Annotated in this window: 205 protein-coding genes, 6 tRNA genes and 2 pseudogenes (2 of these 213 only partly in view); 86 read left to right on the top strand and 127 right to left on the bottom strand. The window is 38.0% G+C overall.

What is annotated here, in order from left to right; all coding sequences use genetic code 11:
• From J678_RS06090 to pepN, 4 genes are all read right to left on the bottom strand, one after another.
• Positions 1 to 1,764: the 5' portion of a fimbria/pilus outer membrane usher protein gene (locus tag J678_RS06090; RefSeq protein WP_031997921.1), read on the bottom strand. 696 nt of this gene lie to the left of the window's left edge; the window shows 1,764 of its 2,460 coding nt (coding positions 1–1,764); it begins with the start codon at positions 1,762 to 1,764; the stop codon falls past the left edge of the window.
• Positions 1,765 to 1,773: 9 nt separating this feature from the next.
• Positions 1,774 to 2,478: a molecular chaperone gene (locus tag J678_RS06085; protein WP_017393250.1), complete on the bottom strand. Its 705-nt coding sequence runs from the start codon at positions 2,476 to 2,478 to the stop codon at positions 1,774 to 1,776.
• 74 nt (positions 2,479 to 2,552) lie between these two features.
• On the bottom strand, positions 2,553 to 3,083 hold the full coding sequence (locus J678_RS06080; protein WP_004886579.1) for a spore coat U domain-containing protein: 531 nt from the start codon (positions 3,081 to 3,083) through the stop codon (positions 2,553 to 2,555).
• Between the two features lie 541 nt (positions 3,084 to 3,624).
• The gene (gene pepN / locus J678_RS06075; RefSeq protein WP_017393251.1) at positions 3,625 to 6,231 is read right to left on the bottom strand and encodes an aminopeptidase N; all 2,607 of its coding nucleotides are present in this window, start codon (positions 6,229 to 6,231) and stop codon (positions 3,625 to 3,627) included.
• 319 nt (positions 6,232 to 6,550) lie between these two features.
• Here pepN and J678_RS06070 point away from each other — a divergent pair, with 319 nt between their 5' ends.
• The 3 genes from J678_RS06070 to thiM all read left to right on the top strand — a co-directional run bounded on the left by J678_RS06070 (position 6,551) and on the right by thiM (position 8,978).
• A complete protein-coding gene (locus tag J678_RS06070) occupies positions 6,551 to 6,808 on the top strand; it encodes a hypothetical protein (protein WP_000420541.1) in 258 nt (85 codons plus the stop codon).
• A gap of 151 nt (positions 6,809 to 6,959) precedes the next feature.
• Complete coding sequence (locus J678_RS06065; protein ID WP_004708163.1) at positions 6,960 to 8,117, top strand: hypothetical protein; 1,158 nt, start codon at positions 6,960 to 6,962, stop codon at positions 8,115 to 8,117.
• A 33-nt stretch (positions 8,118 to 8,150) separates the two neighbouring features.
• On the top strand, positions 8,151 to 8,978 hold the full coding sequence (gene thiM, locus J678_RS06060) for a hydroxyethylthiazole kinase (protein ID WP_017393252.1): 828 nt from the start codon (positions 8,151 to 8,153) through the stop codon (positions 8,976 to 8,978).
• 28 nt (positions 8,979 to 9,006) lie between these two features.
• Here thiM and J678_RS06055 read toward each other — a convergent pair whose 3' ends face one another.
• The 3 genes from J678_RS06055 to J678_RS06045 form a co-directional block, all read right to left on the bottom strand.
• On the bottom strand, positions 9,007 to 9,858 hold the full coding sequence (locus tag J678_RS06055; RefSeq protein ID WP_017393253.1) for an AraC family transcriptional regulator: 852 nt from the start codon (positions 9,856 to 9,858) through the stop codon (positions 9,007 to 9,009).
• 89 nt (positions 9,859 to 9,947) lie between these two features.
• Positions 9,948 to 10,307: a 5-carboxymethyl-2-hydroxymuconate Delta-isomerase gene (locus J678_RS06050; RefSeq protein ID WP_001120983.1), complete on the bottom strand. Its 360-nt coding sequence runs from the start codon at positions 10,305 to 10,307 to the stop codon at positions 9,948 to 9,950.
• Between the two features lie 43 nt (positions 10,308 to 10,350).
• A complete protein-coding gene (locus tag J678_RS06045; RefSeq protein ID WP_017393254.1) occupies positions 10,351 to 12,063 on the bottom strand; it encodes an AAA family ATPase in 1,713 nt (570 codons plus the stop codon).
• Positions 12,064 to 12,293: 230 nt separating this feature from the next.
• On the opposite strand from J678_RS06045, the gene mdh reads away from it, so the two are divergent.
• Both mdh and J678_RS06035 read left to right on the top strand, forming a co-directional pair.
• Positions 12,294 to 13,466, top strand: coding sequence for an iron-dependent methanol dehydrogenase (gene mdh / locus J678_RS06040; protein ID WP_017393255.1), 1,173 nt, complete (start codon positions 12,294 to 12,296; stop codon positions 13,464 to 13,466).
• Between the two features lie 195 nt (positions 13,467 to 13,661).
• Positions 13,662 to 14,630 (top strand): alpha/beta hydrolase, encoded by a 969-nt coding sequence (locus J678_RS06035; protein WP_017393256.1) that lies wholly within the window; start codon positions 13,662 to 13,664, stop codon positions 14,628 to 14,630.
• Here J678_RS06035 and J678_RS06030 read toward each other — a convergent pair.
• Positions 14,627 to 15,817 (bottom strand): helix-turn-helix domain-containing protein, encoded by a 1,191-nt coding sequence (locus tag J678_RS06030; RefSeq protein WP_017393257.1) that lies wholly within the window; start codon positions 15,815 to 15,817, stop codon positions 14,627 to 14,629. The genes J678_RS06035 and J678_RS06030 overlap by 4 nt on opposite strands.
• A gap of 142 nt (positions 15,818 to 15,959) precedes the next feature.
• Between J678_RS06030 and J678_RS06025 the strand changes: the two genes are divergently transcribed.
• From J678_RS06025 to J678_RS06005, 5 genes are all read left to right on the top strand, one after another.
• Positions 15,960 to 17,471, top strand: a complete 1,512-nt coding sequence (locus J678_RS06025) for an aldehyde dehydrogenase family protein (protein WP_017393258.1) — start codon at positions 15,960 to 15,962, stop codon at positions 17,469 to 17,471.
• A 220-nt stretch (positions 17,472 to 17,691) separates the two neighbouring features.
• On the top strand, positions 17,692 to 19,128 hold the full coding sequence (eat, locus tag J678_RS06020) for an ethanolamine permease (protein WP_032027196.1): 1,437 nt from the start codon (positions 17,692 to 17,694) through the stop codon (positions 19,126 to 19,128).
• A gap of 14 nt (positions 19,129 to 19,142) precedes the next feature.
• Positions 19,143 to 20,528, top strand: a complete 1,386-nt coding sequence (locus J678_RS06015) for an ethanolamine ammonia-lyase subunit EutB (RefSeq protein ID WP_017393260.1) — start codon at positions 19,143 to 19,145, stop codon at positions 20,526 to 20,528.
• 10 nt (positions 20,529 to 20,538) lie between these two features.
• Positions 20,539 to 21,354 (top strand): ethanolamine ammonia-lyase subunit EutC, encoded by an 816-nt coding sequence (eutC, locus tag J678_RS06010; protein ID WP_017393261.1) that lies wholly within the window; start codon positions 20,539 to 20,541, stop codon positions 21,352 to 21,354.
• A 164-nt stretch (positions 21,355 to 21,518) separates the two neighbouring features.
• Positions 21,519 to 22,241, top strand: coding sequence for a glutamine amidotransferase (locus J678_RS06005; protein ID WP_002048996.1), 723 nt, complete (start codon positions 21,519 to 21,521; stop codon positions 22,239 to 22,241).
• A 430-nt stretch (positions 22,242 to 22,671) separates the two neighbouring features.
• Here J678_RS06005 and J678_RS06000 read toward each other — a convergent pair whose 3' ends face one another.
• Positions 22,672 to 24,399, bottom strand: a complete 1,728-nt coding sequence (locus J678_RS06000) for a glutamine--tRNA ligase/YqeY domain fusion protein (protein ID WP_002049025.1) — start codon at positions 24,397 to 24,399, stop codon at positions 22,672 to 22,674.
• Positions 24,400 to 24,566: 167 nt separating this feature from the next.
• On the opposite strand from J678_RS06000, the gene J678_RS05995 reads away from it, so the two are divergent.
• Positions 24,567 to 25,076, top strand: a complete 510-nt coding sequence (locus J678_RS05995) for a peptidylprolyl isomerase (protein ID WP_002049022.1) — start codon at positions 24,567 to 24,569, stop codon at positions 25,074 to 25,076.
• 15 nt (positions 25,077 to 25,091) lie between these two features.
• Complete coding sequence (locus J678_RS05990) at positions 25,092 to 25,811, top strand: UDP-2,3-diacylglucosamine diphosphatase (protein WP_017393262.1); 720 nt, start codon at positions 25,092 to 25,094, stop codon at positions 25,809 to 25,811.
• Between the two features lie 7 nt (positions 25,812 to 25,818).
• Here J678_RS05990 and J678_RS23810 read toward each other — a convergent pair whose 3' ends face one another.
• Positions 25,819 to 26,049 carry a hypothetical protein gene (locus J678_RS23810; RefSeq protein ID WP_002048982.1) on the bottom strand — a complete coding sequence of 77 codons (231 nt, stop codon included), beginning with the start codon at positions 26,047 to 26,049 and terminating at the stop codon, positions 25,819 to 25,821.
• Between the two features lie 138 nt (positions 26,050 to 26,187).
• Between J678_RS23810 and nfsB the strand changes: the two genes are divergently transcribed.
• Positions 26,188 to 26,841: an oxygen-insensitive NAD(P)H nitroreductase gene (nfsB, locus tag J678_RS05980; protein WP_004708144.1), complete on the top strand. Its 654-nt coding sequence runs from the start codon at positions 26,188 to 26,190 to the stop codon at positions 26,839 to 26,841.
• Between the two features lie 36 nt (positions 26,842 to 26,877).
• Here the strand turns inward: nfsB and J678_RS05975 are convergent, their stop codons facing one another.
• The 5 genes from J678_RS05975 to tsaE form a co-directional block, all read right to left on the bottom strand.
• Positions 26,878 to 27,735, bottom strand: a complete 858-nt coding sequence (locus tag J678_RS05975) for a DMT family transporter (protein ID WP_031997414.1) — start codon at positions 27,733 to 27,735, stop codon at positions 26,878 to 26,880.
• Between the two features lie 129 nt (positions 27,736 to 27,864).
• Positions 27,865 to 28,335, bottom strand: coding sequence for an RNA chaperone Hfq (gene hfq, locus J678_RS05970; RefSeq protein WP_024433679.1), 471 nt, complete (start codon positions 28,333 to 28,335; stop codon positions 27,865 to 27,867).
• 94 nt (positions 28,336 to 28,429) lie between these two features.
• Complete coding sequence (gene miaA, locus J678_RS05965) at positions 28,430 to 29,374, bottom strand: tRNA (adenosine(37)-N6)-dimethylallyltransferase MiaA (protein WP_017393264.1); 945 nt, start codon at positions 29,372 to 29,374, stop codon at positions 28,430 to 28,432.
• 6 nt (positions 29,375 to 29,380) lie between these two features.
• Positions 29,381 to 31,336, bottom strand: coding sequence for a DNA mismatch repair endonuclease MutL (mutL, locus tag J678_RS05960; RefSeq protein ID WP_032027193.1), 1,956 nt, complete (start codon positions 31,334 to 31,336; stop codon positions 29,381 to 29,383).
• Complete coding sequence (tsaE, locus tag J678_RS05955; protein WP_002049012.1) at positions 31,329 to 31,802, bottom strand: tRNA (adenosine(37)-N6)-threonylcarbamoyltransferase complex ATPase subunit type 1 TsaE; 474 nt, start codon at positions 31,800 to 31,802, stop codon at positions 31,329 to 31,331. Before tsaE ends, mutL begins: the two co-directional genes overlap by 8 nt.
• Positions 31,803 to 31,921: 119 nt before the next feature.
• On the opposite strand from tsaE, the gene J678_RS05950 reads away from it, so the two are divergent.
• The 3 genes from J678_RS05950 (at position 31,922) to J678_RS05940 (ending at position 33,791) form a co-directional block, all read left to right on the top strand.
• The gene (locus J678_RS05950) at positions 31,922 to 32,830 is read left to right on the top strand and encodes a pseudouridine synthase (RefSeq protein ID WP_017393266.1); all 909 of its coding nucleotides are present in this window, start codon (positions 31,922 to 31,924) and stop codon (positions 32,828 to 32,830) included.
• Positions 32,831 to 32,941: 111 nt separating this feature from the next.
• On the top strand, positions 32,942 to 33,250 hold the full coding sequence (locus J678_RS05945; RefSeq protein ID WP_002049033.1) for a type II toxin-antitoxin system RelB/DinJ family antitoxin: 309 nt from the start codon (positions 32,942 to 32,944) through the stop codon (positions 33,248 to 33,250).
• Positions 33,251 to 33,347: 97 nt separating this feature from the next.
• Complete coding sequence (locus J678_RS05940) at positions 33,348 to 33,791, top strand: GNAT family N-acetyltransferase (RefSeq protein ID WP_002049009.1); 444 nt, start codon at positions 33,348 to 33,350, stop codon at positions 33,789 to 33,791.
• Here the strand turns inward: J678_RS05940 and J678_RS05935 are convergent.
• Positions 33,784 to 34,488 (bottom strand): pseudouridine synthase, encoded by a 705-nt coding sequence (locus tag J678_RS05935; protein ID WP_017393267.1) that lies wholly within the window; start codon positions 34,486 to 34,488, stop codon positions 33,784 to 33,786. The two genes, J678_RS05940 and J678_RS05935, sit on opposite strands and share 8 nt — an antisense overlap.
• A gap of 126 nt (positions 34,489 to 34,614) precedes the next feature.
• Positions 34,615 to 34,833: a hypothetical protein gene (locus J678_RS05930; protein ID WP_002049030.1), complete on the bottom strand. Its 219-nt coding sequence runs from the start codon at positions 34,831 to 34,833 to the stop codon at positions 34,615 to 34,617.
• 256 nt (positions 34,834 to 35,089) lie between these two features.
• On the opposite strand from J678_RS05930, the gene J678_RS05925 reads away from it, so the two are divergent.
• Positions 35,090 to 35,542, top strand: coding sequence for a DUF441 domain-containing protein (locus tag J678_RS05925; protein WP_002049035.1), 453 nt, complete (start codon positions 35,090 to 35,092; stop codon positions 35,540 to 35,542).
• A gap of 62 nt (positions 35,543 to 35,604) precedes the next feature.
• On the opposite strand, the gene J678_RS05920 is transcribed toward J678_RS05925, so the two are convergent.
• Positions 35,605 to 36,525 (bottom strand): LysR family transcriptional regulator, encoded by a 921-nt coding sequence (locus tag J678_RS05920; protein WP_017393268.1) that lies wholly within the window; start codon positions 36,523 to 36,525, stop codon positions 35,605 to 35,607.
• A gap of 271 nt (positions 36,526 to 36,796) precedes the next feature.
• Positions 36,797 to 37,225, bottom strand: coding sequence for a hypothetical protein (locus J678_RS05915; protein WP_004708124.1), 429 nt, complete (start codon positions 37,223 to 37,225; stop codon positions 36,797 to 36,799).
• Between the two features lie 230 nt (positions 37,226 to 37,455).
• Between J678_RS05915 and J678_RS05910 the strand changes: the two genes are divergently transcribed.
• Positions 37,456 to 38,655, top strand: a complete 1,200-nt coding sequence (locus tag J678_RS05910) for an MFS transporter (RefSeq protein ID WP_017393270.1) — start codon at positions 37,456 to 37,458, stop codon at positions 38,653 to 38,655.
• 28 nt (positions 38,656 to 38,683) lie between these two features.
• On the opposite strand, the gene J678_RS05905 is transcribed toward J678_RS05910, so the two are convergent.
• The 7 genes from J678_RS05905 to J678_RS05875 all read right to left on the bottom strand — a co-directional run bounded on the left by J678_RS05905 (position 38,684) and on the right by J678_RS05875 (position 52,613).
• A complete protein-coding gene (locus tag J678_RS05905) occupies positions 38,684 to 39,667 on the bottom strand; it encodes an ion transporter (protein WP_017393271.1) in 984 nt (327 codons plus the stop codon).
• Positions 39,668 to 39,805: 138 nt separating this feature from the next.
• Positions 39,806 to 40,240, bottom strand: a complete 435-nt coding sequence (locus tag J678_RS05900; RefSeq protein WP_002049000.1) for a hypothetical protein — start codon at positions 40,238 to 40,240, stop codon at positions 39,806 to 39,808.
• Between the two features lie 229 nt (positions 40,241 to 40,469).
• Positions 40,470 to 43,109 carry a bifunctional aconitate hydratase 2/2-methylisocitrate dehydratase gene (locus J678_RS05895; RefSeq protein ID WP_025466133.1) on the bottom strand — a complete coding sequence of 880 codons (2,640 nt, stop codon included), beginning with the start codon at positions 43,107 to 43,109 and terminating at the stop codon, positions 40,470 to 40,472.
• 257 nt (positions 43,110 to 43,366) lie between these two features.
• Positions 43,367 to 43,729: a hypothetical protein gene (locus tag J678_RS05890; protein ID WP_079377511.1), complete on the bottom strand. Its 363-nt coding sequence runs from the start codon at positions 43,727 to 43,729 to the stop codon at positions 43,367 to 43,369.
• A 133-nt stretch (positions 43,730 to 43,862) separates the two neighbouring features.
• Positions 43,863 to 45,098 (bottom strand): lactonase family protein, encoded by a 1,236-nt coding sequence (locus J678_RS05885; RefSeq protein ID WP_031944634.1) that lies wholly within the window; start codon positions 45,096 to 45,098, stop codon positions 43,863 to 43,865.
• Between the two features lie 256 nt (positions 45,099 to 45,354).
• Positions 45,355 to 49,860 carry a translocation/assembly module TamB domain-containing protein gene (locus J678_RS05880; protein WP_017393276.1) on the bottom strand — a complete coding sequence of 1,502 codons (4,506 nt, stop codon included), beginning with the start codon at positions 49,858 to 49,860 and terminating at the stop codon, positions 45,355 to 45,357.
• A gap of 26 nt (positions 49,861 to 49,886) precedes the next feature.
• Entirely contained in the window at positions 49,887 to 52,613 is a 2,727-nt protein-coding gene (locus J678_RS05875; RefSeq protein ID WP_016804188.1) for an autotransporter assembly complex protein TamA, read from the bottom strand.
• 165 nt (positions 52,614 to 52,778) lie between these two features.
• Here J678_RS05875 and J678_RS05870 point away from each other — a divergent pair, with 165 nt between their 5' ends.
• Positions 52,779 to 54,101 carry an MFS transporter gene (locus J678_RS05870; RefSeq protein ID WP_004708110.1) on the top strand — a complete coding sequence of 441 codons (1,323 nt, stop codon included), beginning with the start codon at positions 52,779 to 52,781 and terminating at the stop codon, positions 54,099 to 54,101.
• Positions 54,102 to 54,104: 3 nt separating this feature from the next.
• On the top strand, positions 54,105 to 54,740 hold the full coding sequence (gene coq7 / locus J678_RS05865) for a 2-polyprenyl-3-methyl-6-methoxy-1,4-benzoquinone monooxygenase (protein ID WP_002049350.1): 636 nt from the start codon (positions 54,105 to 54,107) through the stop codon (positions 54,738 to 54,740).
• A gap of 47 nt (positions 54,741 to 54,787) precedes the next feature.
• Here coq7 and J678_RS05860 read toward each other — a convergent pair whose 3' ends face one another.
• Complete coding sequence (locus J678_RS05860; protein WP_025466134.1) at positions 54,788 to 55,336, bottom strand: DUF2799 domain-containing protein; 549 nt, start codon at positions 55,334 to 55,336, stop codon at positions 54,788 to 54,790.
• A gap of 397 nt (positions 55,337 to 55,733) precedes the next feature.
• On the opposite strand from J678_RS05860, the gene J678_RS05855 reads away from it, so the two are divergent.
• Complete coding sequence (locus J678_RS05855; RefSeq protein ID WP_017393278.1) at positions 55,734 to 57,158, top strand: glutamine synthetase family protein; 1,425 nt, start codon at positions 55,734 to 55,736, stop codon at positions 57,156 to 57,158.
• Between the two features lie 77 nt (positions 57,159 to 57,235).
• On the opposite strand, the gene J678_RS05850 is transcribed toward J678_RS05855, so the two are convergent.
• The 9 genes from J678_RS05850 to J678_RS05810 all read right to left on the bottom strand — a co-directional run bounded on the left by J678_RS05850 (position 57,236) and on the right by J678_RS05810 (position 68,215).
• Entirely contained in the window at positions 57,236 to 57,952 is a 717-nt protein-coding gene (locus J678_RS05850) for a response regulator (protein WP_017393279.1), read from the bottom strand.
• A gap of 11 nt (positions 57,953 to 57,963) precedes the next feature.
• Positions 57,964 to 60,618, bottom strand: coding sequence for a sensor histidine kinase (locus J678_RS05845; RefSeq protein WP_031956219.1), 2,655 nt, complete (start codon positions 60,616 to 60,618; stop codon positions 57,964 to 57,966).
• 38 nt (positions 60,619 to 60,656) lie between these two features.
• Complete coding sequence (gene kdpC, locus J678_RS05840) at positions 60,657 to 61,262, bottom strand: potassium-transporting ATPase subunit KdpC (RefSeq protein WP_017393598.1); 606 nt, start codon at positions 61,260 to 61,262, stop codon at positions 60,657 to 60,659.
• Between the two features lie 13 nt (positions 61,263 to 61,275).
• Positions 61,276 to 63,315 carry a potassium-transporting ATPase subunit KdpB gene (gene kdpB, locus J678_RS05835; RefSeq protein ID WP_086222550.1) on the bottom strand — a complete coding sequence of 680 codons (2,040 nt, stop codon included), beginning with the start codon at positions 63,313 to 63,315 and terminating at the stop codon, positions 61,276 to 61,278.
• Positions 63,316 to 63,323: 8 nt separating this feature from the next.
• Complete coding sequence (gene kdpA / locus J678_RS05830) at positions 63,324 to 65,033, bottom strand: potassium-transporting ATPase subunit KdpA (RefSeq protein WP_017393596.1); 1,710 nt, start codon at positions 65,031 to 65,033, stop codon at positions 63,324 to 63,326.
• Positions 65,034 to 65,291: 258 nt separating this feature from the next.
• Positions 65,292 to 65,729 carry a 2-amino-4-hydroxy-6-hydroxymethyldihydropteridine diphosphokinase gene (locus J678_RS05825; RefSeq protein ID WP_017393595.1) on the bottom strand — a complete coding sequence of 146 codons (438 nt, stop codon included), beginning with the start codon at positions 65,727 to 65,729 and terminating at the stop codon, positions 65,292 to 65,294.
• Complete coding sequence (folB, locus tag J678_RS05820; RefSeq protein ID WP_017393594.1) at positions 65,686 to 66,066, bottom strand: dihydroneopterin aldolase; 381 nt, start codon at positions 66,064 to 66,066, stop codon at positions 65,686 to 65,688. The genes J678_RS05825 and folB overlap by 44 nt, the downstream gene beginning before the upstream one ends.
• 15 nt (positions 66,067 to 66,081) lie before the next feature.
• The gene (locus tag J678_RS05815; protein ID WP_017393593.1) at positions 66,082 to 67,380 is read right to left on the bottom strand and encodes an ABC1 kinase family protein; all 1,299 of its coding nucleotides are present in this window, start codon (positions 67,378 to 67,380) and stop codon (positions 66,082 to 66,084) included.
• Positions 67,381 to 67,438: 58 nt separating this feature from the next.
• A complete protein-coding gene (locus J678_RS05810; RefSeq protein WP_017393592.1) occupies positions 67,439 to 68,215 on the bottom strand; it encodes a HesA/MoeB/ThiF family protein in 777 nt (258 codons plus the stop codon).
• Between the two features lie 169 nt (positions 68,216 to 68,384).
• On the opposite strand from J678_RS05810, the gene J678_RS05805 reads away from it, so the two are divergent.
• Positions 68,385 to 68,963: a flavin reductase family protein gene (locus J678_RS05805; RefSeq protein ID WP_017393591.1), complete on the top strand. Its 579-nt coding sequence runs from the start codon at positions 68,385 to 68,387 to the stop codon at positions 68,961 to 68,963.
• A gap of 45 nt (positions 68,964 to 69,008) precedes the next feature.
• Here the strand turns inward: J678_RS05805 and J678_RS05800 are convergent, their stop codons facing one another.
• The 3 genes from J678_RS05800 to J678_RS05790 form a co-directional block, all read right to left on the bottom strand.
• On the bottom strand, positions 69,009 to 70,652 hold the full coding sequence (locus J678_RS05800; protein WP_017393590.1) for an AMP-binding protein: 1,644 nt from the start codon (positions 70,650 to 70,652) through the stop codon (positions 69,009 to 69,011).
• A gap of 220 nt (positions 70,653 to 70,872) precedes the next feature.
• A complete protein-coding gene (locus J678_RS05795) occupies positions 70,873 to 72,009 on the bottom strand; it encodes an acyl-CoA dehydrogenase family protein (RefSeq protein WP_017393589.1) in 1,137 nt (378 codons plus the stop codon).
• A gap of 18 nt (positions 72,010 to 72,027) precedes the next feature.
• Complete coding sequence (locus J678_RS05790) at positions 72,028 to 72,798, bottom strand: 3-hydroxyacyl-CoA dehydrogenase (RefSeq protein ID WP_017393588.1); 771 nt, start codon at positions 72,796 to 72,798, stop codon at positions 72,028 to 72,030.
• A gap of 166 nt (positions 72,799 to 72,964) precedes the next feature.
• On the opposite strand from J678_RS05790, the gene J678_RS05785 reads away from it, so the two are divergent.
• From J678_RS05785 to J678_RS05775, 3 genes are all read left to right on the top strand, one after another.
• Entirely contained in the window at positions 72,965 to 73,990 is a 1,026-nt protein-coding gene (locus J678_RS05785) for an AraC family transcriptional regulator (protein ID WP_002049325.1), read from the top strand.
• 242 nt (positions 73,991 to 74,232) lie between these two features.
• Complete coding sequence (locus J678_RS05780; protein WP_017393587.1) at positions 74,233 to 75,207, top strand: aliphatic sulfonate ABC transporter substrate-binding protein; 975 nt, start codon at positions 74,233 to 74,235, stop codon at positions 75,205 to 75,207.
• 3 nt (positions 75,208 to 75,210) lie between these two features.
• Positions 75,211 to 76,050, top strand: coding sequence for an ABC transporter permease (locus J678_RS05775; RefSeq protein WP_017393586.1), 840 nt, complete (start codon positions 75,211 to 75,213; stop codon positions 76,048 to 76,050).
• Between the two features lie 2 nt (positions 76,051 to 76,052).
• Here J678_RS05775 and prmC read toward each other — a convergent pair whose 3' ends face one another.
• The 3 genes from prmC to J678_RS05760 all read right to left on the bottom strand — a co-directional run bounded on the left by prmC (position 76,053) and on the right by J678_RS05760 (position 79,081).
• Entirely contained in the window at positions 76,053 to 76,868 is an 816-nt protein-coding gene (gene prmC, locus J678_RS05770; RefSeq protein WP_017393585.1) for a peptide chain release factor N(5)-glutamine methyltransferase, read from the bottom strand.
• Positions 76,868 to 77,956, bottom strand: a complete 1,089-nt coding sequence (prfA, locus tag J678_RS05765) for a peptide chain release factor 1 (RefSeq protein WP_032027189.1) — start codon at positions 77,954 to 77,956, stop codon at positions 76,868 to 76,870. Before prfA ends, prmC begins: the two co-directional genes overlap by 1 nt.
• A gap of 285 nt (positions 77,957 to 78,241) precedes the next feature.
• Positions 78,242 to 79,081: a type 1 glutamine amidotransferase domain-containing protein gene (locus J678_RS05760; RefSeq protein ID WP_031944653.1), complete on the bottom strand. Its 840-nt coding sequence runs from the start codon at positions 79,079 to 79,081 to the stop codon at positions 78,242 to 78,244.
• Between the two features lie 119 nt (positions 79,082 to 79,200).
• Between J678_RS05760 and J678_RS05755 the strand changes: the two genes are divergently transcribed.
• The 5 genes from J678_RS05755 (at position 79,201) to J678_RS05735 (ending at position 83,303) form a co-directional block, all read left to right on the top strand.
• Positions 79,201 to 80,112 carry a LysR family transcriptional regulator gene (locus J678_RS05755; protein WP_017393582.1) on the top strand — a complete coding sequence of 304 codons (912 nt, stop codon included), beginning with the start codon at positions 79,201 to 79,203 and terminating at the stop codon, positions 80,110 to 80,112.
• A 187-nt stretch (positions 80,113 to 80,299) separates the two neighbouring features.
• Entirely contained in the window at positions 80,300 to 80,719 is a 420-nt protein-coding gene (locus J678_RS05750) for a hypothetical protein (protein ID WP_004708063.1), read from the top strand.
• A 235-nt stretch (positions 80,720 to 80,954) separates the two neighbouring features.
• Entirely contained in the window at positions 80,955 to 81,452 is a 498-nt protein-coding gene (locus J678_RS05745) for a hypothetical protein (RefSeq protein ID WP_004708061.1), read from the top strand.
• A 133-nt stretch (positions 81,453 to 81,585) separates the two neighbouring features.
• Positions 81,586 to 82,590 (top strand): LLM class flavin-dependent oxidoreductase, encoded by a 1,005-nt coding sequence (locus J678_RS05740; RefSeq protein ID WP_017393581.1) that lies wholly within the window; start codon positions 81,586 to 81,588, stop codon positions 82,588 to 82,590.
• A 149-nt stretch (positions 82,591 to 82,739) separates the two neighbouring features.
• A complete protein-coding gene (locus J678_RS05735; protein WP_017393580.1) occupies positions 82,740 to 83,303 on the top strand; it encodes a hypothetical protein in 564 nt (187 codons plus the stop codon).
• Between the two features lie 42 nt (positions 83,304 to 83,345).
• On the opposite strand, the gene pgaD is transcribed toward J678_RS05735, so the two are convergent.
• The 5 genes from pgaD to J678_RS05710 form a co-directional block, all read right to left on the bottom strand.
• Positions 83,346 to 83,810 (bottom strand): poly-beta-1,6-N-acetyl-D-glucosamine biosynthesis protein PgaD, encoded by a 465-nt coding sequence (pgaD, locus tag J678_RS05730; RefSeq protein ID WP_017393579.1) that lies wholly within the window; start codon positions 83,808 to 83,810, stop codon positions 83,346 to 83,348.
• Complete coding sequence (gene pgaC / locus J678_RS05725) at positions 83,807 to 85,054, bottom strand: poly-beta-1,6-N-acetyl-D-glucosamine synthase (protein WP_002049144.1); 1,248 nt, start codon at positions 85,052 to 85,054, stop codon at positions 83,807 to 83,809. Before pgaC ends, pgaD begins: the two co-directional genes overlap by 4 nt.
• Positions 85,054 to 86,883, bottom strand: coding sequence for a poly-beta-1,6-N-acetyl-D-glucosamine N-deacetylase PgaB (pgaB, locus tag J678_RS05720; protein ID WP_017393578.1), 1,830 nt, complete (start codon positions 86,881 to 86,883; stop codon positions 85,054 to 85,056). The genes pgaC and pgaB overlap by 1 nt, the downstream gene beginning before the upstream one ends.
• Positions 86,883 to 89,321 (bottom strand): poly-beta-1,6 N-acetyl-D-glucosamine export porin PgaA, encoded by a 2,439-nt coding sequence (gene pgaA, locus J678_RS05715; protein ID WP_017393577.1) that lies wholly within the window; start codon positions 89,319 to 89,321, stop codon positions 86,883 to 86,885. Before pgaA ends, pgaB begins: the two co-directional genes overlap by 1 nt.
• A 389-nt stretch (positions 89,322 to 89,710) precedes the next feature.
• Positions 89,711 to 90,547, bottom strand: a complete 837-nt coding sequence (locus J678_RS05710; protein WP_000004354.1) for a pyruvate, water dikinase regulatory protein — start codon at positions 90,545 to 90,547, stop codon at positions 89,711 to 89,713.
• 147 nt (positions 90,548 to 90,694) lie between these two features.
• On the opposite strand from J678_RS05710, the gene ppsA reads away from it, so the two are divergent.
• The 12 genes from ppsA (at position 90,695) to alr (ending at position 103,116) form a co-directional block, all read left to right on the top strand.
• Positions 90,695 to 93,082 carry a phosphoenolpyruvate synthase gene (gene ppsA, locus J678_RS05705; protein WP_170318176.1) on the top strand — a complete coding sequence of 796 codons (2,388 nt, stop codon included), beginning with the start codon at positions 90,695 to 90,697 and terminating at the stop codon, positions 93,080 to 93,082.
• Positions 93,083 to 93,146: 64 nt separating this feature from the next.
• A complete protein-coding gene (locus tag J678_RS05700) occupies positions 93,147 to 93,902 on the top strand; it encodes an RDD family protein (protein ID WP_002049111.1) in 756 nt (251 codons plus the stop codon).
• 314 nt (positions 93,903 to 94,216) lie between these two features.
• Complete coding sequence (gene cyoA, locus J678_RS05695) at positions 94,217 to 95,269, top strand: ubiquinol oxidase subunit II (RefSeq protein ID WP_002049341.1); 1,053 nt, start codon at positions 94,217 to 94,219, stop codon at positions 95,267 to 95,269.
• A 3-nt stretch (positions 95,270 to 95,272) separates the two neighbouring features.
• Positions 95,273 to 97,264 (top strand): cytochrome o ubiquinol oxidase subunit I, encoded by a 1,992-nt coding sequence (cyoB, locus tag J678_RS05690; protein WP_002049358.1) that lies wholly within the window; start codon positions 95,273 to 95,275, stop codon positions 97,262 to 97,264.
• Between the two features lie 4 nt (positions 97,265 to 97,268).
• On the top strand, positions 97,269 to 97,889 hold the full coding sequence (cyoC, locus tag J678_RS05685) for a cytochrome o ubiquinol oxidase subunit III (RefSeq protein ID WP_002049203.1): 621 nt from the start codon (positions 97,269 to 97,271) through the stop codon (positions 97,887 to 97,889).
• Positions 97,889 to 98,218: a cytochrome o ubiquinol oxidase subunit IV gene (locus J678_RS05680; RefSeq protein WP_000094534.1), complete on the top strand. Its 330-nt coding sequence runs from the start codon at positions 97,889 to 97,891 to the stop codon at positions 98,216 to 98,218. The genes cyoC and J678_RS05680 overlap by 1 nt, the downstream gene beginning before the upstream one ends.
• A gap of 10 nt (positions 98,219 to 98,228) precedes the next feature.
• The gene (gene cyoE, locus J678_RS05675) at positions 98,229 to 99,107 is read left to right on the top strand and encodes a heme o synthase (RefSeq protein WP_004886446.1); all 879 of its coding nucleotides are present in this window, start codon (positions 98,229 to 98,231) and stop codon (positions 99,105 to 99,107) included.
• Positions 99,108 to 99,288: 181 nt separating this feature from the next.
• Positions 99,289 to 99,672, top strand: a complete 384-nt coding sequence (rpsF, locus tag J678_RS05670) for a 30S ribosomal protein S6 (protein WP_002049107.1) — start codon at positions 99,289 to 99,291, stop codon at positions 99,670 to 99,672.
• A gap of 11 nt (positions 99,673 to 99,683) precedes the next feature.
• On the top strand, positions 99,684 to 99,911 hold the full coding sequence (gene rpsR, locus J678_RS05665; protein WP_000090661.1) for a 30S ribosomal protein S18: 228 nt from the start codon (positions 99,684 to 99,686) through the stop codon (positions 99,909 to 99,911).
• 8 nt (positions 99,912 to 99,919) lie between these two features.
• Positions 99,920 to 100,366: a 50S ribosomal protein L9 gene (gene rplI, locus J678_RS05660; RefSeq protein WP_000382591.1), complete on the top strand. Its 447-nt coding sequence runs from the start codon at positions 99,920 to 99,922 to the stop codon at positions 100,364 to 100,366.
• A gap of 201 nt (positions 100,367 to 100,567) precedes the next feature.
• A complete protein-coding gene (gene dnaB, locus J678_RS05655) occupies positions 100,568 to 102,013 on the top strand; it encodes a replicative DNA helicase (protein ID WP_002049228.1) in 1,446 nt (481 codons plus the stop codon).
• A 32-nt stretch (positions 102,014 to 102,045) separates the two neighbouring features.
• Positions 102,046 to 103,116, top strand: a complete 1,071-nt coding sequence (alr, locus tag J678_RS05650) for an alanine racemase (protein ID WP_031955743.1) — start codon at positions 102,046 to 102,048, stop codon at positions 103,114 to 103,116.
• A gap of 58 nt (positions 103,117 to 103,174) precedes the next feature.
• On the opposite strand, the gene J678_RS05645 is transcribed toward alr, so the two are convergent.
• From J678_RS05645 to J678_RS05630, 4 genes are read right to left on the bottom strand one after another with little or no spacing between them, the layout of a single operon-like run.
• Positions 103,175 to 103,909, bottom strand: a complete 735-nt coding sequence (locus J678_RS05645) for a proteasome-type protease (protein WP_002049189.1) — start codon at positions 103,907 to 103,909, stop codon at positions 103,175 to 103,177.
• Between the two features lie 16 nt (positions 103,910 to 103,925).
• On the bottom strand, positions 103,926 to 104,705 hold the full coding sequence (locus tag J678_RS05640; protein WP_025466147.1) for a transglutaminase family protein: 780 nt from the start codon (positions 104,703 to 104,705) through the stop codon (positions 103,926 to 103,928).
• 2 nt (positions 104,706 to 104,707) lie between these two features.
• Positions 104,708 to 105,304 carry an alpha-E domain-containing protein gene (locus tag J678_RS05635; RefSeq protein ID WP_017393573.1) on the bottom strand — a complete coding sequence of 199 codons (597 nt, stop codon included), beginning with the start codon at positions 105,302 to 105,304 and terminating at the stop codon, positions 104,708 to 104,710.
• 22 nt (positions 105,305 to 105,326) lie between these two features.
• Positions 105,327 to 106,877: a circularly permuted type 2 ATP-grasp protein gene (locus tag J678_RS05630; protein ID WP_017393572.1), complete on the bottom strand. Its 1,551-nt coding sequence runs from the start codon at positions 106,875 to 106,877 to the stop codon at positions 105,327 to 105,329.
• Between the two features lie 225 nt (positions 106,878 to 107,102).
• Between J678_RS05630 and J678_RS23745 the strand changes: the two genes are divergently transcribed.
• Entirely contained in the window at positions 107,103 to 108,110 is a 1,008-nt protein-coding gene (locus J678_RS23745; protein WP_017393571.1) for a helix-turn-helix transcriptional regulator, read from the top strand.
• Positions 108,111 to 108,143: 33 nt separating this feature from the next.
• Here J678_RS23745 and J678_RS23655 read toward each other — a convergent pair whose 3' ends face one another.
• Positions 108,144 to 108,293, bottom strand: coding sequence for a hypothetical protein (locus J678_RS23655; protein WP_017393570.1), 150 nt, complete (start codon positions 108,291 to 108,293; stop codon positions 108,144 to 108,146).
• A 198-nt stretch (positions 108,294 to 108,491) separates the two neighbouring features.
• Complete coding sequence (mnmG, locus tag J678_RS05620) at positions 108,492 to 110,372, bottom strand: tRNA uridine-5-carboxymethylaminomethyl(34) synthesis enzyme MnmG (protein ID WP_002049310.1); 1,881 nt, start codon at positions 110,370 to 110,372, stop codon at positions 108,492 to 108,494.
• Positions 110,373 to 110,604: 232 nt separating this feature from the next.
• On the opposite strand from mnmG, the gene J678_RS05615 reads away from it, so the two are divergent.
• The 11 genes from J678_RS05615 to J678_RS05565 all read left to right on the top strand — a co-directional run bounded on the left by J678_RS05615 (position 110,605) and on the right by J678_RS05565 (position 121,138).
• Positions 110,605 to 110,907 (top strand): hypothetical protein, encoded by a 303-nt coding sequence (locus J678_RS05615; RefSeq protein WP_002049150.1) that lies wholly within the window; start codon positions 110,605 to 110,607, stop codon positions 110,905 to 110,907.
• A 155-nt stretch (positions 110,908 to 111,062) separates the two neighbouring features.
• Positions 111,063 to 111,968 carry a 50S ribosomal protein L11 methyltransferase gene (gene prmA, locus J678_RS05610; protein ID WP_017393569.1) on the top strand — a complete coding sequence of 302 codons (906 nt, stop codon included), beginning with the start codon at positions 111,063 to 111,065 and terminating at the stop codon, positions 111,966 to 111,968.
• A gap of 13 nt (positions 111,969 to 111,981) precedes the next feature.
• Positions 111,982 to 112,824: a zinc-ribbon and DUF3426 domain-containing protein gene (locus J678_RS05605; RefSeq protein WP_017393568.1), complete on the top strand. Its 843-nt coding sequence runs from the start codon at positions 111,982 to 111,984 to the stop codon at positions 112,822 to 112,824.
• 376 nt (positions 112,825 to 113,200) lie between these two features.
• Entirely contained in the window at positions 113,201 to 113,470 is a 270-nt protein-coding gene (gene fis, locus J678_RS05600; RefSeq protein ID WP_001086304.1) for a DNA-binding transcriptional regulator Fis, read from the top strand.
• Between the two features lie 88 nt (positions 113,471 to 113,558).
• Positions 113,559 to 115,133 (top strand): bifunctional phosphoribosylaminoimidazolecarboxamide formyltransferase/IMP cyclohydrolase, encoded by a 1,575-nt coding sequence (purH, locus tag J678_RS05595; protein WP_004708032.1) that lies wholly within the window; start codon positions 113,559 to 113,561, stop codon positions 115,131 to 115,133.
• A gap of 125 nt (positions 115,134 to 115,258) precedes the next feature.
• The gene (gene purD / locus J678_RS05590) at positions 115,259 to 116,545 is read left to right on the top strand and encodes a phosphoribosylamine--glycine ligase (RefSeq protein WP_017393567.1); all 1,287 of its coding nucleotides are present in this window, start codon (positions 115,259 to 115,261) and stop codon (positions 116,543 to 116,545) included.
• A gap of 474 nt (positions 116,546 to 117,019) precedes the next feature.
• Positions 117,020 to 117,892, top strand: a complete 873-nt coding sequence (locus tag J678_RS05585) for a MetQ/NlpA family ABC transporter substrate-binding protein (protein ID WP_017393565.1) — start codon at positions 117,020 to 117,022, stop codon at positions 117,890 to 117,892.
• Positions 117,893 to 117,967: 75 nt separating this feature from the next.
• A complete protein-coding gene (locus tag J678_RS05580; RefSeq protein WP_002049347.1) occupies positions 117,968 to 118,993 on the top strand; it encodes a methionine ABC transporter ATP-binding protein in 1,026 nt (341 codons plus the stop codon).
• Positions 118,990 to 119,685: a methionine ABC transporter permease gene (locus J678_RS05575; protein WP_002049205.1), complete on the top strand. Its 696-nt coding sequence runs from the start codon at positions 118,990 to 118,992 to the stop codon at positions 119,683 to 119,685. Before J678_RS05580 ends, J678_RS05575 begins: the two co-directional genes overlap by 4 nt.
• Positions 119,686 to 119,847: 162 nt before the next feature.
• Entirely contained in the window at positions 119,848 to 120,579 is a 732-nt protein-coding gene (gene gloB, locus J678_RS05570) for a hydroxyacylglutathione hydrolase (protein WP_017393564.1), read from the top strand.
• 355 nt (positions 120,580 to 120,934) lie between these two features.
• Entirely contained in the window at positions 120,935 to 121,138 is a 204-nt protein-coding gene (locus tag J678_RS05565) for a hypothetical protein (protein ID WP_000758190.1), read from the top strand.
• A gap of 242 nt (positions 121,139 to 121,380) precedes the next feature.
• On the opposite strand, the gene J678_RS05560 is transcribed toward J678_RS05565, so the two are convergent.
• Both J678_RS05560 and J678_RS05555 read right to left on the bottom strand, forming a co-directional pair.
• Positions 121,381 to 122,679, bottom strand: a complete 1,299-nt coding sequence (locus J678_RS05560; RefSeq protein ID WP_017393563.1) for a dicarboxylate/amino acid:cation symporter — start codon at positions 122,677 to 122,679, stop codon at positions 121,381 to 121,383.
• A gap of 480 nt (positions 122,680 to 123,159) precedes the next feature.
• On the bottom strand, positions 123,160 to 123,717 hold the full coding sequence (locus J678_RS05555) for a TetR/AcrR family transcriptional regulator (protein WP_017393562.1): 558 nt from the start codon (positions 123,715 to 123,717) through the stop codon (positions 123,160 to 123,162).
• Positions 123,718 to 123,854: 137 nt separating this feature from the next.
• Between J678_RS05555 and J678_RS05550 the strand changes: the two genes are divergently transcribed.
• Positions 123,855 to 125,057, top strand: a complete 1,203-nt coding sequence (locus J678_RS05550; protein WP_017393561.1) for an MFS transporter — start codon at positions 123,855 to 123,857, stop codon at positions 125,055 to 125,057.
• 38 nt (positions 125,058 to 125,095) lie between these two features.
• On the opposite strand, the gene J678_RS05545 is transcribed toward J678_RS05550, so the two are convergent.
• On the bottom strand, positions 125,096 to 125,545 hold the full coding sequence (locus J678_RS05545) for a GNAT family N-acetyltransferase (protein ID WP_031955738.1): 450 nt from the start codon (positions 125,543 to 125,545) through the stop codon (positions 125,096 to 125,098).
• Between the two features lie 27 nt (positions 125,546 to 125,572).
• Positions 125,573 to 126,946 carry a PQQ-dependent sugar dehydrogenase gene (locus J678_RS05540; protein WP_017393559.1) on the bottom strand — a complete coding sequence of 458 codons (1,374 nt, stop codon included), beginning with the start codon at positions 126,944 to 126,946 and terminating at the stop codon, positions 125,573 to 125,575.
• Positions 126,947 to 127,295: 349 nt separating this feature from the next.
• Here J678_RS05540 and yddG point away from each other — a divergent pair, with 349 nt between their 5' ends.
• From yddG to J678_RS05520, 4 genes are all read left to right on the top strand, one after another.
• Entirely contained in the window at positions 127,296 to 128,207 is a 912-nt protein-coding gene (gene yddG / locus J678_RS05535; protein ID WP_017393558.1) for an aromatic amino acid DMT transporter YddG, read from the top strand.
• 273 nt (positions 128,208 to 128,480) lie between these two features.
• A complete protein-coding gene (locus J678_RS05530; RefSeq protein WP_017393557.1) occupies positions 128,481 to 129,053 on the top strand; it encodes a nuclear transport factor 2 family protein in 573 nt (190 codons plus the stop codon).
• Positions 129,020 to 129,514, top strand: a complete 495-nt coding sequence (locus J678_RS05525) for a chalcone isomerase family protein (protein ID WP_016805092.1) — start codon at positions 129,020 to 129,022, stop codon at positions 129,512 to 129,514. The genes J678_RS05530 and J678_RS05525 overlap by 34 nt, the downstream gene beginning before the upstream one ends.
• A 17-nt stretch (positions 129,515 to 129,531) precedes the next feature.
• Positions 129,532 to 130,227, top strand: coding sequence for a response regulator transcription factor (locus J678_RS05520; RefSeq protein WP_017393556.1), 696 nt, complete (start codon positions 129,532 to 129,534; stop codon positions 130,225 to 130,227).
• On the opposite strand, the gene J678_RS05515 is transcribed toward J678_RS05520, so the two are convergent.
• The 10 genes from J678_RS05515 to J678_RS05470 form a co-directional block, all read right to left on the bottom strand.
• On the bottom strand, positions 130,224 to 131,549 hold the full coding sequence (locus J678_RS05515) for a sensor histidine kinase (RefSeq protein ID WP_017393555.1): 1,326 nt from the start codon (positions 131,547 to 131,549) through the stop codon (positions 130,224 to 130,226). The two genes, J678_RS05520 and J678_RS05515, sit on opposite strands and share 4 nt — an antisense overlap.
• A gap of 28 nt (positions 131,550 to 131,577) precedes the next feature.
• Positions 131,578 to 132,627 (bottom strand): SAM-dependent methyltransferase, encoded by a 1,050-nt coding sequence (locus tag J678_RS05510; protein WP_031997252.1) that lies wholly within the window; start codon positions 132,625 to 132,627, stop codon positions 131,578 to 131,580.
• A gap of 8 nt (positions 132,628 to 132,635) precedes the next feature.
• On the bottom strand, positions 132,636 to 133,415 hold the full coding sequence (locus J678_RS05505) for a DUF1295 domain-containing protein (protein WP_017393553.1): 780 nt from the start codon (positions 133,413 to 133,415) through the stop codon (positions 132,636 to 132,638).
• A gap of 29 nt (positions 133,416 to 133,444) precedes the next feature.
• On the bottom strand, positions 133,445 to 134,644 hold the full coding sequence (locus J678_RS05500; protein WP_017393552.1) for an SAM-dependent methyltransferase: 1,200 nt from the start codon (positions 134,642 to 134,644) through the stop codon (positions 133,445 to 133,447).
• The gene (locus J678_RS05495) at positions 134,641 to 135,432 is read right to left on the bottom strand and encodes a DUF1365 domain-containing protein (RefSeq protein WP_017393551.1); all 792 of its coding nucleotides are present in this window, start codon (positions 135,430 to 135,432) and stop codon (positions 134,641 to 134,643) included. The genes J678_RS05500 and J678_RS05495 overlap by 4 nt, the downstream gene beginning before the upstream one ends.
• 22 nt (positions 135,433 to 135,454) lie before the next feature.
• Entirely contained in the window at positions 135,455 to 136,717 is a 1,263-nt protein-coding gene (locus J678_RS23520; protein WP_017393550.1) for an NAD(P)/FAD-dependent oxidoreductase, read from the bottom strand.
• Entirely contained in the window at positions 136,714 to 137,685 is a 972-nt protein-coding gene (locus J678_RS05485; RefSeq protein ID WP_017393549.1) for an acyl-CoA desaturase, read from the bottom strand. The genes J678_RS23520 and J678_RS05485 overlap by 4 nt, the downstream gene beginning before the upstream one ends.
• 117 nt (positions 137,686 to 137,802) lie before the next feature.
• Positions 137,803 to 138,369, bottom strand: a complete 567-nt coding sequence (locus J678_RS05480; RefSeq protein WP_017393548.1) for a lipocalin family protein — start codon at positions 138,367 to 138,369, stop codon at positions 137,803 to 137,805.
• A 107-nt stretch (positions 138,370 to 138,476) separates the two neighbouring features.
• Positions 138,477 to 139,868: a heavy metal sensor histidine kinase gene (locus J678_RS05475; RefSeq protein WP_017393547.1), complete on the bottom strand. Its 1,392-nt coding sequence runs from the start codon at positions 139,866 to 139,868 to the stop codon at positions 138,477 to 138,479.
• Complete coding sequence (locus J678_RS05470) at positions 139,865 to 140,536, bottom strand: heavy metal response regulator transcription factor (protein WP_001221367.1); 672 nt, start codon at positions 140,534 to 140,536, stop codon at positions 139,865 to 139,867. The genes J678_RS05475 and J678_RS05470 overlap by 4 nt, the downstream gene beginning before the upstream one ends.
• 104 nt (positions 140,537 to 140,640) lie before the next feature.
• On the opposite strand from J678_RS05470, the gene J678_RS05465 reads away from it, so the two are divergent.
• Together J678_RS05465 and uraH are read left to right on the top strand one after the other, a co-directional pair.
• Positions 140,641 to 141,129 carry a GlcG/HbpS family heme-binding protein gene (locus tag J678_RS05465; protein ID WP_017393546.1) on the top strand — a complete coding sequence of 163 codons (489 nt, stop codon included), beginning with the start codon at positions 140,641 to 140,643 and terminating at the stop codon, positions 141,127 to 141,129.
• A gap of 13 nt (positions 141,130 to 141,142) precedes the next feature.
• Positions 141,143 to 141,544 carry a hydroxyisourate hydrolase gene (gene uraH / locus J678_RS05460; protein WP_000167348.1) on the top strand — a complete coding sequence of 134 codons (402 nt, stop codon included), beginning with the start codon at positions 141,143 to 141,145 and terminating at the stop codon, positions 141,542 to 141,544.
• A gap of 56 nt (positions 141,545 to 141,600) precedes the next feature.
• Here the strand turns inward: uraH and J678_RS05455 are convergent, their stop codons facing one another.
• From J678_RS05455 to J678_RS05430, 6 genes are all read right to left on the bottom strand, one after another.
• Complete coding sequence (locus J678_RS05455; protein WP_004707996.1) at positions 141,601 to 142,308, bottom strand: PqiC family protein; 708 nt, start codon at positions 142,306 to 142,308, stop codon at positions 141,601 to 141,603.
• Positions 142,298 to 143,965, bottom strand: coding sequence for an intermembrane transport protein PqiB (locus J678_RS05450; RefSeq protein WP_002049115.1), 1,668 nt, complete (start codon positions 143,963 to 143,965; stop codon positions 142,298 to 142,300). The genes J678_RS05455 and J678_RS05450 overlap by 11 nt, the downstream gene beginning before the upstream one ends.
• A gap of 7 nt (positions 143,966 to 143,972) precedes the next feature.
• Positions 143,973 to 144,782 carry a paraquat-inducible protein A gene (locus J678_RS05445; protein WP_017393545.1) on the bottom strand — a complete coding sequence of 270 codons (810 nt, stop codon included), beginning with the start codon at positions 144,780 to 144,782 and terminating at the stop codon, positions 143,973 to 143,975.
• A complete protein-coding gene (locus J678_RS05440; RefSeq protein WP_017393544.1) occupies positions 144,779 to 145,387 on the bottom strand; it encodes a paraquat-inducible protein A in 609 nt (202 codons plus the stop codon). The genes J678_RS05445 and J678_RS05440 overlap by 4 nt, the downstream gene beginning before the upstream one ends.
• 319 nt (positions 145,388 to 145,706) lie before the next feature.
• Positions 145,707 to 146,264, bottom strand: a complete 558-nt coding sequence (locus J678_RS05435) for a TetR/AcrR family transcriptional regulator (RefSeq protein WP_017393543.1) — start codon at positions 146,262 to 146,264, stop codon at positions 145,707 to 145,709.
• A gap of 836 nt (positions 146,265 to 147,100) precedes the next feature.
• A complete protein-coding gene (locus J678_RS05430) occupies positions 147,101 to 147,793 on the bottom strand; it encodes an alpha/beta hydrolase (RefSeq protein WP_002049135.1) in 693 nt (230 codons plus the stop codon).
• Positions 147,794 to 147,991: 198 nt separating this feature from the next.
• Here J678_RS05430 and J678_RS05425 point away from each other — a divergent pair, with 198 nt between their 5' ends.
• Positions 147,992 to 148,882: an AraC family transcriptional regulator gene (locus tag J678_RS05425; protein ID WP_017393542.1), complete on the top strand. Its 891-nt coding sequence runs from the start codon at positions 147,992 to 147,994 to the stop codon at positions 148,880 to 148,882.
• A gap of 92 nt (positions 148,883 to 148,974) precedes the next feature.
• Here the strand turns inward: J678_RS05425 and J678_RS05420 are convergent, their stop codons facing one another.
• On the bottom strand, positions 148,975 to 149,724 hold the full coding sequence (locus tag J678_RS05420; RefSeq protein ID WP_017393541.1) for a 3-oxoacyl-ACP reductase family protein: 750 nt from the start codon (positions 149,722 to 149,724) through the stop codon (positions 148,975 to 148,977).
• Between the two features lie 106 nt (positions 149,725 to 149,830).
• Between J678_RS05420 and J678_RS05415 the strand changes: the two genes are divergently transcribed.
• Positions 149,831 to 150,766 carry a LysR family transcriptional regulator gene (locus tag J678_RS05415; protein ID WP_004886364.1) on the top strand — a complete coding sequence of 312 codons (936 nt, stop codon included), beginning with the start codon at positions 149,831 to 149,833 and terminating at the stop codon, positions 150,764 to 150,766.
• Positions 150,767 to 150,927: 161 nt separating this feature from the next.
• A complete protein-coding gene (locus J678_RS05410; RefSeq protein WP_017393540.1) occupies positions 150,928 to 151,299 on the top strand; it encodes a nuclear transport factor 2 family protein in 372 nt (123 codons plus the stop codon).
• Between the two features lie 75 nt (positions 151,300 to 151,374).
• Here the strand turns inward: J678_RS05410 and J678_RS05405 are convergent, their stop codons facing one another.
• Together J678_RS05405 and J678_RS23805 are read right to left on the bottom strand one after the other, a co-directional pair.
• Complete coding sequence (locus tag J678_RS05405) at positions 151,375 to 152,289, bottom strand: alpha/beta hydrolase (protein WP_017393539.1); 915 nt, start codon at positions 152,287 to 152,289, stop codon at positions 151,375 to 151,377.
• A gap of 24 nt (positions 152,290 to 152,313) precedes the next feature.
• Positions 152,314 to 152,502, bottom strand: a pseudogene (locus J678_RS23805) (alpha/beta hydrolase); the annotation flags it as partial.
• A 100-nt stretch (positions 152,503 to 152,602) separates the two neighbouring features.
• Here J678_RS23805 and J678_RS05400 point away from each other — a divergent pair.
• Positions 152,603 to 153,490 carry a LysR family transcriptional regulator gene (locus tag J678_RS05400; protein WP_006580578.1) on the top strand — a complete coding sequence of 296 codons (888 nt, stop codon included), beginning with the start codon at positions 152,603 to 152,605 and terminating at the stop codon, positions 153,488 to 153,490.
• Positions 153,491 to 153,578: 88 nt separating this feature from the next.
• Here J678_RS05400 and J678_RS05395 read toward each other — a convergent pair.
• Positions 153,579 to 154,007: pseudogene (locus J678_RS05395) on the bottom strand (DUF6670 family protein); the annotation flags it as partial.
• 354 nt (positions 154,008 to 154,361) lie between these two features.
• Here J678_RS05395 and J678_RS23740 point away from each other — a divergent pair.
• Positions 154,362 to 154,595: a hypothetical protein gene (locus J678_RS23740; protein WP_002049282.1), complete on the top strand. Its 234-nt coding sequence runs from the start codon at positions 154,362 to 154,364 to the stop codon at positions 154,593 to 154,595.
• A 76-nt stretch (positions 154,596 to 154,671) separates the two neighbouring features.
• On the opposite strand, the gene csuE is transcribed toward J678_RS23740, so the two are convergent.
• The 6 genes from csuE to csuAB form a co-directional block, all read right to left on the bottom strand.
• On the bottom strand, positions 154,672 to 155,691 hold the full coding sequence (gene csuE, locus J678_RS05385) for a Csu fimbrial tip adhesin CsuE (protein WP_017393536.1): 1,020 nt from the start codon (positions 155,689 to 155,691) through the stop codon (positions 154,672 to 154,674).
• Positions 155,688 to 158,177, bottom strand: coding sequence for a Csu fimbrial usher CsuD (csuD, locus tag J678_RS05380; RefSeq protein ID WP_017393535.1), 2,490 nt, complete (start codon positions 158,175 to 158,177; stop codon positions 155,688 to 155,690). The genes csuE and csuD overlap by 4 nt, the downstream gene beginning before the upstream one ends.
• On the bottom strand, positions 158,174 to 159,007 hold the full coding sequence (csuC, locus tag J678_RS05375; protein WP_151676620.1) for a Csu fimbrial biogenesis chaperone CsuC: 834 nt from the start codon (positions 159,005 to 159,007) through the stop codon (positions 158,174 to 158,176). The genes csuD and csuC overlap by 4 nt, the downstream gene beginning before the upstream one ends.
• Positions 159,001 to 159,519: a spore coat U domain-containing protein gene (locus J678_RS05370; RefSeq protein WP_017393533.1), complete on the bottom strand. Its 519-nt coding sequence runs from the start codon at positions 159,517 to 159,519 to the stop codon at positions 159,001 to 159,003. Before J678_RS05370 ends, csuC begins: the two co-directional genes overlap by 7 nt.
• Positions 159,520 to 159,523: 4 nt before the next feature.
• Positions 159,524 to 160,072, bottom strand: coding sequence for a spore coat protein U domain-containing protein (locus J678_RS05365; protein WP_017393532.1), 549 nt, complete (start codon positions 160,070 to 160,072; stop codon positions 159,524 to 159,526).
• A gap of 73 nt (positions 160,073 to 160,145) precedes the next feature.
• The gene (gene csuAB / locus J678_RS05360) at positions 160,146 to 160,682 is read right to left on the bottom strand and encodes a Csu fimbrial major subunit CsuAB (protein WP_002049140.1); all 537 of its coding nucleotides are present in this window, start codon (positions 160,680 to 160,682) and stop codon (positions 160,146 to 160,148) included.
• A gap of 582 nt (positions 160,683 to 161,264) precedes the next feature.
• Here csuAB and J678_RS05355 point away from each other — a divergent pair.
• The 3 genes from J678_RS05355 (at position 161,265) to J678_RS05345 (ending at position 163,378) form a co-directional block, all read left to right on the top strand.
• On the top strand, positions 161,265 to 161,903 hold the full coding sequence (locus J678_RS05355; protein WP_002049333.1) for a TetR/AcrR family transcriptional regulator: 639 nt from the start codon (positions 161,265 to 161,267) through the stop codon (positions 161,901 to 161,903).
• A gap of 208 nt (positions 161,904 to 162,111) precedes the next feature.
• Entirely contained in the window at positions 162,112 to 162,498 is a 387-nt protein-coding gene (locus tag J678_RS05350; protein ID WP_002049193.1) for a DoxX-like family protein, read from the top strand.
• A gap of 46 nt (positions 162,499 to 162,544) precedes the next feature.
• The gene (locus J678_RS05345) at positions 162,545 to 163,378 is read left to right on the top strand and encodes an SDR family NAD(P)-dependent oxidoreductase (RefSeq protein WP_017393774.1); all 834 of its coding nucleotides are present in this window, start codon (positions 162,545 to 162,547) and stop codon (positions 163,376 to 163,378) included.
• A gap of 139 nt (positions 163,379 to 163,517) precedes the next feature.
• Here the strand turns inward: J678_RS05345 and J678_RS05340 are convergent, their stop codons facing one another.
• A complete protein-coding gene (locus J678_RS05340) occupies positions 163,518 to 165,353 on the bottom strand; it encodes a monovalent cation:proton antiporter-2 (CPA2) family protein (RefSeq protein ID WP_017393775.1) in 1,836 nt (611 codons plus the stop codon).
• Positions 165,354 to 165,545: 192 nt separating this feature from the next.
• On the bottom strand, positions 165,546 to 166,781 hold the full coding sequence (gene gltS / locus J678_RS05335; RefSeq protein ID WP_004886339.1) for a sodium/glutamate symporter: 1,236 nt from the start codon (positions 166,779 to 166,781) through the stop codon (positions 165,546 to 165,548).
• Positions 166,782 to 167,143: 362 nt separating this feature from the next.
• Here gltS and J678_RS05330 point away from each other — a divergent pair, with 362 nt between their 5' ends.
• The gene (locus J678_RS05330; protein ID WP_017393776.1) at positions 167,144 to 168,295 is read left to right on the top strand and encodes an alpha/beta fold hydrolase; all 1,152 of its coding nucleotides are present in this window, start codon (positions 167,144 to 167,146) and stop codon (positions 168,293 to 168,295) included.
• A gap of 713 nt (positions 168,296 to 169,008) precedes the next feature.
• The gene (locus J678_RS23515; protein WP_004707954.1) at positions 169,009 to 169,335 is read left to right on the top strand and encodes a hypothetical protein; all 327 of its coding nucleotides are present in this window, start codon (positions 169,009 to 169,011) and stop codon (positions 169,333 to 169,335) included.
• Here the strand turns inward: J678_RS23515 and J678_RS05325 are convergent.
• The 6 genes from J678_RS05325 to J678_RS05300 form a co-directional block, all read right to left on the bottom strand.
• Positions 169,332 to 169,802, bottom strand: coding sequence for an AnBLUF65 family BLUF photoreceptors (locus J678_RS05325; RefSeq protein WP_002049354.1), 471 nt, complete (start codon positions 169,800 to 169,802; stop codon positions 169,332 to 169,334). The genes J678_RS23515 and J678_RS05325 overlap by 4 nt on opposite strands.
• Positions 169,803 to 169,964: 162 nt before the next feature.
• Entirely contained in the window at positions 169,965 to 170,327 is a 363-nt protein-coding gene (locus tag J678_RS05320) for a NirD/YgiW/YdeI family stress tolerance protein (RefSeq protein ID WP_025466160.1), read from the bottom strand.
• Between the two features lie 281 nt (positions 170,328 to 170,608).
• A complete protein-coding gene (locus J678_RS05315; RefSeq protein WP_002049169.1) occupies positions 170,609 to 171,253 on the bottom strand; it encodes a glycosyltransferase in 645 nt (214 codons plus the stop codon).
• Positions 171,250 to 171,849, bottom strand: a complete 600-nt coding sequence (locus tag J678_RS05310) for a class I SAM-dependent methyltransferase (protein ID WP_017393778.1) — start codon at positions 171,847 to 171,849, stop codon at positions 171,250 to 171,252. The genes J678_RS05315 and J678_RS05310 overlap by 4 nt, the downstream gene beginning before the upstream one ends.
• Positions 171,824 to 172,618: a PIG-L deacetylase family protein gene (locus tag J678_RS05305; protein ID WP_017393779.1), complete on the bottom strand. Its 795-nt coding sequence runs from the start codon at positions 172,616 to 172,618 to the stop codon at positions 171,824 to 171,826. Before J678_RS05305 ends, J678_RS05310 begins: the two co-directional genes overlap by 26 nt.
• On the bottom strand, positions 172,606 to 173,580 hold the full coding sequence (locus tag J678_RS05300) for an acyl-CoA dehydrogenase (RefSeq protein ID WP_025466161.1): 975 nt from the start codon (positions 173,578 to 173,580) through the stop codon (positions 172,606 to 172,608). The genes J678_RS05305 and J678_RS05300 overlap by 13 nt, the downstream gene beginning before the upstream one ends.
• Before the next feature lie 298 nt (positions 173,581 to 173,878).
• Between J678_RS05300 and J678_RS05295 the strand changes: the two genes are divergently transcribed.
• Positions 173,879 to 174,112 carry a DUF2171 domain-containing protein gene (locus J678_RS05295; protein ID WP_000105754.1) on the top strand — a complete coding sequence of 78 codons (234 nt, stop codon included), beginning with the start codon at positions 173,879 to 173,881 and terminating at the stop codon, positions 174,110 to 174,112.
• Between the two features lie 149 nt (positions 174,113 to 174,261).
• Here the strand turns inward: J678_RS05295 and J678_RS05290 are convergent, their stop codons facing one another.
• From J678_RS05290 to J678_RS05280, 3 genes are all read right to left on the bottom strand, one after another.
• Positions 174,262 to 175,659: an amino acid permease gene (locus tag J678_RS05290; RefSeq protein WP_004707938.1), complete on the bottom strand. Its 1,398-nt coding sequence runs from the start codon at positions 175,657 to 175,659 to the stop codon at positions 174,262 to 174,264.
• 104 nt (positions 175,660 to 175,763) lie between these two features.
• The gene (locus tag J678_RS05285; RefSeq protein ID WP_017393781.1) at positions 175,764 to 177,332 is read right to left on the bottom strand and encodes a CoA-acylating methylmalonate-semialdehyde dehydrogenase; all 1,569 of its coding nucleotides are present in this window, start codon (positions 177,330 to 177,332) and stop codon (positions 175,764 to 175,766) included.
• A 106-nt stretch (positions 177,333 to 177,438) separates the two neighbouring features.
• Positions 177,439 to 178,821 carry an aspartate aminotransferase family protein gene (locus J678_RS05280; protein WP_079378140.1) on the bottom strand — a complete coding sequence of 461 codons (1,383 nt, stop codon included), beginning with the start codon at positions 178,819 to 178,821 and terminating at the stop codon, positions 177,439 to 177,441.
• A 97-nt stretch (positions 178,822 to 178,918) separates the two neighbouring features.
• Here J678_RS05280 and J678_RS05275 point away from each other — a divergent pair, with 97 nt between their 5' ends.
• Both J678_RS05275 and J678_RS0103845 read left to right on the top strand, forming a co-directional pair.
• Complete coding sequence (locus J678_RS05275; protein ID WP_017393783.1) at positions 178,919 to 179,836, top strand: LysR family transcriptional regulator; 918 nt, start codon at positions 178,919 to 178,921, stop codon at positions 179,834 to 179,836.
• A 252-nt stretch (positions 179,837 to 180,088) separates the two neighbouring features.
• A complete protein-coding gene (locus J678_RS0103845) occupies positions 180,089 to 181,210 on the top strand; it encodes a hypothetical protein (RefSeq protein ID WP_017393784.1) in 1,122 nt (373 codons plus the stop codon).
• A 54-nt stretch (positions 181,211 to 181,264) separates the two neighbouring features.
• Here the strand turns inward: J678_RS0103845 and J678_RS05270 are convergent, their stop codons facing one another.
• The 12 genes from J678_RS05270 to J678_RS05215 all read right to left on the bottom strand — a co-directional run bounded on the left by J678_RS05270 (position 181,265) and on the right by J678_RS05215 (position 200,410).
• Entirely contained in the window at positions 181,265 to 181,825 is a 561-nt protein-coding gene (locus J678_RS05270) for a TetR/AcrR family transcriptional regulator (protein WP_017393785.1), read from the bottom strand.
• Between the two features lie 585 nt (positions 181,826 to 182,410).
• Positions 182,411 to 183,265 (bottom strand): Imm49 family immunity protein, encoded by an 855-nt coding sequence (locus J678_RS05265; RefSeq protein ID WP_017393787.1) that lies wholly within the window; start codon positions 183,263 to 183,265, stop codon positions 182,411 to 182,413.
• Positions 183,262 to 195,270, bottom strand: a complete 12,009-nt coding sequence (locus tag J678_RS05260; RefSeq protein WP_017393788.1) for a hemagglutinin repeat-containing protein — start codon at positions 195,268 to 195,270, stop codon at positions 183,262 to 183,264. Before J678_RS05260 ends, J678_RS05265 begins: the two co-directional genes overlap by 4 nt.
• A 63-nt stretch (positions 195,271 to 195,333) precedes the next feature.
• A complete protein-coding gene (locus tag J678_RS05255) occupies positions 195,334 to 197,091 on the bottom strand; it encodes a ShlB/FhaC/HecB family hemolysin secretion/activation protein (protein ID WP_017393789.1) in 1,758 nt (585 codons plus the stop codon).
• 211 nt (positions 197,092 to 197,302) lie between these two features.
• Positions 197,303 to 197,376 (bottom strand) — tRNA-Trp (locus J678_RS05250).
• Positions 197,377 to 197,443: 67 nt separating this feature from the next.
• Positions 197,444 to 197,528 (bottom strand) — tRNA-Leu (locus tag J678_RS05245).
• 27 nt (positions 197,529 to 197,555) lie between these two features.
• A tRNA-Trp gene (locus tag J678_RS05240) sits at positions 197,556 to 197,629 on the bottom strand.
• 53 nt (positions 197,630 to 197,682) lie between these two features.
• Positions 197,683 to 197,767, bottom strand: a tRNA-Leu gene (locus J678_RS05235).
• Positions 197,768 to 197,794: 27 nt separating this feature from the next.
• Positions 197,795 to 197,868: transfer RNA gene (locus J678_RS05230), tRNA-Trp, on the bottom strand.
• Between the two features lie 53 nt (positions 197,869 to 197,921).
• A tRNA-Leu gene (locus tag J678_RS05225) sits at positions 197,922 to 198,006 on the bottom strand.
• 102 nt (positions 198,007 to 198,108) lie between these two features.
• Positions 198,109 to 198,915 (bottom strand): protein kinase domain-containing protein, encoded by an 807-nt coding sequence (locus J678_RS05220; RefSeq protein ID WP_017393790.1) that lies wholly within the window; start codon positions 198,913 to 198,915, stop codon positions 198,109 to 198,111.
• Positions 198,902 to 200,410: a DUF3336 domain-containing protein gene (locus J678_RS05215; protein ID WP_002049303.1), complete on the bottom strand. Its 1,509-nt coding sequence runs from the start codon at positions 200,408 to 200,410 to the stop codon at positions 198,902 to 198,904. The genes J678_RS05220 and J678_RS05215 overlap by 14 nt, the downstream gene beginning before the upstream one ends.
• A 178-nt stretch (positions 200,411 to 200,588) precedes the next feature.
• Between J678_RS05215 and J678_RS05210 the strand changes: the two genes are divergently transcribed.
• Both J678_RS05210 and J678_RS05205 read left to right on the top strand, forming a co-directional pair.
• Entirely contained in the window at positions 200,589 to 201,470 is an 882-nt protein-coding gene (locus tag J678_RS05210) for an ATP-binding protein (protein WP_017393791.1), read from the top strand.
• A gap of 101 nt (positions 201,471 to 201,571) precedes the next feature.
• A complete protein-coding gene (locus tag J678_RS05205; RefSeq protein ID WP_017393792.1) occupies positions 201,572 to 202,675 on the top strand; it encodes a DUF6670 family protein in 1,104 nt (367 codons plus the stop codon).
• A gap of 2 nt (positions 202,676 to 202,677) precedes the next feature.
• Here the strand turns inward: J678_RS05205 and tsaD are convergent, their stop codons facing one another.
• Complete coding sequence (gene tsaD / locus J678_RS05200; protein ID WP_002049277.1) at positions 202,678 to 203,688, bottom strand: tRNA (adenosine(37)-N6)-threonylcarbamoyltransferase complex transferase subunit TsaD; 1,011 nt, start codon at positions 203,686 to 203,688, stop codon at positions 202,678 to 202,680.
• A 145-nt stretch (positions 203,689 to 203,833) separates the two neighbouring features.
• Here tsaD and rpsU point away from each other — a divergent pair, with 145 nt between their 5' ends.
• Positions 203,834 to 204,049, top strand: coding sequence for a 30S ribosomal protein S21 (gene rpsU / locus J678_RS05195; protein ID WP_001136722.1), 216 nt, complete (start codon positions 203,834 to 203,836; stop codon positions 204,047 to 204,049).
• A gap of 26 nt (positions 204,050 to 204,075) precedes the next feature.
• Complete coding sequence (locus J678_RS05190) at positions 204,076 to 204,522, top strand: GatB/YqeY domain-containing protein (RefSeq protein ID WP_017393793.1); 447 nt, start codon at positions 204,076 to 204,078, stop codon at positions 204,520 to 204,522.
• A 101-nt stretch (positions 204,523 to 204,623) separates the two neighbouring features.
• On the opposite strand, the gene J678_RS05185 is transcribed toward J678_RS05190, so the two are convergent.
• The 12 genes from J678_RS05185 to J678_RS05135 all read right to left on the bottom strand — a co-directional run bounded on the left by J678_RS05185 (position 204,624) and on the right by J678_RS05135 (position 216,986).
• Positions 204,624 to 206,051, bottom strand: coding sequence for a M48 family metalloprotease (locus tag J678_RS05185; protein ID WP_079377488.1), 1,428 nt, complete (start codon positions 206,049 to 206,051; stop codon positions 204,624 to 204,626).
• A gap of 145 nt (positions 206,052 to 206,196) precedes the next feature.
• Positions 206,197 to 207,162 carry a 2-hydroxyacid dehydrogenase gene (locus J678_RS05180; protein WP_017393795.1) on the bottom strand — a complete coding sequence of 322 codons (966 nt, stop codon included), beginning with the start codon at positions 207,160 to 207,162 and terminating at the stop codon, positions 206,197 to 206,199.
• An 11-nt stretch (positions 207,163 to 207,173) separates the two neighbouring features.
• A complete protein-coding gene (locus J678_RS05175; RefSeq protein WP_017393796.1) occupies positions 207,174 to 207,827 on the bottom strand; it encodes a hypothetical protein in 654 nt (217 codons plus the stop codon).
• A gap of 100 nt (positions 207,828 to 207,927) precedes the next feature.
• A complete protein-coding gene (locus J678_RS05170) occupies positions 207,928 to 209,817 on the bottom strand; it encodes a M48 family metalloprotease (protein ID WP_004707885.1) in 1,890 nt (629 codons plus the stop codon).
• A gap of 78 nt (positions 209,818 to 209,895) precedes the next feature.
• Entirely contained in the window at positions 209,896 to 211,437 is a 1,542-nt protein-coding gene (purF, locus tag J678_RS05165; protein WP_002049153.1) for an amidophosphoribosyltransferase, read from the bottom strand.
• 25 nt (positions 211,438 to 211,462) lie between these two features.
• Positions 211,463 to 212,050 carry a CvpA family protein gene (locus J678_RS0103835; RefSeq protein ID WP_004707881.1) on the bottom strand — a complete coding sequence of 196 codons (588 nt, stop codon included), beginning with the start codon at positions 212,048 to 212,050 and terminating at the stop codon, positions 211,463 to 211,465.
• A 6-nt stretch (positions 212,051 to 212,056) separates the two neighbouring features.
• On the bottom strand, positions 212,057 to 213,061 hold the full coding sequence (locus tag J678_RS05160) for a quinone-dependent dihydroorotate dehydrogenase (protein ID WP_004707879.1): 1,005 nt from the start codon (positions 213,059 to 213,061) through the stop codon (positions 212,057 to 212,059).
• 89 nt (positions 213,062 to 213,150) lie between these two features.
• A complete protein-coding gene (gene gspM / locus J678_RS05155) occupies positions 213,151 to 213,630 on the bottom strand; it encodes a type II secretion system protein GspM (protein WP_004707877.1) in 480 nt (159 codons plus the stop codon).
• Positions 213,630 to 214,769: a type II secretion system protein GspL gene (gene gspL, locus J678_RS05150; RefSeq protein ID WP_017393797.1), complete on the bottom strand. Its 1,140-nt coding sequence runs from the start codon at positions 214,767 to 214,769 to the stop codon at positions 213,630 to 213,632. The genes gspM and gspL overlap by 1 nt, the downstream gene beginning before the upstream one ends.
• Positions 214,770 to 214,791: 22 nt before the next feature.
• Positions 214,792 to 215,247 (bottom strand): SixA phosphatase family protein, encoded by a 456-nt coding sequence (locus J678_RS05145; RefSeq protein ID WP_002049122.1) that lies wholly within the window; start codon positions 215,245 to 215,247, stop codon positions 214,792 to 214,794.
• A gap of 55 nt (positions 215,248 to 215,302) precedes the next feature.
• On the bottom strand, positions 215,303 to 216,376 hold the full coding sequence (locus J678_RS05140) for an NAD(P)H-dependent glycerol-3-phosphate dehydrogenase (RefSeq protein ID WP_002049214.1): 1,074 nt from the start codon (positions 216,374 to 216,376) through the stop codon (positions 215,303 to 215,305).
• 34 nt (positions 216,377 to 216,410) lie between these two features.
• Positions 216,411 to 216,986, bottom strand: a complete 576-nt coding sequence (locus J678_RS05135; RefSeq protein ID WP_004707870.1) for a nitroreductase — start codon at positions 216,984 to 216,986, stop codon at positions 216,411 to 216,413.
• 203 nt (positions 216,987 to 217,189) lie between these two features.
• On the opposite strand from J678_RS05135, the gene J678_RS05130 reads away from it, so the two are divergent.
• On the top strand, positions 217,190 to 217,570 hold the full coding sequence (locus J678_RS05130) for a hypothetical protein (RefSeq protein WP_002049100.1): 381 nt from the start codon (positions 217,190 to 217,192) through the stop codon (positions 217,568 to 217,570).
• 38 nt (positions 217,571 to 217,608) lie between these two features.
• Here J678_RS05130 and rhlB read toward each other — a convergent pair whose 3' ends face one another.
• On the bottom strand, positions 217,609 to 218,760 hold the full coding sequence (gene rhlB, locus J678_RS05125; protein WP_002049290.1) for an ATP-dependent RNA helicase RhlB: 1,152 nt from the start codon (positions 218,758 to 218,760) through the stop codon (positions 217,609 to 217,611).
• Between the two features lie 109 nt (positions 218,761 to 218,869).
• Complete coding sequence (locus J678_RS05120) at positions 218,870 to 219,082, bottom strand: cold-shock protein (RefSeq protein ID WP_000126912.1); 213 nt, start codon at positions 219,080 to 219,082, stop codon at positions 218,870 to 218,872.
• 374 nt (positions 219,083 to 219,456) lie between these two features.
• Here J678_RS05120 and J678_RS05115 point away from each other — a divergent pair, with 374 nt between their 5' ends.
• The 5 genes from J678_RS05115 to J678_RS05095 all read left to right on the top strand — a co-directional run bounded on the left by J678_RS05115 (position 219,457) and on the right by J678_RS05095 (position 222,188).
• Positions 219,457 to 219,702: a sulfurtransferase TusA family protein gene (locus J678_RS05115; protein WP_017393798.1), complete on the top strand. Its 246-nt coding sequence runs from the start codon at positions 219,457 to 219,459 to the stop codon at positions 219,700 to 219,702.
• A gap of 133 nt (positions 219,703 to 219,835) precedes the next feature.
• Positions 219,836 to 220,702 (top strand): RNA polymerase sigma factor RpoH, encoded by an 867-nt coding sequence (gene rpoH / locus J678_RS05110; RefSeq protein ID WP_002049311.1) that lies wholly within the window; start codon positions 219,836 to 219,838, stop codon positions 220,700 to 220,702.
• Between the two features lie 110 nt (positions 220,703 to 220,812).
• Positions 220,813 to 221,178, top strand: a complete 366-nt coding sequence (locus J678_RS05105; RefSeq protein WP_017393799.1) for a DUF423 domain-containing protein — start codon at positions 220,813 to 220,815, stop codon at positions 221,176 to 221,178.
• A 13-nt stretch (positions 221,179 to 221,191) separates the two neighbouring features.
• Positions 221,192 to 221,389, top strand: a complete 198-nt coding sequence (gene thiS / locus J678_RS05100; RefSeq protein WP_017393800.1) for a sulfur carrier protein ThiS — start codon at positions 221,192 to 221,194, stop codon at positions 221,387 to 221,389.
• A 13-nt stretch (positions 221,390 to 221,402) separates the two neighbouring features.
• Positions 221,403 to 222,188, top strand: a complete 786-nt coding sequence (locus J678_RS05095) for a thiazole synthase (RefSeq protein ID WP_001154366.1) — start codon at positions 221,403 to 221,405, stop codon at positions 222,186 to 222,188.
• A gap of 102 nt (positions 222,189 to 222,290) precedes the next feature.
• On the opposite strand, the gene J678_RS05090 is transcribed toward J678_RS05095, so the two are convergent.
• Positions 222,291 to 222,914, bottom strand: a complete 624-nt coding sequence (locus tag J678_RS05090; protein ID WP_017393801.1) for a metal-dependent hydrolase — start codon at positions 222,912 to 222,914, stop codon at positions 222,291 to 222,293.
• Positions 222,915 to 222,933: 19 nt separating this feature from the next.
• The gene (gene yaaA, locus J678_RS05085; RefSeq protein ID WP_017393802.1) at positions 222,934 to 223,707 is read right to left on the bottom strand and encodes a peroxide stress protein YaaA; all 774 of its coding nucleotides are present in this window, start codon (positions 223,705 to 223,707) and stop codon (positions 222,934 to 222,936) included.
• 125 nt (positions 223,708 to 223,832) lie between these two features.
• Here yaaA and J678_RS05080 point away from each other — a divergent pair, with 125 nt between their 5' ends.
• On the top strand, positions 223,833 to 224,465 hold the full coding sequence (locus tag J678_RS05080) for an alpha/beta hydrolase (protein WP_017393803.1): 633 nt from the start codon (positions 223,833 to 223,835) through the stop codon (positions 224,463 to 224,465).
• A 193-nt stretch (positions 224,466 to 224,658) separates the two neighbouring features.
• Positions 224,659 to 225,615, top strand: a complete 957-nt coding sequence (locus J678_RS05075; protein WP_017393804.1) for a ribonuclease Z — start codon at positions 224,659 to 224,661, stop codon at positions 225,613 to 225,615.
• Between the two features lie 94 nt (positions 225,616 to 225,709).
• On the opposite strand, the gene J678_RS05070 is transcribed toward J678_RS05075, so the two are convergent.
• The 4 genes from J678_RS05070 to J678_RS05055 form a co-directional block, all read right to left on the bottom strand.
• On the bottom strand, positions 225,710 to 227,170 hold the full coding sequence (locus J678_RS05070; protein ID WP_017393805.1) for an aminoacyl-histidine dipeptidase: 1,461 nt from the start codon (positions 227,168 to 227,170) through the stop codon (positions 225,710 to 225,712).
• Between the two features lie 148 nt (positions 227,171 to 227,318).
• Entirely contained in the window at positions 227,319 to 228,749 is a 1,431-nt protein-coding gene (locus J678_RS05065; RefSeq protein WP_031955734.1) for a formylglycine-generating enzyme family protein, read from the bottom strand.
• Positions 228,750 to 228,982: 233 nt separating this feature from the next.
• Positions 228,983 to 229,366: a hypothetical protein gene (locus tag J678_RS05060; RefSeq protein WP_002049301.1), complete on the bottom strand. Its 384-nt coding sequence runs from the start codon at positions 229,364 to 229,366 to the stop codon at positions 228,983 to 228,985.
• Positions 229,367 to 229,493: 127 nt separating this feature from the next.
• Positions 229,494 to 230,686, bottom strand: the 3' portion of a protein-coding gene (locus J678_RS05055; protein WP_017393807.1) for a bifunctional prephenate dehydrogenase/3-phosphoshikimate 1-carboxyvinyltransferase. The gene runs 1,054 nt beyond the window's last position; 1,193 of the gene's 2,247 nt are visible here — the last part of the coding sequence; its start codon lies beyond the right edge, outside the window; it ends in the stop codon at positions 229,494 to 229,496.

Here is a 230,686-nt window from a genome sequence, read left to right as displayed (position 1 = left end):
TGGATCACTAAATCCATTTACTTCTTGTCTATACGTTGTTTTACCACTGTCATTAGAAAAACTTGTTATTGCATTAACTTTTATAGATGGCGTATAGCGCAGCGCAAAGTAAATGCCATAGTCCTTATGGTTTTCATAATCTTTATAAGCTGAACTATAAAAACCCCAGTTCTTGTTCAGACTTCCGCTTAAGTTCGCAGACAGTAACTTATACGAGTTATCACTGTACTTGATCTGGTTATAACCGACATAAACACCATAGCCTGCATAAAAGTTATAGTTAATCCCTGCCCTAATAATCTCATCTGCCAGCGCGCTATAGCTGAGATAGTTCTGTGGTTCAGAAGTAATCTGGTTATCTTTTAAATACCGGATTTGAGACACACGGGCCAGATCAAAGTAGTTATCAAATACTTTGCGGTAACTGGTGTTAAATGAAATGTTCTTGCTAATACGCCCTTCTAAACCGACCAGAGCCGAATAGCCGTTTTCATCCTTATACTGGCTTGCTGCAAGGTCAGCATTAATCACCCCCACACCAAACAAGTTCTTGGCGAAACCTGTGCCCACGTTGGAAAGACCGTCTGTGGAGGCTTCCACACCCCCACTTAAGGTCAGTGAGTTGCTATAACCATAACGAATTGTACCAGAGGCAAAGGTGGCATCATCATAATCGTTTGAGTACAGCCCATAGTTGTAGCGTGGAACCCCAACATCTACTGAAAACTCATTTATGCCTTTTGCCAGAATCTTCGATGAAAAGTAGTAAGGCTTTTTAGTAATGCTTTGCTGACCTGTTGCATCGGTTGTTACCAGTGTAACTTCATTTCCGGAAATAAACGGCAGCTGCTTAATGTCAAATGGGCCTGACGGAACAAGTCCTGAATAAATCTTTTGCTGGTTAACGTATAAGTCCAGTGTTGAAGGCAGTGCCGCCGAACCGGAAAATTGCGGCAACGCCGAGGTAACAATATCACCACGCTGGGTATAGGCACTCGACCACTGGAAACCGGCAAGACGTACACTACTGCCCCAGTCCGAGCTATTAGAAATAAAGTCACCTAGGGTATATATCCTGACTTTTTCAGGGTCTACATATTGCCATTTACTTTCCAGACGTACCCACTTCTCATGGCTATAGCTCGTTTCATTACTACCGTTATATAAAACGCCTGATGAAAAGTTACCGAGTGCGCTATTAAAAATACCTTCAGCTGAACCTGAGAAAATACTCTCATCATTGGTTATGGTGTGGTACAGGCTATAATTCAGGATTGCAGCATTTAAGGGTTTCATTTTTAGCAAACCAGAACTAGTAGTTTGCTGACCACTTAACTCAACTGAGTAACCAGTTAACATGCTGGCGGGAACTTGTAAGTTTAAAGATTGCTCATTTTCCAGATATTTAAACTGGATTCCTTTAAGTTGATTAATACATACCCATTGGCTATCTGGAATATGCTCATCCATTTTCACTCTTAGCGTTTTTAAGTCGCCAGAACGAATATATAATTTTCCGTCCTTAGATTGTTTTACGGAAAACAAATCTTCTGAAGGATTAGAGTTAATAGAAATATTTAAAAATAACTGAATAAAATTAAGATTTTGCTCCTGTCCATTTGTCTTTTCCTGCGTATATTTATTATTGCCATCTATAGATTCAGGAACACTTGGAATCAAAGTATTCGTATGATCTACTAATTGTTCAGCAAATGAATGCGCTGGAAAGTACGCAACACATAAGACACCTATAATATATTTCATATAAGCCTCTTAAAGTGTGGTTTTTTTACCATTTACTGTCAGAGAAATACTATATTTATGATTTGGCTGATATGTAAAATTACTAATTGAATAACTTTTTGCTTGCTTTGCAAGAATATAGCCATTCACTGTATTTACCTTAATCGGATAACTCTTATTCTCTGTGTTATCTACAAGCGTTAAATCATTTAACAGTGCATGTCGATTCCCAACATTATTAATATTTAGGGAAGGTTCTTTTTGATGAGTATCAATTTTCCAATTTAGTTGAGTAATCGCATCTTTATTGACAACAAATACAGGTAATGACGAACGAAGCAATACATTTACACCTTGAGAAGCTTTTCGGCTATCAACAGGTTTGGGTAATTCATCAATAATAATACGGTAAGTTTTTTCACCAGAAATCGGCTCTGGATTAATTCTAACTACCCGTAAATTATAAGACTCATTAGGCTTTAGCTTTAAAAAAGGTGGACTAATATTGATTTCATCTGTAGGCGTTAATTGATCTTGCCCATTATTTTGAGTCCATTCAAATATACGTACCTGTAAATCAGCACTTTCATTTGACTGATTATATAAACTAATTGAAGATGCTTTCTGATGGCTTAAGATCTCCACTGTTACTGGTGAAAGACGGATTGTAGCTGCGTTAATAATGGTAGATAAAGATAAGAATAATCCCGTAATAATAAAAATATTTTTTTTCATGTTTTACTCAAATATATATCTTTTAATATATTAGCCCTTTCAAAAGGGCTAACAGTTTTTCTAATTTATACAAATTAATAAGTTACCGTTATTGTCACCGTATCAACATAGCTACCCGCACTTGGCAATGCTGAGCCAGCAGGAATACGACCATATACGTTTACTGTTTGCACCGCACCACTCCCTGTACCACTATAAGCGGTTGTAGCAATTCCAATTGCAGTGGCACGTCCTGTATCTGAATATAAGTTATAAGGGATATATTCGTTACTTGTTGCACCACCAATCATACGGCGTTGGGTCGTTTGAGCATTTTTGCCGCCATCGAAAGCTAGAGTCCATGGCACAGTATTGTTACAAAGGACTTTAATTGAGGTACCTCCGGTCGTCGTGGTATCAGCATCTTCGTTAGTTGCGAGAGAGCTTAAAGTACCAAAGTCCAAAACAGCATTTGTGGTTGTACCTGTTGCAGATGTATTCAGAACACAACTATTTGTTACTGTCGCCTTAACAGTTAATGTCCCCGTTGCTGTAGCGGCGTTTGCTGCATTAAAAGAAAATAATCCTACAGCAATTGCCGATAAATAAAAAAAAGTCTTTTTCATGTCTAAAACCTTTTAAACTAAATTGTCGAATTAATAGATATAAAAAAATTAACTCTTATCCTTACAATCATTTTTATTTGACTGCTCTTTTAAAGCTTATTTTTTATCCTATTTTAGTCATCATACATAAAAATAATTAAAATGTATGAGTATATTTTTATTTTTATTTCTATTTAACAAAATACCATTACCCCAACTAACAAAACATTAACAAAAGTTAACAATCAAAATTACAAGAATTTTATTTATTTAAAATTAATAAATTACCATTAAAATTTATTTCCTAAATTTTAAATAAATATGTCAAAAATTTAGGTCTTTTAGATAAAAACTATAAGGATTAAAATTTAACTATTCTATTTTTTGTCACATTAAAAGATATATTTAAAATAAATCATTAAAAACTCACTTTAACTAAAATAAATTATAGAGCGTATATAATTCTAATTTTTATGATGGGTAATATTGAACACTCTTTATTATGAAATTTATATAAAAATAAAGGCCTCTTAAGAGGCCTTTATTAAGTATATTTAAATAATTAAATACTCAACATACTATTTAAAGTTTCAGAAACATTTTTAGATTTCACTTTAGGCTGCAAGGCTTGTAAAGCCTGTTGCACTTGAGTACGTTGAGGTTCTGCAAGCGTATACCAACGAGATAACACCTGTAATAAGCGTGAACCTAAAATCGGGTTTTTCTCGTCCAGATATTCTGCAAGATGAATAAAGTGAGCTACACCAAAGCCCCACGTATTTTCAGGGTTATTTGACAAACCACCACTCACGGCGCGAATACGGTTTGGCGTAGTTAAGTCATAATCAGGATGTTGAGTTAAGTACTCAATTGTCTCAACTGTGGCATTTGGGTTTGCTGCCTGAATCATAAACCATTGGTCTAAAGACAATGCTTCATCTTTAAAGCGGTTATAGAAATCAGCAAGGGCTTCTTGTGCTTGAGGCGCATTTTGCCAAACTAATACACGTAGCGCACCTAAACGTTCAGACATATTGCCTGTGCTTTGATATTGCTCGTAAGCCAATTCAAATGCACTTTGGTCGCCCTGACGCGCCATCATCATAAGCATAATGTTCTTTAATGCACGTACACCCATCGCTAAAGAAAATTCTTTTTGCAAGTCTGGGTCCAGGGTAAGGTAAGTCTCTTTCCAGAATGAACCCAAATCTTGTGCTAAACGATTCAGCAAGGCTTCACGTTTTACATGAATATCGGCTGGTGCATAGTTTTGATCAATACGACTACCCAAATAACCTTCAGTTGGTACATCAAATAAACGAGATGCTAAAAGTGGATCACGACCAACTAAATCAGGCAATGTACTTTGAATAGCTTGAATATAAGTATCCGCAGAGTGATCTTCTAACAAAATACGTTCAAGCAAGGTTTGTGTTGCTTGCCATTGGTTAAAACCATTTGTTTCATGCTGAATCAAGAATGCTAATTCTTCATCACTGTAATCGAATATCAGATTTACAGGTGCAGAGAAGTTACGTAATAGCGACGCAACTGGTTGCTCAGTCACTCCTGTAAACTCAATAGTAGCTTCATCTTGGTCAAACAAATACACGCTATCTTTAACACCATTTACAAATAGGCTGTCGCTATGAAGTGTATATTGCTCACCTGTTTTAGCATTAAATAGCGCCAACGCTACAGGAATCGGAACAGCTTTTAAGTTTGGATATTTAGGATGTGCTTTTAGGCTTTGTTTAAAACTTAAACGGTAAGTTTGTGCTGCTGCATCATATTCACCTTTCGCTTCAAGCTTTGGTGTACCTGGTTGGTTATACCAAGTTAAGAATGCAGATAAATCGACACCTGAACCTGCTGACAATGCTGCAACCCAGTCTTCTACAGTTACGGCTTGTCCATCATGACGGCGGAAATATTCATCCGTTCCCTGACGGAATTTTTCTTTACCCAGTAATGTCGACATCATGCGGTTAATTTCCGCACCTTTTTCATAAACAGTCGCTGTATAGAAGTTATTAATTTCGACAAAGTGGTCTGGGCGTGGAGGGTGCGACAATGGACCTGCATCTTCTGGGAATTGATGCGATTTAAGAACAGCGACATCGTCAATACGTTGAACCGCAGCAGATTGCAGATCTTCCGAGAAAGATTGATCACGGAATACGGTTAGTCCCTCTTTTAAGCACAACTGGAACCAATCACGGCAAGTAATACGGTTCCCTGTCCAGTTATGGAAATATTCATGGGCAATCACAGACTGTACACGCATAATCGCTGCGTCAGTTGTATATTCTTCATCGGCAAGTACACATGAGGTATTAAAGATATTTAAACCTTTATTTTCCATTGCACCCATGTTGAACTGGCTCACCGCCACAATCATATAGTTGTCGAGATCATAAGCACGACCGTAGTGTTCTTCATCCCAACGCATAGAATGCTTTAATGCTTCCATCGCGATATGGCATTTTGGAATATCTTTCTCAATCGCATAGATTTCTAAAGCGACATCACGCCCTTCTGAAGTGGTATAACGATCTTTAAGAACAGCTAAATCACCAATCACACAAGCAAACAAATAGCTTGGCTTTTTAGTCGGGTCTTGCCAGATCGCAAAGTGGCGGTTTTCACCAACTTCACCTGTTTCAAGCAAGTTACCGTTAGCAAGTAATACTGGATATTTTTTGTCTGCTTCTACACGTGTCGTAAAAACTGAAAGTACGTCTGGACGGTCTGGATAGAAGGTAATTTTGCGGAAACCTTCAGGCTCATTTTGCGTTACAAATAAGTCACCAGCTTTATATAAACCTTCAAGCTGAGTATTGGTTTCAGGGTGAATAATAACTTGAGTTTGTAAAATGACTTCATCTGGTGCATCAGTGATCACCAGTTGTTCACTATCGAGTGAATATTGTGCAGGAGTAAGATCTTGGCCATTGAGCTGAATAGATTGCAACTCAAGATCACGGCCCAATAGCACCAAGTCTCCGGCAGTTTGACGCTTCATGACCAATGTTGAATCAACAATTGTTTTATCGTCATAGACTTGAATATCAAGATTAATTGATTCAACCAAGAACGCAGGTTTTTGATAATCTTTTAAATAAACTGTTTGATCTGCCTGAACTGGAGGCTGCGCCGCAATATTCATCTTTATTCCTTATATACTTTTCGGAAACCGTAGTACGAATTTTATGAATTTGATCATACACATTCATACATACTATGTTTGTTTACCTTTATAAAATTAATGGGACTTCATTTATACATTTCAAATTAGAATCGTCTTTTATTAGCACAGATTAGACCAAAATTACGATAATCGCTGTTTATATAATCAATCTATACAATAAAAATAAAACTCCTTTCGCTTTTAACATTTTTGAGGAGCTGCTTACATTTTGGGCATGGTTCTTGCCTTATCCAATATATCAGTATAAGTATTTCAATCAGAACAAGAGGAACTCACTATGGAATTAAAAGCTTATTTACATCGATTAGAAAATATTAAAGCGATTCATGATCTAGATGCAGCAGGACTCGACCATCATGTGATTGCCGTGTTCTTGTCTGCCGAAGGTATTTCAATGACTGCTCAGGAGGTAACTACTATCGTTAATACTTATGACGCCTTAGGTAAAGTGAAATTACCAAGTAAAAAAGTGCAGGCACTGATTAATGCCAAAAAACTTGGACAAAATGATGAGACCTTGCCGTGCCCTGTTTAATCTTAACTTTTAACCGCTTATGAAAACCTAAAGTCAAAGCAAAGACTTTAGGTTTTCTATTTTTGCACCAAACAAAAAGACAATCACAGCTATCGGCAATGCGGCTGTGTATAATAGGTCAGTCGTGATTGATTTAAACGCTCGGAGCAAAATGGCCTTACAAATTCTACAAAAACAGCTAGATGAAAGTAGCCATTGCCCTCTCTGCCAAGCGTCGATGTATTGGGTAGATGCCGAACAATTTGAGCAAGACGTTCAATTTCATGAATGTAGCCATTGCCAACATCGTGTATTTAAAGACACAAAAATGACGTGCCACTGTGACCAATGCACAAAACAAAGAAAGAAACTTTTACAGCAAACCCGCCTACAAGAACAACGCCAGTTTAAGTCAAAAGATCAGCCACAACGCAGTCTGGAACAACTGAGTTTTTTACATAAACTTTTTTTACTAAGCCTACTTGATGACTACGCACGAGACGATATTGCTCATGACGAATACATTCACTGGGACCAGATAAAATATCAGCCGATTACCCCCAACTGGATGTTCCAAAGCCATCTGATTAAACAGCTTCATAAAGATGGGATTTTAAATGCACAAGATCAAACCGATGAACCACAGTGCTTTTATTTAAATATTCGTCTAGATGGTTATAGTGACCCGAGTTTATTTAGTGTAGCTCAGCAACTACGTCACTGGTTTTATGAAAACCTAAGTCTTGGTATTCCATTTCGTAGTGCCGATGAAGTGAAAGATGTGCTGTTTCAGGTGCTCTACCAAGAAATTATTCAGTTCACCCAGTTCTATTGCCGAACTTGGGGTATCCAAATTGCAGGAAGCTCTAATTTTCAAACTTTTTGCTACCGTTTAATGGACTCATTGGCAATTGGACAAATTTATTATCTTATTCAGACTGCACTTGAATACCTTTATAAACAAAAGGCGCTACAGCCACGAAATGAAAAGTTTATTAACACCAATTTATTAAAGAAAACTTTAGAGCAATATCGGGAACGGGCTTTGGCTGAAAAGTGGGAAACTTCAATGTTGCCACGCCCTTACAATATTCCTTACAGTAAAATGAGCCACATATTGTTTAACCGCTTTTTAGGTTATGACGAACAGATTTTTGTACAACCTGTATGGAAAGCATGGCGAAAAATTGAACCTCGGTTAAACTTTTATTCGGTTAAACGCTGTATGTACTGTGGTTCAAATGATCTAAGTGTTGACTATGATGCAGCAGATTATGTGTCGTTGATTTGCCAAAACTGTAAACATCAAGATCACTATTTTACACGTTAAATTTCTTATCTCTGGCTTAATAAGGATTATCAGATGACTTCGACATCCAACCTCATTGAACAGGTGATTGAAGCTTGGCAAAACATGCAGGCAAAAACGCCTCTTGTGCAATGTATTACCAACAGTGTTGCTGCCAACTATACAGCCAATGTGTTACTCGCTTCTGGTGCTTCCCCTGCCATGATTGATAATCCTTATGAAGCAGAAAGCTTTACCAAAATTTCATCGGCTTTAAGCATTAATTTAGGTACACCGACTTCAGAGCAAATGCAAGCCATGCAAATCTCTGCTAAGACCGCACAGCTTAATGAAGTACCGTGGGTACTCGATCCGGTGGGCTACGGACCAATTTTAGCTTGGCGCAGTCAAATGACAGACGAGCTTTTGCAGTTCAAACCAAACGTTATACGTGGTAATGCCTCAGAAATTAGCACGCTTGCAGGCAATCAGGTTCAATCAAAAGGTGTAGACAGCACTTTAAGCAGTGACCAAGCTTATCAACAAGCTTTTTCACTGTTAACGCATGCAAGCTGTATCGCTATTTCAGGTGAATCAGATTACATTTTATCTAACGAAATAGATGCTGTGATTCAAGTAAATGGTGGAAGCCCGTTACAACCCAAAATTACCGCAACTGGCTGCGCTTTGGGTGCATTAATTGCAGCCTATAGCGCTGTGACGACACCAACTATTGCAGCTCTTTCAGCTCATATTCATTTTGCAATTGCAGGTAAACTTGCTGCAAATCAAGCACAAACGATGGGTAGTTTTAGTAGCATATTTATGGATTATATCCATATGCTAGATGACAATCTGATTGAGCAATATGCAGATATCAAACTTTTAAATAAACAGGCATAACCTAAGTTATGCCTGAATGACACTAGACTCACTTTAAAAGTAAGTAGATATCTGTCACAAGGTCACATTCATTCACATCATGCACAAAGTTATGATAGTGAAAGAAAACCGGATAATCACCTGCCTCTTCTGGTTGCTCAGGTAACCAGTTTCTAAAGATGTAATAGACGCTATCTTTAATCTGGTCATGACTACCTAAATGTCTTACGGTTGCATAACGCCCCGCAGGAATTTCACCTGTCTGTACGCCGTAACTATTTTCAGGTACAGCCTTTTCAATTGAACCGGCAATATCAAATCGAAACTCATCAGATGGAGTCTGTTCAGGGTCAGCAAAAGGAATACCATAAGTTCTAGACTTGGTCACTGGTGACAAACCTGTTTCTTTGCGCCAAGCAATAAAACGTGCAGCCGTTTCAAAGACTTTATCAGGGCTTCCTAAATGCGATAAATACGCAATCTTTTCAGCAGGTCGCTCAACAATATTTACATTCATTTTTAACTCACTTTTCGGAATCGTAAAAACAAACTTCTGATGCCAAGATTCCCAGTCCGGTTTATCTCTAAAAGCTCGAGGAGTTTGATCAAATGAACGCTTAAATGCACGAGTAAATGCCTCTGGACTATCAAACCCTGCTTGTAATGCAATCTCAATAATCTTGAGATCAGGTTCAAAAGCCAATTGAAATGAGGCCCGCTTTAAACGAGAAAGTTGAATAAACTTCATCACATTTAAACCAATATGAATGGCAAAAATGCGATGAAAATGGAACTTAGATAAAGCTGCGATCTGGCTCAATCGATCAACATCTAGGTCTTCATCTAGATGTCTTTGAATATAATCGCAAACCAGTTGCAGCTTTTGTGTATATACAGCCATACATTCATGTCTGCATGTCTGTTCATTCGATAGCACTACTTTTACATAGTGCTCATCGCTATTCTTGATCGAAATTGCGTTTTTTAGAATTATACAACTTGCTTAAAATAATCGTCTCTTGGCATGTCGATAAGCTCAACACACAATTGAATTTCTTTATTAAACTCTTGTGGTAGATATTTTTTGTTGCTGAGCGCCGCCAACAATTGCTCCCCCATAAGCTGTTTTTGTTCGGCAGTTCTTCCAGACAAAATATACGCCTTTACATGAATATAAGCTTGATCAACCCCTAAGCCAATCAGAAAAACTTCATCTTTACGTGCACGGCTTTTGATGTCTTCTGGACTAAACAACTCTGTTTCAATCAACGTGGTATTAATTTCTTCAAGTAATTGTTTTGCATTTAGTCCAGTTAAGTTATCTGAATAATCAACTACAACGTGCGGCATAGCCACCTCAATTTATATAATAAGTCATTAAACCCATTAAACTTTATTCAATAAATAATAAAGCTAATCGAACTTGATCATATCCCATTCGAGGGCTAGTTGCTTCAACAATTGGTCTTAGTTTGATCGAACCATCATCAGAAAAATGATCTGGATTTTGACGCTTTTTCAACTTCTTATAAATTTTACGGACTTCTTCGACCACTTCTTCACCTGGGTGAGCAACCGAAATATCTAGTTTTTGCTCTTTATGCAGTCGAGCCAAGTGATTAATAATGGTTGCAGGTGTTAGACCACGTTCATGAGCAATATCTTCAATTTCGTAACCTTCTTCAAACAAGACACGTGTCTCGTCTAGCGTTGCCGTAGCATAATTTTGCTTACCACCTTTTGCGAGTTTCTTCTCATTACGAGAAATCTCGGTTTCATTTAAGGTGCCACCACAGTGACGGATAAAGGCTTTGTGCTGGGCGGTTAAATCGACATCAGCAAAATTATCTTCGGCTTCAGCCGATAATTCCTGAAAACGGCGATCGGCTTTTACAGCAAGACTATCTAACTCTAAAGCTTGTTCATTAAATCCTAATAATTTTAATCCTGTTAAAGATTTCAAACGTGAGAGCGCAACATAACCTTGCCCTTTTTCAAAGGTATGCATCAGGTTAATTTCAGCAGCTTCCAAAGTCATACCTTGGCTTTTATGAATAGTAATCGCCCATGCCAAACGAAGTGGAATTTGCTGGAAACTTGCAATGACTTTTCCGGCTTCATTTTCAATTGACCATGTTTCAGGTGCGACCAGCAAAGTTGTGCCGTCAGTTAATTTTACTTTTGGTAATAACCCGTTTTCGTCATCTTCTTCAAAACCGATCACTTCACCTAAACTTCCGTTGATATAACCCATATCAAAGTTGTTTTTTACAAACATGACTTTGGCATGCTTTTTCAAAGTAAGTTCTTCTGGTGCACGAACTGATGATTTTAAAGTTTCTAATAGTTTTTCATTACCATCTAAAACTGCATTAAATTGATGTCCTTCATTATCAATTTCATTTAAGTGCTGATAATTGATATTGTCGACATCCATATTGTGCGTATAAAGACGAGTAAATGTCTCACCAATGTCATGTGCACGTGATTGATGTAAAGCTTGCAAATGTTCAGCTTGAATACTTTGCGCACGGATGGCATTTAAAATCTGATTTAAAATTTCATCGTCTTGACGGTGCTGTTCTGTTAAATAGCATACGCGGAATTTAGCTTCGACCCATGCATCTGACATAAAACAGAACTTATCGCGATTAGCTTCACCATTACGGCCTACAGGTGGCAACTGAAAAAAGTCTCCAGCCACAATCACTTGAATGCCACCAAAAGCTTCATCACTTTCTTTAAAATATTTTAAAACCTGATTGACCAGATTGAGCTGCTTTGCATGTAACATCGAGATTTCATCAATGACGAGAACTTGCGCATTTTCAAGGTGTTCCTTGAGGTATTTACGCTCTTTCATACGTTTTAGATCGTCGTCAGTTAACTGATCTTTAATGCCGATGCCCGCCCACGTATGAATGGTCATACCGTTCATATGCGTTGCAGCAATACCTGTCGATGCTGTAATAGCTACAGGCACTTTACGTGCTTTTAGATATTGGATGTACTGATTGAGTGTATAGGTTTTCCCTGCACCAGCCGAACCGGTTAAAAAAACATTTTCACCTGCTTTGAGCAGTTTAAGTGCAGTTTCCTGTTTCATAATCTCATATGTACATCTTCAACAGCCCATAGCTTAACGATTTTCCCGAAAAATTTAAATGAATGAACCAAACTTTCTATAAAAACAATATAAATCAACTACTAACATCAAGTTTATATTTGGTAGGTTTTTGGTAGGTAGGAAAATAATCTACACATCACAATACTAAGCCCATGGTGAGGCTCACCTGTAATAACAAACAATGGATTTATGGAAAAAGGAATCACTCCATGGCTTTTAAAAATATTGCAGATCAAACAAACGGTTTTTATATTCCTTGCGTATCACTCTTTGGTCCAGGATGTGCCAAAGAAATTGGTACAAAAGCACAAAATCTCGGCGCAAAAAAAGCATTAATTGTGACCGATGAAGGGCTATTTAAATTTGGCGTTGCAGATCTTATTGCAAGCTATTTAACCGAAGCAGGCGTAGCGAGCCATATTTTCCCGGGCGCGGAACCTAACCCAACCGATATTAATGTTCACAATGGCGTGAAAGCCTATAACGACAATGGGTGTGACTTTATTGTCTCGCTAGGCGGTGGTTCATCTCATGACTGTGCGAAAGGAATTGGTTTGGTCACTGCAGGTGGTGGTCATATTCGTGACTACGAAGGCATCGATAAAAGTAAAGTACCAATGACACCACTGATTGCAGTGAATACAACAGCAGGTACTGCATCTGAAATGACTCGCTTCTGTATTATTACCAATACAGACACTCACGTAAAAATGGCAATTGTTGACTGGCGTTGTACCCCACTTATTGCGATCGATGACCCGAAACTCATGATTGCAAAACCAGCGGGTTTAACGGCTGCAACAGGTATGGATGCACTAACTCATGCAGTTGAAGCATATGTTTCTACGGCGGCAAACCCGATTACTGATGCGTGTGCAGAAAAAGCCATAACCATGATTAGCCAATGGCTCCAACCTGCTGTCGCAAATGGTGAAAACATCGAAGCGCGTGATGCAATGAGCTATGCACAATACTTGGCTGGCATGGCATTTAACAACGCATCTTTAGGTTATGTTCATGCAATGGCGCACCAATTAGGCGGTTTTTACAACCTACCTCACGGCGTATGTAATGCAATCTTGTTACCACACGTTTGTGAATTTAACTTAATTGCTTGCCCAGATCGTTACGCAAAAATCGCCGAGTTAATGGGTGTAAGAACTCACGGGTTAACAGTGATGGAAGCTGCTTATGCTGCAATTGACGCCATTCGTAAACTGTCTTCATCAATTGGTATTCCATCTGGTTTAACAGAGCTAGGTGTGAAAAATGAAGACCTTGCGGTCATGGCAGATAATGCTCAGAAAGATGCATGTATGCTGACCAACCCTCGTAAAGCTAATCATGCTCAAGTTGTGGAGATTTTCAAAGCAGCTCTTTAATCCTGATGTAATAGCATGTCCCTCTAGTAAGTCAAATCCCTCCGACCGTTGACTTACTTTTTTGGGGAATACTTAGCTCCAGCGGTATTCCCTTTTTTTAGAACCTATACTCCAACCTTGTATAAACCTGATTGACAATTTGCCCATTTCATTGAAGGATACTCAGCATGTCTTAATTACAATAGCTCGATAAAAATGAATACATCTTCAGCTAATCAAACTTATGTCCCAGATATTTTAGGTGCTGGCTACGAACAGCTCACACTTAGTTTTCCTGATGATTATGAAGGGAAAGTTGTAGCTACATTAGTCCGTAAAAAAGCCGCTCAATCGACTCAAAAAGCCGTACTTTATATTCATGGTTTTCTAGATTATTTTTTTCAAACCGAAATGGCTGAGCAATTCAATGCTCATGGTTACGACTTCTATGCACTTGATTTAAGAAAATATGGCCGCTCAAAGCTACCTCATCAAATTTTCTATAATGTGCTTGATTTAAATGAATACGACGCCGAAATTACACAAGCATTAGAGATTATTGGTGAAGAAAAGCATACACAAGTCTTGCTTGCAGGCCACTCTACTGGTGGCTTAACGGCGACGCTTTATGCAGCCCATCACCCGAATCACCCTTTGATTAAAGCGCTATGGGCGAATAGTCCGTTTTACGACTTTAATTTAAGTTTAGTCGAAAAAAAATTTGGTATTCCAATGCTCAGTCGAGTAGGAAAATATCTGCCAAAAGTTAAATTCCCAAGCCAATTAAACAAATGGTACACCGCGAGCCTTCACAAACAGCTCAAGGGCGAATGGGACTTTAATCTGGATTGGAAACCTACCTCTGCCCCTACGGTTCAACTCAGCTTTTTACATGCGATTCATACGGCACAAAAAGAAATACATCGCGGGGTTAAACTGAATATTCCCGCCCTGATTATGCATTCTCACCAGACTAAAAACCCTAAAAAATGGGGAGCAGATGCGACTCAAAGCGATGTAATTTTAGACGTTAAAGACATTGAAAAATTTGGTAAAAAAATCAAAGGCGATGTCTCTGTTGTCTCTATTCACAATGGGTTGCATGATTTAGTCCTTTCGGCCCAGCCAGTACGAGAACAAGTCTATCAACAATTGTTTCAGTGGCTGGATCAAAAAATCACTTAACTGAGCTTAGGTGAGTCAAGGTATTTCATCAGCAATTGATGCGCGGGATGTTCGCTCGATACTAACTCCATAAGACGTTCTACCGCATCGATTGCTTCAGGGAAATGAGCTAAATGCTTAAGTAATAAATCCGTTTCTTGGGTTTTAAAAATCGCATCGCTTAAACGTGATTCAAGGCAGTCACGCCATGCACATAAAAATGGACTTTCAGTTTTTGCCAGAAATACACCTGTGTAAAGCTGCAAAGCCGAGGCTGCATATCCCGCATCGAGTGCTTGTTCAGCTTGTAAAAAATCGGCCTCTACATGTACAAGTAAACGATATGGACGAGAACCAAGTAAACCACCCAAAATATCTCGTAGTTGAGACATTTCAGCTTTAAGCGTACCCATACTGACTTTACGTTCGCCATAAAGCGCCTGATAAAGATGCTCTAAAGTTAAACCATGTGGACATAACGCCAATATGGTTAAAATTTCAATTTGACGCGGTGTTAATAACAAACTTTTGCCATTAAATTTAACTTGTGGCGTTGAAAATGCACGGATATGTAATTGCTGGCGCTGCTGCTCTAGCAAAGCAGACTGAATAATGGATGCACAACGTTCAGCAGCCAGAATTCCTAAACTATTATGGTTCTTCCATGTAGTTGATAAATCAACGACACCAAGAGTTTGTTTCGAGTATGGATCGATAATCGGCGCGGCATAACACACCCAATCATGAATCGATTCCATATAATGTTCATTTGAAAAAACACAGCTTGATTGTTGAGTTTTTAAGGATAAAGCCAAGGCATTTGTGCCTACAAATTCTTCACGCCACTGCCCACCTTGTACAAAATGTACACGTTCAGCAGCACTTTGCATTTGAGCACTTGGTGCCGTCCAGATAATCGTACTGCCGATATCACCGACAGCAATCACCATTGAAGACTGTTCTGCAATATGTCGTAAGTCATCGGCACATTGGCTTAAAGCCATATCTAAGGCATTTTGTGAAGCAGTTTTTTTCTCGACTAATGGAGCCGCAAAACGTTCTTTAGGAATCGCAGCAGAAGCTGATCGTTCCCACGAGCTTGCAATACTTTGGCCGAGTTTGGCAGCGTTTTGAGGAGAGAGACTATTTTGCGTGCGCAGTTGATCAATCAACGTCCGTTGCTGCAATAAATCCTTTTTTGTGAACATTTGTAAATTCCTTATATATCCACATTTCTATTCCAACCTTTCTCCAACCTTCTTCTTTATATCCTAATTATACAAAGTACGAAAGTACCTACTGACAGGGTTCTTGTTAGTCTTTAGTCCTAAAAAGCAAAGGAATATTTATATGCGCTATATCGATCCAAATCAACCAGGCTCAAAAGTTCAATTTAAATCACAATACGAAAATTTTATTGGCGGTGAATGGGTAGCACCTGTAAAGGGTGCGTATTTTGACAATGTATCTCCTGTTGACGGAAAAGCTTTTACACGTATTCCACGCTCTAGTGCCGAAGATATTGAACTCGCTCTAGATGCAGCGCACAAAGCGAAAACAACATGGAATAAAGCCTCACCAACGGTACGCTCAAATATACTTTTAAAAATTGCTGATCGTTTAGAAGCAAATCTTGAAATGCTTGCTGTTGCAGAAACTTGGGATAACGGTAAAGCAGTACGTGAAACTTTAGCAGCTGACCTTCCACTTGCGATTGACCATTTCCGTTATTTCGCTGGATGTATTCGTGCTCAAGAAGGTGGCATCTCTGAAATTGATGAAGATACCATTGCGTATCATTTCCACGAACCACTCGGTGTAGTTGGTCAAATCATTCCATGGAACTTCCCAATTTTGATGGCAGCATGGAAACTGGCACCTGCTTTAGCTGCTGGTAACTGTGTCGTGATTAAGCCAGCTGAGCAAACGCCGGTGGGTATTTTGTTAGTAGCTGAACTGATCCAAGATATTTTACCGCCGGGTGTACTTAATATTGTCAATGGTTTCGGTTCAGAAGTCGGCCGTCCTTTAGCGACAAACCCACGTATTGCCAAAATTGCGTTCACAGGTTCAACTCAAACTGGACAAATGGTGATGCAATATGCGACTGAAAATATTATTCCAGTCACCTTAGAACTTGGCGGTAAGTCACCAAACCTTTTCTTTGAAGATATCATGGACAAAGAAGATGACTTCTTAGAAAAAACGCTTGAAGGTTTTGCCATGTTTGCCTTAAACCAAGGTGAAGTATGTACTTGCCCTTCTCGTGCTTTAGTACAAGAAAGCATTGCTGATCAGTTCTTAGAGATGGCCGTCGAGCGTGTAAAACGTATTAAAACTGGTCATCCACTTGATACTGAAACGATGATTGGTGCTCAAGCATCTCTACAACAGCAAGAGAAAATCTTACGTTGTATTAACACTGGTCGTGAAGAAGGTGCAGAGCTCTTACTTGGCGGTAGCGGCCGTAAAGAAGTAGGCGATGGTTACTATGTTGATCCGACTATTTTTAAAGGTCACAACAGCATGCAAGTTTTCCAAGAAGAAATTTTTGGACCTGTACTTGCTGTGACAACGTTCAAAGACTTTGACGATGCAATTAAAATTGCCAATGACACTATGTATGGTTTAGGTGCAGGTGTATGGTCACGTTCAGCCCATATTTCTTATCGTGCTGGTCGTGCTATTGAAGCTGGCCGTGTTTGGACAAACTGCTACAACATCTACCCTGCACATGCTGCATTTGGTGGTTACAAGAAGTCTGGTATTGGCCGCGAAAACCATAAGATGATGCTAGATCATTATCAACAAACTAAAAACTTGTTGGTGAGTTATTCAACTAAACCAATGGGCTTCTTCTAAGTTTCGCACCAAGTTGATACCAAACTATCAACACTAGAAAGAAGTAAGATGACTAATTATATAAGAAGCCAGTAATTTAGATTGCTGGCTTCTTTATTTACGGTTGTTAAGCTTGAATTTTTATCATTTAGAATAAAAAAGCTCCATCTACTCTCTGAAGAGCTTCATTTAGGCATTGCTTTTGCATTGATTCATACAAATCCACTCGCAGGAGTATTGTATGAATCAACCAGAAACAGCTTCCGTCATTTCTTCAAGCACAGAAGTCTCATCAGCAGAATATTTTGCTCAGCGTCAACTCAAACAAGGTACGGTTGGTTGGTTACTCCTGATTGGTTTAGGCGTAGCTTATGTGATATCGGGTGATTTTGCTGGCTGGAACTTTGGTATTGCTCAAGGTGGTTGGGGCGGAATGTTTATTGCCACTGCACTCGCTGCGCTTATGTACTTATGTCTGTGTCTTTCTATGTCGGAAATGTCTACCATGATGCCGACAGCAGGTGGCGGTTATAGTTTTGCACGTGCTGCCTTTGGCCCTTTTGGGGGCTATTTAACAGGAACAGCCATTCTAATTGAATATGCGATTGCCCCTGCTGCTATTGCCGTATTTATTGGCGGTTATTGCGAATCTTTATTTGGTATAAATGGCTGGATGATTTACCTCGCCTGCTATGCCATTTTTATGGGCATACATCTGAAAGGTGCCGGCGAAGCCTTAAAAATTATGTTCGCAATTACACTTGTCGCAGCTGTTGCTCTGGTTGTGTTTATTGTGGCAATGGTTTCACATTTTAATACACAAAATCTGTTAGATATTCCTGTTGGCACAGCAGCTGGCGCAAGTCGTTTTCTACCTCATGGCTATTTAGGCATCTGGGCCGCTGTTCCTTTTGCAATCTGGTTTTTCCTTGCAGTTGAAGGTGTGCCATTAGCAGCCGAAGAAGCAAAAGATCCAGCAAAATCTCTCCCACGCGGTTTAATCGGTGCAATGCTCATCTTAACGGCGTTTGCAATGCTCATTTTATTCTTGGGTGCGGGCGCAGCTGGTGCAAGTACTTTGCAAAACTCAGGCGCTCCCCTCGTCGATGCCCTGGTTAAAGTTTATGGCACCAACACTTGGCTTGCGACTTTTGTTAACTTTGTTGGTTTAGCAGGTTTAATCGCGAGTTTCTTTTCAATTATCTATGCCTATTCACGTCAAATTTTTGCACTCTCTCGTGCTGGTTACTTACCTACTTCACTCTCTTTAACCAATAAAAATAAAGCCCCTTATCTCGCAATTATTATTCCGGGCATTATTGGGTTCTTGCTTTCACTTACCAAAGAAGGTGATTCACTGATTTTAATCGCGGTTTTTGGTGCCACCATTTCCTATGTGTTGATTCTTTTATCCCACATCAAACTACGCCTATCTAACCCCGACATGCCTCGTCCTTATAAAACTCCTGGAGGAATCGTTACTTCAAGTATTGCCTTAATTCTAGCAGTCGCTGCTGTAGTTGCGGGCTTTGTTGTTAATCCGAAAGTTTGGTTTATTGCTGCCGCTATTTATGTCGTATTTATTGCTTACTTTTTACTCTATAGCCGTTATCATTTAGTGAAAGGCACCCCAGAAGAAGAGTTTGCAAATATTAAAGCCGCAGAACAAGAACTATAAAAAAGGATGTAACTATGAGTTATCGCAATATTGTCGCCAATCAACAGTATCACTTTGCTGACTTGAAGACCTTGATGGCAAAAGCTACACCGCTACGTTCTGGCGATGAATTAGCAGGTGTAGCGGCCAGAGACGCAACCGAACATGTTGCGGCACAAATGACTTTGGCCGATGTACCACTTAAAACCTTTTTGAACGAAGTTGTGGTCGATTATGAAACTGATGAAATTACACGACTAATTATTGATGAACATGATCTGGCTGCTTTTGCCCCTATTTCACACTTTACAGTAGGTGATTTTCGAAATTGGTTACTTGGAGAAGATGCAACTGCCCAAAGCTTAAAAGCTTTAGCATCAGGTTTAACTCCAGAAATGGTGGCTGCTGTCAGCAAAATTATGCGCAATCAAGATTTGATTTATGTCGCCAGCAAATGTGAAGTCATTACCCAGTTTCGTAACACCATTGGTTTAAAAGGTCATCTTTCTACCCGTTTACAACCTAATCACCCTACCGATGATGTGCTCGGTATTTCAGCCAGTATTTTAGATGGTTTGATGTATGGCAATGGTGACGCCGTGATTGGTATTAACCCTGCCACGGATAACCTGCATAATTTGTCAGAGCTACTAAAACTACTTGACCATGTCATTCAGGAATATCAAATTCCGACGCAATCTTGTGTGCTCACACATATCAGCTCAGGCATTCAACTTGCTGAAAAAAATGTGCCAATTGATTTAATGTTTCAATCAATCGCTGGTACCCAACTGGCAAACGAAGGTTTTGGTATCTCGCTCGATTTATTACAAGAAGGATATGAAGCCACCCTCGCACTCAAGCGCGGAACCATTGGACACAACGTTATGTACTTTGAAACGGGTCAAGGGAGTGCCCTATCTAGCAATGCACATCACGGCGTTGACCAGCAAACCTTAGAAACTCGGGCCTACGCAGTGGCTCGTAAATATAACCCACTTTTGGTAAATACAGTCGTCGGCTTTATTGGCCCCGAGTACCTATTTAACGGTAAACAAATTATACGTGCAGGTTTAGAAGATCACTTCTGCGGTAAGTTGCTTGGCGTACCAATGGGCTGCGACATTTGTTATACCAACCATGCCGATGCCGACCAAAATGATATGGATGTGCTTCTTACTCTATTTGGCGCCGCAGGCATTAACTTCATTATGGGAATTCCGGGTTCAGACGATGTCATGCTCAACTATCAAACCACTTCATTCCATGATGCTCTCTATTTAAGACAACTCCTCGGTTTAAAACCCGCTCCTGAGTTCTCCGCTTGGCTTGAACAACAAGGGATTTTTAAACAGCAAAACTCTCAAATTTGTTGGGCAGACCACATGCCTGACCAATTCTCTCGTCTGCTCATGAACTAGGGGGAACACCATGAAACTGAACCGTGATATTCAATATCCGTCCTCTACCCATCAGGATCAGTGGGAAAAACTTAAAGAGTTTACTGATGCCCGTATTGCTTTAGGTCGTGCAGGTTGCAGTATCCCAACACGGGCCTTACTTGAGTTCCAGTTGTCTCATGCGCAAGCAAAAGATGCTGTTTATCAACATATGGATGTTCCCTACTTGTCTGAACAATTACAGCACAAGCAACTTCAAACTCTTCATATTCAAAGTAATGCTGCTAATAAGGAAATTTATCTTAAACGCCCAGATTGGGGTCGTCAGCTTTCAAACCCATCAAAAGAAACCTTAATTAAAGAGTATGCAAAAAACCCACAGCAGTATGATGTTTGTATTGTGGTAGGTGACGGTCTCTCTGCAAGAGCGATTGAAGCAAATGCTATCGCATTTATTGCAATGCTAAGCGAACATATTCAACAAGAAAACTGGAGCCTTGCGCCAATTATATTTGCAACAGGAAGCCGAGTTGCTTTAGGCGATGAAGTTGCAGAAATTTTTAAAGCCTCCATGCTGGTTATGCTTATTGGAGAGCGCCCAGGTTTAAGTTCTCCTGACAGTATGGGAGTTTACTACACATGGAATGCATATTCAGGTTGCCTTGACTCCAAACGCAACTGTATTTCCAACGTCCGTTCAGCAGGCTTAAGTATTCCAGTTGCGGTACAACGTTTAATGGCACTCATGAAAAAATCGAAGCAGCTTGGCTTTTCAGGAGTAAATTTAAAAGATGAACATCAACTTTCAAATATCGACCATAATGAAAACTCAAAGCTTTTATTTTAAATAGTAGGTTACGCATAGATATTTCTTACCTACAAAATATTTCTGCGTAACAAGATTATCTTAACGAAAAATAGCAATTTTCAGGTATTGACGATTTATATGGATATTTTCTTCTTTATATTTATCGCTATACTCCACCTATTGATCTTCTATGAATCATTTGTATGAGTACTACAAACGCCTTTCCTAAAACTATTTATGCCATTCAGCATCTTGCTTTCGAAGACTTAGGTTCATTAGAAGATGTCTTTTATCAACTTGGTTTTCGCGTCCGTTATTTTGAAGCTGGTGTAGATGATTTAACTCCTGCTTTCGCCCATGACGGTTTAACTATTATTTTAGGTGGTCCAATTGGAGTTTATGAAACTGAAGATTATCCATTTTTAAAAGATGAAATCGCTTTACTCAAACAACGTTTGGCAGCAGATAAACCAACACTTGGCATTTGCTTAGGTGCACAGCTTATAGCTCATGCACTTGGTGCCAAAGTATATGCAGGCCATCAAAAAGAAATTGGCTGGGGAGCTTTAAGCTTAAGTTTACGCCCTAATCAGGTATTATCGCCTTTGCTTAATAATATCCATGTTTTACATTGGCATGGTGATACTTTCGACCTTCCTGAAAATGCAGCCCTTTTGGCGAGTTCAGATATTTATACTAACCAAGCCTTTGAAGTGGGTAATAATATTCTTGCTTTACAGTTCCACATTGAGACGACTCAAGAAAACTTTGAAAAATGGCTTATTGGTCACACATGTGAACTTCGTAATGCTGGAATTTCCATTCCTAAATTGCGTGAGCAAAATATCGAATATGCCCCTGCACTTGAACACGCTGCATTTGAATTAATTCAAAAATTCTTGAAAAGAATTGGTTATAGTGCATAAGTGAAGTAATTTCTAATGTTTAATGAATATTATTTTTTACCACTTGGTATTTTATGACTATTTTTTAAACAAAGAAACTTTATATTTTATTTTTAGAAACATTTCAGAAAAGTTTCAGTGTATTATTAATTTGTAACATAAAATATACGCTGATTTACTATGGATATCTGGAAGTTTCTTAAAAGCTTTAATACGGTCAATACTTACTTAATGCTTTCAACAATGCTTCTCATACTATTAGTTCTTTACTTTTATGTGATTAATCCTACCTAAGCTCTTTTGCCAAGGAAGCGAAATCATAAAGAAAAAGAATATTATGATGAGAAGACCTCCGAAAAAAGCCCAACCTTACAGTTGGGCTTTTTTAATATCTGTTGTTGACTCACAATATGTTGTTCGTCTTGCGAAAAAGTAAGAGATAAGCAATCTCTTACTTTTTCTCAGGTTTGAAGCTGTCTTTCAAATCAAGAACGCGGTTGAAGACAGGTTTTTCAGGAGTATGATCATGTTGATCCGCAACGAAATAACCTTCACGTTCAAATTGGAAACGGTCTTCTGGTTTCGCTTGAGCTAAAGCAGGTTCAATCACAGCCTGAACGACTTTCAAAGAATCTGGATTTAAATTCGCTAAGAAATCATCACCAGTTTCAGGGTCAGCCTCTGTAAATAAACGATCATAAATACGTACTTCAGCAGGAATACCCTTGCTTGCAGATACCCAGTGAATCACGCCTTTTACTTTACGACCTTCAGGATTCTTGCCCAAAGTGTCTGGATCGATTGAACACTTCAGCTCAACAACTTCACCATTTGCATCTTTAATGACTTCATCACACTTAATTACATATGCATGGCGTAAACGAACTTCACCATCCGGAATTAAACGCTTAAAGCCTTTTGGCGGTACTTCTTCAAAATCTTTACGGTCAATATAGATTTCTTTAGTTAATGGAATGACACGCTCACCCATATCGACATTTGGATGACGCGCATGTGTAAGGTCTAAATCTTCCGGTAAGTTTGTAAGTGTCACTTTTAAAGGATCTAACACAGCCATACCACGCGCTGCTGTATTCTCCAAAGATTGACGAATACAGAACTCAAGCATTGCAACATCAACAATACCGTCAGTTTTAGACACACCTACACGTTTACAGAAATCACGTAAGCCTTCTGGTGTAAAACCACGACGGCGCATACCAACAACTGTTGGCATACGAGGGTCATCCCAACCATTTACATAACCACCTTCAACCAACTTACGTAATTTACGTTTAGAAGTAATGGTGTAATCTACATTCAAACGAGATGATTCGTATTGGTGCGGAACAGCTTTAGACTTAACCTTTTCAACAATCCAGTCATAGAATGGACGGTGATCTTGGAATTCCAATGTACAAAGTGAATGCGTGATTCCTTCAATTGCATCAGACAATGGATGAGCATAATCATACATTGGGTAGATTTTCCATTTGTCGCCAGTTTGATGATGCTCTGAATGCAAGACACGATACAAAATTGGATCACGCATATGCACGTTCGGGCTTGCCATATCAATTTTAGCGCGTAAAACAGCTTCACCTTCTTTTAGTTCACCGCTGCGCATTTGTTCAAAGCGAGCAAGGTTCTCTTCAACAGATGCATCACGATACGGCGAGTTTTTCCCTGGTTCAACAAAACTACCACGGTTTAATTTAATTTCTTCTGGAGACTGCAAATCAACATATGCATCACCTTGCTCAATCAATTGAATTGCCCATGCATAAAGCTGATCAAAATAACCAGAAGCATAGCGAGGTTCACCATTCCAGTTAAAACCAAGCCATTTCACATCATTGGCGATACCATCAACGTATTCTTGTTCTTCTGCATCTGGATTCGTATCGTCAAAACGTAAATTACAGAGTCCATCAAACTCTTCTGCAACACCAAAGTTTAGACAGATTGCTTTTACGTGACCAATATGTAAATAACCATTTGGTTCTGGCGGAAAACGAGTTACGATTTGTTTGGTACGTCCGGCAGCTAAATCATCAGTAATGACTTGGCGAACAAAATCTAATCCAGCCTGTTGTTCTTGCTGCGCAGAATCGACAGAGGCATGAGTATTCGGTGTCGGGTTGTTTGGCAGGTTCGAGACAACATCATTAGGCTTCATAGTGTATCAATCACTTCTTTGTAGATAAAATTTCGAAAAAATAAACGCTATCTTCATTTTTCACAAAGATTTTAACGTTTTTTACTTGCCTTGTAGTTTACAGTTTGCTTATGCTTCTCTCAACCAAAAACCCATGGTCATAAGCCCATGTTTAGGAGATTAATGTAATGAGTTTTCCTCAAGTCGAATTAAACACCAATAAAGGTCGTATTGTTCTTGAACTAAATACTGAAAAAGCACCAAAAACAGTAGCAAACTTTTTAGAATACGTACGTGACGGTTTTTATGACGGCGTTATTTTCCACCGTGTCATTGATGGTTTCATGATCCAAGGCGGCGGGATGGATGAAAACTTCAAAGAAAAAGCAACTCGTGATGCAATTGAAAACGAAGCTGACAATGGTTTAAGTAACGATGTTGGTACAATTGCTATGGCACGTACTCAAGCGCCACACTCTGCTTCTGCACAATTCTTCATCAATGTAAAAAACAACTCTTTCTTGAACCATACTTCAAAAACTGCACAAGGTTGGGGTTATGCTGTATTCGGTAAAGTTGTTGAAGGTATGGACGTTGTAGACGCGATCAAAAGTGTACGTACAGGTAACCGTGGTTATCACGCTGACGTTCCTTTAGAAAACGTTGTTATCGAATCTGCTAAAATTATTTCTGAATAATTTTAGGATAAAGCTGTGACCTATCTGTTTATTTCAGATTTACATTTGTCACCTGAACACCCTCGACTCGTTCGAGGGTTTTTAGATTTGTTGGTACATTATCAAAATAAACAAACACAGCTTTATATTTTAGGTGACTGGTTTAATGCTTGGATTGGTGACGATTATTCAGCTCCTTGGCTCGACGAAATTGTCGAAGCTTTAAAAGCTTTTAATGAAAAAGGTAATCGTGTTTACTTTCAAGTCGGTAACCGCGACTTTGCTCTAAATCAGGTTTTCCTCAATAAGTTTAATGGTGTATTACTCCCAGATATTTATTATCTTAATATTGCAGGCCACCAATACCGTCTAGAACATGGCGATGCGCTATGTACAGATGATATTTCTTATCAAAGATTTAAAAAAATTATTCGAAATCCCCTTTTAGTCGCTTTTTTACGTCGAACACCTCTAAGTTTCCGCACGAAACTTGTCAATGGTTTCCGCAAAAGAAGTCATTCCGACAAACAACACAAAAGTTATGAGATTATGGATGTGAATGAACAAGCCGTGCTCTCCGCCCTAAAAGATATAGACATACTTATTCATGGACACACTCATCGTCCAGCTATTCATAAAGTACAGAACAAACAACGAATTGTACTCGGTGACTGGAAAGAAGATCACGCACAAATTTTAGAAATTGATCCCTCTTCAAATACGCAACAGCTCGAATTGATTGTCTGGAATTATTAGTTAGAAATTAGTCACTTTTTATTTGAACTTTTAATTCTTTAATTTTTTTATTTAAATCAGAATCGTAAATCACACACATACTAGCAATAAATATAAATTTCCAACTTATATATGCATGATTGTGATAATCAATATATAAAATAAGAAGACTCAATACAAATATAAGAATAATAAAGGCTTTAACAACTCTAATTTCTCGCAGCTTACTCTTTGCATCTTTGGGCATTAAATCAAACATTTTCAATAAATTATTAAAAAATTTATATAAGTATTATATTTCTTTATCACATTAAAATGCAGATGTTTTCTTATAAAATCGCGTATCATGCCAAAGATGAGAACACTTCGATTGTAATAAGATTGACATGGAGTAAGTATGGATTTACTAAATACGGTTAAAAGTCGCTACACCACAAAAGCGTATGATCCTGAGAAAAAAATTCCTCAAGAAAAATTCAATAAATTATTAGAAATTTTACGCTTCACACCTTCTTCAGTGAATATTCAACCTTGGCATTTCTTGGTGGCTGACAATCTTGCTGCTAAAGAACGCATTGCTAAAGCCTTAACAGGGCGATATGCCTATAATGCTCCTAAAGTTCTTGAGTCATCACATACGCTTGTATTTTGTACAAGAACAGATATTTCACCCGAATATTTAAATCAATTACTTGAGCAAGATGATTTAAGCGGTCGATTTAAAGATGAAAAAGCAAAACTTGGTCAAAAAGATACACGTCATGGCTACGTTGAGTTTTATCGCAATGAACAAAAAAATTTATTTGGCTGGATGGAAAACCAAACTTTTATCGCTTTAGGACAACTACTTTTTGCAGCTGGTCTTGAAGGCATAGATGCAACCCCAATGGGTGGCTTCGACGAAGATGTTTTAAATGAAGAATTTGGCTTAAAAGAAAAAGGCTTACGTAGCTCTGTCATTGTCTCACTTGGCTATAGAAGTGAAAATGATTTCAATGCGAAGTTGCCAAAATCTCGTCTGCCAGATGAAGTTATTTTTACACATTTATAAGATTAGCAGAGTTCAAAAGAACAGTCTTTTGAACTCCTATTTCATAGCTAAGGCTAAACAAACCAATCCACTTATTCCCAAAATCGTTCCTAAAATCGTTGGGAGTTTTAATTTTTCTTTATATAAAACTACACCACAAACTATTCCAAGTAATACCACTAAAATATTCATACTTGCAAACACAATCGCTGGTGAATCTTTAAGTAAAATATGTGCTTTAACATACAAGGCAATGTTTGAAAAATTAAGTACACCTAGTATTAATCCAGCCACAGTATTTTTAAAATTCCATGCTGACTTTTTTTGGAATAATAAATAAACTATTGATAATAGAAAGGCTGTAATAAAAATCAGATTCAAAGTTAACGTAAATTGTAGCCCCAAACTACTCGTGTATTTTAACAAGACATCTACAGCAGCATAACCAAACCAGACACTCATTAACGCAAGAATTGCCTTTTTCGATTGATGGCCTGAAGTGCCATTTATCTGTCCAAATACGATTAAAATAACAGCAAAAATTCCTAAACCAATACCTAATAATTTAAGAGAATTAAACCGTTCTTGAAAAAAGAAATAAGCTGCTAATAAAGAAAGTACCACTGACAATCGCTGAGCAATTTCTGTTTTGACGATACCGGCATGCTCTAAGGATTTCGAAAGACATAAAAAAATACTCGGTAAAATGATGCCTAAAGCAACGATTAGCCACCAAGGCATGTGTTGTATAGAAATATGCTGAATATCTGGCTTAAACCACCAATAACATAACAAGCTGGCACTTGCATAATTCCATGCAATCATTTGCATGGGTTGATAGCCCTCTTTCTTTAAATTTTTTAGTAATACAGACACCAGAACACTGCACAGCGCCGCAGCAAATATTAATATCATTTGCGAATAACCTATTAAACTGAATTTTCAAGAAAGCGAGATGCACTACAAATAACTGATTATACTTTTTATATTTTTAAAGCCATAAAAAAACCAGCCATCACTGACTGGTTTTTCTAAGCTAATCAATTAACGATTATTTTCGTCGTCTTGACCATCTTCAAATTTAGAATCGTTGTCGAAACCGCCTTGATGACCACCGAAGCCGCCTTGACCACCGAAGCCGCCTTGACCACCGAAGCCACCTTGACCACCGAAGCCACCTTGACCACCGAAGCCACCTTGACCACCGAAGCCAGCGCCTTGAGCACCACCAAAGCCAGCGCCTTGACCACCGAAGCCACCTTGACTACCACCCTGAGCTGGGAAACCTGCACCTTGTGCACCTGCTGGACGTGGGTTACGAGCTGGAACAACTGTAGAAATTGCGTGTTTGTAAACCATTTGACTTACAGTATTTTTTAATAAAACAACATATTGGTCAAAAGATTCAATATGACCTTGTAATTTAATACCGTTAACAAGGAAAATAGAAACTGGGATACGTTCTTTACGGAGAGAATTTAAGAACGGATCTTGTAAAGTTTGACCTTTAGACATTTTTAACTCCAAAAAAAAATTTTTAAATCAGCGCAAAAAAACTATCTTTATTTTTCAACTAAAAATTATAAAAAGACAGTGTGCAAATTTTGCTTTATCCATAAGAGTTTCGCAAGTCTTCTTTCGCCTGCTTTATCGTCAAGTAAGTTTTAAAATCGTGTATTTCTTGCAAAGAACGTAACCACGTATATTGACGTTTGGCAAGTTGTCGTGTTGCAAATAAGGCTTTATCCTCCATTTCTTGCTTTTTTTTGAGACTCATATCACTTTTTAATAGAAATTCTAGAGCTTGTCGATAACCAACAGAACGCATAGAGGGTAAATTTTCATCTAAATCGTATTTTTCAATTAGAGATTCAACTTCACTCAAAAAACCGATATCCCACATTTTGCTTAATCTTTGCTCAATGCGTTGATGTAATTCTAACCGATCTGGAAGCAAAGCATAGTTATGAAATATGTATCGATATGGTACATTTTTTGGTTGTTCTGCCTGCAATTTGGTAATTGGTTGACCTGTAATACGATAAACTTCTAACGCGCGAATAATTCTTTGTTTATCAGAAACCTTGAATTTCACACCAGCTGCCGGATCTACTGCCACCAGTTCATCATAAACAGCTTGCCACCCTTCATTCGCTGCTTTTTCTTCAATTGCTGCACGAACATTTGTATCTGCGCTTGGCAAGTTACTTGATAATCCTTCTAGGAGCGCCTTGAAATACAGCATGGTTCCTCCTACCAAGATAGGAGTTTTGCCGCGTGAATGCATCTCGTCAATTAAAACACAAGCATCTTCAACAAACTGGGCAGCCGAATAGACCTCAAGTGGAGTAATAATATCTATTAAATGATGTGGATATAGCTCCTGCTCTTCACGTGTTGGTTTAGCCGTGCCAATATCCATGTCTTTATATACAAGAGCCGAATCAACCGAAATTAACTCAAAATCTCCACGCTCATAAAGTTCACATGCCAAAGCGGTTTTTCCGCTTGCAGTTGGTCCCATTAAATTGATGACGGGCAATTGATTTGACATGTAAAACTACTCTCCTCGAGCAAATAATTTATCTAGTTGAGATAATGGAAATGCACGCCAAGTTGGACGACCATGGTTACATTGACTGGCAAATTCGGTTTGTTCCATTTGGCGAAGTAAAGCGTTCATTTCTGAGAGGCTAAGTTGTCGATGTGCTCGCACTGCCCCATGGCATGCCATACCAGCTAACAGTTCATCACGCTTTTGCAATAATCCTTGAGCTTCATCATTTGGATCTAAATCATTAAGAAGTTCAGGAATAAGGTTTTCAAAATCTGCTTTTTGCAAAATAGCCGGCACACCACGCACAATGACTTGCTCATCGCCATATAAATCAATTTCTAGCCCCAAACGCTCAAGCTGAGGCTTTAAGTCTTCGACCCGTACCGCTTGCATACGACTAATTGAAATGACTTTAGGTATAAGTAACTGTTGAGATGTCCAAAACTCAGGTTTATCCCAAGCATTTTTCATTTGTTGCAGCAAAATACGTTCATGCGCTGCATGCATATCAACAATAATCAAACCTTCAGTATTTTGCGCCAGAATATAAATTCCATGCAGCTGAGCAATTGCGATACCTAATGGAAATTCATCTACTTTAGCAACTGGTTCAACATTTTCGTCAACTGAAAAATTGGTAGCAGGTTGATCACGTAATGGCGCCAAATAAGTCTTTAATGCATTATTTAACTGCGCAGAACCATTATATTTTGGAGTTTGTTCTGCATAGTGAACAGCTTGGGGACGACTATTATTAAAATCAGTTAAAAGCTCAGTCGAAGGTTGAGAACTATTCGGCTTATCTAGAGTTGTATCAACAGCTTGCTCTGTACGATGCAATGTGAATTGTTCTTGATATTTAGGCTGAGGTTGTACCGAAAGATTTTGAGTATCATCTACTTTCATGGCTTTTGCCAAATCAGCACTAGCGGTCTGAAATTGTGCTAGCGTTTCTTTAGCATAATGTCTGACAAACTCATGTACTTCTCGTTGATTTAGAAAACGAATCTCATGTTTCGTCGGATGAACGTTAACATCAATATTTTCAGGGTCGACTTCTAAGAAAAGCAAATAAGATGAATGCTGATGACCATGTAAAATACCGTCGTATGCCATTCTTAAAGCATGTGAAATAGTTTTATCTTTCACAATTCGGCCATTTACATACACATATTGTAAGTCTGCTTGAGCACGTGCATCAGAAGGATGCCCTAGCCAACCTGACAAACGCATGTTAATACTTTCGGCATCGATCCAGTAAGCATTTTGAACAAACTGTTGACCCAATAATTGCTGTACACGCTGAAATCTCAATTCACCGCTATCTGCTATTGGTAAATTAATTCGAATATTGTCATTGTGCTCAAGTACAAAACGTATATCAAAATGTGTTAGAGCCAAACGACGTACAATTTCTTCAATATGCCCAAATTCAGTGGTTGGTTTTTTTAAAAATTTACGGCGAGCAGGGACATTAAAAAACAGGTCCTGAACTCGAATATGAGTGCCCTTTTGTGCAGCAACAGCTTGGACTTGTTGATGATCAAAGGCTGTACCATTCACCTCGACCTGATGGCCAATTCCGCTTTCATCTTGGCTACTGGTTAAAGTCAATCGTGAAACTGCAGCAATAGAAGCAAGTGCTTCACCACGGAAACCTAAGCTAACAATCGCGTGTAAATCTTCTGCTGTTTTAATTTTACTGGTTGCATGACGCATCACTGCCAAGGATAAGTCATCAGGATGAATTCCATGTCCATTGTCAATAATTTCGATTAATGTTGAGCCGCCTTGTGCAATCCGCACAATTAACTCGGTTGCACCTGCATCAATTGAGTTTTCTAATAATTCTTTTACGACCGATGAGGGACGTTCAATCACCTCACCAGCAGCAATCTGGTTGGCTAACGCGGCGTCTAATGTATGAATACGACGTTGTGTTAGCTTTTCATCAGTCATGAAGCTGTTCCTGCAAAGTCTGGTACAAATGCTCTGTTGGTAAAGTTAAAGTGACGAAACGATTGAGTTCATCATCTGATTTTTGAATATCAATAACGATATCAGCCTCAGGGATTTCGTCTCCACCTTTTGATGGCCACTCAAATAAAAATAGTGCATCCTGAATATCTAAATAATCACGGATTCCCATTAATTCAAGTTCGTACGGATCATTGAGACGATATAAGTCAAAATGAAAAATTTCTTTATTATTGATTTTATATGGTTCAACCAACGTATATGTCGGACTTTTAACCGAGCCTTTATGCCCCAGAGCTTGCAAAAAATAACGGGTTAATGTCGTTTTACCGGCGCCCAAATCTCCAATCAGATAAATCACGCCAGCTTGAACATGCTGCGCCAATGCCTGAGCTAAACGCTGGGTATCTTCTTCATGATTTAAGACCATTTTCAATGAATACGACATAACACACATAACATGATTCAAAATAATCGATATGATACCATTGCCCTGCTTTAAAGCCTACTTAAGTGCTTAAAGTTGGCTTTTTTTACATCACATTTATTAAATATTGACACACTTTTATGTCTAGCCCGATTGAATTTTTCCCACCTATGATTGATGGCGTAAGCGCAAGCCAAGTCTATCTTCCTCCACAAACGACAGCACAAACCATCTATCAATTTCTTTGTGAAAACTTTCCTCATATAACAGCAATAGAGTGGCAGCAACGTTTCCAAGATGGACTTATTTATGCAGAAAATGGCGAAAAATTAACATTAGATAGCCCTTATATAGCAAACACGCATATTTTTTATTACCGATTCCTTGCTAACGAAGTACATGTTCCCTTTGAGCATCAGATTTTATTTGAAAATGATGACTTGCTTGTTGTAGATAAACCCCATTTTTTAACGATTAGTCCAACAGGGCAATATGTACAAGAAACATTATTAGTCCGATTAAAAAAGCAAACTGGCAATGAGTTTCTAACCCCAATCCATCGATTAGACCGTGAAACTGCCGGTGTCGTTTTATTTTGCAAACGACCACAGTCACGTGGAATTTACCAACAGTTATTTGCAGATCGTCAAGTCAATAAGATTTACCATGCTATCGCTGCCTATAAAGCTGAATTAAAATTTCCTCAGAATTTAAAATTGTATTTAGATAAAGGTACACCCTTTTATACAATGCAGGTGATTGCACATACAAAAACCAATACCGAAACTAAAATTGAGCTGCTTGAGCATAATCAATCTTGGGCTAAATATTGTTTAACACCAACCACCGGCAAACAACATCAACTCCGTGTTCATTTAAATCATTTGGGAATTCCGATTAAAAATGATCCGTTTTATCCTATAGTTCAACATAAAGCCGATGATGATTTTTATCAGCCTTTACAGCTTCTAGCTAAGCAAATTTCTTTTATAGACCCCCTAACAAAACAGGAAATGGTTTTCAATTCATACTTTGAATTGACACTGTAATCTCATCGTAATGACAAAAAGATTATTTTTTATGCTGAAAGACATTGAAATTACATTCCGATGGTTTAAAATAAATCCCTAAAAATTAAAAATCATTTGGTTTTGTTATTCATGCGAAAAACAGAAGTTTATCAGGTTCGACTTGACTCCCAAGAGAAAAAACAAGCTTTTGCTGTTTTTAAACAATTGGGAATTACCCCTGCCCAAGCGGTACGACTGTTCTTTAAACAAGTCGTCTTGACTAAATCTATTCCTTTTGCTATCGAAAATCAGAACATTAATATGGAACAATTATTAAAACTGAGAAAAGCAAAAGCAACTTCATTAAATCAGAACCCTTCAAATTTAAATGAAGATGATGACCATGAAGATTTATTTGAAGAGCTAAATGCACTATTAGGTGAAAGTGACAAAACTTAACGGTGTTGCATTTTTAAACAACTTTTAACGTCTATTGGCGTCTTTTTTAGTTATGCTCTCTTTGTAAAAATATAAACATAAATACAAGGAGCGCCTAATGATTGTAAGACGAGCGACCTACGAAGATCTAAGTCAACTTGCTGTTCTATTTGATGAATACCGTCAATTTTATGGTGCATCTTCTAATCTTGATGAATCACATCATTTTTTAAAACAACGTTTTGAGAATAAAGAAAGTGTGTTTTTCATCCATATTAAGGATGAAAAAATCACAGGTTTCGTTTTGCTTTATTTAGGTTTTTCTTCAGTTGCTTGCTCTACTTACTATATCTTAGATGATGTCTATGTTACCCCTATGTTCCGACGTCAGGGTTCAGCAAAACAGCTCATTGATACAGCTATTTTATTTGCAAAACAAGAAAATGCTTTACGTATTAGTTTAGAGACTCAAACGAATAATCATGAATCTCACCGCCTCTATGAAAAAATGGGATTTATTCGAGACAGTGAATTTCAGACATTCCATTGCTTTCTTAAATAATATTTTGAGCGAGTTGCTTTTCCTGCTCCGACAAATATACCCAATCCCCTTCCTCAATCTCTGGTAAAACCAATTGACCGATTTGATGTCGATGTAATTTTTCGACTTTATTGCCAACAGCTGCAATCATTCTTTTTACTTGATGATAAACGCCTTGATGAATGGTCATTGTTAATTGATGAGACCCTAGCAGTGCTACATCTGTCGCAGCAAACACAGCTTTTTCTTGGTGTAAATTAACCCCCTGAGTAAGCATTTCAATTTGCTCAGGTGTGACTGAATCAATAGTCGTCACATGATAAACCTTTGGGACGTGTTTACGAGGATGAGTTAAAGCTTGTAAATATTTACCATCATCAGTGAGTAAGAGTAAGCCCGTTGTATCTTGATCTAAGCGGCCAATTGCTTGTACACCCCGTTGAATCATGATTTCAGGCAATAAACTAAAAACACTTTGATGATGCTGAGGATTGTGTGAGCACTCAAAACCTTGCGGCTTTTTTAAAGCGAGGTAAACTTTTTCCCGATATTGATAAGTTTCCCCAAACAAAGAAAATTCTAAATTTTCAGGAGAAAACTGTTTTTTGAGATCAGTGACAATCTCTCCCTCAATACTTACAGAACCATTTTTTATTAACTGCTGGCAATATTTACGTGAACCAAACCCTTGTGATTGCAAAATTTTTTCCAGCAGCATAAAGCTTTCTCTTTAGAACTAAACCATTATTTTAACTCAGTTTCAGAGCTTTATTACGTTTTTGCTTTATCAACTTTGTTCTTAACTTCCATCATCTTCAAATTATTCTTCAAATTATTCTTCAAATTATTCTTCAATGACTCGATAAATTTTTTCGTTTTGCTCACTTTCAAATAATAATTCTGTTGTAGGCAAAATGATCTCATTATCCACAATAATATGTTCGATACGCTGACTTAACTTTAAAGGCTCATTTTCATGTTCAACTAAATTTTTCTTCAATTGTGCTTTCGCATCATAAATTTTGTCGAACTGATCTTTAATCTTGATATCTATAATATCCATATGGCTGACCCTGTAGTTATAAGTATTGATTATTTTTTATATCATAATCTCTCAAACGAATGGTCTTTTAAGTTGTTAATTTATATAACATTGTGACCAAGCGTAACTAAAAATAAAACTCCTTATCATTGAGACATATACATTAATTTTTTTCTTGAAAACGCTTCCTTTACACTATTCCACGTTTAAAAAGCCCTCACATTTTGGCTCTTAATTATTATACAATTCAAATTATTTGCTTTTCTTGCCGCTTCTCATGCTCGCCCAATTTGATGTTAATTTAGTTGTCTTATTAGTTCTACTTATCTGCGGTTTACTAAGTCAAAATGCAGCTGTAACGATTGCCGCAGGCATCTTAATCGTCATTAAAATCACACCGTTAAATCAATTTTTTCCTTATATTCAAGCTCATGGTCTTAACCTAGGAATTCTCATTTTAACCATTGGCGTACTGACTCCAATTGCCAGTGGTAAGCTTAGCGGAGAGAGTATTTTAAAATCCTTTATAAGTTTTAAATCTTTGCTGGCTATTGCTATTGGTCTACTTGTGGCTTGGCTAGGTGGACGTGGTGTGAAACTTATGTCAAGCCAACCTGATGTTGTGGCAGGCTTACTTATTGGTACAGTTGCGGGCGTTGCTTTACTCCGAGGCGTCCCTGTTGGTCCCCTGATTGCTGCAGGCTTGCTGTCCTTATTCATTGGTAAATAAAATTATAGATATTAAAAAGGTGCTTAATCGCACCTTTTTAACACTTAAGCTCAATTAATTTTTTATCCAGAATAATAAGCATTACGTTTTAAAGAGAACTTTTCTAACTGCTTTAAGAAACCTTCAAAGTAGCTCTTCTCTTTTTCTTCAGTTCGATAACCTGCATACAATGTACGTCTTAAACCCGCTGGAGAAACACAATCTAGACGGCGGCTAGTCACCCAACCCTTCTGTTCGTATTCATTGACTACCCAATCTGGTAAAGCAGCAATGCCTCGACCACTCGCTACAAGTTGAATCAACATTTGCGTTAAATCTGTAGTTCGAATCTGTTTTGGTTGAATATTTGCCGGTATAAATAGTTTCGACATAATATCTAAACGGTGCTTATCTACCGGATAAGTAATGAGAACCTCTTCAGCTAAGTCTTGAACTGTAATATGTTCAGCACGAACCAATCGATGAGTATTTGATAAAACCAAACGCGACTCATATTCAAAAATTGGAAAATACTCGATTCCTTTTAATGCGATCGGATCGGCTGTAATAAGTAAATCAAACTCACCATTTTGTAAAAGCTCATGTGGATTTGCTTCAAAGCCCGAAGCAAAGTCTAAGTCTACGTCTGGATACTGCTGTCGATATTGATTTAATAAAGGCATTAACCAGTCAAAACAGCTATGACATTCTGAGGAAAAAATAATTCTGCCTGTTTGCCCATGAACAATTCGCGTAATGTCGCTTTGTGTGATCTGAATTTGTGGTAATACATCATCAGCCAATTTGAGTAAACGCTGTCCAACATTTGAAAAACTAACAGGTCTACTTCGACGATTCACCACTTCTACACCATACCAATGATCTAATTCTTTTAATTGGTGAGAAATAGCAGACGGTGTTAAACACAGATCATTAGCAGCCGCAACAAGTGAACCATGTTCACGTAAAGCAACCAAAGTTTTAAGATGACGAATTTCTAACATGGGCAAAAGCCTGAACAAATAGATTTATCTATACATTTTTCAACTTATCTGTTGTTTGACAGCAATTAGATTCAGTTTAGATAAATCACTATTAATGAACAGTATTCATCTTATCACAATATTAATTAATTTGTCTCAACATGAACTTTACTTAATTCTTTTTATAAGAAATGAATTTTCATAAATATAAAGATAAATATTTTTATTAAATAGAAATTAGTGAACCTTTTATATAGACAAAGAAAAAGGCCTCATGGCCCTTTTCATTTCATCATTGTGCTTTTGCCTTAGGAAATGCCTGCTCAAAATCGATGAGCTTAAAGCTTTTTACCAAGTCATCTTGCCCATACGTTACTTCATAAGAGGTTTCTTTCCCACTAAAATATGCTTCAGTTGGTGTTCCAAATACCTCCCATAACCCAAATGAGGCAACATCTGCTATGCCATGGCCAAATGCACGGCTTACTTTAGCCCATTTTGGATAACCTTGCTGGAAAGTATAAATTTCGACTCTTGTACCATCACGATATTCGGAAAGTACAGGTGCTCCAAACTCGGCAATAACATAATTGCGAGAACTACCCGGATTTAAAACATTTAAATTTTTTTTACTGGGTTGATTCCCCGCCATAAAGACTGAGCAACCAGACATAGATAACATAACCAAGCCCATAAGGCAGGCAATACTTAATTTTCTCACGATTTAGATTCTCTATTTCTTAAATATTTATACAACTTATTGTAATGCCTAAAGTATTACGTGCTTATCATATATAATTTAATAAAAACTTTCGATAAATTATTCAATATAAAGATAAAATGTTATTAGTTTAAATATGCAAACTTCCTCTCGAGATTCTAGTTTTTTATTATTTTGATCTCTTTTTTCCCTTATACTTTCTTTTTTGAGTTTCCTTTTATTAATTTATTATGGCGTCACCCCAATCCCCTTCATCTTCTCCTCAAAACTACTCGCTCTTCTTGGCAATTTTTTCACTCGCAGTAGGCGGTTTCTGTATCGGCACTACAGAATTTGTCGCAATGGGTCTTATTCAAGAAATTGCACACAATTTAAAGATCACAGTACCTGAAGCCGGGCATTTTATTAGCGCTTATGCATTAGGTGTTGTAATTGGCGCCCCGATTATTGCTATTTTGGGCGCTAAAGTTCCTAGAAAGACTCTATTGCTTTGTCTCATGCTGTTTTATGGTATTGCTAATGCATGTACAGCTTTAGCACATACACCAGAAACAGTTCTAATTTCTCGTTTTATTGCGGGATTACCTCATGGTGCATATTTTGGAGTCGGTGCCCTTGTAGCTGCTGAACTCGCAGGTCCTTCAAGAAGAGCTTCAGCTGTTGCACAAATGATGATGGGTTTAACAGTTGCTACTGTTATTGGCGTACCTTTAGCAACATGGTTAGGCCAACATTTTGGTTGGAGAGCAGGTTTTGAATTTTCAGCAACAATTGCATTTTTTACTTTAATTGCTGTAGCTTGCTTTGTACCAAATATTCCAGTTCAAGCTACTGCCAGCATAAAAACAGAATTAGCTGGGCTTAAAAATATAAATATGTGGTTAACCCTTGCAGTCGGCGCAATTGGCTTTGGGGGCATGTTCTCGGTATATAGCTATGTCTCACCTATTCTCACTGAATACACTAAAGTTAATATCCAGATTGTTCCTATTGCATTAGCGCTGTGGGGCATCGGGATGGTGATTGGTGGGTTAGCCGCGGGCTGGCTTGCAGATAAAAATCTCAATAAAACTATTGTGGGCGTACTTATTAGCTCAGCAATTGCTTTTGTTGTCGCAAGTTTTCTAATGAGTAATATCTATAGCGCAATTGGCTCTTTATTCTTAATTGGCCTAACCGTGATGGGTTTAGGTGGGGCTTTACAGACACGCCTCATGGATGTTGCAGGTGATGCCCAAACCCTAGCAGCTTCACTTAACCACTCCGCCTTTAATCTTGCTAATGCTTTAGGTGCTTTTTTAGGTGGTTGGGTACTGAGCCATCAGATGGGCTGGATTGCACCGATCTGGGTAGGTTTCGTACTAAGCCTTGGTGGTCTTATTATCTTGCTCATCGCATTTGCTGTAGAAAAAGCAACTCAAAAAGCCTGATTCTCATTAGGCTTTTTTAATAAAAATACTAATCTGTTAACTTTTCACCACAGTGTGGACAATAGCATTTCTTCTCTCTCACAGATTCTTTCTCTTCTAATACTTTTTCGCGCATAATTTGGATAATTAGATTATGCGCTTGTTCTTTTGGTAGCCCTACTTTTTGTCGAATACGTTCTATTTCAACTTCATCATGCATGATGTTAATACCACGCACTTGAAGTAACTCACGAAACTCTTGTTCAAGGCGCTGATTCCGTTGGTTCAGTTCATTGGCTAAACCGGAAGCTAAAATACCAGCCGGTAAAGCAGCAATCCCTACCCCTAAAATTGTAATTAAAGCTCCTAGTAGTTTTCCTAAGCTGGTCACAGGTGTGACATCGCCGTATCCAACTGTGGTTAAGGTAACGACCGCCCACCACATTGCTTTAGGAATAGAGCTAAACGCTTCTGGTTGCGCTTTATTCTCAACCACATAAATACCAGAGGCAGTCATAATAATCATAATGATTAAAATAAAAATCACTGCCTGAAAAGAACCTTTTTCTCGCTTAATAACACATAGCAATATTTGCAAAGAAATAAAATAGCGAGTTAATTTTAATAGTCGAAGTAATCGTAAAATTCTAAGCATACGAAGGTCTATTCGTACAAAGAAATTTAGATACGCAGGCAAAATTGCCATGAGGTCAATCAGTGCCTCTCCGCTTTTCATCCATGCTAAACGCTGCTTCCATGCAGCTTGTGTCGGATCACGCTCTACTACACTCCAGAGGCGTAAGAGGTATTCAACACTAAAAATTGCAATTGAAATATTTTCAAAGTAGTCAAACCATATACGATAGCTGTAATACAGATCATTTACTGTTTCTAGCAATACCGCAATGACATTCCCAATAATTAAGAAAACCAAGAAGTAGTTAATACACCTACTCACTATTGTTTCGTAATCATGATCATGAAGGTTGTTATAGAAGAATTTACGTAATCTCTTCCAAGCTAAAATTCGCATACAGATCTGAGCCACATGATATTGAACATATATTAAGCTCACATACTTAAATTCACCACTATAAGGACTAATAAAATATTTTATTAATTGTATTAACTAAACAATCATAAATAATATTTCATATTTTCTAATTATATTTTAATGAGCAGCAACATATCTAAACTCATTTTCTTCCCACCATTGCACATCATAAATACCTGCATGTGACTTCAAAATGACGTTAATATAATTTTGAAGCAGCATAATATGGTGAGTAATATCTAATTTTCTAAAAAGAAATCTTCTCAAAATTGGCGTATTTGGTGAAATGAATATCGCAAAGCCATTACTATATTCTTCATAAACACTAATACCGATATACATCGTGATCTCAGGTAATGGTACTTCTATTTCCCACCCCCAGCGTTCAGCATTTAATTCAATACTTAAGTGATATCTATTTTTCAATATACTATAAATATACTGTGCAATATCTTCCGTTTTCTGTACTAACGTATTTCCGTCTTCTGCTGATAAATTTTGATCATATAGCTGATAATCATCAAATTTAAATTCAACAATTGTCTTTAGCATTTTTAAGTTCCATATATAAAATACCCATGTTCTTTTTAATTATTTTTAAGTTCATTCAATTATTTTAAAGCAAAATCTTCTTTAATATCTAGCGTTATATTTATTTTTACATTTTATAGGAATAAAACTTGATTAATTCATTACTTTAATAATTAAAATATGCACTAATTCTCATTAAAATAAAAAAGGAGCTGAATAATCAGCTCCTTTTTTGTACTAAATCGACCTATTAAGTCAATTGAGCAGCAGCAATTTTCTTAGTATCTACTTTATCAGCAGCATTTGTATATTCGCCCATTTGGTCGAAATTCAAATATTTGTAGATGTCAGCAGACATACTGTCAATTTGAGCTGCATATTGTTGGTATTCTTCTGGAGTTGGTAATTTACCAAGTACAGCAGCAACAGATGCAAGCTCAGCAGATGCTAAGTAAACGTTAGAACCTTGGCCTAAACGGTTAGGGAAGTTACGTGTAGAAGTCGAAACAACAGTTGTGTTCGGCGCAACACGTGCTTGGTTACCCATACATAATGAACAACCAGGCATTTCTGTACGCGCACCAGCACGGCCATAAGTGTTATAGAAGCCTTCTTCCATTAACTGATGTTCGTCCATACGTGTTGGTGGAGCCAACCATAAACGAGTTGTTAATGAACCGCTTGGTACTTTCTCAAGTAACTGACCAGCAGCACGGAAGTGACCAATGTTAGTCATACAAGAACCAATGAATACTTCATCAATTTTGTCGCCTTGAACGTCAGAAAGAAGTTTTGCATCATCTGGATCATTCGGGCAGCAAAGGATAGGTTCTTTGATTTCTGACAAGTCAATTTCATACACTTTAGTGTATTCAGCATCTGCATCAGCTTTAAGTAAGCTTGGGTTTGCTAACCATTTTTCCATGTTTTCAACACGGCGAGCCATAGTACGTGCATCACCATAACCTTGTGAAATCATCCACTTAAGCATTGTGATGTTAGAACGTAAGTACTCAGCAACTTTCTCTTCAGAAAGTGTGATTGCACAACCAGCAGCTGAACGTTCAGCAGAAGCATCAGAAAGTTCGAATGCTTGCTCAACTGTTAAGTCAGTTTCCATTTCTGTTAAGTCGATTTCTAAGATACGACCAGAGAAGATGTTCTTCTTACCTTTTTTCTCAACAGTAAGATCGCCTTCTTTGATTGCATAGTAAGGAATCGCATGTACAAGGTCACGTAAAGTGATACCAGGCTGCATTTTACCTTTGAACTTAACAAGAACTGATTCAGGCATATCAAGTGGCATTACACCAGTTGCAGCAGCGAAAGCTACAAGACCAGAACCTGCTGGGAACGAAATACCAATTGGGAAACGAGTATGCGAGTCACCACCAGTACCTACTGTATCTGGAAGAAGCATACGGTTTAACCAAGAGTGGATAATACCGTCACCTGGACGTAAAGATACACCACCGCGGTTCATGATGAAGTCTGGAAGTGTATGTTGCATTTGTACGTCAACTGGCTTTGGATAAGCAGCAGTGTGACAGAAAGATTGCATTACCAAGTCAGCAGAGAAGCCCAAGCAAGCTAAGTCTTTTAACTCGTCACGAGTCATAGGACCAGTTGTATCTTGAGAACCAACTGTAGTCATCTTAGGTTCACAGTAAGTACCTGGACGGATACCTTGACCTTCTGGGAGACCACATGCGCGACCAACCATCTTCTGAGCTAAAGTGAAACCTTTGCCAGTGTCAGCTGGTTGTACTGGAGTACGGAATAATGTAGATGGAGCTAAACCTAAAGCTTCACGTGCTTTAGCAGTTAAGCCACGACCAATGATCAAGTTAATACGACCACCAGCACGTACTTCGTCTAAAAGTACTGGAGTTTTAAGTTCAGACTCAGCGATTTGTTCGCCATTTTTGAACGCAGTAACTTTTGCAGCAGCATGATCGATTTTAAGAGTAACTTCGTCACCCATGTTCATGTTAGAAACATCGATCTCTACTGGTAATGCACCAGCATCTTCCATTGTGTTAAAGAAGATCGGTGCAATTTTACCGCCTAAACACACACCACCGTCTTTTTTGTTTGGAATGTGAGCGATTTCATCACCAAAGAACCAAAGAACAGAGTTTGTTGCAGATTTACGAGATGAACCTGTACCAACAACGTCACCTACGTAAGCAACTTGGTTGCCTTTAGCAATGAGTTCTTTAATTTGGCTTAATGGACCAACTTCACCTGGTTTTTCAGGGTTAATACCATCACGCTCGTTTTTCAACATTGCGTTTGCGTGTAATGGAATGTCTGGACGGCTCCATGCGTCTTGAGCTGGAGACAAGTCATCAGTGTTTGTTTCACCTGTTACTTTGAACACAGTGATTTTGATTTCTTCTGGTACATCTTTACGACTAGTGAACCATTCAGCATCAGCCCAAGACTGTAAAACAGCTTTTGCATTAGCATTGCCAGCTTTAGCTTTATCAGCTACGTCATGGAACGCATCAAATACAAGTAATGTTTTTTTCAATGCTTCAGCAGCTAAGCCTGCTAATTCAGCATCATCTAGAAGCTCAACTAAAGGCGCTACGTTATAGCCACCAAGCATCGTACCTAGTAAATAAACTGCACGTTCTTTAGAAACTAGCGGAGATGTCGCTTCGCCTTTTGCAATCGCTGCCAAGAAAGCTGCTTTTACGTAAGCTGCTTGGTCAACACCTGCAGGAACACGGTTTTCAAGCAAATCAACCAAGAATGCTTCTTCACCTGCCGGTGGGTTTTTTAATAACTCAACAAGTTGAGCAGTTTGAGCATCATCAAGTGGCTTCGGTGGGACTCCGAGTGCGGCACGTTCAGCAACGTGTTGGCGGTAAGCTTCTAGCACGGTGTTCATTCCTCTTTTTTTAAAAAATTACTTGTAAATTCCAGCTTTCACAAAGCTTCACAAGTAATATGGACTACAAAATTTTACTAGAGTTCAAGCCAAAAGTTAATGAGCGCGGGGTGTTTCTCCGTGATGCCCATTATTTTGTAACTAAATACCCCTGTATAAATAATGATCTTAATGACTGGTTTATGATGCGGTATTTTGAATTTAAAGAACACTCCACCTTAGTGGAGTGTTGACGATGTATTAAACACTTAGAACTTTTTATAGTTTGGCATTTTGTCGTGTGGTGTAACCAAGCACTCATCTGCCATTTGTTTTCTAATTTTTTCTTGCAGGGCTTCTGGATTAATTTTTAATTCATCTTGTGGAATAGCATAAACTTTTTCAATAATATTCAAGATGAATTTTTTGGTGTTCTCATCTTCGATTTTATTTGCATGTTCAATCGCTTGAGACTTTTCAATTGCTTGCTGACGGTCAAATACAATACTTCTAGCCGCATTCCCAACACTGGTACAGAAGCCATGCCATTGTTCTTCAGGTGTTAAAGGTTTTTTCTCTGTACAGCCGACTAACAACATTCCCATCAAAACAAATAAAACTTTTTTCATCATTACTCTACACAGACTATGCTGCCAACATCATACTGAATCTGACAGAGTTTGCAAAAACTGCTATAAAAAAACCGAGATATAAACTCTCGGTCCTTTATATGTAGTGTGAGAAATACACATTTCTTAATTTAAATTAATTAAAAAACTTAATATCAGTAGGTGTTGATATTTTTGCAGCATCTCCAACTGATTTTAAGGTACCGTTTTTGGCATCAAAGCGGAACAAACTAATATTATTAGTAAAAACATTTGTTACATACAGATATTTACCAGTTGTATCGAATGAGAAAGCACGTGGTTCAATGCCATTAGCTTTATAAACAGTCGGTTGAGCCAGCAATCCATCCTCTTGAATTTTAAATACGAGGAGTTTGTTGTCTGAGCCACGATTAGCAGCGATCACATATTTGCCATCTGGACTAATAATAATTCCGCTTGCACTCTTAAATTCAGGCGTTTTGTCTTCATGAACTAGCTTTAGCTCAGCAGTTTTCTTCAAATAGCCATCTTGCACATTAAAGGTCACAATTTCACTTCGCATTTCGGCGGTAACATATGCATGCTTACCATCTGATGAAAAGACCATATGACGCGGACCAGAGCCATGGTTAAACGTCACATCTCGACCGTTATCCGCTTCGAGTGGTTGCGTTTTGTTTGGGTTATAACGAAAGACATAGACTTTGTCATTCCCAAGATCACTTGCATATAAATACTTACCATCCGGACTAAAAGTTGTCGAATGAGCATGTCCACTCTCTTGACGCCCCTTAACATGACCAGAACCTTCCGAAAAAACAATATTTTGTACCATTTCACCCAAATGCCCATTCGGCAAAATTGGAAAAACAGCCACACCACCACGACCTTTATCAAATGCCGAATAATTCGACACAAACAGGAATTTACCATCTAAACTAATTGAGGCATGAGTTGGATGTCCACCATGACTATTCACTGTGTTCAAAACCTCTACCTTTCCGTTTTGAACCGATAGTGCAGTGACTTCTCCTAAATTTTCTTCATTTGTTGTATATGCAAAACGACCATCTTTAGATTTCACAATCCAAGATGGACTTTTCATTTTTAACACTTTAACCGGAGTTAGAGTCCCGTCAGCATTAACTTGCAATTGATATAAACCTTCACTGGCCTTTTCCGGTTTTTGAACAAGTGGTGCATCAGGAATCGATGTCCAAGTTCCTACTAAAGCGATTTGTTGTTCTGCTGCATTCACTGTGGAGCCCCACCCAAGTGACAAAAAGGACAATGATAATGTTGCTGTTAATTTCTGAATGAGTCCACGATATTTAATATTTGTATCGTTAACCTTGCTATCTCTAATTTCAACACAAGTATCTTTTTCCACTGGCATTTTTCCTTGAAAAATTTACCTTATTTGCAATTAACAACAAGGCATTATCAATCTAATTTCATTTAATGATTCTGAAAATTAATTTATAAAACCGCAATTTTCAAGTGAATTTTCTTTAATCAAAATCCTTTTTAAAGTGGGATTCCTGCCAAAAGAATTGATGATCTACATGATTAATATTTAATTTTTTAAAATAGTATAGCGTTAATAAAATAAGAGCCCACTTAAAGTGAGCTCTTAATTTATACATCTAGAAACGCCAATTGTAGAATAAATCGATCGCTCGTTCTAAAGACTGACTTGCTTCTAAATATAAACGGCGATTCATTTGATAACGCAGCGTAAGTTTATTGACTGGCGTAAATACCCCGACACCATAACGAATAAACAAATCAGGCGTAATATATCCAGTTAAGCTTACCTGAGTATCATCACCCGTACCTTGTGCATCTAATGCAAGACCACTTAAGCCGAAAGTACGTCCAATTTGATTCGTGAAAGCGCGTGTACCGCCCAAGCCCATACTAATACCAGCAGCAGCGATTGTATTGTTTACATCAGATTTAAAACCTTCCGCATTACTTAAACCGCTTGAGCCTTCATTAATACGACCTGTCACTAATGCATTTAATGCTTCTTGTTCAGATAAGCCCGCATCGTTATAAACTTGGATGTTTGGTGATGATGCAGTACCTGTAACACGAACGCCAACCATACTACCCTGAACATTTTTATTTGCATCTATATCTAAAGTTGGGTTTGCCAATGGGCCATTGAAACGGGCAATAGCACGGTTTAAATCTAAGCTTTGACCATAAGCTTCAATTTTCACCTTTTGACTTACACCAATAGCACCCATCGCGCGCATTGCCGTTTCATAACCACGCTGAGTTAAGTTCAAACGACCTACTAAAGGAATATTACTGTTAAAGCCTTGGAAGATAACTTGATTACCAATATTTACCGAAATATCGGCACGGATATCCCAAGGTTTTGCTGCACGTAAAATTGCAAGTGGATCTTGGCCTTGACGGACAATACGAACATCTGAAGATGTATTAATGACAGGTGCTGTTGTTTCAGGCATTGAAATACGTGCACGAGGAACATCTACCGACCCTTTCAAACTTAAACGTTTGTCGAAAGGATACATATCGAGTGTCAAATTCGGATTTGCAATAGCTGTAATTAATGGGGCTTGACGTACGAGTAAGTTATCACCTTTTAAGTTCAACTGTAGACGTGGAGAATCTTTCCAATCGAAACTACCTTTAAGTAAACCTACCCCTTGTCCACTGTTAAATGCGCCATCAATTGTTGCCATATCCTGACGAATAGATGAATACACTTGTACATTGGTTAAGTTCACTGGCAGGGAAATCATACTGATTGCCCCATTTTTCAAACGCATCTCACCCGTAAATTGCGGTTGGGTTAATGTACCATTTACTTTACCTGCCAAGGCTAAAGTACCACTCATTGAACGCACATCTTGAATAAATGGTTTTAAAACTTTTAACTGTACATCATTAAAGGCGACCTCACCATGCATTGGCATAGATGGTTGGTATGGATTAATAATGACATTCGCGTATCCGGTACCAATATCTGGTGTTTTTACATCAACACGGAACAATAGACCATCTGAAATGCTTTTCGCAATTACACTCAGCTCATCATAAGTCAACGTGGTTGGCGGATCTTGAGGGTCTTCTGCTGCTAAACCTAGTTCACCTTTTCTGGTTACTAAGCGTGCATCAAGTTTAGGATGTCCACCATTTACCCAAGACGCTTTAGCATAACCATTGAGTTGACCCGTCATAGCCAAACCTTCCGGCATAAATGCGGCAAAATCTCCTAAATCCAGATTTTGGGTAATAAATGAAATATTGCCTTGTGCTTTACTCACACGTACAGGTTGGTCAAGGCATAACTGACTATTTCTACTTTGCCAGCAATGCTGCCCAACATATAGCTCAGAACGTGCTGATGAAAACACAACAGGCGCATTTTGATTTTGCGCTAAACGAATTCGACGCGAATCAAAACTACCTTTTTGAATTTGGCCCAACCAATCATTATTTTGGTTAAAACCGCCTGCTAACTGCACATAAAATTTAGAAATATTATTATTTGCCTGAACTTTTAATAAGTGTGCTTTTCGTGTTCCAGTTAAATTGACTTCAGCAGACTGGATTAGACGGCTACCACTACGTAAATTATCAAGCTTTGCTGTGAGCTGAGTTGGAGTTGTTTCGGAAGTTGGTAGTTCACCCTGTACACGCAGTTTTTTAATGCTCACTAAATTATTGAAAGCAAAGTTATCAACTGCAATATTAGCTGTAGCCTTCAAACGCGGCTGAGATTGAACACTCAAATCTCCATAAGCACGACCACTTAGACCCGGATACAACTCATAAAGCGCAGGCGCATTGAGCTTGATTTTTAAATTCTGTGCATTACCAGTCGCCTGTAACTGGTTTTGTGCATACACTAAAAATAGATTATTCGCTTCAAATTGCTGAGGTAAAAAGCCCTTTTGGTTCGAATCCATAAGTACAGATAAGTTACCTTTACCTCTCACTGGCTTATTATTCAAAAATCCTGCAAGGTTCAATTGCTGAATATCAATACGCTTTAACTTATCAGACCAAACACCTTGCGTTTTTACATTTCCTGAAATTTCGCCTTTTACACTAGAAACAAAATATTGAGGTTTAAAACGCACAAGCGAACTATTGATATCCCAAGCAATACGATCTTTTAAGTTTAATGATCCAGTCGCGTAGATTTTTCCAGCCACACCATCATGTTGTAACTGACTAATTCGAATAAACTCTGGAGTACCAGCAAGAGAGAACTTTAATAACCCATTAGCCTGATTAAGTGCTTTTAAAGATCCATCATAATTCACTGCAAAACCTTTAAAACCACCACCGGCTTTAACATCATTAAATAATAAAGCTGCCGTACTTTTCCCAGCTAACGCAACCGTTTCTTGGTTTGCTTGAGCCAACTGGCCTTTTAAATCAATTTTTTCAAGTTGAATGATTTGTTGATTTGGCTTGGCAAAACCACTTGCTTTGATTGATCCATTAAGTAAGTTTACCGGTGCAGCTGCATGAATACTTTGTGGATTAAAGTCTTTAGCATTTAATAACGCATTCCATGCCAACTGACGTTTTTCGGTAGGTAATAAAACTTTAGCCTGACCTGTGAGGCTCCCTTTTTGAGCCGCAAAATTAAAACTAGGAACATTAAGAATATTATCTTTAACATTCAATGTTGCTAAATATTGTCCAGCTGGCAATAAGGTTTGTTCATGCTGATATACTTTAGTTGCCACTTTAATATCTTGCTGACCATCCCGCAAAGTCAAATCTACTTGACCACTATCACTGCTTAACCAACCTATATATGGCATAGCACGATCTATTTTGGACCAAGCCACATTCATAAACATTGGCTGTGGTTTTTTATTCTTTTCAGGTGCTTGATTTAATTTAAGTTTCCAAGACTCATAGCGGTCAAAGTCGACATTAGCAAATACTTCCATGCCTTTTTCTAAAGAGCCAGTTGAAGCAACTGCAGCATCTAAACTTGGCGGTAAGAAGTCCTGAACGACTTGAGGGATAGCTTTATCTTTAGGATTAACATGATCTAAACGACCTTTTACATCCCAAGTGACATGATCTTTCCAGTTCACCAAACCTTTAAGGTTAACTGCACCTTTCATGACCTGACCATTAAAGTCTGTAATATTCAGCTGATGAACCAAATCAGTATTCATTAAGGCGTTGTATTGGCCTTCTGGTAAATTTTCACCTTTTAGATCTGTATCAAGTGCCAAGTTAAGTTGCTTAACATCCCCCTGAAACTTGATCACACCATTTTTAGCAAATAATTTTTGTTCAACCAGTAAAGGCAAGTGATAATTTTTAAGTAACAATGCACCTTTCATTGGTACTTCATGGCGAACAGGATGTAAAACGACCCAACCTGTTAATAAATCTGGTGTTGTCGTTGCTACACCGGCTTGCAATGTATCTAAACTTCCTCGAGCTGCCACTTTAATATTTTGGATGTTTAAACTTTTTAAAGAAGGAATTCTTAAATCTGCTGTCGCATTCAGTGGATATTTACCACTAAAGTCCATATTTCCTGTTGCGTTATGAACAGAAAGATACCCCATATCCATACTTGAATTTTCAAATTTCAGTTTTGTCTCTGACCACAAAGCATCATTTAGATGAACATCATGGAAATTTACGACAGAACCTGAATTTTTAATTTCTAAATGATCGACATCTCCCACATCTACACGAAGTACAAATGGTAATTTAATGGGTTTAAACTCAAATGGTTTATCCGATGGCGGAGCTTTGTTAATAATAACTAGGTTACGGACATCTGCATTGCTCAAATGCACTTCTTTTTCTAATATTAAAGAACGCCACCCTAACCGTACATCCGCTCTATCTAAAGTAACGTCAACTTCTTTTAACTGAACAATAATATTTTTAAGAATAATTCCCCGAAGTAAATTACCCCCTTCATATTCATATTTAATGACTTGCTGAGCTTGTAAAACACGGTCTAATAAAAAACGGCTTCCACGGTCAGTCGACATCATAATAATGATGGAAGCAACAAGTAATAAAAGTATGATTAATATTGTCAGCAAAAAGCTACGCAAAATGCGTCGCTTCTTAGGAGAGCTAGGTGCCGAAGTGGGCTGCTGTTCTACTTCCGCCATAAAATAAACCTAATAAAATTTTATTTTTAAAGTTGTGGACCAATAAAGAAATGCAAACGAATCGGATGATTATCATCAGAAATACCTGAAGCCACATCTAAACGAATTGGTCCAATTGGGGACTTCCAACGAATACCGACACCAACACTGTAGGCAGTCGGGTTACTAAAATTCTTATCGTAAGCATTACCAAAATCAGAAAAAACAGCTGCTCGCCAACCCTCTTTGAATTGATAGTTATATTCTAAAGAGCCTACTGCTAGAGCCTGTCCACCAATCTTATATCCATTTTCTTCGGGTGAAAGACTTTTATAATCAAAACCGCGAATTGTCTGGTCACCACCAGTAAAGAACCTTAAATTATAAGGAACTTTATCAAATTCATCGGTAAAAATATAACTAAGATCAGATCGTCCCACAAACTGATGGTTATCATTTTCACCTAGAGAATAAATAAATCTCCAACCTGCTGTTGCAATCGCCATATTAGCATCTGAAAGCAAACTACTACTTCCCAGTTCTAACTTATAGCTTTGTTTAAATGCTTTCGTTGGATTTAACCTTGTATTACTTGAGGTTTTAGAAGTTTCATAACCAAATAATAACGCTTCTTGCTCTGATGCGGCTGTTTTAAATGCATCTGGCAACTCAGAAATATCAACATTTCCTTTTTGAGTCAGTCGGTCCAGACGGTAACGAACCCCAATAGTATGTTGCCAATTGCCTAAAGGTTTTTTAATAACTCGCTCACCACCCAATACGGCAGATTCAGTTAATAAACTCACATCAGGACCGATATTATCTCTAGTCTCGCGCTCATAACCACCTACAATGTTAAAATAATCATTTAATGGATGCTTATAAGGAATACTATAACGGCCATCTATAGACTGACGAATTTGTGAAAGTTCAAAGTTGGCATCAAAGGAGTGCCCATATTCGTTCACAATCGAACGACGATATTGACTACGTAAACGAGCTCCCGTATCAGTACCATAACCCACACCAGTTTCCAGACTATTCAATTTGTCCGCATTTAAAGTCACAATAACCGGAATCCGTTTTTCTTCACGAGCTTGGGCTTGTAAACGGTCTTGTTCCGACTCTTGCTCTGCATGATCTGCTGCTGCGGTTTTCAAAGAAGCTGGAGCTGCAGCTAATTGTACATTTTCAGTTCCGGCAAATTGTTTTTCGTCTACCACATTTTGACTAACCTCTTTACTAGATGAGGCTAATTGTCGTGCTTTAGCAAGCTGTTGTTGCTCTGGAGAAAGCAATTTTGATTCATCAATGGTGACATTTTGCTGATCGACTAATGCTTGTAAATCTGGGGGTAACTCAAGCGGCTTCTCAATTGGATCAGGTTTAATTGAATCGACCAGCGTGTAGTTAAAATAGCGAGAGTTCGTCAGGTTGTTGGCTAAAGCATTTACACGCCAGAATGTGTAGTCATCGCCCTCTTTCCAAGGTGCCATACTCTCAAGAATATTTAATTTGATTGGCAAGGGTTTTGAAGGATCACTCATACGAAACTCAACCTTACCTAGCTTATATCGCTCACCCGTTTCATATTTGAGGTTAATATCTGCTTTGTTTTCAGGTTGGCTTACTTTCACATCGTGTAAACGCCAGTAGGCATCAAAATATCCATTATTTGTTGCGGCATCGACAATTCGACTTTTAGTTGTTTCATACAGACCATGATTAAAGATATCACCCACATCTTGGTCTGGAACTAAACGAATAACTTGAAACTGTGGTTGTTTTGCACCAGCTCCACTGAATTCAATATTTTGTTCATTAATTCGTACTGGCTCATTTGGAGTAACTTTAACTCGAACACGGCTTGCACTTAATTTTTCAAAACGAAACTCAGCATTGTAATACCCCACCGCTTGAGCGGCCTGATTGCTTAGGCTCCTAAGTTGAGGCAATGCTGAATTAAAATCTTCAAATGATTCTTGAGTAAATGTAGATAATTTACCTTTGATATTTTTAGCCAAATCGTCTGGAGCACCCGTAACCTCAGCAGTAATACGAGGTATTTGCTCCATCGGAATCACACGCGGTGGACGAATTTTATTAAATATCCGTTTAAAGAAACCTTTCTCTTCCGGCGGCTCTTCAGTAGCAGCTGTAAGCTCAGGTAAAGTTTTTCCAGTTTCATTAGCTTCGACTACAATCTTACTGTCAGATTGAATCTCATGCATGAGTTGGTCAATATTTACAGGCGCCTGATTAATTTCATGTAATTCTGCTTGTGATGCATCATTCACTAACATTTCTGGATGTTTTTGCGTGCCATTTTGAAAGTTCTGAGCTTCAGTTTTTGCCTCTTCTGCTACCCGATAAATCTCATTTGCCATATTCTGGTCAACAGGCATCACGGGTAAATCTTCGAGGTTATCGAGCGTAATTGGCTTAAATTCTTCAATCTGATTTGGAAATTGTTCTTGTTGTTGCAATATAGCCAAGCTATCTTGTTGCTGCTGTGCTTGAGTTACCAGAGTAGCGACATCAGTAATCGGAACATCATTTTGGTTATTTGTATTTGTTTGTTGCAATGATGGATCAGTTACTGACTGGTTTGCTACCGGCGTTACGGTCTCAGCTGAACTTTGAGCATAACAAGGATTAACACATAAACTTAACAATAGGCTGCTACAAATAAGTTTAGGTATACTCTGCATTTTTAGGATTAAATGCATAGAGTGAGAAAGAGTTGACTGTTTAAACTTAATTTTAGAAGGCATGGAAAACTCTAAACTTATTTTTTAATAAACGCACCAATATGAGGATAAAACTCACTCGAAACCATTGATTTTTCATTTAATCAAGCGTTAAAAATATCATACATGGTTTTCGATGCAAATTAACACTCCGTCACATTTTTTAATAAAACTCAATGAAGCTTGTATATGATGAAACAAGATGAATCCCTGATGACATCACGTCGGTTTGTACCGATGTTTTTTACACAGTTTTTTGGCGCATTAAATGACAATGTTTTTAAGCAAGCTTTATTGTTAGTCATTACATATGGTTGGATTCAACAACAATCTGCCCCTGTAAGTACACTCAATAATTTAGCAGCATTATTGTTTATTTTGCCATATTTCTTTTTTTCAGCAACAGCAGGACAAATTGCTGACAAATATGAGCGCTCACAACTTGTGCGTGGCATAAAAATATTAGAAATCATAATTATGCTTATTGGGTCTGCCGGTTTCTTATTGGGGCATTTATGGCTACTACTTCTGGCTTTATTCTTAATGGGAACACATTCCACTTTTTTCGGACCTATTAAATATGCAATTTTGCCTGAAATTTTAAAACCAAACGAACTTATGTCGGGCAATGCCTTATTTCAATCCGGTACATCGATGGCAATTTTATTCGGAATGATCTTAGGTGGTGCCGTAATTGCATCATCAGAAGGTAATTTACTGTGGATTAGTCTGACTGTAGTCGCTATTGCTTGCATAGGCTATTTATTTAGCCGTTTCATTTTACCCCAAAAAGTTGCTGCGCCAGATTTAGATATAGACTGGAACTTTATTCGTACAAGCTTCCAAACTATTACATATGCCAAAAGTTTACCGTTAGTGTTCACCATTTTATTAGGTAATTCGTGGTACTGGTTTTATGGGGCGACTTATTTAACGCAAATTCCGCAGTTGACTCAGCAAAATCTCCATGCATCAGAAAATGTAGTTAGCCTGTTACTCACCTTCTTCTCGGTCGGTATTGGGGTGGGTTCTCTTCTTTGCCGTAAAATTGGTGGTTCGGAAATTAATATTAAAATGGTGCCGATTGGTGCAATTGGCCTTACTGTTTTTGCGCTTTACCTTGCAGCGAGTCTAGCCTTTGTACCGGAGAAAACTGGAGCATTACTAACCTTAAAAGATATTTTCACTCAAGGTTGGGTTTACTACCATGTCATGATTGCCGTGACTTTATTGGGTATTAGTGGCGGTTTTTATATTGTTCCTTTGTATGCCATGATGCAGGCTTACTCACCGCGCTCACATCGTGCCCGAGTGGTCGCAGCAAATAACATTTTAAATGCTGTATTCATGGTTTCTTCAGCAATTTTCTCAATCTTAATCTTAAGTGTTTTAAAAATTGATATTAAAATACTATTTATTATTACAGCTGTACTTAGTGCAATCTTTAGTATCTGGCTTCTTGCCCGACTAAAACCAATGCTTGCCACAGCACATCTTTCTTTGGAGGACTAATTTATGCGCCACTATACGGGAATTGATCAACTTATTAACTCCTTTGATCAGGCATTACGTAGTCTTGTTCCAGGTGCAACAGCAGCACAGCGACAAAATCCGGCTGAAACGGCTGAAACAAAACTTGGAGTTGAAGATGCTCGCCATGTTGCAGGCTTAATGCGTGTTAACCATAGTGGTGAAGTATGTGCTCAAGCGCTTTATCATGGGCAAGCATTAACGGCGAAATTACCAAATGTACGCCGTGAAATGCAACAGGCAGCAATTGAAGAACAAGACCATTTAGCTTGGTGTGAAGACCGTTTAAAAGAGCTAAACAGCCATACAAGTTTATTGAACCCGATTTGGTATGGCCTTTCATATGGTATGGGTGCTCTTGCCGGTATTGCAGGTGATAAATATAGTTTAGGTTTTGTTGCTGAAACTGAACGTCAAGTTAGTCTACATTTGCAAGATCACTTAAACCAGTTACCTGCTCAAGATGAACGCTCTCGTAAAATTTTAGAGCAAATGAATGAAGATGAATTACATCATCGCCATACAGCGCTTGAAGCAGGTGGTGTTGAATTACCTTATGCAGTAAAAATCACAATGACTGCTATTTCAAAGCTAATGACTAAAACCAGTTATTACCTTTAAAAAAAACAAAGGATTGATCTCAATCAGATCAATCCTTTTTTAAAATATTATTTTAAACCATGATCATATTTGAAACGTTCAATATCTCGAATTGAGTTCCAATAGTTTCTGTTAATACGGTCACGATCAATTTGTAATTCTCTTAAAAGCTTACGATAACGTTCACGCTCTTCTGGCTTTAATTTTTCGTTATAAGCGCTATCAGAATATTGCTTAAACTTCTCGTCATAACGATCGTATTCATTTTTTGCATTGTAGTAATCGGAAGCTGCACGATAATAAGGTCTTAAACGATTACGCTGCTCAACTGGGCATACATTAATATTCCCGTTACCCTCTAAGGCGTTATAAAAAATATTTGATGGCTGGCAATAATATCCTAAGCCCTCTTTATATCCACGTTCATATGACTTTTGATCTGGAACAATATTAGCTTTCACACACGCTTTATAATATTGATCTAAACGCGGCGAAGAACCTTTTGAACCGTCTTTCTCACCCACTAATGACCAATTCGCAGTCTTACATTCTTCTACGCTCATTGCAGCACAACCTGAAAGGCTGATTGCTAAAATGGCTAAACCGATATTTTTCATATTAAGAGAACTCAAAAATAAAATTAAAAAAACGCAAAAAATAAAATTCCAGTCCATACACTATGTAAGTCCTGCTTTATTCAAGACTTATACATAAATGTTTAACTGGATAAGCGTTTAAGTTTAAAGCAGTTTGACCATCTCACCAAATTTAAGGATCACAAATTCTAATTATATTTAATTTTTAAAAGCGAAATCATGAACTATCAAGTGGCTCTTATACGTTAATTTTACTTTAAAAATTTATTATCAAAACAAAACTCAAGCCACTGATTATGAATATAAAAAATAAAAATTATTTATAAAACTCTCTTTAATCATTTTACTCTTTTTTTACGCGATTTACTTCAAGGGCTAAGGTAGGATTTTAGCTAAATAACCACCAAGGTTTTTTATAATGAGTACGCTTATTTACCCAAATTTAAACTTAAAAGATTCTCACTTTAAGGCATTTAAAATATCAGATGATTTTATTCCACCAACACAAGATCACACTTTCAACGCAGAACTTTTTTTAAAAGAAGTTGATGAATATTTAAATTTATATCCTCAGACTCAGCACATTGATATTTGTCTACATGACTTAAACGGGCATATTCGTGGTAAACGTATTGACGTTAAGAGTCTGAAAAATCTCTCTCATGGATGTTATTTTCCACTTTCTGTTTACGCCATGAGCCTTGATGGAAAAGTAATTGAAGAGACAGGATTAGGAAAATATATTGGTGAACCAGATAGACTTTGCCTGCCCATTTTAGGCAGCTTGCAACCAAGTGCCTTATCCCCAGAATTAAATGCTCAGCTTTACCTATCAATGCAAGAAGAAGATGGTACAGACTGTCGCTATGAACCACGCAATATATTAAAAAAAATATTAAATCAGTTACATACCCATAATTACTTTCCTGTCATGGCTGCCGAATTAGAATTTTATCTTTTCTCACCTCAGCATCAGGCTGAAACCTGTATAGAAAACCAATGTTTTGATATAGATGCACCCAATAACTACCAACAAGTCCTAGATGAGGTTGAAAAAGCTGCTCTACTACAATCTATTGAAATTACCGCGATTGTTGCGGAATCATCTCCTGGACAATATGAACTAAATCTTCAACACAGCCATGACATTTTGAAGCTATGCGATCAAATTAATGCTTTAAAAAGAATTGTAAAGCAAGTCGCAAGAAAGCATGACTTAACTGCTTGTTTCATGGCGAAACCCAACTTGGCAAAGGCTGGAAGCGGCATGCATTTTCATATGAGCATGCTGAATCAATACCATGAAAATATATTTAGTTCAGTTGAAGAGAAAGATGAACTTTCTACCAACTTACTCAGTGCAATTAGCGGACTTATTGAGCTAATGCCTGCATCTATGGCGATTTTAGCGCCTAATATTAATTCTTATAGACGTTTTAAAATTGGGCATCATGTGCCATTAGAAGCCAATTGGGATACCAATAATCGTAATGTCGCAATCCGCATTCCGTGCTCAGATGTACAAAATCAACGCTTAGAATATCGTGTTGCTGGCGCTGACTGTAATCCCTATCTGGTTACAGCAAATATTTTAGCAGGTGTATCTTACGGCTTATCTCATAAATTACCACTACCAAAACCTGCTCATCTTTTAAAATTTCCAGACGAGCATATTTTATTAGCTACCAATCAACCAGAAGCCTTAAAAATATTTAAAGGAAGTCTTATTTTAAAAGGATATTTAGGCGCTGACTTTGTCGAACATTGGTACACGGTTAAGCAGGCTGAATATCAAAACATTTATAGTCAAATGACTGAAGCAGAACAACATTGGGATATATAAATAAAAAAAGCAAAAAAACTATAAACCACTTTGCAAACCCTTAGGGAGAAATACCCTAAGGTTTTTTTTATATCTAATTAATGATTTTTCTGTTTAGCTAAAAAACGCAATCCAACACCAGGTTCAGTTGCAATATAGCGTGGCTGAATTGCGTTATCCCCCAGTTTACTGCGTAACTTGCCCACTAAAATACGTAAATAGTGCGTATCTTCCTGATGGGTTGGGCCCCATAGTTCTTTTAAGAGCTGTGGCTGGGTTAAAAGCTGTCCTTGATAGCGCATTAACAATGTCAAAAGTTGAAATTCTTTTCGAGTTAACGTAATTGGTTGTTGCTCGACCCAAACCAAACGTTGCGTAACATCAACTTTAAGATAACCATCGTCATAGACATGCGCTTCTTGCTGAATCGGTTGGTTTCTTAAAATGACACGTATGCGCGCCAAAAGCTCTTGCACACTAAAAGGCTTGGTCATGTAATCGTTTGCGCCAGCATCTAGCAAAGCAACTTTTTCGTATTCGTCAGCCCTTACAGATAGCACAATAACCGGTACATTCGACCAGCTACGTAATTCTTGAAGCACTTCTTTTCCGTCTAAATCGGGTAAGCCCAGATCTAGAATAACTAAGTCAGCACCTTGGGTCGCCAAAGTTTCTAAGCCTTTGTAACCTGTCTCACAGAGCATGGTCTTATATTTTTGTGTTCTTAAAGCGATGTCTAAAAATTTACGGATTTGAGGCTCATCATCAATAATCACAATACGTGTTTCTACAGGTGATGTTTCGGAACTTATCATGAATTTACAACTTATTCTTTTACTGGGTGAATGGGTAATCTGATTTGAATTAAAGTACCTTTATTTTGGCGCCCTGAAAATGCTTCTATTGTACCCATATGAGCACCAATAATCGCTTTTACGATTGTAAGCCCTAAACCAGTACCAAACTTTCCACGGTCTCCTCGTTCCATCGTGTAAAACATATCAAAAATGCGATGTCTTTCATCTTCAGGAATTCCCGCACCTCTATCTTCAATTTCAATTTTTACTTCATCTTCTAATGAAAGATGAGCACGAATCATGACTGGTTCATCTGGAGGTGAAAAGTTTGCGGCATTTTCTAAAACATTAAAAATAGCTTGCTCTACCAGTGCAGGGTGAACATATAAACTAATTTGTTGCTCAGGTAACTGAACCATCACTTGAGTATCTGGCTTATAACGCTTTAAACGGCGGGTTGCCGAACCAATTAACTCATCTACCCCAATCCAGTCTCTTTTCAAGGTTAGACCTTCGTGGCCTAAGCGCGTCATATCAAGCAAGTTTTGAATATAACGGTCTAGACGCTCACCTTCTAAATGAATTGTTTCAAGTAAATCTTGCTGGTCTTGTTCTGACATATCAGCTTTAAAATTGGCAAGCGTATCTGCGGCTCCAATAATAGAAGCAAGTGGTGAACGTAAATCATGCGATACCGAAGATAATAAAGCAGAACGTAAACGCTCTGTTTCACTGGTCACTTTTGCTTGTTCAAGTTCATTGACCAATTGGGTTCGAAGTGCTGCCTGTGCAATATACTCAATTACACTTTCAGTTAGTTTTTTCTGCTCAAAATTTAGATAAACCACGTCATCTTTAAAGTAAATTCCCACTATACCTAGGCTATTTTTTTGCTCTAAAAGTGGTAAAAACCACCAGTTCGATTGACTAAGGGTATCGGTAAAACGTCCACACGGCTGTTGATGTTTCAAACACCATTCTGCAGCTACTTTTTCCTTATCATTTAGTTCTATGTCAGATGAAATAACTCTATCTTGGATAGAAATCCACACTTTAGTTTGAAGCTGGGTTTCTAAAGTCATACGACCGGTTTGCATGACTTCTTCAAGATTTACTGCACTAGAAAGCTTACGTGCCAAGTCTTGCATTACTGTGGTGTAGGCATTGGCAGCTTTTAAAGATAAAACTTGCTGGCGTAACTGAGAAGCCAACCGCCCAGCAATTAAAGCTGCTGCAAAAAAAGCAACAACGGTAACCACACCTTGGTGTGCTGAAATTTGAAATGTAAAACGTGGTGCTATAAAGAAAAAGTTATAGGCTAAGAAACAAATAAGAGCGGCGACTACTGCAGCAAGCATTCGGGTTTTAGTGGCTACAATTAAAACTGAAATAATAAAAATGACAGAGAAGTCTTCAATACCCAATAGAACTTCGGCAAAGTGAGCTATAAAAATACTTGCACATGTTACCGCTAAAACAAAAACACTTTCTTTTAATGATAAAAATAATGGCTTCTCAAGTTGAGCTGTCTTTTTAGTGCCCTGTTCTGGGTGCAAAATCGTTAAAGCAATCGAGTTTTCTTGATTTAATAATTGCTGAGCTAAATTTTTCTTAAATAACTTTGACCACCACGGTGAAATACTTTTACCAATAACCAGATTGGAAATTCCTCGGTCAACCGCGGCATCCATTAACACTGACGCAACTCGATGCCCATATAAGACTTCTGTTCGACCACCGAGTTGTCGAGCCAGCTCAAATGCGCGGTCGATTTCAATATATTCTTTTTTATATGAATTTCCCGAACTCTGTCCCAAGTCCAAACTTTTAGCAACATTCACTACAGTCCATGTTGCTCCATAGCGTTCAGCTAAACGACAACCTGCCCGCACTAAATATTCAGAAGAACCTTGTCCATCTATCGCAATCATTAATTCATTTTGTAGTGAGATAGACTTCAAGCCTTTAGAGGCATAACTTTCTTTTAAGTCCGAATCGACATGCTCAGCAACGCATTGCATTGCCAGTTCACGCAATGCAGTTAAATTTGAAATGCTAAAAAAGCCTTGTAATGCCAGATTCGCTTGCTCTGGCACATAGACTTTTCCTTGATGGAGCCTTTCAATGAGTTCACTGACAGGTAAATCAATTAAACGAATATCTCGAATACGGTCAAACACCCGATCTGGCACAGTTTCATTTACTCGAATGCCCGTAATCTGATGTACCACATCATTTAAGCTTTCTAAATGCTGAATATTCATGGTGGTAAATACATCAATACCCGCATCTAGTAATTCATTGACATCTTGCCACCGTCGTTCATGGCGACTATTGGGTATATTGCGATGAGCCAACTCATCAACTAAAACAATTTCCGGATGCCTGAGTAAAATAGCATCCAAATCCATTTCTTCTAAAGTATGCCCCTGATATTGCATTTCCTTTCTAGCAATTTGAGGCAAGCCTTCCAAAATTTTTAGAGTTTCTATTCTTCCGTGGGTTTCAACAATACCAACAACAACATCTGTACCTTGTTGAAATAACTCTTTAGCGCGAGCGAGCATGGCATAGGTTTTTCCTACACCAGGCGCTGCACCGAGAAAGACTGTTAGTCGACCGGCTTGATATCTATTTACATGATTTAATAAGGCCTCAGCCTGATTTTCGCGATTGCTTTGCACTTGATATCATCCGGTAAACTAACAATTTTATTTTTAAGTTAATGTGTAGATTGTAATTGATCTAAAGCGATATTTAGCTCTAATACATTAACACGAGCTTGCCCTAGTACACCAAACTGAACTGGTTCAATATGCTTTTGGAGTAACTCTTCTACAACTTTAGGGTCTAAATGACGCGCTTGAGCTACTCTGGCAACCTGTAACTGAGCAGATTCAGGACTAATATGCGGATCGATACCACTACCTGATTTAGTCACCAAATCACTTGGAATAGCTGTATTGCCCGTATGGTCTTGTTTTTTTACCGCAAGAATCTGTGCATCAATTTGTTTTTGCAGCTCTGGATTAGTAAGGGCTAAGTTTGTGGCCCCCATAGACATTGGGTCATAAGCAACCGCTGAAGGACGTGGGTGAAAATAAGTTTCCCCAACAAATGGCTGAGCGACTAATTTTGACCCTAGAACCTTATGGTTTATTTCAATCAAACTACCATTTGCTTGATTGTTAAATAACACCTGTCCCGCACCTGTAGCGATCGCACTATAAACAGCACCACAACCCACAAGAGTAAAAATTAGAAGTCCGAAAGATGCTCTTAAGGTCTGACCCAAATTTGCTTCTGAATTTTGTGCATAAGTTTTCATTTCAAACTCCAGATTACAAACCAAATAATTGAACAATAACAACATCAATCGCTTTAATGGCAATGAATGGTAGAACCACACCGCCCACCCCATAAATCAACATATTTCGACGTAGTAACTGAGTTGCAGTTGAAGGTTTAAATTTCACGCCTCGGAGTGCGATTGGAATTAATAGCGGGATAATAATCGCGTTAAAAATTAATGCAGATAAAATCGCGCTATTTGGACTCGCCAAATGCATTACATTCAATACTTGCATTTGTGGAATCGCAGCAGCGAACAACGCAGGCAAAATGGCAAAGTATTTAGAGACGTCATTTGCTAACGAAAATGTTGTCAAAGCACCGCGGGTAATTAGTTGCTGTTTCCCAATCTCAACCACAGCAAGAAGTTTGGTTGGATCTGAGTCTAAATCAACCATGTTGCCGGCTTCTTTTGCAGCTTGTGTACCCGAGTTCATGGCTAAGCCAATATCGGCTTGTGCTAGTGCTGGCGCATCGTTAGTACCATCACCGACCATCGCAACTAAACGACCTTGTTGTTGTTCGGTGCGAATACAAGCGAGTTTATCTTCTGGTTTTGCTTCGGCAATATAGTCATCTACACCCGCTTCAGCAGCAATCGCAGCAGCGGTTAATGGGTTATCACCTGTGACCATGACAGTTTTAATACCCATTTCTCTTAAACGAGCAAAACGTTCTTTAATACCGTGTTTAATTACATCAGAGAGTTCAATCACACCCAATACATGATGTTGATTTGCAACAACCAACGGTGTTGCCCCTTTTTTAGCAACTTGTTCAACACGTGCTTTTAACTCTAGATCTTGAGAATAATCTTCATCTACAAATTTCAAGATTGCATCTAAAGCACCTTTACGAATTTGCTCACCATTCGGTAAATTCACACCAGAAATTCGAGTCGAAGCACTAAAAGAGATAAATTCGGCTTGCTCAGGTTCTTGCTGTTTTAAACCTTGTTCTTTTGCTAACTTAACAATCGATTTCCCTTCTGGTGTTGGGTCGGCAAGTGAACTTACCCAAGCAGCAGCTCTCAACTCCGACTCACTTACAGAAGTTAAAGGATAAAAAGAAGTCGCTTGACGGTCACCATAAGTAATGGTTCCTGTTTTATCGAGTAAAAGCACATCAATATCACCCGCAACCTCTACTGCTTTACCTGATTTCGCCAAAACATTGGCTTTGAGCGCGCGGTTCATACCCGCAATACCAATCGCAGGTAACAAGCCACCAATGGTTGTTGGAATTAAGCAGACCAACAGCGCAACGAGCACGACTGGATCAAGTTCAATATCCAAATAATGAGCAATAAACGGCAAGCTAATCACAACAATTAAGAAGGTAATTGTCATCACCATTAATAAGAAGCCAAGTGCAATCTCATTTGGTGTTTTTTGACGATTTGAACCTTCAACCAAAGCAATCATACGGTCTAAGAAGCTTTGACCAGATTCAGCAGTCACTTGCACAACAATACGATCTGTAAGAACTTTAGTCCCACCAATAACACCTGAACGGTCAGTTCCAGCTTCACGTAGCACAGGTGCAGACTCACCTGTAACAGCCGATTCATTAATGGTCGCAAAGCCTTCTACAATCTCACCATCGGCTGGAACAAGCTCACCTGCATGAACTTCAATATAATCATTTAAATGAAGTTCAGTAGCTGCAACTTGAGTTGCTTGGCGGTCTGTCAAAGAATTAAGTCTTCGAGCAGTCAAGTTTTCTCTTGCTGCACGTAATGAAGATGCCTGTCCACGACCTCTAGCTTCTGCAACCGCTTCAGCATAGTTAGCAAATAAAATCGTAATGAACAAAATTGCTGTGACAACCAAACCGAATACCAGTGTGGCATATCCCATTAAGGTACTTAGAGCAGTGATTACTGTTCCAAGCCATACAATTGCCATGACTGGATTTTTAATTGCATGCTGGGGTAACAATTTTACAAAAGCATTTTTCCAAACTTCAAAACTTGGTACTGCCACAGTTGTTTTATGGCTATTTATATGAGTTTGTGTATTCATTTTCACTCGCCTCCTTAGCCTTTAACCAACAAAAGTTGATCGGCAATTGGCCCAAGGACAAGAACTGGCATAAATTGTAATAAGGTAAGCAATACAACAATCGTAATCAGCGTTAAGGCAAAGGTTGGCGTTTCAACCTGAAGGCTACCTGTTGTTTCGGGTGCTTTTCTTTTTGCTGCTAAACGTGTCGCAATCATTAATGGCAAAATTAATGTCGGGAAGCGTCCTAAAAGAAGAGCAAGACTACAAGTGACATTCCACCATACGGTGTTGTCTCCAAGGCCTTCAAAACCTGAACCGTTATTAGCAAACGCAGAAACATATTCATAGAACACTTGGCTAATACCGTGTGGTCCAGGGTTTGTGATACCTGATAATCCCGGAATACTAAGACTCAAGGCTGTAAAAGCCAGAATAATAAGAGGCTGAATTAAGATAATAATCGCAAGTAACTTGATCTCTGCTGCTTCAATTTTGCGCCCAAACAATTCAGGTGTACGGCCTGTCATTAAGCCTGCAATAAATACAGCGAGTAACAGATAAATCATAAACTGTTGCAGACCACAGCCCACACCACCCCAAATGGCATTAATCAACATATTAATGAGTTCAACCAGCCCAGTAAGTGGCGCAGAAGAATCGTGCATCATATTGACCGAACCATTATTCACTTGTGTGGTCAGCGCAGCCCAAACTGCTGATGCTGCTGGTCCAAATCGTTGCTCTTTACCTTCCATTACTGCAATTTGAGATGCTGTCGATGACATACTTTCAGACCAGACAGCTGCTGCACCTGAAATAACCGACATGAAAAGCATGCTACCAAACACAAAATAGGCAAATTTTTTGCGTCGAGTAAAATGTCCCACCATAAAAACGACTGTAATTGGAATGAGTAAAATCGCTATCATTTCTAATAAATTAGATAGTGGCGTTGGATTTTCTAAAGGTACAGAACTATTTGGACCATACCAGCCGCCACCGTTACTACCCAATTGCTTAACAGCAACCATGGGTGCAACTGGTCCTAATGGAATTTTTTGGGTTTGTACTGTATTTGCTTTATCAATAAGCTGTACTTCCGGCCCACCCTGAAAAGTTGCAGGTACGCCTTGGCTGTTAAGCAACAATGACCAAACAAAACAGAGAGGAAGCAAGAAACGGACTGTAGGGCGTATTACATCTGCCCAATAGTTACCAATTAAAATTTGATCTGGCTGTTCGGCAATATCAGCCGCAATATGGCTAGGACGTTGATAAAAGAAAGCTCTTAAGGTCGCAACAACTAAAGCCAGCCCCATCATTGGTGTGATGACTTGCAAACCTACAATCCCTGTCATTTGCGATAAATAAGACAATTGAGCTTGACCAGAATAGTGCTGTTGGTTGGTGTTGGTTAAAAATGAAATAACCGTGTGTAATGCTAAATCCCAGCTCATATTTGGTGCATGATTTGGGTTTAATGGCAGCCATGCTTGCGTCATAAAAATAGCAAAAACTGCTACAGCTAAAAAAATACAGCTAACAACAAATGCTAAAGAATATTGTTTCCAGTTCATTTGTTGTTGCGGAGATATACCTAACAAGCGATAGACAGGATTTTCAATCCAACGAAATAATCCATCGCCAACCATCGGCTGATTTGCCATCACTTTGGATAGATATTTACTGAGGCACCATGCTAGAAAAATAGCAATAAATAAAACAAGAATAAGTTCTAACATGGCTATTCTCCTCTATACCCCTTGGCTTGATTTGCCAAAATGGAAATAAGGAGAGATGAGCAGATATCATTTGTTTTTAGTCCGCATAAGACTATGCCAGACTGATGCAAGATGCGCATTTGAGAATTTATAAGCATCTTTATTGTCCTGAAGTAACACTAATTTAGTGGATTTCAGTATCGGTAAAATGCTCGTAAATTCTCTATTGAGGAACTCAAAGGCCGCGTAAATTTTGCGTAAAATTTAGTTTGAAAGACCTTAAAATTTAAAATTAACAACTGGGTAAAGCGTACTATCAGCCTTTAGTCTTTCACAATGCCAAAGTTCATATAAAGGAATTTTTACATCGAGCGCTAAAGGTAATTTTTTAGAATTAAATTGCATATGGTCCAGATCACTTCCCCATGCAATCAAATCTACATCTAAAGAAATATGATGCGATGGTCGAACACGTCCAGAATCTGATTCAAGTTTCTTTAAAAAAGATTCTATTTGTTCACAGGCTAAAGTGCTTCTTAATAGACATGCTGAATTCCAGTAATCATCTCCAATACCATCTCGGCATGGAATTTGATAAACAGATGAAAACTGCACTTTCCCCAAAGTTGCTAATTGCGTATAAGCAAAAGTAAAGTGCTGTGCTGCGTCTAAATTACTCGCTAGGGCGAGTGCAAAAATTGTTTCTGGTGCGTTCAAGACGAATTCCTACAGCATTAGCTTCTGCAATGATGGCTGGCTTACGGATGGTTATGGTAATTTTTTCAATTGTTGGAAAGGTTTCAAATAAACATTGCAAAACCAGATGAGCTGCGTGCTCGATTAATTCAGGTTTAGCTTGTTGAATGGTTTGAGCCGATAACTCACAAATCTGCGCATAGTTGAGTGTATCCTCAAGCTTGTCAGACGCTGCAGCTCGGCTCAAATCATTATGGATGGTTAAATCCAACATTAAAGGTTGAATGATTTGTCTTTCCCAGTTGAAACAGCCAATCACTGTATCAACCTTCAAGCCTTCAATAATAATGGCATCCATAAATTTAAACTGACCTTAGTGCTTTAACAACGAAGCAGGTTCCATATTTTGAACCATTTTCAAACGTTGGTCTGCATAAATATCAGTATATGGTGCGAGTACGCGCATAAAACGATCGAAATAAAGCATTTGCTTAAATAATAAGGCAAAATCTCGAGGGAATTTAATACCGTGGCGCTCACCTACACCCACCATATCCATCATGATGTCATTTAAATCGGCTGGATTGGTAGACAAAATTTGCTGTGGATCGGCCATTAATACGCCATTAAACAAACGTTCTAAATCTTGAGCTAAAACCTGAACATCAACTTTGTTGTGAGTCATACCCATTTTGAGCATATTTTCAGCCATAGCCTGATAATCAGTCTTTTGCAAAGCATCCATAAATGCAATACAGGCTGTCCAAACTTCTGGCTTTAACTGCCCTACAATACCGAAATCGATAAAACCAATTCGTCCATCTTCGAGCAGCATTAGATTTCCAGCATGTAAGTCAGCGTGGAAACTCTTACAGAGCATAAGACTACCAAACCATGTATTCATGGCAGTAATGAGTACTTGTGATGGATCTTTAGCATATTGTTTCACGACACTAAAATCTGTCAAAGACACACCATATAAACGCTGCATGGTCAAAACACGGCGTGTAGAAAACTGATGATAAACTTTAGGGGCTGTCGCAGCTTGGTTTTGAGAAATATTTAAATACTCAACAAAGTCATCTATGTTCTGGGCTTCCTCAATGAAATCGACTTCACGCACCATACGAGTTTTGATTTCATCAACAATGTCAGAAAGAGCAGCAAACTTGATTTTAGGGACTGCACGTTCAAGCAGCTTTGCAGCCCAATGCACTACATTTAAGTCAGTGTATAAAATAGTTTCTACGCCAGGTTTTTGTACTTTGATAACGACATCTTCACATGTAGTTAGTTTAGCTGCGTGAACCTGAGCAATTGAAGCAGAAGCTAAAGGTTTTTCATCGATATAACTAAAAATCTCGCTTAAATCACGCCCTTCAAATTCAGAGGTAAGTACGCCTTGAATATAGCTAAATGGCAGAGTTGGAGTCTGATCCAAACAACCTTGAAATTCTTCTACATATTCACGCGGAAATAGCGATGGTGTACTCGCGATAAACTGACCAAGCTTAATATATGTTGAGCCAAGCGACTCAAAAGTCTCACGCATGAGTTTGGCATTACTTGGCTTATCAGTTGCATACTTAATACCAGCTTTAGCCGCAACTACTGCGGTTTCACCGATACGGGCAACTGAGCGCAATCCATCAAATAAAATATTTTTTTTCATATTTCTTTAGAACCAGAATATTCGTCTCAAGTGTAGCAAATTTTGCTTTATTTGCTGATTAGCTTGCCTGACAAAGTGGACAATTTATATCTTTATCAAAATTAACAATACGTTGTGACATATTTAATCCATCCCAAAGTAACAGTTTTTGTTTCAGAGGAGTGCGATTAAGCCCTAAATAAAGTAAAGTGTGATGTGCTTGTAATGACGCTATCATTACAGGAGTAGTTGCAAGCACTCCTGACTCTGCACAGCGAAGGCCTTCATTGTCATGCTGTTCTTTTGGAAATAAACATTCATAACAAGCTGAATCACCTTCAACCATAAACATTTGCGCCTGAAAGCCAATTGCAGAAGCACTAATTAATGCGACCTGATTCTTTTTACAAGCACTATTCACTAAATAGCGAGTTGTAAAGTTATCGCAACCATCTAAAATGACGTCTTGGTGTTCAACAAGTCTATCAATGTTATGTTCGTCTAAACGTTCATTAAAGTATTCAACACAGATATAAGGGTTAATTTTCTGTAACCGTTTTGCTAGAACTTCAGCTTTATAACGACCAATATCTTCATGACCAAACGCAATTTGTCGTTGTAAATTACTTATCTCAATGGTATCTACATCAATGAGTGTAATCTTCCCAACCCCTGCTCGTGCAAGTAGTTCTGCACTGCTACAGCCTATGCCACCAGCACCCACAATCAGCACATTGGCAAGTTTGAGTTTTTCCTGAGCTTCAATATCCCATCCATCAAGTAAAATCTGACGGCTATAGAGATGCATTTCTTCATCACTTAACTCTACAAAATCGATATCTTGAAGCTCAGTCACACGTTAATCCTTTCACTTAGAAGCCAAGTGATTTTATGACTAAGTTCGTCATTAGGAAAGCTATAAAATGGAAACAACTTTTTTATTCAGTTAACTCCCCATTACATTACTTCTCACACGCTTTCTGGAACAATAGAACAATCCATTTTCTGTATTACTTAGGCTAAATATGTCCCAATCATATATTGCACCAGTAGAGTTAGAAAAAGCTTATCGTTTATTAAATCATGGTCCAACTGTGCTGGTTTCTGCACAACATGGTGACGACCGCAATGTAATGGCTGCCGCATGGGCATGTGCATTAGAGTTTAAACCTGCCAAAGTGTCTGTAGTTTTAGATAAAAGCACTAAAACCCGACAGCTTGTCGAGCAAAGTGGTTATTTCACCCTACAAGTTCCTTGCTATGCACAGCTCAATATGACCAAACAACTTGGTACCATTAGTAAGTTGGATGACCCACAAAAACTTGAGCACTGCGGAGTTGAACTATTTTATCAAAAAGATCTGACCAGTCCGCTTGTATCAGGTTGTATCGCATGGCTGGTTTGTAAACTTATTCCTGAACCGCATAATCAGTCAGCTCATGATTTATTTATTGGTTCTGTTGTAGGTGCATGGGCAGATAGTCGCGTTTTTAGAGATGGACACTGGCATTTTCAGGATGCACCAAAAGAACTTCGTAGCCTGCACTATATTGCTGGTGGAACGTTTTATTTAATTGGTGAAGAAGTGAAAGCCGACCTCTAATATAAAAAATAAAGGGAAATATTTAAATATTTCCCTTTGTTCAATTTAGCTCGCGTAAGCTTGCTGCATTTTTGCAATTTCTTGCTGCTTCAACAATCCTCTTTGAATTTTTCCGCTCGTGGTTTTAGGTAGGCTGTCCACAAACTCAATTTCTTTTGGATAAGCATGACGAGATAAACGGTTACGAACATATTGCTGTAACTTATCTTTTAATGTTTCACACGCTTGATAAGCAGGCTTAAGTACCACAAAAGCTTTGACTATTTCGGTTCGTTCCAGATCTGGCTTACCAATTACGGCTGACTCTAATACCGCCTCACACTCTAATAAAGTACTTTCAACATCGAATGGTCCAACTCGGTAGCCCGATGTTGTAATGACATCGTCAGCACGCCCCACAAAATCAATGCCGCCATGTTCATTTAAAGTGACCGTATCACCAGTTAAATAATATTTGCCGACAAAGGCTTTGCGATTATTGCCACCATAACCTTTAAACCACATTAATGGCGATTGCTCCGAGTCCATTGCCAAAATACCAACACCACCTGTTGGTAATTCTTGATAATTTTGGTCTAACACCGCAAAACGATGCCCAGGAATTACAAAACCAGCTGAACCTACTTTTAATGGGTGCTCAAGCGCATGATGATTTGCAATCACCATCCCTAGCTCAGTTTGGCCATATTGATCAAAAATATTAACCTCTAAATCCTGCTTAAACCAGTTCACAACCTCAGGAGTTAATGGCTCACCCGCACTACTCACTACGCGTAAATGTTGTTTAATTGAAGGATCAAATTTTTCCTTAAACCCAAAGAACATGCGAAATGCTGTTGGCGAACCAGTTAAATTACTTACTTTATATTTTTTTATTAACTCTATTGCCTGATCTACATTAAATGAACGCTCATCCATAATAATGCTATGCCCCAAGCTTAAAGGCCCGGTAATGCCATAATACAAACCATATGCCCAGCCCGGATCTGCCAAATTCCAAAACATGTCATCTTCACGCAAATCGACAGCATGGGTCATATAACCTTTAAATGCCAAAATTGCTTTTAGTGGAACGGGTACAGACTTCGCAAGTCCAGTTGTACCAGAGGTAAACATCATTAAAAAGTCATCTTCAAAGCTACGATTTACTGGCTCACATTGCTCAGAATAGCGCTGTAAAGATTGCCAAAAATCGAAGTCATACTCAGACAAAGGACCAGTCTGATGAACAGTGACAATAACCGGAACATTCAGGGTATTCAGTTTAGGGCGCTGTTCATCATTGGTCACAATCAATTTAGTTTGAGCAGTCGTAATACGGTGATCAATCGATTTTGCTTCAAAGGCAGTAAATAAAGGCTGATAAATAGCACCTATACGCCACGTTGCCAAAATTGTAATTAATAACTCAGGCGTTCTCGGTAAAAGTCCTGCAACACAATCTCCAGCTTGAATTCCTTGTGCTTTAAAGAAGTTAGCAAGTTTTCCAGAAAGCTCAGCAAGTTGTTCGAACGTATAGTGCTCTGTCTGTCCGTTTTTTCCTTCCCAAATAAGCGCTGTTTTATTTTTTCCTATATAACGCTCACAGCACTCAACATAAGCATTTATTGCTTGGGGATGCCCAACAAGTTGCTCTTCAATGAGTTTTGCAAGATCAAATTGCTGATAAGCTTCTGCCAAAGTTTTCATGATGCTCACCTTCATTCCGTTGGATGATTGATTTTGTGTAAGACCACAAAATCTGTCCTGACTGTTATTGTTTTAGCTAAAGCTCGAAGAATATTTCTTCAACTTTTCCATCTATTTCAAATAAAACTAATAGCAAAAATGCATCATTTCAATTGCAAGAAGCCGCACATCATGTGCGGCTTCTTGCAGTTTTAAGTTTAAAAACTCAATGCGTTATGATCTAAACTTGAGCCACTTCACGAGCAATCACCAAACGTTGAATATCTGAAGCACCTTCATAAATCTGGCTTACACGAACATCACGATAAATTCTCTCCACAGGGAAATCACTGACGTAGCCATAACCGCCATGAATCTGGATTGCATCCGAACATACTCGCTCAGCCATAGTTGATGCAAAGAGTTTCGCCATTGAGGCTTCTTTTAAACAAGGTAGCCCCGCATCTTTTAAAGTTGCCGCGTGTAAAACTAGCTGATGTGCCGCTTCAATTTGGGTTGCCATATCGGCTAAACGAAAACCAACCGCCTGATGCTGAACCAGCTCTACACCGAAGGCCTTACGTTCATTTGCGTATTGGACAGCAGCATCAAAAGCAGCTCTTGCCATACCAACAGATTGAGCCGCTATACCAATACGACCAGCCGCTAAATTAGATAGCGCAATTTTATAACCTTCACCTTCTTGACCCACCAAATTTTCTAAAGGAATCCGGCAGTCCTCTAACGTAATAGTCGCTGTATCTGAAGCATGCTGGCCCATTTTGTCTTCAATACGAGTCACCAAGTAGCCTTGTGTATTGGTCGGTACAAGAAAGCACGAAATGCCTTTTTTGCCAGCTTGTTTATCTGTAACCGCAAATACCAAAGCCACTTGAGCATTTTTACCACTGGTAATAAATTGCTTTACACCATTGAGCACCCAATAGTCGCCATCTCGCTCAGCTTTACATAAAATCGCGCTCGCATCGGAACCGACATGTGGTTCAGTTAAACAAAAGCATCCTAGCCATTCACCAGAGGCAAATTTTGGCAAATAGCTTTGTTTTTGCTGATCTGAACCGTATGCCAGTGTAATACCGCAAACCAATGAATTTTGTACGCTGACGATTGTCGAAATGGCACCATCGCCTGCAGCAATTTCTTCAATTGCAAGCACCAAAGATACATAATCCATTCCAGCACCGCCCCATTCATCGGGCACAGTCATCCCCATTGCGCCTAGCGCACCTAAGTCTTTTAATTCCTGAGCCGGAAATTCATGGGTCTTATCGCGATGTGCAGCTGTTGGTTTTAACTGATTTTGCGCATAGTTACGCATCATCTCCTGAACCATGCTTTGTTCAGCATTTAGAATCATTTCAACATCCTTATTTTATTATTTTGCTGCCATGCGAATTGCACCATCTAGACGGATAACTTCACCATTTAAATAGGAATTTTCAGCAATATGCGCAACCAAACGAGCAAACTCTTCTGGTTTTCCTAAACGAGATGGATACGGAACCATTTGCCCCAGAGCATCTTGTACATTTTGCGGCATACCCTTAAGCATTGGAGTTTCCATAATTCCCGGTGCAATGGTCATAATACGAATGGCATGTCGCGCTAGCTCACGAGCGATCGGCAAAGTCATCGCCACAATAGCGCCTTTTGATGCAGAATAAGCTGCTTGTCCAATTTGACCGTCAAATGCTGCAACAGAAGCAGTGTTAACAATGATGCCACGGTCCTCTTCACCTTCTTCAACCGTGTTTTTGCTCATGGCATCTGCTGCAAAACGCAGCATGTTAAATGTACCTGTGACATTAATACCTAAAGTCTTTGCAAATAATCCCAAGTCATGAACACCCTCACGGCCAACTACTTTTGCAGAAGGGCCAATACCTGCACAGTTAATCAAACCATGCAAATGACCATGTTTAACCAACACATCTTTAAAGAACTGTTCAGCAGCTGCTTCATCGGTTACATCAAGTTTTACAAAGTCAGCTTTTGACCCTAACTGTTTCGCCTGCTGCTCACCTGCTTCTACATTCATGTCTACTAATGTGACTGAGGCACCCTGCTTTACCAAATACTCAGCCGTTGCAGCTCCTAAACCAGAGCCGCCACCTGTAATCACGAAATGTTTTCCTTGAATTTTCATTATGTAACGTCCTATAGAAATGTTCTTTAACCTTAGTAGTGAGAGTAAAAGTTGTTTTTTTCCGATACAATTTCAAAAAACCTCAAAATGCTTGCAGCTTTTGATCAATCCAAATTTTGAATATGAAATATTTCATTTGAAATACGTAAAAAAATGAGTCTTTGACATGGTTGTCCAATCTTCTTTAAGTAAAGGAACAATTTCGATTGCACTGGTACATGAAGCATTAAGTGCGGCTTATGCCAAAGGGCTAAATACTCAAATTATTTTGAATAAAGCTGGTATTCCTACTGAATTACTCATGACATCCAAAGCGCGTGTTCCAGTAGCAACGTATGCACAATTATGGATAGAACTTGCCAATGCCATGAACGACGAGTTTTTTGGTATGGATAGCCACCCTATGCGCCGTGGCAGCTATAAATTACTTACAAAACTCGTCAGTACGGCTGAAACTTTAGAAAAGGCTCTCTACGATATTTTGAATTTTTTTAATTTTGTGCTTGATGATATTCGTGGAGAGTTAATTCGAGAACAAGAAAAAGCTTATTTGGTCATTCGTGATCGTGAACAACCTAAACGTATGTTTACTTACGCAACCTTTTTAATGTTAGTACATGGGCTTATGTGTTGGCTGGTAGATCAACGAATTGGCTTAAACCGTATTACGGTACGTTGTCCAAAACCGAACGATATTCAAGATTATTTGGTACGCTTTTGTGAAGATATACAATTTAATGCCGAGACAAATCAGATTGAATTTGATGCCCACTATTTAGATATTAAAATTAAAAAAGATAAAAAAGCGCTTTATGATTTTTTAGAACAAACTCCGCAAAATCTTTTAGTTCGCTTTAAAAATGAAAATGCCTTGAGCGTTCTTATTCGTCGTCATTTATTAAAGCTTCACCCTGCTCAATGGCCCGAACTCAAAGATGTGGCACAGCAACTCAATATTTCTGAAGCTACTGTTCAACGTCGCCTCAAACATGAAGGTGTGAGTTATCAACAAATTAAAAATGAAATTCGTTGTGATATTGCGATTGAACGTTTAAGCAAAAGCAATGATTCAATACAAGACATTAGTGAAGACTTAAATTTCCATGACCCGAGTGCTTTTCACCGTGCATTTAAAAAATGGACAGGTGTTAGCCCCGGTGCTTATCGGGATAATTTAACTACACACAAGTAATAAAAATGGACTTAACGAAGCTTGAATTCTAGACTTAAGCTTATGATATTTATGTATTTTAAATTCAATATTTCAGATAAATGCATCATTCAAAGCTTAATAATATTCATAAAAACAGAGATTTATAATTTTATTCAAACTTTTATCTTTCAAACTGATTTACAAATCAAAATAACTAAGTTTATAGACCACTCAACACGTGAAAGGATGATCCATTATTTTATTTCGGTTCTATTTTTATCATGTCTTTAAAATCAAAATTTTCTCTACCGAAGACTTTGTTGGCATCAACATTGGGGTTCGTATTTGCTTCATCTACTTTTGCAGCAATTCCGACTACACTTAAACTTGATTACGCTTACTACGCACCAACTAGTTTAGTGGTCAAAGATCAAAAACTTCTCGAAAAAGCACTACCCAATACCCAAATTAAATGGGTTTTTAGTCAAGGTAGTAATCGTTCATTAGAATATCTCAACAGTAATAGTATCGATTTTGCTTCTACTGCTGGATTAGCTGCGGTATTAAGCCGAGCGAATGGTAGTCCAATTAAAACTGTTTATGTACAAAGCCAACCGGAATGGACCGCCCTTGTTGTCGCAAAAAACTCACCAATTAAAAGCCTAAAAGATTTAAAAGGTAAGAAAATTGCAGCTACTAAAGGAACAGATCCTTTCTTATTTACACTACAAGCATTAGAAACCATAGGCTTAAGTAAACGCGATGTACAATTGGTTCATTTACAACATCCAGACGGTAAAACTGCATTAGAGCGTGGTCAAGTAGATGCTTGGGCTGGACTTGATCCATTAATGGCTTCAGCTCAAATTCAATCGGACGCGAAATTACTTTATCGTAATGTTGGATTTAATAGCTATAGTGTATTGAGCGTTAAAGAAGACTTTGCAAAGCAAAGCCCTGAAGCGGTAGAAGCTGTGATTAAAGCCTACGAACAAGCTAGAAAATGGGCAAAAGCCAATCCAGATAAAGTAGCAGCACTTTTAGCACAAGAGTCCAAACTCCCTCTACCTGTGGCTAAACTACAACTGAGCCGAACCAACTTTGATCAAAGCATCCCATCAGCAACTCATGCACAAGCACTTAAACGTTCTGGGAAAATTTTGACTGAAGAAGACTTAGTCAGAAAAGGCACCAATGTCAATCAAGTGGTTGATCAGTTATTAGATCCACGTTTTGCTCAAAAAGTCGTGAAATAGTATATGAGTGATTCACTTAACAAAGCTGAGCTAAATCATTTCCTAGCTCAGCAGGCTTTAAAATCTCAGAAAAAGCATCTAAACAACAAATTTACACGGTGGTTTAAAGCGCTACTCATTCCACTCATTTTTTTAGTGGGTTGTGAGTTTTTAGTCAGAAATGGCTATATCAATGCTTATCTGCTCCCTGCACCTTCGAGTTTATGGCAATCTTTTTTAGATTTAGCTCATAGCGACCTATTTGCTCATATTTATATTAGTACATGGCGTGTTCTATTCGGCTTTATCATAGGAAGTGGTTTAGGTTTAATTTTTGCGATTTGGGTTGGATTAAGTAAAGAGGCAGAAGCATATTTAGAACCGACCTTTTCAGCAATTAAGTCGATCCCAAGTCTTGCTTGGATTCCACTGTTATTGCTTTGGTTAGGAATTGACGAAGGTTCTAAAATTACGCTTATTGCAATCGGAGCATTTTTTCCAACCTATACCAATACAGTTGCAGCAATTCATAATGTAGATAAAAAGCTCATTGAAGTTGGAAAAGTTTATCGGCTCAATGCTTTTCAACGTGTTTTATCTATTATTCTACCAGCAGCATCTCCCGGCATTTTAACGGGTTTACGTAACAGCTTAAGCTTATCATGGATGTTTATGATTGCAGCTGAACTGATTGCAGCCACTCAAGGGATTGGTTATTTACTCAGTGATGGCCGAGAAACGTCTCGGCCTGATATCGTTATCATTGCAATTATTTTATTGGCACTATTGGGTAAAATAACCGATAGCTTAATGAAACTTATAGAAAACTGGTTATTACGTTGGCGTGATACGCTACAAAAATAACTTTAAATCCAGCGTGCCAAAGTGACTCGATCATTTTGGCCATAATCTTGAATGGTTTTTATCTCACTAAAACCATGCTCTGTGAAAATGCCTCGAACAGCTTGCCCCTGATCATAACCATGTTCAAGTACAATCCACCCTTGAGGTTTTAACCAGTTTTTCCCTTGAGCAATAATAATTTCAATATCAGCCAATCCCTGATGGTCTGCAACCAACGCACGGCGCGGCTCTGTTGCCAAAGCTTGCATGTGTTCATCTTCAGGGTCAATGTAGGGCGGATTAGAAACAATTAAATCAAATTGTTGTAGCTCTAATGCTTCAAACCAAGCACCGCAAGCAAACTTCACATGTTGCAAGCCATGTGTTTGTGCATTTTCTTTTGCAACTTCTAACGTAGGCGCATAAATATCTGTTGCTGTTACCTGCCAGTTCGGACGTTCACTTGCCAATGCAAGCGCAATTGCACCTGTCCCCGTTCCCAAATCCACAATATTTGCATTCTTTGGCAAATTTAGATTTAAAACAGTTTCAACTAAAACCTCAGTATCAGGTCGTGGTACTAAAGTATCTGACGTTACTTTTAAATCGAGCGTCCAAAATGGTTGCGAACCTGTCACATAGGCTAAAGGTTCACCATTTTGAATACGCTCAAGGCCAACCAAGTAGTCTTGCTCTTGCTGAGCCGTTAGCTCTTGCTCAAGTCGAAACTTTAATTCGAGTGAATTGATTTTTAGAAAATGCTCAAGCAACCAAGCATTTTCTTGTCGTTCATAACTGTCAGGCTCACCACGAATTGCAAGCGCTTGAGCAATATTCATTAGCCGCCATTTTCCTGTGCAAGCATCGCAAGCTGATCTGCCTGATATTCACGATGTAAGCTATCGAGCAATTCAGTTAAATCACCTTCCATAATGGCATCTAACTTATATAAAGTTAGGTTAATACGGTGATCTGTCATACGCCCTTGTGGGTAGTTATAAGTACGGATACGTTCAGAACGGTCACCAGAACCGACCAAATCACGGCGCATTTCAGAAGTCGCTGCATCAGCCGCTGCACGTTTAGCATTTTCTAAACGTGATACTAACAATGCCATCGCTTTAGCTTTGTTCTTATGCTGTGAACGTTCTTCTTGGCACTCAACGACTGTACCCGTTGGAATGTGAGTAATACGTACTGCCGAATCGGTTTTGTTAATGTGCTGACCACCCGCACCTGACGCACGGTAAGTATCAATACGTAAATCTGCCGGATTAATTTCAACGTTAGTATCAACGTCAATTTCGGGCAGAATTGCCACTGTAAAAGCCGATGTATGCACACGACCTTGTGATTCAGTTGCTGGCACACGTTGTACACGATGCGCGCCACTTTCAAACTTTAAGCGGCCATACACGCCATCACCATCTACACGGCAAATGACTTCCTTAAAGCCGCCATGCTCGCCTTCATTTTCAGAAAGGACTTCAATACGCCAACCTTGTGTCTCTGCATACTTGCTGTACATGCGGAACAAATCGCCTGAGAAAATTGCAGCTTCATCACCGCCCGTTCCTGCACGAATTTCTAAATACGCAGCATTAGAGTCATTTGGATCTTTTGGAATCATCAAAATATTGAGCTGGCTTTCTAATTCTTCAAGCAATGCTTTATTTGCTTGAATTTCTTCTTCTGCCATATCTTTAAAGTCGGGGTCCGACTTCATCATTTCAGCAGTTTCAATATTTTCTTCTGCTTGACGGTATTTGCCCCAAACTTCGGTAATTTCAGTTAAATCACTATGTTCACGAGACAGTTTACGGAAACGTTTGTTATCGGAAATCACTTCTGCATCTGCAAGCAATGCGGTAAGTTCTTCATGACGATCACAGAGTTGATCAAGACGTAAACGGAGTGACGCTTTCATAAGAGGAAATATCTCAAAAGTCCAAAAAACTTATCTAGATAAATATAAGAAGATAAGCCAAATCATAAAAATAGCGCATAGTTTACAGTTTATGCCGATTAAATGACATATGTAATCCTTTAAATCGTTAACTTTCCAAAGCCATAAGGATATATAAATCTAATGATTCCAGATGAGATTTATTCATCAATCTAAGATTTTCTCTTATTGAAAACAAATAACTCACTTTTTTAAATCCATATAATAAAAGAGACTTTATTTATAAAGCCTCTTTATCGTTTATAGTTATTTTAATTTTTCTAATAAAGTTTTACCGACAAGAACAGCCGAAGCTGGATTTTGTCCAGTAATAAGCTCACGATCCACCACTACATTTGGCGACCAAGCTTTTGTATTGCTTTGATATTTCGCACCCAGTGTCTCTAATGCAGTTTGTGGATAGAACTTCATTTCACCGCCTTTTAATAAGCCCTTCGCTTGCTCTTCTTCTTGATTGCTAATTACCGTCATCCGGTAGTTTTTATAAATCCATTCGCCAGTTTTGACTGTTCTAATTTGTTCAAGTTGCTTAACAGCTTCCGCAGCATGAGGTAAAGTTGACATCAGAGCTATAGGCCCATGACAAACCAAGGCTGTAGGCTTTCCTGCATTATGAAAAGCGTTAAGAACTTTACCAAGCTGTTTATCTTTTAACAGGTCTTGCATAGGTGCATGCCCACCCGGAATATATATGGCATCAAATTGATCTATACCAATTTGCTCAATACGCGCCAGACTTACAACTGGAGAGTCTTTAGGTGAAGTTAACTTTAAATCATGTAATAAACCAGCATATTGTTTTAATACTTTTTCATCTTGGTTAAAGTACATTGCACTATTTGAAGATTCATCTAACGTTGGAGCTTTCCCTTTTGGGGTGGCAAACGTTACGGTGTGCCCCGCATCTAAAAGCATTTTTGTAGGCTGCATCAATTCGTTAAGATAAAATCCCGTTTTAAAAACATGATTATTTTTTAGCTCTAGCTGATCTTCATCTGACAATACAACAAGTACATGAGCTGCATTTACACTTAATGCTGCCGAAGCTGTAATCACTGCAAACATTATTTGATTCAACATCTTCATTATTTAACCTTCATTCCAAGCATTTGCTGGATTTATAACTAGGATGTATATATTCTATTTTTACTCCAAAGGTAGAAAAACAACTAAGTTTGCAAATCTTTTTTGCGTTTGAGGACAAAATGTCTCGTCAATTTGATCATCTTGCCGATGTCGAAATCTTTTTAATTGTGGCTGAGAAGCTTTCAATTAGTGCTGCTGCAATTGATCTATCTACCACCCCTTCGGTCGTTAGTAGAACAATTACAAGACTCGAGAAAAAACTCGGTATACAGCTTTTTAGAAGAACCACACGCCATTTAAGCCTGACTGAAGCTGGTCAGCTTTACTATGAAAAAATGCAACATGCTTTTCAGTTAATTAACCATGCAGAACGCGTGGTTCAAGGTGAACAACTACAAATTTCTGGAAAAATTAAAATAAGTGTTCCTACCACTTATGGGCATTATCGTTTACCCCCTTTATTAGAAAAATTTCTTCTGCAATATTCTGATATTCAAATTGAAGTCAGTATTTCTAATCGTAACGTTGATTTAATTGCTGAAGGTTTTGATTTAGCTATTCGTCAAGGACAACTACCTAACAGCACCCTTATTGCTAGGCCTTTAGAGCACGCACCTTTAAAACTTGTTGCCTCACCTTCTTATTTGAAACGCATGGGTATTCCAAAAAACTTGGATGAATTAAATCATCATCAATGCATTGCCTTTGAGTTACCGAGTAATGGTAAGGTCACTCCGTGGTTCTTTAAAGATATAGATCAAGAAATTCAGTGGATACCGACAAATCGAATTTTAGTAAAAGAAGATATTCTAGGAGTAGTATCTCTTGCTGAAAATGGTTTAGGAATATGCCAGAGTTACGAATTTATCGTTAATGAAAAAATTCAACAAGGAAAATTACAACCTCTACTTGAAACATACGCAGGTCATACCCGTCCCTTTTCTTTACTGTATGCACAACATAAACATATGTCTTCTGCCACAAGAGCTTTTATTGATTTTTTATGTTCAACTCATTGTAAATATACGTAAGAATATGAAATGAGAATCACTTTTTTCTATGTGGATATTAGATATTCTATTTTAATAGAAAACATACAAAGAAGACACTAAACTCTAATAATAGGATGATGGTTCTCCACATTTGAAGAGAAGTGTTTTGTTACATTTGCTGTAACGAAAGATATAAGGTCCTGTAACTTGGGACATGGAGTAAATGATGAAATTAAATGCTTTATTATGTAGTGCTGTTTTGGCTACTTCTATGATGACTGTAGCACATGCAGACAATACAACTCATGTAGCAGCTGCTTCTGCTTTAGGTAGTGTTGCTGGTACTGCTATTGGTAAAAGCATGGGTGGTACATCTGGTGCAACAATTGGTGCTGCTTTAGGTGGTGCTGGTGGTGCAGCAGTTGCAAGTGATCGTCGTCACCGTACAGAATCTGCAATTGGCGGTGGTTTAGGCGGTGGTGCTGGCTATACTGTTGGTAAAAGCATGGGTGGTACAAATGGCGGTTATATCGGTGCTGCGTTAGGTGCTGCAGGTGGTGGTGCTTTAGGTAATAAAATTGCTAAAGACCGTGATTATGATCGATCTTCTAAACACTGGAAGAAAAAACACCGTCATCACCACTAATTTTAGTGATGTAATTAATTTAAAAACACCTTCGGGGGTTTTTTTTTGATTACCCTTTTGTCAAACACATATGTCGTGCTCATGATTTATTCACATCTTAATAGAAACAATACAAAGCAGACACAAAACTATCGTATCAGCATGAGCCTTCTCCATAATTTTCACGAAATTTTTAATTACATTTAGCTCAAGATATAAAGATTGCTCTTTAGCAAAATGAGCATGGAGTTCCAAAATGAAAATGAATATTTGGTTAGCAAGTGCATTAATCGCAACAACCTCTATGGTGTCAGTTGCACATGCAGATAATGGTACCCGTGTAGCGGCAACTTCTGCTCTAGGTAGTGTAGTAGGTACTGCAATCGGTAAAAGTATCGGTGGTACATCTGGCGCAACAATTGGTGCTGCTTTAGGTGGTGCTGGTGGTGCGGCGGCTGCAAGTGACCGTCGTAACCGTACAGAAGCGGCAATTGGTGGTGCTTTAGGTGGCGGCGCTGGTTATACCGTTGGTAAAAACATGGGTGGTACAAATGGTGGATACATCGGTGCAGCAGTGGGTGCAGCTGGTGGTTCTGCTTTAGGTCGTAAAGTTGGCCAAGATCGTAACTATGATGAACGTTATGACCGTCGATACGATCGTCGTTATGATCGTGATGACCGCCGCTATTACAATGATCGCGCTTACTATCGTCATGATAATGGCTTACACCGTGGTTGGTATAAACACCACTAATTGGTACACAGATATTAAAAGCACCCTGGCGGTGCTTTTTTATTTGGGAGTGAAATTTATATCGAAAAAAACCGATATACATCACCCCATTTATATCGTATTATTTCGATATAACGTTTTTTGAGAATATCGCATGCGATCACTTCAAGACACCAAATTTTCAATTTTGGAACTTGCTCCCATACGTGATGATAAAACAATCGAGTTTTCATTACGTCATGCATTAGAGCTCGCCCAACATGCAGAAAAATTAGGTTATGACCGTTTTTGGCTTGCAGAACATCATAATATGGATGGAATTGCGAGTTCAGCAACAGCTGTTTTACTTGGTTTTATCGCGGCTCATACCCAGCGCATTCGTTTAGGTTCAGGTGGTATCATGCTACCAAACCATGCACCATTAGTGGTTGCAGAACAATTCGGTACACTAGCAACCTTATATCCAAATCGTATTGAGTTAGGTTTAGGTCGTGCCCCAGGTACAGATCAAGTCACTATGCGTGCCTTACGTCGCGGGCATCAGGAAACGGAAGATCAGTTTCCTAGAGATGTTGTTGAGATTTTGCAATATTTTAAAGCGCCTCAACCCGGCCAAAGAATTGTTGCAACTCCTGGACAAAATACTCAAGTGCCTGTCTGGTTATTAGGTTCAAGCTTATTTAGTGCGCAATTGGCTGCGAAACTAGGATTACCTTATTCATTTGCATCGCATTTTGCACCACGCATGCTTGGTCAAGCGATCGAACTTTATCGTGAAAATTTCGAACCTTCTGAATATTTGGACAAGCCTTATGTTTCCATGGGTGTACCTGTTGTGGTTGCCAATACAGATGAAGAGGCTCAATTCCTAGCAACAAGCGCTTACCAACGTGTCTTAGGATTAATTCGTGGTGAAAGTTTAAAACTTAAACCACCAGTTACATCGATGCAGGGTCTATGGAACACAGCAGAACAGCTTTCTGTTGAAAATTTCTACCAGATGGCACAAATCGGTTCAGCTGAAACAGTACGCTCAGGCTTAGAAAAGCTTTTAGCTACTTATGAAGTCGATGAGTTTATTTTTACTTGTGATGTCTATGATACTAATAAACGTTTAGACAGCTTTACTCGATTAATGCAACTAAAATCAGCCAACTAGAACATACTCTGAATATCTCATGCTTGAGTCTATAGCAGGCATGAGATAACCACCTATCTGAAAATACTTTACCCAGCCCTCTTGCTTGGTTATTTATATTAAAACGATAAAAAATCATCATAAATGAAAACCAAAAGGACTTTTGGAAAATGAGTATTGAACTTAAAAATAATGTTGCCAAATCAACTACTTTTCAAAATGCAGTTCAGGATTTTGACGCCTTTACTGGTCAAATTCTTTTATCAAATACAATTAAAGAAAATGATTTTTCAAATTTAAATGTAGCGATTATTGGAACAGATCAGGAAACGGTAACGCACTTAGAAAAAATCTGCCAACAAGCAAAATTTGTAACTGTATTTCAAATTACGCCGCATTTTATTTTGCCTCATAGTCAAATCGGCATACACCGTCTCATTACCCACCCGCTTATTGCTAAAAATAGGAGGTTATTTAACAATCGTGTAAAAAGTATCTTAGCTCTACGTTTTCTTGAAACCCAAGTCAATGAAACATGGCTCAAACGTCTTTTGACACCTAATACTGCAAAAGCCAATAAAATATTTTTTAAATCTGATAGCTACTATGCTGCGCTGCAAAGACCAAATTGCAAACTACAAACTTGGCCAATTGTAAAAGTTACCGCTACAGCCATTTATAGTATGGATGGTACTCAACGCCCTGTAGATATCATTATTAGAACTACACCTTAAAAATAAAAAAAAGCATGGTTGATAGACCATGCTTTTTTTTACTCATTTCAAATCATATCGAGTTAAATATCCCTGATCATCATAATGTAAGATGATGCGCTGAGACTTTTGTAACTCTGATAATGACTCGGTACTGACCATAAATTGTGAAGCCAATAACTCAACAGGACTATTCGGAGCTTTGCTGCGGCGATCATCACCATGAAATCTAAGCCAGTTATAACTCGCCCATAAAATCAAGACCAAAGCACTTACGGATATTAAAAGAAGTAAATGGAGGACTGTATTGACCTCAGAAATATGATCTACCCATACATAGTCATAGATGAGATGCCCTTCATAAAACCATAAAAATAATGAAACCAGTGGGAAAAACAGCCACATTAAACAAAACCAACCTAATGTTTGCAAAGTATAGTTTGCGGTTTTATTTTTCACATATTTAGGCTGATCAATATATTCTGGAATATCTAAAACTTCTATGTCATTATTTTGTTTATTTTTCATGAGTTATCTCCTCGAAAGCCTCGGTCAGGACTTACCCAACGAGCACGCTTTTTGGTATTAAATATAGTTTTAGGGACTGCAACTACACTAGTAAATAACGTCAGTAACCAGAAAAATAATGGATACCAAATTACCCAAAAATAATTTCTAAAAAGACGTCCACGGTCATAACGATGATCTATCCATAAACTTACTAAAAATTGGATGAGGCATGTTCCACCCAATATCACGCCATACCATTGGGGCATGAGTGAATTAATCTGCCACTGCTGAGGTAAATCAATAAAAAGTCCGATTAAGAAAAGCAAGAAAATAAATATCATTACATACGACCAGACAATACTGACTAAAGCTTCAAGCATGACTGGCCACATACGACGTAAGCGGATTTTGAACATTTTTGGAATATATTCCAATAAGACTTCTACCCCACCTTGTGCCCAGCGTAAACGCTGCTTCCAAAGACCTTTAAAAGTTTCAGGCATATAGATATAACAAAGTGCTTGAGGAATATATTGAATATCCCAATGGTCCATCTGAAGCTTCCAAGAGATATCAATATCCTCAGTAATTTTGTCATCAGACCAAAATCCAACACGGACTAAAGCAGTTTTTCTAAATGCAACAATTACACCTGATACTGTAAAAATACGACCATACGTACGCTGGGCCCGCTTAATCAATCCAATAATTGAAGAAAACTCACCAACCTGTAATTTCCCTAATATACTTGAACGGTTGAGAATTCTAGGATTTCCAGTGACGGCTCCAATACGAGGAAATTTTAGAAATGGCTGCATAAGCCAAAGTACAGCATGAGGATGTAGTAAAGCATCTCCATCAATACAAACTAAATATTCGTATTTACTTACTAAAACTCCCGATCTTAAAGCCACTGCCTTACCCTGGTTTTCCGCTAAGTGCACGACTCTTAATCGAGTATCCTGAGCTGCCAACTCATCAAGAATTTCTGCAGTTCTATCACTGCTACCATCATTGACAGCAATCACTTCAAAATTTGGATATTTTGTTTGTAAGGCATAACGAATAGTTTGCCTTACCTGAGCTTCTTCGTTAAAACAAGGAATAATAATGCTGCACCCTTCATTTGAAGGCTCAGGTAACTGCTGTTCATGGTATTCTCTTTTAAAGAAAAACCAGAGGCCACCTACCATCCATGTCCACGCCATAAGCAGAGGATATAAAAAGGCAAAAGCAAATAGAATATCGAGTAATACTCTCATTACTTTTTCCCCTCAGTTGCTAAACCAGCGAAGGGTTGATACATGACCGAACTCGAATTCAAGCTCATTGGGTTATATAAATACTCATGAACATTTTTTGAATTTTCAAAGGAATAACCTTCAACCCCAAATTTCTGAATACCTATGCGCTGAATATCAAAAAGGCCTTGTTTTACTTCTTGCCAAGCATTTCTCTGGTCATTTTCTGGCAATGTTAATGTCAGCATAATTCGTTGCTTGTATTTCGCATCAAGTGTATTTAAAAGTTCTAAGACATGTTTAAATTGTTTCTGCTTACCCACAACATTAAATTTTAGATTCACTAAATCATGTTGGGTTAATAGTGATTTTAAAAGCGCTGGCAATTGATCGATATGCTCTAAGTCAGGCGTAAGCAGCAGACTAAACTGGGCCTGATTACTCATATTCAAATAAGGCCTTGCAGCTTTTTGAGTCAGTTGACTCAGTTGTGATAATTGCTTTACTTCTTCAACACAGTTACTTTCTTTTATCGTTGCACTTTGCATAGCACAATTTAAAGCAGTTCCGGCATTAAGTTGAATACCACTTAAATTGCTATTAAAACGTGCGATATCTTTAGCTAAATCTGCCACCAAAAACGATTTATTTTTTTGAGGATATACAGGTAACTCTAAAATGACCGCTTGTCCTGCACGAGTCTGTGCCTGCCATAGACTACGGTTTAAGATATCTTGTTTAACTGGCATTTGAGTTGTTGGGAAATAAGCAACGTCATATTGCCCATCTCCATCTTGATCATCTAAAGGCTTCAATATCAGCGTATTGTTTTTTAAGCTATAAAGTTTGGATAACAATGCCCCTAATTTTTCATCTGACTGAGTATTGGTTGAAGCAGCTAATTGCTTTAAATCCATACTCACAAAATGTTTTGGCTGCTTATATAAATCTTTCTCTGCCGAGTTCAAGATATTGAGTAAGGTCTCAGACAACTGTTCAGCTGTAGAGTTATCCACCATAAGACTACGTTTAAAGGTAACGTCATTAATCTGATTTACCCCATCACGTCCTAAACTAAAAGAAAAAGTGAAACCTGCCTGTTGAGCTAGTTTTTCTAACTGCTGATTGACCGCACCATACGGCCATACAATTGCTTTCGGCTCTACACCCAATTCCTTTTTTAAAACATCATGAGATTTTTTTAAATCTTTTAAAATACGTTGCTGATATTCCACATCCGTTTCATAACGCGCTTGTGATTTTAAATACATATAAGAAGTTGCTGCGGGTTGTTCACTCCCTTGAGGGTTAGCAAGCACACCATGATGCAAATCATCACTATGACTCGCAAACTCAGCTAAGCCAGAAGCCTGCATTTCTCGTACTTGCTTCCAATTGACTAAGTTCCCTTGTCCATAGGCTTCATAGCCAGCTTTTGTATTACCGTTAAGCCAACTAGTTGGGAGTGCAAAAACTGCCGGAATCCGATATTGCTTGAGCAATGGAAATATACGACTGTAGCTACTTAAAGCACCATCATCAAAGGTTAACAAAATAGCATTATGAGGTAGGTCTTTACCTTGCTTACGAGCTTCTTCAATATCTTTCAGGCGAATTGGCTTCCAGTCAGATTGACTCAACCAGTCAAAGAATTGCGCTAAATTTTTAGTTTGAATTGCATAAATATCCCGATCGCCCTCTTTTAAAACATCATCTCTGACATCATGAAAAGTTAAAGAAACCGTATGATTTTTTGGTAAATCTTTTTCTATTTGGGCATATGTAAATTGCAGAGGTAACAATGTTGAAGCTAAAGCACAGCTCAACATTTTCGAAAATAAATTATTCATTAAAAACGCCCTTCAAATCCGAAAATACCATAGGTATGCTGTTCATCATGTCCATCGTAAGGATGGTATTGCCAACCAATTCCATAATTGAGTTGCCATGTACGTGATAGCTGCCATTGATGTTGATATTGCAAAGAATAGGTTGGCTTAGTGGAATAATCGGCTTGTTTATAAAGCCCCACTCCAGCTTCGAAATGCTGTTTAAATGAACGCTCATATTCACGCCAAGTCACCCAGTCATGGCTTAAGTTCAACTCCGCGCTGTAATGCGAACTTGGGCTAAAATAAGTAGTTTGATCTTGGCTATTACTGCCATAAAAACCACGAACAGTGCCATAAGTAATGTGATGCGGCGCCGCAAATAGTCTTTCACGCCAAAAAGTTGAAAATTCTTGTTGTTTATTACCATCACTGATATCAGTCAGACCGTAACTTGCGCCAATTTGACGTGATTCATCTTTTTGCCATGTCAAAGCAGCTCGGTAAGATTGGCCATCTTCTCCCGCATCAATTGCCTGTAGAGGGATGTCAGCCTGGCTGTTATATTGCAATTGATACTGCCAGTGATCGTTTAACCACTGAGACCAATCAAGACGAACACCTGCTTGTCCGCCATCTGTACTTTGCGACAAGATCGCAGACAATGCCTTACGATTAGCTTGCCATTCGGCCCCGACACCATAGCGCTGGTTATGCACGTCACCAAAATTGTATTCACCATAACGATCTTGATGCCAAGCAAATAAACGATAATTATCCTTAATCCAAGGGCTATTAAGACGTGTTTCCATTTCACGGTCTTTTAAACCATTCTGCCCACTTACAGTATCACTATTGTCGGCCTTACTTTGGCCCCAAGTAGTTGAGTGTGAAATTGTGGCTCTATTACGATCATCCAACTCTTTGCGGCTTTTTATGACACCACTATCATCAGGATAATATTGCACTAAGTTTTGAGTGGTTTTCCGCCATGTCGGAATATCACCTAAAGCTTGAGCATTCTGCATTTCATTAATGCGAGTGTCTTTAGCAATCGGATCTATACCATTTAACCGGGAAATTGTTTTTTTTGCCTCTAGCGGTTTTTCTCTCCACCGTTCTACACGCGCAAGATTATTAATCAGGCTCTCATTCGCAGGTGCTTGCTCGACTGTTTTTTGAAAGTGCTGTTCAGCTTGATCCAGGTGATTAGCGTAGGCTAAATGCATCCCTTTTAAAGCAATATAATCATCACGATCAGGATGGCTTGTTTTATCTACACCCTTCGCCTGACTATATTTATAAGTCGGAATAAGGTGATCAACTTTTGCCAAAAGCTGTTCAGCTTCCTTATATTTTTCCTGTTCAATATAGGAATAATACAATCCGGTATAGACGATCATATCCGGATAATTTTTTTCGTTTAGAAGAGTCTTATAAGCAAATTCAGCTTGCTTCGGCTTCTGCTCCGCCAAATAACTATCAGCAATTGCATGACGTACATATGCCGGTAATTTTTCGAGTGGAATATTCAACTGGGTGAAATTCTCTATAACCGCTTTTGAACGCCCTCTAAAATCTAGCGCATACAAATAATCGTAGTGAAACCTTAAATAGTTAGGGTTGTTTGGTGACATTTGCTGTTGTATTTTTTGCCCTTGGTCTAACACAGCATCTAATTCAGCATAGCTTTCTGCATCTGATAAGCCTTGGCGATTTAAGTATTTATAGCGGGCAATTGCATTATTGACATGCTGAGAAAACTCACTAACTTGTAAAGTCTGCTGTAACTGCTCAGTTTGCTGATTTTTTACGTTTACTTGAAGTAATTGCTGGGCTTTTTTATATGCCCCAATAGTAGCCAAGTCATAAACATACTCTTGCAAAACAGCTGAAGACTTAGAATTTTGCTGATAAGCTTGTTCAATTGTAGCTAAGGCCTCTATGGGCAAATTTATTAAACGATAAGCATATGCAACCTGTACCAACTGATCAGTATTTAAACCTTTAATGTTGATATTTGATAACTGAGTTTTAGCATTCGTTGAGTCCTGAGCTTCAGCATATAAAACCGATAGTAAGGTACGCCCATCGACTGATTTTTGAATATTAAGTTTATTTGACCAATCAATTGCTGTTTGAAAATGTTTAAAATCACGAAAATTTCGAATTAAAGGTAACTTTGCATATTCAGGAAAATTCACATAATTAATATTTTCTAAAAAATTGGAAAAATTCGTCAGATCCTTTTTTTCACTTGACATAACAATTAAATAATCAGCAAGCAATTTTTGATCATACGGATAATGTTTTAACAATTGATCGAGTTGAGAAACAGCCTGTTGAGTTTGGCCTGCTCTATAATTTTGAACAGCTTGCTCACGCAGTACATCAACTTGAGCTGCGTATAAATGAATTGGTAAGAGATATACCAATGAAAAAACACATTTTTTTAGCATTTTGATAATCGGATAGTCCCATATCGAGATGGGAAATTATAGTTAAAAATGTGAAATGCATCACAATAACTAAATAACAAGCGATAGAGTTAACAAATGGAAAATGTGTAGAAAAAAAGTATTTGTTTATTTAAAAAATAATTAAAAACAACTATTTATTAAAATATAGATTATTATTTTATATACATTTCTTTTCAAAAAGCTTATTTTATCTCACAAACTCCCTATAAAAAATTTACACGCTGATAACTAATCAGAAACTATTTATTAACTTAGCGTTTTATATTTAAAACTTTTATTTTCAATATGTATTGAAAATAAAAACCATTCAATTCCAATATATATTAATATTATTCAAATTGAATGGTTTAAATAAATGTTTGATTTAATTAACCGATACGTCGTTTTAAACCAGTCATTTGTAAAATACGAGTAGAAATTTCTTCAATTGACATTTCAGTTACATTTAAATATTTAATACCTTCTGAAATATAAATACCTTCAATCGCTCTTAATTCCATTTGGCACTGGCTAAAACTTGCGTATCGACTATTCGCTTTACGCTCACTTCGAATCGCCACTAAACGTTCTGCATCAATCATTAAACCAAAGAGCTTACTACGGTGTTCTCTTAATACTGCTGGTAAACGGTTATCATCTAAATCTTCTTCGGTTAAAGGATAGTTAGCAACACGAATACCAAACTGTAAAGATAGATAAATAGAAGTCGGAGTTTTTCCGGAACGAGACACACCAATTAAAATTAAATCAGCTTTGTCATAGTGTCGGGTGCGTGCCCCATCATCGTTATCAAGTGCAAAGTGAACAGCATCAATACGGGCTTTATAATATTCAGAGTCAGTTACCGCATGTGTTTGCCCAACCAGTGTGGTTGGTGGTGTACCGAGCTCCTGCTCTAGCTTACTAATTAATCCTTCAAACACATCCAGATTAACTGCTTTAGCCGTATTAATAATTTCTCGTACATGCGGATCAACTAAAGTATCAAATACTAATGGTAAACATCCATCTCTGGTTTGACATTTATTAATCTCAACCACAACTGCCATTGCTGCCTCTTCAGTTGTAATATAAGGCATGATGTGAATATCAAAATCTACATTAGGAAATTGGGCTAATAACGAATGTCCAAGGGTCTCGGCAGTAATCGCAGTTCCATCAGAAATAAAAAAAACACTCCGCTTAAATTGTTTACTTTCTGACATTAAAATTCTCCTTAAACATTTGTCTTAGTGCTATATAATCTTTATAGTAAACTGATCTTACATGACTGTCGCTTAGTAAAATTCTCAACTAAGCACTTTATTTTTTTAATTTCATGCCAAGATAGACATTAATACTGCAAAAGTGGAGTGAAAACTTTGGAAGCGCGCGTAATCGGTCTAGAAAAATTAGGGAAACACGATGTCGAACTCGTAGGTGGGAAAAACTCATCTTTGGGTGAAATGATCAGCCATTTATCAAATGCTGGTGTATCGGTACCTGGTGGTTTTGCAACAACTGCACAGGCCTATCGTGAGTTCTTAGACCAAAGCGGTCTTAACGCTCGAATTCAAGCAGAACTTGCACAGCTTAACGTTGATGACGTAAATGCACTTGCAGAAACAGGCGCTAAAATTCGTCAATGGATTGTAGAGACTCCACTCACTGCAACCTTAGAACAAGAAATTCGCGCCGCTTTTACAGAACTTTCTAACGGCAACCCTGATATCGCGGTTGCCGTTCGTTCATCTGCAACTGCTGAAGATTTACCAGATGCATCTTTCGCGGGTCAACAAGAAACTTTCTTGAATATTCGCGGTATTGATAACGTACTTATCGCCATCAAAGAAGTATTTGCTTCTTTATATAATGACCGTGCTATTTCTTATCGTGTACACCAAGGCTTCGATCATGATGTTGTCGCATTATCTGCGGGTGTTCAACGTATGGTCCGTTCTGAAACTGGCGCTGCGGGTGTAATGTTTACCCTAGATACCGAGTCTGGTTTCCGTGATGTCGTATTCATTACTGCATCTTACGGTTTAGGTGAAATGGTTGTGCAAGGTGCGGTTAACCCTGATGAATTCTACCTTTCTAAACCATTATTAAATGCTGGAAAACATGCGGTATTACGCCGTAATCTTGGCTCTAAGCACCAGAAAATGATTTATGGTGAAGAAGGCTCAGCAGGTAAGTCTGTGGTTGTTGTCGACGTTGAAAAACAAGAACGTCAACAGTTCGCATTAAATGATCATGAATTACAAGAGTTAGCTAAACAAGCGCTTATTATTGAGCAACATTATGGCGCTCCGATGGATATTGAATGGGCAAAAGATGGTGACGATGGTCAAATCTATATTGTTCAAGCTCGTCCTGAAACCGTAAAAAGCCGCCAAAATGTTGGCACAATGGAACGTTACCTACTCAAGCAAAAAGGTACTGTACTTTGTGAAGGCCGTTCAATTGGGCAGCGTATCGGTTCTGGTAAAGTCCGTATTGTTAACTCAATTAAAGAAATGGACAAAGTACAAGACGGTGACGTACTTGTATCAGACATGACTGACCCAGATTGGGAACCAGTAATGAAACGTGCTGCGGCTATCATCACTAACCGTGGTGGTCGTACGTGTCATGCTGCAATTATTGCTCGTGAACTTGGTGTACCAGCAATTGTAGGTTGTGGTAACGCAACTGAAGTATTAACTGATGGTCAAGAAGTTACTGTTTCTTGTGCTGAGGGTGACACTGGTTTCATCTATGAAGGTGCATTAGATTTTGAAGTTCAGCGTAACTCTATTGAATCTATGCCTAAACTTTCATTCAAAATCATGATGAACGTAGGTAACCCTGACCGTGCCTTTGACTTTGCTCAAATTCCAAACGAAGGTATTGGTCTTGCTCGTTTAGAGTTCATTATTAACCGAATGATTGGGGTCCATCCTAAAGCCCTCCTTAACATTGAAAGCTTACCTCGTGAAACTCGTGCTGCTGTAATGACACGTACAGCTGGCTATGCATCACCTGTAGAATTCTATGTTGAAAAACTAGTTGAAGGTATTGCAACACTTGCAGCTGCTTTTGCTGATAAACCAGTCATTGTTCGTATGTCTGACTTTAAGTCAAACGAATATGCAAACCTTATTGGCGGTAAGTTATACGAGCCAGAAGAAGAAAACCCAATGCTTGGTTTCCGTGGTGCAAGCCGTTATGTTTCGGACAACTTCCGTGATTGTTTCGAACTTGAATGCCGCGCGCTTAAAAAAGTTCGTGATGAAATGGGTTTAACCAATATCCAAATCATGATTCCATTTGTGCGTACAGTATCTGAAGCAAAACGCGTGATTGAGTTGCTGGCTCAAAATGGCTTGAAGCGCGGCGAGAATGGCTTAAAAGTCATCATGATGTGTGAATTACCAACTAACGCATTATTAGCTGAACAATTCCTTGAACACTTCGATGGTTTCTCTATCGGCTCTAACGATTTAACTCAATTAACACTTGGTCTTGATCGTGACTCTGGTATTGTTTCTCACTTATTCGATGAGCGCGATGCTGCTGTAAAAGCTCTTCTTTCTATGGCAATTCATGCTTGTCGTAAAGCTGGTAAATATGTCGGTATTTGCGGTCAAGGACCATCTGACCACCCTGACCTTGCAAAATGGCTAATGGAACAAGGTATTGAATCAGTGTCTTTAAACCCTGACTCAGTTTTAGATACATGGTTCTTCCTTGCTGAAGAAAAAATCAAGCAAATCTAATTTGTTATAGAAAAAGACCCATCCGTGGGTCTTTTTTCATCTTTAGAATAGAGAATTTTTACTTATGCAAATTTACTTGGCACGTAATAATCAACAAGCTGGGCCTTATACCTTAGAGCAACTAAATCAGATGTTGGCAAGCCAACAAGTTTTACTTACTGATTTAGCTTGGCATGAAGGCATGACAGAATGGAAAGCTTTAGGAGAATTAACCCAAGGTAAACTTGTATATCAACCTACGGGTTATTCTGCTTTTTCGGCAAATACAAATACGCCTTATAACGAGACTATCCAGCAAATTCGAGTCGAGACTAAGACACATGAGCTTGCTTCAATTTCATCTCGTGCGCTTGCAAAAATTATTGACTTATTACTTTGGTTACCTATTGCAGCCATTCCGTCTTTTTTCTTTAACGAAGCTCAATATAAACAACTTTTTGAGTTACAAAAACAGATGCAGTCTGCTGAAGTTGCATCAACCAAAGCAGCTGAACTTCAGCAGCAGCTTTTTACACTAATTCCAGTGGAAGCGTGGCATACAATGTTACTTTATGTAGTAATAATGCTCGCTATTCAAGCATTTTTGTTGACCAAGTTTGGGCAAAGTATTGGTAAAAAAATTGTCGGAATTAAAATTGTCGATGCTGAAACTAATGGTAAAGTTAATCTAACGCGAATCTTCTTACTCAGAAGTATCGTTTTCATTATATTAAACTTACTATTTATGCCAATTAGTACAATTATTGACTATGCTTTTGCATTAGGACAAAAGCGACAGGCTTTACATGACAAAATTGCAAGAACAAAAGTGATCAAATGACAGTGAATGACTGATTCATTTAATGTCTAAAAAAAAGGAGGCGCCCGCCTCCTTTTTTCTATAGAGAGTTGATATTTAAATAAAAGCTCCATCATAATTCGATACCCTACAAAAAAAATCGGGTTTTAAAACAATTATTTCAAGCTGCTTTACATGTAGCTTAGTTTGTCGATATGAGGCATAATGCCCTACAACGTAGCGGTGTCGCATCATTGAGAAGTCTAAATTTTAAGACTAGCGTTCTCAATCATGCGACACTTTAATCGCTATCCCATATTTAATTAGGGAATGGGACTCTTCACCGAGGTTGTAAAATGAGACAAACGATTTTAGCTGTATTGTCTTTATCAACGCTTGCCGCACTTTTGACTGGGTGTGGTGGTGATATGGTACTTCTAAACTCTAAAGGTCCAGTTGGTCAAGGTCAAAGTGACCTTATGATGACTGCGATCTATTTAATGTTACTCGTGGTGATTCCTTCAATCATCATGGCATTATGGTTTGGTTGGAAATATCGTGCGTCAAATAAAGATGCAGACTATAAACCTACATGGGCACACTCAACTGCAATTGAAGTTGTAGTATGGGGTATCCCTGTCATTATTATTGGTATTTTAGCTTGGTTAACTTGGTGGGGTTCCCACAAGTATGACCCATACCGTCCTTTAGAATCAGATAAAGCACCTTTAACTATTCAGGTTATTGCTGAACAGTTCAAGTGGATTTTTATTTATCCTGAACAAAACATTGCGACTGTTAACGAAGTACGTTTCCCAGAAAAAACTCCGTTAAGTTTCAAAATCACGTCTAACTTCACAATGAACTCATTCTTCATTCCACAGTTAGGTGGCCAGATTTACGCGATGGCAGGTATGCAAACTCACCTTCATTTGTTAGCAAATGAAACTGGTGTATATCGTGGTTTCTCTTCTAACTACTCAGGCTATGGTTTCTCTCAAATGCGTTTCAAAGCGCATAGCGTTACAGAGCAACAATTCAACGAATGGGTAGCAGCAGTTAAAGCTGGTAATGGTTCAACTATTAATCCAGAAGCAGTGCAAAAAGCTACGCTTGACCAAGCTGAATTGGCAACCTTACGTGATGGCGATCGTTCTAAGCACCAAATCGAGCATTTAGTCAATCGTGCTAAAGCTGCTGGTGATCAAGAAGCGCTTGCTAAAGCAGAAGCGATGAAACCGTTCCCGACTAAGCCACACCCTGTGACTTATTACTCTTCAGTTGAACCAAAACTGTTTGAAACAGTTATCAACCATTATATGAGTAACTATCATGGTGCTGACCACTCTGCTGGGCATGCAACAGCAGAAACTCATGCTGCAGCTGAACACGCTGCTCAAGGGGAATAAGACATGGATATGATTTTTGGTAAATTGGGTTGGGACTCTATCCCGACAGAGCCAATCGTACTTGTCACCATGGTCTTTATGGCACTTGGTGCAATTGCTGTGCTTGGCGGTATCACCTATTTCAAAAAATGGGGATATTTGTGGAAAGAATGGTTTACAACTGTAGACCATAAAAAAATTGGTATCATGTATATCATCGTATCTGTCGTCATGCTTTTGCGTGGTTTCGCCGATGCGATCATGATGCGTTTACAACTTTTCCTCGCTAAAGGCGGTGGTGAAGGTTATTTACATCCTGACCATTACGACCAGATCTTCACCGCACACGGTGTAATCATGATCTTCTTCGTAGCAATGGGTCTCGTTGTAGGTATGATGAACATCTCTGTTCCTTTACAGATTGGTGCTCGTGACGTTGCTTTCCCATTATTGAACTCTTTAAGCTTCTGGTTATTCGCTGGTGCTGCTGGTTTAATGATGCTTTCACTTGTATTAGGTGAATTTGCTGCGACTGGTTGGATGGCTTACCCTCCTCTGTCTGGTATTCAATATTCTCCTGGTGTAGGTGTTGACTACTATATCTGGGCACTTCAGGTTTCTGGTCTAGGTACGCTTTTATCCGGTGTTAACTTCTTCGTTACCATCATCAAGATGCGTGCACCTGGCATGAAATTAATGGACATGCCTATTTTCACGTGGACTTCACTTTGTACGGCAGTATTAATCATTGCATCATTCCCTGTATTAACAGGTACGCTTGCAATGCTTACATTAGACCGTTACTTTGGCTTCCATTTCTTCACAAATGAGCTTGGCGGTAGCCCAATGCTTTATGTGAACTTGATCTGGACATGGGGTCACCCTGAAGTATATATCTTGGTATTACCAGCATTTGGTTTATACTCAGAAATCGTTGCAACCTTCTCTCGTAAAGCGTTGTTCGGTTACAAGTCTATGGTGTATGCAACAATTGCAATTACTGTATTAGCATTCGTTGTATGGCTTCACCACTTCTTCACCATGGGTGCTGGTGCGAACGTTAACGCGTTCTTCGGTATCATGACCATGGTTATTGCGATTCCTACTGGTGTGAAAATCTTCTCTTGGTTATTCACCATGTACAAAGGTCGCATCACCTTTACTACTCCAATGTTATGGACGCTCGGCTTCCTTGTAACATTCGGTATCGGTGGTTTAACTGGTGTACTTATGGCTGTTCCGCCTGCGGACTTCTTGGTACACAACTCATTATTCTTGATCGCTCACTTCCATAACGTAATTATCGGTGGTGTGGTGTTTGGTATGTTTGCCGGCATCATTTACTACTGGCCAAAAATGTTTGGTTGGAAGCTCAATGAAGCATGGGGTAAAGCTGCATTCTGGTTCTGGTTCTTCGGTTTCTATTTTGCATTCATGCCACTTTATATCCTTGGTTTCATGGGTATGACTCGTCGTTTGAATACATATGACAACCCTGAATGGGATCCATACCTTGCGATTGCATTATTTGGTGCTGTTCTTGTTGCGATTGGTATTGCATGCTTCTTAATGCAAATCATCGTTGGTTTCTTACAACGTCACCAAAACATGGACCACACAGGCGATCCATGGGATGCTCGTACACTTGAATGGGCTACTTCTTCCCCTGCTCCATTCTACAACTTTGCGCATGAACCAGATGGTAGCGGTATTGACCGTTTCTGGACTGACAAAGAAAACGGTGTAGCATACGCACGTAATACTAAATATGAAGACATCCACATGCCGACTGATCGTGCTGCTGGTTTTGTCATTGCAATGTTCATTACACTTCTTGGCTTTGCACTTATCTGGCATATTTGGTGGCTCGTTGTTGTTTCATTCGTTTCAGCTGTTATTAGCTTGATCGTAAGCTCATTCACTAAGAATGTTGATTACTATGTTCCAGCTGCTGAAGTTGAGCGTATTGAAAACGAACGCTATGCTTTACTTGAAAAACACTTGAAGAAGGACTAAGGAAATGGCTGAAGTACTTCATCACGACAACCATGGCCACGATGGTCATCATGAACATGATGATACAGATTTAACGGTCTTTGGTTTCTGGACATACTTGATGAGTGACTTGATTCTTTTCGGATCACTCTTCATTGCGTTCGCTGTATTAAGCAGTCATGTTCCAGCAGGGACTCCAAGTGCATATGACCTGTTCCATAATTCATTAGGCTACGTGTTAACTGAAACATTTGCCTTATTGATTTCATCGGTAACTTTCGGTTTTGCTGTACTTGCCTCTTATAAAAAGAATGTAAATCAAGTTATTACTTGGTTATTTATTACATTCCTTTTTGGTGCAACCTTCATCGGTATGGAGCTCTATGAATTCCATCACCTTGTAGAGGAAGGTCATGGTCCAACTCATAGTGCATTCTTGTCATCGTTCTTTACTTTGGTTGGTACGCACGGTATCCACGTAACTTCTGGTTTAGTGTGGATGTTGGTATTGATGTATCAAATCAAAACTAAAGGTTTGACTTTACCGAATACACGTCGTCTTGCTTGCTTAAGCTTGTTCTGGCACTTCCTTGACATCGTTTGGATCTGTGTATTCAGCGTCGTTTACTTACTGGGAGTTCTCTAATGAGTAGTCATGAGCATAATGCTGCTGGTGCGTCACACGGTAACTTTAAGCAATACACTGTAGGTTTTATTCTATCTGTTATCCTTACCATCATCCCATTCGGGATGGTGATGGCAGGTGGTTTCAGCCGTGGTCTTTTAGTTACAGTGATTGCAATTACTGCCGTTGCTCAGGTTCTTGTACAACTTGTGTACTTCTTACACATGAATACATCATCTGAACAACGTTGGAATATGATTGCATTTATCTACACAATCCTATGTATCGCTGTACTGTTGATCGGTTCTGTGTGGATTATGAATTATCTTCACTACAATATGATGATCTAAACTGATTGTCATGTTGAAAAAGTATTTATTCCTGACTAAACCAGGAATTCTCTTCGGTAATTTCGTTACCACTTTGGGCGGCTTCTTCTTAGCCGCCCAAGGCTCTATAGACATCTTATTATTATTGCTCACTCTCATTGGAACAACGTTAGTCGTTGCATCAGGTTGTGTCGTCAATAATGTTATTGATCAAGATATTGATACAAAGATGCAGCGCACTCAAAACCGCGCACTTGTTAAAAAAACCATCTCTCCTACTGTTGCGCTTATATATGCGTTTGTACTTGGGATAATTGGTTTTAGCATTTTGTGGTTTGGTGTAAATGGTTACGCATTTTTGTTTGCAGTAATTGGTTTTGTTGTCTATGTCGGTTTTTATAGCTTGTGGACCAAACGTACCTCAATCCATCAAACCGTTATTGGTAGTATCTCCGGAGCGAGTCCTCCTGTTATTGGTTATACAGCGGTAACTCATCAATTTGATGTGGCAGCCTTGCTTTTGTTTTTAGCATACGGTTTATGGCAAATGCCTCACTCTTGGGCAATTGCAATTTATCGTTTTGATGATTACAAAAATGCAGGAATTCCAATTTTGCCTGTAGCACGTTCTATTTATCGTACGAAAATTGAATGTGTAATATATATCCTGTTATTTGCAGCTGTTTTGAATGGGTTATATTGTTTTGGTTATACCAATGTATTCTTTTTAATTACCTTTAATGCTTTAACTGCATACTGGTTCTATTTATCGATTATTGGATTCAAAGCCGAAAACGATCAACTTTGGGCTAAACGTTTTTTCCTCTACTCGGTCATATTAATTACCCTGTTAAGTTTGAGCTTTAGCTTTACCTATCAATCCCCTGCTCCAAATCTTCCTCTCTTTTAATTAAGGGAGGATTTCCTCCTCAAAAACAACTTTTCATATTTCTTATCAAAAGATTTGTTTTTAGTCTAATTTTTACCTATAATTCAGCCTTCGCATTTTTTGCGACGTAGCTATTTATATTTTAGCTATGACTCCTTGCTTCTAATTTTTTAGGGGCTGTTTAAACCGTAAGGAGCTGACAATGCGTCATTACGAAATCGTACTTTTGGTACATCCAGACCAAAGCGATCAAGTTGTAGGTATGGTTGAACGCTATATCTCTCAGATCAAAGAAGCTGATGGTCAAATTCACCGTTTAGAAGATTGGGGCCGTCGTCAATTGGCTTACCCAATTAACAAAATTCACAAAGCGCACTACATTCTTATGAATGTTGAATGTGGTCAAACTACGCTTGATGAGTTAGAAGAATTATTCCGTTATAACGACGCGATCATTCGTAACCTTATCATCCGTCGTGAACACGCAATCACTGAAGAGTCATTGCTTGCTAAGAGTGCTGAAGAAAAGCGTGCGCGTAAAGCTCAACGCGAAGAAGCACAGCAAGTTGCTCAAGAAGCTGAATAAGGAGAACATCAATGGCACGTTTTTACCGTCGTCGCAAGTTCTGCCGCTTTACAGCTGAGAATGTTGCGTACATCGACTACAAAGATATCGACACTTTAAAACAGTACATCACTGAAAACGGCAAGATTGTTCCTAGCCGTATCACTGGTACTAAAGCTCGTTATCAACGTCAATTAGCACTTGCTATCAAACAAGCTCGCTATTTGTCTTTGATTCCGTACACTGACAACCATAAGTGAGGTGATCTGTGGACGTTATCTTATTACAACGCATTAAGAACCTTGGTAAATTAGGCGATAAAGTATCAGTTAAAGCTGGTTACGGCCGTAACTTCCTTATCCCTCAAGGTAAAGCAGTTGCAGCTACTGAAGCTAACACTGCTGCTTTTGAAGCTCGTCGTGCTGAACTTGAGAAGCAAGAAGCTGAAGTATTAGCTGCTGCTCAAGCACGTGCTGAACAATTGAATGAAGTTAACATCGTTATCACTGCTAAAGCTGGTGACGAAGGTAAACTCTTCGGTTCTATCGGTACTCGTGACATCGCTGACGCGTTAACGAATGCTGGTCTTACAGTTGACCGTGCAGAAGTTCGTTTACCAAACGGTGCGCTTCGTCACACTGGTGAATTCAACATCGCAATCCAATTGCATCATGATGTTGTTGCAGAAGTTCTCGTTACTATCGTATCTGAGTAATTTCTCATCAAAAAAAGAGCATGCTCACGCATGCTCTTTTTTTATCTCTTAAATTTATGAAATAAAATTAGATATATTAATTCCTGATCAGTTCTTCAGTTTAATTGGTTTTTTAATTAGGTAGTTTATTTATTTTTGTTTTAAGATAGTTCTCGGCTTAAAACCCTTTTTTGTGCACACATTTTATCATCAGGTCTAATTATGTCTCAGGCGAATGCCACTTCTTTAACGCTTTCATCTCCAACAGAAAATAAGACGAGTGAATCAGGCCAACTTAAAGAGTTTCGCACTCCCCCACACAATTTAGCCATTGAACAAGCAGTGCTTGCTGCATTGATGACCGTTGCTGAATCTTTTGAACAAATCAGTGACCTACTCAAAGAAAATGATTTTTATGCCACTCGTCATAAATATATTTACCGTGCAATTGAAAAATTAGCGCAGGAAAATTCACCTTATGATGCGGTATTAGTGAATGACTGGCTTTTAAAACAAAACTTACTTGATGCTATTGGTGGTGAAGAATATTTAATGCAGCTTATGGCTGATTCACCTTCAAGTTTCTATAACCTTGAAACCTATGCAACCAAAATTAAAGAATTCTCTACACTACGCAGTATGATCAAGGTAAGTACTGAAATTTTACAAAATGCTTATGACACAAAAGGGCGTGGTGTTAGTGAAATTTTAGATTTAGCCGAAACCAGTATTTTCTCTTTAGCTGAACAGCACAATAACAATAAAAAAGATTCTGGCCCTAAAGCAATTAGCTCTGTAACAGCCGATGTAATTAGTAAACTTGATGAACTTTCAAAACTCGATGGCAATATTACTGGTTTAACTACTGGCTTCTTAGAACTCGATAATAAAACTTCCGGTATGCAACCTGGAGACTTAATTATTGTCGCGGCACGCCCGTCTATGGGTAAAACTACCTTTGCCATGAACTTGGTTGAAAGTGTTTTGCAATACAATAAACTTCCTGCTCTCGTATTCTCTATGGAGATGCCAGCTGATTCAATTGCAATGCGTCTAATCTCTGCAATGGGTAAAGTTCACCAAGGACATTTACGTTCAGGTAATTTAGATGCAGATGAGTGGACTAAAGTTACTGGTACTATTTTGCAGCTTCAACAAATGCATTTATATATTGATGATTCGTCAGCTTTACCACCAACAGAGGTTCGTGCCCGAGCTAGACGTATTGCAAAAATGCATGATGGTAAAATTGGCTGTATCATGGTCGACTATTTACAGCTCATGAAAGTTCCGGGTATGGGTGATAACCGTGTTGGCGAGATCTCGGAAATTTCACGAAGCTTAAAAGCCTTGGCAAAAGAAATGCACTGTCCTGTGATTGCACTTTCCCAGCTTAACCGAAGTCTGGAAAACCGTCCAAATAAACGCCCAGTAATGTCCGACTTACGTGAATCGGGTGCGATTGAACAGGATGCCGACTTAATCATGTTCATTTACCGTGATGAAGTCTATAACAAAGAATCTAAAGAAGCAGGCACCGCAGAAATTATCATTGGTAAACAGCGTAACGGCCCTATTGGTACCGTTCGTCTTGCCTTTGAAGGCCAATATACTCGTTTTAGTAATCTCTCTCCTGAGTATTACAGCCAATATGATGATGAAGAATAAACTCTATCTCTAGCCCAAAGGAGTAAATGAGGGTGCGTCAAGCAACAGTTTATATTGATCGCCAAGCGCTTCAATATAATTTAAACCGTGTCAAACAACTCGCAGCAAATTCAAAAATCGTAAGTATGGTAAAAGCCAATGCTTACGAACATGGAGTCAAAGACTGTTTAGCAGCCTTAAATGCCTCAGATGCCTTTGGTGTCGCCTGCCTACAAGAAGGATTAGAAATCCGTGAACTTGGTTTCGAACAACCAGTTACTTTAATTGAAGGCGTATTTTCTGAAGATGAAATGCCCGTCGCAATTGAGCAAAAATTTGAATGTGTCATTCATCATCCACAACAGTTTGAATGGTTAATTAAACACAAACAAGCATACATTGCCCAAGGCTTAAAAGTATGGGTTAAATTAAATAGCGGTATGAATCGTTTAGGTTTTAAAAACCCAGAAATTATTGAAGTCATTAAAACTTTAAAATCTGAAGGATTTACCTGTGTACTTGCTATGCATTTTGCCAATGCAGATGTAGACCATCCTTTAAATGAACAACAAAAACAGCAATTTTTGCAAGTAAAACAAGCTTGTGAACCAGTTTTAGCATCTTGCTGTAATTCAGCGGCTATTTTTAAATGGCCAGAACTGAATTTTGACTATGTACGACCGGGTATTATGCTCTATGGTGCTTCACCTTTTGCAGATAAAACAGTACATGAGCTTGATTTAAAACCAGTCATGACTTTCACAGCAGAAGTTATCGCGTTAAACCATATTCAAGCTGGTGAACATGTGGGTTATGGTTCAACTTTTTGCGCCCAACAGGCTATGGATATTGCCATAGTTTCTATTGGCTATGGTGATGGTTATCCAAGAGCTTATGTTAAGCAAAATTTTGTCGCTATTGATGGCAAACTTTGTCCAGTTGTAGGACGTGTAAGTATGGATATGATAGCGATTGATGTCACAAATACTCAGATAAAAATTGGTACCCAAGTGGAACTTTGGGGTAATCATCGTTTAGTTGATGACGTTGCTGAAGCTAACGGCACAATTGGTTATGAATTACTTTGCCGCTTAAGCACTCGTCCAGTCCGCCAAAGTACTTAATAATTTAGTAAATAAAAAAATCCAAGCTTGCTTGGATTTTTTTTATTTGAAATACCTTTTAACGCCAATAATCATCTGTAGGTTTAGGCATTTCCTGTAAACCACGACGTAAAGTATCCGACCATTGACGGCTAATTTGTGAAAAATACGGATCGTCTTCACTAATTCGTTTACCCATAGGAATCACAAAACTATCTCTGCTATAGACCAAGGCATCTAATGGTAAACCTACCGAAACATTAGAACGTAATGTTGAGTCAAATGAGATTAAACTACAGCGTAGAGCATCATCTAACGGCATTGCATAATATAAAGCACGATCTAAAATAGGCTTACCATATTTACTTTCACCAATTTGAAAGTAAGGCGTGTCGGTTGTAGCACAAATAAAATTACCTTGCGGATAAACATTATAAAGCTGCATATCACCGCCTTTAATTTGTCCACCCACCAAAATACTACACGCATAATTCATTTGTTCTTGAGTATCTGAGCTAATATCTTCTAAAACATTTTTTAAAGTTTTACCGACTAAATCAGCCACTTCAAACATTGTATTAATACTATATAAATTAGGCTCTTGCTGCAAAGTAAGCGCATTTTGCAAATGCCCGATAACCGCTTGTGTCGTTGCTAAATTACCTGCTGTTTGCAAGGCAATAAAACGCTCTCCCGTTACACCGAAAGTATGAAGCTTACGAAATACAGAAATATGATCGACCCCTGCATTAGTTCGAGTGTCACTTATAAACACCAAACCCTGTTCTAATCTCAGCGCACAACAATAGGTCATTTCGTTCTCTTTACATTCAACAAGCCAACACTTGAACCACAGACATCATATTTTCAATACCACCCTGTTCTCGCACACCTCTAATTGGGGCAACATCAAGATAGTCCCGTCCAATTGCGAGATAAATATGATGCTTTGGCGTAAACAATTGATTGCTTACATCAAAACAATACCACTGATTATCTAAAAATACCTCCGCCCAAGCGTGACTGGCAAGGTGCGGATAATTTTGATCAAATAAATAACCAGAGACATAACGTGCTGGTAATTGTAACGCACGACACATGGCGATTAAAACATGTGCATGATCTTGACATACTCCTTGAGCTGCATGAAAGGCTTGCGTGGCAGTCGTATGAACAGATGTACTATCTGGTTGATATGGCATCTTTTGCAGAATATTTTCACTGAGCAAAGCAATGTGTTGTCGATCTTTGACGGTTACAATTTTCTGGGCAAAATCCAACATTTCAGAATCATATTGAGTGGCCGCTGTACTTTGAAGAAATATTTTTGATGGTATAGGTACATCTACTCCACCTATCTCTGTATTTAAAAGCTCAACAATACCCTGCGCCATAAAAGTAAGATGTTGGTATTCATAACGCTGCGTAGCGGTTAACCAAATATTATTAAAAATATCTCTTTTGAGTGTCTTATCACCTGGCACACTGATTGCCCAATTCACAACATGTTGATGCAGCGATGTTTGAGGCATCATCTTAATATACTGAATACTGTTTTTAGCAGTTTCAGTATATTTATAATGCGTTTGATGATTAATCATCAATTTCATAATCATACCTCGAACATGTATTCTAGCTGCTGAGTAAAATTATAATAAGCATCCCAAGACGGATGATCTTTTAATAATTGCCAAGATTGATTTAGCTTCTCCCATCCTAAGTCATTCAGCCGTTGAAGCAATTTTTCTAGCTCTTGTAAAAGTCCCGTAAGGTCTTGCTGAAAACGTAGTTGTATATCTAATTGCTCTACTTTCTTTCCTAAATTCAGAAATAAGGCTATATCTTCATTTTCAGAATCAAGTATTTGATTACATTGAGCTAAAGCTTTATTTAATGAATCAGGATGAGCTTGAAGTGACTTAATCGCATGATTCAGTTCGGCATAAGCGCTAGAAGATAGTATCCCTCTTAATTCTTGAATATTATCTTTAGCAATCATGAACTGGTTCAGTAATGAATATGTTTGTTTCGTATCCAACATATAGCAGTTCAGTAATTCTGCTTGCTCAATGACCAGTCCAAATGCCGCTGCAAATTGAGTTGCTTTTTCATCATCGGTAAATGGTAAATGTGATACAGCAAATTTAATCCGCATTAAATAACGGCCCAACCAATAAATGTGGTGTGCACTCGAATTGAGTAAAACCATAAATTTCCTCTTTAACCGACTATTAGGAATGTAGCGTTTCAACGACCCATGTATCTTTAATGCCTCCTCCTTGTGAGGAATTTACGACTAAAGATCCTGCTTGCATGGCCACTCGTGTTAAGCCTCCCGGTACAATTTCAGTGCGATATGGGGAACTCAATACAAAAGGACGTAAGTCGATGTGGCGCTCAGCCACTCCTGATGTCGTTAAAGTCGGTGCAACAGATAAAGCTAATGTTGGCTGTGCAATATATTCGTGTGGTGTAGCAATCAATTTTTTTCTAAATTCATCAATTTCACATGAACTCGCCTTAGGACCAATTAACATGCCATAACCACCAGATCCTTGAGCTTCCTTAATCACTAATTGATCTAGATGAGACAATACATAGTCTAAATGTTCCTTTTCGCGGCACTGATAAGTAGGGACATTCTTCAGAATTGGTGTTTCACCTAAATAATATTGAATCATCTGATCAACATACGGATAAATCGATTTATCATCGGCTACACCAGTACCAGGTGCATTTGCAATCACTACATTTTTTTGTAAATAAGCGGACATAAGACCTGCTACCCCTAGGGCACTATCAGGTCTAAAGGCAAGCGGATCTAAAAAATCATCATCTAACCGACGATAAATCACATCAACCTTTTGACGTCCACGAATTGTTTTTACAAAAACTTGATCATTTTCTACAAATAAATCTTGGTTAGTAACCAGTGGCACATCCATTTCACGCGCCAAAAAGGCATGTTCGTAATAAGCACTATTAAAACGCCCTGGTGTTAAAACTACGATAAAAGGACAATCAACCTCTGAGTTTTCTTGAAGTATTTCTTTTAATAAGCTTGGGTAATGTTCAATGCCTTGCAAATTATTTGCAGCACAAAGTTCAGGCATGAGTTGCTGACTAATATTTCTACATTCAATCATATAAGAGACGCCAGAAGGTGTTCTTAAATTATCTTCTAGTACAAAAAATTCACCTTCGCCATCTCGTATAATATCTATACCGCTAATTTGAGAATAAATTTTACCTTTAAGCTTGTGCTTGAGCATGTGTGGCTGAAAAGCCTCATGACAAATAATATGATTTTCTGGAATTAACTGTTCCTTTAAAATATGTTGTCCATGATAAATATCATCTAAAAAATAGTTTAAAGCTTTAACTCGCTGTGCACATCCAGCTGCTATTTTCTCCCACTGTTTTTTTTCAATTACCCTCGGGATTAAATCAAAGGGAATGGTTCGCTCTGCACCCTCTTTATCGCCGTAAACATTAAATATAATACCGTGATAGAGAAAATGTTGTTTGGCCTCCGCATTTAACTGCTTAAGCTCATCTAAAGTTCGAATGCTCAACCATTGCTCAATTTTTTTAGAAGCAGCACCGTTAGATGTCACATCGTCTAGCATTTCGTTAAAAAACTGCGATTTTAACTGTTCAAATAAGTTCGTTTGTACCGAAAGATTGTCCATAAACGAAGTCTGGTTAAGTAATGCGGTGGTCGCCTGCTCTTGTAAAAAATGATCAATATCGGCTTGTAGGTCTTTCTCTTGTTCTGACATAGCAACCTCGTCTTATCATTTATCTATATTTCATTTTTAAATAAGCAATTTCAGTGCCACTTATATATCTATAATGCTTATTGGCTTTCGTTGTTATAACTTTCTTTTAAATTTTAGCATTGATTGTAAAAGGTGCCATAAACCGAATCTGACAAACTTGCTAAATGTGTAAAGTTTTTTTATTGTGTTGACACCAAAGCAATTGGATATAGATGTATTACGCTTATGTCTGTAATAGAAAAAGAAACTTCAAATAGTTTATATCGCCAGTGGCAGATTCTATCTCGCCTTCCTACCGGTAAATGGATCGGGACTCGAGAATTGCAAGAAATGCTTGAGCGTGAAGGTATCGAAATCAGTTTAAGGACAATTCAGCGTGATTTAAATCAAATTGCTCAGCGTTTTCCAATTGAAAGTAATAAAGCTGTGCCTCAAGGCTGGCGATGGCAATCAGATGCACCAATTCAAAGCTTACCGCATATGACAAGCTCCCAAGCAGTAACCTTTATGATGGTTGAAGAACATCTCAAACATTTGCTCCCACCAAGTCTACTTGATGAGATGGGTCCTTGGTTTGACTTAGCAAAACGTAGTCTGTCTACACAAAATAATGTAAGACAATGGATTAATCGTGTCCGTATTGTGCCAGCAAGCCAACCACTGATTCCACCTGTAGTCGACCGTGCTGCTCAACAAGCAATTTACGAAGGCTTACTGCAAGACAAACAAATTGAGTGTGTTTATCAAGCCCGTGTAAATCAAGGCGAAGATAAAACTTATATTTTAAATCCGCTTGCATTGGTCCAAAAAGGTGCTGTTATTTATTTAATTTGCACCCGCCATGATAAAACCGAAGTACAAACCTTTGCCCTACACCGCTTCAAATCCGCTAAGGTTTTAGAAAGTCGTGCGCTCCACCCCGTTAATTTTGATATTGATCATTATATTGACTCGGGTGCTTTAGGTTTCAGGGTAGATTACAACCAACCTACTGAATTGATACAGCTCACCTTAACCATGACTGAACAAACTGCCAAAACTTTTTATGAAAGTCAGTTAAGTAAAGATCAGACAATTATTCCAATTGAAGAAAACATTGTCGAAGTTACGGCGACTGTTCCTTTTACATCTCAACTCGTCTGGTGGTTACGAAGTTTCGGTAAAAAGTTGCTCCATATTGAACCAGTTCAAGTACACAATGCAGTACGAGAAATTGAACCTGATAACAAATGACTAGATATAAAAAAGAGAACCGTCAGGTTCTCTTTAGATTTTGAATAATAATTTTCTTAATTTTATTTTGGTATTTATAGTTTTATTTATTTTCAGATCATTCTGTTCTCCTCCACCAAAATGATCTGCTTCTTCTTTTGCGCTATGTTGAACATGAGCATTGGCATGCCAAATCATATCCATTATAGCGAATTGATTTCATTGTCATGTTTAAAGCCCTCTTGTTTGAACGTGAATTCAATATAACGTTCGTTTTAAAACATGTGAAATAAGAAAAAAAGGAAGTGAAATCTATTTTCTTCCTTAGGAAGTTTCTATATATTTTTTGATCAGAAAATAAAAAGCCCAGTCTTAACTGGGCTTTTTTAATTACTTAAATGATTAAGCTGTTTTTTTAATCATGTTATTTTTACGAATCGTGATCATTACAAGTTGAACAGCAGCTGGGGTAACACCAGGAATACGACTTGCTTGAGCCAGTGTTTCTGGACGAACAGTTTTTAACTTCTGAGTAATTTCACGAGATAAACCTGAAACAACATCATAATCAAAATCGGCAGGAATCTTGGTTTCTTCAAGACGCTTTAACTGAGCTACATCTTCATGCTGACGGTTAATATAACCTTCATATTTAACCGCAATCTCGATTTGCTCACCCACTTGTTCTGAAACTTCTGAACCCGTAAGTTCTGCGATTTGAGCAAAACTAATATTAGGACGTTTGAGTAAATCAATCGCACTACATTCTTTACTCAAGTCAGCACCAGTCATTTCGACAAACTTTTTACCCATTGGGTTATTAGGCGCTGCCCACAAATGCTGTAGTCGAGATGTTTCACGTTCAACGGCTTCCATTTTTTCACAATAAGCAGCCCAACGAACATCATCAACTAAACCAAGCTCACGACCAATAGTTGTTAAACGTTGATCGGCATTATCTTCACGTAACATCAAACGATATTCCGCACGTGAAGTAAACATGCGGTATGGTTCTTTCGTACCCAAGGTGATCAAATCGTCAACCAATACGCCCATATAAGCTTGGTCACGTTTCGGTGTCCATTCTTCTTGCTCCCACGCACGGCGAGCAGCATTTAGACCTGCAAGTAAACCTTGGGCACCAGCTTCTTCATAACCGGTAGTACCATTAATTTGACCAGCAAAATACAAGCCGTTAATAGCTTTGGTTTCAAGGGTAAATTTCAATGCTTGCGGATTAAAATAATCATATTCAATTGCGTAGCCCGGACGCAAAATGTGGGCATTTTCCATACCACGAATTGAGCGTACAAGTTCAAACTGAACATCAAATGGTAATGAAGTCGAAATACCATTTGGATAAAGCTCATGTGTATCAAGCCCTTCTGGCTCTAAAAACACCTGATGTGAGTCTTTATCAGAAAAACGATGAATTTTGTCTTCAATTGATGGGCAGTAACGTGGACCTACACCCTCAATAACCCCGGTATACATTGGTGAACGATCTAAACCACCACGGATAATGTCATGGGTTTTTTCATTGGTATGTGTGATATAGCAGTTCACTTGTTCAGGATGCATTGAAGCATCCCCCATAAATGACATCACCGGAGATGGGAAGTCACCTGGTTGTGGTGTCATAACAGAGAAGTCAACTGAACGGGCATCAATACGCGGTGGAGTACCTGTTTTTAAACGACCTACTGGTAGTTTTAATTCACGCAGACGCTGAGCAAGAGCAATAGAAGGAGGATCTCCTGCACGACCACCGCTTGATTTTTCTAAACCAACGTGAATAACACCACCCAAGAATGTACCTGTAGTCAATACAACAGTTTTTGCATCAAAGCGAATACCCATTTGGGTCACAACACCCTTAACGGTATCGCCTTCCACAATCAGGTCATCGGCCGCTTGTTGGAAAATATCAAGATTTGCTTGATTTTCTAATGTCTCGCGAATAGCAGCTTTATAGCGAACACGGTCTGCCTGAGCACGTGTTGCACGTACTGCGGCACCTTTACGCGAGTTTAAAATACGGAATTGAATACCGCCTTTATCGGCAGCTAATGCCATTGCACCACCAAGTGCATCAATTTCACGTACTAAGTGTGATTTACCAATACCACCAATTGCTGGGTTACAGCTCATCTGACCCAAAGTCTCAATGTTATGGGTCAAAAGCAAAGTCTGTCGTCCCATACGCGCTGCAGCAAGTGCCGCTTCCGTACCTGCGTGACCGCCACCGATAACGATAACATCATAAACTTTAGGATAGTGCATGAGTACAAAAACACCAGAAAAAAAAGACGGAACATTATAGCAAAATTATCTGCTTATTGATGTACATAATTACAAAATTGTCATCACATGATTTACGCTACGCCACATGTTTTGACATTTTGTTTCAGGAATTCAATACAAAGTGAATGTTTTTAAAAATTTTTCATTCTAGAATAAAAAACGTACAGCACTTCTACGACTTTAAAATTAACGCAACGAGAAGGAACACAAAATGAAAACGACCATGTTAAAAATCTTAACTGCATCTCTCCTTTGTTTTTCAGGCGTAACGTTGACCCACGCTGCGACTAATCATAATGCCAAATCGACTCATACTACTAAATCGAGTCATACTGCTAAAACAAGCAAGCATGCTGCAGAGTCAGGTACATCAGTAACGCAAAAAGAACTGAGAGCTTGTGCTAAAAAGCGTCAGGGTGATTGGGTTTCTTACAGCCATAATGGTGCAACCTTCAATGGTACTTGCCAACCAAACGAAAATGGCAAACTACAATTTAAGGCCCCTGCTCCCTAATATAGTTTGAACCTAAGGTATAGAAAAAAGTTTTAATTTTTCTATAACACAGCGAAATTTTCAAAAAGCGGTCCATTAAAGATGGGCCGTTTTCTTTTTTAAACCATTCTAGTCGGCTACAATACACCTTTAAATAAAATTTTTAGGTCCTTTTCGTGAAGTGGTTACAAATACACATTACCGTTGATCAAGAACAAGTTGAATTCACAGAAACACTTTTAATGTCTCTAGGTGCGGTAAGCGTAACGCTGGATGATGCTGAAGATCAGGCTTTGCTTGAACCATTACCAGGCGAAACACCTTTATGGAATAAAGTTATTGTTACAGGTATTTATCAACAAGACGAACAAGACCCAATTGATGTTGACACTTTAGAAGCTTTCTTAAAAGCTCAACTTCCAGATGTACCTATGCGTCATGAAGAACTTGAAGACCAAGTTTGGGAACGTGCATGGATGGATTATTATGAACCGATTCAAATTGGGGAAAAATTCTGGATCGTACCTGAGTGGTTAGAACCACCAGAAGCAGATGCGACTAATATTAAACTTGATCCAGGCCTTGCTTTTGGTACAGGTAACCATGCAAGTACATTCTTATGTTTACAATGGTTAGGTAAAACCGATGTAAAAGATAAAATCGTTATCGATTATGGTTGTGGTTCAGGCATTTTAGGCGTTGCAGCTTTATTATTAGGTGCTAAAAAAGTCTATGCGACAGATATTGACCCTCAAGCTGTTCTTGCGACAAAACAAAATGCAGAACTCAATGGGGTTTTAGACCGCCTATATGTGGGTCTTCCTGAAGAGTTCGATCAAGAATTCAAACCTCAACAGGCAGACGTTTTAGTTGCAAATATTTTAGCAGGACCGCTCATGGCACTTGCGCCAGAGTTTGCAAAATTACTTAAATCTGATGGTGATTTCGCACTTGCTGGTGTAATTGAAGAGCAAGTAGCTGATGTTTCAGGTGTTTATTCTGAATTTTTTGATATATTAGATGTCGAAAAGCGCGAAGAAAACTGGTGCCGCATTTCAGGAAAACGTAAAACAATAAATTGAGATTATTTAACTCATGAATGAAAAACAAACCCGCTGCCCTAAGTGTTTAACAGTTTATAAAGTTTCTCTTACCCAGTTAACTGTTGCTCAGGGTATGGTTTGTTGCCCTAAATGTAATTTAAATTTTAATGCTCTTACCAACTTGGTTAACATTGAGCTCCCAGAAGCAACAAACTCATCTGTTTTAGCTGACGGCTCGATTCAAACACGATATATGACTCATTCTCATGTGTTAGATATCTTTGATCAGAAAGTTGAAAACTCTAATATTGATCTTTTGACATATTTAAATAATTTAAATTACTTCCACAACGAGCCCATCAATGCTCTTCCCAACCTCAACTTAGCGGAACAAGCAACTTCACCCGAACAGGATAATGGTAAAAAGCATAGCTGGTTGTACTATACACTTTGGAGTTCTGCGAATCTGATTCTGATTTTAGTTTTTACTTTTCAGATTCTCTGGTTTAACCCAAAACTTATGCAGCAAAGCCCTGCTATTAGCCATGCATTTAATTATGTCTGTCAAATACTGCACTGCAGCAAGTCAGCTGAACAATATCAACTTCTTTATATAGAAAAGGTAAAGCTACGTAGAATAGATATAGAACATACTCGATTTTCTGGCGTTCTAGTCAATCAAAATAATAAAAGTATTGAGTTACCAAACCTAAAATTAAGTTTTGGTCAAGAAAGCAATCAAGAAGAGATCATTTTTACTCCTCAACAATACTTGGTTGAAAATTTACGAGGCATTCAACGTATCCCAACTAATACACCGTTTAAATTTCAATTTGATTTAAATAAAAGCAAAAAAAGCCTAGTAAATTATCGATTAGAAATTGTCCACCCCTAATTTGTAAAAAAAGTGAAAAAAAAATAAAAAAAAATGCAGTTAATTTGCTCACTTTTTCCTAGACAATGGTATGATACGCGCCACGAAAGCTTTGACTCATATACTCCTCGCTCTCAATTCAAAAAATATACTGTTAAGCATGTGTGCTTTTCTAAATTAAGCGCATAGCCTAACTTTTTTTGTTTTTGAGGGGGCTGTAACAAATATTTAACTATTGTTACGCTTATTTTTTACTCAATACGAAGATTTATGGCAAGCTAATTGTTCTTATGTTTTAGAGTCACTGTTTTAGGATCTAAAACAGGACTCCGTATTTTTAGACCACATTTATATACTACTTTACCCAAGCTAGTATTTGATTTTCGGATTAACTCGCATGAATAGCAAATCTCCTATTTTTACTGCACAATCTGATGTTGCTCTTCGCATCCACGTGGATCGCGCAGTTCGTCATTATTTTGCACAATTGCAAGGTGAGCAACCATCTCAGGTATATGACATGGTGCTAGCAGAAATGGAGAAACCTCTTTTATCTGTAGTTCTTGAATATACTCGTGGCAACCAAACACGTGCCGCAGAGATTCTTGGACTAAACCGCGGCACTTTACGCAAAAAGTTAAAAGCTCACGGTTTAATGAGTGAATAAATGATAAAATGCTCACGACGTCGTGGGCATTTTTTTATGCTTCTAATTGGTTTTAATCCGTAGACTTGAAATTGTTGACTTGAACATCATGACTATTAAACGTGCTTTGATTTCTGTATCAGACAAAACAGGAATTGTCGAATTTGCTCAAAACCTTGCAGCTTTAGGGGTAGAATTATTATCTACAGGCGGCACATACAAGTTGCTTAAAGATAATAACATTGCTGTTGTTGAAGTATCTGAACATACTGGTTTCCCAGAAATGATGGATGGCCGTGTAAAAACACTACATCCAAAAATTCATGGCGGCATTTTAGCTCGTCGTGGTCTAGACGAAGCAGTTATGCAAGAACACAACATTGATCCAATCGATCTAGTTGTTGTCAACCTTTATCCATTTGCAGCTACAGTTGCTAAACCTAACTGCTCTCTTGCTGATGCTATCGAAAATATCGACATCGGTGGTCCGACAATGGTACGTGCTGCTGCTAAGAACCATGCCTCTGTAGGTATTGTTGTAAATGCTTCAGATTACGATACAGTGATTAGCGAATTAAAAGCTACAGGTTCACTTTCTTATGAAACACGCTTCGATTTAGCGGTTAAAGCATTCGAACATACAGCTCAATACGACGGTATGATCGCTTCTTACTTAGGCGCTCGCGTTGGTAAGACCGAAGGTGAAGCTGATTTATTCCCTCGTACGTTCAACACTCAATTAAATAAAGCACAAGATTTACGTTACGGTGAAAACCCACATCAATCTGCTGCTTTCTATGTTGAAGCAAACGCAAAAGAAGCTTCTGTTTCTACAGCAAAACAATTACAAGGCAAAGAATTGTCTTATAATAATATTGCTGACACAGATGCTGCACTTGAATGTGTTAAATCATTTGCTAAACCAGCTTGTGTCATCGTAAAACATGCTAACCCTTGTGGTGTTGCGGTTTCTTTAGACGGTATTAAAGCTGCTTATGATTTAGCTTATGCAACAGATCCAGAATCTGCTTTCGGTGGCATTATTGCATTTAACCGTGAGTTAGATGTTGCAACTGCTCAAGCAATTGTTGACCGTCAATTCGTCGAAGTTATTATTGCTCCAAGCATTGCTGATGGCGTACTTGAGGTAACTGGTGCGAAGAAAAATGTTCGTGTTTTAGTATGTGGCGAATTACCTGCAATTGATGCACGTGCTCCGCAACTTGACTATAAACGCGTTAACGGTGGCTTACTTGTTCAAGACCAGGACTTGGGCATGATCACTAAAGATGATCTTAAAGTAGTTACTAAACGTGCTCCTACTGAACAAGAAATTGATGACCTTATTTTCGCATGGAAAGTTGCGAAATATGTAAAATCAAACGCTATTGTTTATGCAAAAAATCGTCAAACTATTGGTGTAGGCGCGGGTCAAATGAGCCGTGTTAACTCAGCGCGTATTGCTGCAATTAAAGCAGAGCATGCTGGTTTGGTTGTTGAAGGCGCTGTTATGGCATCTGATGCATTCTTCCCATTCCGTGACGGTATTGATAATGCAGCTAAAGCTGGCATTAAATGTATCATTCAACCGGGTGGTTCTATGCGTGATGAAGAAGTCATTGCGGCAGCTGATGAAGCTGGTATTGCAATGGTCTTCACTGGTATGCGCCATTTCCGCCACTAATTTAAATTTAGTCCTCCCTAACCCTCCTTTTATTCAGGAGGGTTTTCCACAATAATGGAACTATCTCTCCACTTCGAGAAATAGAGGGGGATGAAAAAGGATTAAAGTTAAGGAACAAATTAAAAATGAATATTTTAGTTTTAGGTAGTGGTGGTCGTGAGCATGCTTTAGCATGGAAAATCGCGCAAGATACCAAAGTTACTCAAGTTTTTGTTGCGCCTGGTAATGCCGGAACGGCAACAGAAGCAAAATGCGTTAACGTCCAACTTGATATTTTGGACAACCCTGCAATTATTGCTTTTGCTAAAGAAAATAATGTTGAGCTGATTGTTGTTGGTCCAGAAGCACCATTAGTAAATGGTGTAGTAGATGCTGCACGTGAAGCTGGTTTAAAAATTTGGGGTCCTACTCAATATGCAGCGCAGCTTGAAGGCTCAAAAGCGTTTGCTAAACATTTTTTAAAACGCCATAACATTCCAACTGCTTTTTACGAAGTATTTACTGAAGTTGATGCAGCGAAAGCTTACGTTGAAAAAAATGGCGCACCAATTGTAATTAAAGCTGACGGTCTAGCGGCAGGTAAAGGTGTCATCGTTGCAATGACCAACGAAGAAGCTTTTGCAGCAATTGATGACATGCTTGCAGGCAACAAATTTGGTGATGCAGGTTCACGTGTCGTAATTGAACAATTCCTCGCTGGTGAAGAAGCTTCTTTCATTTGTATGATTGATGGTAAAAATATTTTACCAATGGCAACTTCACAAGATCACAAACGTATTTTTGAAGGCGACCAAGGACCAAACACTGGCGGTATGGGTGCCTACTCTCCTGCTCCAGTTGTAACTCCAGACGTATTTGAACGTGTGATGACTGAAATTATGCGTCCAACTGTTGATGGTATGGCTGCTGACGGTCATATTTACACTGGTTTCTTGTATGCTGGTTTAATGATTGATGAACAAGGTCAACCACGCGTAATCGAATTTAACTGCCGTTTCGGTGATCCTGAAACTCAACCAATCATGATGCGCTTAAAGTCATCTCTTGTTGATTTGGTTGAAGCAGGTATCGCGGGTAACTTACCAAGCGAAGCAGAGTGGGATGAGCGTAAGTCAATCGGTATTGTACTTGCAGCAGAAGGCTACCCAGACAGCGTGCGTAAAGGCGATGTGATTTCAGGTATTGGTCAATCACCAGAAGATACTAAAATCTTCCATGCAGGTACTGCTACTCGTGAAGATGGCCACATTGTGACTTCTGGCGGACGTGTGCTTTGCGTAACTGCTCTAGGTGACAGTGTTCTTGAAGCACAAATTAATGCTTTAGAAGTTTGTGGACAAGTGACCTTCACAGGTATGCAATACCGCAGCGACATCGGTTACCGTGCTATTGCTCGTGAAAAAGCTGAGTAAAAGTTAAAAAATGAAAAACTCCCTAATTAGGGAGTTTTTCATTTCGTACCTACTATAAGAAAAATACATAAATTTTTATGAGATTTCTTAAGATATCAACAAATAGAAAAAAGTCCTCTATATCAATCACATTTTTATTGTTATCATTAGCGCAACGTTGTGACTGTCAACAAACACTGCTGTTTTAATAATTTCCATAGAGACTTGCTCTACAAATTATGCCTGTAGAGAGTTTTTTAATGTTCTAGATTTATGAACGCTCGTTTGGCTACCGTTGGGGATTAACTGTTTGGGGAAACAGTTTTTGTTTATTAAACAATTACCCTTTGGAATAGCCAAAGTATGCAAGCAAATTATGGAACCCCAGAAAAAGATAACAGAGTTTAGACTAGTTGTAATTCCAACTCCTCCCTTTTCATGTGGATATAGAGCAATAAATATTGCTCTGTATCTTCTCAATCAGGACTTTTTTAAATGAAAAAGCTGATCAGTCTTTTTTTAAGTATGTCAGTAGTATTATTGACAGCATGTGGTAAACAAGAAAGTACTCCACAATCCGAACAAAACAATGATAGTTCTAAAGTACAAAAGGTAGTGATTGCCTCTACAGGTTCGGATGCTGATATTTGGCGTTATATTGCAACTCTACCTGAAACTCAAGCTGCTGGTTTGAAGTTAGAAGTAAAAAACTTCACAGACTACGTTTCAATGAATACAGCGATTGCAAATAAAGAAGTAGATTTGAACGCGTTCCAGTCTTATTCTTATCTTGTTGCATTTAACAACTCAAACCCAGATAAGATTGCGGCAGTTTCTACCACTTATCTTGAGCCAATGGGTATTTATTCAAGTAAATACAAAAAAGTTGAAGAGCTTCCAGAAGGTGCAATTATTGCAATCCCAAATGATGCTGCCAACGAAGCCCGTGCTTTACTGCTATTACAAACTGCTGGCTTAATCAAACTTAAAGCTGACTTTAACCCTGCTCAAGGTAGTCCAATTGATGTTATCGAAAATCCTAAAAAGATCGATATCAAACCAATTCAAATGGCTACTGCAATGCGTCTTAAAGACGAAGTTGATGCCGTTGCATTAGGTAACACCCTAGCAATGGAAGGTGGTTTAAACGTCCTCAAAGATTCTATTTTCTTTGAACCTGTTGACCAAAGTACAAAACTCAATGTTAACGTTTTAGCAACTGCTGAATCACGTAAAAATGATCCTGTTCTGCAAAAAGTTGGTAAGCTTTACCACACTCCAGCTGTTAAAAAATACGTTGAAGAACACTTTGGTGGAACAAAAGTTGACGTAGATCAACCAATCAGCTATCTCTCAGAAGCTAAATAGTAATATAATAGCCCCAACGTGAAACAGGCAAATTCTCTTTGCCTGTTTTTTCTTTCAAGCATAGTTTCTGACGATATGATTCAATTTAAAAACATTTCAAAGCACTATCAGCTCAAAAGCCAAACCATACGCGCACTTGATCAAATCAATTTAGAGATTCCAGAGGGCAGTATTTTCGGCATTATTGGCTATAGTGGTGCAGGTAAAAGTACCTTAATTCGCCTGATTAATTTACTTGAACGACCAAACGAAGGTCAGGTTATCATTAATCAAAAGGACTTCACTGCTTTGGATGCGCGTTCATTACGTCAGGAGCGTGCAAATATTGGTATGATTTTTCAGCATTTTAATTTGCTTCAAACCAAAACCGTTGCTGAAAATATTGAAATGCCAATGCGTCTGCTAAATTACAAAAAGGCAGAACGAGAAAAGCGCTTAAATGAGTTATTAGATTTTATTGATCTTAAGCATAAAAAAGATGCTTATCCAGATGAGTTGTCTGGCGGTCAAAAGCAACGTGTCGGTATTGCGCGTGCTTTAGCAAACCATCCTAAAATTTTATTATGTGATGAAGCCACATCTGCCCTAGATCCTCAAACTACTCAATCTGTTCTAGAGCTTTTAAAGAAAATCAATCAAGAACAGAAAATTACCATCGTCATGGTTACTCATGAAATGGATGTAATTGAATCCATTTGTGACCATGTTGCTGTTATGGAAGCTGGTAAAGTGATTGAGCAAGGCTCAACTATTGATATCTTTAGCAATCCTCAGCATCCAACGACTAAAAACTTTATACAAACTGTTTTACATCAGCAGTTGCCAGTTAATATTCTAAATCAACTAGAAAATCAGCATCACCATAGTATCTACTGCTTACAATTTTTAGGCCGTTCCGCTCAAGAACCTGTGATTCAGTCACTTATTAAACAATTTGATATTAGTTTAAATATCTTATTTGCCAATATGACTGAGATTAATGGCACAGTGATTGGTCAAATGTTTGTACAGCTTTTAGGTGACCCACAGTTGATTCGTCAAGCGATCGAGTTTTTAGAGAAAAATGAAGTAAGTGTAGTTCAGTCAGGAGATCAAGTATGAGAGATTTAATCGTACAGTGGTTAACTCAACTGACTCAACCTTTCTGGCATAGCTCTCTTTCTATGGACCAGTTCGTAACTGCGTTACAAGAAACCTTTCATATGGTGTTCTTTGCACTTTTATTTGGTGGTATTTGGGGCTTCATTCAAGGGATTATCCTGCTTGTAACTCGCCCAGAAGGTATCTTGCCAAATAAATTCATTTATCATTTACTCAACCCAATTGTGAATGCTCTGCGTTCGCTCCCATTTATTATTTTGCTTATTGCAGTTATTCCTCTCACCAAGTTCTTGGTAGGTACATCAATTGGTACTTGGGCAGCAATCGTTCCTCTAACAATTTATGTTGGACCATATATGGGACGACTCATTGAAACTTCCCTACTTGAAGTAAATGAAGGAATTATCGAATCTGCTCAAGCAATGGGTGCAACACCTTGGCAGATTATTTCACGCTTTATTTTACCTGAAGCTCGCAGTTCTCTTATTTTGAACTTAACAACTGCTACAATTAGCCTTATCGGCGCGACTGCTATGGCAGGTGCGGTTGGTGCTGGTGGTATTGGTGACTTAGCAATTTCTTATGGTTATCAACGTTTTGATACAAGCGTCGTAATTTTAACAGTGATTATCCTCTTGCTCTTAGTACAGATTGTACAGACTTTGGGCAACTGGCTCTCTAAGATACGTTAAATCATTTATATACAAATCAAAGCTCTCTAAACGGGAGCTTTTTTTGTTTTTAGAAGTTTTTGTCATCAAACAGTTGAGTACGTGGCTTAATAGCATTTTCTGTTATCATCAGAATTAGCGATTACTCATTTACTCTTTGGATTTAGTTTCAGGATAAAAACAATGCGTTATAGAATTCATTTTATTGATGTGCAAAATGCCCTACAAAACTATATCTGGATTTTAGAAGATACTGAAACTTATGAAGCTGTTGCAGTTGATCCAACAGAGGCTAAGTTAGTCACTCAATTTTGTGATGAGCATCATTTAACTTTAAAGCAAATTTGGCTTACACATTGGCATAAAGATCATATTGGTGGCGTTGCAGATTTAATGGCAAATTCCACTCTAGCTGTATATGGTCCAAGAGACGAATTAAGTAAAATTCCTGGTATTACCCATCCTCTTCAACATGATGACCATCTAAAGTTTAATGATTTAAAAGCAGAGATTATTGCAACACCTGGTCATACCTTAGGACACATTGTTTATTTTATTGAAGAGTTGGATACGCTCTTTTGTGGAGATACTTTGTTTGCAATGGGATGTGGCCGACTATTTGAAGGTACGGCAGAACAGATGTATCACTCATTAAATCGTCTTGCTGCCCTTCCAACCACAACTAAAGTCTATTGCACACATGAATATACGCTTTCTAATGCTGAGTTTGCTTTAAGCGTAGAACCTGAAAATCATGCCTTACAAGAACGTGCAGAACAAGTTCGTAAGCTTCGCACGGAAGGTAAAATTACCCTACCAAGTAGTATTGAACTTGAGTTGGCAACCAATCCATTTTTACGTGCTGAAAGTGTAGATGAGTTCGCTCAATTACGTAGTTTAAAAGATAATTACTAATTTTTTGGCTTTATATAAAGATACAGTTTAATTTTAAGAACTGTATCTTTTTGAATAAGGCATGTTTCGTGAAATTATTTTTTACATTTATTGATTTTAAATTAATTTGTTTTGATTAAAATTTACTCTAATTCTTATATTTTAAAATAATTATAAAAATTAAATAGTTAAATTTTATTAGTGATAAAAATGATTACACAAAAACTGAATAAATTCATAAAATGAAGAAGATTGGTTTATCTCTATTACTTTTTTTACAAGTTGCAAAATAAAACAAAGTTTTCCCCCTTTAAAAAATCCTAGTAAATCCCTATTAATAAATAAGGTGTAAGACACGGATAGAAGGAGTTCTCACGTGAAAAAGGTTGTTAAAGCTAAAAATTTAATTGCGTTCCGTATTTGGTTAGAAAAATTAGGATATTCGGTTAAAAATCTTGCCGATGGAAAAGGTTTCACTTTCAGTTTTAAAAAAGAGTATGGTTTAGTCACTTGTGATTTGGCTGGTAATGCCTTAGCGATGCAATTAGGTGAAGAATTTGAGGATCATTTAAAAGCATAAGCTTGAGCTGTTTTGCATATACTATTTTTAGTATAGGCACCTCAAAAGTTCTGCTTTCAAAGTAGATCTATATGAGAGTTTGTGAGAAATTTTATACTGACCTCCCATAATTAAGCATTTACATAGAAAATAGTTTTTTTAAATTAAATTTTCGACTAAATAAAATAAAACCTGTAGCATGGCGCCTCTCCCAAATTGCCAATTGCTACAGGTTTTTTATTTCGAATTAAAAAATGAATTAATTAATTCGTTTTAGATTTTCCTAATGCTTTATCTAGAACGTCCTTGTCCAGAACCTTGTCCCAACGAGCAACAACAATTGTTGCACATGCATTACCAATTAAATTAGTTAAAGCACGACACTCAGACATAAAACGGTCAATACCTAAAATTAGCGCCATCCCTGCCACTGGTACAGATGGAACAACCGACAAAGTAGCAGCCAGTGTAATAAAGCCTGCGCCCGTTACCCCTGCTGCACCTTTTGAACTCACCATTGCCACTAAAAGTAATGCAAGCTGTTCACTAATAGATAGGTCTACATTACATGCTTGTGCAATAAATAAAGCAGCCATAGTCATATAAATATTAGTACCATCAAGGTTAAATGAGTAACCTGTAGGAATGACTAAGCCCACTACAGATTTTTCACAACCTGCTTTTTGCATTTTATCCATGAGGGAAGGTAAAGCAGCTTCAGATGAACTTGTACCTAAAACCAACCAAAGCTCGTCTTTGATATAACGAATCAAAGCAATAATTGAAAAGCCGTTATAGCGCGCCACAGCACCTAGAACAATTAATACAAACAGCACAGCTGTAATATAGAAAGTCATAATCAACAGTAATAGATTACCAATTGATTCGATCCCATATGCGCCGATAGTAAATGCCATAGCCCCAAAAGCACCAATTGGCGCAAGTTTCATTAACATGCCAACCAAGTAGAAAACTGGAGCAGTAAGGTTATTTAGGAAATCAGTGATTGGACGCGCACGATCACCTAAAGCAGCTAAAGAAATACCAAATAACACCGCCACAAATAGAACCTGCAAGATTTCACCACCAGCAAGCGGACTTACTAGGGTTTGCGGGATAATATTCATGAAGAAGTCAGTAATATTGGTAGCATGAGCCTTCTCAACGTAAGTATTTACTTTATCGCTGACTAAGGTCGCTGGATCAATATTTAGGCCTTTACCAGGTTGAATGATGTTTGCCACAATCATACCAACCACAAGTGCAAGACTTGAGAAAGTAATGAAATATAGCATAGCTTTACCAGTCACACGTCCAACTCGACTCATGTTCGTCATGCTGGCAATACCAGTAACCACGGTCAAAAAGATTACGGGAGCAATAATCATTTTAACGATCTTGATGAATGCATCACCAAGCGGTTTTAAGCTTTGTCCAAGTTCAGGGTAAAAATGACCTATTAAAACGCCTAAAATAATTGCAAAAATGACCTGTACATACAAAATTTGGTGAAACTTCTGTTTTTTCTGTACCGTTTCTTGGTCAAGGGTATTGAAATCCATTATCTAAATACCTGTTCGATGGGGATAAAAAAATAAAATATAAAGCGTGCACCACAAGCTGCTTTAAAGGAAGTGAAGCCATTGTAAAGAATAAAAAACACCCTGTGTCATAAATTTAAAAAATGTTAAATTCAAAAATCATGTATATTTTTGTATACAAAACAATTATTTTACGGAATTTTTAAAAAATTAAATTTCTTAAAAATAATTAAAATTCCAGATAACCCTATGTTTATTATATGATTTATATTATTTAAAACTTCCTTGAATGCTTTCAGTATTAATTTTACAATGAATAAAATCATCATTTCAAAAATAAATGATTAAAATAAATTCATATTTATTCTAAATTATGAGAATTTAATTTTTAAATAATAAGAAATATTGATACATAATTGTTTAATAAAAACAAAAACCTATATGCTTAGGCTAATTAAATGAGCCATTTTTAACTAAAAAGACAAACATATTTCTATGATTTTAAATAAATAGGCGTTTTAAAAGACTACGTACATAATCTAAATTTAATTCCTGATTGGTAAATAGAATCCGAAATAACATGGGTGCAATTACAGTTTCGATAATTTCTTGGTTCGGTATAGTGAACTCATTTCGTAATTTTGCACGATTTTGAATAATGTCGAGTTGCTGAATAATTAAACTTTCGCACATACGTGCATTAGAATCCGAATTTGATGTATACAGAACATCTCGTAATAAATCTTGTCCCACCCCGGAAGCATATTCTTCAAAATATTGCTCAACCCATGCTGTGATATCTTGTTTAAACGAACCTAAATCTTTGGGTTCCATATCAGGTTTAAGTTCATTTAAAGCTACATCTGAAAATAACTGATTGATGTCTCCCCATCGACGATAAATGGTTGAAGGTGTTACTCCCGCCTGTGAAGCGATCATTGGAATGGTAATCTGGCTTTGCTCGAAATCTTTTTGTAATTCTTTTACAGCATTATGTACCGCGGTTTGTATTCTTTCGCTACGGCCACCAGGGCGTAATCCAGTAACAACTTTTGCCATTTATAAACTCTGTAAAGGTCTCGAAAAATTTATAAATATTTATATCTATATACAAAATACACTAAAGCTAAGGATTTGCTTTAGTGTAAAAATAATGTATAAAAGCTAAATATTCGCTTTTATGTTATTCATGTTCTATGAACAATTCAAGTTCAAAACGGTCAAGAGCTGTTTTTCAATTAGATGCCGCGAGTGCTTTGACACTCAATACAATTACGCTCATGACATTTATGGCTGCCTCTAGTGCACCAACCCCACTCTACCGCCTATATCAACAGCTCTGGCAATTTTCACCTGTCACACTGACTTTAATTTTTGCAACCTATGCTTTTACACTGCTGGGATCATTACTCATTATTGGGTCACTGTCTGATTATATTGGACGTCGTCCAGTCATCATTGCCGCTATTTCTCTGCAAATTATTTCGATGAGTTTTTTCTTATTTGCATCAGATGTTTCAATGTTATTTATTGCACGAGGCTTACAAGGTATAGCAACTGGTCTTGCAGTTTCTGCTATAGGGGCAGCAATTTTAGATTTTAGTAAGTTACATGGTTCACTGATTAATAGTATCGCACCCATGATAGGCATGGCTGTTGGGATTTTTCTGACCTGTTCTATTTTGCAATTCTCTGCCCATCCCTTACAGCTTGTTTTTGAGTTCTTATGTTTTCTTCTTATTTGTGAACTCATTTTAAGTTTTATTACTCCAGAAACTGCACAAAAAAGATCCGGGGCACTTGCTTCATTAAAACCCAATATGGCTATTCCTCCGCAAACAAAAAGCGCTTTATTGAGTATTAGCCCGATTAACATTGCACTTTGGATGGTCAGTGGTTTCTTCTTGTCACTCATGCCATCGTTATTGGCAAAAATTTTCCATACTTCATCTGCATGGCTAAATGGTATTACCTTTATGGCGCTCGCCCTGTCAGGTGCGGCAGGTATATTAACGCTTAGAAAGTCGACAAATTTTCGTATTTTATTAACAGGTACGCTCTCAATTGCTATTGGCGCAGCTGTTTTATTTGTCGCTATTAATCTGACTAATGCTGTAATTCTATTTTTAGGTTCTATTATTACTGGAGTTGGTTTTGGTACGGCGTTTATGGGGGCCATTCGTAGTGTAATGCCATTGGCGCTTCCTGAAGAACGTGCGGGCCTTATGGCTGCTTTTTTTGTTGAAAGCTATTTGGCTTTTAGTATTCCAGCGATTTTAGCGGGGTATTTTGTAGGTAAAATTGGGCTGATGAGTACGGCAAATAGTTATATTGGTTTTATTATCTTATTGTCACTGGTTGCCCTTCTGATGATTATTAAAAATTTTAAAAATAAATAAGCCATAAAAAAATAGCCTCTAATGAGGCTATTTGAATTCTAGGTATCTGCTACATACATACGTACCATCTCGCCTTCCTCATCCTTTACCAACGTTAAAAACCACCAACCACATTTTTCATAAAATTCGGTATGGTCCGTTATTAAATAAAGTGTTTGGATGCCCTGATTACTCAAGTCTTCACGTACAAAATCTAAAATATGTTTTGCAATGTTTTGGTTTCGATAGTTCTCTTCTACAAATAAAGCACATAAGTTTGATGTTAAATCTTTACGCTCATGGAAGTCATTATCAATAACTCCCGCTCCGGCAATTAAATGCCTATTTTCATTTAAAACAATGTACCAATGTGGAATAGCATGCTTCTGATCAATGGAAATCTGGATACTCTCAAGATAGGCTTCCACAGGGATTTGCCACTTTTCAGAGAACCACTGGGCAGCCATTTCTTTGTATTGAGGGTAATCAGATAACCGTAATATTTGCATAAAATAAACCTATTTTGACCAACCTTTTTAAGGTTGAGTCACTGAACTACTAATGGTTTGTTGGGTTGGACTCTCATACGTTGTTTCAGCAACTGGTGAGACACGCCAAATCGTATTACCGACATCATCTGCAACTAACACAGCTCCTGAAAAATCAATTGCCACCCCAACTGGACGCCCATACGCTTTGCCTTTATCACTTAAAAACCCCGTCAAAATATCTTGCGGTGGACCAGAAGGCTGACCACTTCTAAATGGTACAAAAATGACTTTATAACCACTATGAGGCTTACGGTTCCATGAACCATGCTGTCCGATGATCGCCCCACCCCTAAATTGTGGCATGAGTTCAGCTGTATAAAATGTAAGACCTAAAGAAGCAGTATGGTTACCTAATGCATAGTCAGGTTTAATTGCCCGAGCCACCATTTCAGGATTTTGTGGTTTTACACGTACATCTACATGTTGACCATAGTAGCTATAAGGCCAGCCGTAAAAAGCGCCATCTTGAACTGAGGTCATATAGTCAGGTACTAGGTCACTGCCAATTTCATCGCGCTCATTAACCACCGTCCAGAGTTTACCGCTTTGAGGTTGCCAAGCCATACCATTTGGATTACGCAGTCCAGTTGCAAATGGACGTGACTGCCCACTTGCGATGTCAAACTCCATAATTTGTGCACGGCCTTTTTCTTGATCTAAACCATTTTCGGCTACGTTACTATTGGAGCCGACGGTAATGTAGAGCTTTGTCCCTTCACGATTGGCAATGACGTTTTTGGTCCAATGATGATTTAAAGGACCACCCGGTAAATCTAGTACTTTAGTACCACTGGCAGTAATTTTGGTTGCGCCTTCTTGGTAAGGGAAACGCATAAGTGAATCTGTATTGGCAACATACAAATAGTTCCCCACCAGTGCCATACCAAATGGTGAATTTAGATTTTGAAGAAATACGGTTTTCTGGTCAGCTATTCCATCTCCATTGGTATCACGAAGTAAAGTAATACGGTTAGCACTCGGATGAGATGATCCTGCTCGTCTCATCACAAAAGTCATAATTTTACCTTTAATGCCTTTGCTATCTTCCGGTTTAGGCGGAGCATCCGTTTCAGCAACCAATACATCACCATTCGGTAACACATAAAGCCAACGTGGGTGCTCAAGTCCTTTAGCAAAGGCTTTTACCTTTAAGCCTTCTGCCGGAGTTGGCGCAACACCACTAGGCCAGCCCTTCGCTGGTGCTATATTTACGGTTGGAATTAAGCTTGTTTTTGGTTCAGGTAACTTTGGTTCTGGACCGTAACTCTCGGTAATTGGATATTGAGAGGATGAAGCACATCCTGTAAGTACACATACAACGGTAGTACCTAAAGTCGGCAGTAAAAAACGTGTAAGCATCTTTTATCTCCATTTCTTATTTTTTCGCAATATGCACAGGGTAATGCTTTAGGAGAGAGACTTATAGTTTATTTATTTAACTGTGCTCGGCATTAACGGCTATATTTTTAAACTTTTAATACATAACTGGGTGTTTTCTAGACGTTTAGCTTACTTTAATGCTTAGCTATAAATTGATATCTTATATTTAGTTTAATTACCTAAAGTATTTATGTTTGCTGATAATCATTTATTAGGTAATTATCTATCCGTGCCTATTTTTTAATTAAAAATTCCTTTACCCTGACTTACTTTAATTATTTTAACTTTCACTGTAGCTCAGGTGTTCAACTAAGTTCATTTATTTCTTATGTCAAAAAATTTAGCAACATTGATTGGTTTAAGTGCCATCCTGATGTGGGCCACTATGGTGGGTTTTGTAAAACATATTACGACCGTGATTGGACCAGATGTTGGCATTACACTGATCTATTCACTAAGTGCGTTGCTACTGCTTATTATTTTTAGAGTGCCAAACTTTAAGTTAATTTCTAAAAAATATTTAATTTTAGGTGCAATTTTATTTATCGCTTATGAACTCTGCTTTTCGTTTGCACTTGCCTATTCAAAGACAGCGCAACAAGCGATTGAAGTCAGCATTGTGAACTACCTTTGGCCAAGCTTGACTGTTTTAGCTTTTGTCATTTTTAAAGAGCTAAAATTTAATATCTTTATTATTTTAGGTTTAATTATTTCAATTTTCGGCATTACTTTTATTCAGACCGGAAATGGCGATTTTAGTCTAAGTCGAGTTATAGACAATTTTTATAGTAATCCTCTAAGTTATATTTTGGCTTTTATAGGTGCAATTATTTGGGCTTTGTACTGTGTATTAACCAAGAAAATAGGTAAAGGACAAAACCCTATTTCTATTTTCTTTATTGGCGTCGCTCTAACATTGTGGTTAAAGCTATTCTTTAGTGGTCAAGCTGTTTTACCTACACTCGATTTAAATACGACTTTATCTCTCGTCTTTGCCTCTACAGCAATTGGACTAGGTTATGCCGCATGGAATATTGGCATTATTCATGGCAACACCACGATGCTAGTGGTGGCTTCTTACTTCACTCCAATCATTTCATCTTTACTGGCCATGCTGGTTTTACAAACCGAGTTATCAATCAGCTTTTGGCAAGGAACCGCTATGGTTACAGCCGGTTCACTCATCTGCTGGCTTTCAACAAATTGGACAGTAATCCGCTCTTATTTCAAAAAGAATTAAAAGCAGTGATGAGTAACAGAACTAGCATTAGTTTTTTTGCTCTAAAGCAAAATTTACAGCTTCTTTGGCATGACTAGAAGGAAATTGCTGTTTATCTTTTCTTAGCCTAGTTATTTTAATATTAAAAAATATACAGCCTCAAAATTATCTTCAAACAAGCAAACAAGAATCTGTAGTTCTCCCTTTAACGTGAAAACTAAAAACTCAAGAATTCACGCAAATTTCACGACAGCCTCTTTAATTTAATTTTATAAAGTTGGCTAGGATTTAAATATGAAAATTATAACCACTGCCCTAGGGCTGATTACCTTAGTAGGTCTAACAGCATGCAAAAGCGTGCCTAGTTACTCAGGTGATTATGGTAAAGCCGAACGACAAATTACTGGCGTCACATTAAATGATGAGCAAGCACTGGAGATTGGTCACCGTTTTGTTGCTGCGTTTAACACTTTAGGCACACCTTCTTTTGTAAGTAATGCGAGTCAACTTTATGCGGATCAGCTCTATATCAACGATACACTTTCCCAGTTCTCGCAAAAAAAAGATCTAATTAAACACTTTGAGGGTATGAACGCACGAGTAAGTAACGTCACTGTAAAACTGATTAGCGCAACTCACCATCAAGATACAGCCTATATTCATTGGTATATGGCTTATGACTTTAAAATGCTAGGCCGTACAAAAACCATGGCTTCTTATGGCATTAGTCAAATCAAAATTAATGAACAACAACAAATTATTTTCCAACAAGACTTCTGGGACCCTGCGAATGGTCTCTACCGTTCTTTACCTGTATTTGGAGGAGTTTATAAATGGATATTGCCATTCAAAAAAGTCGAATCTTAATACTACTGGGTATTTTAATTGCGTCTCATGCAAATGCTGCTGAACTGAAAAAATGCAGTTCAGCTCCTTTAATGGTAACGAGTCAAAAAGTCGGAAATGTTAGCTACTTTGCTGAAGATTGCCTAAAAAGTTGGCAGAACCAAAGCATAAAAATGGACTTTAGTTATAACCGAGATATTCCTGAGTGGGCATTTAAGCGAGCAGCAACTCACTATTTAAAGAAGAATATTAGTGGATTTGATGCGAAATCCCCGCTTAATCATATTAATGAGCTTTATAGACCAATCAAGAGCGGAGATTTATATAGTCTTTCTTATCACCATGAAAATCAAAAACTAGAGCTAAAATTAAACCAGAAGCTACTCGGTTCTATAATTAATCCGAATGCAAATCAATATTTTAAAATCTGGTTTGGTACTGAACCATTTAATGCTAAATTAAAACAACAACTATTAAATTAATGGCTTAATAAAATCTCATGGGTAATCATTTTATCCTCATGGTTGAGGACCATTTTGAACTGGCGGCGACCGTGTGTGAATTTCTTGAAGTACATGGTTACGTCATCGATCATGCGCGTAATTTAGATGCAGCTCGTTCTTTTCTTAAGTCACAGCATTATCATCTTTTGTTGCTCGATATCAACTTACCCGATGGCTCAGGTTATGACTTGTGTAACTGGTTACGGACCGAACAAGGCATTGATATGCCAATTCTTATGCTCACTGCTAGAGATACTTTAGATGACAAACTTAAAGGATTTACTGCTGGCACGGATGATTATTTAGTTAAGCCATTTGATTTTAATGAGTTGGTCATGCGTATTCGAGCACTGATCAAAAGAGCTGCAGGTGAAGTCGCAAATCATAAAATTCAAATTCATGATTTAATTCTCGACAGCGCAACTCAAACTGTTATTCGTGCCGGAAACAATATCGAATTACCCCCTATTCAATTTAAATTATTAAAAATTTTGATGCGTCAGTCTCCTAAAGTAGTAACTAAACAGGAACTTATGATGGAGCTATGGGGTGATGAAGAACCTGAAAGTGATGCTTTGCGCACCCACATCTATAACTTAAGGAAAATGATAGATAAACCTTTTGACCCTAAACTATTACATACAGTAGCAGGCGTAGGTTTAAAAATTGCTTTAGACGATACTGCCGATTAATTTAAATAGACGACTACTATTAAACCTGTGGTCATCTCTAAATCCAGCTCAGGATGAGTCGTTAAGTAATATTGCCGATCAAACAACTCAACTCGCCAACCTAATTGTTTGCAAAGCTTTTGGACCAATTGTAACCCGATGCCGTGTCCTTTGGCTTTTAAAGAAAGTTGCGAGTCGCTGAGTTCCTGAACTTTCATATCATTAGGTAAAGAAATTCCGATACCATTATCGGCAATAATTAAGCTGTTTTTTTGTTGGATAATATCGATTTGTGAACCTTGGGAATAATTCAGAGCATTACGCAAAATATTGCCTAGAACCATTTTAGTCATAGAGGGATATAACCAGCGTGGTTGTTCGGCTGAGTCCGGGTGAATATGAATATGTATACCTTTACTCACACTTACCCCTTCTAAACTTTCGACTAAATCCCTCACAATTTCAGATAATAAATTCTTTTCAGACGGTAAATTTTTTACCGTATTACGGGCAATTGCGAGCAAGGTGTCGACAAGCAATTGCATGTCTTCAATTGTATTGTGAAGACGAGTTAAAGATTTGTCTTCTCCATATTTAGTCTGACAAAGTTGTACATTGCCTTTTAAAATCGTGAGCGGCGTACGTAACTCATGGCTGACATCGCCGGTAAATTCTCGTTCACGTCGAATAAATTCACTTAAAACCTGATGATATTTTTCCAAGGCTTGTTTGAGATATTCCGCCTCCATATTGCCATTGGTATTGATATCTTTAAAAGGTGAAGCTTGTGTATCTTGGTGTGCCCAATCAATATTTTCTAATGCATTTGCCAAACGGGTAATAGGGGAAAAATAGCGTCTTGTTCTTCGATTTGACCACCACAAAAAACTATATAAAACAGACAAACTAAACATAAGTGGTGCGAGACCAAAAAGCCAAACCAGCTTATTGACATTACTTTCGCCAAATACCAACAGTACATGCTGACCATTACGTTCACCATATACCGTCATACGTTCTTTGCCATCAACAAATATCCGATGTACCCCACTTTCTAGATGCATATCTTTAAAAGGTTGTGGGGCTACTTGAGTATTCCACCGATATCCATATAAATTTTTAGTATCTGGCAGGTCTGCATTTGGGTTACGTTCTATACGCAACCAGTAATGTTCCATTTCTTGTTCTAAAGCGGTTTTAAGTAACGAGCCTTTAATCACCCAAGCACTACAAGCCAACCCGACCACAATTGATAAGGCAATTAGACCAATCTGCAACCAATAATATCGATTGAACATTTGGGCTAATGGATGAGCTTTGCCATCGTTTCGTGTTCTTATCATATTTTATCGCCGAGATAGGCTATCGAAATTACAATGATCTCTTTTTAAATAAAAAGTGACCAATGACCCCCTCTTGTCCTTGTTCAAAACCAAAAAGTTCAGCACAAGCCATGAAGAAAATACGCCAGCGTTGCCACCAAATATTGGCATCTTTCCCATAGATCTTTTTAAACAGTGGCTTGAGCTCTTCCTCTTGATTATCCATATTATTAAGCCAAGCATTTGCCGTTCTCATATAGTGCTCACCCGACCATTGCCAATGTTGAGCCAACTCTAAATGCTCTTGAAAATGCAAAAAAGTTGAAGTCGAAGGCATTAAACCGCCAGTAAAGAAATACTTAGACATCCAATCATAGTCTGATTTTACTTCAAAAGGATAATGCAAAAAGCGATGACAGAAAATATGACACCAGAGTAATCCTTCCGGCTTTAACCATTGCTGAATTTTTTCAAAAAGTCGCTGATAGTTTCGAACGTGTTCAAACATTTCGACCGATACAACTCGATCAAATCGGGCTTGGTCTAATTCGAGAACATTCACATCACAGGTCAGTACTTCAATATTGCTTAAACCTCTTAACTTTGCTTGCCCGAGAATATGCTTTTTCTGGGTTGCAGAATTTGAAACAGCCGTAATCTGTGATCGTGGATAGTTTTCTGCCATCCACAAAGTTAAAGAACCCCAACCGCAACCTAACTCTAAAATGTGTTGACCATTTTTAAGTTGTGCTCTTTCACAATAAAGCTGAAGTGCAAGCTCTTCTGCCTGATCTAAAGTTGTTGTTTTGGTGGGAAAGTAACATGCACTATATTTAAGTCTTTTTCCAAGCACCGCCTGAAAAAACTCGGTTGGTAACTCATAGTGCTGCTCGTTTGCCTTATCTGTTTCAACGGCGATTTCGCTCTTTTTCAGCATATTAAGCACATCCATATAGCGCTGTGCCCCTTGTTCAGAGTCATAGCGGCCTTCCTGAATTAAACGCTTTTTGCTTAAAGCTCGAATTGCAGCCCGAATTGCATGGTCTGGAATCACACCACTTTCAACAATTTTCAAAGACTGATGAACGATAAAATCCATATGCGCACCTATTTTTTTGGTTTCCGCGGTATAAACATTGAAGTTTTTTGTTGATAATCAAGATAATTTTGACCGCGGCTTTTAATTGCCTGTTTTTCACTAAATGGAATACCCGTGACGTAATATAAAAATAGCCACATGAGTACCGGATAAATCCACAATAAATATTGGCCTGCTGCTAAACCAATAATTGGATAGGCAAACCAGTGTAACCATTCAAAAAAATAATTGGGATGACGGGAATAGCGCCATAAACCTTGGTCCATGGTTTTACCCTGATGTTCTGGGTTTAATTTAAATCGGTATAGCTGCTGATCAGCGAGCTGCTCTCCTATAAAGGCGATTCCCATGACTACAGCAGCAATAATTAGGGTAATTTTATATCCGCTGTCCCATGCAGTTGCCTCTACATTGAGTAACAACCACATCGGCAAAAAGAATAAAAGCACTAAAAAGGTTTGAAATATAAAAAACAAGAAAAAACCTAAATGCTGAAACTTACCCATTGCTTGTCGCATACTGGCGTAACGACCATCTTCATTCTGTTCAGATTGATAACGTCTTAACAAGTGCCAAAATAATCTTAAAAACCATAATCCGCTAAAAAGACCAATAAACAGTCGTACTTCGACAGGAGCAACTGAAATGAGTAAAGAAGAAACAATAATGTTCACTGCCAGACAGAAACTCCATGCGGCGTCTACAATTCCGGCACGACCATTTAGAGTTGCAAGTAGCCAACTGAGCAACATGATCAGTAAATCCAGAATTAATAAATTCCATAACATGCGCATTCTCCTTGCTTGATGTGTTTGAGTTAGTAACTGCTACTTTCAAACAACAAGTGAACGTTGCTTATCACACCTTCTTTAAAGCCCCCCTCGCAATAACATAAATAAAAATCCCACATACGTATGAACTTTTCATCGAAACCCAAAGTCAAAACCTGCTCTCGGGCTGCTAAAAATCGCGCTCGCCAGTGATGAATGGTTTGCGCATAACTTAGACCAATATCATTTAGATACTTTAACCTTAAACCACTTTCAGACGCAGTTTGAGTCAATACAGTTATGCTAGGAATAAAGCTACCAGGGAAAATATAGCGTTTAATATAATCAACGGTGTTGAGTGCTTTTTTATAGCGGAAGTCTTCAATGGTAATGGCTTGAATAAACGCTAAACCTTTTGGTTTTAATAGTGCTTTGCACTGGTCAAAATATGTCGATAAATACTGTGCACCAACTGCCTCAACCATTTCAATTGACACCAACTTGTCAAACTTACCTTCAAGCAGACGGTAGTCTTTGAGTTGTACATCAATTCGGTGAGATAGTCCTGCTTCATTTACGCGAGTAATGGCTTCATCGTATTGAGCCTGTGAAATGGTAATGGTGGTCACTCTACAGCCATAGTGTTGAGCTGCATAAATTGCAAAACCACCCCACCCACTTCCAATTTCAACCAAATGATCCATTGGTTTTAAATCGAGCTTTTTACAGATAATCTCTTTTTTTAAATCTGATGCTTCTTCGAGAGTCATGGTTTCATTTTCAAAGACTGCACTCGAATACATTAAAGTCGGATCTAAAAACAATTTAAAAAAGTCATTGCTTAAGTCGTAGTGCTCAGCAATATTTTTACGGCTACCACTTATGGAATTTTTCCGGTTTTGATACCAGGCCTTAAGAAAAAACTGACTGGCTTGGGCAACAACATTCTGGTTGATTTGGTCTAATACATCTCGATTACGCGCTAATATCTGAATCAACTCGACAAGTTGCTCACTGCTCCAATCACCACGGATATACCCTTCTGCTGCTCCTAAAACACCATTTTTTAAAATGAGATCCATCAGTAGAGGATTATGAACTTCAATTACAGCGTGAAGATCTGAAACTTCACCGACCGTCCCATTCCACGCGCCCTGAAAAGTAATCTGTCCATGACGTAATTTAAGAAGACTCTTGAGCAGTAATGGTAGCGAGTCATCTTCACCATAAAGAAATGTTTTTATCATGTCTTATCTACCTTGATCTTTTTAGGATGACGATAAAATGGAACTTTTTTTCGCCACAACTTAAATGCCTCTAAATATATGGAAAACAGCATTTTAAAAGGCGCTAGGCTGTTGATAAGAGCATATCGATATTGCTGTGAAGGAAATGTGATGGGCACAAGTTCAAAGCGCATAGTGGCATCAAAGACTTGTTTTTTCTCTTCAAAGAGCTGCATATGAATAACATTTTGTAAGACTGAAAAACTAAACCGCCAACGGTAAGTCAACTGTATGGGCATGAACGGCGAAACATGAAATGATTTTTCAAAGTTAAAATCGAAACTCTGATAATCACCCACCTGACCTTGTTGTTTTATACAGTCGTGTGTATAGACTTTTCGCTCATTCCACGGGGTATTGGTAATTTCGCTAAGAATAAATAGCGGTTGGCCTGTTTGACTTAAAACAAAATAAAATACGACTGAATTAAAGCGAAAACCCAAACAACGAGGCAAAGCCAATACTCTGATTTGCCAATCTGAACCCATATATAAGTTGTTATTTTGCAGTAGCGCTTTTCCAACCCGATCCCTTACCGAACCGCTATACATATTTAAAAAATCACTTTCGGATAGTTTTAATACATTCCAATGATCAGTCGACCAAAATAAACAATCTTGTGTAATTTCATTTAATTGATCTGGGTCAAACCATAAATAATTTAAGGTCGATATAAATTGATGAGTTTTGGGACTATAACGTCTGTGACGAATAAGTGCGGGAGCCATAGCCAGTTTAGTTAATAACATTTGATAAGCTCCCGTTTTATTTTTATAACGCTAAGAGTTGCTCAACAACACGCGCTGCACTGCGAGCGCCATCTTCATGAAAGCCCCATCCCCAATATGCTCCACAAAATGAAGTACGATTTTGCCCACTAATTTCTTGCCAACGAGATTGAGCTTGAATCGCTTTTGCATCAAATACCGGATGTCTATAATGACGTTCAACCAAAATATCTTCGGCTTTAATTTGCACATTGGGATTTAAAGTACAGAAAATCTGAGTTTTGCAGGGTAGGTTTTGTAAATTGTTCATCCAATAAGTAAAACCATAATGTATGGCAGACTCATTGTTTTGAACTTGCGATGCAGGAGTTACATGTACATGCCAGCTTGCCCACTGCAAACGGCTTTTAGGCATAATTGAAAGATCACGGTGTACCACCATATGATTATCTTGATAACCAAACTGACTTAATATTTCTTGTTCAAGCGATGAAGCATCTTTTATTAAATCTAGACTATCATCAGCGTGGCTTGCAAAAATCACCCAGTCATATTGTGCTTGCCCTTCTGAAGTTTCGATCCACACGGTTTCAGGGAAACGGCTCACACTTTTTACTTCTGCAAACTTCCATTCAAGCGATGGGCAACTCTTTTGAATAACACGAATATAACTTGCCGAACCGTGTTTAACCGTTTGCCATTGTGGCCGCTCTTTTAGCTGCAACATACGATGATGCTGAAAAAAACTTACCACAAATCGATATGGAATTTGGCCTACCTGCTCAACAGGTGCCGACCATAATGCACCACACATCGGATAAAGATGCTCATAGCGGAACTCGGCACTATATTTATGTTGATCTAAATAGTCTTCAATCGATAAATTTGGATCAATATCCGCCACATCTATATCTTTATTATCATCATAAAAACGCAGCAAGTCTGAGAGCATCTGTAGAAATTTACGATTTAAAAAGTTTTGCGGACGAGCAAAGAGCGACCATTTTTTTGAAGGATTATATTGAAGCCCACTGACCAGATTATTTACCGAAAAGCTCATATCACTATATTGGGTTTCAACTCCCAAATTTTTAAGCATGTCAGTAAATAACGGGTAGTTATAGTCATTAAACACAATAAAACCGCTATCTACCGCAACCTTAGCGCCGTCTATATCAAGCTCATGCGTATCTGTATGACCGCCAAAATAGTTATTTTTTTCATATATCGTAACCTGATGTTGTTTTGACAATTTCCAAGCCGCATAAAGCCCCGATATACCTGAACCAATAATGGCAATCTTCATAGTACTTCCCCATTTTCAATTTTTTCTATCGGTAGATTTTTAATTTTTTTATATTGATAAACCTTCTCTGGTACTGGTTTTAATCCCCATACCAAACCAAATAAAGACATGACTTTTAACACATAAAAGGTAATATCGATCTGCCACCAATAAAAACCTTGACGCACACTACCCGCATAAAAATGATGGTTGTTGTGCCATCCTTCACCTAAAGTAATTAAAGAGAGGAAAAAGTTATTACGGCTATCGTCAGCCGTATTAAACTCTCGTGAACCATAACGATGCGCAAGTGAATTAATACATAAAGTCGCATGTGTTAACAGCACAGTAGAAATCACAAAACCCCATACCAAAAGCTGTAAGCCATTGGTACCTAACTCAGGAAAACGCTGCGCCAGCCATGAACCTAAACCGTAAATTGCCAAAGCCGTCAAAATCACAACAGGTAAGCTAAATCGGTCAAGCCAAATCAGTTCCGGATACTTCAACCAGTCTTTAATGACTTTTTTTCGAGTGGCAAAATTCTGCTCATTTAAAAACCAGCCTACATGCGAATACCAAAAACCTGCTTTCGCTGAATGCGGATCTTGTTCGGTGTCGGTAAAATGATGGTGATAACGGTGGTGTGCTGCCCACCATAATGGTCCGCGCTGTGCACTCATGGTTCCAATCAAGATAAAAATAAATTGGACAACACGGGAGGTTTGAAAGGTTTTATGGGAAAGATAACGGTGAAAAAAAGCGGTAATTGCAAACATGCGTATTAGGTAAAAGCCAAGCATGAAAATCACAGCAAACCAAGACACCCCTACCCAAAAAGCAGCTAAACAAGCGATATGTAATAGAATAAAAGGTATGATTCTTAACCATTGAATTTTCTTTTCAATGACATATTCGCTAGAAGCATCCATTTGCGCATTTTCTGAATCTGACCAGCTATCGATCCAGCGTAGAAAAAATTTAGACATTGATTCTTCCTGATCTAAAGCATTTCTTTTGTTTTTAATTTAGAAAATGCGCAATGAATTTTATGTGAAGTTCACAGATTTATGAGCCAAATTTAAAAGCCAACATAATCAGCGATTTCAATAATTTGTTTGTGTTGTTTTAATGAGTTTGGAAACATCATAGCCATAATGTTTTGCGGTTTGCAAATAAGAGTTATATGTTGCTTGATCAATTTGAGGGCTACGAGAAAGAATCCATAAATATTCTGTACTTGGTCCACCCACCAAAGCGACTTGATAATCTGGGTCAACTCTAAGCACCCAATAGTCACCTTTAGTAAAAGGAATCCATCTTAAACCGGAAGGTAAGAAGCTTACCTCTAGTTTACTATTACCTTCATTTTGCGGATAAGCCACACCTTCAGATGAAATCACTTCGCCTTTTTTATCCGTACAACTATTTAAAACGCCCACGGTTTTATCTGCGTTAATCGAATAGGTTGCTGTTGTATTGGCTATACAATTACGCTGAAAAAACATAGGTAAATGCGCAATTTCATACCACTTACCTACATATTTATTAATATCGATAGCGTCAACAGCTACGGGTTTAGTGGTAGTTTCTGCATAGGTACTTAAAGGGGCCAATAGACTAACTACGGCCAAACTGCTACTCATCACAATTGATTTAAATAATAATTTCATCATGATCCTCCTATATTTATTTCATGTGTTTAAACATACTTCAGAGGGTTGTGAACAAAGTGTGAAATTTAAAATTAAGCAACATTTATAGGTAGTTAATTGTATTTCTATGGAGTATCTGCGATTGGGAAATCAAGCTCAAAACATACCCCCGCAACCGTGTTATAAGCACGGTATGAGCCATGATGTAAATCCATAATAGAAGCCACAATAGATAGACCTAAGCCGCCTGTCTGACTCTCATCAGTTCGGCTTGAATGACATTGGTAGAATCTTTCAAAAAGATGTTCAAGTTGATGTTCAGCAATTGAAATACCACTGGTTATCACACTTAGGCTCACCATATTCTTGTGATCAAGTGTCTTATATTTACTTGTAACCAAGATAGTTCTGTTACAGCCCCCATGAACCAGCGCATTTAAAACAAGGTTGTAAACCGCTCGTTGAAATAACTCTGGATCTGCAAATAACATTGGAACTTCTAGATTAAAACTAATGTGGCAGTCTTGTTCCTCAAACTGATATTCAAAAATCTGGCATAGCCCATCTAAAACGTCCTGAATATTGATTTGCTGTTTGCTAACAAGCACCATTTTTTGATCGGCTCTTGCCAAGAACAACATGCTATCAATCATGCGTTTTAATCTGTGATAATCCTCTAAATGAGACACCAACAAATCTTGATATTGCTCTACTGAACGCTCATCTGTTAAAGCAATCTCGGTTTGTCCTATCAAGTTATTTAACGGCGTACGGAACTCATGTGCGATATCTTCAGAAAAACGATTGAGCTGCGTATAGCCCTTTTCAATACGTTCAAGCATATGGTTTATATCTTTAGAAAGCAGCTCAACTTCTAAAGGTGAATTTGGTAGGTCTAAGCGTTTTTGTAGCTGATTTACGTTAATTGAGTGAGTTTGCTTGCGAAGCCGTTGTAGCGAACGCAACCCTAAATGGCATATCAAAATACAAAGAGCAAAAACTGCAAGAATTCCTCCTACCACATACATCAAAAGATTCTTTTGAAATGGTAAAAGAATATTGATGCGCTCAGACCACTGTTTACCCGCAATAAGCAGATAAGGTTCCTGATTAATAGTGATGGTTTTCCATGCAATTCGCGTTGGATATGAGTTGTTAGCCAAGTCCTGAAATTGAAGATTTGTTCGCTCTGCAAGCTGAGGTAGCTGAATATGGAGTGGATTGATATTAATTAAAGCTTTGTCTTTATGAATAAGTAAAAATAAGTTGTCTTGGTTACCAAGCATGTTTTGATACAGCTTAGGACGCGCAATAATTTGCTCAACATTTTCACTGTCTTGTAGCAAAATTTCCAAACGATTAATTCGGTCTACTAAAGCTTTATCTTGCTGCTTTAATAAAATTTGGTTAATGCCTAAATAGGTCATAAAGCCGACTGAACATAAAATGAGAGCCGAACAAAGCGTGACCAGTATGGTAATACGGACTTCAAGCGAACGCAGAAATTTAAAGTTCATAAGCTAACCGAAATTTTATAGCCCAAGCCACGGATGGTATGAATAAGTTTTGGTTCATATCCTTCATCAATTTTGCTTCTTAAACGGCGTACTGCAACGTCAATAAAGTTGGTATCGGTGTCAAAGTTAATATTCCAAACCTCAGAACCGATTTGTCTACGCGTCACGATTTGTTCTTTATTGACCAATAAATAACGTAATAAGTTAAATTCGGTTTTACTCAGTTCGATTAAGTTGCCATTACGCCATACTTTATGCCCCACCAAATCCATTTTTAGATCACTTATAGACAACTCATTTTCTTGCAAATACTGCTGTCGTCTTAACAAACTTTTAATGCGTGCCAAGAGTTCAATATAGGAAAAGGGTTTAGCCAAGTAGTCATCTGCACCTAACTCTAACCCTTTCACTCTATCCATGACCTGATCTTTTGCCGTTAAGAAAATCACCGGAATTTTTGAAAACTGGCGTAGTACCTGTAGTACGCTCCAACCCTCTATGTCCGGCAACATCACATCAAGAATAAGCAAGTCATATTGATCTCTTTTTAGCATTTCCAAACCTTGAAGCCCTAAATGTACGCACTCGGCTTGGTATCCGGATTCTTTTAACCCTTTGACCAAATAAGTGGCGATTTTGATCTCGTCTTCAATAATAAGAATACGCATTTTGTAGAGACTCATTAGAAAAATGACAACTTTGTAATGTGATTGTCATGCTTGAAATTAGGCAATTTGTTTAAGATTTTCAAAGCAACATAGAGGCAATCATTATGAACAAAATAAACTGGCTGTTACTCACAACAGTGCTATTTGCAAATAGTACTTTTGCACAGTCTCCTGCTTTGAATCAAGTTTATTCGTTAGATCTTAAAACCGCCCATCTGCTAGCTGACAGTGCTAAACAGGCATGTAAACAACTAAATCAAAATATTGCGGTCGTTGTGGTAGATCGTGGCGGTAATACTTTAACTGCCGAGCGGCATGAGTTGGTAGGCCCGCATAATTTAATGGCTGCCGAGAAAAAAGCATATACCGCGTTATCGACCAAAACATCGACCTTAGTTTTAAGCCAAAACAGTAACCAAAACCCCGATGCAAAAAATTTAACCACCGTAGCAAATTTACTTTTGTTAGGCGGTGGCGTACCTGTCCGTTTTGAGAACCAAGTGATCGGCGCGATTGGGGTTGCGGGTGCTGGCGGCGCGCAAAATGACAATCAGTGTGCAAGCAAAGCCATTGAAACCGTTTTTAACTCATAAGGAGCTACATCACATGACTAAATCATTTATTGCTTTATCTTCTTTATTTATAGCCTCAGCTACATTTGCACAAACCAATCCGCTTAGCGTGCATGTATTAAACCTAGAGACAGGTTTACCCTCTTCTCAGGTTGAAGTGGTTTTGGAGAAGAACACCAATAACCAGTGGGTGAAACTCAACCAACAAGTGACAGACTCAAATGGTCGTATTACTGCGCTCTATCCAGAAAATAAAAAACTAGAACAAGGTGTTTATAAAGTTACGTTTAAAACTGAAGAATGGTTTAAAAAGAACAAACAGCAAACGTTCTTTAGCGAAGTACCCGTGATTTTTAAAGTGGACGGCAGTGTAAATCACTACCATATTCCGTTACTGCTCAGCCCTTACGGTTACTCAACCTATAGAGGCAACTAAAATAAAAAACCCTTTATCTGTTTTAGGCAGATAAAGGGTTTTGTTAAAACACCTTGCTACGAACAAATACCATTGTTGACGACTACTTTTTTATTTGAATCTAGCGCCAAGATGGAAGAAGAAACCGTATTAATAATCTGGCTCATTGCCTCACTTGAAGCACTAACAATTGCTTCAAGTTTTTTAGCTTTTTGATCAATCGGCTGTTTAAAAGCAATTCGACAATTGAGCTGCGAACCCGCATTCGTGATGACTTTTGGATTAGATGATTCTAATTGAGTAGGCGGTATTTGACGCTTCACGACCCAAGACACTGCAACATTGATATTGCTGTTATCTACAATATCGAAATGAGAAAAGTCTGTAGAAACTCGGTATAAAGGCTGATTATTTCCAGCAAGCCCACTGCTATAGCTATCAATAGCGCCTAACTTTTGCTGTAAACCCGCCGACAAGGTATCACGTAATTGTGTACTCATAGTCGAAGTCCAACGCTCATTATCCAATACTGTTGACTTGCCATTACTGTCCTGTAGCACCAAAGGCGCACGATCTAAACGGTCTGGAAGTCCAACCGGTAGAACTTCAATAACTCGAATACTTGAGTTAACTGCCGGAGTTACTTTAGGGCTAATCGTATAGTAGTTTGGCGTTGGCGAACTAGAACAGGCTGTCATAGCAACCGCTGTTAAAAGTACCCCACTCCCAAGCAGCCATTTGGCTACTTGAGAGTGTTGAAATGATTGGTTCTTTTTATTTTTCATCGTTGGCCTCTGGTCTCTTACCACGAATAATAGATTCAGGATGTTGCTCAATATAATCTGACATGAGCTGTAAAGAAGCAGCCGCACGAGTCATCTGTTGCAGTGCTTTACGTACGTCTTGTTGTAACGGTGCATCACTCGACAAGATAGACTCGGACGATCTTACAGTTTTACGAACATCGTCTAAGGTTGCCTGTAAACCAGGTGCGACTTTACCGTCTAACTGTTTAACCAGCTTGTCAGTAGACTCAATAGCTGTATTCATGTTCTTAAGCGTTTTACGAACATCCTGCCCAATTTCTACTAACGGGAATTTGGTTAACTTGTCAGCAATTTGAGAAACCTGCGCCTGCAAACCACTTAGCTCTGTTGCAGTGGTTGGAATCACTACACGACCATCATTTAGCGTTTGTAAAGTTGCCGGTTTAGCTTTAGGGAACTTGTCTAACGCAATATAGTTTTGGCCTGTTAAGAGATTGCCCGTTCTCATTTGTGCACGCCATCCATGCTCAACAAAATCTTTGAAAATTTCACTATTTGGATTGAGTGCCAAGCCATTTTCAACGCGTGACGGATAAATTACCGCCTCAACACGCATACGAATCTGTTTATAGTTGTTATAAAACTCTGCATTAATTGATTTAACACTACCAATTTCAATACCCATGAAGTCGATTGGTGCACCAACTGCTAACCCGCGTAATGAATGATCGAAGTACATAATCACACCACGTGGTTGTCCATCTGGTTCTTTTAATGCCTCAGCTTTTGAGTCCCAAAGATTAAAGTGACTCTTATTGGCTGCTACAGTTGCATTTGAGTTTTCAGGGAAACCAAACGCAATACCCCCAGCGACAATACTTGCAAGCGACTGAGTATCTAAATTAAAGCCTGAAGCATTTAAGGTGACGTCTATACCACTTGCCTGCCAAAAACGAGCGTCTGTTGTTACAAACTTATCATACGGCGCACGAATAAAAGTCTGAAGCTCTACGCTTTTACCGTCATCGGCTAAGTTATAGGCGGTAATTTGTCCAACGTTAATTCGACGATAATAAATCGGTGAACCGATATCTAAAGATCCTAAATCATCGGCTTTTAGGAAAAATACTTTGCCCGGTACATCTGAGGTAATAACGGGTGGTATTTCTAACCCCGTAAATTCAAGTTTTTTCTCGGGCGATTTCCCGCCATCCACTTCAATATATGAACCCGACAATAAAGTATCTATGCCTGAAACTCCACTCGTCCCAATGCGTGGTCGCACTACCCAAAACCGTGAATCTTGGGCAGCAAAGTTGCTTGCATCTTTACGCAAATCAATACGTGCAATAACGCGCGAACGATCTTCTGCAAGAGCAATCTGCCGTACCACCCCAATATCCACTTGCTTATAGCGAACAGTTGTTTTACCTGCGACTAAACCTTCGGCTGTACGAAAAGACACTTCAATCGTGGGCCCATTAGACAGTAACGCTTTCACCGCGAGTGAAAGTGCAATTAAAAGTGCAACCAGTGGGACAATCCAGATGAGTAAAGGTTTCCACCGATTTTTCTTTTCTTGAGGTTCTGGTAAATCATTCATGTTTTCCAGTTCAACATCTGTCTCATGATGATCTGAGGTACCGCTGGTTGTTTTGTTTTCAGACATACTCATTTTTCTTTTATTGACTGGGATTAATGGAATCATTATTCAAGGACGAGTGCTCTGCCTGAATAATTGTGGTTTTTTCCGAGGAAAACTGATTGGGTTTATTTGTATTTTGAGATGCATAAAAATTATCCCAAATAATACGTGGGTCAAAACTTAAAGATGCAAACATGGTCAAAACCACAACTGCACCAAAGGCGATAGAACCCGGCCCTGCTAAAATAGTGGCAAGCGATTGAATTTGAATGAGAGCAGTCAATAAAGCGACCACAAACACGTCAATCATAGACCAACGCCCGACAAATTCTACAATTCGATAAAGTTTAATACATTGCTCAGGCGCAAATTTCCAAGCTGCCGATGACTGTATATATACAACCAATAACAGGAAATACAAAATAAATAGCTTAAGCATCGGAATAAAAATACTGGCCATAAAAATGACCACCGACACCAAATAGTCTCCATTTTGCCAAAAGTAAATCACGCCACTCATAATGGTATCTTGCTGACTTCCTAAAAGAGAGTCAGTCACCGTCATGGGTAGCACATTTGCCGGTATATAAAGAATAGTTGCAGCAACCACTAAAGCAAAGGTACGGTTTAAACTTCCCGGTTTACGTTGGTGCAGCACACTGTGACATCTCACACAGCGTAAAACTTGATGTTTTTTACCAGCGACCGTTTTATCTACTTTTGATGAGTTTAATAACCCGCAGCAGTGACACAATATAAGTGAAAGATCTTTGGCTCTTGGATATTGCTTTAGAACAGTATCGGTATTTTCGGTTTTCGCTGTAGTCACATTTTTTATTGTTTTCATAATTGTGACCTATCAATTTCGTTCCATATGTCACTGACTTTTATGGATGTAATATAAACCATTAATAGGCTTAAGACCGCAAATGCCCACAAGGCAATTTCGGGAATAACCAGCACCATACCCATTAACTTTACGAGAGTGACCAAAATTCCAATTAGGAACACCTCAACCATTCCCCATACTCTCATAAAATAAAGTGTACGTAAGGCACCGACTAAAAACTTGGGGCGTCTTTTTAATACACTCACCGTACCAAGGACATAAGCCATTAATAATAAATATGAAAGCGGCACTATAAACGTAGTGATTAAAATGAGAACACCAACGAAGGCCCGATCATAATGAAACATCACCCATACGGCACCAAGTAAAGTGGTTTCGGATATATTGCCTTGCAACTCAATTTTTACAATCGGAAAGCTATTGGCAATCACAAATACAATTAAGGCCGTTAAAATTAAAGCTAACAACGTGGTAAACGGTTTGGTATGCCGATAAAGTTCCGCCCCACAGCAGACACAATAAGCTCTTTTTCCGTAAGCAAGCGGGACTCTACGATAGACGGTATCGCACTCCTCACAACCTGCTAATTCTTTAAGCTTCATAGTTATACTCTAAGGTTTATCGTTTTACTGTGCTATAACGCTTGCCGAAAATAATACTTATGAGCAATGTGCCAAACTAATCTCATTTCTTCAAGAAAAAATTAGTGACCATATGGATGAATTATTTTATTAAATAAAACAAAAAGAACTAAAAAGCTCCTTTTCTTCAAGGAGCTTTTAAGATACTAAATCTAAAAGAATATTTAGCTTAAATAAAATTACGCTCTCTTCAACGCAAAAACATTCCAGTGCAACTTTACGCCCAGCATAACAAAATAAGTTTATTCATTCTAAATAGTAATTCTTTAGATGAATAAATTTAATTAACCCTCACCAAAAAGTAATCTAACAACTTGGTTTGTTCTTCAACTCTGTCTGAGGTCAAAAGCCCTAAAATTGCCCCATCTATCATAAATACCAAAATCTCTGCTTCTGCATAAGAAGTCATTTTCTTAGTTTCTACCATGAGGCAGAAAATCTCATTTTTTAGCCAACGCCTATAACGCACGGCACTTTGGTAAGCATAAGGATAAAGTGATTTAGTTTCAAAAATTGCTTTAAACAGTAGGTAATAAGCGCTATTTAAGTCGGCATGTAAAAGATAAATTTGTCTGAGTTTATCGGTTAACGTGGAATATTGGGTTGTTTCTATCACCTCTCTTACTTTTTCCATGAGTGTGTCTTTTTGAAGTAAAAGACATATTTCAATGAGGCCTGCTTTTGAGCGAAAGTAATTGTAAAGCGTAGCTTTCGGAATGTTGGACTCTTTGGCAATCAGGTCTACGCCTGCGGTATGAAATCCATAGGTTGTAAATAGACGTATAGCCGTTCGAATAATGTGTAATTTTTTGGAAGGCGTTTCTAAATAACGTGGCATAGTTTTACCAATTAAAGTAATTTTTTGTTGTATATAAAAGAGATAGAAATGCCGTCACTCTTAAATTGAGTGCTAAATACAGACATGCAAAAGCCGCACAATAATGGTGTGCTCGCCTATCTCAGGTTTATTGTTGCTATGATTTTGCGTCGTAACGATTTTTTAAGGCGTAGAAAACCTAGAGTCGATTGAACCGTTTTATAGACTTTTTAAGCGGTATGGGCAGAGAGAATTTGGCGAAAGCCAATAAAGAAGAATTAGTACGCATGTGCGGACTCCTTTTGATTTAAAAGAGTCTTACCGATTACTGTCAAATAATGGTGGCAAGACTAGAAGGGTTGACAGACTGGTACAAAAGGAAACCAGCGCACGCAAGCGTGCCCCTCCTAGCCTCACCATAAAGGCGTGACTTAGGAGAACGAACAAAACGAAATAATACGTTGTTGTGCGCCTTTTGTACCAGCTCTGTCAAAAGCTGACTGGCAATGTGGCCAGCAGGCAAAGGATAGTGCTCAACCCTATTACAGTCAAGCATATGAAATGACATATGCTTTAAATTAGAGCATTAAAAAGTAAGGATAAATAATGAGTTGGTTATTGTTAAGTGGTGTTTATAAGGAGTGAATTCAAAAAGATTATGATTAAATTTTCATTAGCAATAAGACACATTGCTATTGACGATTTTTATGAAATGATTTGTGAAAACTGGTCTATGTTATGGCATCAATTCAGCCATAGGCCATCTAGACAAGTTGAATTCATACCTATAATGAAATAGAAGTTAAAAAAATTATTATTTTCTTAACTTCTTAATTTGTTTAACTCGTTAAATAACTTTAATTAAAGAAAGAAACAGCTTCCTCTATTAAATCCGCAACTTCAACTGGCTTGGAAGCTAAAGAAGCATGACTCGCATCTAAAGAAATGACTTTTTTTGCATTTAATCTAGAAGACATAAATGCTTGATTTTCTGGACTAATCATTCGATCTTGGGTAGAAATCTGATACCAAGAAGGTTTAGTTTTCCAAGCGGGTGATGAAATCGTGTCACCAAAGGTACTTGCTAACGGAGCCTTTTGGGTTATACCCATAACTAACCCTTCATCTTCTGTTAAATCTTGGCAGAAACTTTCATGAAATTTATCTGCTTTAAGCCATAGATAACCATCACTATCTGGCGATAAATTAGGTGCAGCTACTGGCAGATGCTTTTGCGTAATCTCACCTGGGCTTTCATTTGTATCAGGAGCAAATGCTGCAATATAGACAAGACCAATAACGTTTGGAAGATTACCGGCTTCAGTAATAACCGCACCTCCATAAGAGTGCCCAACTAAAATTACATCTCCATCAACCTGCGCTATCATTTTTTTAGTCCGTTCTACATCATCAGCGAGTGAGGTTAAAGGCAATTCAACTGCTTGTAATGAGGTAAAGCCTCTATGAGAAAGTTCAATAATAACTTTACTCCAATGGGCTGCACCTCCCCAAAAACCATGTACTAATATAATTGTTGGTTTATTACTCATAACGTACTCCACCTTAAACTATAGTATTGAATTTAATAAATTAAATTAAGAATATTCATACATAATGGTTTAATAATTTGATCAAATATCAAACTACAAAACTTTGTAAAATGATTATTTGTTATAAAACTACTTTCCACAATTACCAAAACAGCATATTTTTTTGCAGAAACATTTTTTTTGATGAGATGTAGTGAGATGGAAAATGAGCATGAGGTAAATAAATTAACTGATATATTTTTTGATATTTATAAGAATGCAAAAATATCGGGAAAAATTTATCAAGTTGAAAATTATAAAAATAAAAATATTGTTTTTCTGGATAATAATTATTCGTATATTCATATATTTCAAGGTGGTAGCTTTAAAATAAAAAGTAACGAACAAAAACTAAATGAAACCGTACATGAGGGAGATGTTATTGTTATTCCATCGAGGTTTAAGCATTCTATCGAAATTATAGAAGATAAAGCTGTAGAACCCGTTGGTATTACATGTGTTTTTCAATTAGACGGCGTATATGGTCAAACAATTGCTGAAGGATTGCCCAATTACATATTAGTTCCCTCACACCAAAATGGTAAAGTTGCAGAATGGATACCCATGACAGTAGCTGCAATAAAATTAGAACTTGATCAGCCATCTTTAGGTAGTCAAGTTATGCTTTCAAGTGTTATCGATTTGCTGTTGGTATGGTCAATAAGATTCTGGCTAAACAAAGAAACACTAAATCATAAAAGTTGGATATCAGCTTTGCAGAATCCTACTATTAGCAAGGCGTTATTCTTAATGCATTCTAACCCTGCTAAAGAGTGGACCGTAGAAACTCTTGCCAAAGAAACTAATCAATCTAAATCAAAATTTTCAAAAAGTTTCATAGAATTGGTCGGTACTACTCCGATTAATTATCTCAAGCATTGGCGAATGAAGTTAGCTAATCAGTATTTACTTGAAACGAATAAAAGTATTTCACAAATTTCTGATTTAGTTGGTTATTCTTCACCCGCAGCTTTCACCAGATCTTTTATTCAAACATTTGGTTATAGCCCAAGAAAATTTAGAGAGATTTCAGAAACCAAAACTAAATAATGGAAAGAAAAGTTTCTAACCTAAAACAATAAAATCTTAAAAACTAAGGATAAACAATTAAATTTTATTGTTAATTTTGATTTATAAAACTACTAGGCAATAAATCCACCATCAACGCTTAATTCTGCCCCGCTGATATAACTGGCGTCTTCGCTTGCTAAAAATAGAACAGAATTTGCAATATCTATTCCTTCACCATATCGCCCTACAGCAATATTCGGTAGCAGTAAATTTGCTATTGGACCGTCTGACGGGTTCATATCACTATTGATAGGGCCAGGATGAATCGTGTTAATTGTTATGCCTTTAGAACCAAGTTCGCGCACCAGTCCCTTAGAAAAACCAGTAATAGCTCCTTTGGTGAGAATATAAATTGATGCTCCACTAAATCCTGAATAATTCACCATGGTACTTCCGATATTTATGATTCTTCCGCCTTTTCTCATATGCTTTAAACTCTCGCGAGTCGTCAAAAACACCCCTGTAACATTTACGGCTATTATTCTTTCAAAGTCAGCAATAGTTACAGCTTCTAAACTGCCTAAATGACTGATACCTGCGTTATTTACCAATATGTCAATCCGATTAAATCTTCTTGCAACTTCAGCCACAGCTTGAATAACCATTTCAGGATTGCCGGCGTCTGCTTGTACTGCTAAACCATGACCTCCATAAAATTCAATTTCTTTAACTAGCTCTTCAGCTTGCTTTTGAGAGGTATGATAAGTAAATGCAACTGTAGCCCCGTGAGAAGCTAACTTTTTAACAATTTCAGCACCTATACTTCTGGCCCCTCCAGTTACAAGTGCAACTTTTCCCGTAAGTGATAGTTTATTTAACATTTTAGATGACCCGTTTATTTAACTATCTAAACTATAAAATCGGGGTTAATTGTTAAGTAGCCTGCGTTTGCTATAATCATTTTCAATTAAAAATTGAAAATAAAATATGGAAACCTTGTCTAATCTGGAATCATTTATAAGAAGTGCTGAACATGGTAGTTTTTCAGCAGCCGCACGACACTTAGCCTTAACTCCTGCTGCTGTCTCTAGAAATGTGGCACAGCTCGAACAAAATTTAGGAGTGCGACTCTTTCATAGAAGTACAAGAAATCTTACCTTGACCGAAGCTGGCGAGCATTTTTTTACAAGCATCCGCGATAATTTAAATAATATTCAAACCACCATTTCAGAATTTAATACAGACTCAAGTCACCCTAAAGGAACTTTAAAAATTAGCTTAAGTGCGGGCTTTGGTGTCGAATATATACTTCCACTCATGCCAGACTTTATGAATAAATATCCGGATATTAAGCTCGAATGGCATTTATCTAATAAACAAGTGAACTTAATTACTGATAACTTTGATGCCGCGATCGGAAGTGGATTTAAATTAGGTCAGGGAATTATTAAAAGATCACTCTCTCCTCTTCACATGATTATTGTCGCTTCACCAAATTTTTTAAAAAATAAAATTTTACCTAGTCATCCAGAAGATATATCTAACTGGGATGGAATCATAATGAGGTCTCCCCAAACTGGTAAGCTGCATGAATACAAATTTATAGGACCCGATCAGGGGGAAGCTTATCTAAATCTTAATGAAAAACTAATTGCGGATGATCCAAGTGCTTTACATCAAGGTGCAGTTTTAGGAATGGGAATTGCAGCAATCTCTACTGCACATGCTAAAAGTTATATAGAAAATGGAACTTTAATTCGGATCTTACCCGAGTGGTATGCAGATCTAGGCGAAACTAATCTTTATTTTTCAAGTAAAAAGCATATGCCGGCCAAGACACGCTGTTTTATTGACTTTATCGTATCGAAATTTGAACAGCTAAAAATTAATGAGCAATTATCAGCTCATAAGCTTGGAAAGTAAAAACACTTTCAACTAAAAATCATTTTTACTCATAGATTTTCAATGAATAGTAGAAAATGTTTCAACTCTTCACTATCTACAAATATTGCTTAGAGAAACCAATAATAACTTCATAAATCGTCATCTACGATTGTCAATTAAGCAATATAGGAGTAATCAAAATGATGAGTTTAAATAATCCAAAAACAGAAAATCAACAATCTATCGAGACACTAAATGTTCTGGAAAGACACTTAACTGCGTTTCGATTAGGTGATGTAGATTTAACTCTTCAAGATTATGCTGCTGATGCCATTATCATTAATGGAACAGGAGAAATAGTCCGTGGAACTTCTCAAATTCATGAGACATTTATTTCAGTTTATCGTGATTACTTCCCAGAAGGTACACGAGATATTGAAATTGATGAAAAAACCATTTGTGGTGAAGTTGCTTATATTCGTTGGCGCGCATCAAATGCAAAATTAGCAACCGATACAATCATTGTTCGCAATGGCAAAATTGTCGCGCAAACTTTTGCGGCATATTTTTAAAAACTTAACCCATCAAAAGTAAATAAGACAAAAGCCCTGCTTAAGAGGGCTTTTGTTCTCTACATTTTGATTGCCTTATAATTTCATTTTAAAGAAATCAGCAAGTACGTTTGACGCTTCATTTACATATTGAGGAATATCATATAATTCCATATGGTTTGCACCTTCAACAATATGTAAGGTTTTGTCCTGACTTGCAGCACGTTGAATTAAATCTTCACTCATCCACTTACTTCCTGCCACACTTCCGGCAATCGCAACCAACGGTTGAGTTAAGAAAGCTTCGGCTTTATTGTACGCATCGTAAGTAATAAGCTGAGTCAAGCTACGCGCTGTGGCAAAACTCGGTGAGTTAGGGTGAGCGGCTCTTGGCGTATGATAGTATTCCCATGCCTGACGAAGCTCTTCATTCGGTGCATCTTCTTCTTTTAAAGGTGCAAGCGGAATGGTTGCAATATTTCCACTCGTTGCCTCGGCTGTGCGTGCATCTGAACCTGCTTGAATGTATGGCAAGGCATCTGCATCTTTAACCGTGTTTTCCCAACCATTTCTAAACATTGAACCAATATTGACGGCGCTTACCGTACCTACTGCTTTAATACGGCGATCATTGATTGCTGCATTTGCGGTATAACCACCGCCCGCACAAATACCCATTGCACCAATACGGTTGTGGTCGACATAGTTCAAGGTTGTTAGATAATCAATCACTGCACTAATGTCTTCGGTACGGATGTAAGGGTTTTCTAACTGACGAGATAAACCTGTACTTTCACCTTGATAAGACGCATCAAATGCAATCGCAATAAAACCTTGTTCAGCTAGTTTTGATGCATATAAGCCTGCGGTCTGCTCTTTCACTCCACCGCCCGGATGAGTCACAACAATAGCTGCATACTTTTGTGTTTCATCAAAGTTTGATGGATAGTGAATATTTGCTGCCATGGTAATATCTTGGCTATTCGAATTTTGAAATTTAACAGTATTCATTGTTAGCTCCTTTATAAGCTTAACTCAGATATTTTTTTGAAAAAATGGGATGATCTTTGCTTGTGCGACAGGTTCAGGTTTTTCATATAAGTCGTAGAGAGACTAACCTTCTACAATCACAAGCTCTTTATTTTCTGAACGTGCTCGTCCATAAATTTCCAAACTATCTCGATATGAACCAAACCCACCGACCTTATCACCTGCAATAATCAACTCATCTGTGTTGAACTTTGTTAAAGGCATATTAACAAGCAATGATTAGCGTGATTAGATGCTATAATTCGATCGTAGCTATTAGCAAAACTTATGAATCATGAAAATTAATCTGAATGATTTAAAAACATTTTCTGAAGTAGTAAAAACTAAAAATTTTACAAAAGCCGCCGCATATATGGGCGTTACCCAGTCTGCTGTAAGCCAGAGTATTAATAATCTTGAAGCACAGTTAGGTATAAAATTATTAAACCGTTCTACCCGTAGCCTCACCCTTACAGAAGCAGGCTCGCGGCTTATTGAGCTCGTCGGTCAAAACATTGAAAATATTGACTTAGGCGTAGAACAAATTAGCTCTATGAAAGACCTACCCAGTGGTCATGTACGTATTTCTGCCGATGCATTTACCATTAAATATTATTTATGGCCAAAGCTTAAAAAGCTTGTAAAACAGTATCCCGATATATCTTTGGAACTGACTTCTGAAAACAGACGAATTGATATAGCAAAAGAAGGATATGACGCCGGAGTACGTGTCGGAAACTTGGTCGAAAAAGATTTAATTGCAGTTCCGATTAGTAAAGAAATTCCTTTTCGCTTAGTTGCCTCACCTGAATATTTAGACAAGTATGGAACACCGAAATCTATAGATGACCTTAAAAAACACAAAGGCATCTATATACGACTTTTAACCGATAACTCTCTAATGGCGTGGGAATTTAAAGATAAAAATAAAAGTGTATTTTTTAGAGGCCCTGTTCAACTGGTTATGACCAGTTTAGATGAAATGTTTGATGCTGTACTCGATGGTTGTGCTATAGCTTATTTGCCATATTTTTTAGTTAAACCAGCTTTAGAAGATAAAAAGTTGGTCAGTTTATTGGAACAACACGCAGTCACCTTACCGCCTTTTTATTTGTTCTATACAAGTCGTCGGTTAATGTCTCCAGCCTTTAAAATTGTTAAAGATACGTTGAGTGAAATATAAAGAAAGTTCTGAAATCTAAAATACCCATGAAGTACCAACACTGCATTTAATTATGCAGTGTTCACCTTACTTTCTTAAATAATAAAATTTATCGGCGATCTATATATTCGAAATACCCCCTTCCCACTAATGGCTGATCATAGAATTCACCTTGCCACGCATAGGAAGAAACAAAACCAGCAGCCAATCCAAAACAATATGGAGTGTCGACTTGAGCTGAAATATCTAAAACTTTTTGATTATTGTGATAAGCAGCCCAGCGAAAAGTATTTGGTACATTCATTGAAAAATTATCAGGTGTAATCAGTGGTTCTTCTTGAAGGCTGGTTACTTCAAAAAGTATATCTCCGTTGTATTGAATTGACGTTCCATCTATATGGCGGTAGTAAACAGAAGTCATAATCGGCTGATCTTCATAGCAAATAAAAGCCAGCAATAACTGCTGTTCATGATCAATATTGATGACTTGATAACTAAAAACTTTCACGGGAACTTGTATATTCTCAACTAGCAATTTTTATTAAAAATAATATTTCCAAAAAAACTCTTTAAATAGAATGTATTAAAACAAAAAAGCCAATTCTTTCGAATTAGCTTAATTACAACAGACCAGCTTTACTTGAAAATTGCTTCTTGCTTTTATTGTTCGCAACAATCTTCATCTTTTCTTGTTATAGGCTTAACTTAGCTTTTCATTATGACAATTCGGTTAAAAAAACACCAACCTTATATATAAAAACAAACTTGATACACAAAATAGTGTTTTTAGAGAACTAGATCACAAATTAAGCAAATTGGATATTTTAAATACATATTCCACTAAGCGCTTAAGTCTATTATGCTTGAGTTATCTAATTGTTAAGTATGTATGATGGACCAGCAAACTTTATTACAAGAACTGAACTCTCTCATTGAATACTATTCAAAAAGAACCGATTGCCCACCTACTCGTATACGCATCGGCTATAGAGCTTATGCCAAACTGATGCAGTGCCCACCTTTTGCGGATGAAGTAATGAACTCGGCGCTCGATCCAAATAAACGGAAATATAAAAAGATAAAGATTAAAATTACTAAAGATGATGACCAATTAGAGCTTGAGTAAATTTTTAAAACTAATGACTTGATTTAAAGACAAAAAGCCCATGAACTGAGCTTTTATCTTTCATATAACACAACTTTTAAAACTCGACTTGTACCGTAACCGTATCTTGATAAGTTCCCGCTGGTACAGTGTCTGCATTTTCATCAACAATTTTTGTGGTAAACACATAACTCTGCTGGGTTACTCCGTTATGCACGCCCGGATTAACCGTTGCGTTTAAACTCGACCAACGTTCGTTACCACTGCCCCATCGGTCATTCGATGAATTTTTAAAAATATCGTATTTTAAATACGTATTTCCCGTTTGTGACTTCATGGCACGCTGGTTACCGTTTTGAGGGGAAAGTCCATTATTTAAACTGACATAATATGGTGTATTTACCGAGCAACGTATTCCCATAGACGACTGAACAGGTTCAAGCTTGGAAGCAAACGCCGCCGTACCAAAGTTTACGTCTTGAGCTAAAATTCGGCAGTCTGGAAGTACAGTAATTGAGAGTGAACCAAGGGAGTCCGCGCCAGTTCCCCAGTTAAAACCAATACCTAATACCCCACGTTTAAACCCCGGGCTTTCAAAAAAGATCCCGATGCCAGCAATAGCAACACCCGGTACCGAATAAAACCATTTTACTTTTAAAGGTGAATCAGCCTGATAAACACCAGGTGATACGCTTTGCCCAGCCGGAAGTCGTATGTAAAAGGGTAAATTACCATCTGGTCCGCTAAAAAGATTGACCAGCGTAAAGCTACTCATGTCTTTTTCTTGGCCTAAACTTATGATTTCATTGTTACTGTCTAAAATAACAGCATTGAGCTTTTCTCCGGTTTGAGCATTGGTAAATGAATTCGACATTTGCTCAACCCGATATTTTAAATAAGTCATGTTCGCCAAAGCCAAGCTAAAACCCGTGCATGACAAACCTGAATTAAACTGTGAAGAGTTTTCACCGTTTTCTGTTAAATAGATAGACGGAACCGAAATAGAAGATGAACCAGAAGCACTCACATTACATGCAGCATGAGCCAAATTTCCAGCTAGCATTAGTCCAGAAAATATAAATAAATGGCTAAGTAATTTTTTTGTTTTTATATTCATGGTAAAGATACCTCATGACACGTAACAGGCTTAACCACCACAATTTGTTGTTTGGCTTGCTCTACATCTACAGAAAAATCTGCTTTACAAATACTTTGGTCCGAACGCTGAACCGTTACGGTATTGTTCGGTTTTAAATTTTCTAAATAGACAATGCCATCCATTCCCACATAAGACGACTCTTGGTCAGCTCTATGCACGACAGAACCTACAGGCATCGGTTTACCGTCTGCTTGAGTTAAATGAACGTTAGCAGCAATAGACTGATGAACTGGGAACTTAATCACAACGCCCGAACCGCGTTTAGCCGCTATTCGTTGTTCAACTTGTGTGATGGTGAAGTTTGAAGGTAAGTCGATTGGGTCGACGCTGTATTTACCCGAATAGTAAGGTGTAACGGATGGCACAAAAATATGGCCTTTTTTATTGCTACGGCCAATTAGGCTGTTTTCGTATCTGACCAAAACATCCGGCACTTGGTTAGTATCAATCAATGCAAAAGAATCACCTAAACGGTTTGAAGCAAATACTTCTCCTGCCATATAAATGAGAGATCCAGATAGACCAAACCAATAGTTATAGTCATGGTTTCCAGACATACCAAAGTCGGTATTGATATAACCGTTGCGGTAATTGACTCGTGCCTGATTTAAATCTTCACTATTTTCATTATAACTTCGGGTTAAATCGACACCGAAACCACCTTCGGATGGCACTGAACGGTTAAAGTTAATGTAGCCGGTATCGCCTTGTTTATTAAATGCATAACCCGAGTTTACAGTTGCGTTTCGTTGGAACAGTGGTATCGAAAGTTGAAATGCAGCACTCCACTCTTTTTCGATAAAATCACGGTTAGCACTTAAAGAAACAGTCACGCCATTCATATAAGTCGGTAAAACAGGTGCCCATGACAAGTTTAAGAAGCGGTTTTTAAAGTCATTTGCTTTAGTATTGATATAACCAACACCAAAGGTGCCTGAGTTTTTAGTGGCAAAGTAAGTATTGGCCGTTAGGCTTTTATTGCTATTGACCGAAATTAAGTTGCTATATTGCAGCCGTGAAAGGTCGGTATATTCATCATCACGCTGGTTATGGTTAATACTAAAACCAAACCGATTACGGTTATAGCTGTACCCAACCGTATATTGTTTCCCTTCCAAGTCTTTCGTCCGATCTTCAGACATAGATTTATCGGCTTTACTTTGGCTAAAAGAAGCACTCAGTACACCTAAGTTTGCAAGTTTGAGTACCGAACCTGCACCCAATAGCTGTAAGTCTGAAGAAAGCTCGGTACGCCCTTCTACCGTAAACCAGTCATTTACCCCATAACGGGCATCGGCTGCACTTGCAAATTTTCCATAAGAAAAATTCTTAAGTCCGTAGTCTTCACGAATTTTCCCTAAAGACAATGAGTAGTCAAATAAGCCGGGCTTTAGCAAAGTATTAGAAATATAAAACGGGACTGCTGTTGTGACCTGACGTCCGACTGCATCGGTCGTGACCACTACGGCTTCCCCTTTACCGTTAATAAAAGGAACATTATTTAAAATAAACGGCCCAGACTGTACTTCTGTTGAGCTGGTCTTTTGCCCGTTAATAATTAAATCGACTGTGCTGGGTAACGCTGCTTGCCCAATAAACTGCGGCAATGGATAGGTAATTAAATCTGGTCGGGTTGAATAGTTTCTTTGTACCTGAAAACCACCCAGACGAACAGAACTTCCCCAAGTCGTTTTACTACCCGTAATAATGTCACCAAGCACAAAAGATGTAGCGTTCTTTTGATTATCGAATTGCCAAGAGGTGTCATAACGACGATAGCCGTCATTGTCTAAAGACTCGGCATTACTTTCATTTTTAAATTGATTTTTAACATAGACGCCAGAGTTTTTAATTACACCGAGCGGTGAGAAAAAGCGCTGCTCTGTAAATAAACTGCTGGTTGAACCACCCTGATGTGGTCTATAAGTATAAAAATCATAGTTATTGAGCAGCCCTATACCCGACTGAGCAACGACAGGCTTATACCATGAGTCTTTACCTAAAACTTGGGTCGGCATCCAAGCGGGTGGAAAATTAAGCTTAAAATATTGATTTGATGATTGATACTCATAGCTCACATCTTTTAATTTATCTAAAGATATCCAGTCACTCGCATCGCCACTAAATCCTAAAGTTAAAACATCTTGATTGGTTAAAGTAGTCTGGTTGTTGGCCAATAACTCTTGAGGGATTTGAATTTCCAACTCATCAATCAACTTCTTCTTTTGTATAAAGTACTCATCATTTTTAACAATAACAGGTACGACTTGCTGAATTGAATATTGGTTTACGACTAAATCCAGATACAATTTAAAAAGTTGATTAATCTCATTAATATTTTTTGGTGGTGGAGGTAAATCTCCAGCAAGAGCAATATTTAAGCAACCACCCGACAACAAAATTAGCAAAATACTTTTGCATAAATTATTATGCCGAAGGATCATGTTGGATCCTCCATTTTGCTGATTTCGATCAACTCTTGTTTTATGCCAGAGCTATCAACACCATAAATTTTAGAGGTTTTTGACAACTCATTTGCAGTCGACTTATCAATGGTAAACTTCACAGTACTATTCGATAACACATAGCCGAAAGCAGCTTTTCCTAAAGAAATATCATGACCAGTTTTTGATGTTTTAAGCGCAGAAAGACGAGCAAATTTCTGTCCATTATTTTTTAAATATAGCTCAGACTGGCCTTTGTCATTGTTGCGGACTGACCACTGTAAAACAGGTTTGGCTAAAGGATTTTTTGCATTCGCTTTTTGGCTCTCTTCAGTTAAGCCACTGCCTATACCTTTTCCATAGGCAAACAACGGAATTGAATAACGCATTTGGAAACTTACTTTAGAAGCATCTTGTTCGTTTCCATCAGAAAGGCGAATCGGTAACTCATCTACAATCAAACGATATGACTGCTCTTTACCATCTGGCAAATTGGAACTTTTGGTTAAACGAAGCATATGCTTCTCGCCTGCTTTAATTTTAGCTACAGGCGGGCTAGGTATAATTTCTGATTGCTCGCTATAGTCATCTTTTAAACCATTTTGGCTCCATTTAAACACCCGAATTTGCACCATCGCATCGGTCTTGCCAGTATTTTGGAGCCAAACCGCGGTTGCTTTTTCATTGGCTTCTATTTTTGGATAAATTGGCCAAATTAAGAAGGTTGCTTGCGCCATCACAGGTGTAACAAGTGATAATGTACTTGCAAATAAAAAAGATTTTAAAATGCCATTTTTAATAAATGCAGAATTGTTCATACAAATCACCATGTAATCATTATTGAAACAGTATCTTTATAAATTCCAGCCGCATGTGATTCATTATTATTTTCTAAATCAACGACACCATATATTTCAAAATTTGCTAGACGGTTTGTAGGTGTTGTAGCAGGCAATAAATATTTATTACCAATTACATATTCACCAGACAAACTACTCGAATTATATAATTTGTAAGGCAAATAATTAGAAGATGAGCTATTTCTCATTCGCCTTATATTATTTTGTAGATTTTCACCACCATCTATAGAAATACTTACAGGTAAACTTTCTGTACAGCGTATATTCCAAGAACTTTTACTATTTATAATACTAGCAACCACTTTATCTTTTGATAAAGCCGAATATTGACCAAAATCAATCTTTTGTTCGATATTATCTATCGAACAACCATTTTCAATTTTAGCTTGAACTTTAAAACTCGAATTTAATTGAGGATCAGCTGCATATATAAGTTGACTAATAGATAGCAACAACACTGCCTTAAAATAAAAAAATTTCATTTTCTTAAAACTCAATTGTAATTGGCACTATATCTTTATATTCACCCTTAGATATACCACTACCATCATGTACAGCTTGACCAAAAATATCGATATTCTTTTTAGTATTCATATCATTAAGTATAAAAACATCATTTGCTCTAATGACTTGTTTATTTAAACCATAGAGTAAATTATAAGCGATAAAATCTTTACCATTACTTAATGCATGATAATAATTTTGTGAGAATGAAACAGGAACTTTACTATCATTATTTCCAGATCCAAATATTATTTTTACATTTGAAATACCAGCACATTGTATTTGTAAGCCGGAATTTCCGTTATTTATTAAACTTGCTTCCAACACTCCATTAAAAGTAGTTGTAGCTTCTCCAAAATCTACAGATCCAAAATTTAAATTTGCTGTATTATTTTCTACAACTTTATTATTGATAGAACAAGAAGGTAATAATTCAATTTGACTCGTTAATTTAGCTCCAATTTCACCCGCATTTAATGAAGTAATTAAAAAATATGAAAATATAAATGCTGAACCGCGATTGAATATCATCTTCCCTCCATTTAAAACAGGTTCACTCGTCTCTGAGTAAACCTGTCACTCAATTAATTATTTCTTTTTATATTTAGAAATTTACAGTGACTAATAGAGTATCTTTATAATCACCTTGTGCTTTTGCTGTACCTGTATTTGGTGCAATTGCACCGAAAATTGGCACCGCTGTAGCTTGTCCACTCACTGTAGTGAACTGTTGTGGTTGGTTCACAACATAGAGGTTTGTACGTGCAGCATCACGGTAAACGTTATATGCAACTACATCAGCAGAAGCAGTATTTTTTAAAGTACGGTCTGTACGTTCACCACCATCAATTGCGACTGTAAAATCAACTGGATCTGTGCCGTCACAAGTTACAGAAATATTGCCACCTGTTGCAGCTGAAGCAACTTCAGCCGTTAATACGTTGTTCCAAGTACCGGAAGTTTTACCAAAATCTAAAGTACCAAACTTGTTCATATTTCCTTCAGTTTGACTACCACCTACAGTACAGCCTGTCGAGATATTTAATTTAACGTCAACCTGTCCAGTAACAGCTGCTTGAGTATTTACCGCATAACCAGCAACTATTAATGCTGCAAGAAGTGATTTCTGAATGTTTTTCATATTCATAACCTACATATATAATGATTAGATTTGTAGAACAAAATGAATCAAACTTGATAAATAAAATACGGCTAATTTGTTTTATATATAAAACAAACTATCTTTTACTATTGTGTGATTCTTTTCACAATTTAATAACAATTATTTAACTTGTATACATACATTACAAAAAGACTATGTTTACTTATTTAAAATTCTTTTTCTAAAGACCATTAAAAAACAAGATTAAATACCCACCCCTACTTTATAAAAATGACTAAAAATCAAAAAAAACAAATATCATTATTTAAATAAAAATTAGTCAATATTTATTCAAATACAATCATTTATAGACTGTGTAAAATTGAACACTGTTTATTCTTATTTAAATAGGTCAAATGACCTATTTAAACTATTTCTAAAGAAAAGGAATTAAGTCGCTCGACCTATTTTTTAATTTTAGATTGGGTCGCCTGACCTAAATTAGAAAAATATAGGTCATATGACCTATATTTAGTTTAATAGAATTTAAATATTTTATTTATATTTTTCTAATTTCATGGTTTAGAATGCCTTTTTTAAATAGTACTTACAGGCTGGATAATGATCAAAATTGATACCTTTGATACTATGCAAATAAAGAAGTCCTTTACTACTCTAAAAGGGCAAGAAAGAATAAAGCAAATCTTAAAAAATGCTGAAATAGTTTTTCTTACGAAAGGTTATTCTGGTTTTAGTATGCGAGGAGTTGCCACCCAATCTAATATTAGTTTAAGTACCCTACAGCATTATTTTAAAAACAAAGATCTTTTATTAAAAGCTTTACTTAATAAATTAATTTGTGACTACATACAGCGGATTGAAATTTTAATTAATTTAAATGTGAATGAACCTCCTTTACATCGGTTTATGAATATTATCACCAATATAATGTATGAAATAGAACAACCGATCATTACTCATACATTTAAAGAAGTGTTTTCTATTTCAGATCATCTCCCCTATGTTTACGATTTTTTGTCAATGATACAAAAGTATAATTTCGAACTGATATATAAAATTATACTTCCCATTCATAGTGAAATATCTTCAGAAGAATATAAAGAAAGAGCTATTATTATAATTACCCAACTTAATGGATATTTAGTTCAACATTCAAATAAAAACACAGATGAATGTTATAAAGAATTTCTAAGAAATATAATTTTAAAAAATATATCAAGATTAGTGAGTGAACCATAAATTTAGAAACATAGGAGCACTTCTCCTATGTTTTCATAAAAAAATCCAAATAGATTAGTCGTATTCTATACAAATAATATTCTTAAAAAATAACAATCAAAAAATGATTAAAAACAGACCAAATTTCATTTTTATTGAAGAAAAATTTAAATCGAAACATAATAGTTACCATGATGAAAATAGAATTTTGAACTTTTAGAGAGTCTCAATGGGTAATGCTAAAGCGTTAAAATTTATAAACTTTGTCCTCGCTTTCTTATGGATTTATCAAGGCGTCGTTCCTAAAATCATTTTTATTAATTCTGATGAAATTTTTGTCTGGCAAACGATAGGACTTTCTTTTGATTATGCAAAACTTGCAGGTCGTGGCAGTGGTATAGCTGAAGTAATTTTTGGTTTATTATTTCTTTTTTCTCCTCACAAATATATTCATTATTTAAGTATTTTAGGATTATTGGGTTTACTGCTGTTAATTGGTTTTTTAATACCATCTACACTTATTTCACCTTATAACCCTATCGTAATGAATATTTCGATGATAAGTTTATCGATTATTTATCTGCTTTTATTAAAAGAGCAAACCGCTCATTTATGAAAAATTGCTCAATAGCTTTGAGTTTTAAAAATTTATAGAGATTTCAATGAGTTTATCTAACTGTGAAGTTGGTTGTGTAGTCATCACTGGAAGTACAAAGGGTATTGGTTTAGCACTTGCCCATGCTTTTTTAGATCTTGGTTGTTCCGTTGTAATAGCGGGACGAAATGTTGAGCATCTTAACCATGCCCTATCCCATTTAGAAACTCATTTCAATAAAGAGAAATTTATTGGTTTATGCTGCAATGTGACACAAATTGCTGATGTACAAACACTGTGGGATCGAGCAATTCAGCATTTTGGGCAAGTTAATGTATGGATTAATAATGCGGGTAGCTGCCACCCTACAAAAGAGTTCATTGACCTTCAACCAGATGAATTGAAAACAACCATATCGACTAATATTTTAGGCACAATGCTCGGTTCGCAAGTAGCTCTAAAAGGCATGCTTAAACAAGGTTATGGCCAAATCTTTAACATGGAAGGTTGGGGAAGCAATGGCGAATGGAGTGCTGGAATGACTGCCTACGCGACAACTAAACGGGCGGTAAGTTATTTTAGTAAAGCGCTTTATAAAGAGACTAAGTCGACTCCTATCTTAACCGGTACTCTCAGCCCGGGTATGGTAGCAACCGACTTGTTAGTTTCATCTTGGACCCATGGCAATATACAAAACTGGAAAAAGATGAAACGCTTATTCTTCTTTGTAATTGACCCACCTGAAGTTGTTTGTGCGTATTTAGCAAAACAAATTATTCAAAATAAAAAAGCTAACCGTCGCATCGCATGGATAACACCTTGGAAACTTTTCCTTAGATTTTTACAGCCTTACTACTGGCGCAGAAATCCTGTTAAAGGCACAGCCTTAGAGCATCTCTAGGTTAACTTAATATGATTAGCCATTTAACTTACTAAAGTAAGACGGTTTAATTGGTAAATGGAGGACTTCGTTGTTAGGTACTTCCTCCTATAGAAAAGCTCAGTAAAAGTTCTTTTAAAGCCATTACTGAGCATTGTAACTAATCAGTTCCCTCATTCTCTGAGGCATTATCTTTATTTAGAATACGTCCTTCCCGCTTTGGTCGAATCAATGGTGCAGTTGGTCTTGGATGATAAGTATGGGTATATTGCATACCTACTCCTGCATTTACGTCATCTGCTGCGATTTCAGTCTCAAAGCGTTCATTATCAAGATCACGTATTTCCTCGGTAATTCTTTCTACTTCGTCTTCATCTACACCAAGTTCTTGTAAAATCACTCCACCAAACTTAATCGCAGATTCAAACGTTTCACGGATCATAAAGTCTACTTTTTGTTTGACTAAATGCAGTGAATGCTCACGGTCATATGAACGGACTAATAATTTTGCCAAAGGAAATTCGTGAGTAACCAATTCAACAATTCGATTAGTCGTTTCCTTACTATCTACACACACCACAATCGCCTGTGCTGTTGCAGCACCGGAAGCATGTAAAATATCTAGGCGACAGCCATCCCCATAATAAATTTTAAAACCAAACTTTTCAGCGTTTCGAATCATGTCGGTATTATTATCAATAATGGTGACATCTACGCCTCTTGCCAACAGTAATTGACTGGTAACCTGTCCAAAGCGCCCGAAGCCAATCATTAAAACACTACCGCTTAGTCCATCAGCAATATTGATGTCTTCCAATGAAACCTTTGCTTTAGCTTGAGTAAATCGTTTAAAAATAATACCGACAATTGGAGTCAATACCATTGAAAGTACAACAATCGCAGTTAAGTTAGATTTGACAGTATTATCAATAACTTGGGCACTTAATGCAGCAGAGAAAAGTACAAAGGCAAACTCTCCCCCTTGAGCCATCAGTAAAGCGCGGTCTAATGCTTCTGTATGAGGACTTTTGGTTACTCGAGCGACAATATAAATCATGAGCGCTTTAACAAACATCAGGGCCACTACGCCACTTACAATGAGTTGCCAGTTTTGAGCAACCACTGATAAGTCCAGTGACATACCAACACCGAGGAAAAAGAGACCCAGTAAAATTCCTCGGAATGGCTCAATATCGGCTTCAATTTGATGTCTAAACGTTGATTCAGATAAAAGTACACCCGCCAAGAAAGCTCCCATTGCCATAGTCAAACCACTGACTTGCATGAGCAATGCCGCACCCAACACAACCAGTAAAGCTGCGGCCGTCATGACTTCTCGCGCTTTAGCAGCGGCCAAGAGTCTAAATAACGGATTAAGTAACCAATAGCCTGCCGCAATGAGACCTGCAATTGCCAGTAAACCAATTCCAATGTTTTCCAGACGTACAGATGTGCTTTCGACTACATGATTTGGTGCCATAAAAGCAACAATAGCCAGTAGTGGCACAATTAATAAATCTTCAAAAAGTAAGATGGCTACAATTTTTTGCCCACGTGGTTGAGTCAAGTCACCCCGATCGCCCAATAACTGCATCACAATCGCAGTCGAGGTTAGTACAAACCCTGCCGCGCCAATAAAAGCGACTTGCCATGTGAAACCAAACAATAGCCCTACGCCAGTCAAAGCTAACGCACAAATAATGATCTGCAACGTACCAAGACCAAAAATTTCTCGTCTAAGGCTCCACAAATGTGATGGTTGCATTTCTAAACCAATCACAAAGAGGTACATCACTATTCCCAACTCGGCAATATGTAAAATTGCTGTGGAATCTTGAAAAAATGCAAAACCAAATGGGCCAATAATCAGTCCTGCGATTAAATAACCTAATACTGAACCCAAACCAATGCGTTTAAAAATAGGGACTGCAATGACAGCAGCTGCCAATAACACTACTGGAGCAACTAAGCTTATTGAATGTGCTTCTGAGCTCATACATTTCTCATTTTATTTATCTGCAATTTATTCTATGTGAAACTTGGTGTAAGGGCGATTACTAGTTTTGAGAAAAAGCATCCTAAAAATAAAATGGCTTAAATCATCGGGAAATAAAAATTGAGCCTATACAGGGAAAGAAATATTCATAAACAAACACCCATAAAAAAAGCCCTACCGGGCTTTTTTTAATTAAGCAATAAATTTCAACATGAGCTGAATGACCGTCGCATTAATTAAGTCGACAAAGAATGCGCCACAAAGTGGAACAATCAAAAACGCCTTATGCGATGGACCATACATATTGGTAATGGCTTGCATATTTGCAACGGCAGTTGGTGTAGCCCCCATACCGAAACCACAGTGACCTGCTGCTAATACTGCCGCATCGTAGTTTTTCCCCATGACGCGGAAAGTCACAAATGCAGCATATAAAGCCATGGTGAGTGTTTGAGCACCTAAAATAACTACAAGCGGGCCAGCTAGGTCGGCAAGTTGCCAAAGCTTTAATGAAAGCAATGCCATTGCTAAATAAAGTGATAAAGATGCATTACCAAACACATCAATCGCGCGGTCGAAAATATCAATTTTCAATACGCTTTCTAAAATATTTCTTAAGATTACGCCGCCACCAAGTGCCCAAACGAAAGTTGGTAACTCAAACCATGTTCCCTTACTAAAGCCCGTCATAAATTCAGCAAACGCTAAACACGCTGCAAACATACCGAGTGTGGTAATTGCATTATCGGCAGTAATTAAACGAACTTGATGCGGGTTTTCAAACGGCGCGAGATCATCTGAATTTTGTTCAAGATGCGTATCGCGATGGTGAATTTCCGCATTAGTTTTTGGTTGAGCAAGACTATAACGGTTAATAAGTAATTTGGCTAAAGGGCCACCAATCACACCGCCAATAATCAAACCAAAAGTCGCACTCGCCATACCTAGGGCTAAAGCACCTTGAATACCATGCTGACTTTCTAAGATTTCACCCCACGCACCTGCTGTACCATGACCACCAGTTAAAGTAATTGAACCTGCAATTAAACCAATAAGTGGGTCTAGACCCAATAATGTCGCAAGGCTCATACCAACAGCATTTTGCACAACAATAAATGAGGCTACACAAATTAAGAAGATGACTAACGCACTACCACCTTCTTTAAGCTTCATAAAATTGGCACTTAAACCAATTGAAGCAAAGAACACGAGCATAAAGCTAGTTTGTAATTCACTACTAAAAACAATGCTGTACCCCCATAAACTGTGGACAAGCAAAGAAACTACCGCAGCAACCAAACCACCGGCTACAGGTTCAGGGATATTGTAACGTTTTAAAAAATCAATCCGATTAACAAGAAAGCGGCCCAACAATAAAACGATGACCGCCGAAATTAGTGTATAAAAACCATTAAAAACAAATTCCATATATACTACTTTCTAATTACATTTCTAATCGATTGTAAAATAATTATATTTTATTTTTTCATATGTAAAAAAAACACAAATAAACTTTACAAAATTACCCTAGCAATACATTTTTTACTATTCTTAAAAATAGCTTAATTTTTTAAATATTTTATACATAATTGTTCATAAATTCTTATTTGACGATTAATATCAAATACTTAAACAAAATAATTCAAAATTTAAAGATATTTAGGGTTTGATACCTTAAACAGAAAATCCTGTCTTTTAAGTCACTGAACTCATCTGCTATTCCCGTTAATATTCCTCGAAGACCAGCTCGTTATTTGCTCTGGGCAAAATATTTACAGGTTTTATATTCAATGAGTTTATTGCTTAAAGTTCGACAGAATGTTCCACAAGTGAAGTCGATTAAAACGTCACTTAAAAAGCGTGCTGGTCAGAAAATACCTCACATGCTGACCAATGCATCAGATCTGTTTTTTAGAGGTCCTCAAATTGCCTTGTCAGGAAAAACACCTTTTGATGTGATGTATAAGCATGAAATTATGAGTTTACGTCACTATAAAAATGAGGCTGAAGCTCCTATAGCTAAACACCGCGTACCGTTAGTCATCGTTCCACCATTAGCAGTTAACATGCTTATTTACGATTTGTTCCCTACACGCAGCCTTATACGTTACTTTTTAGCTCAAGGTTTTGATGTCTATTTAATCGACTGGGGCGTACCAACCCGACATCAGGCAAAATACAATTTTGGCACCTATATAAAAGTCTTTATGCCTGAAATGTTAAAACAGGTTCGTATACATAGTGGACAACAACAGCTCTCTTTACATGGCTGGAGTTTAGGTGGTGCTCTTTCACTCTCCTATACCGCGTTATTTAAAGATAAAGATATTAAAAATTTGATTATTCTTGCTTCACCTATCGACACCCATAAAGCGGGTTATATGGGTAAACTTTATGGAAGCTTGACCAAACCTGCACAGTGGGTTCGTAAGCACACCCCTTTTCGTATTCGCCAACATGTACCAAGTGAAGTGTTTCATATTCATGGTTGGCAAAACACACTCGGTTTTAAATTAACGGACCCAATTGGCAATTTAAAAACCTATTGGCAGCTTTTAAAAAATCTTGATAACCGAGAATTTATTGTTGACCACGCCACCTCTAGTTCATTTATAGACAATATGCTGGCTTATCCAGGCGGCGTTATGCGTGACATTATTTTACGTTTCTGGATTGATAATGAGCTATCAACAGGTGTCGTTAAGTTTGGCGAACTTACAGCTCATCTAAAAGATATTGATTGTTCAGTGTTAGCCGTGGGTGGCGATACAGACATTATTGTGACCGCCGATGCCGTTAAACCCCTTATGACCTTAATTGGTAGTAAAGATAAAACATTCAAAACCGTACCAGGCGGCCATATGGGGGTGGTTTCAGGTAGCCAAGCTCCTAGTTTTGTTTGGCCTGAAATAAGTAATTGGTTAGCGACCCGTTCAGACTAATACTTTTAAAAGCACGAAAGCCAGCGTAGCCAGTTCTACGCTGCTTAAAATTCAAACTATGCAAAAGCTTTTTATTTGATTAATCCATATGCATGTAATTGCTTATCACACGTTATAAGTACGATTTTATAAAACACAAAGATAATAAAAAATTGCCACTTTATAGTTAAACAATATATTAATTTAGTCATAAAAACATAAATTTTATTTATCACAAAACCATTTTTAAAATAAAAAATTTTATCAAACGTTAAATTTTTCTTAAAACATATCCATTTTATTTAAATAATATTTTTGACTTTTAAGATTATCTACCTAAAGTCGATGTTACTTTTTGTTATTTGTGTAAAGCTCAACTCAACAGGGATTTTACTCAAATATTTGAAATACAATAATTTTAATTTATTATTCATTGTAAAACATGTATATTATTTGAACAATTGTAGGCAATATCTCACAATCATGTAAGCCAAAGCTTACAACACAAATGATTGTTTTTTCTATAATTAATTTCAGTACATATAAGCACTCTTTACTATTAAATAGAAAGCTGAATATTAATAAAGAGATCTGGAGAAAATGATAAAGTCATCTTTATTAATATAAAAACTCTTAATAATAGAAAAAGAATCTCAAAAAATTAATATGTACTATCTTTCCTCTGGAAACAGAGGAAAGATACCTTTTTATAATCTTCAGATAGGGTATAGAAAATGTTTATCGCAAAAAATATATTTGTATATTTACTATCAATGTTAGCTCTATGCTTAATGATTATTTTTTTTAATTACCTAGGAATGAATGAGACGACTAATCTCTTAATTTCTTCGGCACTCTTTGGAATATTTATTACGTGGTACTATAAAGGTAGTGGACTATGTATTGCTCTATTTAGTTTTTTTTACTGGGCAATGTTCGTGATTAGTCAAAGTTTAGAAGTGATATGGATGCTTTCGGTTTCATTGATTGTATATTTAGTGATGACTAAAATTGTACCTAAACTCAAGCACATCCATATCGGTATAACGTCAAATAGTTAGAATGGATTTACTCCCCGATTAACCATTCCAACTTTCCTAACCGTATCAACTTTAGTTTGCTCTGCAATTAATAGTTCATTTAAGAAAAATTTGAGATTTTGCTGATTAAGCAAAATTGGGTTAAAAGTACTTTCTCCCATCTTGAGAAAGAAAGCCTCGATATTTGTATTGCGTTGCACATATTTCATTGACCAACGTTGAAAAGAGTTTTCTTCAATGGAATATGTGCATAACCATTTAACATTGTGGTGCCTTTGATCTTTTTGAATTTTCTCAAATAATCTTTCTACCACCTCTTTTTCGCCTTCTAAACATTGAAAAAATGCATTATCGGCATAATAAAGTACTCCACAAATCTCGTTCAAATCATTGAAATCACGAGCTTCTGTTAGGATATCACGCAAATCTTGTAGCAAATCTTCATTATTTTCATTTCGTTGGCTGGCATAACACAGTCGAACGTTCATAAGACTTCCGTGAAATATAAAATTTCATTATTAATGGATTTTTCAACTTAACACACCTTTAACAGAAATACTTTACATTTCATTATTATAAAAAATCGTAACCTTACCGAATTTCAATAAAAAAGCCCGAAACTAGTTCGGGCCATGGTATTTATAACCACATTATTTAACACGTTCAATTTGTAAAACTTCAATTTCGGTGGACTTAATACGATGTGTGTCAACTTCACCTACAATACGTACTTTATCTCCCACTTTTAATTGCCAACCGTTTGCTAAGTCATCATCAACATCAATCACGATGGAACCCGTTTTGTCTTTAAGCTCATAATGGTCGCCAGCAATATGCTTTACGATAGTTCCTGTGAGAGTTACACCTGTTTCATCAGCTAATGTTTTTGCTTTTGAAACAGTGACTACATTTTTTGCGGCTTGATTGAGTATAGCCGGATTAGTTCTTGCAAAGGTTGCACTGCTACCGAATAAAACCAGACTGGTAATTGTGGTTAACACTATTTTTTTCATTAAAATTTCTCCTATTGTTTTATTCATAGTTATCTAACAATTTCTTAAAACTGTGAGTTTTAGCTTTTGTGATTTTTTGTGTCATCATGTCAGATGTACAATATTATTGTTGGAGAAGCTTTTAGACTGGCTCTTTTTTTAATCATTAAAATAAAAAAAACCACATCGGGTGATGTGGCAAAAAGATGTAGCTTACTGAACCAAAAAAATAACGTATAACAGAGGATATAAGTCTAGAATAGATATTAATTATTAAAATAAACTTAAGAAAAAAATATTAATTAAAGATTTTCTAAAAATTTAGATAAACCTTCTGGTGCCCTTCCTTCTAATCGACTACTGGTGGTTACTCGAACTAAATTGCTCCATGTAATATTACAACACTGTCTTATCAATTTATTAATGAGGGAAACATCTTCATGACAGGGAACCGGTTCAAAACCACCAACTTGCATATAAACAGCAGCACTAAAACTTAAATTTGCACCATGAATATGATGATGATCCATACAGTCTTGATAATGTGACAAATACTTTTTTTGTTTTATAACAGATAATCGGCTCAAGTCATCTAAAGTCACAATACCGCAAATTGCATCTGTAGGCTGATGCAAAATTTGGCAACGCAACCAGTCGGGACTGACGATACTATCGGCATCGGTACAGGCAAGCCAAGTTGCTCCATTTTGAATAACTTGACGAATACCTAAGTCTCGGGCCTTTCCAACACACGCATAATTACATTCAATCCAGCTTACTCCATAACTTTGTACAATTGAGCGCGACTGGTCTGTACAGCTATCGAGCACAACCATAACCTCAACCTGTTCATCCGGTACTTTTTCTATCGCATCTTGAATTGACTGCAAACAGGCTGGCAAATGCTGTTCTTCATTATGCGCTGGAATCACAACACCTATTTTCATCGTAATTGTTCCCGCTGAGCTATTGACGAAGAATTAACAGTCCAAACATCAACCATAAAGTCCGGATCGTTTAGACTTAAATAGTGATGAAATGGAAAATATTGTTGAAAGCTTTGGTGTACTTCCTTGGCATTCAATTCAAAATCCTGAATATCATGTCGCCAATGGCAACACAAAATTTCCCCTTCCGGGTTTAAGGCCTGCTTTAATTTTTCAATAAACTCATCTAACTCATCGCATGTGAGGTAATACGCCACTTCGCTAATCACAATTAGGTCAAATTTTTGTTCATAAAAATCTTCAGGTATTTTTCTATTTTCAACAGTCACATGTTCAAATGCTTCTAACCTTTGGGATGCGAGTTGAACGGCCTGCTCAGAGACATCTATACACAATAGACGCGCAGCACGCTGAGCTAGATAAACGCTTAAATGCCCATTTGAACAGCCAATTTCTAAAACTTTTTCATAATGAGGTCGTGTTAATAATGCAAGGCAGATTTGTCTTTTACGGGCTTCGTACCAGTGATAATCATAGCCCCATGGATCATTATTACTACGATACAACTCCTCAAAATACATACGAGAATGAGTCACTCAGATATACCTCATAAGGCATTAAAAGACGGCTAATGGCACTAGAAGACAAAACGGCGGAATTGCCTGTACTTTCATCGGCTTCAATTTGTGTTTTAAATTGCATAACTGCTTGAATTTTTTTATTTAATTGGTTTTCAGTTAAGGCATAAGCTTGTGCTTTGGACCAATCAATACGTGGGTCTAAAGGCTCTGCCCAATGCCATGCCCAAATCAGTACATGCACACATACTAATTGATGCACTTTTGCAAAGGCCTGCACTGTTTTCCCGACGGCCTCATGATCTGGATGCCCATCAAATGCATAACTACAAATTAAAATATCTTCAGGTTGAACGATTTGGCTGAGCGCTTGATTTAATAGATGAGTCTGTGAGTGAATCTGACCATCGGTAAGGTTTAAAGCAATTCGTTCAGAATGATCTGAGACACCTAAACTATTCAAAGCAGCAAAAGTCTCTTGCGGACGTAATTCGTTTAATTGGTCTGGGCTGTATTTTGTTGAATGGGGATGGCTTTGCGTGCCATTACTGACCGCCACAATAACAAGATGACAATTTTCTTTGACTAGCTGCTGCATTAAACCACCACAGCCAAGCACTTCGTCATCAGGATGCGGAGCGACAATCACCACTCTTTTCGAACGAAACAATTGTAAATTCAGCCCATCTAAAGGATGCGTTTTAAATGCCTCTAGCCACTTAAACTTCGGTGTTCCTTCACCTGAAATTACGCGATCTTCGACTAAGGGATGAGTTAAAGTTCCCATAAGCTTTTCTCCGGCAAACAGAGCTCTGCAATAGACTCATAATCAAAAGCCGCATGGCTCTGACGAATAAAGACAGGCAAATCAGCAATGAGCTGTGAAAATATAGCTTCTTCACAATAAGGACGCGCGCCTAAAGCCTTACCAACAAGTTGAATAACACTCTGGCAGCATTGTTCTGTTTGAGCACGCAATATACGGATTTCTCGCTCATGACTGAGCATAGGTTCTTCATCAATAAGCTTGGCAATATATTGAAAATACTGTTTTGTTACAGAAAGCTGTTGAGCTAATTCCCCTAAATACATTTTTTTAAATGCGTTTGGGCTGAGTTTGCAACTTTCATGTAGGAAGCTAACTAAACGTACCGCCGCACCATACCAACAAGCGGCAACACCAGCCGCACCATGCCAAAATCCGGGACGCTCCAAATAGCGATTTGGCTGACCGATAACCGTAACGGGAGTATTGTCAAAATGTACCTGAGCAGTTTGAGTGCCTTGCATACCAACGGCTTGCCAATGATTTAGGTCAACATGAACCGAAGGATCACTTAATTCAACAATACAAAGCTGTGCTTGGCCTTGCTTGTCCTTATAGCTCATTAAAGCCTTGTGAATAAACTCAGCGCCAGAACACCAAGTTTTGATACCGCTACAATGATTGTTCTCGACTTGTAGAGGTGCAGGCCCGCCCTCTGCTGCCCATACCGCCCACGTTTGCTCATCTATTTCAGCTTGATAACCCAGTTCTTTTAAAATACTTAAAGCATCACAATGTGACTCAAATAATTTAGCTAGACTTAAGTCACTCCCTGCAATTTGAGCGAACATTTGCCACCTTTGGTAGGTTTGACCTGATGCTGGATAGGGTAAACTTTTAGCTAAACTTACTAATTCTTGAAGCAAGTCTTGGCGTAGCTGACTTTTGTTTTCAGCTTCAGCATGTTCGAATTCATTCAACATACTCAAGATTTTCATATTTATAGATATTTTAATATTCATTACAAATAATTATTCAAAAGTATTAACTTAAACATATCGAAATAATTCTGTTTAATTAAAGATATAAAATGTAATAAAAAGATATTTTCTATAACTTTATTAAATGAATATTTCGTTTTATTTCATTGTTATTTAACTATATCGCTTAAGTGAAAATATAAAATAATCATGTAAGGTTTATTAAAAAAGAAAGATTTCTCCGATTTTATCCAGTAATTTAGTTTCTACGATTTTTCTATTTCCAAAGAAGAGGTCAAAAATGAGTACTTTAAATATTAATGATATTAAAAAACATGCAGACGTTATTGCTTCTTGTGGTACCAAAGTAGGAACTGTTGATCACCTTGAAGGTGAAAATCAGTTAAAACTTACTAAAGACGAAAATGATCAACATCACCTTATTCCTACTTCTTGGATTGGTGAAGTAAAAGACGATCAAGTCATCTTAAATAAAAACTCTCAAGAAGTTAAAGAAAATTGGCAAGCCATTTAAATTTCTTTGCACAGTTAGTTTATAACTGTGCATCTTATTTAAAAATATAAACAACAATTAAAATAAAATAACGAGAATTAAAAAAGTAAAAAGCTCCTTTTTATTAAGGAGCTTTTTATTTCTATCATAAAAATTTTAATTCAATATTTTTATAAATTACTCTGATTTATTGCAACCGAACGGGTTGCTTTACGCTTTCGGGTTACAAATAAACCGCACACCACCACACCTAACGTTACCCCTAAAGATAGAGTCGTTTCATAACTATAGGCTGGTGAGAAGAACATATAAGCCAATACACTTAAAATAATGATAATCACAAACCAAGTCAGCCATGGAAACAACCACATTTTAAAGGGAATTTCTGCTCCAGCTGCTTCTAACTTATGTCTTAAACGTAACTGTGAAAACGCAATAACCAAGTACACCAGCAAAGCAATCGAACCTGTGCTTGAAAGCAATAAACCAAACACTTTCCCAGGGAATACATAGTTAATGACACAGCATACTAAACCAATAAAAGTTGAGGAAAACACCGCAATTGCCGGTACCCCCGCATAATTCACTTTAGTGACTGCCTGCGGTGCTTCATTGCGTGTTCCTAAACGGAATAACATACGAGAAGACGTATAAATTGCGGCATTCATACAGCTTGCCACGGCGATAAACACAACCGTATCAATAATAAGTTTAGTACCTGGTACATTTAAGCTCATTAAAACGTATTGGAATGTCCCGTACTTTTGTAAGTCTGGTGAACGCCAATCGACAAGTGAAACGGCAATAAACATTGAAACCACAAAGAAAAGAATAATACGGTACAGCACCAAATTGGTGGCACGTCTAATTTTCTGTTTAGGGTTGGATGACTCTGCCGCGGCAATCGAGACAATTTCTACCCCAAAAAATGAAAACGCCGTAATTAAAATGGCAGATAAAATACCTCCCATACCATGCGGCATAAAGCCAGCGTTGTTATATAAATTGGCAACACCGCTAACATTTTTAGCTAAAGGCCAAATACCGGAAATTGCCAAAATACCAATTATGATAAATCCAATAATGGCGACTACTTTGACTAAAGAAAACCAGAACTCAAACTCACCAAAACTTTTGGTACTAAAAAAGTTGGCCAAGCTTAAGAACACAATAAAGCAAAATGCATAGATAGAAACCGAAACGCTCGGAAACCACGAATGTAAAATTTCTGCGCCAGCAATCGCTTCTACCGGAATCGCAAGCACCCAAAACCACCAATATAACCAACCAATAGTGAAGCCTGCCCACGGGCCAATCGCTTTACGGGCATAGGTAGAAAATGAACCGGTGTCCGGCTCTAAAACGGCCATTTCACCCAACATTCGCATGACCAGAAAGACCATAATACTGGTAGTGAGATATGCAAGAATGACCGCTGGGCCTGCTTTGGCAATTGCAGAAGATGAACCGACAAATAAACCTGCACCAATAACACCGCCAATACTAATCATTGTGATATGGCGATTTGAAAGTCCTTCGCCTAATTTTTTTGTTCTATCATTATTCATATTTCATTCCTTAAAAATATATCCATAAAACAATCTATTACATGTTTAAAAATCCTTTGCTAATGAAAAAGGGAAAACCTGATGTTTTCCCTTTGTTGCAGACATTAATTTAAAGTTGGCATTGAGAACTGTTTTGCTTCACGGACTTGAGCCGAAGGCCAGCGCTGTGTAATGGTTTTACGGCGTGTGTAGAAACGGACGCCATCTGGACCATACGCATGTAAATCTCCAAACAGTGAACGCTTCCAGCCACCAAAGCTGTGGTAAGCCACAGGTACTGGTAAAGGCACGTTAATACCGACCATACCCACTTGAATGTGGCTGCTAAAATAGCGTGCTGCTTCCCCATCACGGGTATAGATACAAGTACCGTTGCCATATTCATGGTCATTAATGAGCTGCATCGCTTCTTGCATGCTATTCACACGCATAACTTGCAACACAGGACCAAAAATTTCTTGCTGGTAGCTGGTCATATTCGGTGTGACTTGATCAATTAAAGTTGGTCCAACGAAGAAACCTTTTTCATAGCCTGCCGGTTTTGCATCACGACCATCTACCACAATTTTTGCGCCTTGCTGTTCTGCACTTTGAATATAAGCCTGCACTTTGTCTTTATGCGCTTGGGTAATAAGCGGACCAAAGTCGTTACTTGCATCGGCATAGTTACCGAACTTCAATTTTTTCATTTCTTGAGTGAGCTTATCAATCACGACATCGGCAACTTCATCGCCAATAGCAACCGCAACCGACAGTGCCATACAACGTTCACCAGAAGAGCCAAAAGCAGCGCCTAATAATGAAGTCACTACGTTATCAATATCAGCATCGGGCATAATGATGGCATGATTTTTTGCGCCACCTAATGCTTGGCAACGTTTACCTGTTGAAGTCGCTGTACGGTAAATATATTCAGCAATTGGGGTTGAACCTACAAAGCTGACTGCCTGAATACGTGGATGATGCAATAAGGCATCTACCGCTTCTTTGTCACCATTGACCACATTAAACACGCCATCAGGTAACCCCGCCTGTTTTAAAAGTTCAGCAAGGTATAAAACCACAGAAGGTGCTTTTTCAGAAGGTTTTAAAATAAAACAGTTACCGCAGACTAGTGCCATTGGGAACATCCATAAAGCGACCATGGCCGGAAAGTTAAACGGTGTAATACCAGCGACAACCCCTAGCGGTTGGAACTCACTCCATGAGTCGATATCTGGACCAACATTTTTTGAAAACTCCCCTTTTAAAAGCTCTGGTGCGCCGCAAGCATATTCAACGTTTTCAATACCGCGTTGCAATTCGCCTTGAGCATCATGAGAAATTTTGCCGTGCTCTTGCCCAATCAAAGCGCAAATCTTTTCGGCATTTTGCTCTAATAATTGTTTGAACTTAAACATGACACGTGCACGTTTAATAACTGGGGTATCACGCCATGCAGGAAATGCTTGCTCGGCTACCTGAACTGCTTCATTTACCGTTTGAGCATCTGCAATTTCGACTTCTTTACTAATTTCACCCGTCGCAGGATTGTAAACTGGCTGTTTTCTTGCCGTTTTAGATACAATTCGTCCTTGAATGAAATGCCCTAGCACTTTTTTGGCTTGTTCACTATGTGTACTATTTTCAGTTGAAACTTCGTCATAGCTAAAATCTTCTAGGCCATTTGTCATTGTTGTTACTCCTTACTACAATTAGTTTTCAGATCAAACTGCTTTTTCATTTGGTTTTTAAAGAGCATCCAGAGACACTACCGATGCTCATAAATATCTATAAGGCTTATTTCACTTGATAAAGTGCATCGCCCACGGCATTCAATAACCGGTCAATATCTGCTTCCGTACTGTTGAACATTGGACCGAACTGAAGCGTGTCACCTCCAAAGCGGACATAGAAACCTTCTTTCCAGAGTTTCATACCGAGTTCAAAGCCTCGAATGGTGGCATCGCCATCACGCGGAGCTAACTGCAAAGCACCAATCAAGCCACAGTTACGAATATCTAAAATGTGCGGTGCACCTTTTAAACCATGCAGCATTTTTTCAAAACTTGGAGCCAACGCCGCCGATTGAGCTAACAAGTTTTTCTTTTCTAAAACTTCAAGCGCAGCTAAAGCGGCAGCGCAAGCAACCGGATGTGCCGAATAGGTATAGCCGTGGGTAAATTCAATGGCGTGTTCTGGTAAGTCTTGCTGCATAAACGCAGAGTAAATTTCATGGCTTGCCACCACACCACCTAAAGGAATGGCACCATTGGTGACTTGTTTAGCAAAGTTCAAAATATCTGGCGTAACTCCGAAATATTCCGCCGCAGTCCATGTTCCTAAACGCCCAAAACCTGTAATTACCTCATCAAAAATTAACAAGATGTCATGCTGATCACAGATCTCTCTTAAACGTTGTAAATAGCCTGTTGGCGGTACAATACAACCTGCTGAACCGGAAATAGGCTCTACAATGACGGCTGCAATATTTGAAGCATCGTGTAGCTCAATTAATTTAAGCATTTCATTGGCAAGTTCTACCCCACCTGTTTCTGCACAGCCTTTGGTAAAAGTTAGATTTGGCTGTAAGGTATGCGGTAAATGGTCTACATCCATAAGCTGACCAAACATTTTACGGTTGCCGCCAATTCCACCTAAACTTGTCCCCGCAACGTTTACGCCATGGTAGCCACGGGCGCGACCAATCAATTTGGTTTTGCTTGGTTTACCTTTAATACGCCAATAGGCACGCGCCATTTTGATAGACGTATCTGCCGACTCTGAACCTGAGTTGGTAAAGAAAACGTGTTGTAATTTTTCAGGCATATGCTGAACAATTTTATCTGCCAGCTTAAAAGAAAGCGGATGACCAAACTGAAAAGCTGGTGAGTAGTCGAGCTGACCTAATTGGGCGCTTACCGCTTGTTGAATTTCAGGCAAGGTATGGCCTGCACCACAAGTCCATAAGCCTGAAAGTGAGTCATAAATTTCACGGCCCGAATCATCAATTAGATATGACCCTTTTGCACCCACAATCATGCGTGGGTCTTTCGCAAAGTTTCGATTTGCAGAGAAAGGCATCCAGTGTGCCTGATAATTTATATGCATATTATTATTAGGTTGAACCGCATCTAAAGTATGCTCAGAGTCGCTAAATTTATCCGTATCAAACATAACCATTCCTGTTTATTTTCAAATTATGGTTTGAGTGTACATAGCGACATAAGTTTGATAAATTCAAATTATCTTGAGTTTAGATTTAAAAAAAAAAAACTAAATGAAACCTAAAAAATTAAATCAAGTCACTGATTTTGATATAAAACTTCTCAAAATATTTAAAACGGTTTGCGACTGTCACAGCTTTACATCTGCCGAAAGTATTTTAGGTATTAGCCGCTCTGCAATTAGTTTGCATATGAGTGATTTAGAAAATCGTTTGGGCATTCGACTATGTCAGCGAGGCCGTGCCGGATTTGCCCTCACCGATGAAGGACGGGAAATTTTAGAATATATTGAAGTACTCACAGCAGCGATTGAAGACTTCCGCTCTAAAGTCAACCAAATGCATAACCGCCTTAAGGGTGAGTTTAATATCGGCATTATTAACAACCTTGTGACTATGCCTAGAGGCTATATCACCAACACCTTGACTCAACTTGCCGAAGAGCATGCCGAGGTTATTATTAATATTAGTATGAGCACCCTTTCAGATATTGAGTGCCGTGTACTTGATAACCGATTGCATGCAGGTGTTATACCCCTTGTTACACCTTTATCTGGTTTAGACTATTTCGACTTATATAGTGAAAGTTCATTTTTATATTGCGGCAAAAATCATCCTTTATTTAACCACTGTAGCAACATCAATTTAAATGAATTAAAAAAATGGCAAGCCATTCTTCCTAATTATGCCATTACCTCGGAAGCAGCGAAGTTGCATCAGCTTTTAGACTGTAAAGCGACAGCAAGTGACCGTGAAGGGATTGCCTTTTTGATTCTAACCGGAAAATTTTTAGGTTTTTTACCTGACCACTATGCAAAAAAATGGGTTGAAGATGGTGCGATGCAACCTGTTTTAAAAAACAAAATGCACTACAGCACCCCTATATGTTTAATTACTCACAAGGGTAAAAACCACAATAATATTTTAAAAACCTTTATGGAAATGCTTGAGAAAAGAATCAGTAATGATTAAAAATAGTTATATATAGATGTTAGAATATAGATATTATATAAATAACAAGCCCTTTTATTTAAAAAAACTTCATAATAGAAATTTACAAAATTTAAGCTTCCTAGTGGCTTTTTAGATAAAAATGACTATCGAGTATATTTAAATATATTTAATATTTAATATTTAATAAATATCACTTAACGATCTGTTTTTAATAAATAAAAAATATATAATCACGCCCGCAAAGTAAACATAAATACTTAAGGTTTATTCATGAAAAAAATTTCAACTTTAGCAGTTTCTATTTCATTTATTATGTTAACGGGGTGTGGTGGAGGCAGTTCAAGCTCTAATAATACTGAAAATGTATCATCACAAGCTCAGGAACAATCTACTCAAAATGTAAATAGTCTAAAGTGTGATAGAGGTATTCTCTTAAATTCTACGCTTTCAACTAATACAATTTTTGATGAAACGCTATATTCTTTAAATTATAGATTTAAGGAAATTTCTTCAGGAAATCCTCCAACTTCAATTCCACAACTTTATGCATATGAAATTAAAAGAAATGATCAAATGTTATATGCTTATCCAAAAGCACTTTACAATATAACTGCTGATGAAATTGAAAGTAGTTTGGCTGAAGATATCGTCCAAAGTTATGACCTTAACTCTTTCGGTCTTTTCACTAAAAAGACATACCAAAAGCAAAATAATGGTTGGCCTTTAGGTTATGTCGTTGCATCCCAAGGCTCACAAATTACAACTGCTCAATTTAATGATAGTTGTAGTTTAAATTCAGATAATGTGAGTTACGACTACGAAAAAATTGATGTTTCAGGTAAAAAAATATCTGACATTTTCCCATCTAATATTTTAACAAGTCGACCAGAAAATATAGACTACTTATATATGAGTAATCGCTTTGCTGGAATACTTAAAAATAATCAAACAGCTTTTACGAGCTTATTGAATAGTAATGCGACTTTCCCAAGCGGTTCTTTTGTTTATGTACCGAAGTCTGTTGTTTATAACAATACCGAATTTTATTTCTTTGATAACGATAGTACTAATTTCAAAACCCTAGCTGAATGGCAACAAGCCCTTTATCCAACCGTTAAATATAAATTTGATACTGTGGCTGGCTACAATGTGACTTACTCTGTAGACAGTGCAGGTAATCAAATTTATTCGGGTGGTAAAGACCCTGCCATTGAAATGAATGGTAAAATTTACGATGGTGAATGGCAAGTTAAAGGTAATGTTGTTTCTGAAACATACGGTGAACCAGCAATTATGTCGACCACTAATTATCAAACAAAAGGAAAATTTGCTTTATACAATAAAGCGAGTTATGACTTTCTTGTTGCCCAAATCCAAACTTACTATAAGTAAAATTTAAAACCTGTATATCCCAAAGTACCTTGCAATGTACTTTGGGATATTTATCTAAACCAGCCCTACCCTTAATAAAAAGTAATCTAATGCCTTATTTCCTTCATACGCATCGTTCTTATCTAAATACTGAATAATTGCACCCTCAACCATATACAAAAAGAGTTTCGCTTCATTAAATGTTGCATCGGCCTTGAGTGTTCTAAGTACACTATAAATTTCATTGGTCAGCCATGTTCTGTACCTTACTGCGGTTTGGTAAGCATTTGGATAGCTATTTTTAGTTTCAAAAATAGCCTTAAATAATAAGTAATATGGCCCTTCTATATCACTATGTAAAAAATAAAGTTTCTTGAGTTTATCTATTGCATTTGTATCATGCTCATACTCCACCAGTGCAACCACTTGGTCTTGGAGCCGTTCTTTTTGTACGACTAGACAAATATCAATGAAGCGCTCTTTTGAGTGAAAATAATTATAAAACGTCATTTTGTTCACTTCAGTTTCTCTCACAATTTTGTCGACGCCCACAGTGTGAAACCCACCGTGGTGAAACAGATTTATTCCTTTTTTTACAACTTCTAAAGCACGTGTTGGGAGAATTAAATTTGGCATAGTTTTACCGTTATAAAATAAATTTTTGTTGTATATAAATGAGTTAAAAAAATCTATGCCCTTTCTGGGAGAAAAAAAGGCGCAGCAAAACCCATAAAGACTGTGCTTGGCACATCTCGAGTTTTATAGTTGCTAAGTTTTTGGTCGTGACGATTTAAAGCTTGATAAACCTAATGGCGATCAAACTCGTTAATAAACTAAGTTGTGTTGTTATAGCTTTTGGCAAAGGCTGCCAAGAAATAATGGATGTGCAAAGCCGACTCCTTTTTATTGGGAGTTCTGCCAGACATTAAAATTATGGTGGCAGAACGAAAAGGGGTTGACGGACTGGTCATAGAGCCAGCACACCCGAAGGTGTCCCCCTCCCGTTCCGCCGCAGAGGGGGCACGAGGGGCTAAGCATTAAAAGTAAAACCTTTAATGCTTCTATGATACGGTCCGTCAAAACCGACTGGCGATGTAGGCCAGCACGCAAAGGATAATAGTCACTCTATTTATCGTCAAGCACAAAAAGTGACAACTGTTTTAAAATGAATCAGTCAAATTATTTGGTAAATAAACAACTGTTTACTACATTTTAATATCGCTATTTCCTACCAAATAATTTCCCCCAAAAACTCTGCGGCTTCCAATTCGGATCTAAAAAATCATAATGATAGTCGTAGTGTTCCAAGGGCTTAATTGGCATAAGTTCCATAGGCACTAAAGGATTATCAATTTCGATTTCTAGACCATTCATCCATGCTAATTTAGTAAACATGACTGGATGATGTGACCAAATCTCACCATTAAACTCTTCACCAAAATCCTTATTATAAGCTTTGTGTACTCTTGGATTTAATAAAGTTTGTACTATCTCTATGATTTTATCCTTATCCTTTTCATAAATTGCATCATAGATTCCAAATTCAAACTGTACGACTTCTCTTAATTTATTAATTTTTTGATTAGCCACCGCTTTAATTTCTTGATAGTCTTTCCAGTCATTTCGAAGTACAGCTTGTAAAGCATGAGTTCTAAATCTTGGATCATCTTTTGATGGTTTGAATTTAGCTTCTTGGTAACTTGGTTCAAATTCTCCCCAGAGTAAATTAATGGTGTTTAATTGGGAAAATCTTTCCAGAATCTCTCGATTATCAGTTAATAAGGGAAATAAAAATCTATCCGGAGTAGATAATGAGTATCCTCCCGAATACTTGCAGCTTTCTGCTCTTAGTAAACTGGAGACATAAAACCATTGTTTTAATCCAGATAAATTTTTTTGAGAGAAAAACTCATAATACCCATAATAAATTGCATCAGTTGCCATAAAGTCAAACATAACCCCTCTAGGATTGTTATCTTTTAAATCTTTATGCATTTGATTCAGTCTACGTTGTTCTCTCTCTCTTGCAATTGACTGACCATGTTCTGCAATCCCAATTACACTATTTTTTATCATTTAGAACTAACCTTATTTCCTAAATTAATAGTAACAGCACGACTATCATTGACTCCAACTACAATCTTGTTAATTGGTTTTCCACCTTCAACTGCCTGAAGTATTTTATTACCTGTAGCTTTTGCAGTTGGACTATTTTTTGAGTTTGCTAATTCATTAGCACGACTAATAATCCACTCATTGGTCATCTGTACACCAATATTATTAGGCGAGTTTTTATTATCACTTAATTTAACTGAACCGCGCTCTTTTAATGGCTTCACTTCAACAACATAAAGCTCACCATTCTTCATATACACTCCATCGAAACAGTTGTTTCCACATTTGCTTTCAAGTTTGGTATAACCACTATTCGTAAAATAACTATCTGCAATTTCTTCTCGTAGAATTCCAGATGTATTGTTATCCGTAATATTCAACAGTTGTTTTTGCTTACTAAGAACTTCCTTTGGTGGATCAATAATTTTCCCATTTTCAGAAATTTGCTTGGCACTAATGTTTCCTGAAGCTGATGCAGTCACTGTAGGTAATTTTGCAGGGTCATTCTTTAATACGCGGTTTATATCCTTAGTTATTTCTACAGCTTTACCACCAACCTGAGTAACGACCTTACCTCCTACTATTCCAAGTGCCGCCTCTCCTGCTGCCACAGCTAAATCAATACTATCCTGTGTTAATGCTGATAGCTCATCTTTTCTATTCGGGCTGTATGATTGTATGACTTTCTGGCCTTGTGTAGATTCATAAGGTGTCAATAACCCCTTAACTCCATCTACTGTCTGCTTTGCTGATAAAGCTGTTCCTGTACCCGCTACCGTAGCTCCTACACAAGAAACTCCTGTTTCTGGACATGCAAGAGCCAGACCTCCTGTCGCAAGCCCACCACCTACCGTACCGGCAACTCCAATTACTACCTGCCCCACATTTTTACCTTTGCTGACATATTTATCATTACTCGTCCGAATATCATTCGCTTTATCCCAATTTGAATAGGTAAATAACCCAGTTGCTTTTAAAGCATTTTGCTCTTTAGTATAGGTTTTCCCTAGCGCTTCAAATGCTTTCAGACTTTTATAATTGGCATCACTCTCGGGAACACCTTTCGAACACTCTACCAATGCGCATGCGGCTGCTCTTAATCGAGTCTGTTCCGCTTCCGTTTTACCTTCGGTTAGTTTTTTCAGAACTTTGGCTTCATCAACATGCAACTGTCTGTTATTTGCATCTACATTCACTGCTGTTGCTGTACTACCCGTATTTAAACCTGCTACAACTCCTGCAGCTGCAAGTGTCAAGCTGGTTACACCACTTGCAACAGCTTCGGCTGTTTTCTCACTTATACCTGTTTGGGTTAAAGCCTGAGCTACACTATTTTGGAAATCATTTATTTTAGGTGCTGAAGCTGCAACCGTACCTGTAGTAACCGCACCTTCAAGTGTGCCCGTACCTAATGCTCCCAAGGCGGTATGCATCGCTACACGATATATTCCCCCTTCATCCCACTTCTTCGCTTCTGCCTCATTACCTTGTGCTCGTAAAATCAATGCTTGTTTTTGAGCATAATCTGCAACAGCTTTAGGAGCATTTTCACCAAATTTTTGAGTCACTGAAACTTGAGTATTAATCTCTTTTAGAACTCTATCTTTATCAAAGTTATTTTGCAGTGCTCCACTATTCTCACGTGCTGTATCTGTAGTTACAGACGTTAATATCTCAGATTTGATCTGTCCGGCAGTTTTACCCGTTAAGGCTTGCTGGCCTTGTTCCTCTCGAATTGTAATGTTTTGGGTATTCACACCACTCTTGGTCATACTACTGTCTTTATCACTGTCTAGACCAAACCCAACAGATTTACTTACCCCTACTGTAGTTGAAGCGTGTTGATCAATTTTGTTTGGTGTCGAAAGTACCGTGCCAGGTTCTTTGTTACCTGCCGTACCACTTTTTCCGGCATTAAAACCACCACCTACAGAAACGCCCTTAGCATCATATTCAGTCACGTTTTGAATGTTAGAAGACGTTAAAGTGCCTGTATCTAGACTATTTTTCTTCAAGTTCTCAGCAGTCTGAGTCGAGGTAATAATTGCACCTTTCAAGTCAGTGTTTTTATTCACCTTAATCTGGTAACCGTCGTCGCCTGCAAATACACCTGACTGCTCATTTACAGATGCATAATTCGCATCTACATTAGACTTGCTAAAGCTTCCAGATACATTGCCTCCACTAAAACCTACACTCACTTGTGCTGACATATTCTGTTGTTTGCTCTTGTATGTCGCTTTGTCCTGTAAGCTTTCAACATTTAAGTTATCGGCTTCAATCTGTACACCTTTACCTTGTACTTGTCCGCCAATAATATTCGTCGTTTTTCCGCTTGTTATCGTGGTTAGGCTATCTTTAGAACCCACATGGCTATTCACATAACTTGTGTCGGTACCATTACCCTTACCTTTACCCAAGTTGCCGCCAGCCGTTACACCAAAGCCTGTTTTATTACTTACAGTAACTCCGGCATTCCAGCCTGCACTTTCATTTTTACTTTCTTCAATATGGTTCTGTTCGGCTGCTTTAATATTGACATTGTTGTCGGCAGCCAAGCGTGTACCTTGTTGCCCCAATACGTCTGAACCAACAATATTAATATTCGATTGATTCCCTGCGCCTGTGGCCACAATAGATGTACGTCCGCCAGCATTGACCTGACTTTGACTCGCAGTGGTACTTTGTGAATGGCTTGTTTCAGTATTTTTCTGTTCACCATAGGTCAGGCTAACACCAACCTCCATATCTTTAAACTTACTCGCATCCGACAGTGCACCTTGTAATTTCCCTAAAGACTGCCCTGCTTTATAAGCATCAAAGCCAGCATTGGCTGCTGCCATTGCATTCACACGATCATTCTTGCTTTGGCCAACCTGCTTAGCAGATTCCACTACACTTTGTACAGCCGAAACCACTGGAACATTCACCGCAAGTGTTAAGCCTTTCTGTTGCATCTCATGCTTATAGTCACTTGTGCTTTGTTCTTTAGCAGCTTCAATATTGACCTGCTCTGCCAATATATTCACATCGCCTTTCTGTGATGAAACAGTACTTCCCGTTTGCTGATAGGCCTTACCCGCTACAATATTGGTATTACCGTTTAAGCTGCCTACTTGAGAAGCACTATTGGTGAGTTGTTGTTCGGTTTTTAAAGTAGTTTCTTGTTTTTTACCTAAACTAAAACCAATGCCACCCGTAGACATAAGACCAGAGTTTTTAACAACACTATTGGTTTGACTGTTGTATTGGTTCTGAGCTCCCTCAATATTTGCATTGTCTTTGGCTTGAATCTGCGTCAACTCATCAGAAACAATATTACTGCCACGGACATTGATATTTCCTGCATCCAATAGCACTTTTTTGCCTTCAACAATGCTACCGACCGCAACATCTGAACTACGATGACTAAAGTCACTGGTCGTAGAGCTACTCAGCTTACCTTTCTTACTAAAGCTTGACTGATCTTGTTGATCAAGTTTGTTTCGGCCCTCTTCAATCTGTAACTGTTCTTTCGCCTGTAACGCAGTTAAGCCTTCTGAACTACTAATTTGTGAACCATGAATCTGAATATTATTGCCTTGTAAGCTTAAATCACCTTGGCTCTTAATTTGACTGCCAACTTCGACTTGTCGTGTATCTAAATGATAAGCTTTTGAGCTACCCACCACATTGTTGGTCACTTCCGTATTCAGGCTACCGACTTTAAGGTCACCGCCCGTACGGATAATACTTTGCCCACCACTATTATTCTGGATATTTGCAGCCAATATACGAGTGTCACCCCCAACATTCATCACTAAGGTTGGCTGATCACTCAACGCTTGCTGTTGTGCTGAACCTACATAAAGGCCAGCAATACGATCTATGCCAGTCCAGCTATAGTTGCTCTGGCCTAATGCATTTTGACTGCTCTGTGTGGTTGACTGAATATTCAGGTTACCTTTTACCTGCAAATTCATGGCTTGATCGGCCTGAATCATACCACCAATATTATTTAAATCTTTTTCAGTACCAAGGCTAACTACACCACCACGGATGTTTCCAGCAAGGTTGTTTAAATTCTGGCTATTAATTTGAACAACTTGTCGTCCAGCAATTGTTCCCGCGTTGGTCAAATCTTTACTTAAATTGAGCTGAATACTATCGGCACTAATTAAAGTTCCATCACCTTTTAAATCACCCACACGCGCTTTAACATAAACTTGCGGGACTAAAGCTTTGGTTTTTGTACCATCTGGTAGGGTAGTTTCTTTTTCTACCAACCAAACAATATCGCTGCTTAATTGAGCCATTTGTTCTGGAGTGAGTGCAATACCCGGACGTAAGTTGTACTGTTTTGCATAGCTCAGCCCATTATTCATGAGCGCTTTATATTGCTCCTCATCAGAACCATATCCTTGTAAGAAACGGTAGCCAGTCAGTTGGGCAACTTGGTCTTGTACCATACGTTGTTCATAGTAACCATCACCCAATCTTTTTTGCTGAAGTGCTGGGTCAAGTCCCAATGCATTCAACATATAATCTGAAGATAACCAGTTGCGATAGTTACTAAACGCTGGATCTGTTTCAACAAGGTAGTTAGCACGGCTGTCTGGGTTTTTACTATACAACGCATTATTTGGGACTTTAACGTTAGCATTGTTGGTGCGAATCTCGAAACCACTACCATCAATCTGTGTTGTTTGTCCCTGAACAGCTGAAGCCTTAGTATCAGTATTTTGAATTTGATCGACTGCGCTACTACTCAAGGCTTTATGATTGGTAGTGTTTGCCCCGACCACGCCTTCAAGCTGTGCCTGACCTATTTTAACTTCATTTGATTGAATACGATCAGATTGAGCTGCAGTTTGTTGAACAGTTTCTGTTTGATTAACCTGTGTATTTTGCTGACCAATAATAGTAGATTCATGGTTTTGACTCAGCGCCTGTTCAGCCAAATTGTCTTTATTGACTTGCTGGGTTTGGTCTTGCACTTTAACAGGCGTCGCACTGGTTGGATTTTCATAGATAAATAAATCCACCCCTTTGGTAACATCTGCTGGATTATAAGCCTGTTCAGCAGAAGCCCAGACTCTATCGTGCCCCTTGCCACCATAACTGCCATAACTTGGTGTTACCGTTCCTTCTTCATGTGTAATTTTAGGACCTTTGGCATCGACATTGTGAATTGCTTTGGCATCCCCAATCAGCTTTTGACCCACCATAATTTGGCTTTTGTCATTATTAATTGTGCCAGTGAAACTTAAATTACCCCCTGCACTGATCACAGCAGGTGCTGACTCATCTGCTACAGTCGTGGTCGTAGTTTGCGTACTTTTCACATTTTCATAATGATCAGTACTATAGAGCTGACCGTTATAAACGACATAGCCCTTAAACATGTTGCCAGCAGAGCTATCGTCATAGTTATTTACAATGAAGAAATAACCATCAGGACGACTTAAATAATCCTGCATCGTTGCGTTGTCATAGGAAGTCACAAGCTGTTGTGCAGGCTTTAATTTAGTAAATAAATCTGGATTCTGGCTATAGATTTCCTGAGTAATTAAGGACTGAGGGCCAGGGTTATACCATCCGGCACGCGAATCTGAAATATATATATTCCAGTAATCGAGTTGCTCAGTGGTCTGCTGTTGTTTGGTTGTAAAAAAGACATTCTGGTTATTAACAGTATCAGCATTCAAGTCGATATTGCCATTGGCATTAATTACAGAACTTCGGTTATTGACTTGCTGCGCAGTTCCTTGAGCATGCCACTGTGAGTCAAGCGAACCTCCTATACGCAAGTCTCCCATGGCAATAATTTGCGAACCACTTTGATGATTTAGGTTATTTTCAAGATTGTTTAAAACCTGTACGCCCAGATCCAGATCACCTCTTGAGGCAATGACTGGCGCTAAACCATTGAGGCTTTGGTTATTTAAAGTATTCGCCTGAATTGCAATATGGTCACCATAAATACGTCCGGCAATATTATTGAGTTGGCCTGCCTTAACATATGTATTTGAACCATTAATGAGTCCATAATTATTGAGCACACCTACAGATTCAAGTTGAGTTTGCTGGCTTTCCAAACTGCCATCTATAGCATTTTCAATTGTATTTGCTGAAATAGATAACTGTCCGTTGCTTTTGATTGCACCATGATTGGTAACTTTACCCTTAGAGCTAAGGTTTAAATTTCCCTGTGCCTGCAACTGACCTTGAGCATTTTGTACATAATCATCATTGAGCTGAAGATTTAGCTGTCCCTGGCTTAAGACCTTACCATCGCCTGTTAAACCTTTGGCCAGAATATTTAAACTTGCAGTTGATGAGCCTTCTTCACCTGCAATAATAGTCCCTTGCTGATTGTTTACAATTAGACGGTTATTATCTTGCTGACCTTGTATTGTTAATTGATCAAGACTACTAATTAAGCCTTTGGTATTATTTAAATTATCCGAAATATTTAAATTAAGTTGCTGCTCAGCAGAGATTCGCCCAGAACTATTATTTAAAGTACTAGCAGCTATTTCTATTTGCCCTGCCTGAATACCTTGGTTCTGGTCATTGTTTGAATTATCAATATTTTGACTAACAATTTTGACTTGCTTTGCAGCACTAATGAGGCCCTGCTGACTATTATCGAGTTGGCTTCCACTTATCAGGCCTGTATTGAGGCTAATGTTTTGGTTAGCACTGATTTTGCCTTTCTGATTATTAATCGTACCTGCTTGTCCAACACTGTCGATCAGTAAGTCTTGTCCACTGGCTAACAAGCCCGCATTACTGTTATTCACCTTAGGCGCTTGAATGGTTAATCCATTTCCAGCAATGACCCTACCTTGTTCATTATTTAATTCTGATGTTTGTAATAAGACTTGTCCTAAAGATTGAATACCTTGGGCCAACTCTGGCAAGGTAGCATTTAAATAGGTTTGTCGGTTATCAATCAGTTGCACGGCGTTTATACCAAGATCACCCTGTGCAGTGATTAGACCTTGCTGATTGTTCAGACTATTGGTACTAATCTGTAATGTATTACCGCTATTAATCTGTCCATTTTGGTTATTCAGGCTCTGCTGGTGAGTATCAATCTGAATTTTGCTTTGATCACCTTTAGTACTACTAATCAAGCCTTGTAGACTATTATCAAGGCCCTGTACATCGAGGTTAATCGCTTGATTCGCCTGAATCTTACCACTCTGATTATTCAATGCTTGCTGAGTCGTCTGGATATTTACGCCCGCATCTACCGACCCAATTTGACCCGCTTGGTTATTCAAAGCAGCACTTTGAATCATTAATTGTTGTTGTGCTGCAATTAATCCCGCTTGGTTACTTAAGGTGTTTTGGCTATTAAACTGAGCATTTTTGGCAGCAAGAATTTGTCCCTGATCATTCAAAAGGTCTTGAGCTTTTATATTTAGATCACCACTGGAATGAATATTTCCAGACTGGTTATCGAGTCGTGATGCTGTGTTGAGGTTAAGACCTGCTGTGCCTGCGGTCACAATACTGCCCGTATTGTTTTTTAACGCACCAGCCTGAATTTCAAGATTATGATTTGTCTGAATCTTGCCATTACTATTGTTTAGAAGGTTTTTAACAATTAATTGGTTAACAATATTGTCTTGTGTTCCAGCCTCAACAATTTGACCTGCTTGATTACTAAGCTGCTGTGTATTGATGTTAAAGCCATTGAAGCTAAGTAGCGTTCCAGCATCATTGTTTAACTCAGAACTATTCGTTTGCAGACTACCAGCAGTTTTGATATTGCCCTGATTATTATTGAGCGTATTAGCTATAGCGAGTATAAGTTGGCTGTCTGTTGTACCAGATTGGATGAGGCCATTCTGGTTATTTAAATTATTGGCATTTATTTGTAGTTTTTGGCCTAGACTGTCAATTTGCCCGTTTTGATTGCTTAAATCACCTGTCAACAAAATTTGAGTGTGATCTAAACCTGTTTGCTGGATATGTCCTGACTGGTTATTTAAGTCTTTTGCATTAATTTGAACTTTATTCGCCTTTAAATTGGCTTGTTGAGTATCTAACGTATCTGGAGTGGTTAAATTAAGTTGCTGTGCGGCCTGAATCGTACTTTGTTGAGCGCTCAATTGACCAGATTTACTGTTGAGCGAAATATTTTTTGCTTGAACAAGGCTTTGGTTTAAGACATGACTCGCTGCCTGACTACTTAAATCACCGCCCGCGATCAGTTGCCCCTGCGCACTTATAGCACCTGTAGCATCAATGTTAAGATTACCCTGATTTGCTAATGAACCATCTGATGTTAAACCAGCAATAATGCTCCCTGCAGAAGTCTGGGTCAGTGTAGCCGTCTGTATATTTAAGTTATTTTGAGCAGCTAACTGTCCAGCATTTTTAAGATTTTGAGCAACTTTGAGTTGTTGATCTTGGCCGGCATAAATCAGACCACTATTGTCTAATAACCCAGTCTGAACATCTATATTTTGTGCTGCCTGAATAATACCAGCCGATTTACCCTGCTCAACACGACCATTAATCAACTGATTATTAATATTGAGTGATACATCACCAGTTTTAGCAGCAATTACTCCTGAACTATTATCTAAGTTTGATGCAGAGAGCTTAATATCCTTAGCTTGTATCTGCCCTGACTGGTTATTAATTAACTGATCTGTTGTAAGCTCAAGCGTATTAGAACTAATTATACTACCTTGTTGGTTGCTTAGCCCCTTTCCAGCTTTCAATGTAAGCTGGCCTTCACTCACAATGTTACCCAAATCATTTTGAATATCGTTTTGACTAACAATATTTAACTGTACTGGTTGTGAGGTTGCTTCATTTTGAGTGACTAAGATATTCCCACTTTGGTTACTAAGCGAACCTGTTTGAATGTCTAAGCTATGGTTACTTTGTAATACACTTCCTTGATGTTGGTAGTCACCATTTACACGAATTGAACTTTGACCATTTACCGCACTAAACAACATTTCACCATTACGGTCAGTAAATTGGTTGGCTTGAATATTGGCTTGAGTAGCAGACACTTTTGATTGGTCTAATAGTGCTTGATCGGTCGTAAGTTTAAGTGCGCCATTAGTTCTCAATTCAGCCTTTTGCGCATGGATATTTTGTATATCCATATTTAAGCCAGCTTGGCCCGAATGCAGGATCACACCAGAGTCACTATTTAAACCCTGTGCTTGAATATTTAACTGATTTGCATTGGTGAGAATACGGCCTTGTTGGTTATTAATGACTCCCTGAACAGTTAAATTCAGGTCATCTGACGCAGTGTGCTGAATCAAACCTTGTTGGTTATTAATATCTTTCCCAATGTTCAGATTCAATTTTTTCGCAAGAATTTGACCACTCTGGTTAATCAGACTTTGCTGGTTTTGTACCGCATTTAATTGGATAGTGTCAGCCTGCAACATACCAGACTGATTATTTATATCTCCATCACGAGCTGTAATATTTATATTTTGAGCTGCTGCCGTTCCTTGCGATAAATCTACATTTGCCCCATCTAAATCAATATTATGGCTTGCCAGTAGTTTTCCGTGATGCTCAAGTGCCTGCTCTGTTTTAATATTTAAATCTGCTTGAGCATTTTGATCTTGCTCACCTTGAGCATTGATACCGACCGCAATAACACTTTTTTCATCACTAACAAGACGCTGACTCGTTAAATCAATATTACCGTAGGCTGAAAGAACACCTCCTTGCTGTGTCATAACACCTGTATTATTAATTTTTAATTGTTGATCAGCACGAATATAGCCATGATTGGTGAGTTGTTGACTATCAATTTGCAGATTTTCATGACTAGATAACGTACCGTTGACTGCATTATTTAAAGATCCAGTTTGAATTTTTAAACTTTGGTCAGCATAAATCGTTCCAGATCCGTTATTTAAAGCCTGATCTTTGTTTTGAATCGTAATATTTTTTGCAGAAATTTCACCTTGGTCGTTATCTAGACCAAAAAGCGAACTATCCAAGTTATTATTAGTGACTATTTTTCCTTTCTGGTTATTCAAATGACCTGAAAGATTAAGTTTTAATAATTGTTCAGCCTCCAGATCACCCCCACTGTTGTTTAGGCCCAATCCCTGTAAATAGAGTTCAGACGAACTCGCGATCTGCCCCGCTTGATTTAGAATGTTTCCGCTCGAGATCATACTAATATTATTCAAGGCATTAATTTTACCGCCCTGATTATCAATCGACTGGCTATTTACATCTAAAGAAGTGAGTGATTGCAGTAATCCTTGTTGGTTACTAAAACTTGAGGTTTGGATATCAGCACTTTTAACTGTGAGCTCACCTTGGTTGTTATTAAAGCTATTCCCTTTAATATGAATAGCACCCAGATTAAGTTGACCGCCTTGGTTATCTAGACCATTTTGGCTGTCTAAATCTACACCACCATTGGCAATGATCGCCCCTTGGTCATTATTTAGTTGTTCCTTAACATGAATATAACCTTGATCATAAGTTTTTGGGGTCGTATCTATTGGAGTAGCAACTTCTAAACTTCCGCCATCTCTGGATGGATCAGTTGGAACTGTCGGAACACTGCCACCTGTCGACCCGCCACTACCACCACCTGTGGTATTTTTAGCAATTCCGATTTTACCACCAAGGTTTGTCATTGAACCTGACTTTAAATCAAGTCCTTGCAAACCTGTTTGTTCGATAGAACCACTATTTTTTAGACTACCCGCATCAATAACAAGGCGAGCAGCATTCAATGTGCCACTATTACTCAAACTATTTTGTTGATTAAGACGTAACTCATCAGCACTACTGATTAAACCAGAGTTATCTAGACTTTGACTTTCAATAGAAATTTGTGAAGTTGCGCTACTGACATTACCGGTATTTTGAATATTTTGAGCTTTCAGCTGTGCCTGATCTTTATTCGCGATCAAGTTACCATTATTGACCAAATCACCATTTGCATTTAGTGTCAGAGTCCCTTGAGTACTATTTATCGTACCTGCGTTACGTACACCTAGCCCTTGCTCTGTTCCCACCAAAAAGATTTTTCCAGCATACATCCCACCGAGTTGGCCTACATCTAAAGCAAAGTTTGGCGGAGGTGTGGTAGTAGCTGCTGTCGTTGCCGTGATTTGAGGAGCTACTTGGTCTTTGACTTGAATATCATTTTGTCCAAGTACAGTATTGAGTTCATTTGCATACAAGCCTGCATTTACTTTTAAAGCACGCGCATAAATATCTGTATAAGGGGTTAAACTTCCATTTAAACCTTTACCTTCAATCGTGACCTGCCCCTCGCGGACGCGGAATGATTCAAGATAACCTTGGTTCATCACCGCTTGACCTGTAGTTAAAGTAAAACGGTCTGCGTTAATCACCCCACAGCCATCACAGATCAAACCAGATGGATTCGCAATAACAACTTGTGCTTGTTTTCCGGCAACCTCAATATAGCCTTTGAGTTGACTTGGATTATTACTATTCACTTCATTCAAAATAACTTTGGCTTCGCCTTTTGCGAGCCATGGGTTACCTTGTACCCAGCCTCCTAATTGGGTTTGGGTGTTATTACGTGAGTTATTTAAAATAGCGCCTTCTTGCCCAACATCAAATTGAGTATAGGTATTACGTGAAACACCCCCAGCGCTTGGTGTCTGAATATTGACCTGAGTTGTTCCATTTGCGCTATTTAAAATGGTCGGTTGCTGCGATGTAGGTGCACCTTTATCGGCAATAATCTGAGTTTCAGCAACACTGCTCATTGGCAAGCTAATCACCAATGCTCCCAAACAGCCAATTACAGCAAAATTAAGTGGATTGAGTTTCTTATAATGAATAGGTAGAACCGAATCTATAGTCGAATCTGTTCCGATTTGTCCCTGACTTTGCCCTGCTTGTTTGGTTTTACTTTTTACAATTTCAGCAACAGCAATAAACATACCGCGAGCATGGCTAAAAATAATACGATAACGGTTCTTATTCATTCTAAAATCTCACTAAATCTTTTTTTAATAAAGTTGATTAAGTTCTGGACCTTTAAACTTGAATTAATAGGTCCAATTCACGCTAAATCCAGTCGTGTAATCATCTGTTTCGAAGTGATCTGGTTTTTTCAACGGTGCTCCTACAAAAGCGTCATAATTCAAACGCAAGGGAGCAATTTGTCCACGTAACCCAATAACTGCACCTAATAAACTCGTGCCTGGTAAAGGATTCGGATAATATGTAGTTTTTCCACCAACCTCTCCGTAATCGATACCTGCATACCAAGAGTGTGGCCTATTCATAATTGAGCCACTTAGTTCATTGCGAACTAAGAAACCGTTATCGGCCAATAAAGTTTGCTCACCATCAAAACCTCTTACGGTATAACGGTTTCCAATTGAAAATCTGTCTTGAGGAGTTAAAGGTTGATTGCTGTGTTGAGTACGCCATTCAGCTAGATATTGCAGATTTTGCTGACCCACTTTAAAAGGCACTTGTAAACTGGCATTCGCTTGTAGAATCCCGACATGCGTATAAGCTTCTCCAAAGTCTTCTTCTGGTGCTCTCATTGCATTCAACCAGCCTGTACCACGCTTATAAGTCACATTGCCGTTTAAAGTGGCATTAGAAAAATATTCAACATGATCAAGAGTGGCTTTCCAACCTGCAGTTTTACGACGCTGTACTTCAATTTCTACATCATTAATATAGTTTTGTGATTCACGGTACCACCCACCAAAACCTAAGGCTGTTTTACGGTGTGCATCTCGATAAATTACTCGAGATAAATCTGCATTAATGAGTTCGCTTTTACCGCTATATTGATAAGTTTCACTACTTCCAGCAACTGTTTGCAGGTAATTAGAGCGACTATAACTAGTTGAAAATAACCAGTAATCAAATGGAATGGTATAGCTTGCATAAAAACCATCAGTACCATGTTTACCAGAGTTTCCACCTCCTAAATCATGGTTATAGCTGATATAAAATAGATCATTTAAGGTCAGCACATGATCAAGCGATAAAGTTGCTGTGCCTTGATATTTTCCGGTCGCCTCACTCCCTGAATCATCAATTCCGAGATGTAAGCGATAAGGTTTAGCCTGTTGCCAAGCTAAAACCACATCACTATAGCCCGGTTCTTTTTTTTGTTCTGCTGGCTGGATTTTAAAGTCAGTCTCAACTGTCGGCACTCGTTTGAGGTTTTCTAAACCTTGCTCCATATCACGAATATTTAAAAGCTCACCCGACTTCATCGGTAAAGCATTCCACAAATGTGCACGTTTAGAAGTACCCTCAGCAAATTTAATCTGATCCACTCGTCCGGGAATAACCCGAACACGCACCGTACCAGATGCAATATTTTGTTGAGGAAGTAAAACTCGTGTGGTTACATAACCATTTGCTATAATTTTATTTTGTACAAGATCAAGGGCTTGGTTTAGTCCATTTACCCCTAAACATCTTCCAATAATATTGTTCTTGCCAGTCGTAATCACATTAAAATCTAATATGAATTGATGGGCTTCTTCACCTTCTAAAAGTATTTTCTTAATTTCAAAACAAGGGGTTTCACTGTTAGAACGTAAATATTGTAATTGCTGAGCTGAAATCTTATTTTGTTCTTGCCCTAGATTGACGTTTACATCTGGTTGTATTTGTTTTTCTAAAGCACTATCACGTTGCTGTTGTCGAATAGTTTGGTCAGCCTGAATTCTCTGACGAATAGGATCATCCGAGTCCGCAGCAAAACTTAGGCCCCCCGTTAGTGATAAGCAGATGAATAAGACACTTTTATTAAATTTGTTATAGTTCAACATATAAAATTAAACCGTGATTAATATCAACTTAATTTTATTTTAACAAAACCTTAACAAAGTGGAAGCATTTTTTATACAGATTTGTCTGTATGTAAAATAAATTTTATTTCTTAAATCTTACTTTTATAAAATATTGGTTTTAAATCATAATTTATTTATAAAAATCAGTTAGACATAAAAAAAGCTCCCGTAACAGGAGCTTTTTGAATCTTGGCAGAGGATCAAGGATTCGAACCTTGACGAACGGTTTTGGAGACCGTCATGCTACCATTACACCAATCCTCTATATGTATAATTAAACCCTTTGGATTTAATCATAAAAAAAGCAAGATCATCGTCTTGCTTTTTTCAATGGTGGGGGCGAAGAGACTCGAACTCTTACACCTTGCGGCGCTGGAACCTAAATCCAGTGCGTCTACCAATTTCGCCACGCCCCCATCTGGGACATTTATTTAAAATAAATGTGGCAGAGGATCAAGGATTCGAACCTTGACGAACGGTTTTGGAGACCGTCATGCTACCATTACACCAATCCTCTTCCAAGATTTAAATGATTTAACATTCAAATCAACTTTAAGTCTTAACTTAAAGTGGTGGGGGCGAAGAGACTCGAACTCTTACACCTTGCGGCGCTGGAACCTAAATCCAGTGCGTCTACCAATTTCGCCACGCCCCCATCTGGGACATTTATTTAAAATAAATGTGGCAGAGGATCAAGGATTCGAACCTTGACGAACGGTTTTGGAGACCGTCATGCTACCATTACACCAATCCTCTTCCAAGATTTAAATGATTTAACATTCAAATCAACTTTAAGTCTTAACTTAAAGTGGTGGGGGCGAAGAGACTCGAACTCTTACACCTTGCGGCGCTGGAACCTAAATCCAGTGCGTCTACCAATTTCGCCACGCCCCCGATGGCTGTGTATATTAGCGATAAGATCTAACAGTGACAAGTGTTTTTTTTCTAAAAAAAACTGACCGTGTAAATTGTATACAGATACTAGATCAATGATTTTTATAAGTTTGAGAGAGCATTTAAACAATTGATTGCTTCAAATGCATTTGAAAATCGATTTTTCTGCTGTTTTTGCAATAACCCCACCAGTAACGGGTAAAAAATTTGAAATAAATCTGGCAATTGAATGTTTAAGTTTTGGCAATGCAATACAGCCCAGTCATGATAAGTGTTTGCTTGTAAACGTATTTGACTTAGCCATTCATATAAAACAACTCCAAAAGCATATAAATCGCTTTGTATATTCTTCCTAGTTCCATGGAACAGTTCAGGTGCCATATATCTTGGTGTAGCATCAATGATTGAATCAGGAGTAGTTATAAGCCGTGCTTTTTCAAAATCGATTAAATAAAGTCTTTGCTCAAACTTTCGAAAGTGTTCTTTTTTAATATCGCCATGAATCCACCCTAGCTCATGAAGTTCTGCTAAAGCCATAAGCGCTGTATAGATCATCTCATGAATATCTTTTAAATTTTGCTTTTGATCTAACTCATCAAACCAGCAATCGGTGCCTGGCAAAATTAATACTTTCCCTTTAAGCAGTTGTAGTGGGGAAATAATGTCGGCATCAACTATTTTAAATGGCAAAATCCAATTTATATTTTTATGCTGAATATTTTCATAAAATTGCAATTCATGCAAAAAATCTTGCTCACCTTGAGCATGTACATGCGGCACTTGATATTTTAGCCAGTAGTAATGAGCATCTATAGAACATGTCCATAGATGCCTTCCTAAAGCTGAACTTTTAGGTTTTGTTACGCATTTTAAGTGTTCTATATGAGAAGCAAAATCATGCTTCAGCATAATAAGACTCTGGCTGTTGTTTCTTTTCTTCAAAACGTAAAACTTCTAAACAATGCTGAATTGTTTTACCAATACGCGCATGAGTTTCTATAGAAGATATTTTCGGCCAAGTCGCACGCTCACCTTCTCGCTGTAATCGTTTAAATAAATGTGGACGAGGGTTTTGTAACGTATAGGCATAATGTTTTAAGCTATATTTGGCAATAATATTAACATCTCCATAATATCGCTGCCCTACTACACCATATCCGTGATCAAGCAATCTCCTTACTGGAGAAATGGCTCCTAATCTTTGACGGGTAAAATCCATTATTCCCATCGAAAGCACTTTACCTTGGCGTCTTAAAATACGTTCAGGCCAACTTAAAACATCCTTACGGAAACGGTGTGCATCATCTTGCATAAATGGCACAACATGCGGATTTACTTGACTAGCAATGGTGTAGTTTAAATTATAAAGCCTTGCCATTCTTTCTTGTGGGAAGTCACTACGCACACTACCATCTACCCATTTAGTGTTTGCCATATACGGCGTATGTTCACCATCATAACGCTTACTGGTTAAACGTACAGGCGGAAATAAAACTGGTACAGCACAAGAAGCCAACACAGCACTCCAAACTAACACATTAGGTGTCATAATTGCATTCATAATCCGAGGATTTTCTGTTGCATCGTATGGCGCAACAGCGACATTAATATTCAAACCTGATTTTTTGAATGCTTCTTCAAAAGTAAGATCGCCCAAATTTTCAATGAGGAATTTTTTTAAATAGTGGACATCTGCAATACCACCATTCCCTTTTATAAGTTCACGAAGTTTTCTAAAGTGAAACGCATCACTGAAAAATTGCTCGCCATTTAACAAATTTTGAATATCTTCACTGGCAGAAATTCCCAACATACCAGTCATAATAGCGCCCGCACTTGAGCCTGACAGTACCTTAGGCATTAAATCTTGTTCAATTAGAGCTTTACATACACCAGTATGAAAAAGACCTAAAGTTGCACCACCCGAAAACATAAGAGCAGGCTGACCATAAGCTTTTTCACAATTTTCAAAAAACTCGATTTTTTCTTTTCTTTGAAACGTAATACATTCACTAGATGCAATATAAGCCAAGCTTTGACTGACTTCTTCAATATAATCTTCAATTAATTTTTTTGTGCCTACATGTGTGGCAGCAAACAACATAGGATGACCAATATTTGCAATATCGTAGGTTAGCCCTTCTTTTAAAAGATAAATCAAATCCAGAGTACGGTGTTGCTGACGATATCTTTTCAGTAAAGTGTAACGATAAGAAATGAGCTCGGCATCGAAGTAAGGCGAACTATTATCAAACTTCCACTCTTGTGCACCTGTTTCTTCATCCAGTTTTAATGCAAAAGACTTCCATTCTTCATAAGATTCAGCCATGTCTAATTGACGTTGTAATTTTTTGATACGGTAAGCCTGATGTGGATTCATATCACTTCGTATTTTTTCAAACATATTTCGTCCTCATCTTCACAGATGATTTTACTGAATAGACATGACAACACTATGCGCGGTCTGAACATTTCAATCAATTGCAAAACCGATAAACTGCATTACCAGTATCTTTTTTGTCAGCTTGCAAATTTCGGTGTTAGTATCCTAGTAAATTACTGTTTAACATGATTGATTAACCATGGCTACCATTGATTTACCCGACAATTTAGTTCAAACCTTATCACTTGTATTAAATCAGTTACAGCAGGTCTTACCTGAACCGAAGCAAGAAACTGATTTCACTGCACCAGCTTTTAGATGGGAAAACCAGCAACTTAAAGCCATTTATACGCCTAAGAATATTTATCTTGATGACTTAAAAGGCATCGAACGTCAAAAAGAAAAAATTATTCAAAATACTTTGCAGTTTTTAAATGGCTTACCCGCAAATGATGTACTGTTAACAGGCTCACGTGGTACAGGTAAATCCTCTATTGTGCGTGCTTTACTCACTGAGTATGCTCCTCAAGGATTACGTTTAATTGAAATTGAACGTGATGATTTAGCAGACTTACCAAAAATTCAAAAAATTATTCAAAACCGACCTGAAAAGTATATCGTTTACTGTGATGACTTAGCGTTTAATGCTGAAGATGAAAATTATCGTAGTTTAAAAAGTGTATTGGATGGTTCATTACAGTCAGGTTCAACAAATTTTATTATTTATGCGACCAGTAACCGTCGTCACTTGTTACCTGAGTTCATGCACGAAAACACACCAGTAACCAAAGTAGATGTGCCCCAATATACCGAACTACATCCTCAAGAAGCGATTGAAGAAAAGATCTCTCTATCAGACCGTTTTGGTTTGTGGTTATCTTTTTACCCAATGGATCAAAATTTATATTTAGAAATCGTAGAACATTATCTAGATAAAGCGAACATGCCTTTCAATGATGAAGTTCGAGCTGAGAGTTTACGTTGGTGTCAAATGCGTGGTCAACGCTCTGGTCGTGCGGCTTATCAGTTTTCTAAGCATTGGATCGGTTTAAACGCTTTAAAAGAGCTGTCTAACAGTTAAATAAAATGTCCCACAAAGCCTTAGCTTTGGCCTATAAACCGCTTAGTTTTGGCGATTGTTTTCCATAACCTAAATATAGATAGTTTTCTTTAGGTTTATATATGAAAAAACAATTGCCAAAAATTTCTCTAGTAAGCAAAACTGTTGCTAAAAGTTTGTTATTCGCACAACGCTTTTTAGATCAAGCAAAAAAATATTCAACTCTTCCTTTTACTCAATCTCATATCATTCGCCCACGTGTTGACGAAAAATACTATAGCTGGACCCACTACGGAATCTTTTTTCCACTTTTGCCAGAACCTCATCGCTATTTAAATATTATGATTTTAATCGGTACGCCTGGCGCACTTGCATTTGATCATGATGATATTATCGTTGGAAATCCTAGAAAAACAGCTACTTTCTTTTCAAGTACAGCCGCCCTTGAACAAGCGTTATTGAAAGCCTATATCATTCCCGAAGAGACAAAAATTAATAAAGATGGAAGTTTAATAGAGCTTGGTCGGGAAATTTCAATTCAAGGAAAATTCCCTCAAATTCATATTAATGGGCATTATGAGGGTCTAGATTTCGACTTTGATATTGATGTGACTTCAGACGTTTCATGGTTTATAAAAACACCAATCTATGACCATTTTAGCTTGTTGGCAAAGTTTAAAGGTTTTTTAAACTATCAGGAAAAACGCGTTGAAAGCGAAGGGCTTTGCACTTACGAATATGCTCGTGCAGTTGGTCCCCATTCATTCACAATTCAACTTATACCTGAGAACCATAAACTACCGCTTGATTTTTTCACTTATCAAATCATCAATTTAAATGAAAACACTCAACTTCTTCTAACAAAAGCAGATATTGTGGGGCAAACAGTAACCTATACCTTGCACATTAGACATCTTGATCGACCAGCTGAAATTTATACAGACGTTAGCTTTGATATTATTTCACACCAAGTTGATGACTTCATTTCTCCAACGGGCAAAAAAATGCAACTTCCAAAATATTTTTCATGGATCGCTCGAAATGATGCAAAGCAAATTATCTTAAACATTCAGGCAGAAATTGACTGCCCATTCCGCTATGGTCATGGGCAAGGTTATGCAAGTGGTTATATATTTACGGGCCATTATTTTGGCAATGAAGTGCAAGGCCGGGGTTATATCGAATATATAGATATTGAAAACCAACAAGCCTTTGCAGATGAATAATTTTATTTAGGAATAGACAATTCTGTCATTGGCCAACGCGGTGTAGTCGTGACAGCCAAGCCATCGTGTTGGCCCGCTTTTAAACGCTGATAACCTGCAAATGCAATCATTGCCCCATTATCAGTACATAAGGCAGGTTCAGCATAGTAAACTTGCGCTTTAATTTTGGCCAATGAAGTTTCCAACTGTTCGCGTAATCGTAAATTTGCACTCACCCCACCAGCAATCACTAAACGCTTAAGTCCAGTTTGCTTTAAAGCTTTTACCGATTTTTTTACTAAGGTGTCTACAATAGCTTCTTGGAATGAAGCAGCAATGTCAGCATCACGGTTTTCGCCATTCAATTTTTTCAGTTGAACAGAAACTGCCGTTTTTAAGCCACTAAAAGAAAAATCTAGACCTTGATGAAGCATTGGACGGGGAAACTCAAATGCTAAAGGATCACCAGATAGCGCCAGTTTTGCGATATTTGGCCCACCCGGATATGGCAGATTCATCATTTTTGCAACTTTATCGAAAGCTTCACCGGCTGCGTCATCAATTGATTCACCCAATAACTCATATTGACCAATCGCATGAGCCGCCATCAATTGTGTATGTCCACCTGAAACAAGTAATGCTACAAATGGAAATTCAGGCGGTTGGCTTGAGAGCAATGGAGCTAACATGTGTCCTTCCATATGGTGAACACCGATGGCAGGCTTATTTAAAGAAAAAGCTAAAGTTCTTCCAAATAATGCGCCTGTCATTAATGCTCCCATTAAACCTGGGCCACGTGTATAAGCGACTGCATCAATTTCCTGTTTCTTAACACCACTTTGTTCAAGCAGCTGATTCATTAAAGGAATAAGCTTACGAACATGGTCACGAGAAGCTAACTCCGGAACCACACCACCATATTCAGCATGAAGTTTTATCTGGCTATAAAGAACCTGTCCCCGTAAGCCGAGTTCGCTATCATAAAGTGCCAACCCTGTTTCATCACAAGAAGTTTCCAAGCCTAAAACAATCATCAAAACTGCCTTTTATATGAGTCAAAATATTGCAATCGCTATTATAGACTTGTGATATGAGTTGTAAATGAGTAAAATACTGACCTTCACTTGTGATCCGGCGCAATGGTGTGCCTGATCTTATCCATAATCTAGAGGATTTTACATGCCACAAGTTAAGTTGAAAGAAGGCGAACCAGTTGACGTAGCTATCCGTCGTTTCAAACGTTCATGCGAAAAAGCTGGTGTTTTAGCTGACGTTCGTAAGCGCGAATTCTACGAAAAACCAACTCAAGAACGTAAGCGCAAAAAAGCTGCTGCAGTTAAACGCTACCAAAAGAAATTGGCTCGCGAATCTGTACGTACTACTCGCCTTTACTAATTAATTTGTGATTGACTGCTGAAATTATGACTACTTTAAAAGACCAAATTACTGATGCATTAAAAACTTCTATGCGTGCCAAAGATATGGCAACAGTGACGGTTTTGCGTAGTCTACAAGCAGCAATTAAGCAAATCGAAGTTGATGAGCGCATAGAGCTTGGCGACGCTCAGGTTCTTGCGATCATTGAAAAGCAAATTAAACAACGTAAAGAATCGATCAAAGCCTTTGAAGGTGCTGGTCGTGATGATTTAGCTAGTAAAGAACAAGCCGAAGCTGAGATTATTTCCCAGTTTCTACCAGAAGCTATGACTGAGGAAGAGCTTGATTCTATCATTGAGCAAACGATTGCTGCTCAAGAAGCAACTAGCATGAAAGATATGGGTAAGGTGATGAATTCTCTACGTCCGATCATAGCCGGGCGTGCCGATCCTGCTCAAGTTTCAGCAAAAATTAAAGCTAAATTAGCTTAATTCCCTCCTCTCTCTTTATATACTCTTAGACTAAGCTTTCATTTACTTGTCAGTTTAAGCATATCTGTGTGTTTGAAAAGCATAAGCTCAAACTACAAGCTCTAAATTTTCATTCGTCGCTCATCTTGCATTTGCTTTAATCGACCATCAATTTTAGCTGACATGGCTTGATTGCCTTTCGCTAGTCTTTGTGCATGTAGCATAGATTTAATTGCATTTTCTTCACTACCAGACCAATACTGTGCTTCTGCACGATATCGCAACACATTCACCGCTCTTAACGGTGACTGTTTATCTAAATTAGCGGCTTGCTGTAATAGTTGCCAGCCTTGAATATCTCGAGCATTTTTATTAATAAAACGCTGCACCAAAGTTTGCACTTGAGCATATTTACCTTGACGCAATAAAACCTCAGCCAATTTGTAGCTAAAAGCTTTATTTTCAGGCATTGTCATTTGTAAGGGAGCGATCGAATTATAGGCCTGATCAAGTTTATTCTGACCCAAATAAATATCTGTTTGAATTAAAGAAACAAGTGGCTTACCACTAGATTTTACTTGATCTAAGGTTGTTTGAGCTTGGGCATAATCTCCTTGTTTAAGATAAAAAGCAGATAAAGCCAGTAACCCTGCGAGATTTTTTTGCGATGCCAGACTTTGCAATTGGTTTTCAGTCGCCTCTCCCGCAACCACCATGGTGTACCATTTTAAAATTTCAAAATCGACATCATATATTCGACTTTTAACTTTAGGCATCTGGTTTGCTCTTAAACGGGCCTCGCTCATACGTTCAGTCGTTAAGGGATGCGTAAGCCAAAAATCCGGCAGGAAACTTACATGACTTGTTGCTCTATGCATCGTTTCAAAATAATCTGCCATACTTTGCGGGTTATAACCTGCAGCATACATATATTGCATTCCAATACGGTCAGCTTCACGCTCTTGATTACGACTATAAGTGAGCTGTTTATCCAGAAGTGCAGCTTGCGTACCCAACATGACTGCAGCTCCAGCATCCCCGCCTGCTTGGGCAGCTAAAGCCACACCTGCTAGCAAACCAGCTAAGCTTAAAAGAGTTTGCCCTTTAAAAGCCTCTTCTGAACGACTAAAGTGCCTCTGCGAAACGTGGGCAATCTCATGCGCCATCACTCCAGCAATCTCATCAATATTTCGAGCCGAGGAAATAAGACCTGTATTTAATGCAAATAAACCACCAGGAACAGCAAAGGCATTAATTTGTGGGTCTTTAATGACCACAAGCCCAATAGGTTGTCCAAGCTGTGTTTCAGCCAAGATATTAGAGAAAACTTGAAAAAACTGATCTTCCAACCATACATCCTGTATGACTGGCATTTGTTTATGCACTTCACGGAAAACTTTTTCACCGATAAATTTTTCTTTTTGTTGATCAAGTAATCCTATTCCACTACCAATATTCGGAATTTCAACCTGCCCAGAAGCTGGTTTTGAGTCAAAAGGATTAGCGTAAGAGGCATTTGTTATAAAAGCCAAACTTAAAATAACTGGCAAAAATTTCAAAAGTTCTTCTCTATTAAAAATTAAACTAACAAAAAAAGCCCATTCATATAATGCTTGAGTTTCTTACATCATATGAGCAGGCTTTCACTATAACATTGAAAATAGACTATATTTGCAATGAAGTGTTATTCAATATTTATACGAAATTAGGGTTCACCAAATACCTTGGTGTTTTATCTTCCAATGCTTCTACTAAGTTTTTATAAGCTAAATTTGCCATTTTTTTGCGTGTTTCAGCTGTAGCAGACCCCACATGAGGCAAAGTAACAACATTTGGTAATTTAAAAAGTGCCGAATCTTGCAAAGGCTCTTTTTCATATACATCTAAGCCAGCAGCAAAAATAACTTCCTGCTGTAAAGCTTCAATAAGTGCCTGCTCATCAACCACTGAACCGCGCGCAATATTGATAAAGATAGCGTGCTTTTGCATCAGCTCAAATTGAGCTTTGCCCATTAAGGCTTTAGATTCTGCATTTAAATCAACTGCTGTGACTACAAAATCAGACTGTTGTAGCAACTCATCCAAACCTAGATATTGAGCATTCAATGGCTCGGCCAATTCAGGCTTTTCGCGTCGATTATGGTAAACAATATTCATGTTAAAACCATAAAACCCACGACGCGCAATTGCAGCACCAATATTACCAAGTCCAATAATACCAAGTGTTTTCCCAAAAACATCCAGACCAAACTGCTGTGGCCCTACTGTTCTTTTCCATTCGCCTTGTTTAGTCCAGTGGTCTAAAAATGGTACTTTTCTAGCTGCGCTTAACAATAGAGTAAAGGCAAGATCCGCAGTAGTTTCTGTCAAAACATGAGGTGTGTTTGATAACCAGATTTTCTTTTGGTTCAAATAAGCAACATCATAATTATCATAACCAACAGTCACAGATGAAATAATTTTTAATTTTTGTGCTGGAGCAAGGTTACTTTCATTAAGTAAGCGTCCCGCGCCAATCATTCCATCAGCATCTACCACTTCTTGTCGTATCTGCTCATTAATATCACCCAGTTTAGGGTTTAATACGACAACATGATAATCCTGCTGCAACCGTGACAAAATCTCTTCATCAATTTGACTAAAAACTACAACCTTTTTCATGTATATCCCTACTACTCATTGTTATCTTGCATAAGTTGCCACAATCTTTTCTTAAGGAGAGGCTTATCTAACATTTCTTTTAAACTAGCTAAATGAATAAGATTTGCATGTTGAATATACGCACATTTACCTAAACACAAAATCTTTTTTTCTGCAGCTACAGCATCTAAGAAACCCTGAATATATGAACCCACACCGCGTTGATCTTGATATGCCGCTAAGGGAAAAGGCCATTTTAATTCAGCATAGTGACCCACTTTAGCCTTTTGTATATTTGTCCAAAGTTGTTTCTCTTCTTTTTCTAGTGCTGTCACATCAACAAAGATTACACACTTTTCAAGGCAATAAGCCTGCAACTCGAATGGAGCAATCGCCTCTTGCTCAACAGCAATCACAGGTTTTTCAATAACCCTTTCAGACTGCGGAACATCTCTAATTGCTATTGAAGGTTGCTCTACAACTTTAGGTGCTTCAGGCAACAAAGGCTTAGATGGCTTTTGTCCAAAAGCAGGAACATCTATTATAGGTGTGATAATTGGTGTATGAGATTCAACAATCTGATCTCGCCATACAGTATGGGCATTATTTTTTTGGCACGCTTGTGTTCTAGGAATCCATATATCAATTCCTAAAGTTGCCAGTATATTTCTTTGCTGCCCAATCATGTTTAAATCAGTACCTCTAATCTACACACATTCTAACGGGCTTCTGACTTTTTTTCAGCGTTTTCTTTTAATGATCGCTAGTGGAAATCACATATGTCTCTTAAATAATCATAACGCTATTTTTCTTCTGCATTTGCTCTACAATTTCATCGGACTCAAAACCAAATCGCCAGTAGAGTAACTCCAGCACATCAAGTTCATCTTGGGTAATAATGCGGTCACTCCATAAACACATCTCAGCAATTGCCAAAATACTTAGACGGTCACGAAGTAAAAGCCCAGCAATGTCATTTAAAATTTCAGCCAAGTCTAAAGGCTCATCCGAAATTTCATCATATATATGCATTTCATCTGGGTTAAGTAAAGAACGCAAAATACGCTCACGGACTTCCAACTGGTTTGGACTATTAATTTGCTGCACATGAAGTAATGCATCAATTAAACGAACTATTTGAGGTTTCACTTCTTCAAATGCTGTTGGCAAATGAAGTGGCATTAAATTCAATTCATACTTGACCCGCTCTAATAATAAGGCATCAAGCAGCCCAATTTCCCCATCTTCCTGAATAATAAGTGCCAGTTTTGTCAAAAATTGACGCGCAATACTTGCAGGCATATGGCCAATATTTTTACATGCGTCGTGAAATATCTGAATATGAATACGACCATCCAAATTAAGCAAAGCATCGACAATCGAATGACTTACAGGAGCTTCTTGCGGAATAAATTCTCGATATTGACGAATCATTAAAATCGCAACCATCACCTCACGCGAACCAGTGGCTGTTTGCAATGCACGCTGAATAAGTTCAGGGCGTTTTTTATTACGTCGGATATCACTACTTAAAGGCTTGATTGCATCATTTAATGCGAAGCTGATTGGAGAAAGACGTAATAATGGCAAAGGTTGTGGTGATGACCATGGAATATAGATTTCCGTCTCAGATTCTTCTAAAGAACGGAAAAGGCTAAATAAAGGCCTATTACGAAGTTTCTTTAAATTTTCTAATTGTAAATCTTGCAGTAAAGTGGGATTGAGTTCGTAAATACGCTCACGAATGCTCGGGTGAATATTCATCCAGCTTTGAGGGCTAAGTGAATTTGCAAAACACATATGCGCGATTGATTCAGAATAAGCACTATGAATTTGTGATCCTGAATGGTGAACATAAATACGTAATAATGTTTGGGTATTCGTACTATTTTTTAGCAACCGCATAGTTTTTTGGTCATTGCGAAATGTGCGGCCACTTAATGTTAAATATTTAATAAAGCGAGTGATTAAAACACCTAAACTTCCTGCTAACCAAATCACTCCACCAACAGCTACAAACACAGTCTCGAACTTATGCTTATAACCCGGACTGTAGCGCTTAAAACCTTGTTTTGCGAGCTTACTGCCCCATTGACTGAAAGTCGTTAAACCGCTGTATAAAATTTTTAATTTAGTATTTTCTACAGCCTCACCAGATAAAATTTGGTTAAATTCATGACCCAGTAAACCATACAGCTCCAATTCATCTAGATTCTGTAAAGCTCCCCAAGTCAAAATAATGACAATATCATTTGAGTGAAAACCTGCAGTTAATGCATTTACACCCACTTCATCAGGCAAAACATAAAGAGTTGGAACGTTAAGAGAAAATGTTTGCGCCAAATGTTCTGTAATTTTTAATGCCGCATGTTCTTCTGGTGTACTCTCGCCTTTTACCAAACGACGCGCTTTAAGCTGTTTAGCAAGGGAATGACCACCTTTACGTAAAATATAAAGCTCGGTCACCACCGACCAAACCATAATAAAAAGCAAAAGAGCAATAAAATAGGGGCTTAAGGCATGCCACCAAATCGGTTGGCTATAATCAAAAAAATGAACAAGTAAACCTAAAATGAGATTTAAAATAAAAATAGTCAAAAGCACAGCGACCAAACACATAGTGATGGACCATGCCATATTTTTATTTTCGATTAAATAGTGGCTTACTTCTTTCAATGTAAATATTCCCAATTACATTGTTAAGTTTCATCATAAAAGAAAAAAGCGGGAAACACCCGCTTTTTTCGGCTATTTCTATTCTTCTTTAATACCCGTCAAATCTACTGACGCTGCATCAATATTGACATCAATATAACCATCTTTTTTCTTTTTCGCAGAATCATTACGCTTCTGTTCCAAATTATTCAGATAGTCTGCATCAATTCCACCAGTTACATAGATACCATCAAAAACAGAACAATCAAACTCAGTCAATGTAGGAACCTTACTTGTACGTACGGCGTTCTTCAAGTCTTCCAAATCTTGGAATACTAAACGATCAGCACCAATAATTTCTTGGATTTCTTCTACACTGCGTTCTGAAGCAATAAGCTCAGTTTTAGCAGGCATATCGATACCATATACGTTTGGATACATCACTTTTGGTGCTGCTGAAGCAAAGTATACTTTTTTCGCACCTGAGTCACGCGCCATTTGAATAATCTCATTACACGTAGTACCACGTACAATAGAGTCATCAACCAATAGAACGTTCTTGCCTTTAAACTCTAACTCAACAGGGTTTAATTTCTGACGTACAGATTTTTTACGCTGTTGCTGACCCGGCATAATGAAGGTACGACCGATATAACGGTTTTTCATAAACCCTTCACGAAACTTCACACCAAGAATATTTGCAAGTTCTAATGCAGAAGTACGGCTTGTATCTGGAATTGGGATAACCACATCAATATCATGGTCTTCACCCCAGTCACGCAAAATCTTATGCGCTAATTTTTCACCCATTTTTAAGCGGGCTTTATAAACTGAAATACCATCAATAATTGCATCTGGGCGAGCAAAATAAACATATTCAAAAATACATGGGCGATATTTTGGATTAGCCGCACATTGTTTAGTGAATAACTGCCCTTCAGCATCAATGAAAATTGCCTCACCTGGTGCGATATCACGTTCGATTTTAAAACCAAGAGCAGTAATCGCCACAGACTCAGATGCAATGATATATTCCATCTCGCCTTGTTCAGTCACACGCGAGCCATAAATCAGTGGACGAATACCATTTGGATCGCGGAAACCAACCAAACCATGACCAGTGATCATAGCAACTACGCCATAAGCACCTTGGCAGCGCTCATGAACACGAGAAACCGTATGAAAAATATCTTCAGCTGTAGGATTTAACGTTCCTTTCTTTTGCAACTCATGTGCAAAAACGTTTAAAAGAACTTCTGAATCAGAATCAGTGTTCATGTGACGCAAATCTGTTTTAAACAGGTCATCATGAATTTCTTCTGCATTGGTCAAGTTACCATTATGCGCAAGTGTAATACCGTAAGGTGAGTTCACATAAAATGGTTGAGCTTCAGCACTACTAGCAGAACCCGCAGTTGGGTAGCGCACATGACCAATACCATAATTACCAAGTAATGCTCTCATATGACGAGTATGAAAAACATCACGCACCATACCGTTATCCTTACGAAGGAAAAGACGGCCTTCATGGCAGGTTACTATTCCAGCTGCATCTTGCCCACGATGTTGCAACATCGTTAATGCATCAAACAACATTTGGTTCACTGGCGATTTACCGGCTATACCAACAACTCCACACATAGCAACCTCGCAGACAAGCTAGGAATTAATAAAAAGGATTCTTTGTTGAATGGTCGGGCCGGATTTCTGGTTCTTCCGGCTCGTCCATTGGTTTTGGAGAAGTGCGAGATACACCGCCTCCAGATGTTATCTGATGAAAAGCCTCACTTGCTGCCCCTTTAGAAAGCTCCGTGGCTAAAGGTGCGTAAGGCAATAAAAACTGGATAAATTTGGATTGCTTCCAATGAGGTGAACTTTCTACCCAAGGACCAACACCTTGCATAGTAATAAGAACAACCAATAAACCCTTCAACGAACCAAAAGCACCACCTGCTAAACGATTTAATGGCCCCAATTTTAAACTTTTCAAGAGGCCATTTAAAAATGCGGTGACGATCCAAGTTAAAACAATAATAATGAGTGCAATAAATGCAAAAGCTGCAATCTTTTGAACCACCGGATCCTGACTTAAACCCGACATTGACGGAGCTAGAAGAACAGCATATTTTGCACCCATAATTAATGCAAAAATCCATCCTACCAAGTTCGCAAAGGCTTTTATAAATCCTTGTCGCAAACCGTTTAGCCCCCCAATGAGCAAAAGTATTAGAATGATGATATCAATAGTGTTCATGTTCAATTAGGTCATAGCTTCAACACATTGCTTTACAAGCGTTGGTCCCGTATAGATTAGACCACTATAAATTTGAACAAGTGTTGCTCCAGCTTGTTGTTTTGCTAAAGCTTGCTCACCAGACAAAATACCACCCACACCGATTAAAGGAATTTGTCCTTTTAATGATTGAGCAAATAAACGTAAACATTCTGTACTTTTTTCAAATACAGGTGCACCAGACAAACCGCCTGACTCATTACCGTAAGGCAGGTTTTCCACCCCTTCTCTCGACAAAGTGGTATTGGTCACAATAAGACCATCAATTTTAAAATCTAATAATTGAGCAGAGATAAACTCAACATCTTCAGCTGTTAAATCCGGAGCAACTTTAAGTACTAGAGGAACATAATGGTTATATTGCTCAGCCAACTCAAGTTGACGCGCTTTTAAGGTTTGCAGTAATTCAGTTAACGCATCACCACTTTGCAAACTACGTAAGTTTTTAGTATTCGGTGATGAAATATTGACAGTAATATATGAAGCGTAGTTATAAACTTTCTCAAGACAAATTAAGTAATCATCAACTGCTTTTTCTACAGGTGTATCGGCATTTTTACCAATATTGATTCCTAAAATGCCTCTAAACTTTGAAGCTTTAACATTTTCAATAAGTTTATCAACACCATCATTATTAAAACCCATACGGTTAATAATGGCTTTAGCTTCAGGAATACGAAATAAACGTGGTTTTGGATTACCCGATTGCGGGCGAGGTGTAATTGTACCAATTTCAATGAAACCGAAACCTAATCCAGCTAATGCATCAATATGAGCACCATTTTTATCTAGACCTGCTGCCAAACCTACCGGATTAGGAAACTCGATTCCCATACACGTAGTAGGTTTTGCTTCTACGGCCTGACGCATCATGCCTAGCTTATGCGCTTTATCAAGCATGGATAATGTTAATTCATGGGCACGCTCTGGTGCTAAACTAAACAACATCGGGCGAGCAAGTGAATATAACATACCAATCACAGTCTACTGATTTTAGGTACGCATATTATAGGCACAGGCAGCACAAAACACCATGCTTGACATAAGCATATTTTGATATGTTATTGAACTGTCGCTGTTAATTTAATCTGACCTTCGCTTGAAACCATTTCCATCTTCTGAATACTAAGACCCATCTGTGCAAGTTGTGTTAAAAAGTTAGCTAAAATTGCATAATTCTGATGCGTTACAACAATTTGTAACTGCTCTCCATTTTGCTGAGAAGTCACAGTTAAACCTTGCTGTTGAGCCACCCTTTGTATTTTTCCAGACTTATCAAGTTCAAGCTCATTTGCAGGCTTCATAGTAACTGCATTACTTTGCATCCACACCATCAGATCTTTTAAATCATTTAAGCGTTTTTGCTGTTGTTCTGCCAAGGAATGCATTTTCCAAAGTGAAGACCCAACAATAGCCACTACCACAAAAATTGTAGTAAAGACCACCATAACGCGTTCACGGACAGTTAAACGATCTAGGTATTGAACAACTTTTTCAATCCACTGATCAAAACGATTCTGCAATTGAGCTAACATTTTCATTATTGTATTTTCACCACCCCAATTGCCCCACCACCATTTGCTTGGACATTACCTAGCTCAGCTTTAAATCCTTGCTGATTTAATTGTTCTGTCAAAGCTTGTAAATCATCTGCCGATTTTGCTTTTAATGCCATCGTTAAAATTGAAGCATCATAATTAAGTTGCTGAGCCAAAATCTGTCTTTGCATTAAAATAGGTCCAACACGGCTTAACAAAGAAAGTGCTTGTGTATCACCTTGCTGACTCATTCTTAAATGACTTTCAAATTGACCTTTTATATTTTGTTCAGTCACACGACTAGATGGTCCAAACCAGTATTTATATTGTTCAATTGTCTGGTCAGCAGTTAGATTTGCTACTTTTTTCAATTTGACCCAACGCAATAAATCATAGCTAAACTGCACTACAATAATTGCTAAAATAACGGCAGCACATGCCTTCCAATAACCAGAAAAAGTACGCTCCTGGCCTTTTGATTTTGGTAAAACATTGAAAGGATGCTGCTTAGTTTTATCTAATGGCTGAAATTGATAAACGAACTCAGAACGTTGTTCTGCACTTGAAGCGGCCTCTAAACTTTCCAGTTGCTCTGGTGTTAAACCACTATATTGATAATGTTTTTCAGCTGACTGAAATTCTAAAAAAAGACCCAAATCATCAATTGAATTACCCAACCATTTATTTTCACGCACCAAAAGTTGGTGATTAATATTACACAGAATAACTTGCTCGTTTTGCGGCTCTGGCAATATTAGAAAATCTGGTAGCAAGGAAACAAGTTTGGTTGGCAACAAAGCCAAAGAATGTTGCCATGTCTCGACCATCCCTTGAGCGACACCCAAGACAGTTAACTGATCGGCATGAAAATGGTGAACCACTTTCATATGATCAATCGGTAAAGTCACAAACTCTTCAAGTAGATATTTAACCCCATCAGCCCCCAGTTGTTTGTAGTGGGACTTCGCCATAGTTTGCTGAAGCATTTGTGCATGACGACTCGGAAAAAAAACCGTAGCTTCTTTTCCTTGATGTATTTGCAAGTCTTGTATTAATTGATCGAGACTCGCAGCCTGCAACCAGCTCTCTCCGTTAGACCAATGCCATATTCCATTGGTTTCAGGCATCCATATATACAGCATGTTGGCGAAATAACCTTTTTAATTATATTGTGGGTATAAAACTATTTTTTTGTGTTGATAAACCATTTGCAATAACAGCTTGATCATAAATTCTAGCTTCAGCAAGCGCAAATGGATTGAAATTTTCATGAGTAAGTAACTCTGCAATATGACCTATTACATTCATATGGCAAACCACTACAATCGATTCATAAGGAATTTGAGACAACCATTCAACTGCTTCTTTTGCATCATCATCTGGCTTAATTTTGTCGCATAACAGCACTGGCACATCTTTAAAATAAGTCTGGATATGCGCCAATGTTTCCTGAGCACGCAACAAAGGACTAACAACAAAAATATCCGGTTTTACAATGTCTTTTAAAAATGTTGCTGTTTGCTCAGCCTGTGCATGTCCACGCGCAGTAAGGGGGCGTTTAATATCATTACCATTAACTGGTGGAGCAGCTTCCCCATGACGAACTAATGTCAGTTGCATAAAATTTCCTTGTTAATAATTCTGCATTATAACCACAATTTATGACATTTATTCGTCAGACTTCATGATGAGGTAAAACAAACTCCACATCACTCCGATGACCATTTTTCATAAGAGAAAGTGCAATATTTAATGGCGGAGCACCTTCAAAAATGACTTCATATAAAGCATTGGTAATTGGCATATATACATCTAGTTCTTGTGCTTTACCACGCACTTGGACAATTGTATTAATACCTTCAGCAGTTTGCCCCAATTCTTTACTTGCTTGATCAAGTGTCTTGCCAGAACCTAGCGCATATCCGATTTGATAATTACGGCTCAATGGACTATTACATGTCGCAAATAAATCACCCACACCAGACAAACCTAAAAATGTAAGCGGGTTTGCGCCCTGCTTTACCGCGAAACGGCTCATTTCAGCCAAAGCACGCGTTAAAATCATACTTTTGGTATTTTCACCAATTTTATATGCAGCCCCAATTCCCATCGCGACTGCATAAATATTCTTAAGTGCACCGCCCAACTCAACTCCATGCACATCATCGCTACCAAAAACACGGAATAACGCACTATGAAGCGCATGCTGCACGGCATAACGGACGAGTTCAGAATCACTAGCAATCACTGTACCAGATGGCATACCTGCCATAATTTCTTTGGCAAGGTTTGGACCTGACAATACACCATAGGGAACTTCTGGTAGTTCTTCACGAATAATATCGCTCATAAAACTAAATGTTTTAGCTTCAACACCTTTGGTTAAAGAAACAACCGCTTGTGCAGTAATATAAGGAGCAATTTGTTTTAAGACATCGCGGAAAGAATGGCTAGGAATTGCAACTAAAATAATATCTCGGTCACATACCGCTTGCTCAAGATCAGACACAGCACGTAGTGAAGATTCTAAAGTGAAGTCTGGTAAATAACGTTTATTAATATGGGTTTTATTAATTTCTTCTGCTGTTTCGGCATCACGAATCCAGATCATGGTATCGCAGCCATTACGAGCAGCTAAATTCGCCATGGCTGTACCAAAGCTACCGCCCCCTAAAACGGTAATACGTAGTGCCGTTTTTTTATCGACCGCAACAGGTTCCACCAAATCTGTAAACTTAAATTCAGCCATGCTTTATTATCCTATTTCTTACTTTTACAGACGCTTAAGCCTGCCAAACTTTTACGAATTCTTTACTTTCAATATCTGCACGCGGTGCAATTGCTTTAGCTGCTGTGCCAACGTAAATAATACCTGAAATTAAATCATGCGGTTGCAGACCTAAATGCTGTTTTAACCAAGTTGATTCAACAACAGCACCACTACGCCACATAGTTGAAAACCCCTGAGCTTGCAAAGACAACAAAAGATTTTGTACTGCCGCACCAGTACTTAAGATTTGCTCAAAATGTGGCACTTTTGGATGATCTTGTAACTGTGTAAGAGCTAAAATCAGTAGCGGAGCACGAAAAGGATGTTGCTTAACACGTTCCAGCTGAGCGGGGTCAGATTCTCCTAAATCAACCAATGCTTTTGCTAGAACCTCACCAAAAGCAGCACGTTGTTCACCAGAAATAACGACAAAGCGTGTTGGCTTAAGCCTATGATGATCTGGAGCAGTTAAAGCAGCCTGAAAAGCCAACTCTAATTGATCTGAGTTTGGAGCTGGCTCAACTAATTGGCCAATAGACTGACGCTGATGAATATTTTGGTGAATTATTTGTATTACTGAATCCGTCATTAATATTGATCTAACTCAAAAATTCGAAATAGATTAGCATAATCTACCGTTAATCCACCATGGAATCTAGCCTATAAACTTAGTGAACTTATAGTTTGACATTTTTTAATACAAAACTTCAAAACTCATACAACGTATTCAAAATCAAATAGAAAACTTATGTTCAAATAGCTATGTCTTTTAGCGATTAACTTAGGTGAATCATGAAAAAAATAATTTTAGCGAGCGCAATGAGCGGCGTTGTTCTATTACTTGGTGCTTGTGCTACCACTCCTAAAAATACTTTAGCAATTCAAAAAGAAAATAATCAATTTGAAGTGACTGGTATTGGCAAAACTAATTTAATTGCAAAGAATAATGCAGTTACTGCCGCACAAAAAACGTGCTCTAAGAATACAACTCCTGTTATTGTTGATGAAAAAACCACTTATCATGGTGTATTAAAAGATGTAGTAAGTGAAAAGACGGGTCAAATGGTAGAAGCCGCTGCAGGTGTTATTGGTACTTTAACTGGTAAAAATGCATCTTTAGCAAAAGATGACGACTATCAAACCACTCTTACCTTCTATTGTAAAATTAATTAATTGAAAAAAATCCCAATCAATTGATTGGGATTTTTTTATTAGCAATACCCCTCTAATCGGGTAAGTGGTAGTTTTTTACCAATTGCTTTTTCAATTTCTGGTAAATAGAAAGCATCATCTTCAGACAAGAAACTAATACTTACACCTTGTGCACCTGCACGACCTGTACGCCCAATACGGTGAACATAGTCATCAGACTGCTCAGGTAAAGTGAAGTTGATAACATGCGACACGCCATCTACATGAATACCACGACCTGCAACATCCGTTGCAATCATGATGTTATGCTTCCCTTGCTTAAACTGCTCTAGCATTTTCAAACGTTTATCTTGAGCAATCTCACCAGATAGCATTCCTACTTTATATCCATCTTTTTTCAAATGGTCATAAAGACGGCGCACTTGATCACGGCGGTTGGCAAAGATCATGACTTTATCAATTGGTTCTTCACGTAAAATATCTTGTAAAAGACGATATTTATCTTGTTTAGCTACAACATAAACACGTTGTTCTACATCGTTATTGGTCTTTTGTTCAGGCTCAATTTCAACTGTTACAGGCTCAAACAACCACTGTCTTGCTAAATTTAAGACGTCGTAACTAAAAGTCGCCGAGAACATCAGGGTTTGACGTTGTTCCTTACGTGGTGAATAACGAACAATACGTTTTACCGAAGGAATAAAGCCCATATCTAATAATCGGTCAGCTTCATCAATCACCAAAAATTCAATTTGATCGAGCCAGACTTCTTTTTGTTCTACAAAATCGATTAAACGTCCTGGTGTAGCAACCATGATATCGACAAAATTAGCATCAAGTTGCTTCTTCTGCTTATCAAAATCAACACCACCCAATAGGGTCACTAAATGTAAATTAGAGAATTTTGTGAGAAACTTTGCATCGCTTTCAATTTGCAAGGCCAACTCACGAGTAGGCGCCAAGATTAAAGCACGAGGTTCGCCACGGAAACGTTGTTCTTTAACCGGATTATTGAGTAAATCATTAATTACACTAATCAGAAAGGCAGCTGTCTTACCTGTTCCTGTCTGTGCTCGCCCAATTGCATCGTGCCCGGCTAATGTATATTTTAAAACCTTTTGCTGAATTGGGGTCATTTGAGTAAACCCTAAAGCATCAATCGCCTTTTTAAGTTGCGGATGTAAATTCAAGGTTTCAAAACCAGATGTCATAAATACGCGCTCTAACAAACAATCTCTCGAATGAGAAGATCATTATAAACAAAAACGCCCCAATTCAAAAATTGGAGCGTCCATGATTCATCAAAAAGATGAATTAGTCTTAGTCTAAAGGCTGAACGTTTTCAGCTTGAAAACCTTTTTGACCTTGTACAACGCTAAATTCTACACGTTGACCGTCACGTAGAGAACGGTGACCGTCACCTACGATTGCACGGAAGTGAACGAATACATCGTCGCCGCCGTTACGTTGAATAAAACCAAAGCCTTTAGTGTCATTAAACCACTTTACTACGCCTTGTTCACGAGCTGTCATAAGTCAATCCTCAGATGATGAAAAAAGGACCTTCCGGTGTTGCAAACAGCAGAGCAAACAAGGTTTTAAAATTTTTATAATCTTAAAGCTTGTAATCATTCTGTAAAACTATCAACAATTTCCGGTTACATCCATTTGTTATAGGTTATTAAAACAATTTAACTGTGTGGTAATTCCTAAAACGGTTCGAGCTTAACACGGGTTTATGACAATTAATAGAATTTTTTTCAAATATTTCCCCTATTTTTAGCTCTTTTTTTAAACAGCTTATTACAATAATTTTTATGTATTCCTTTAGCTCTTAATTTTTATAAAACACCTAGAGTTCGTAAAAAAATTTGTTAAAATATTTTTTTTAGTTGTTTTTAAAATGAATGAGCACCACTTCTTCTGCTGTAGCACCTATTGAAATTAATGCCCTTGGTCAACCATGTCCAATGCCTTTATTAATGTTAAAACGTGAACTTAAGAAAGCATCAGGAAAGCAGCTATTTTTATTGAAATCATCTGACCCGCATAGTGAAATTGATGTAACGCGTTACTGCACTTTACATCATTTTATGTGTCAAACCATGCAGATTTCAGAAAGAGAATTTCACTATTTAATTGAAACTCAATGATTCTTTGTTAAAATCTAAGATTAGAAACTGCATAAAATTTTACATTTTTCTACCCAATTTTCCTTAATTATGAAGCCAATTCAAATTAAGATGAATTTATTGGTTAATCCATCCTATCCTATAAGGAGAACTCATGAGTGACAGCAGCAATCAATTGATGCCCCTGTCATTGTCTGCGCCCGGTGTAAACCTTGGTGCATATATCAGTACTGTCAATCAGATTCCTATTTTAACGGCCGAGCAAGAAAAAGAACTTGCTGAACGTTATTATTATGACCAAGATCTTGATGCCGCAAAAATGCTGGTAATGTCGCATTTACGTTTTGTCGTTCATATTGCGCGCAGCTATGCAGGTTATGGCCTCCCTCAAGGCGACCTTATTCAAGAAGGTAACTTAGGCTTAATGAAAGCCGTAAAACGTTTTGACCCAAATATGGGCGTACGTCTCGTATCTTTTGCCGTCCATTGGATTAAGGCAGAGATTCATGAATACGTTATTCGTAACTGGCGTATTGTAAAAATTGCAACAACTAAAGCTCAACGTAAACTTTTTTTCAACTTACGTAGTTTGAAAAAATCGAGTAAAAAATTAACACTCGAAGAAGCACAATCTATTGCTAACGACTTAAATGTAACTCCAGAACAAGTTTTGGAAATGGAAGGTCGTTTAACTGCTTATGATGCTGCTTTTGAAGCGCAAGGCGATGATGACGACGATACTCCACATACAGCACCTGCGTTGTATCTTGAAGATAACCGTTACGACCCTGCTCGTTTAGTTGAAAATGAAGACTGGGAAGAGCAAAGTACATCTGCTTTACATGATGCAATGGACCAGTTAGATGATCGTTCGCGTAATATTTTGCAGCGCCGTTGGTTAGATGATGATAAATCTACCCTACATGAGCTTGCTGCTGAATATAATGTATCAGCAGAACGTATTCGTCAGCTTGAAAAAAATGCGATGGAAAAAATTAAAGTCGCTATGTCAGCAAGCTAAAGTAAATAAAAAAATAAAAGGGCGATCAGCCCTTTTGTTTTATCTGGCTATGTTTAGCCAACCTATTCTATGGTAACGTTGCCTTTCATTATTCAGTTGCGTTTTTTGTTATGTGGATTGCCATTTCAGCCCTTAATCTTGCTTTTGCAGTCATGTTGGGTGCTTTTGGAGCACATGGTCTTAAAGCTCACGCGAGCCCTGAACAAATTGCTTGGTGGCAGACTGCAACCGACTACTTTTTTTATCATGCACTTGGGCTATTAGCCCTTGGTATTCTAAGTAAGGTTCTTCCCCATTTCCCAATCAAGTTATCTTTCTTGCTTATTCAGATTGGCATTCTGTTCTTTTGTGGTTCGCTTTATATCATGGCATTAGGTTTACCACGCATATTAGGCGCAATTACGCCAATCGGTGGAGCCTTAATGATTGCTGGATGGCTACTTTTGGCTTGGAATGCTTTCAAATACGCAAAATAATCGGAATGTGATCATGCAAATTTATTTAAATGGCGAATTAGCGGACACGCCTAGCCAAAACCTTTTGCAACTCATTCAGGAGTTGGCACTTGAAGGAAAACGTTTTGCTGTTGAACACAATCAGCAAATCGTACCTAAAAGCAAATTAGAGCAAATTATGATTGCTCAACATGACCGTATCGAAATTATTCACGCTGTTGGCGGCGGCTAAGTCGGAGTTATCCATGCAAGACACCCCTCTCATTATTGGTTCACGTTCTTTTCAATCTCGTTTATTGGTAGGAACAGGGAAATATAAAGACTTAAATGAAACGGATTTAGCCATTCAAGCCAGTGGTGCAGAAATCGTAACAGTCGCAATCCGCCGTGTGAATATTGGACAAAATCCAGATCAACCGAATTTACTTTCAGTTATTCCACCAGAAAAATATACTATCTTGCCAAATACCGCAGGTTGTTTTGATGCTGACAGCGCAGTACGTACATGTATGTTGGCGCGTGAGTTACTCGATGGTCATAACCTAGTAAAGCTTGAAGTGTTGGGTGATGAAAAAACCTTATATCCAAATGTAACCGAGACTTTAAAAGCCGCTCGTACTTTAATTGATGACGGTTTTGAGATTATGGTCTACACCTCTGATGACCCAATCATTGCACAAGAACTTGAAAGTATGGGCTGTGTTGCAATTATGCCTTTAGGTAGTTTGATTGGTTCAGGTTTAGGTATTTTAAACCCTCACACCATTTCAATTATTAAAGAAAATGCGAAAGTACCCGTGTTAGTCGATGCAGGCGTTGGTACAGCAAGTGATGCCGCTATTGCAATGGAACTTGGTTGTGATGGCGTACTGATGAATACTGCCATTGCAGCTGCGCAAAACCCTATTTTAATGGCTTCTGCCATGAAAAAAGCTGTTGAAGCAGGACGTGAAGCATTTTTAGCTGGACGTATGCCACGTAAACGTATGGCAAATGCAAGCTCACCAGAAACAGGTTATTTCTTTAAATAATCTATTTCCAAGGAATCACTGCTTTTTCCAGTGATTCCTCTCTCCTTCGTATAACTATTTTACTTTTAAAAAAATATATCGCTTTATTCTAATATACTTAGGCTATTCCAATATTTGTCTTAAATTATCTTTGGCGTTTAACTCAAAATTCTTTTGGAAATATGCAGTTTGATAAAGTGGTTCAGACTGATAAAAATGTATTAAAACTTGTTTTCTCTTAATTGAATATACTTCTGGATCAACCCAACAATACTCCCGCTGAATTTGCCGTTCATACTGGATAAAACGTTCAGGTGTTGCTGCCAAAATAGCTAAATCAATATCCAACAAAAATTGTAAATCTATTTCATCGGTTAATGCATGCTTTTGAATCGCAAGTATCCAACGCTTTATTTTCTCCAGGGTACTGAACGATAAATCTTGCGCCATCAATTGTTCAAATAACTCAGCACTTTTAAGCTCATTATCTGGTGCTTGAGGATCATAGATAACATCATGAAACCAGAGAGCCAATGCAACAGCATACGGATCATTTAATTCGTATTGAATCGCCTCCATTAAACTCAAACATTCATATAAATGTTGGACGGTATGGTAGGCTCGCTGCTTTTCACTATAAGCCGCAATAAGTTCATCATAGATTTTCTGCGGTTCAGAAAAATCATAATGCTGATGCAGCTCAAACCAAACATGCTTTAGTTTTGATAAATAAAGCTGCATCATCATCTATTAACCACGCTTAAGATTATTGCTCATCGCGCTTAAATACCAACTCTTTTGCCGATGAGTTATCAGCATCAAAGTAGTAACCTTCAGTATTAAATGCTTTGATATCTTCAGCATTATTTAATTGGTTTTCAACAATAAAACGTGCCATTAAACCGCGTGCTTTTTTCGCATAGAAACTAATAACTTTATATTTGCCATTTTTCTGGTCAAGGAAAACAGGCTTCACAATTTCAGCCTTAATTTTCTTTTCATTGACAGACTTGTAATATTCATCTGAAGCTAGATTTACCAGCAATTCAGATTTAATTGCTGCCAAGTCTTCATTAATTTGGTTAGTGATGATATCACCCCAGAATTCATACAAATTATGACCGCGAGTATTTTTTAATTTAGTACCCATCTCTAAACGATAAGGCATCATTAAATCTAAAGGACGCAATAAACCATATAGACCAGAGAGCATACGCAAATGCTGCTGTGCAAAATCAATATCTTTGTCTTTTAAATGATAAGCATCTAAACCAGTGTAAACATCACCTTTAAATGCATAGATTGCTTGGCGAGCATTTGAGAAATTAAATTCGGGATTCCAATCTCTAAAACGGTCTGCATTCAATGCAGCAATTTTTTCACTAACACTCATTAAAGTCGCAATTTCCGAAGCGGAAAGTTTGCGGCAAACATCAATTAATTGTGCTGAGTTTTCTAATAAGCGAGGCTGAGTAAACTCATCTGTAGGTAACGCTGTTTCATAATCTAAAGTTTTTGCAGGAGAAATTAAAGCAAGCATAGACAACCTGAAAAAATTATTCTTAATACCAACTATAACAGTAGATATTTTTTAATGCTAACTCGTGTTTTCAATGACGACTATCGGTAAAATAGGAATACGTATTGTTATTTATCGATTCTTATATGTCTGAGCAAATTTTCATTCAGGGTCCAGTAGGTAAAATTGAACTTTTTGTAGACCGCCCTGAAGGTGAAATCAAAGGCTTTGCGGTTGTTTGCCATCCGCACCCATTGCAAGGTGGAACTCCTCAACATAAAGTCCCTGCTCTTTTAACCCAAATCTTTAATGAATATGGTTGTATTGTTTACCGTCCTAGTTTCCGTGGTTTAGGTGGCAGTGAAGGTGTTCATGATGAAGGCCATGGCGAAACCGAAGATATTTTAGCTGTGATTGAACACGTTCGTCAGCTTCATGAAGGCTTACCATTCTATGCAGGCGGTTTTAGCTTCGGCTCACATGTTTTGGCAAAATGTCATGCGCAGCTTAGCCCTGAATTACAGCCTGTACAATTAATTTTGTGTGGTTTACCAACAGCTACTGTTGTGGGATTACGTCACTATAAAACCCCTGAAATTCAAGGTGATATTCTACTCATTCATGGTGAGCAAGATGATATTACTTTACTTTCAGATGCAATTGCATGGGCAAAACCGCAGAAGCATCCAATTACGATTTTACCGGGCGCTAACCACTTCTTTACAGGTTATTTAAAACAGCTTCGTCAAATCATTACACGCTTTATTATCATGAAATAAAGTGTATTTGATGGGCATAACTTGAGAGTATGCCCATCATTTTCAAGTATGTCCTTATTGAAAATTATTCCAACTTAACCCAGAACGTGCCAAATATTTTTTACTCGGTCGCTATCATTTACTATAATTTTTATAAAATTCTAATAAGTGTCTATAATATAAATTACGCATTTGATTAAAAAATTCCAAGAATATGCTTCATTTTACCTTTTTAGGCACATCATCAGGTGTACCCACACTTTCCCGTAATGTTTCAGGATTAGCAGTTCGTAACAGCAAAAATAAGGACTGGATTTTAGTTGATGCCGGCGAAGGTACACAGCACCGCATTCAACAAGCTAAACTTTCCTTGCAAAACCTAGTTGCCATTTGTATTACACATGTTCACGGCGATCATTGTTATGGTCTAGTTGGTTTATTGGCAAGTGCAGGCATGAATGCCCGTAGCAAACCCTTAATCGTGATTGCACCGAAAGAAATTCAGCAATGGTTTGAAATCACTGCCCAACTCACAGACTTACATTTACCCTATTCCCTTCAATTTATTGATGTGAATGATGCAATACAACCACAACAGATCACTGATGAATTTATTGTTCAAGCACATCCTCTAAGCCATCGTGTTTCAAGTTTTGCTTTTAGTATTTATATCAAATCTATTCAGAAGAAGTTAGATACCCAAGCTCTCACACAGCTAGGCGTGCCTCAAGGCGATATGTGGGGCCATTTGAAACGAGGCTACAATATTGAATTTGAAGGACAAACCTTAAAAGCTCAAGACTTTATCAAAATTCAAAATCAACAAGTTCATGCAATTATAGGTGGTGATAATGACCAACCAGAACTATTAGCTGACGCTTGCAAAGATGCCCAACTTCTTATTCATGAGTCCACATACTTACAAACCGTTTTAGATAAAGTCGGCAAAGGTCCAATGCATAGCTCAGCAAAAATGGTGGCTGAATTTGCAGAAGAGCAATCTTTAAGTAATTTAATTCTGACGCATTTTAGCCCCCGACATCAGGATAAAGTTGGACAGCAAGCTATTACTGAAGAAGTTCGTCAGTTTTATAAAGGTCATTTTTATTTAGCCAATGATTTTGATGAATTTACTTTAAATGAAGCTGGACAGCTTTTAAAAGTCGAGTAAAAAATTATATTTATTGAGAGATCGAATTAACTACACATCATTTCCATGTAAAAGTTTAAGAAGCTCATAACTGAGCTTCTTATTTCTTAAAAAATTACTCTACAAATGCCAAAGCAGTTACCAGTAGCTTCCAGCATTTCTCTACGGTTTCTACTTTTACTCGTTCGCCCGGCGCATGCGCCCCTTGAATATCAGGCCCAAACGAAACCATCTGTAAATGTGGGTAATGTTCAGCAATAATCCCACATTCTAAACCCGCATGAATTACTTTTAGATTTGGTTCAATATTAAACGCATTTTGATAGGCTTGTTGTAAGCACTTTAGTGCGGCTGAGTCAGGATTTGGTGTCCAACCTGAAACTAATGGCGTGAGTATAGAGGCGATATTAAATTGACTAAAATGTGCCTGAATTTTTTCGGCAAAATCTTGAGCTTCTTGGTTCACCATTGAGCGAACCATTAAAACAGCTTTTCCGCCTTCTCTATTTAGTCTCACCACTCCAAGATTATTTGAAGTCTCAACCACATCTGGGAGAGCTTGACTCATACTTGCAACGCCATAAGGACTTGTTGCTAAAGCTTGTAACCACTCGTTTTGCTGTTGTTGAGCAATCACTTCAGTCACTTCAGCACTATTAGGCTGAATTGTTAATTGCAGATTATCATCAACACCTTGTAGCTGTTTTTTCCATGCTGTTTGATATTCATCGAGTAATTTTTCTAATTCAGGCAATTGGTTAGATGAAATTGCAATAGTCGCTACAGCTTCTCTCGGTAAAGCATTACGGGCCGTACCACCTGTAAACTCAATAAGATGCCCACTAAGTGAGTTTAAATGTTGATTTAAAAAACGAGCCAAAATAACATTTGCATTGCCGCGTCCTAAATGGATATCTATGCCAGAGTGTCCGCCTTTAAGACCAGCCACCTGAATATTCACAATATTTAAATCTTTAGAAATTGGTTCATAACTAAGCGGCTGCTCTACCTCAACATCAATACTACCAGCACACCCTAGATACAACTCACCCCATTCTTCTGTATCAATATTAAATAACCATTTTCCTTTTAATATACCGGCTTCTAAAAGTCGTGCACCGCTCATACCTGCTTCTTCATCGACTGTTAAAAGAACTTCTATTGGTCCATGAGCAATATCATTTGAATCTAATACTGCCAACGACAAAGCTACCCCTATGCCATTGTCTGCACCTAAAGTAGTGTCTTTGGCAATTAACCAGCCATCTTCGAGGACTGGACAAATCGGGTCTTTAAAGAAATCATGTACCGTGCCAGTGTTAGCTTGTGTGACCATATCTAAGTGGCCTTGAAGAATAACGCCAGATACATGTTCTTTACCCGTAGTTGCATCCTTTCGGATAATTAAATTACCAACTTCATCTACGTAAGTTTCTAAATTTCGACTTTCGGCCCAGTTTTTTAGATACTCACGAAGCTGTTGTTCATGCTTTGAGGGACGCGGAATCGTACAAAGTGTTTGAAAATGCTGCCAAACAATTTGAGGAGATAATTTTGAAAAATCAAATGGCACCATATATTTATACTCTCACAAATATTCTTAATAAACGTAGGTTTATTCGAAGATAAGAATTTATCAGCGCAGTTTTAGCCTTTATTAAAATCGACGCTGATAAATTAAAAATGACTCTAAATGTAGAATAGATTAGATATAAAAATCAAAGTTAAATTTCACGAACCAAACGGAAACCCCACATGATTGAACGGGCTTGTGAAGTTACATAAGCATTACGATAGGCAGTTCGTACGTTATAAGTGTTATATATCCATGCTCCCCCACGTAAAACTGGGAAGTTACACTGCCCATTATTTTCCTCACCCCAACGACGATTCACACTAGGAGCATTTTCATAATTTGCATGCCAGCAATCATCGACCCATTCTCGGGCATTGGCACTCATATCATATAAACCGAAATTGTTTGGTAAAAACTTCCCTACTGGTGACGTAAAAGGATAACCATCTGTGCAATTAAATAAACTCCAACCACTGGTTTGTGGTAGTGCTACAACTGTTGCTGGATCTAATACATTTGCATATTTACAAGCTTGGTCAAGATTAAGGTCATCTCCCCAATAATAGGCTGTTGTCGTTCCAGCACGAGCCGCATACTCCCACTCAACCTCTGTTGGCAAACGGTAAGTCTGGCCCGTTTTTTTAGATAACCATTTCGCGAATGCTCTTCCATCTTCACGGCGTACACATACAACAGGATCCTGAGGTGTCTGATTCATACCCGAATTATTTGGATTTAAATCATCTCGATACCACATATTGAAAACACCATTTCGCGTTTCCCAATTACGGCATCCTTCGACTTCCCAGCCAGTTTCCTTTTGGAAAGCCTGAAACTCAGCAATTGTTGTTTCATAAGTTGACATTGCGAATGCTTTTTCGACTTGTACTAAATGTTGAGGTAATTCATATGACCGAGATTGAGCAGGAACATTTTGTTGCTCTTGCTCATTTATATTTCCGCCCATAAAAAAACTACCAGCTGGAATAACCGTCATTTCTGGACAAAAACTGTCTGAACAATCTTTAAATTTAGATTTTGCTGCCGTTAATTGATTAATATTGATATTGGTTAATGAAGCTATTTTAATTTCAGGATTCATATTAGGAGGGTTATTTATTTGACGAATTAATAAATTAATTGTTCCTTTCCATTCACTTAACATTTCTCTAAGCATAGCAGGCCGCTCAATACTTACTCCAGTTCCATCATAGTCAGGAGCATTACATCTCGCTCTTAATACTGTCGACTCATCAGTAAGCTGAGCTAGTTTGGGAATAATTTGATTATCAAGAAAAACTCCTAAATTATTTGAACTCGCGATATTGGCTCTTAGTTCTGCCACTGATTTTTGAGCAATTGTCGCATCACCGATAACTTTAGAATAGACCCTATCACATTGATTTTCTTGCCATACCAAAGTTTGTTTAAGATTCTCCAAGGAAGTAATAGTTTCTTCTAACAATTTCTGATTCTTCGAATTTATGGTTGTATCTTTATCATCATTATTACAAGCTGATAATAAGGAGATAATTAATATACCAAAGCCTTTTGAATAATTACTGGAAATTATGTTCATGTTAATTCTCTGTAAAATAATATAAATAAAAAGAGGAAATTGATTAGTTGTTTGTTAAAAAGCATTTTTAAATTAATAGAAATTTAGATCAAAATTCAAACAATATTATTTTTTTGTTTGTTAATTTTTATTAAATAATGTCACTACAAAAATAAAAAATTCTTATCAATATTAATAAATCAAAAGGGTGAACAAATATGTTCACCCTCTCTTCACAAAATATGCTTAATTGGTCAAGACTTCCAAACAAATTCGGAGAAACTCTGATCGGCTTTCAAACTATTTTCAACAGCCTGCGCAAGCTGACGAATAATGCTTTGTGTTTCGATTTTCTCAAACCAGTCTTGCTCTTCATCTGGATTGGCAGAAATTTCACACATTAAATGCCCATCGTGGTCCGTTTTCTGGCAAGTAATAGACAACGGCAAAAGATGATTATCAATGCTTACTTCTACTTTTTCATGCTCATGTACAATATGCTGTGCATCGAAACCATAATGCCCCAATTGTTTAAATAATAAGGCCGCTACATATTCTTGAGTAATATGGCATTCATTTGGTGGATGATCAAGCACCCCATGTTCTGGGCAACTGGCAATAAATTGTAATTTTTTCATCCTTTGTCCTAACACTATTATCATTATCTGCACTTAGCATAAGCAATAAACAAACAGCAGCCAAGCCTTTAGCTCGCTGCTGCCGTTGCTATTGTGTTAGCAATTATAAAATGTATGAGGTCAAAAGTTATTGGCTAACTTCAATCGTTAAACCTGCAAGATTCGCCAACTCAGTAAATGTTGGGAAACTTGTAGCAACAGTTTCAGTACCATGAATTGTAATCGGACCAGAAGTACGAAGACCTGCCATACTAAAACTCATAGCAATACGATGGTCATGGTGCGATTCGATTTCACCGCCAGCAAAGATTGGTGACCAATCGCCAGATTTGCCTTTTCCTTCGATAATGATGCCATCTTCAGTTGGTGTGCAGTCAATACCCATGATTTTTAAACCATCTGCCATAACTTGAATACGGTCAGATTCTTTCACACGAAGCTCTGCCGCACCTGTGAGTACTGTTTGCCCTTCAGCACAAGCCGCTGCAATAAATAATGCTGGGAATTCATCAATTGCCAAAGGTACTTGATCTTCAGGCATATGAATACCTTTAAGGGTGCGTGAACCTTTAATATGAATATCAGCAATAGGCTCTCCACCAGCGATACGCTCATTTTCAACAGTCAGGTCAGCACCCATCTGTTTTAAAATTTCAATTACGCCAGTACGTGTTGGATTAATACCTACAGCTTCCAGAACAACGTCTGCGCCTTCAGTGATTGCAGCACCTACCATGAAGAAAGCAGCAGATGAAATATCAGATGGAACTTGAATATTAGTACCCACTAACTTACCGCCGCCCACAAGGGAAATTTTATTGCCTTCAGTTTTAACATCATAGCCAAATGCACGAAGCATACGCTCTGTATGGTCACGAGTAGGTTCTGGTTCAGTTACCGAAGTTTCACCTTCAGCCCACAAACCAGCAAGTAAAATACCCGACTTCACTTGAGCAGATGCCATAGGTAAATCGTATTGAATGCCTTTTAATTGCTGGCTACCCGTAATACTGACAGGTGGTGTACCTTTCTCACCTGTTGTCTGGATTTGCGCACCCATTAAACGCAATGGCTTAGCAATACGCTCCATTGGACGTTTAGAAAGTGATGCATCACCTGTCATAACAGAATCAAACTTTTGTGCAGAAAGCATACCTGAAAGCAAACGCATGCTTGTACCAGAGTTACCCATATACAATGCACTTGCTGGTGCTTTTAAGCCATGCATACCCACGCCATGAATGGTCACTTCACCATTTTTAGGGCCTTCGATGCTTACACCCATATCACGAAAAGCTTGTAAAGTTGCTAGAGCATCTT

The sequence above is a fragment of the Acinetobacter sp. 1424608 genome, assembly GCF_000588255.1.
GTDB lineage: Bacteria > Pseudomonadota > Gammaproteobacteria > Pseudomonadales > Moraxellaceae > Acinetobacter > Acinetobacter nosocomialis.
The sequence above is the reverse complement of the archived record's forward strand: the minus strand, read 5'-3'. Positions and strand labels throughout refer to the sequence as shown.

What these genes read in the sequence shown, in the direction of transcription:
- J678_RS06085 (WP_017393250.1), bottom strand. Translation starts at nt 2,478, where the DNA reads ATGAAAAAAAATATTTTTATTATTACGGGATTATTCTTATCTTTATCT.
- J678_RS06080 (WP_004886579.1), bottom strand. Translation starts at nt 3,083, where the DNA reads ATGAAAAAGACTTTTTTTTATTTATCGGCAATTGCTGTAGGATTATTT.
- pepN (WP_017393251.1), bottom strand. Translation starts at nt 6,231, where the DNA reads ATGAATATTGCGGCGCAGCCTCCAGTTCAGGCAGATCAAACAGTTTAT.
- J678_RS06070 (WP_000420541.1), top strand. Translation starts at nt 6,551, where the DNA reads ATGGAATTAAAAGCTTATTTACATCGATTAGAAAATATTAAAGCGATT.
- J678_RS06065 (WP_004708163.1), top strand. Translation starts at nt 6,960, where the DNA reads ATGGCCTTACAAATTCTACAAAAACAGCTAGATGAAAGTAGCCATTGC.
- thiM (WP_017393252.1), top strand. Translation starts at nt 8,151, where the DNA reads ATGACTTCGACATCCAACCTCATTGAACAGGTGATTGAAGCTTGGCAA.
- J678_RS06055 (WP_017393253.1), bottom strand. Translation starts at nt 9,858, where the DNA reads ATGGCTGTATATACACAAAAGCTGCAACTGGTTTGCGATTATATTCAA.
- J678_RS06050 (WP_001120983.1), bottom strand. Translation starts at nt 10,307, where the DNA reads ATGCCGCACGTTGTAGTTGATTATTCAGATAACTTAACTGGACTAAAT.
- J678_RS06045 (WP_017393254.1), bottom strand. Translation starts at nt 12,063, where the DNA reads ATGAAACAGGAAACTGCACTTAAACTGCTCAAAGCAGGTGAAAATGTT.
- mdh (WP_017393255.1), top strand. Translation starts at nt 12,294, where the DNA reads ATGGCTTTTAAAAATATTGCAGATCAAACAAACGGTTTTTATATTCCT.
- J678_RS06035 (WP_017393256.1), top strand. Translation starts at nt 13,662, where the DNA reads ATGAATACATCTTCAGCTAATCAAACTTATGTCCCAGATATTTTAGGT.
- J678_RS06030 (WP_017393257.1), bottom strand. Translation starts at nt 15,817, where the DNA reads ATGTTCACAAAAAAGGATTTATTGCAGCAACGGACGTTGATTGATCAA.
- J678_RS06025 (WP_017393258.1), top strand. Translation starts at nt 15,960, where the DNA reads ATGCGCTATATCGATCCAAATCAACCAGGCTCAAAAGTTCAATTTAAA.
- eat (WP_032027196.1), top strand. Translation starts at nt 17,692, where the DNA reads ATGAATCAACCAGAAACAGCTTCCGTCATTTCTTCAAGCACAGAAGTC.
- J678_RS06015 (WP_017393260.1), top strand. Translation starts at nt 19,143, where the DNA reads ATGAGTTATCGCAATATTGTCGCCAATCAACAGTATCACTTTGCTGAC.
- eutC (WP_017393261.1), top strand. Translation starts at nt 20,539, where the DNA reads ATGAAACTGAACCGTGATATTCAATATCCGTCCTCTACCCATCAGGAT.
- J678_RS06005 (WP_002048996.1), top strand. Translation starts at nt 21,519, where the DNA reads ATGAGTACTACAAACGCCTTTCCTAAAACTATTTATGCCATTCAGCAT.
- J678_RS06000 (WP_002049025.1), bottom strand. Translation starts at nt 24,399, where the DNA reads ATGAAGCCTAATGATGTTGTCTCGAACCTGCCAAACAACCCGACACCG.
- J678_RS05995 (WP_002049022.1), top strand. Translation starts at nt 24,567, where the DNA reads ATGAGTTTTCCTCAAGTCGAATTAAACACCAATAAAGGTCGTATTGTT.
- J678_RS23810 (WP_002048982.1), bottom strand. Translation starts at nt 26,049, where the DNA reads ATGTTTGATTTAATGCCCAAAGATGCAAAGAGTAAGCTGCGAGAAATT.
- nfsB (WP_004708144.1), top strand. Translation starts at nt 26,188, where the DNA reads ATGGATTTACTAAATACGGTTAAAAGTCGCTACACCACAAAAGCGTAT.
- J678_RS05975 (WP_031997414.1), bottom strand. Translation starts at nt 27,735, where the DNA reads ATGATATTAATATTTGCTGCGGCGCTGTGCAGTGTTCTGGTGTCTGTA.
- hfq (WP_024433679.1), bottom strand. Translation starts at nt 28,335, where the DNA reads ATGTCTAAAGGTCAAACTTTACAAGATCCGTTCTTAAATTCTCTCCGT.
- miaA (WP_017393264.1), bottom strand. Translation starts at nt 29,374, where the DNA reads ATGTCAAATCAATTGCCCGTCATCAATTTAATGGGACCAACTGCAAGC.
- mutL (WP_032027193.1), bottom strand. Translation starts at nt 31,336, where the DNA reads ATGACTGATGAAAAGCTAACACAACGTCGTATTCATACATTAGACGCC.
- tsaE (WP_002049012.1), bottom strand. Translation starts at nt 31,802, where the DNA reads ATGTCGTATTCATTGAAAATGGTCTTAAATCATGAAGAAGATACCCAG.
- J678_RS05950 (WP_017393266.1), top strand. Translation starts at nt 31,922, where the DNA reads ATGTCTAGCCCGATTGAATTTTTCCCACCTATGATTGATGGCGTAAGC.
- J678_RS05945 (WP_002049033.1), top strand. Translation starts at nt 32,942, where the DNA reads ATGCGAAAAACAGAAGTTTATCAGGTTCGACTTGACTCCCAAGAGAAA.
- J678_RS05940 (WP_002049009.1), top strand. Translation starts at nt 33,348, where the DNA reads ATGATTGTAAGACGAGCGACCTACGAAGATCTAAGTCAACTTGCTGTT.
- J678_RS05935 (WP_017393267.1), bottom strand. Translation starts at nt 34,488, where the DNA reads ATGCTGCTGGAAAAAATTTTGCAATCACAAGGGTTTGGTTCACGTAAA.
- J678_RS05930 (WP_002049030.1), bottom strand. Translation starts at nt 34,833, where the DNA reads ATGGATATTATAGATATCAAGATTAAAGATCAGTTCGACAAAATTTAT.
- J678_RS05925 (WP_002049035.1), top strand. Translation starts at nt 35,090, where the DNA reads ATGCTCGCCCAATTTGATGTTAATTTAGTTGTCTTATTAGTTCTACTT.
- J678_RS05920 (WP_017393268.1), bottom strand. Translation starts at nt 36,525, where the DNA reads ATGTTAGAAATTCGTCATCTTAAAACTTTGGTTGCTTTACGTGAACAT.
- J678_RS05910 (WP_017393270.1), top strand. Translation starts at nt 37,456, where the DNA reads ATGGCGTCACCCCAATCCCCTTCATCTTCTCCTCAAAACTACTCGCTC.
- J678_RS05905 (WP_017393271.1), bottom strand. Translation starts at nt 39,667, where the DNA reads ATGCGAATTTTAGCTTGGAAGAGATTACGTAAATTCTTCTATAACAAC.
- J678_RS05900 (WP_002049000.1), bottom strand. Translation starts at nt 40,240, where the DNA reads ATGCTAAAGACAATTGTTGAATTTAAATTTGATGATTATCAGCTATAT.
- J678_RS05890 (WP_079377511.1), bottom strand. Translation starts at nt 43,729, where the DNA reads ATGATGAAAAAAGTTTTATTTGTTTTGATGGGAATGTTGTTAGTCGGC.
- J678_RS05880 (WP_017393276.1), bottom strand. Translation starts at nt 49,860, where the DNA reads ATGGCGGAAGTAGAACAGCAGCCCACTTCGGCACCTAGCTCTCCTAAG.
- J678_RS05875 (WP_016804188.1), bottom strand. Translation starts at nt 52,613, where the DNA reads ATGCCTTCTAAAATTAAGTTTAAACAGTCAACTCTTTCTCACTCTATG.
- J678_RS05870 (WP_004708110.1), top strand. Translation starts at nt 52,779, where the DNA reads ATGATGAAACAAGATGAATCCCTGATGACATCACGTCGGTTTGTACCG.
- coq7 (WP_002049350.1), top strand. Translation starts at nt 54,105, where the DNA reads ATGCGCCACTATACGGGAATTGATCAACTTATTAACTCCTTTGATCAG.
- J678_RS05860 (WP_025466134.1), bottom strand. Translation starts at nt 55,336, where the DNA reads ATGAAAAATATCGGTTTAGCCATTTTAGCAATCAGCCTTTCAGGTTGT.
- J678_RS05855 (WP_017393278.1), top strand. Translation starts at nt 55,734, where the DNA reads ATGAGTACGCTTATTTACCCAAATTTAAACTTAAAAGATTCTCACTTT.
- J678_RS05850 (WP_017393279.1), bottom strand. Translation starts at nt 57,952, where the DNA reads ATGATAAGTTCCGAAACATCACCTGTAGAAACACGTATTGTGATTATT.
- kdpC (WP_017393598.1), bottom strand. Translation starts at nt 61,262, where the DNA reads ATGAAAACTTATGCACAAAATTCAGAAGCAAATTTGGGTCAGACCTTA.
- kdpA (WP_017393596.1), bottom strand. Translation starts at nt 65,033, where the DNA reads ATGTTAGAACTTATTCTTGTTTTATTTATTGCTATTTTTCTAGCATGG.
- folB (WP_017393594.1), bottom strand. Translation starts at nt 66,066, where the DNA reads ATGGATGCCATTATTATTGAAGGCTTGAAGGTTGATACAGTGATTGGC.
- J678_RS05815 (WP_017393593.1), bottom strand. Translation starts at nt 67,380, where the DNA reads ATGAAAAAAAATATTTTATTTGATGGATTGCGCTCAGTTGCCCGTATC.
- J678_RS05805 (WP_017393591.1), top strand. Translation starts at nt 68,385, where the DNA reads ATGTCCCAATCATATATTGCACCAGTAGAGTTAGAAAAAGCTTATCGT.
- J678_RS05800 (WP_017393590.1), bottom strand. Translation starts at nt 70,652, where the DNA reads ATGAAAACTTTGGCAGAAGCTTATCAGCAATTTGATCTTGCAAAACTC.
- J678_RS05795 (WP_017393589.1), bottom strand. Translation starts at nt 72,009, where the DNA reads ATGATTCTAAATGCTGAACAAAGCATGGTTCAGGAGATGATGCGTAAC.
- J678_RS05790 (WP_017393588.1), bottom strand. Translation starts at nt 72,798, where the DNA reads ATGAAAATTCAAGGAAAACATTTCGTGATTACAGGTGGCGGCTCTGGT.
- J678_RS05785 (WP_002049325.1), top strand. Translation starts at nt 72,965, where the DNA reads ATGGTTGTCCAATCTTCTTTAAGTAAAGGAACAATTTCGATTGCACTG.
- J678_RS05780 (WP_017393587.1), top strand. Translation starts at nt 74,233, where the DNA reads ATGTCTTTAAAATCAAAATTTTCTCTACCGAAGACTTTGTTGGCATCA.
- J678_RS05775 (WP_017393586.1), top strand. Translation starts at nt 75,211, where the DNA reads ATGAGTGATTCACTTAACAAAGCTGAGCTAAATCATTTCCTAGCTCAG.
- prmC (WP_017393585.1), bottom strand. Translation starts at nt 76,868, where the DNA reads ATGAATATTGCTCAAGCGCTTGCAATTCGTGGTGAGCCTGACAGTTAT.
- prfA (WP_032027189.1), bottom strand. Translation starts at nt 77,956, where the DNA reads ATGAAAGCGTCACTCCGTTTACGTCTTGATCAACTCTGTGATCGTCAT.
- J678_RS05760 (WP_031944653.1), bottom strand. Translation starts at nt 79,081, where the DNA reads ATGAAGATGTTGAATCAAATAATGTTTGCAGTGATTACAGCTTCGGCA.
- J678_RS05755 (WP_017393582.1), top strand. Translation starts at nt 79,201, where the DNA reads ATGTCTCGTCAATTTGATCATCTTGCCGATGTCGAAATCTTTTTAATT.
- J678_RS05750 (WP_004708063.1), top strand. Translation starts at nt 80,300, where the DNA reads ATGAAATTAAATGCTTTATTATGTAGTGCTGTTTTGGCTACTTCTATG.
- J678_RS05745 (WP_004708061.1), top strand. Translation starts at nt 80,955, where the DNA reads ATGAAAATGAATATTTGGTTAGCAAGTGCATTAATCGCAACAACCTCT.
- J678_RS05740 (WP_017393581.1), top strand. Translation starts at nt 81,586, where the DNA reads ATGCGATCACTTCAAGACACCAAATTTTCAATTTTGGAACTTGCTCCC.
- J678_RS05735 (WP_017393580.1), top strand. Translation starts at nt 82,740, where the DNA reads ATGAGTATTGAACTTAAAAATAATGTTGCCAAATCAACTACTTTTCAA.
- pgaD (WP_017393579.1), bottom strand. Translation starts at nt 83,810, where the DNA reads ATGAAAAATAAACAAAATAATGACATAGAAGTTTTAGATATTCCAGAA.
- pgaC (WP_002049144.1), bottom strand. Translation starts at nt 85,054, where the DNA reads ATGAGAGTATTACTCGATATTCTATTTGCTTTTGCCTTTTTATATCCT.
- pgaB (WP_017393578.1), bottom strand. Translation starts at nt 86,883, where the DNA reads ATGAATAATTTATTTTCGAAAATGTTGAGCTGTGCTTTAGCTTCAACA.
- pgaA (WP_017393577.1), bottom strand. Translation starts at nt 89,321, where the DNA reads ATGCTAAAAAAATGTGTTTTTTCATTGGTATATCTCTTACCAATTCAT.
- J678_RS05710 (WP_000004354.1), bottom strand. Translation starts at nt 90,547, where the DNA reads ATGTCAGAAAGTAAACAATTTAAGCGGAGTGTTTTTTTTATTTCTGAT.
- J678_RS05700 (WP_002049111.1), top strand. Translation starts at nt 93,147, where the DNA reads ATGCAAATTTACTTGGCACGTAATAATCAACAAGCTGGGCCTTATACC.
- cyoA (WP_002049341.1), top strand. Translation starts at nt 94,217, where the DNA reads ATGAGACAAACGATTTTAGCTGTATTGTCTTTATCAACGCTTGCCGCA.
- cyoB (WP_002049358.1), top strand. Translation starts at nt 95,273, where the DNA reads ATGGATATGATTTTTGGTAAATTGGGTTGGGACTCTATCCCGACAGAG.
- cyoC (WP_002049203.1), top strand. Translation starts at nt 97,269, where the DNA reads ATGGCTGAAGTACTTCATCACGACAACCATGGCCACGATGGTCATCAT.
- J678_RS05680 (WP_000094534.1), top strand. Translation starts at nt 97,889, where the DNA reads ATGAGTAGTCATGAGCATAATGCTGCTGGTGCGTCACACGGTAACTTT.
- cyoE (WP_004886446.1), top strand. Translation starts at nt 98,229, where the DNA reads ATGTTGAAAAAGTATTTATTCCTGACTAAACCAGGAATTCTCTTCGGT.
- rpsF (WP_002049107.1), top strand. Translation starts at nt 99,289, where the DNA reads ATGCGTCATTACGAAATCGTACTTTTGGTACATCCAGACCAAAGCGAT.
- rpsR (WP_000090661.1), top strand. Translation starts at nt 99,684, where the DNA reads ATGGCACGTTTTTACCGTCGTCGCAAGTTCTGCCGCTTTACAGCTGAG.
- dnaB (WP_002049228.1), top strand. Translation starts at nt 100,568, where the DNA reads ATGTCTCAGGCGAATGCCACTTCTTTAACGCTTTCATCTCCAACAGAA.
- J678_RS05645 (WP_002049189.1), bottom strand. Translation starts at nt 103,909, where the DNA reads ATGACCTATTGTTGTGCGCTGAGATTAGAACAGGGTTTGGTGTTTATA.
- J678_RS05640 (WP_025466147.1), bottom strand. Translation starts at nt 104,705, where the DNA reads ATGAAATTGATGATTAATCATCAAACGCATTATAAATATACTGAAACT.
- J678_RS05635 (WP_017393573.1), bottom strand. Translation starts at nt 105,304, where the DNA reads ATGGTTTTACTCAATTCGAGTGCACACCACATTTATTGGTTGGGCCGT.
- J678_RS05630 (WP_017393572.1), bottom strand. Translation starts at nt 106,877, where the DNA reads ATGTCAGAACAAGAGAAAGACCTACAAGCCGATATTGATCATTTTTTA.
- J678_RS23745 (WP_017393571.1), top strand. Translation starts at nt 107,103, where the DNA reads ATGTCTGTAATAGAAAAAGAAACTTCAAATAGTTTATATCGCCAGTGG.
- J678_RS23655 (WP_017393570.1), bottom strand. Translation starts at nt 108,293, where the DNA reads ATGGATATGATTTGGCATGCCAATGCTCATGTTCAACATAGCGCAAAA.
- mnmG (WP_002049310.1), bottom strand. Translation starts at nt 110,372, where the DNA reads ATGCACTATCCTAAAGTTTATGATGTTATCGTTATCGGTGGCGGTCAC.
- J678_RS05615 (WP_002049150.1), top strand. Translation starts at nt 110,605, where the DNA reads ATGAAAACGACCATGTTAAAAATCTTAACTGCATCTCTCCTTTGTTTT.
- J678_RS05605 (WP_017393568.1), top strand. Translation starts at nt 111,982, where the DNA reads ATGAATGAAAAACAAACCCGCTGCCCTAAGTGTTTAACAGTTTATAAA.
- fis (WP_001086304.1), top strand. Translation starts at nt 113,201, where the DNA reads ATGAATAGCAAATCTCCTATTTTTACTGCACAATCTGATGTTGCTCTT.
- purH (WP_004708032.1), top strand. Translation starts at nt 113,559, where the DNA reads ATGACTATTAAACGTGCTTTGATTTCTGTATCAGACAAAACAGGAATT.
- purD (WP_017393567.1), top strand. Translation starts at nt 115,259, where the DNA reads ATGAATATTTTAGTTTTAGGTAGTGGTGGTCGTGAGCATGCTTTAGCA.
- J678_RS05585 (WP_017393565.1), top strand. Translation starts at nt 117,020, where the DNA reads ATGAAAAAGCTGATCAGTCTTTTTTTAAGTATGTCAGTAGTATTATTG.
- J678_RS05580 (WP_002049347.1), top strand. Translation starts at nt 117,968, where the DNA reads ATGATTCAATTTAAAAACATTTCAAAGCACTATCAGCTCAAAAGCCAA.
- J678_RS05575 (WP_002049205.1), top strand. Translation starts at nt 118,990, where the DNA reads ATGAGAGATTTAATCGTACAGTGGTTAACTCAACTGACTCAACCTTTC.
- gloB (WP_017393564.1), top strand. Translation starts at nt 119,848, where the DNA reads ATGCGTTATAGAATTCATTTTATTGATGTGCAAAATGCCCTACAAAAC.
- J678_RS05560 (WP_017393563.1), bottom strand. Translation starts at nt 122,679, where the DNA reads ATGGATTTCAATACCCTTGACCAAGAAACGGTACAGAAAAAACAGAAG.
- J678_RS05555 (WP_017393562.1), bottom strand. Translation starts at nt 123,717, where the DNA reads ATGGCAAAAGTTGTTACTGGATTACGCCCTGGTGGCCGTAGCGAAAGA.
- J678_RS05550 (WP_017393561.1), top strand. Translation starts at nt 123,855, where the DNA reads ATGAACAATTCAAGTTCAAAACGGTCAAGAGCTGTTTTTCAATTAGAT.
- J678_RS05545 (WP_031955738.1), bottom strand. Translation starts at nt 125,545, where the DNA reads ATGCAAATATTACGGTTATCTGATTACCCTCAATACAAAGAAATGGCT.
- J678_RS05540 (WP_017393559.1), bottom strand. Translation starts at nt 126,946, where the DNA reads ATGCTTACACGTTTTTTACTGCCGACTTTAGGTACTACCGTTGTATGT.
- yddG (WP_017393558.1), top strand. Translation starts at nt 127,296, where the DNA reads ATGTCAAAAAATTTAGCAACATTGATTGGTTTAAGTGCCATCCTGATG.
- J678_RS05530 (WP_017393557.1), top strand. Translation starts at nt 128,481, where the DNA reads ATGAAAATTATAACCACTGCCCTAGGGCTGATTACCTTAGTAGGTCTA.
- J678_RS05525 (WP_016805092.1), top strand. Translation starts at nt 129,020, where the DNA reads ATGGATATTGCCATTCAAAAAAGTCGAATCTTAATACTACTGGGTATT.
- J678_RS05520 (WP_017393556.1), top strand. Translation starts at nt 129,532, where the DNA reads ATGGGTAATCATTTTATCCTCATGGTTGAGGACCATTTTGAACTGGCG.
- J678_RS05515 (WP_017393555.1), bottom strand. Translation starts at nt 131,549, where the DNA reads ATGATAAGAACACGAAACGATGGCAAAGCTCATCCATTAGCCCAAATG.
- J678_RS05510 (WP_031997252.1), bottom strand. Translation starts at nt 132,627, where the DNA reads ATGGATTTTATCGTTCATCAGTCTTTGAAAATTGTTGAAAGTGGTGTG.
- J678_RS05505 (WP_017393553.1), bottom strand. Translation starts at nt 133,415, where the DNA reads ATGTTATGGAATTTATTAATTCTGGATTTACTGATCATGTTGCTCAGT.
- J678_RS05500 (WP_017393552.1), bottom strand. Translation starts at nt 134,644, where the DNA reads ATGATAAAAACATTTCTTTATGGTGAAGATGACTCGCTACCATTACTG.
- J678_RS05495 (WP_017393551.1), bottom strand. Translation starts at nt 135,432, where the DNA reads ATGTTATTAACTAAACTGGCTATGGCTCCCGCACTTATTCGTCACAGA.
- J678_RS23520 (WP_017393550.1), bottom strand. Translation starts at nt 136,717, where the DNA reads ATGAAGATTGCCATTATTGGTTCAGGTATATCGGGGCTTTATGCGGCT.
- J678_RS05485 (WP_017393549.1), bottom strand. Translation starts at nt 137,685, where the DNA reads ATGTCTAAATTTTTTCTACGCTGGATCGATAGCTGGTCAGATTCAGAA.
- J678_RS05480 (WP_017393548.1), bottom strand. Translation starts at nt 138,369, where the DNA reads ATGAAATTATTATTTAAATCAATTGTGATGAGTAGCAGTTTGGCCGTA.
- J678_RS05475 (WP_017393547.1), bottom strand. Translation starts at nt 139,868, where the DNA reads ATGAACTTTAAATTTCTGCGTTCGCTTGAAGTCCGTATTACCATACTG.
- J678_RS05470 (WP_001221367.1), bottom strand. Translation starts at nt 140,536, where the DNA reads ATGCGTATTCTTATTATTGAAGACGAGATCAAAATCGCCACTTATTTG.
- J678_RS05465 (WP_017393546.1), top strand. Translation starts at nt 140,641, where the DNA reads ATGAACAAAATAAACTGGCTGTTACTCACAACAGTGCTATTTGCAAAT.
- uraH (WP_000167348.1), top strand. Translation starts at nt 141,143, where the DNA reads ATGACTAAATCATTTATTGCTTTATCTTCTTTATTTATAGCCTCAGCT.
- J678_RS05455 (WP_004707996.1), bottom strand. Translation starts at nt 142,308, where the DNA reads ATGAAAAATAAAAAGAACCAATCATTTCAACACTCTCAAGTAGCCAAA.
- J678_RS05450 (WP_002049115.1), bottom strand. Translation starts at nt 143,965, where the DNA reads ATGAGTATGTCTGAAAACAAAACAACCAGCGGTACCTCAGATCATCAT.
- J678_RS05445 (WP_017393545.1), bottom strand. Translation starts at nt 144,782, where the DNA reads ATGAAAACAATAAAAAATGTGACTACAGCGAAAACCGAAAATACCGAT.
- J678_RS05440 (WP_017393544.1), bottom strand. Translation starts at nt 145,387, where the DNA reads ATGAAGCTTAAAGAATTAGCAGGTTGTGAGGAGTGCGATACCGTCTAT.
- J678_RS05435 (WP_017393543.1), bottom strand. Translation starts at nt 146,264, where the DNA reads ATGCCACGTTATTTAGAAACGCCTTCCAAAAAATTACACATTATTCGA.
- J678_RS05430 (WP_002049135.1), bottom strand. Translation starts at nt 147,793, where the DNA reads ATGAGTAATAAACCAACAATTATATTAGTACATGGTTTTTGGGGAGGT.
- J678_RS05425 (WP_017393542.1), top strand. Translation starts at nt 147,992, where the DNA reads ATGGAAAATGAGCATGAGGTAAATAAATTAACTGATATATTTTTTGAT.
- J678_RS05420 (WP_017393541.1), bottom strand. Translation starts at nt 149,724, where the DNA reads ATGTTAAATAAACTATCACTTACGGGAAAAGTTGCACTTGTAACTGGA.
- J678_RS05415 (WP_004886364.1), top strand. Translation starts at nt 149,831, where the DNA reads ATGGAAACCTTGTCTAATCTGGAATCATTTATAAGAAGTGCTGAACAT.
- J678_RS05410 (WP_017393540.1), top strand. Translation starts at nt 150,928, where the DNA reads ATGATGAGTTTAAATAATCCAAAAACAGAAAATCAACAATCTATCGAG.
- J678_RS05405 (WP_017393539.1), bottom strand. Translation starts at nt 152,289, where the DNA reads ATGAATACTGTTAAATTTCAAAATTCGAATAGCCAAGATATTACCATG.
- J678_RS05400 (WP_006580578.1), top strand. Translation starts at nt 152,603, where the DNA reads ATGAAAATTAATCTGAATGATTTAAAAACATTTTCTGAAGTAGTAAAA.
- J678_RS23740 (WP_002049282.1), top strand. Translation starts at nt 154,362, where the DNA reads ATGGACCAGCAAACTTTATTACAAGAACTGAACTCTCTCATTGAATAC.
- csuE (WP_017393536.1), bottom strand. Translation starts at nt 155,691, where the DNA reads ATGAATATAAAAACAAAAAAATTACTTAGCCATTTATTTATATTTTCT.
- csuD (WP_017393535.1), bottom strand. Translation starts at nt 158,177, where the DNA reads ATGATCCTTCGGCATAATAATTTATGCAAAAGTATTTTGCTAATTTTG.
- csuC (WP_151676620.1), bottom strand. Translation starts at nt 159,007, where the DNA reads ATGGTGATTTGTATGAACAATTCTGCATTTATTAAAAATGGCATTTTA.
- J678_RS05370 (WP_017393533.1), bottom strand. Translation starts at nt 159,519, where the DNA reads ATGAAATTTTTTTATTTTAAGGCAGTGTTGTTGCTATCTATTAGTCAA.
- J678_RS05365 (WP_017393532.1), bottom strand. Translation starts at nt 160,072, where the DNA reads ATGATATTCAATCGCGGTTCAGCATTTATATTTTCATATTTTTTAATT.
- csuAB (WP_002049140.1), bottom strand. Translation starts at nt 160,682, where the DNA reads ATGAAAAACATTCAGAAATCACTTCTTGCAGCATTAATAGTTGCTGGT.
- J678_RS05355 (WP_002049333.1), top strand. Translation starts at nt 161,265, where the DNA reads ATGATCAAAATTGATACCTTTGATACTATGCAAATAAAGAAGTCCTTT.
- J678_RS05350 (WP_002049193.1), top strand. Translation starts at nt 162,112, where the DNA reads ATGGGTAATGCTAAAGCGTTAAAATTTATAAACTTTGTCCTCGCTTTC.
- J678_RS05345 (WP_017393774.1), top strand. Translation starts at nt 162,545, where the DNA reads ATGAGTTTATCTAACTGTGAAGTTGGTTGTGTAGTCATCACTGGAAGT.
- J678_RS05340 (WP_017393775.1), bottom strand. Translation starts at nt 165,353, where the DNA reads ATGAGCTCAGAAGCACATTCAATAAGCTTAGTTGCTCCAGTAGTGTTA.
- gltS (WP_004886339.1), bottom strand. Translation starts at nt 166,781, where the DNA reads ATGGAATTTGTTTTTAATGGTTTTTATACACTAATTTCGGCGGTCATC.
- J678_RS05330 (WP_017393776.1), top strand. Translation starts at nt 167,144, where the DNA reads ATGAGTTTATTGCTTAAAGTTCGACAGAATGTTCCACAAGTGAAGTCG.
- J678_RS23515 (WP_004707954.1), top strand. Translation starts at nt 169,009, where the DNA reads ATGTTTATCGCAAAAAATATATTTGTATATTTACTATCAATGTTAGCT.
- J678_RS05325 (WP_002049354.1), bottom strand. Translation starts at nt 169,802, where the DNA reads ATGAACGTTCGACTGTGTTATGCCAGCCAACGAAATGAAAATAATGAA.
- J678_RS05320 (WP_025466160.1), bottom strand. Translation starts at nt 170,327, where the DNA reads ATGAAAAAAATAGTGTTAACCACAATTACCAGTCTGGTTTTATTCGGT.
- J678_RS05315 (WP_002049169.1), bottom strand. Translation starts at nt 171,253, where the DNA reads ATGAAAATAGGTGTTGTGATTCCAGCGCATAATGAAGAACAGCATTTG.
- J678_RS05305 (WP_017393779.1), bottom strand. Translation starts at nt 172,618, where the DNA reads ATGGGAACTTTAACTCATCCCTTAGTCGAAGATCGCGTAATTTCAGGT.
- J678_RS05300 (WP_025466161.1), bottom strand. Translation starts at nt 173,580, where the DNA reads ATGTTGAATGAATTCGAACATGCTGAAGCTGAAAACAAAAGTCAGCTA.
- J678_RS05295 (WP_000105754.1), top strand. Translation starts at nt 173,879, where the DNA reads ATGAGTACTTTAAATATTAATGATATTAAAAAACATGCAGACGTTATT.
- J678_RS05290 (WP_004707938.1), bottom strand. Translation starts at nt 175,659, where the DNA reads ATGAATAATGATAGAACAAAAAAATTAGGCGAAGGACTTTCAAATCGC.
- J678_RS05285 (WP_017393781.1), bottom strand. Translation starts at nt 177,332, where the DNA reads ATGACAAATGGCCTAGAAGATTTTAGCTATGACGAAGTTTCAACTGAA.
- J678_RS05280 (WP_079378140.1), bottom strand. Translation starts at nt 178,821, where the DNA reads ATGGTTATGTTTGATACGGATAAATTTAGCGACTCTGAGCATACTTTA.
- J678_RS05275 (WP_017393783.1), top strand. Translation starts at nt 178,919, where the DNA reads ATGAAACCTAAAAAATTAAATCAAGTCACTGATTTTGATATAAAACTT.
- J678_RS0103845 (WP_017393784.1), top strand. Translation starts at nt 180,089, where the DNA reads ATGAAAAAAATTTCAACTTTAGCAGTTTCTATTTCATTTATTATGTTA.
- J678_RS05270 (WP_017393785.1), bottom strand. Translation starts at nt 181,825, where the DNA reads ATGCCAAATTTAATTCTCCCAACACGTGCTTTAGAAGTTGTAAAAAAA.
- J678_RS05265 (WP_017393787.1), bottom strand. Translation starts at nt 183,265, where the DNA reads ATGATAAAAAATAGTGTAATTGGGATTGCAGAACATGGTCAGTCAATT.
- J678_RS05260 (WP_017393788.1), bottom strand. Translation starts at nt 195,270, where the DNA reads ATGAATAAGAACCGTTATCGTATTATTTTTAGCCATGCTCGCGGTATG.
- J678_RS05255 (WP_017393789.1), bottom strand. Translation starts at nt 197,091, where the DNA reads ATGTTGAACTATAACAAATTTAATAAAAGTGTCTTATTCATCTGCTTA.
- J678_RS05220 (WP_017393790.1), bottom strand. Translation starts at nt 198,915, where the DNA reads ATGCTGAAGCATGATTTTGCTTCTCATATAGAACACTTAAAATGCGTA.
- J678_RS05215 (WP_002049303.1), bottom strand. Translation starts at nt 200,410, where the DNA reads ATGTTTGAAAAAATACGAAGTGATATGAATCCACATCAGGCTTACCGT.
- J678_RS05210 (WP_017393791.1), top strand. Translation starts at nt 200,589, where the DNA reads ATGGCTACCATTGATTTACCCGACAATTTAGTTCAAACCTTATCACTT.
- J678_RS05205 (WP_017393792.1), top strand. Translation starts at nt 201,572, where the DNA reads ATGAAAAAACAATTGCCAAAAATTTCTCTAGTAAGCAAAACTGTTGCT.
- tsaD (WP_002049277.1), bottom strand. Translation starts at nt 203,688, where the DNA reads ATGATTGTTTTAGGCTTGGAAACTTCTTGTGATGAAACAGGGTTGGCA.
- rpsU (WP_001136722.1), top strand. Translation starts at nt 203,834, where the DNA reads ATGCCACAAGTTAAGTTGAAAGAAGGCGAACCAGTTGACGTAGCTATC.
- J678_RS05190 (WP_017393793.1), top strand. Translation starts at nt 204,076, where the DNA reads ATGACTACTTTAAAAGACCAAATTACTGATGCATTAAAAACTTCTATG.
- J678_RS05180 (WP_017393795.1), bottom strand. Translation starts at nt 207,162, where the DNA reads ATGAAAAAGGTTGTAGTTTTTAGTCAAATTGATGAAGAGATTTTGTCA.
- J678_RS05175 (WP_017393796.1), bottom strand. Translation starts at nt 207,827, where the DNA reads ATGATTGGGCAGCAAAGAAATATACTGGCAACTTTAGGAATTGATATA.
- purF (WP_002049153.1), bottom strand. Translation starts at nt 211,437, where the DNA reads ATGTGTGGAGTTGTTGGTATAGCCGGTAAATCGCCAGTGAACCAAATG.
- J678_RS0103835 (WP_004707881.1), bottom strand. Translation starts at nt 212,050, where the DNA reads ATGAACACTATTGATATCATCATTCTAATACTTTTGCTCATTGGGGGG.
- J678_RS05160 (WP_004707879.1), bottom strand. Translation starts at nt 213,061, where the DNA reads ATGTTATATTCACTTGCTCGCCCGATGTTGTTTAGTTTAGCACCAGAG.
- gspM (WP_004707877.1), bottom strand. Translation starts at nt 213,630, where the DNA reads ATGAAAATGTTAGCTCAATTGCAGAATCGTTTTGATCAGTGGATTGAA.
- gspL (WP_017393797.1), bottom strand. Translation starts at nt 214,769, where the DNA reads ATGCTGTATATATGGATGCCTGAAACCAATGGAATATGGCATTGGTCT.
- J678_RS05145 (WP_002049122.1), bottom strand. Translation starts at nt 215,247, where the DNA reads ATGCAACTGACATTAGTTCGTCATGGGGAAGCTGCTCCACCAGTTAAT.
- J678_RS05140 (WP_002049214.1), bottom strand. Translation starts at nt 216,376, where the DNA reads ATGGCTGAATTTAAGTTTACAGATTTGGTGGAACCTGTTGCGGTCGAT.
- J678_RS05135 (WP_004707870.1), bottom strand. Translation starts at nt 216,986, where the DNA reads ATGACGGATTCAGTAATACAAATAATTCACCAAAATATTCATCAGCGT.
- J678_RS05130 (WP_002049100.1), top strand. Translation starts at nt 217,190, where the DNA reads ATGAAAAAAATAATTTTAGCGAGCGCAATGAGCGGCGTTGTTCTATTA.
- rhlB (WP_002049290.1), bottom strand. Translation starts at nt 218,760, where the DNA reads ATGACATCTGGTTTTGAAACCTTGAATTTACATCCGCAACTTAAAAAG.
- J678_RS05120 (WP_000126912.1), bottom strand. Translation starts at nt 219,082, where the DNA reads ATGACAGCTCGTGAACAAGGCGTAGTAAAGTGGTTTAATGACACTAAA.
- J678_RS05115 (WP_017393798.1), top strand. Translation starts at nt 219,457, where the DNA reads ATGAGCACCACTTCTTCTGCTGTAGCACCTATTGAAATTAATGCCCTT.
- rpoH (WP_002049311.1), top strand. Translation starts at nt 219,836, where the DNA reads ATGAGTGACAGCAGCAATCAATTGATGCCCCTGTCATTGTCTGCGCCC.
- J678_RS05105 (WP_017393799.1), top strand. Translation starts at nt 220,813, where the DNA reads ATGTGGATTGCCATTTCAGCCCTTAATCTTGCTTTTGCAGTCATGTTG.
- thiS (WP_017393800.1), top strand. Translation starts at nt 221,192, where the DNA reads ATGCAAATTTATTTAAATGGCGAATTAGCGGACACGCCTAGCCAAAAC.
- J678_RS05095 (WP_001154366.1), top strand. Translation starts at nt 221,403, where the DNA reads ATGCAAGACACCCCTCTCATTATTGGTTCACGTTCTTTTCAATCTCGT.
- J678_RS05090 (WP_017393801.1), bottom strand. Translation starts at nt 222,914, where the DNA reads ATGATGATGCAGCTTTATTTATCAAAACTAAAGCATGTTTGGTTTGAG.
- yaaA (WP_017393802.1), bottom strand. Translation starts at nt 223,707, where the DNA reads ATGCTTGCTTTAATTTCTCCTGCAAAAACTTTAGATTATGAAACAGCG.
- J678_RS05080 (WP_017393803.1), top strand. Translation starts at nt 223,833, where the DNA reads ATGTCTGAGCAAATTTTCATTCAGGGTCCAGTAGGTAAAATTGAACTT.
- J678_RS05075 (WP_017393804.1), top strand. Translation starts at nt 224,659, where the DNA reads ATGCTTCATTTTACCTTTTTAGGCACATCATCAGGTGTACCCACACTT.
- J678_RS05070 (WP_017393805.1), bottom strand. Translation starts at nt 227,170, where the DNA reads ATGGTGCCATTTGATTTTTCAAAATTATCTCCTCAAATTGTTTGGCAG.
- J678_RS05065 (WP_031955734.1), bottom strand. Translation starts at nt 228,749, where the DNA reads ATGAACATAATTTCCAGTAATTATTCAAAAGGCTTTGGTATATTAATT.
- J678_RS05060 (WP_002049301.1), bottom strand. Translation starts at nt 229,366, where the DNA reads ATGAAAAAATTACAATTTATTGCCAGTTGCCCAGAACATGGGGTGCTT.